General features: G+C 66.4%; 184 protein-coding genes and 3 pseudogenes (1 of these 187 cut by a window edge). 76 read left to right on the forward strand and 111 right to left on the reverse strand.

Going from position 1 to position 230686, the window contains the following annotated elements; translation table 11 throughout:
* The 14 genes from AC1DIQ_RS04800 to AC1DIQ_RS04865 all read right to left on the reverse strand — a co-directional run.
* Positions 1–191 (reverse strand): flagellin N-terminal helical domain-containing protein (locus AC1DIQ_RS04800; RefSeq protein ID WP_161771950.1); only part of this gene is annotated, 191 nt, incomplete at its 3' end.
* Positions 192–263: 72 nt separating this feature from the next.
* Entirely contained in the window at positions 264–1496 is a 1233-nt protein-coding gene (locus tag AC1DIQ_RS04805; RefSeq protein WP_282259465.1) for a flagellin, read from the reverse strand.
* A gap of 241 nt (positions 1497–1737) precedes the next feature.
* Complete coding sequence (flgL, locus tag AC1DIQ_RS04810; protein WP_152150774.1) at positions 1738–2940, reverse strand: flagellar hook-associated protein FlgL; 1203 nt, start codon at positions 2938–2940, stop codon at positions 1738–1740.
* Entirely contained in the window at positions 2937–4817 is a 1881-nt protein-coding gene (gene flgK / locus AC1DIQ_RS04815) for a flagellar hook-associated protein FlgK (protein ID WP_282259469.1), read from the reverse strand. Before flgK ends, flgL begins: the two co-directional genes overlap by 4 nt.
* Positions 4818–4825: 8 nt before the next feature.
* Complete coding sequence (gene flgJ, locus AC1DIQ_RS04820) at positions 4826–6040, reverse strand: flagellar assembly peptidoglycan hydrolase FlgJ (RefSeq protein ID WP_121036758.1); 1215 nt, start codon at positions 6038–6040, stop codon at positions 4826–4828.
* Position 6041: 1 nt separating this feature from the next.
* Positions 6042–7130: a flagellar basal body P-ring protein FlgI gene (locus tag AC1DIQ_RS04825; protein WP_152150831.1), complete on the reverse strand. Its 1089-nt coding sequence runs from the start codon at positions 7128–7130 to the stop codon at positions 6042–6044.
* Between the two features lie 157 nt (positions 7131–7287).
* Entirely contained in the window at positions 7288–7980 is a 693-nt protein-coding gene (flgH, locus tag AC1DIQ_RS04830; protein ID WP_070471594.1) for a flagellar basal body L-ring protein FlgH, read from the reverse strand.
* 22 nt (positions 7981–8002) lie between these two features.
* Positions 8003–8788, reverse strand: coding sequence for a flagellar basal-body rod protein FlgG (gene flgG / locus AC1DIQ_RS04835; protein ID WP_102788470.1), 786 nt, complete (start codon positions 8786–8788; stop codon positions 8003–8005).
* 105 nt (positions 8789–8893) lie between these two features.
* On the reverse strand, positions 8894–9649 hold the full coding sequence (locus tag AC1DIQ_RS04840; protein WP_121036760.1) for a flagellar basal body rod protein FlgF: 756 nt from the start codon (positions 9647–9649) through the stop codon (positions 8894–8896).
* A 32-nt stretch (positions 9650–9681) separates the two neighbouring features.
* The gene (gene flgE, locus AC1DIQ_RS04845) at positions 9682–10905 is read right to left on the reverse strand and encodes a flagellar hook protein FlgE (RefSeq protein ID WP_461769794.1); all 1224 of its coding nucleotides are present in this window, start codon (positions 10903–10905) and stop codon (positions 9682–9684) included.
* Positions 10906–10936: 31 nt separating this feature from the next.
* On the reverse strand, positions 10937–11623 hold the full coding sequence (locus AC1DIQ_RS04850) for a flagellar hook assembly protein FlgD (RefSeq protein ID WP_121036762.1): 687 nt from the start codon (positions 11621–11623) through the stop codon (positions 10937–10939).
* A 26-nt stretch (positions 11624–11649) separates the two neighbouring features.
* The gene (gene flgC, locus AC1DIQ_RS04855; RefSeq protein ID WP_088435081.1) at positions 11650–12057 is read right to left on the reverse strand and encodes a flagellar basal body rod protein FlgC; all 408 of its coding nucleotides are present in this window, start codon (positions 12055–12057) and stop codon (positions 11650–11652) included.
* 3 nt (positions 12058–12060) lie between these two features.
* On the reverse strand, positions 12061–12456 hold the full coding sequence (gene flgB, locus AC1DIQ_RS04860; RefSeq protein ID WP_152150781.1) for a flagellar basal body rod protein FlgB: 396 nt from the start codon (positions 12454–12456) through the stop codon (positions 12061–12063).
* 197 nt (positions 12457–12653) lie between these two features.
* The gene (locus AC1DIQ_RS04865; RefSeq protein WP_070471614.1) at positions 12654–13598 is read right to left on the reverse strand and encodes a chemotaxis protein; all 945 of its coding nucleotides are present in this window, start codon (positions 13596–13598) and stop codon (positions 12654–12656) included.
* Positions 13599–13703: 105 nt separating this feature from the next.
* Between AC1DIQ_RS04865 and flgA the strand changes: the two genes are divergently transcribed.
* The 4 genes from flgA (at position 13704) to AC1DIQ_RS04885 (ending at position 16406) form a co-directional block, all read left to right on the forward strand.
* Complete coding sequence (gene flgA / locus AC1DIQ_RS04870; RefSeq protein WP_179458976.1) at positions 13704–14351, forward strand: flagellar basal body P-ring formation chaperone FlgA; 648 nt, start codon at positions 13704–13706, stop codon at positions 14349–14351.
* A 109-nt stretch (positions 14352–14460) separates the two neighbouring features.
* Positions 14461–14763 carry a flagellar biosynthesis anti-sigma factor FlgM gene (gene flgM / locus AC1DIQ_RS04875; protein WP_088435084.1) on the forward strand — a complete coding sequence of 101 codons (303 nt, stop codon included), beginning with the start codon at positions 14461–14463 and terminating at the stop codon, positions 14761–14763.
* A 2-nt stretch (positions 14764–14765) separates the two neighbouring features.
* Complete coding sequence (locus AC1DIQ_RS04880; RefSeq protein ID WP_183073736.1) at positions 14766–15098, forward strand: flagellar protein FlgN; 333 nt, start codon at positions 14766–14768, stop codon at positions 15096–15098.
* 84 nt (positions 15099–15182) lie between these two features.
* Complete coding sequence (locus tag AC1DIQ_RS04885) at positions 15183–16406, forward strand: ATP-binding protein (protein ID WP_121041042.1); 1224 nt, start codon at positions 15183–15185, stop codon at positions 16404–16406.
* A 54-nt stretch (positions 16407–16460) separates the two neighbouring features.
* Here the strand turns inward: AC1DIQ_RS04885 and AC1DIQ_RS04890 are convergent, their stop codons facing one another.
* Both AC1DIQ_RS04890 and AC1DIQ_RS04895 read right to left on the reverse strand, forming a co-directional pair.
* On the reverse strand, positions 16461–18218 hold the full coding sequence (locus AC1DIQ_RS04890) for an EAL domain-containing protein (RefSeq protein ID WP_121036766.1): 1758 nt from the start codon (positions 18216–18218) through the stop codon (positions 16461–16463).
* Positions 18219–18222: 4 nt separating this feature from the next.
* Positions 18223–20328 carry a sensor histidine kinase gene (locus AC1DIQ_RS04895; RefSeq protein ID WP_478049517.1) on the reverse strand — a complete coding sequence of 702 codons (2106 nt, stop codon included), beginning with the start codon at positions 20326–20328 and terminating at the stop codon, positions 18223–18225.
* Positions 20329–20478: 150 nt separating this feature from the next.
* On the opposite strand from AC1DIQ_RS04895, the gene AC1DIQ_RS04900 reads away from it, so the two are divergent.
* On the forward strand, positions 20479–23265 hold the full coding sequence (locus AC1DIQ_RS04900; protein ID WP_478049518.1) for a bifunctional diguanylate cyclase/phosphodiesterase: 2787 nt from the start codon (positions 20479–20481) through the stop codon (positions 23263–23265).
* A 395-nt stretch (positions 23266–23660) separates the two neighbouring features.
* On the opposite strand, the gene AC1DIQ_RS04905 is transcribed toward AC1DIQ_RS04900, so the two are convergent.
* From AC1DIQ_RS04905 to AC1DIQ_RS04930, 6 genes are all read right to left on the reverse strand, one after another.
* On the reverse strand, positions 23661–23957 hold the full coding sequence (locus AC1DIQ_RS04905) for a hypothetical protein (protein ID WP_461769799.1): 297 nt from the start codon (positions 23955–23957) through the stop codon (positions 23661–23663).
* 99 nt (positions 23958–24056) lie between these two features.
* The gene (locus tag AC1DIQ_RS04910; protein ID WP_121036770.1) at positions 24057–25247 is read right to left on the reverse strand and encodes a methyl-accepting chemotaxis protein; all 1191 of its coding nucleotides are present in this window, start codon (positions 25245–25247) and stop codon (positions 24057–24059) included.
* A gap of 156 nt (positions 25248–25403) precedes the next feature.
* Positions 25404–26018: a high frequency lysogenization protein HflD gene (hflD, locus tag AC1DIQ_RS04915; protein ID WP_152150794.1), complete on the reverse strand. Its 615-nt coding sequence runs from the start codon at positions 26016–26018 to the stop codon at positions 25404–25406.
* Positions 26015–27154 carry a tRNA 2-thiouridine(34) synthase MnmA gene (gene mnmA / locus AC1DIQ_RS04920; RefSeq protein ID WP_478049519.1) on the reverse strand — a complete coding sequence of 380 codons (1140 nt, stop codon included), beginning with the start codon at positions 27152–27154 and terminating at the stop codon, positions 26015–26017. Before mnmA ends, hflD begins: the two co-directional genes overlap by 4 nt.
* On the reverse strand, positions 27151–27612 hold the full coding sequence (locus tag AC1DIQ_RS04925) for an NUDIX hydrolase (RefSeq protein ID WP_478049520.1): 462 nt from the start codon (positions 27610–27612) through the stop codon (positions 27151–27153). The genes mnmA and AC1DIQ_RS04925 overlap by 4 nt, the downstream gene beginning before the upstream one ends.
* A 1-nt stretch (position 27613) precedes the next feature.
* On the reverse strand, positions 27614–28078 hold the full coding sequence (locus AC1DIQ_RS04930; RefSeq protein WP_121036774.1) for a type III secretion system chaperone family protein: 465 nt from the start codon (positions 28076–28078) through the stop codon (positions 27614–27616).
* A gap of 94 nt (positions 28079–28172) precedes the next feature.
* Between AC1DIQ_RS04930 and clpS the strand changes: the two genes are divergently transcribed.
* Positions 28173–28505, forward strand: a complete 333-nt coding sequence (gene clpS, locus AC1DIQ_RS04935; RefSeq protein WP_121036775.1) for an ATP-dependent Clp protease adapter ClpS — start codon at positions 28173–28175, stop codon at positions 28503–28505.
* Positions 28506–28880: 375 nt separating this feature from the next.
* On the forward strand, positions 28881–31160 hold the full coding sequence (gene clpA, locus AC1DIQ_RS04940; RefSeq protein WP_478049521.1) for an ATP-dependent Clp protease ATP-binding subunit ClpA: 2280 nt from the start codon (positions 28881–28883) through the stop codon (positions 31158–31160).
* An 82-nt stretch (positions 31161–31242) separates the two neighbouring features.
* Here clpA and AC1DIQ_RS04945 read toward each other — a convergent pair whose 3' ends face one another.
* From AC1DIQ_RS04945 to trxB, 5 genes are all read right to left on the reverse strand, one after another.
* Complete coding sequence (locus AC1DIQ_RS04945) at positions 31243–31605, reverse strand: hypothetical protein (RefSeq protein ID WP_478049522.1); 363 nt, start codon at positions 31603–31605, stop codon at positions 31243–31245.
* 214 nt (positions 31606–31819) lie between these two features.
* Positions 31820–32038, reverse strand: coding sequence for a translation initiation factor IF-1 (infA, locus tag AC1DIQ_RS04950; protein WP_005409596.1), 219 nt, complete (start codon positions 32036–32038; stop codon positions 31820–31822).
* A gap of 86 nt (positions 32039–32124) precedes the next feature.
* Positions 32125–32874, reverse strand: coding sequence for a leucyl/phenylalanyl-tRNA--protein transferase (gene aat / locus AC1DIQ_RS04955; RefSeq protein ID WP_478049523.1), 750 nt, complete (start codon positions 32872–32874; stop codon positions 32125–32127).
* Positions 32871–33998 (reverse strand): GNAT family N-acetyltransferase, encoded by a 1128-nt coding sequence (locus AC1DIQ_RS04960; RefSeq protein WP_478049524.1) that lies wholly within the window; start codon positions 33996–33998, stop codon positions 32871–32873. Before AC1DIQ_RS04960 ends, aat begins: the two co-directional genes overlap by 4 nt.
* Positions 33999–34112: 114 nt before the next feature.
* Complete coding sequence (gene trxB, locus AC1DIQ_RS04965) at positions 34113–35075, reverse strand: thioredoxin-disulfide reductase (RefSeq protein ID WP_102788476.1); 963 nt, start codon at positions 35073–35075, stop codon at positions 34113–34115.
* Between the two features lie 255 nt (positions 35076–35330).
* Here trxB and AC1DIQ_RS04970 point away from each other — a divergent pair, with 255 nt between their 5' ends.
* From AC1DIQ_RS04970 to AC1DIQ_RS04995, 6 genes are all read left to right on the forward strand, one after another.
* Positions 35331–37688, forward strand: a complete 2358-nt coding sequence (locus tag AC1DIQ_RS04970; protein ID WP_121036781.1) for a DNA translocase FtsK — start codon at positions 35331–35333, stop codon at positions 37686–37688.
* A gap of 78 nt (positions 37689–37766) precedes the next feature.
* Positions 37767–39731, forward strand: a complete 1965-nt coding sequence (locus AC1DIQ_RS04975; RefSeq protein ID WP_478049702.1) for a DUF3857 domain-containing transglutaminase family protein — start codon at positions 37767–37769, stop codon at positions 39729–39731.
* A 107-nt stretch (positions 39732–39838) separates the two neighbouring features.
* Positions 39839–40477 carry an outer membrane lipoprotein periplasmic chaperone LolA gene (gene lolA / locus AC1DIQ_RS04980; protein ID WP_478049525.1) on the forward strand — a complete coding sequence of 213 codons (639 nt, stop codon included), beginning with the start codon at positions 39839–39841 and terminating at the stop codon, positions 40475–40477.
* A 95-nt stretch (positions 40478–40572) separates the two neighbouring features.
* Positions 40573–41874, forward strand: a complete 1302-nt coding sequence (locus AC1DIQ_RS04985) for a replication-associated recombination protein A (RefSeq protein ID WP_259260881.1) — start codon at positions 40573–40575, stop codon at positions 41872–41874.
* The gene (gene crcB / locus AC1DIQ_RS04990) at positions 41874–42272 is read left to right on the forward strand and encodes a fluoride efflux transporter CrcB (RefSeq protein ID WP_478049526.1); all 399 of its coding nucleotides are present in this window, start codon (positions 41874–41876) and stop codon (positions 42270–42272) included. The genes AC1DIQ_RS04985 and crcB overlap by 1 nt, the downstream gene beginning before the upstream one ends.
* A gap of 95 nt (positions 42273–42367) precedes the next feature.
* The gene (locus AC1DIQ_RS04995; RefSeq protein ID WP_259260879.1) at positions 42368–42640 is read left to right on the forward strand and encodes a hypothetical protein; all 273 of its coding nucleotides are present in this window, start codon (positions 42368–42370) and stop codon (positions 42638–42640) included.
* On the opposite strand, the gene AC1DIQ_RS05000 is transcribed toward AC1DIQ_RS04995, so the two are convergent.
* Positions 42633–43526, reverse strand: a complete 894-nt coding sequence (locus AC1DIQ_RS05000; protein ID WP_478049527.1) for a LysR substrate-binding domain-containing protein — start codon at positions 43524–43526, stop codon at positions 42633–42635. The genes AC1DIQ_RS04995 and AC1DIQ_RS05000 overlap by 8 nt on opposite strands.
* 53 nt (positions 43527–43579) lie before the next feature.
* Complete coding sequence (locus AC1DIQ_RS05005) at positions 43580–44599, reverse strand: helix-turn-helix transcriptional regulator (protein ID WP_478049528.1); 1020 nt, start codon at positions 44597–44599, stop codon at positions 43580–43582.
* Positions 44600–44695: 96 nt separating this feature from the next.
* On the opposite strand from AC1DIQ_RS05005, the gene AC1DIQ_RS05010 reads away from it, so the two are divergent.
* Both AC1DIQ_RS05010 and AC1DIQ_RS05015 read left to right on the forward strand, forming a co-directional pair.
* The gene (locus tag AC1DIQ_RS05010; RefSeq protein ID WP_478049529.1) at positions 44696–45301 is read left to right on the forward strand and encodes a glutathione S-transferase family protein; all 606 of its coding nucleotides are present in this window, start codon (positions 44696–44698) and stop codon (positions 45299–45301) included.
* A gap of 122 nt (positions 45302–45423) precedes the next feature.
* Complete coding sequence (locus tag AC1DIQ_RS05015; RefSeq protein ID WP_478049530.1) at positions 45424–46869, forward strand: amidohydrolase family protein; 1446 nt, start codon at positions 45424–45426, stop codon at positions 46867–46869.
* A 59-nt stretch (positions 46870–46928) separates the two neighbouring features.
* On the opposite strand, the gene AC1DIQ_RS05020 is transcribed toward AC1DIQ_RS05015, so the two are convergent.
* Positions 46929–49097, reverse strand: a complete 2169-nt coding sequence (locus AC1DIQ_RS05020; protein ID WP_478049531.1) for a glycoside hydrolase — start codon at positions 49095–49097, stop codon at positions 46929–46931.
* A 144-nt stretch (positions 49098–49241) separates the two neighbouring features.
* Between AC1DIQ_RS05020 and AC1DIQ_RS05025 the strand changes: the two genes are divergently transcribed.
* The gene (locus AC1DIQ_RS05025; RefSeq protein WP_478049532.1) at positions 49242–49772 is read left to right on the forward strand and encodes a hypothetical protein; all 531 of its coding nucleotides are present in this window, start codon (positions 49242–49244) and stop codon (positions 49770–49772) included.
* A 76-nt stretch (positions 49773–49848) separates the two neighbouring features.
* On the opposite strand, the gene AC1DIQ_RS05030 is transcribed toward AC1DIQ_RS05025, so the two are convergent.
* Positions 49849–50454: an NAD(P)H-dependent oxidoreductase gene (locus tag AC1DIQ_RS05030; protein ID WP_282262948.1), complete on the reverse strand. Its 606-nt coding sequence runs from the start codon at positions 50452–50454 to the stop codon at positions 49849–49851.
* 122 nt (positions 50455–50576) lie between these two features.
* Here AC1DIQ_RS05030 and AC1DIQ_RS05035 point away from each other — a divergent pair, with 122 nt between their 5' ends.
* The 7 genes from AC1DIQ_RS05035 (at position 50577) to AC1DIQ_RS05065 (ending at position 57496) form a co-directional block, all read left to right on the forward strand.
* Positions 50577–51137: a TetR/AcrR family transcriptional regulator gene (locus tag AC1DIQ_RS05035; protein WP_259462067.1), complete on the forward strand. Its 561-nt coding sequence runs from the start codon at positions 50577–50579 to the stop codon at positions 51135–51137.
* 26 nt (positions 51138–51163) lie between these two features.
* Positions 51164–51979 (forward strand): hypothetical protein, encoded by an 816-nt coding sequence (locus AC1DIQ_RS05040; RefSeq protein WP_478049533.1) that lies wholly within the window; start codon positions 51164–51166, stop codon positions 51977–51979.
* 82 nt (positions 51980–52061) lie between these two features.
* Entirely contained in the window at positions 52062–53069 is a 1008-nt protein-coding gene (locus tag AC1DIQ_RS05045) for an alpha/beta hydrolase (protein ID WP_478049534.1), read from the forward strand.
* 121 nt (positions 53070–53190) lie between these two features.
* Positions 53191–54573, forward strand: coding sequence for a YncE family protein (locus AC1DIQ_RS05050; protein WP_478049535.1), 1383 nt, complete (start codon positions 53191–53193; stop codon positions 54571–54573).
* 69 nt (positions 54574–54642) lie between these two features.
* A complete protein-coding gene (locus AC1DIQ_RS05055; RefSeq protein WP_478049536.1) occupies positions 54643–55677 on the forward strand; it encodes a heme/hemin ABC transporter substrate-binding protein in 1035 nt (344 codons plus the stop codon).
* Positions 55678–55697: 20 nt separating this feature from the next.
* The gene (locus tag AC1DIQ_RS05060) at positions 55698–56732 is read left to right on the forward strand and encodes a FecCD family ABC transporter permease (RefSeq protein WP_478049703.1); all 1035 of its coding nucleotides are present in this window, start codon (positions 55698–55700) and stop codon (positions 56730–56732) included.
* The gene (locus AC1DIQ_RS05065) at positions 56729–57496 is read left to right on the forward strand and encodes a heme ABC transporter ATP-binding protein (protein WP_259260864.1); all 768 of its coding nucleotides are present in this window, start codon (positions 56729–56731) and stop codon (positions 57494–57496) included. The genes AC1DIQ_RS05060 and AC1DIQ_RS05065 overlap by 4 nt, the downstream gene beginning before the upstream one ends.
* An 84-nt stretch (positions 57497–57580) precedes the next feature.
* Here the strand turns inward: AC1DIQ_RS05065 and AC1DIQ_RS05070 are convergent, their stop codons facing one another.
* Positions 57581–57796 carry a hypothetical protein gene (locus tag AC1DIQ_RS05070; RefSeq protein ID WP_478049537.1) on the reverse strand — a complete coding sequence of 72 codons (216 nt, stop codon included), beginning with the start codon at positions 57794–57796 and terminating at the stop codon, positions 57581–57583.
* A 354-nt stretch (positions 57797–58150) separates the two neighbouring features.
* Positions 58151–60349, reverse strand: a complete 2199-nt coding sequence (locus tag AC1DIQ_RS05075) for a TonB-dependent siderophore receptor (RefSeq protein WP_478049538.1) — start codon at positions 60347–60349, stop codon at positions 58151–58153.
* 574 nt (positions 60350–60923) lie between these two features.
* Here AC1DIQ_RS05075 and fusA point away from each other — a divergent pair.
* The 4 genes from fusA to AC1DIQ_RS05095 all read left to right on the forward strand — a co-directional run bounded on the left by fusA (position 60924) and on the right by AC1DIQ_RS05095 (position 67521).
* Positions 60924–62966: an elongation factor G gene (fusA, locus tag AC1DIQ_RS05080; RefSeq protein ID WP_478049539.1), complete on the forward strand. Its 2043-nt coding sequence runs from the start codon at positions 60924–60926 to the stop codon at positions 62964–62966.
* Between the two features lie 165 nt (positions 62967–63131).
* Positions 63132–64058 (forward strand): M14 family metallopeptidase, encoded by a 927-nt coding sequence (locus tag AC1DIQ_RS05085; protein WP_121036800.1) that lies wholly within the window; start codon positions 63132–63134, stop codon positions 64056–64058.
* 118 nt (positions 64059–64176) lie between these two features.
* Positions 64177–64734 (forward strand): ECF-type sigma factor, encoded by a 558-nt coding sequence (locus AC1DIQ_RS05090; RefSeq protein WP_183073619.1) that lies wholly within the window; start codon positions 64177–64179, stop codon positions 64732–64734.
* Between the two features lie 33 nt (positions 64735–64767).
* Positions 64768–67521 carry a tetratricopeptide repeat protein gene (locus AC1DIQ_RS05095; protein ID WP_478049540.1) on the forward strand — a complete coding sequence of 918 codons (2754 nt, stop codon included), beginning with the start codon at positions 64768–64770 and terminating at the stop codon, positions 67519–67521.
* Positions 67522–67534: 13 nt separating this feature from the next.
* Here AC1DIQ_RS05095 and AC1DIQ_RS05100 read toward each other — a convergent pair whose 3' ends face one another.
* Positions 67535–69088 (reverse strand): thioredoxin family protein, encoded by a 1554-nt coding sequence (locus AC1DIQ_RS05100; RefSeq protein ID WP_478049541.1) that lies wholly within the window; start codon positions 69086–69088, stop codon positions 67535–67537.
* A gap of 306 nt (positions 69089–69394) precedes the next feature.
* On the opposite strand from AC1DIQ_RS05100, the gene AC1DIQ_RS05105 reads away from it, so the two are divergent.
* The 3 genes from AC1DIQ_RS05105 (at position 69395) to AC1DIQ_RS05115 (ending at position 74045) form a co-directional block, all read left to right on the forward strand.
* Positions 69395–72388 (forward strand): TonB-dependent receptor, encoded by a 2994-nt coding sequence (locus tag AC1DIQ_RS05105; protein WP_478049542.1) that lies wholly within the window; start codon positions 69395–69397, stop codon positions 72386–72388.
* Positions 72389–72520: 132 nt separating this feature from the next.
* The gene (locus tag AC1DIQ_RS05110; protein WP_478049543.1) at positions 72521–73216 is read left to right on the forward strand and encodes a hypothetical protein; all 696 of its coding nucleotides are present in this window, start codon (positions 72521–72523) and stop codon (positions 73214–73216) included.
* A 100-nt stretch (positions 73217–73316) separates the two neighbouring features.
* Complete coding sequence (locus AC1DIQ_RS05115) at positions 73317–74045, forward strand: hypothetical protein (protein ID WP_478049544.1); 729 nt, start codon at positions 73317–73319, stop codon at positions 74043–74045.
* A 95-nt stretch (positions 74046–74140) separates the two neighbouring features.
* Here AC1DIQ_RS05115 and AC1DIQ_RS05120 read toward each other — a convergent pair whose 3' ends face one another.
* From AC1DIQ_RS05120 to AC1DIQ_RS05135, 4 genes are all read right to left on the reverse strand, one after another.
* Complete coding sequence (locus AC1DIQ_RS05120) at positions 74141–74401, reverse strand: hypothetical protein (protein WP_478049545.1); 261 nt, start codon at positions 74399–74401, stop codon at positions 74141–74143.
* Positions 74398–80094, reverse strand: coding sequence for a glycoside hydrolase family 94 protein (locus AC1DIQ_RS05125; RefSeq protein WP_478049546.1), 5697 nt, complete (start codon positions 80092–80094; stop codon positions 74398–74400). Before AC1DIQ_RS05125 ends, AC1DIQ_RS05120 begins: the two co-directional genes overlap by 4 nt.
* Positions 79982–83116, reverse strand: a complete 3135-nt coding sequence (locus AC1DIQ_RS05130) for a hypothetical protein (RefSeq protein WP_478049547.1) — start codon at positions 83114–83116, stop codon at positions 79982–79984. Before AC1DIQ_RS05130 ends, AC1DIQ_RS05125 begins: the two co-directional genes overlap by 113 nt.
* Before the next feature lie 208 nt (positions 83117–83324).
* Positions 83325–84098: a hypothetical protein gene (locus tag AC1DIQ_RS05135; protein WP_152153206.1), complete on the reverse strand. Its 774-nt coding sequence runs from the start codon at positions 84096–84098 to the stop codon at positions 83325–83327.
* A 40-nt stretch (positions 84099–84138) separates the two neighbouring features.
* Between AC1DIQ_RS05135 and AC1DIQ_RS05140 the strand changes: the two genes are divergently transcribed.
* The 5 genes and pseudogenes from AC1DIQ_RS05140 (at position 84139) to AC1DIQ_RS05160 (ending at position 88306) form a co-directional block, all read left to right on the forward strand.
* Positions 84139–84546 carry a hypothetical protein gene (locus AC1DIQ_RS05140; protein WP_478049548.1) on the forward strand — a complete coding sequence of 136 codons (408 nt, stop codon included), beginning with the start codon at positions 84139–84141 and terminating at the stop codon, positions 84544–84546.
* Between the two features lie 292 nt (positions 84547–84838).
* Positions 84839–85354: pseudogene (locus AC1DIQ_RS05145) on the forward strand (site-specific integrase); the annotation flags it as partial.
* A 504-nt stretch (positions 85355–85858) separates the two neighbouring features.
* Positions 85859–86470, forward strand: a complete 612-nt coding sequence (locus AC1DIQ_RS05150) for a hypothetical protein (RefSeq protein WP_478049549.1) — start codon at positions 85859–85861, stop codon at positions 86468–86470.
* Positions 86457–87209, forward strand: coding sequence for a hypothetical protein (locus AC1DIQ_RS05155; RefSeq protein WP_478049550.1), 753 nt, complete (start codon positions 86457–86459; stop codon positions 87207–87209). The genes AC1DIQ_RS05150 and AC1DIQ_RS05155 overlap by 14 nt, the downstream gene beginning before the upstream one ends.
* 50 nt (positions 87210–87259) lie before the next feature.
* Positions 87260–88306: a hypothetical protein gene (locus AC1DIQ_RS05160; protein WP_478049551.1), complete on the forward strand. Its 1047-nt coding sequence runs from the start codon at positions 87260–87262 to the stop codon at positions 88304–88306.
* A gap of 28 nt (positions 88307–88334) precedes the next feature.
* Here the strand turns inward: AC1DIQ_RS05160 and AC1DIQ_RS05165 are convergent, their stop codons facing one another.
* The 3 genes from AC1DIQ_RS05165 to AC1DIQ_RS05175 form a co-directional block, all read right to left on the reverse strand.
* Positions 88335–88949 carry a hypothetical protein gene (locus AC1DIQ_RS05165; RefSeq protein WP_478049552.1) on the reverse strand — a complete coding sequence of 205 codons (615 nt, stop codon included), beginning with the start codon at positions 88947–88949 and terminating at the stop codon, positions 88335–88337.
* 1088 nt (positions 88950–90037) lie between these two features.
* Positions 90038–92125: an nSTAND1 domain-containing NTPase gene (locus tag AC1DIQ_RS05170; RefSeq protein ID WP_478049553.1), complete on the reverse strand. Its 2088-nt coding sequence runs from the start codon at positions 92123–92125 to the stop codon at positions 90038–90040.
* Positions 92126–92604: 479 nt separating this feature from the next.
* A complete protein-coding gene (locus tag AC1DIQ_RS05175; protein ID WP_478049554.1) occupies positions 92605–93996 on the reverse strand; it encodes an aldehyde dehydrogenase family protein in 1392 nt (463 codons plus the stop codon).
* Between the two features lie 266 nt (positions 93997–94262).
* On the opposite strand from AC1DIQ_RS05175, the gene AC1DIQ_RS05180 reads away from it, so the two are divergent.
* Complete coding sequence (locus AC1DIQ_RS05180) at positions 94263–95702, forward strand: DUF1254 domain-containing protein (protein ID WP_478049555.1); 1440 nt, start codon at positions 94263–94265, stop codon at positions 95700–95702.
* A 54-nt stretch (positions 95703–95756) separates the two neighbouring features.
* Entirely contained in the window at positions 95757–97247 is a 1491-nt protein-coding gene (locus AC1DIQ_RS05185; protein WP_478049556.1) for a DUF1254 domain-containing protein, read from the forward strand.
* A 5-nt stretch (positions 97248–97252) separates the two neighbouring features.
* On the opposite strand, the gene AC1DIQ_RS05190 is transcribed toward AC1DIQ_RS05185, so the two are convergent.
* The 7 genes and pseudogenes from AC1DIQ_RS05190 to AC1DIQ_RS05220 form a co-directional block, all read right to left on the reverse strand.
* Positions 97253–98122 (reverse strand): aldose epimerase family protein, encoded by an 870-nt coding sequence (locus AC1DIQ_RS05190; protein WP_478049557.1) that lies wholly within the window; start codon positions 98120–98122, stop codon positions 97253–97255.
* Positions 98112–99128, reverse strand: a complete 1017-nt coding sequence (locus AC1DIQ_RS05195) for a glycoside hydrolase family 43 protein (RefSeq protein WP_478049704.1) — start codon at positions 99126–99128, stop codon at positions 98112–98114. Before AC1DIQ_RS05195 ends, AC1DIQ_RS05190 begins: the two co-directional genes overlap by 11 nt.
* Positions 99105–100631, reverse strand: a pseudogene (locus tag AC1DIQ_RS05200) (MFS transporter); the annotation flags it as partial. The pseudogene AC1DIQ_RS05200 and the gene AC1DIQ_RS05195, both read right to left, overlap by 24 nt.
* Complete coding sequence (locus tag AC1DIQ_RS05205) at positions 100585–103209, reverse strand: glycoside hydrolase family 3 protein (RefSeq protein WP_478049705.1); 2625 nt, start codon at positions 103207–103209, stop codon at positions 100585–100587. The pseudogene AC1DIQ_RS05200 and the gene AC1DIQ_RS05205, both read right to left, overlap by 47 nt.
* Before the next feature lie 71 nt (positions 103210–103280).
* Positions 103281–104969 (reverse strand): glycoside hydrolase family 43 protein, encoded by a 1689-nt coding sequence (locus AC1DIQ_RS05210; protein ID WP_478049558.1) that lies wholly within the window; start codon positions 104967–104969, stop codon positions 103281–103283.
* Positions 104969–106981, reverse strand: a complete 2013-nt coding sequence (locus AC1DIQ_RS05215; protein WP_478049559.1) for a sialate O-acetylesterase — start codon at positions 106979–106981, stop codon at positions 104969–104971. Before AC1DIQ_RS05215 ends, AC1DIQ_RS05210 begins: the two co-directional genes overlap by 1 nt.
* On the reverse strand, positions 106978–109092 hold the full coding sequence (locus tag AC1DIQ_RS05220) for an alpha-glucuronidase family glycosyl hydrolase (RefSeq protein ID WP_478049560.1): 2115 nt from the start codon (positions 109090–109092) through the stop codon (positions 106978–106980). Before AC1DIQ_RS05220 ends, AC1DIQ_RS05215 begins: the two co-directional genes overlap by 4 nt.
* Positions 109093–109203: 111 nt before the next feature.
* Here AC1DIQ_RS05220 and AC1DIQ_RS05225 point away from each other — a divergent pair, with 111 nt between their 5' ends.
* The gene (locus tag AC1DIQ_RS05225) at positions 109204–110262 is read left to right on the forward strand and encodes a LacI family DNA-binding transcriptional regulator (RefSeq protein WP_478049561.1); all 1059 of its coding nucleotides are present in this window, start codon (positions 109204–109206) and stop codon (positions 110260–110262) included.
* A gap of 14 nt (positions 110263–110276) precedes the next feature.
* On the opposite strand, the gene AC1DIQ_RS05230 is transcribed toward AC1DIQ_RS05225, so the two are convergent.
* From AC1DIQ_RS05230 to AC1DIQ_RS05260, 7 genes are all read right to left on the reverse strand, one after another.
* Complete coding sequence (locus AC1DIQ_RS05230; RefSeq protein WP_478049562.1) at positions 110277–112835, reverse strand: glycoside hydrolase family 3 protein; 2559 nt, start codon at positions 112833–112835, stop codon at positions 110277–110279.
* 22 nt (positions 112836–112857) lie between these two features.
* Positions 112858–114192 (reverse strand): xylose isomerase, encoded by a 1335-nt coding sequence (gene xylA, locus AC1DIQ_RS05235; protein WP_478049563.1) that lies wholly within the window; start codon positions 114190–114192, stop codon positions 112858–112860.
* A gap of 44 nt (positions 114193–114236) precedes the next feature.
* Positions 114237–115730 (reverse strand): xylulokinase, encoded by a 1494-nt coding sequence (gene xylB / locus AC1DIQ_RS05240; protein ID WP_478049564.1) that lies wholly within the window; start codon positions 115728–115730, stop codon positions 114237–114239.
* A gap of 64 nt (positions 115731–115794) precedes the next feature.
* Positions 115795–117324 (reverse strand): tryptophan halogenase family protein, encoded by a 1530-nt coding sequence (locus AC1DIQ_RS05245; protein ID WP_478049565.1) that lies wholly within the window; start codon positions 117322–117324, stop codon positions 115795–115797.
* Between the two features lie 13 nt (positions 117325–117337).
* Entirely contained in the window at positions 117338–118339 is a 1002-nt protein-coding gene (locus AC1DIQ_RS05250) for a cupin-like domain-containing protein (protein WP_478049706.1), read from the reverse strand.
* A gap of 21 nt (positions 118340–118360) precedes the next feature.
* Positions 118361–119119: a SapC family protein gene (locus AC1DIQ_RS05255; protein ID WP_478049566.1), complete on the reverse strand. Its 759-nt coding sequence runs from the start codon at positions 119117–119119 to the stop codon at positions 118361–118363.
* A 68-nt stretch (positions 119120–119187) separates the two neighbouring features.
* On the reverse strand, positions 119188–122319 hold the full coding sequence (locus tag AC1DIQ_RS05260) for a TonB-dependent receptor (RefSeq protein ID WP_478049567.1): 3132 nt from the start codon (positions 122317–122319) through the stop codon (positions 119188–119190).
* Between the two features lie 325 nt (positions 122320–122644).
* On the opposite strand from AC1DIQ_RS05260, the gene AC1DIQ_RS05265 reads away from it, so the two are divergent.
* The gene (locus tag AC1DIQ_RS05265; protein WP_478049707.1) at positions 122645–123706 is read left to right on the forward strand and encodes a LacI family DNA-binding transcriptional regulator; all 1062 of its coding nucleotides are present in this window, start codon (positions 122645–122647) and stop codon (positions 123704–123706) included.
* 12 nt (positions 123707–123718) lie between these two features.
* Here AC1DIQ_RS05265 and AC1DIQ_RS05270 read toward each other — a convergent pair whose 3' ends face one another.
* The 5 genes from AC1DIQ_RS05270 to AC1DIQ_RS05290 form a co-directional block, all read right to left on the reverse strand.
* Positions 123719–124243 carry an N-acetyltransferase family protein gene (locus AC1DIQ_RS05270; protein ID WP_478049568.1) on the reverse strand — a complete coding sequence of 175 codons (525 nt, stop codon included), beginning with the start codon at positions 124241–124243 and terminating at the stop codon, positions 123719–123721.
* Between the two features lie 129 nt (positions 124244–124372).
* The gene (locus tag AC1DIQ_RS05275; protein WP_478049708.1) at positions 124373–124894 is read right to left on the reverse strand and encodes a DUF6622 family protein; all 522 of its coding nucleotides are present in this window, start codon (positions 124892–124894) and stop codon (positions 124373–124375) included.
* A gap of 162 nt (positions 124895–125056) precedes the next feature.
* The gene (locus tag AC1DIQ_RS05280) at positions 125057–125524 is read right to left on the reverse strand and encodes a hypothetical protein (RefSeq protein ID WP_478049569.1); all 468 of its coding nucleotides are present in this window, start codon (positions 125522–125524) and stop codon (positions 125057–125059) included.
* A gap of 7 nt (positions 125525–125531) precedes the next feature.
* A complete protein-coding gene (locus AC1DIQ_RS05285) occupies positions 125532–126914 on the reverse strand; it encodes an aldehyde dehydrogenase family protein (protein WP_478049570.1) in 1383 nt (460 codons plus the stop codon).
* A gap of 33 nt (positions 126915–126947) precedes the next feature.
* Positions 126948–128603: an acetolactate synthase large subunit gene (locus AC1DIQ_RS05290; protein ID WP_152153169.1), complete on the reverse strand. Its 1656-nt coding sequence runs from the start codon at positions 128601–128603 to the stop codon at positions 126948–126950.
* Positions 128604–128897: 294 nt separating this feature from the next.
* Between AC1DIQ_RS05290 and AC1DIQ_RS05295 the strand changes: the two genes are divergently transcribed.
* Complete coding sequence (locus tag AC1DIQ_RS05295; protein WP_478049571.1) at positions 128898–133520, forward strand: autotransporter outer membrane beta-barrel domain-containing protein; 4623 nt, start codon at positions 128898–128900, stop codon at positions 133518–133520.
* Positions 133521–133599: 79 nt separating this feature from the next.
* On the opposite strand, the gene AC1DIQ_RS05300 is transcribed toward AC1DIQ_RS05295, so the two are convergent.
* From AC1DIQ_RS05300 to AC1DIQ_RS05340, 9 genes are all read right to left on the reverse strand, one after another.
* A complete protein-coding gene (locus AC1DIQ_RS05300; RefSeq protein WP_478049572.1) occupies positions 133600–134763 on the reverse strand; it encodes an MFS transporter in 1164 nt (387 codons plus the stop codon).
* Positions 134764–134864: 101 nt separating this feature from the next.
* A complete protein-coding gene (locus AC1DIQ_RS05305) occupies positions 134865–135770 on the reverse strand; it encodes a LysR substrate-binding domain-containing protein (RefSeq protein ID WP_282263060.1) in 906 nt (301 codons plus the stop codon).
* A 140-nt stretch (positions 135771–135910) separates the two neighbouring features.
* On the reverse strand, positions 135911–136888 hold the full coding sequence (locus AC1DIQ_RS05310; protein WP_478049573.1) for a hypothetical protein: 978 nt from the start codon (positions 136886–136888) through the stop codon (positions 135911–135913).
* A gap of 100 nt (positions 136889–136988) precedes the next feature.
* Positions 136989–139220 carry a TonB-dependent receptor gene (locus tag AC1DIQ_RS05315; RefSeq protein WP_478049574.1) on the reverse strand — a complete coding sequence of 744 codons (2232 nt, stop codon included), beginning with the start codon at positions 139218–139220 and terminating at the stop codon, positions 136989–136991.
* Positions 139221–139465: 245 nt separating this feature from the next.
* Positions 139466–140464, reverse strand: coding sequence for a dipeptide epimerase (locus tag AC1DIQ_RS05320; RefSeq protein WP_478049575.1), 999 nt, complete (start codon positions 140462–140464; stop codon positions 139466–139468).
* A gap of 185 nt (positions 140465–140649) precedes the next feature.
* On the reverse strand, positions 140650–142092 hold the full coding sequence (locus AC1DIQ_RS05325) for a serine hydrolase domain-containing protein (RefSeq protein ID WP_478049576.1): 1443 nt from the start codon (positions 142090–142092) through the stop codon (positions 140650–140652).
* 37 nt (positions 142093–142129) lie between these two features.
* Positions 142130–143749 carry an N-acyl-D-amino-acid deacylase family protein gene (locus AC1DIQ_RS05330; protein WP_121036857.1) on the reverse strand — a complete coding sequence of 540 codons (1620 nt, stop codon included), beginning with the start codon at positions 143747–143749 and terminating at the stop codon, positions 142130–142132.
* Complete coding sequence (locus AC1DIQ_RS05335) at positions 143749–144768, reverse strand: alpha/beta fold hydrolase (RefSeq protein WP_478049577.1); 1020 nt, start codon at positions 144766–144768, stop codon at positions 143749–143751. Before AC1DIQ_RS05335 ends, AC1DIQ_RS05330 begins: the two co-directional genes overlap by 1 nt.
* A 347-nt stretch (positions 144769–145115) precedes the next feature.
* A complete protein-coding gene (locus tag AC1DIQ_RS05340) occupies positions 145116–145313 on the reverse strand; it encodes a hypothetical protein (protein WP_147433827.1) in 198 nt (65 codons plus the stop codon).
* A gap of 169 nt (positions 145314–145482) precedes the next feature.
* Between AC1DIQ_RS05340 and AC1DIQ_RS05345 the strand changes: the two genes are divergently transcribed.
* From AC1DIQ_RS05345 to AC1DIQ_RS05360, 4 genes are read left to right on the forward strand one after another with little or no spacing between them, the layout of a single operon-like run.
* On the forward strand, positions 145483–146832 hold the full coding sequence (locus AC1DIQ_RS05345) for a TolC family protein (protein ID WP_226956661.1): 1350 nt from the start codon (positions 145483–145485) through the stop codon (positions 146830–146832).
* Positions 146825–147841 carry an HlyD family secretion protein gene (locus AC1DIQ_RS05350; protein ID WP_121036860.1) on the forward strand — a complete coding sequence of 339 codons (1017 nt, stop codon included), beginning with the start codon at positions 146825–146827 and terminating at the stop codon, positions 147839–147841. Before AC1DIQ_RS05345 ends, AC1DIQ_RS05350 begins: the two co-directional genes overlap by 8 nt.
* The gene (locus AC1DIQ_RS05355) at positions 147838–149025 is read left to right on the forward strand and encodes an ABC transporter permease (protein ID WP_478049578.1); all 1188 of its coding nucleotides are present in this window, start codon (positions 147838–147840) and stop codon (positions 149023–149025) included. The genes AC1DIQ_RS05350 and AC1DIQ_RS05355 overlap by 4 nt, the downstream gene beginning before the upstream one ends.
* Entirely contained in the window at positions 149022–150134 is a 1113-nt protein-coding gene (locus AC1DIQ_RS05360) for an ABC transporter permease (RefSeq protein WP_152153148.1), read from the forward strand. The genes AC1DIQ_RS05355 and AC1DIQ_RS05360 overlap by 4 nt, the downstream gene beginning before the upstream one ends.
* A 29-nt stretch (positions 150135–150163) precedes the next feature.
* Here the strand turns inward: AC1DIQ_RS05360 and AC1DIQ_RS05365 are convergent, their stop codons facing one another.
* Positions 150164–150520 (reverse strand): YkgJ family cysteine cluster protein, encoded by a 357-nt coding sequence (locus AC1DIQ_RS05365; RefSeq protein WP_282259992.1) that lies wholly within the window; start codon positions 150518–150520, stop codon positions 150164–150166.
* Between the two features lie 157 nt (positions 150521–150677).
* Between AC1DIQ_RS05365 and AC1DIQ_RS05370 the strand changes: the two genes are divergently transcribed.
* Positions 150678–151925, forward strand: a complete 1248-nt coding sequence (locus AC1DIQ_RS05370; protein ID WP_478049579.1) for an arsenic transporter — start codon at positions 150678–150680, stop codon at positions 151923–151925.
* Positions 151926–151985: 60 nt separating this feature from the next.
* Here AC1DIQ_RS05370 and AC1DIQ_RS05375 read toward each other — a convergent pair whose 3' ends face one another.
* From AC1DIQ_RS05375 to AC1DIQ_RS05395, 5 genes are all read right to left on the reverse strand, one after another.
* A complete protein-coding gene (locus tag AC1DIQ_RS05375) occupies positions 151986–152276 on the reverse strand; it encodes a hypothetical protein (RefSeq protein ID WP_461769858.1) in 291 nt (96 codons plus the stop codon).
* A gap of 82 nt (positions 152277–152358) precedes the next feature.
* Positions 152359–153630 carry a carbohydrate porin gene (locus tag AC1DIQ_RS05380; RefSeq protein WP_478049580.1) on the reverse strand — a complete coding sequence of 424 codons (1272 nt, stop codon included), beginning with the start codon at positions 153628–153630 and terminating at the stop codon, positions 152359–152361.
* Positions 153627–155024, reverse strand: a complete 1398-nt coding sequence (locus AC1DIQ_RS05385) for a c-type cytochrome (protein ID WP_478049581.1) — start codon at positions 155022–155024, stop codon at positions 153627–153629. The genes AC1DIQ_RS05380 and AC1DIQ_RS05385 overlap by 4 nt, the downstream gene beginning before the upstream one ends.
* Positions 155021–156661 carry a GMC family oxidoreductase gene (locus AC1DIQ_RS05390; protein ID WP_478049582.1) on the reverse strand — a complete coding sequence of 547 codons (1641 nt, stop codon included), beginning with the start codon at positions 156659–156661 and terminating at the stop codon, positions 155021–155023. The genes AC1DIQ_RS05385 and AC1DIQ_RS05390 overlap by 4 nt, the downstream gene beginning before the upstream one ends.
* 46 nt (positions 156662–156707) lie before the next feature.
* The gene (locus AC1DIQ_RS05395) at positions 156708–157253 is read right to left on the reverse strand and encodes a sugar dehydrogenase complex small subunit (RefSeq protein WP_152153136.1); all 546 of its coding nucleotides are present in this window, start codon (positions 157251–157253) and stop codon (positions 156708–156710) included.
* A 180-nt stretch (positions 157254–157433) separates the two neighbouring features.
* Here AC1DIQ_RS05395 and AC1DIQ_RS05400 point away from each other — a divergent pair, with 180 nt between their 5' ends.
* The 4 genes from AC1DIQ_RS05400 (at position 157434) to AC1DIQ_RS05415 (ending at position 161614) form a co-directional block, all read left to right on the forward strand.
* A complete protein-coding gene (locus AC1DIQ_RS05400; protein ID WP_121036869.1) occupies positions 157434–157676 on the forward strand; it encodes a hypothetical protein in 243 nt (80 codons plus the stop codon).
* 6 nt (positions 157677–157682) lie between these two features.
* Positions 157683–157874: a hypothetical protein gene (locus AC1DIQ_RS05405; protein WP_121036870.1), complete on the forward strand. Its 192-nt coding sequence runs from the start codon at positions 157683–157685 to the stop codon at positions 157872–157874.
* A 295-nt stretch (positions 157875–158169) separates the two neighbouring features.
* Entirely contained in the window at positions 158170–159789 is a 1620-nt protein-coding gene (locus AC1DIQ_RS05410) for an SDR family NAD(P)-dependent oxidoreductase (RefSeq protein WP_428999391.1), read from the forward strand.
* A gap of 37 nt (positions 159790–159826) precedes the next feature.
* Positions 159827–161614 (forward strand): EAL domain-containing protein, encoded by a 1788-nt coding sequence (locus AC1DIQ_RS05415; protein WP_478049583.1) that lies wholly within the window; start codon positions 159827–159829, stop codon positions 161612–161614.
* Here the strand turns inward: AC1DIQ_RS05415 and AC1DIQ_RS05420 are convergent.
* Both AC1DIQ_RS05420 and AC1DIQ_RS05425 read right to left on the reverse strand, forming a co-directional pair.
* Positions 161604–162278: a ChrR family anti-sigma-E factor gene (locus AC1DIQ_RS05420; RefSeq protein WP_121036872.1), complete on the reverse strand. Its 675-nt coding sequence runs from the start codon at positions 162276–162278 to the stop codon at positions 161604–161606. The two genes, AC1DIQ_RS05415 and AC1DIQ_RS05420, sit on opposite strands and share 11 nt — an antisense overlap.
* On the reverse strand, positions 162275–162901 hold the full coding sequence (locus AC1DIQ_RS05425; protein ID WP_259462075.1) for a sigma-70 family RNA polymerase sigma factor: 627 nt from the start codon (positions 162899–162901) through the stop codon (positions 162275–162277). Before AC1DIQ_RS05425 ends, AC1DIQ_RS05420 begins: the two co-directional genes overlap by 4 nt.
* Before the next feature lie 196 nt (positions 162902–163097).
* Between AC1DIQ_RS05425 and AC1DIQ_RS05430 the strand changes: the two genes are divergently transcribed.
* From AC1DIQ_RS05430 to AC1DIQ_RS05450, 5 genes are all read left to right on the forward strand, one after another.
* A complete protein-coding gene (locus tag AC1DIQ_RS05430) occupies positions 163098–164237 on the forward strand; it encodes an SPFH domain-containing protein (protein WP_121036873.1) in 1140 nt (379 codons plus the stop codon).
* A 21-nt stretch (positions 164238–164258) separates the two neighbouring features.
* Positions 164259–165605: a TFIIB-type zinc ribbon-containing protein gene (locus AC1DIQ_RS05435; protein ID WP_478049584.1), complete on the forward strand. Its 1347-nt coding sequence runs from the start codon at positions 164259–164261 to the stop codon at positions 165603–165605.
* Positions 165602–165868 (forward strand): hypothetical protein, encoded by a 267-nt coding sequence (locus tag AC1DIQ_RS05440; RefSeq protein ID WP_478049585.1) that lies wholly within the window; start codon positions 165602–165604, stop codon positions 165866–165868. The genes AC1DIQ_RS05435 and AC1DIQ_RS05440 overlap by 4 nt, the downstream gene beginning before the upstream one ends.
* Before the next feature lie 70 nt (positions 165869–165938).
* Positions 165939–166886 (forward strand): prolyl aminopeptidase, encoded by a 948-nt coding sequence (gene pip / locus AC1DIQ_RS05445; RefSeq protein ID WP_478049586.1) that lies wholly within the window; start codon positions 165939–165941, stop codon positions 166884–166886.
* Between the two features lie 9 nt (positions 166887–166895).
* Positions 166896–167648, forward strand: coding sequence for a sulfite exporter TauE/SafE family protein (locus AC1DIQ_RS05450; RefSeq protein ID WP_282260029.1), 753 nt, complete (start codon positions 166896–166898; stop codon positions 167646–167648).
* On the opposite strand, the gene AC1DIQ_RS05455 is transcribed toward AC1DIQ_RS05450, so the two are convergent.
* On the reverse strand, positions 167587–169053 hold the full coding sequence (locus AC1DIQ_RS05455; protein WP_121036878.1) for a serine hydrolase domain-containing protein: 1467 nt from the start codon (positions 169051–169053) through the stop codon (positions 167587–167589). The two genes, AC1DIQ_RS05450 and AC1DIQ_RS05455, sit on opposite strands and share 62 nt — an antisense overlap.
* A gap of 144 nt (positions 169054–169197) precedes the next feature.
* The gene (locus tag AC1DIQ_RS05460; RefSeq protein ID WP_478049587.1) at positions 169198–172671 is read right to left on the reverse strand and encodes an autotransporter outer membrane beta-barrel domain-containing protein; all 3474 of its coding nucleotides are present in this window, start codon (positions 172669–172671) and stop codon (positions 169198–169200) included.
* A 202-nt stretch (positions 172672–172873) separates the two neighbouring features.
* Between AC1DIQ_RS05460 and AC1DIQ_RS05465 the strand changes: the two genes are divergently transcribed.
* On the forward strand, positions 172874–174097 hold the full coding sequence (locus tag AC1DIQ_RS05465; RefSeq protein WP_121036880.1) for an MFS transporter: 1224 nt from the start codon (positions 172874–172876) through the stop codon (positions 174095–174097).
* A gap of 10 nt (positions 174098–174107) precedes the next feature.
* On the opposite strand, the gene AC1DIQ_RS05470 is transcribed toward AC1DIQ_RS05465, so the two are convergent.
* Entirely contained in the window at positions 174108–174905 is a 798-nt protein-coding gene (locus AC1DIQ_RS05470) for an AraC family transcriptional regulator (protein ID WP_152154324.1), read from the reverse strand.
* Positions 174906–174985: 80 nt separating this feature from the next.
* Positions 174986–175786: pseudogene (gene xth, locus AC1DIQ_RS05475) on the reverse strand (exodeoxyribonuclease III); the annotation flags it as partial.
* Positions 175787–175967: 181 nt separating this feature from the next.
* On the opposite strand from xth, the gene AC1DIQ_RS05480 reads away from it, so the two are divergent.
* The 4 genes from AC1DIQ_RS05480 to AC1DIQ_RS05495 all read left to right on the forward strand — a co-directional run bounded on the left by AC1DIQ_RS05480 (position 175968) and on the right by AC1DIQ_RS05495 (position 178862).
* Positions 175968–176588, forward strand: a complete 621-nt coding sequence (locus AC1DIQ_RS05480; RefSeq protein WP_478049588.1) for a DNA-3-methyladenine glycosylase — start codon at positions 175968–175970, stop codon at positions 176586–176588.
* Positions 176585–177163 (forward strand): M23 family metallopeptidase, encoded by a 579-nt coding sequence (locus AC1DIQ_RS05485; RefSeq protein ID WP_121036884.1) that lies wholly within the window; start codon positions 176585–176587, stop codon positions 177161–177163. Before AC1DIQ_RS05480 ends, AC1DIQ_RS05485 begins: the two co-directional genes overlap by 4 nt.
* Positions 177164–177252: 89 nt before the next feature.
* Complete coding sequence (locus tag AC1DIQ_RS05490; RefSeq protein WP_121036885.1) at positions 177253–177750, forward strand: YciE/YciF ferroxidase family protein; 498 nt, start codon at positions 177253–177255, stop codon at positions 177748–177750.
* Positions 177751–177773: 23 nt separating this feature from the next.
* On the forward strand, positions 177774–178862 hold the full coding sequence (locus AC1DIQ_RS05495; RefSeq protein ID WP_478049589.1) for a catalase family protein: 1089 nt from the start codon (positions 177774–177776) through the stop codon (positions 178860–178862).
* Between the two features lie 32 nt (positions 178863–178894).
* Here AC1DIQ_RS05495 and AC1DIQ_RS05500 read toward each other — a convergent pair whose 3' ends face one another.
* The 6 genes from AC1DIQ_RS05500 to AC1DIQ_RS05525 all read right to left on the reverse strand — a co-directional run bounded on the left by AC1DIQ_RS05500 (position 178895) and on the right by AC1DIQ_RS05525 (position 184924).
* Positions 178895–179518 (reverse strand): ATPase, encoded by a 624-nt coding sequence (locus AC1DIQ_RS05500; protein WP_121036887.1) that lies wholly within the window; start codon positions 179516–179518, stop codon positions 178895–178897.
* 3 nt (positions 179519–179521) lie between these two features.
* Positions 179522–179863 (reverse strand): type II toxin-antitoxin system prevent-host-death family antitoxin, encoded by a 342-nt coding sequence (locus tag AC1DIQ_RS05505; RefSeq protein WP_121036888.1) that lies wholly within the window; start codon positions 179861–179863, stop codon positions 179522–179524.
* Between the two features lie 91 nt (positions 179864–179954).
* Positions 179955–182297, reverse strand: a complete 2343-nt coding sequence (locus tag AC1DIQ_RS05510; RefSeq protein WP_478049590.1) for a GH92 family glycosyl hydrolase — start codon at positions 182295–182297, stop codon at positions 179955–179957.
* 106 nt (positions 182298–182403) lie between these two features.
* Positions 182404–183891, reverse strand: a complete 1488-nt coding sequence (proP, locus tag AC1DIQ_RS05515; RefSeq protein WP_121036890.1) for a glycine betaine/L-proline transporter ProP — start codon at positions 183889–183891, stop codon at positions 182404–182406.
* A 280-nt stretch (positions 183892–184171) separates the two neighbouring features.
* Entirely contained in the window at positions 184172–184501 is a 330-nt protein-coding gene (locus tag AC1DIQ_RS05520) for a thioredoxin family protein (RefSeq protein ID WP_121036891.1), read from the reverse strand.
* A 9-nt stretch (positions 184502–184510) separates the two neighbouring features.
* Entirely contained in the window at positions 184511–184924 is a 414-nt protein-coding gene (locus AC1DIQ_RS05525) for a host attachment family protein (RefSeq protein ID WP_121036892.1), read from the reverse strand.
* Between the two features lie 93 nt (positions 184925–185017).
* On the opposite strand from AC1DIQ_RS05525, the gene AC1DIQ_RS05530 reads away from it, so the two are divergent.
* The 6 genes from AC1DIQ_RS05530 to AC1DIQ_RS05555 all read left to right on the forward strand — a co-directional run bounded on the left by AC1DIQ_RS05530 (position 185018) and on the right by AC1DIQ_RS05555 (position 192101).
* On the forward strand, positions 185018–186430 hold the full coding sequence (locus tag AC1DIQ_RS05530) for an MFS transporter (RefSeq protein WP_478049591.1): 1413 nt from the start codon (positions 185018–185020) through the stop codon (positions 186428–186430).
* A gap of 111 nt (positions 186431–186541) precedes the next feature.
* Positions 186542–187690 carry a hypothetical protein gene (locus tag AC1DIQ_RS05535; protein ID WP_478049592.1) on the forward strand — a complete coding sequence of 383 codons (1149 nt, stop codon included), beginning with the start codon at positions 186542–186544 and terminating at the stop codon, positions 187688–187690.
* Between the two features lie 78 nt (positions 187691–187768).
* Positions 187769–188446: a DUF3348 domain-containing protein gene (locus AC1DIQ_RS05540; RefSeq protein ID WP_121036895.1), complete on the forward strand. Its 678-nt coding sequence runs from the start codon at positions 187769–187771 to the stop codon at positions 188444–188446.
* A 10-nt stretch (positions 188447–188456) separates the two neighbouring features.
* Positions 188457–190862 carry a DUF802 domain-containing protein gene (locus tag AC1DIQ_RS05545; RefSeq protein WP_478049593.1) on the forward strand — a complete coding sequence of 802 codons (2406 nt, stop codon included), beginning with the start codon at positions 188457–188459 and terminating at the stop codon, positions 190860–190862.
* Complete coding sequence (locus tag AC1DIQ_RS05550) at positions 190859–191506, forward strand: OmpA family protein (RefSeq protein ID WP_478049594.1); 648 nt, start codon at positions 190859–190861, stop codon at positions 191504–191506. Before AC1DIQ_RS05545 ends, AC1DIQ_RS05550 begins: the two co-directional genes overlap by 4 nt.
* On the forward strand, positions 191496–192101 hold the full coding sequence (locus AC1DIQ_RS05555; protein WP_461769875.1) for a DUF2894 domain-containing protein: 606 nt from the start codon (positions 191496–191498) through the stop codon (positions 192099–192101). The genes AC1DIQ_RS05550 and AC1DIQ_RS05555 overlap by 11 nt, the downstream gene beginning before the upstream one ends.
* Before the next feature lie 39 nt (positions 192102–192140).
* Here the strand turns inward: AC1DIQ_RS05555 and AC1DIQ_RS05560 are convergent, their stop codons facing one another.
* Positions 192141–192308: a helix-turn-helix domain-containing transcriptional regulator gene (locus AC1DIQ_RS05560; protein ID WP_226956713.1), complete on the reverse strand. Its 168-nt coding sequence runs from the start codon at positions 192306–192308 to the stop codon at positions 192141–192143.
* A gap of 240 nt (positions 192309–192548) precedes the next feature.
* On the opposite strand from AC1DIQ_RS05560, the gene mdcA reads away from it, so the two are divergent.
* From mdcA to AC1DIQ_RS05605, 9 genes are all read left to right on the forward strand, one after another.
* The gene (gene mdcA / locus AC1DIQ_RS05565; protein WP_478049595.1) at positions 192549–194192 is read left to right on the forward strand and encodes a malonate decarboxylase subunit alpha; all 1644 of its coding nucleotides are present in this window, start codon (positions 192549–192551) and stop codon (positions 194190–194192) included.
* A gap of 10 nt (positions 194193–194202) precedes the next feature.
* The gene (gene mdcC, locus AC1DIQ_RS05570; protein ID WP_121036901.1) at positions 194203–194523 is read left to right on the forward strand and encodes a malonate decarboxylase acyl carrier protein; all 321 of its coding nucleotides are present in this window, start codon (positions 194203–194205) and stop codon (positions 194521–194523) included.
* Positions 194520–195416: a biotin-independent malonate decarboxylase subunit beta gene (locus AC1DIQ_RS05575; RefSeq protein WP_152154302.1), complete on the forward strand. Its 897-nt coding sequence runs from the start codon at positions 194520–194522 to the stop codon at positions 195414–195416. Before mdcC ends, AC1DIQ_RS05575 begins: the two co-directional genes overlap by 4 nt.
* Positions 195407–196111 carry a biotin-independent malonate decarboxylase subunit gamma gene (gene mdcE, locus AC1DIQ_RS05580; RefSeq protein WP_121036903.1) on the forward strand — a complete coding sequence of 235 codons (705 nt, stop codon included), beginning with the start codon at positions 195407–195409 and terminating at the stop codon, positions 196109–196111. The genes AC1DIQ_RS05575 and mdcE overlap by 10 nt, the downstream gene beginning before the upstream one ends.
* A gap of 3 nt (positions 196112–196114) precedes the next feature.
* Positions 196115–196753, forward strand: coding sequence for a malonate decarboxylase holo-[acyl-carrier-protein] synthase (gene mdcG, locus AC1DIQ_RS05585; RefSeq protein WP_152154301.1), 639 nt, complete (start codon positions 196115–196117; stop codon positions 196751–196753).
* On the forward strand, positions 196750–197616 hold the full coding sequence (gene mdcB / locus AC1DIQ_RS05590; RefSeq protein WP_152154299.1) for a triphosphoribosyl-dephospho-CoA synthase MdcB: 867 nt from the start codon (positions 196750–196752) through the stop codon (positions 197614–197616). The genes mdcG and mdcB overlap by 4 nt, the downstream gene beginning before the upstream one ends.
* Complete coding sequence (gene mdcH, locus AC1DIQ_RS05595; RefSeq protein WP_478049596.1) at positions 197613–198530, forward strand: malonate decarboxylase subunit epsilon; 918 nt, start codon at positions 197613–197615, stop codon at positions 198528–198530. Before mdcB ends, mdcH begins: the two co-directional genes overlap by 4 nt.
* Positions 198531–198617: 87 nt before the next feature.
* Positions 198618–199961 (forward strand): SLC13 family permease, encoded by a 1344-nt coding sequence (locus tag AC1DIQ_RS05600; protein WP_019184589.1) that lies wholly within the window; start codon positions 198618–198620, stop codon positions 199959–199961.
* Positions 199962–200036: 75 nt separating this feature from the next.
* Positions 200037–200756: a GntR family transcriptional regulator gene (locus AC1DIQ_RS05605; protein ID WP_121036907.1), complete on the forward strand. Its 720-nt coding sequence runs from the start codon at positions 200037–200039 to the stop codon at positions 200754–200756.
* A gap of 8 nt (positions 200757–200764) precedes the next feature.
* Here AC1DIQ_RS05605 and AC1DIQ_RS05610 read toward each other — a convergent pair whose 3' ends face one another.
* The 14 genes from AC1DIQ_RS05610 to AC1DIQ_RS05675 form a co-directional block, all read right to left on the reverse strand.
* Complete coding sequence (locus AC1DIQ_RS05610; protein WP_121036908.1) at positions 200765–201010, reverse strand: hypothetical protein; 246 nt, start codon at positions 201008–201010, stop codon at positions 200765–200767.
* Positions 201011–201159: 149 nt separating this feature from the next.
* Positions 201160–202074 carry a fimbrial protein gene (locus tag AC1DIQ_RS05615; protein WP_147433829.1) on the reverse strand — a complete coding sequence of 305 codons (915 nt, stop codon included), beginning with the start codon at positions 202072–202074 and terminating at the stop codon, positions 201160–201162.
* A gap of 50 nt (positions 202075–202124) precedes the next feature.
* Positions 202125–202865: a fimbrial biogenesis chaperone gene (locus AC1DIQ_RS05620; protein WP_478049597.1), complete on the reverse strand. Its 741-nt coding sequence runs from the start codon at positions 202863–202865 to the stop codon at positions 202125–202127.
* Between the two features lie 79 nt (positions 202866–202944).
* The gene (locus AC1DIQ_RS05625; RefSeq protein ID WP_152154291.1) at positions 202945–203463 is read right to left on the reverse strand and encodes a fimbrial protein; all 519 of its coding nucleotides are present in this window, start codon (positions 203461–203463) and stop codon (positions 202945–202947) included.
* 76 nt (positions 203464–203539) lie between these two features.
* Entirely contained in the window at positions 203540–204082 is a 543-nt protein-coding gene (locus AC1DIQ_RS05630) for a fimbrial protein (RefSeq protein ID WP_478049598.1), read from the reverse strand.
* The gene (locus tag AC1DIQ_RS05635) at positions 204079–204573 is read right to left on the reverse strand and encodes a fimbrial protein (protein WP_478049599.1); all 495 of its coding nucleotides are present in this window, start codon (positions 204571–204573) and stop codon (positions 204079–204081) included. The genes AC1DIQ_RS05630 and AC1DIQ_RS05635 overlap by 4 nt, the downstream gene beginning before the upstream one ends.
* A gap of 38 nt (positions 204574–204611) precedes the next feature.
* Positions 204612–205151, reverse strand: a complete 540-nt coding sequence (locus tag AC1DIQ_RS05640; protein WP_478049600.1) for a fimbrial protein — start codon at positions 205149–205151, stop codon at positions 204612–204614.
* Complete coding sequence (locus tag AC1DIQ_RS05645; protein ID WP_461769883.1) at positions 205148–205678, reverse strand: hypothetical protein; 531 nt, start codon at positions 205676–205678, stop codon at positions 205148–205150. The genes AC1DIQ_RS05640 and AC1DIQ_RS05645 overlap by 4 nt, the downstream gene beginning before the upstream one ends.
* Before the next feature lie 7 nt (positions 205679–205685).
* The gene (locus AC1DIQ_RS05650; protein WP_183073632.1) at positions 205686–206216 is read right to left on the reverse strand and encodes a fimbrial protein; all 531 of its coding nucleotides are present in this window, start codon (positions 206214–206216) and stop codon (positions 205686–205688) included.
* A gap of 8 nt (positions 206217–206224) precedes the next feature.
* Positions 206225–206767, reverse strand: a complete 543-nt coding sequence (locus AC1DIQ_RS05655) for a fimbrial protein (protein WP_478049601.1) — start codon at positions 206765–206767, stop codon at positions 206225–206227.
* 5 nt (positions 206768–206772) lie between these two features.
* Positions 206773–207306, reverse strand: a complete 534-nt coding sequence (locus AC1DIQ_RS05660; protein WP_478049602.1) for a hypothetical protein — start codon at positions 207304–207306, stop codon at positions 206773–206775.
* 3 nt (positions 207307–207309) lie between these two features.
* Entirely contained in the window at positions 207310–207867 is a 558-nt protein-coding gene (locus AC1DIQ_RS05665; protein WP_478049603.1) for a fimbrial protein, read from the reverse strand.
* Entirely contained in the window at positions 207864–210491 is a 2628-nt protein-coding gene (locus AC1DIQ_RS05670; RefSeq protein WP_478049604.1) for a fimbria/pilus outer membrane usher protein, read from the reverse strand. Before AC1DIQ_RS05670 ends, AC1DIQ_RS05665 begins: the two co-directional genes overlap by 4 nt.
* Before the next feature lie 153 nt (positions 210492–210644).
* On the reverse strand, positions 210645–211280 hold the full coding sequence (locus tag AC1DIQ_RS05675; RefSeq protein WP_478049605.1) for a LuxR C-terminal-related transcriptional regulator: 636 nt from the start codon (positions 211278–211280) through the stop codon (positions 210645–210647).
* A gap of 247 nt (positions 211281–211527) precedes the next feature.
* On the opposite strand from AC1DIQ_RS05675, the gene AC1DIQ_RS05680 reads away from it, so the two are divergent.
* Together AC1DIQ_RS05680 and AC1DIQ_RS05685 are read left to right on the forward strand one after the other, a co-directional pair.
* Positions 211528–213918, forward strand: a complete 2391-nt coding sequence (locus AC1DIQ_RS05680; protein WP_478049606.1) for an ATP-binding protein — start codon at positions 211528–211530, stop codon at positions 213916–213918.
* 402 nt (positions 213919–214320) lie between these two features.
* Positions 214321–215097, forward strand: a complete 777-nt coding sequence (locus AC1DIQ_RS05685; RefSeq protein ID WP_461769888.1) for a hypothetical protein — start codon at positions 214321–214323, stop codon at positions 215095–215097.
* Between the two features lie 80 nt (positions 215098–215177).
* On the opposite strand, the gene AC1DIQ_RS05690 is transcribed toward AC1DIQ_RS05685, so the two are convergent.
* The 9 genes from AC1DIQ_RS05690 to AC1DIQ_RS05730 form a co-directional block, all read right to left on the reverse strand.
* Positions 215178–215798 (reverse strand): hypothetical protein, encoded by a 621-nt coding sequence (locus tag AC1DIQ_RS05690; RefSeq protein ID WP_282261126.1) that lies wholly within the window; start codon positions 215796–215798, stop codon positions 215178–215180.
* Between the two features lie 352 nt (positions 215799–216150).
* Positions 216151–221322: an ESPR-type extended signal peptide-containing protein gene (locus AC1DIQ_RS05695; protein ID WP_478049607.1), complete on the reverse strand. Its 5172-nt coding sequence runs from the start codon at positions 221320–221322 to the stop codon at positions 216151–216153.
* A 137-nt stretch (positions 221323–221459) separates the two neighbouring features.
* A complete protein-coding gene (locus AC1DIQ_RS05700; RefSeq protein ID WP_478049608.1) occupies positions 221460–222176 on the reverse strand; it encodes a pilus assembly protein in 717 nt (238 codons plus the stop codon).
* Between the two features lie 23 nt (positions 222177–222199).
* Complete coding sequence (locus tag AC1DIQ_RS05705) at positions 222200–223294, reverse strand: CfaE/CblD family pilus tip adhesin (RefSeq protein ID WP_478049609.1); 1095 nt, start codon at positions 223292–223294, stop codon at positions 222200–222202.
* Between the two features lie 47 nt (positions 223295–223341).
* A complete protein-coding gene (locus AC1DIQ_RS05710; protein WP_461769893.1) occupies positions 223342–226008 on the reverse strand; it encodes a TcfC E-set like domain-containing protein in 2667 nt (888 codons plus the stop codon).
* A 102-nt stretch (positions 226009–226110) separates the two neighbouring features.
* Complete coding sequence (locus tag AC1DIQ_RS05715; RefSeq protein ID WP_259259932.1) at positions 226111–226626, reverse strand: CS1 type fimbrial major subunit; 516 nt, start codon at positions 226624–226626, stop codon at positions 226111–226113.
* A gap of 176 nt (positions 226627–226802) precedes the next feature.
* A complete protein-coding gene (locus AC1DIQ_RS05720; RefSeq protein ID WP_478049610.1) occupies positions 226803–227519 on the reverse strand; it encodes a response regulator in 717 nt (238 codons plus the stop codon).
* Positions 227520–227736: 217 nt separating this feature from the next.
* On the reverse strand, positions 227737–228507 hold the full coding sequence (locus tag AC1DIQ_RS05725) for a 2,3-dihydro-2,3-dihydroxybenzoate dehydrogenase (protein WP_478049611.1): 771 nt from the start codon (positions 228505–228507) through the stop codon (positions 227737–227739).
* Positions 228504–230686, reverse strand: the 3' portion of a protein-coding gene (locus AC1DIQ_RS05730; protein WP_478049612.1) for an amino acid adenylation domain-containing protein. Its footprint extends 1729 nt past the window's final position; only the last 2183 of its 3912 coding nucleotides appear in the window; the start codon falls outside the window, past its right edge; the stop codon is at positions 228504–228506. The genes AC1DIQ_RS05725 and AC1DIQ_RS05730 overlap by 4 nt, the downstream gene beginning before the upstream one ends.

Raw genomic sequence — 230686 nt, forward strand, 5'->3', positions numbered from 1 at the left:
GCCACATCAGTGCCGCGGATCTGCGTGCCGAAACGCTCGGAGATCGCCAGACCAGCGGCGTCGTCCTTGGCGCTGTTGATGCGCGAACCCGACGACAGGCGCTGGATGGTGGTGGCCAGGGAGCTGCCGCTGGTGCTCAGGTTACGCTGAGCATTCAACGACATCGTGTTGGTGTTGATGACTTGTGCCATGAGGAAGGGTCCTTGAGCAGTTGCACGTGAGTTGGGTTAGCCGCCCCTGACGTGCTTCAGGGGCGTCGCATGTCAGCGCTGCAACAGGCTGAGCACGTTCTGGGGAACCTGGTTGGCCTGGGCCAGCATGGCGGTGCCGGCCTGCTGCAGGATCTGGGTACGGGTCAGTTCCGCGGTTTCCTTGGCGAAATCGGTGTCGCGGATCCGGCTCCGCGAGGCCGACAGGTTCTCCGAGGAGGTCTGCAGGTTGGCCACCACCGAGGTGAATCGGTTCTGGATCGCGCCGAGGTCGGCGCGGACGCTGTTGACGGATTCCAGCGCCTTGTCAACGATTTCCAGGGCCTGCTGGGCGCCTTCGGCCGTGTTCACATTCAAATCCTTGACGAAGCTGGCGGTTGCGCCGTTCAGGCCGCCGCCATCTCCACCGGTGGAGTCCGCCAGTCCGACATTTGCGAAGGTGGCTGCCACCGGGACCGCGCCGGGAACCGTCGATACCGGACCGGCTGCAGCGAGTTCGAAGGTCTGACCCGCTTTGACCGAGCTGAGGCTGATCACACCTGCATCGACCTTTGCCAACACACCTGTTTCGCCGATCTTGCTGTTAATGGCAGCTGCCGTCGCCGCGGAGATCGACTCGCCCGCTTTCACCGTGATGTCGCCGATGTTGACCTTGACGGCAGTGCCGCCCGGGGGGGTGACTTCGATCTGCAGCTGAGAATAGACAGAATCGACGGTGGCCTTGTCGTTCGCAGCGAGGCTGGTACCGGTGTAAACATTGGCGAAGGTTGCCGCACCGAGCGAGTCTGCCTTGGCATTGACCACGCTGTTGATCGCGATCGACTGCCCTGCGTTCGCACCCACCTGGAACAGCTGGCTGGTGAAACTGCCGTCGAGCAGCTTGGTGCCGTTGAAGTCGGACTGCTTGGCGACGCGGTCGATTTCGCTGACCAGCTGGGTCACTTCGGCCTGCAGCGCTTTACGGTCGCTGGAGGAGTTGGTGGCATTGGAGGCCTGCACGGCCAGCTCACGGATGCGCTGCAGGTTGTTGCCGACTTCGCTCAGCGAACCTTCGGCGACCTGGGCCAGCGAGATGCCGTCATTGGCGTTGCGGATCGCGACATCGGTGCCGCGGATCTGGGTGCCGAAGCGCTCGGAGATTGCCAGGCCAGCGGCGTCGTCTTTTGCGCTGTTGATGCGCAGGCCCGACGACAGGCGCTGGATGGTGGTAGCGAGCGAGCTGCCGCTGGTGCTCAGGTTGCGCTGAGCGTTGAGCGACATCGTATTGGTGTTGATTACCTGTGCCATGGGTCGTCTCCCTTATTGGAATCCCGGTGGTGAATGGAACGAAGCGCCGCCGTTTTTTTGTTTTTGGCTGTGTGCTTCGCTGTTGCCAAATCAATAACGGCGCTTTGTCAACAACCTTTAGGCGGAGATTCACGCGGATCTGCAGGGGAGGCGGAGGCGGCCCGATTTCACGCCCCAAAACGAAAAAGGCCGCGATGCTCAAAGCATCGCGGCCTTCAGGCCAACCCGGGTTGCAGGGGGGTCAGCGGATCATGTTGAACAGCGACATCGACTGCATCTGCGAGAACAGCGTCTGGGCCGCCTGCAGGGCGGTCTTCTCCAGCTGGTACTGGCTCAGTGCATCGGCGTAGTCCAGGTCGCGCATCTGCGAGAGGGTGGTCTTGAGCGTGACGACGTTCGATTCCCGCATGTCCGAGGCGTTGTCCAGCGCCTTGAGCTGGGCGCCGCCGGCGGCGCGGGAGTCGATCATCCGCTCCGAGGCGCGGGCCACGTCGCGCAGGCCGCTCTGCAGCAGGTTCTGCTGGGCTGCCTGCTGGGCGGGGGTACCGGTATCCATCTTCAGTGCGCCGATCAGCGAATCCAGGGTGCCGAAGATGTCGCGGCTGGACGCGGGGCTGACCTCGACGATATCGCCCGCGGCGGGCGCACCTTCGATGTGAAGGCGCACGCCGTTGACCACCAGGTCGTCGCCGGTCTTGAGCGTGCCGCTGGACACCACGGCGCCACCGGCATCCAGTAGGTCATAGCTGTCGGCGCCAGTGAAGCGCACGCTGAAGCCTTCTCCATTCCAGCTGCCGTCGCTGTCGCGGGTGATGTTGGTCAGCACGGCGCTGCCGGTATTGCCGGGGCTGGCCTTGCCATCCACATGCCCGTCGCCGGTGACGATGCGCATGAAGATCTCGCTGCCGGGCAGGGCGTCCTTCACGTAGGTGTCCGGGCCAACCTCCACCTCGCGCTGGTTCTGGTCGCCGTTGTAGACGATGCGGCCATCCACCTGGCTGAAGGGCGGGCTGCCGTCATCCGTACCACCGAAGAGATAGCGGCCGGTACCGTCGGTACTGTTGGCCACCGCGAGCAGATTGCCGCGGATCGCTTCGATTTCCGTGACCATCGATTGCTTGTCGGCGGCGGCCAGGCCCGGGTTGTTGGCGTAGATGGTCAACTCGGTGATGCGGCCCATCATGTCGCCCACCTGGGCCAGCGCGTTTTCCTGCAGCCCCAGCCGGTTCTGCACGTTGCCGGCGTTGAGCTGCATGCGGTCCAGCGAGGCCAGGGTGCGGTCCAGGCCGACCGCGCTGCCGGCCGAGACCGGATCGTCCTTGGCCGACACGATCTTGCTGCCGGTGGCGATCTGGCGCTCCAGATGGTTCATCTTCGCCTGCGAGGCGAGCATCAGGGACACCGACTGATTGAACATCATCCCGGTGGAAATGCGGTTGTTCATCGCGAGACGGCTCCGAGGATGGTCTGGAACATGTTGTCGGCAGTGGAGATCAGCTGCGAGGCGGCCTGGTAGGCCTGCTGCAGGCGGAGCATGTCCGAGGCCTCCTCATCCAGGTTCACGCCGGAGATCGAGTCGCGCGCGGCCTGGGCCTGGTCGGTGATCACCTGTTGCGCCATCAGCGAGTACTCCGCAGAGCGTGCGGCCGCGCCGACCTGGGTGGTCAGGCCGCCGAGCGCGCCGCTGAGCGTGACCGTGCCCGCATTGAAGGTCTTGGCCTGCTCGACCTTGGCCAGCAGCAGGGCATTGCTGTTGTCCGAGGAACCGGCCGGGGTCGGCCCGATGTTGAAGGTGTCGCCGGTCTTGGGCGCGCCGTCGAGGACAAAGCTCCAGCCGTTGGCGGTGATGGTCTGGCCGGCGGTGTAGGTGCTGGGGGGGCCGCCATCGATGGTGTATTCGGTGGCACTGATGAACACGATCGCCGCCGGATTACGCAGGGCGGCGTTGTCCGGGTCGGTCACCTTGACCCCGGTGAGCTTGCCGGTGCCGGTGTTCGCCATCGCGGCGGTGCCCTTGATCGGGGCGGCGGCGGCGATGCGCGAGGTATCGGTGATCGCCACGGCCATGCTGCCGGCCACGCCTGCGGTGGGCTGCAGCAGGAAGCGGTCGTCCTTGGCCGGCGTGCCGCTCATGACCAGCGCTACGCCGTTGAGTACCAGCGGGTCGGCTGCGGTGCCGGCGCCGGTCATCGGGATGGCGGCGCCGGTGTCGGCGCGGGTGGCCTGCCACTGGGTGCCATCGAACTTCATCACGATGTTCTGGCCGTCCAGCTTGGAGAGGTCGCCGAAGCTGGCGCTCATGCTGGCGGTGCCGACGTTGGCGCTGTTGGCGGTGATGCGTGGGTTGCCGATGGTGAAGAAGTCACCGCCCATGTTGCCGTACAGATCCGCGCCCTGGCGGTGGACGTCGTTGAAGCTGCTGGCCATGCCGATCGCCAGCTTGCCCAGTTCGGCCTGGGCCGGGGTCAGCACGGTGTCGCGGAACTCCAGCAGGCCACCGATCTGGCCACCGAGCGTCTTGCCCTCGATGGTGATCTTCTGGCCCTGGCTTTCCAGCGCCAGCTGCAGCCGCTCGGGCTGATAGGGATCGGTGACGGTGGTGACCTTGGAGGCCGTGGTGCCGACCACCAGCGCCTGGCCGCCGGCGGTGTAGACGTTCATCAGCCCGCCGTCCTGCATCACCGCGGTGCCGCCGGTGTAGCCGACCAGATTGGCGATCAGCTGGTCGCGGCGGTCGAGCAGATCCGGCGCGGCGGTCGCGGCATTGCCGCCGATCGACCCATTGAGCTGGGCAATCTCCTGGGCCAACCGGTTGATCTCGGTGGCGCCGGCGATCAGGCCGTTGTTGACCTCGCCATTGAGGTTGTTGAGCTGGGTGTTGAGCTGCTGGAAGCGGTTGGCCAGGGTCTTGCCGCTGTCCAGCATGTTCTGCCGGTCGGCACTGCCGGAGGCATTGGAGGACAGCCCGCTGACCGAATCGAAGAAGTTGGACCACACCCCGGCGACGTTGGTCGCCGTGTCGGAGAACATCGCATCCACGCGATCGGCCATGGTCGAGAGCTGCTTCAGGCGCGCCAGTTCACCGCTGCCATCGAGCAGCCGCGAGATCGCCAGCTGGTCCGCCACCCGGCGGACGTCGGTGATGCGGGTGCCATTGCCCACGTCGCCGTACCCGTAGTTCTGCGGGTCGGCCGTGGCGAAGTCCACCTTCTGCCGGCTGTAGCCCGGGGTCTTGATGTTGGCGACGTTGTGGCTGGTGGTCGCCAGGGCCCGCTGGAAAGCGAGCAGGGCGCTGGTGCCGGTGGAGAGTACGCTGGACATGGATTACCTCAACGACGGATGACACCCAGCCCGGTCGGGCTGGCGGTGCTGGCAAAGGTGCGGCCCAGGCGCTCGCCGGCATCGCTCACCGCCGCGACGGCGCGCTCGATGGTCGGGCCGCCGGCGATCGCGGCGATCTTGGCCGCGTAGGTCGGGTCGGTGGCGTAGCCGGCGCGCTGCAGCCCCTGCGCGAAGCTGCGCACGTTGCTGCCGGCCTGGAGGGCGTTCTGGTAGCGCGGGCTGGTCTTCAGCAGGCGCACGTAGTCGGCGAAGCTCTCGCCGACCGAGTTGTAGGCGCGGAAACTCGCCGTTTCGTTACGGCGCACGCCGTTGACGTATTCATGGGTGCCGCTGGTGGCACGTTCGCCCTGCCAGCCGTTGGCCTTGATCCCGAACAGATTGTGCGAGCTGTCGCCACCACTGCGCCGGACCAGCTTGCGGCCCCAGCCGGTTTCCAGCGCGGCCTGGGCGACCAGCGCCTTGGCATCCACGCCGAGTTCGCGTGCGGCCTGCTGGGCATGGCCCCAGATGCTGGCCACGAAGCCTTCCGGCGTGTGCGGGCCGAGCTCGGCGGCAGCCGTGTTGGCCGCCAGGGTATCGGCGGCGCTCGGGCCGGTGGCCGCAGTGCGGTTGACGCCGGTCCAGCGGTCATCGGCCATGGCCCAGTGGGCGCTGGCCGGATCGGTATCGGCGACTGCCGCGTAGGGATCGCTGCGGCCGATCGCCTCATGCATCTGGCTGCTTTCACGGCCGGCAATCAGGTCCAGGGCACGCTCCATCGGCTGCAGCACGGCCGACGGCTCACCACCGCCGAGCTGCTGCAGCAGGTCAACCTCGCGCGGCGCGGCCGGTGCGGTGCTGGCCGGCAGCGGCATGGCGGCGGCCGGTGCATTGAGTTGATAGGCACGCAGGGCGGCCGCCGGGTTGAGCGTGGTATCGACCGGCTTGGCCGTCTCGCCCTCGGCGCCACCCAGCTGGCGCGCGATCATGCTCGACAGCCCCAGGCCACGGCCGCGGGTCATCGCATCGGCGATCTTCTGGTCGTACATTTCGCGGAACATGGTGTTTTCGCCGGGGAACAGCGAATCGCCGAAGCTCGCTTCACGCATGCTCTTGATCAGCATCTGCGCGAACTGGCCTTCCAGCTGCCGGGCGACCTTGTCGACCTTGGCGGGGCTGTTGGGCTGGGCGGGATTGAGTTCCAGGGCCGGTTGAATACGCATGTCAGATCACCTCGAGTTCGGCGCTGAGCGCGCCGGCCTGCTTGAGGGCTTCCAGGATGGCGATGAGATCGCCCGGGGCGGCGCCCACGGCGTTCACCGCGTGCACGATTTCATCCAGCGTGGTGCCGCCGCTGAACTTGAACATGCGGCTGCCATCGTTGGTCGCGGTGATGGTCGACTGGGGCGTGACCGCCGTCTGGCCGCCGCTGAAGGCGCCCGGCTGGCTGACATTGAGGTTCTCGTTGATGGTCACGGTCAGCGAGCCATGCGAGATCGCCGCCGCACCTACGCGCACCTGTGAACCGATCACCACGGTGCCCGTGCGCGAGTTGACCACTACCTTGGCCGGCGCGCTGCCAGGGGTGAGTTCCAGGTTCTCGATGCGCGCCAGCAGGCCGATGCGTGCGCCGGGATCGGACGGCGACTGCACCGACACGGTGACGCCGTCGATCGCGCGGGCAGCGCCTTCGCCGAAGGCGTTGTTCAATGCCGCCACCATCCGCGAGACCGTGGTGAAGTCGTTCTTGTGCAGGTTCAGGGTGATGTCGCCACCACCGCTGAACACGTCCGGCAGGGCACGTTCGACGGTCGCGCCGTTCGGAATGCGGCCGACGCTGGGCACGTTGACCGAGACGCGCGAGCCATCCTTGCCCTGCACGCCGAAGCCACCCACGATCAGGTTGCCCTGGGCAATCGCATAGACCTGCCCATCGGCACCGCGCAGCGGCGCCATCAGCAGCGAGCCGCCGCGCAGCGAGACCGCGTTGCCCACCGAGGAAACGGTGATGTCGATCGGCTGGCCGGGCTTGGCGAACGGCGGCAGTTCGGCATGGATCGCCACGGCCGCCACGTTCTTCAGCTGCGGGTTGACGTTCGCGGGCACGTTCACGCCGAGTTCGCCGAGCAGATTCTTCAGGCTCTGCACGGTGAAGGGGGCCTGGCTGGTGCGGTCGCCGCTTCCATCCAGGCCAACCACCAGGCCGTAGCCGACCAGCGCATTGCCGCGCACGCCGCCGACCTGGGCCAGGTCCTTGATGCGCTCGGCGGAAGCAGGCGCAGCCAGCGCGAACACGGCCAGCAGCGCCACGATGGCGCGTGTCGTGTAGCGCGACGCCGCGCCCCATGACCAGAGGGCGCCGGTCGGCTCGAGGCGTCGCCACGCGCCCGGATCTGACCGCGCCGCCTCTGGGCACGCTTCGGCGCTTCGCTGACGGCAAATGAGGGAGAGGAAGAAAGTCATGTCAGGCTCAGTACGGCGCCAGCGCCGAGTTGAAGAAGCGGCTCAACCAGCCCATCGCATTGGATTGGGCGATCGCACCGCGGCCGCCGTAAACGATGCGGGCATCGGCAACACGGCTGGAAGGAATGGTGTTGTCCGGGAAGATGTCCGCCGCGCGTACGATGCCCTGCACCTGCACCAGCTCATCGCCGCGGTTCAAGCGCAGGTTCTTGGCACCCTGTACCACCAGGTTGCCGTTGGGCAGGCGCTGGATCACCGTGACGGTCACGCTGCCCTGCAGGCGGTTGCTCTGCGCGCTGGTGCCCTTGCCGGTGAAATCGCGCGAGCCGGCGGCACTGGCACTGAGGATGTCCTTGCCGCCCAGCGTGACCGGGGCGCCGAAGATCGTCGGCGTGCCGATGCTCAGCTCCGACTCTTTCGAGGTGGAGGTGTTGGCGGTGGTCTGCGCGGTGGTGCTCTCGGTCAGGGTGATCGTGAGCAGGTCACCGACATCGCGGGCGCGCCGGTCCGAGTACAGCTGAAGGCCCGGGCCGGCAGCGTAGATCGCCCCGGCGGTGGCCTGGGCCGAGGGCGGCATGATCGGTTCGACCGGCGCCATGGCCGGGTAGGGCCGGACATCGCCGGCGATCACGCAGCCACTCAGGGTGGCGACGATGACGGCGGCGGCGAGCAGGCGGAGGGTAGGAGCAAGACGCGACATGGCAGGTTCCCGGATCGACCGATCAGACGTTCTGGTTGAGGTAGCCGAGCATCGCGTCGGTGGTGGAGATCGCCTTGGCGTTCATTTCGTACGCGCGCTGGGTTTCGATCATCGAGACCAGTTCTTCCACCACGTTGACGTTGCTGCCTTCCAGCGCACCCTGCACCACGGTGCCCAGGCCGTTGAGGCCGGGGTTGCCGTTCTGCGCCGGGCCGGAGGCGGTGGTTTCCAGGAACAGGTTTTCACCGCGGGCCTGCAGGCCCGCCGGATTGACGAAGTCGGTCAGGGTCAGCGCGCCGATTTCCACCGAGGCGGCGTCGTCGGCCATCTTCACGCTGATGGTGCCGTCGGTGCCGATGGTGAGCGACTGCGCGCCTTCCGGAATCTGGATGCCCGGCTGCACCGGGTAGCCGCTGTTGGTGACCAGCTCGCCATCCTGGTTGCGCTGGAACGAGCCATCGCGGGTATAGGCCGAAGAACCATCCGGCATCTGCACTTCAAAGAAGCCGCGGCCGTTGACCATCACATCCAGCGCGCGGCCGGTCTGCTGCTGGCTGCCCTGCTCGAAGTTCTTGGAGGTGGCGACCACGCGCACACCGGTGCCCAGCTGCAGGCCCGAGGGCAACTGCGTCTGCGCCGAGGAAGCGCCGCCGGGCTGGCGGACCTGCTGGTACAGCAGATCTTCAAAGCTGGCACGGTCCTGCTTGAAACCGGTGGTGTTGGTGTTGGCGAGGTTGTTGGAAACCACCGACATGCGCGTCTGCTGCGCATCCAGTCCGGTCTTGGCGATCCACAATGCCTGGTTCATGGCGTCATTCCTGTGTTGTAGCGGATGGCCGCGTGGTGCGGCCCTTGCGAAGGGCAATGCATGGCGCGTGCCAGAACCGCGCCGGGATTACGTCACCGGCGATGGTCAGCCGCCCAGGCGCAGCAGGCTGTTGGCGCTGCGGGCGTTGTCGTCGCCGTGCTTGATCACCTTCACCTGCATTTCGTACTGGCGCTGCAGCTGGATCATCTGCACCAGCGCACCGGCGGCATCCACATTGCTGCCTTCCAGCTGGCCGCTTTCCAGCGACTTGCCCTGGGCCTGCACGAACGGCTGCTGCGGATCGGTGTTGCGCATCAGCCCGTCCAGGCCACGCTCCAGCCGTGCGTCGTCGGCCTGCACCACGCGGATGCGACCAACGTTGGCCATCGTCTGCGGGCCTTCGCCCAGCGGAATGATCGAGATCGTGCCGTCGTTGCCGATGTCCATCGCCTGGTGCGGAGGGATCGCGATCGGATTGCTGTTCTCATCCAGCACCGGATGGCCGCCGGCGGTCACCAGCTGGCCATTGGGCGTGATCGAGAGCGCCGCACCCCGGGTATACGCCTCACCGGCATTGGCGCCGGGTGCCTGCACGGCCAGCCAGTTGCCGGCCTGCAGCGACAGATCCAGCGGGTTGCCGGTGATCTGCTGGGCGCCCATGCGCCGGTTGAAGCCGGCGTCCACGTGCAGGGCATCCACGCGCGAGGCGTAGCCGGTCCCCTTGATCGGGAAGGCCTCGGTGTTGGCGAGCGCCTCCTTGAAGCCGGGGGTGTCGGTGTTGGCCAGGTTGTGCGAGAGCGTGCCCTGCGCCTGCAGGGAAGCGCGTGCACCGGTCATCGCGACGTAGAGTGCCTTGTCCATCGGTGTAATCCCGTGTTGCGGTCAGTGGCTCATCAACGCAGGTTGATGATGGTCTGGGTGATCTGGTCCTGCGTGGAGACCATCTGCGAGTTGGCCTGGAAGTTGCGCTGGGCAGTGATCATGTTGACCAGCTGCTCGGTCAGGTCGACCGTGGAGGCTTCCAGCGAACCGGCCTGGATCTTGCCCAGGTTGGAGCTGTCCGGCGAACCGGTACGCGGGGTGCCGGAGGCGAAACTCTCCACCCACAGGTTGTTGCCCTTGGCTTCCAGGCCCTGTGCGTTGTTGAAGGTGGTCAGTGCGACCTGGCCCAGCGGCTTGTCATCGCCGTTGGAGTAGCGCGCGTAGACGATGCCTTCCTCGGAGACGGTGATCTCGTTGAGCTTGCCGGCCGCGTAGCCGTCCTGCTGGGTGTTGCGCAGCGCGAACTTCTCGCCGTACTGGGTGGAGCCGCTGAGGTTCAGCGACATCGACAGCACGCCGGCGCCGGTGGTCGGGGTGAACGGATCCATGACGATCTGGCCGTTGGCCGGCTCGGTCAGCGCGCCGCTGTCGGAGAACTTCAGCAGCGTCGGCGTACCGGCGGCCTTGCCGTCCACGTAGTTGTAGACCTGCCACTCGTTCGGGTTTTCGGTCTTCACGAAGTACGAGGTCTGGGTGTGGCTCACGCCCAGCGAGTCGTACACGGTGATGCCGCCGGTGGAGTGGCTGTAGCTGTTGGAATCGGTCGGGTCGAAGGTACCAACCGTCGGTTCCTTGGCGTTGGCCGGCAGGGTGAAGCTGACATCGACCTTGCCGGTCTGTTTGGGCGGGCTGTCGGTGGTCAGCAGCTGCAGATCGGTCAGGCGGCCGGCATCGAAGTTGGTGCCGTCGGCATTGGGCGCGAACACCTGCAGGCGCGCGCCCTGCGGGTTGGTCACGTAGCCGGCCTGGTCGGTCTGGAAGTTGCCGGCGCGCGAGTACACGCGGGCACCGTTCATGGTCAGGGTGAAGAAGCCCTCGCCGGAAATGGCCATATCCAGGCTGCGCCCGGTCTGTTCGTTGTTGCCCTGCGAGAACTGCTGGGCGACGTTGGTCAGGCGCACGCCCGAGCCGACCGCGTTCTTGGACAGGCCATAGCTGGTGGCCGAGAACAGATCGGCGAACTCGGCGCGCGACTGCTTGAAGCCGGTGGTGTTGACGTTGGCGATGTTGTTCGCCGTGACGTTCAGATCGGCATTGGCTGCGTTGATGCCGGACAACGAGACGTTGAAGCCCATGGGATGCTCCTGTGGATGCGGGTAAGGCGGCTCAGCTGATGCGGAGCACGTAGTCGATCGGGGCCGTGCCCAGACCCTTGAGGTTGAGGTACAGGCCGTCCGTGCCGACCGTGACGCTCTCCACCGGGGCCTGCACGTAGGTGTTGAGCTTGGTCTTGGTGCCGGCGGTATCGGTATGCGAGGCGGCGATGGTGTAGGTGCCTTCGGCCATGCGGTTGCCGTTGGCGTCCTTGCCGTCCCAGTCGAAGGTGACTTCGCCGGAGGCCTTGGCTTCCACGCTGATCTGGTTGACCTTGACGCCGTTGGCATCGGTGATGTCCACCGTCACGAAGCCGGCGCCGGGGGCGGCGACCATGCCGGTGACATCGCCGTCCTTCTCCAGCGCGAGCTTCTCCGACGGCACCAGCACTTCGTGGCCGACCAGGGCCGCGCCGCGCAGGATCTGGTCGCTGGACATCGAATCCTGGAAGCCCTTGACCGTGTTGTTGAGGTCGGTGATGCCCTGGACCTGCGACAGCTGCGCCATCTGCGCGACCATCTGGGTGTTGTCCATCGGCTTGAGCGGATCCTGGTGACGCAGCTGCTCGGTCATCAGGCGCATGAAATCGGCCTGGTCCAGGGTGCTCTTTTTCTTGCTGGTGTCGCTGTTGGGCGCGTTCAGGCCCAGCGCGCTGTAGATGTCGCTGCTGTTCTGGCCAACGCCGTTGGTGCTGCTCATGGGAGGGGATTCCTGAGGTAAGAGGGTCAGCGACCCATGGTCAGCGTGGCCAGTGCCAGTTCCTTGGCGGTGGTCAGCATCTCCACGCCGGCCTGGTAATTGCGCGAGGTCGAGATCAGGTTGACCATCTGCGCGACCGGGTCCACGTCGGGCTGGTAGATGTAGCCATCGGCATCGGCCAGCGGGTGGCCCGGCTCGTAGCGCTGGATCGGCGCGGCGTTGCTCTGGCTGATTTCCTTGACCTGCACCGTGGTGATGTTCGGGTCGGTGCGGCTGGTCACCGACTGGAAGATCGGCTCCAGCGGCTTGTAGACCGCATCGGCCGAACCGGCGACGGTGTCGGCGTTGGAGAGGTTGGAGGCGATGGTGCTCATGCGCACGGACTGCGCCTGCAGCGCGGAACCGGCGATATCGAAAATGGGCAGATTGCTCATGGCTTATTGCCCCGTGATCGCGGTGAGCATGGAGCGCACCTTGGATTCAACGAAGCTCAGCGAGGCGCGGTACTCCAGCGCGGCGCGGCCGTAGGCGGCACGTTCGGCATCCGGGTCGACGGTGTTGCCGTCGATGCTCGGCTGCACGCCTTCCTTGGCGATCTGGAACGGGTTCAACCCGCCGCCGATCTCATAGTGCTTTTCACTGGTGGTCTTCAGCAGGCCGTTGCCATCCAGCCCCTGGGCATTGCGCAGGGCGGCATCGAAGTCCAGGTCCTGGGCCTTGTACCCGGGGGTGTCGGCATTGCTCAGGTTGCTGGCGATCAGCTTCATCCGCTGCTCGCGCAACGGCATGGCCTGGGCATGGACACCCAGATAGTTCGAAATCAGATTGGGCATGACGCACTCCCACGGGACGATGCCTGGGGCAGTGCAAGCGGCGTGCCAGAGGGGCGCCAGAGGGGAGGGGCCGGTGCCCGGCGGCATCATTCACGCCGGGAAAATCCACCGACCCGCAGGGCCGGGTAGATCCACGCCATGCGTGGATGCCGTCAACCCACCGGAGGAAGGGCCCCGACACCAGGGCCGGCCGCCCCTTACGCCGCCATTGCGACCTTGCGCAGGCGGTCCAGCAGGAAGTCCGCCAGCTCATGCGGGGAGTACTTGGCCACGAAGGCGTTCGCGCCGACCCGTTCGACCATCGCGTTGTTGAACACGCCCGACAAGGACGTGTGCAGCAGTACGTAAAGGCCGGCCAGCCCCGGGTGACGCCGGATTTCCGTCGTCAGGGTGTAACCATCCATCGCCGGCATCTCGATATCGGAGATCACCATGGCGTAGCGCTCGGCCGGGTTTTCGCCCGAGGCGTGGATCTGCAGCAGGTGGTCCAGCGCCTGCTTGCCGTCTGAAAGCAGGGTCGCCCCGACCCCCAGCTGGTCCAGCACGCTGCGGATCTGCTGGCGGGCCACGCGCGAATCGTCCACCACCAGCACCTGCATCGGCGGGGCATCGGGAGGCAAGGCCATGGAGGGGTCCAGCACCGCTTCGCCACGGATCTCGGCGATGTCGGCCAGCACGCTTTCCACGTCGATCACCTGGATAAGCTCACCCTGGAAGCGGGTCACCGCCGTCAGGTAGCTCGATTCGGCACCCAGTTCCGGGGGCGGATGGATGTCTTCCACCGCGATGTTGACGATGCGTTCCACGCCGCTGACCAGGAAGCCCTGGATGGAGCGGTTGAACTCGGTCACCACCAGGTAGCCCGGCGCCTTGTCGGCATCGGGCTCACGCTCGGGATGGCCGATCGCCAGGCCCAGGTCCAGCACCGGCACCGAGCGGCCACGCACATCGGCCACACCGGCGAACTGGCTGGGCAGCCCGGGCACCTGGAACAGATCCGGGCGCCGCAGGACTTCCTGCACCTTGAACACATTCACGCCAAAAAGCTGACGTCCCCCCAGCCGGAACAGCAGCAGGGCCAGACGATTGTGGCCGGCCAGGCGCGTACGCTGGTCGATGCGGTTGAGCAGGTCATGAGACATGGGCTTGGTATCGGCGGGAGCGGCGGTGACTTGAGCGCCGCGTAGAGGGCGGTTCGGCATGGGGCTTGCATCGTGCTGCGCATGTTCCTTGCCCATGGAGTGCCCATGCGATCTCTTGTCTTTGCCGCGCTGCTGCTGGCGGCGCCCGCCTGGGCGGCCGGTGGTTGGCAGCCGGTGGATAGCATCCGCCAGGCCGCGCTCGGCACCTTGCCGGCCGGCAGCGAGGGCGACACCACCCTGGATTCGGCGCTGCGCCTGCCTGCCTGCGGTCAGCCGCTGGCGGCCCAGCCGACCGGCACCAGTACCGTGGAAGTCAGCTGCCCGGATGCAGGCGGCTGGCGCCTGTTCGTGCCGGTAAAGGTGCGTCGCAACCAGACCGTGCTGATCCTCAATCGGGGCGTGGCCGCTGGAGAAACCCTGTCGGCGGCCGATATCACTACTGGCCAGCGTGATGCGGCCCGGATCGCCGGCGCCGCATTGGCCGATCCGGCCGCCGCCGTCGGCCGCGTGGCGCGCAGGACCCTCAGTGCTGGCAGTCTGCTCTCGGCCAATGACCTGGTCGCGCAGCGGCTGGTGCGCCGGGGCGACAGTGTCGCGCTGGTGTCGCGGCGGGGCGGGGTGGAGGTCCGGGTGGCCGGGCGCGCCATGGCCGATGCCGGCGAGAATGAGCGGGTCTCGGTCGAGAACCTGTCGTCCCGCAAGATCGTGCAAGGCACCGTCGCAGCCAGCGGTGACGTTTTAGTGACGCGCTGAACACGATTGTGAATACGGGCCACATTTCCCGTAAAACCTGCAATATTCCCCTAAAGATGGCGCCCGACCGGCCGTTATCCCTTGTGAACCGCATTCCCAGGACAACTCCATGAGCCAGAAAATCGACGGCAACCTGCAGGCCACCGCCCATCTGCGCAGCGTCGCTCCCGGCAACAAGCCGAGCGTCAGCACCGATGCCCCGGCCCGCCCGGTGGAAGCCGCTGACAGCCTGCGCCTGACCGGCGAAGCCACCAGCCTGCAGGCGATGCAGCGCGAACTGTCCACGGCTCCGGCGATCGACGCGGCCCGTGTCCAGGCCGTGCGCGACTCGCTGCAGAACGGCACCTACAAGATCAATCCCGACGCGATCGCCTCGCGCATGCTTGAGCTGGACCAGCAGCTGCAGGGATGAAGCTGGCGATGAGCGAGCCGCTGCAGCGCCTCAGCGATGCCTTGGACGTCGAACGCCAGGCATTGGTCGAGCATGACGTGCAGGCCCTGATCCGCGCGACCGGCGCCAAGCTGGAGGCGTTGCGGGCACTCGAAGCCGCGCTGCCGCTTGGCCAGGCCGAGCGTGTGCAGGAACTGGCAGAGCGCAACCGTGCCAATGGTGTACTGCTTTCACGGCGCCGCCGCGAGGTCAACTGGGCATTGCGCCAGCTCGGCCGCAGCGAAGATGCCGCGTCGTACGATGCCAAGGGCCAGTCGCACACGCTCAACACCCGGCGGCCGCTCGCGGTCGCCTGATCTCCCCATCTGGCGGCCCCAGGCTGCCGATGTGAACGTCACCGCGTATATTGAGCGCCTGTTTCCCGCCGCCTCGATGTGACCGTGACCGTAACTTCCGCCCTTGTCACCGCCCCGTTGCCCCCGCATCCGGTCCTGCTTGCCCTGTTTGAACGGATCAAGGAGGGCGTGCTGCTGTTCCGCGAGGATGGCAGCGTGGCCCTGGCCAATGCCGCCGTCAGCGAGATCCTCGGCCAGGCCGAGCGCGATGCCGAACTGACCCCAGCGCAATGGCTGCGCCAGTTGCTGCCACCGGATGCGCTGGAACAGGCGCGCCTCAACGGCCACTGGAACGGCAGCCTTCCGGTCGGCGAGCGCATGGTCATCGCCCATGTCTACCATCACGACGATGGCGGCCAGCGACACTATCTGGCCTTGTTCCGCCGCATCGAAGGCCAAGAGGATTACGAGCGCGAGCTGCAGCAGCGACATGCCGAACTGCGCCAGGCGTACCTGCGCCTCAACGGTACCCAGGAAAAGCTGCTGCAGTCGGAGAAGATGGCCTCGATCGGTCAGCTCGCCGCTGGTGTGGCGCACGAGATCAACAACCCGATCGGTTATGTGCACTCCAACCTCGGCAGCCTGCAGGAATACCTGCGCAGCCTGTTCACCGTGATCGAAGCCTACGAGCGCGCCCTGCGGGCACCAGATCCGAAGGCGTTGATCCCGGAAATCGATGACATCCGCCAACGCTTCGACATCGATTTCATCAGCCGTGATCTGCCGCAGCTGATGGCCGAATCACGCGAGGGCATCGAGCGGGTGACCCGGATCGTGCGCGATCTGAAGGACTTCTCGTATTCCGGCCGGGATGAGTCGTGGAAGCTGGTGGACCTGCACGCGGGCCTGGAATCCACGATCAACATCATCTGGAACGAGCTCAAATACAAGGTGACCCTGCACCGCGAGTTCGGCCAGCTGCCGCTGGTGGAGTGCCTGCCGTCGGAGTTGAACCAGGTGTACATGAACCTGCTGCTCAACGCCGGCCACGCCATTGCCGACCGCGGCACGATCCATGTGCGCACCGGCGTGGACGGCGACACGGTCTGGGTGGAGTTCGAAGACACCGGCGGCGGCATCTCGCCGGACCTGCGCCAGCGCATCTTCGATCCGTTCTTCACCACCAAGCCGGTCGGCAGCGGCACCGGGCTGGGGCTGTCGATCTCCTACAGCATCATCAACAAGCACCATGGCCGCATCGATCTGGAGAGCACGCCGGGCGTGGGCTCCAAGTTCCGGCTGGTGCTGCCGATCAAGCAGCCGCGCTGAGCCGGCAGCGGTCGCGCCGGCCGCTGGCCCGCAGTCGCGGGCTTTCAGGCAGCCTCAATCCGCGTCGACTGCCGGCAGCGCTGGCGCCGGTGCCGTGTTCGCCCGGCGCTGCTCCTCATGCGTGCGGAATGCCTGGTGGATGTGCTTGCGCAGCTCATCATCGTTCCACGGCTTGGTCAGGAACCGGTAGATCGCGCCACGGTTGATCGCGTCGGTCACGGTGTTGAGGTCGGTGTAGCCGGACAGCACCAGGCGGATCGTATCCGGGTAGAGCATCTTCACCCGGCCCAGGAACTCGGTGCCGCTCATGTCGCTCATGCGCTGATCGGACAGGATCACCTGCACGTCGTTGATGGCCAGTAGATCAAAGGCATCGCGCACGTTGCCGGCAGCCAGGATGCGGTAACCGTCGCGGCGGAACAGGCGCACCAGCGAACGCAGCACGTTTTCTTCGTCGTCCAGCAGCAGCAGCGTGCGGTCCGGACGGGTTTCTGCGAAGGCCTCCGGACGCAGGTAACGGCGGCGCAGGGTCATGCCGGCGGCATCGGCCGACATCGGCTCACCGAACAGATAGCCCTGGAACACATCGCAGTCGTTGCGGCGCAGGAAGCCGAGCTGGGCCTGCGATTCCACGCCGTTGGCGATCACGGTCATGCCCAGCTGGTGGCCCATGGCGATGATCGCGCGGGCGATCGCGGCCTCGCGGTTGCCGGCCGGCGCGCTCTTGATGAAGCTGCGGTCGATCTTGAGCTTGTCCACCGGATACCGGACCAGCGCGCTGAGGCTGGAATCACCGGTGCCGAAGTTGTCCAGGCTCAGGCTGATGCCTTCGTTGCGCAGGTTGACCAGCGTCTCGTGGACGAAGTTGACGTTGTTGGTCAGCGCGCTTTCGTTGATCTCCAGCGTGAGCATGTGCGCCGGCACGCCGGCGGCCTGCAGCAGCGACATCACCTCGGCGAAGAAGTTCGGGCGCAGCAGCTGCAGCGTGGACACGTTCACCGCGATGGTGAAATCGTCGAAGCCCTGGTCGCGCCACAGCTTGGCCTGTTTGAGCGCGCCTTCCAGCACCCAGGTGCCGATCTGCACGATGATGCCCAGGCGTTCGGCGGTGCGCATGAAGCGCTCCGGCACCAGCATGCCCAGCGTGGGCGATTGCCAGCGCAGCAGTGCTTCCATGCCGACCACGTGGCCGTCGCGGGCGCTGACCAGCGGCTGGTAACGCAGCTTGAGCTCGCCATTGGGGATCGCGTCGACAATCTGGCGCGCGATGATGCTCTCGCTGTGCGCGCTGGACGGCGTATCCACGGCGTGGATGCGCACCGCATTGCCGCCTTCGCGGGCGGCCTGGTACAGCGCGTCTTCGGCGTGGTCGAGCAGGCGCGAGACACCGGTGGCGTGCTCCGGGCACAGGCTCACGCCCAGCTTGCCGGTCATGAACAGCGTGTACGGCAGCACCGACAGCGGCAGCTCCAGTTGCTGGCGGATTTCCTCGGCCAGGTCCTCGGGCAGTGGCATGTCGGCCGTACGCGGCACGGCCAGCAGGAATTCATCGCTGCCGTGGCGCCACAGCTTGCCGCGCCCGCGCAGGTGGTGCTGCAGGCGCTGGGCGACCAGCACCAGCGCCTGGTCGCCGACCTCGGCGCTCATGTTCTCGTTGACCGAAGCGAAGTGGTCGATATCCACGTGCATCAGCATCAGCGGCGTGCCGCCGGAGGCGGCCTCGGTCACCATCGCCTGCAGTTCGGGGTTGCCGGCGCCCAGGCGGGGCGGGGCGTCCTCGATGCTGACCAGGGGCAGAGAAGGGTTCCACATGAGCTCAGTGTTCCAAGGTGTCGTGAGCCGTCGCGCCGGTGGCGCGGTACGGCAGGTAAAGGTCGATCAGGGTACCGGCGCCGTGCGCCGATTCGATGCGCAATGTGCCACCCACGCTCTGCGCGCGCTCGCGCATCACGATCAGTCCCAGCCCGCGCGGGCCGTCCGGGTCGAAGCCCTCGCCATCGTCGCGCACCTGCAGGTGCAGGCCGTGGTCGTCCACATCGCGCAGGTGCAGGTTGACCTGGCTGGCGCGGGCATGGCGCAGCACGTTGGTCAGGCTTTCCTGTGCGATGCGGAAGCACGCCTGTTCGATGTCGCCGGCCGGGCGCCGGGGCAGGGACTGGATGTCCGGCAGCAGTTCGATCGCCGCCGAGCGGAACAGCACGCCGGCCTGCCAGCGCAGCGCCGCTTCCAGACCCAGCGCATCCAGCTGCGGGGGGCGCAGCAGGGTGGAGATGTCGCGCAGCTTGCCGACGGTCGCATCGGCCAGCTGGATGATCTGGGCCAGGTCTTCATCGCGGCGGGCGGCGTCCTGCTCGTCCTGGGCGGCGTAGGCAGACAGTTTCATCGCGGTGATCGCCTGGCCGATATCGTCGTGCAGATCGCGCGAGATCGCCCGGCGCTCGTCCTCCTGCAGCGAAAACAGCCGCCCGGCCATCGCCTGCAGCTCACGGTTGCTGGTTTCCAGCGCCTCGCGGATGCGCTCGGGCTCGCTGAGGTCGCGCACGATCAACAGCTTGCAGTTGCGCCCGCCGTAGCGCACATCGCCAACGGCCAGGCCGGCCTGGAACGCCTGGCCGTTGAAGCGGCGCATGCCGATCACTTCGCCAGCCCCCGCGCTCTGCAGGGGCAACTGGGCGAACAACTGCGCCCGCACCCGGGGCAGGTCGTCGTCGGTGACGAGCGCGGCCAGCGGCTCGCCGAGCAGGGTGTTGTGGCCGTAGCCGAACTGGGTGGCCGCGCAGGCATTGGCGTACAGCACGTGCTCCTCGGACAGGATCACCACGCCATCAGGCAGTACCCGCACCAGCTCGCGGAACTGTTCTTCGCGCTCACGCAGCAGGCGGCGCGACTGCTCGCGTTCGGTGACGTCCTGCAGGGTGCCCAGCACGCGCGGGCGGCCGGCGTCGTCCTGGCCGCTCTCAGCGCGCAGGTGCACCATCAGGGCGCGCCCGTCCATCGCCAGCAGCGGCAGCAGCACATCGATCTGCACGGGCTCGCCGGAGCTCATTTCCTGCAACAGCTGTTCGCTGAGCGCCGCCGTGGCCGGATCGGCCGGCACCAGCAGCTCATCGAACCGGTGCCAGTGCCGGGCTTCGGGTGCGCGCCGCCCGAGCAGGCGATACACCTGATTGGCGTAGCGGCCCAGGCCGGTGGCCGGATCGATCTCCCATGCGCCGATGCGCGCCATCTCGTGCGCTTCTTCCACCCGGGCCAGCGCCTGGTCGCGGCGCAACAAAGCCTGGTCTTCGCGGGTGCGGTCGATCGCGATCAACAGACGCGCGCGGCGGCCGCCGTAATCGATGAAGTTGCTGCGCATTTCCATGCGCCGGGTGCTGCCGTCGCTCAGGCGCAGATCGGCGGTGATCACGCACAATTGCTCGGGATTGGCGCGGATGTGATCCAGCTTGGCCTCCAGCATGGCCTCGTGGCCGGGCGGCCACAGCGCGGTGATCGGCATCGCGGTGAAGGTCTCGCGGCTGAAGCCGAAGAAGCTGGCCGCGGCCGGGTTGACGTCCAGGATGGCCAGCGACTCCAGATCGTAGACCAGGATCGGACCGGGATTGCCTTCGAACATCTGCCGGTGGCGCGTTTCCGAATTCTCCAGCCGCGCGTGGGTGTGCAGCACGTGCTGGGCCAGCGGGCGCAGCAGCAGATAGATCAGTGCCGCGCTGGCGACCACGAAGAACGTGCCCTTGAGGGTCTGCCACTGCGCGGCCGTCTGCAGATCCGAGGCCACCACCTTGACCGCCGCGTCGCTGCTAAGGATCCACACCATGGCCAGTACCAGGTAGGCCACGACCACACGCCAGCGGTCCCGGCGCAGATCGCGTGCCAGCGGGGTCTCGGCAGCGGGTTCGGAAGGGCCTGGCAGGTGGGTCGACATGGGGCAGGGCGGGGCCAATCGGACAAGGCGAGTGTCATCTTACCTGCCCCGGGCGAGGATGCAGGACGCCAGGGAACTCAATAAACCGCAATCTCCGCCGTTAACGATTGCGTTCCCCGGTTGTCGGGTGCGTTATCGGAGTTACAGGGCGTGGACCAAGGGATTATCGCGAGTCTGCTGCAGCACCCATTGGCCTCGGCGCTGGTGATCCTCGACCGTGCCGGTCGCCCGATCGCTGCCAACCCGGCCGCGCGTGAGCATGGCCTGCCTGCAACGGTCGCCGCCTACGGGGAGGTGCTGGAAGACCTGCGCCTGCTCGCCGCAGATGGCGGGCTGGTGCCCTGCCAGCTTCCCGGCGGGCCCGGTGGGCGTTTCGATGGCTGGATGCGCGCCGTGCACGATCCGGATGGGCACCTGCTGGCCTTCACCCTGAGCGTGCCCGAGCCGGTCGCCGCCTACGCGGGCAGCCGCTGGGAGGTGGCCCTGGACCATGCCGGGCACGGGCTGTGGGACTGGGACCTGCCCACTGACAGCGTGCGCCGCTCTCGGCGCTGGGACGGCCAGCCCATCGAGGAGTCACACAGTCACGCCAAAGGTGTCAGCGCGCTGCTGGAGAACGTCCACCCGGACGATCAGCCAACGGTGCGTGTGGCGATGGATGCCCACCTGCGCGGCGATAGCGAGGCCTATACCACCCAGTTCCGTGCCCGCCACCCCAACGGGGAGTGGCGCTGGGTGCTGGACCGCGGCCGCGTGGTCACCCGCACGGCCGACGGCCAGCCGCTGCGCATGGTCGGTACCCACACCGACATCCAGGCCCAGAAGCAGATGGAAGCCCAGCTGCGCGAGCAGCAGGTGCACCTGCGCGAAGCCCAGCGCATCGCCAGCATGGGCAGTTGGTCGTGGGATCCGGAGGCGCGCCAGTTCTGGTGGTCGCCCGAGTTCCGGGCGCTGCTGGAGACCGGTGACGCACCGCTGCACGGCCGCCGCCACTGGCTGCGTCAGCTGGAGCCGCACTCCCGCGGCCGGCTGCGTGGCGCCTGGCGCCGGATGTGGCGCGATGGCGCGGCCACCACGCTGGAGCTGGAGCTGATCCGTGACAACGGCGGCGCGCTGCACCTGCGCGTGTGGATGCAGCCGTTGATCGGGCCGGACGGGCGGATCCAGCGCCTGCTCGGCCAGGTCCAGAACATCACCGAACAACACCAGACCGATGCGCTGATCCGCTGGCGCACCGAGCTGCTCAACCGCGTCTCCGCGCTGGGCCGCATCGGCGGCTGCGAGATCGAGGTGGGCACCCGCCACATGCAGTGGACCGAGGAGTGCTACCGCATCCACGGCCTGCGCAAAGAGCCGATCAGCCTGGACCAGGCGCTGAGCCTGTACACCCAGGACTCGCGCGACGCCTTCGAGGCCGCGCTGCTGCGGATCGCCGAAGGCGGGCTGCCCGAGCAGCTGGACCTGTGTTTCTACCGGCAGTCCGGGCTGCGCATCTGGGTGCAGGTGCTGATCGAACTGGACCGCCGCGACGGCCTGCCGACCCGCTTCGTGGTGCTGTTCCGTGACATCACCCGCGAGCGCGAAGCCAACGAGCGCATCGAGCTGCTGGCGCATTACGACCTGCTCACCGGCCTGCCGAACCGGATGCTGCTGCGCGAGCAGACCGCCGACGCCATCGAGGTGGCGCGCGATCGTGGTAGCCCGCTGGCGATGCTGTTCATCGATCTGGATGGCTTCAAGACCATCAACGACACCTTCGGCCACGCCACCGGCGATGCGCTGCTCAAGGCGGCCGCCTCGCGCCTGCACCAGAGCCTGCGCAACAACGACCTGTTCGGCCGTTTCAGCGGCGACGAGTTCATCGTGGTGCTGCGCGACCTGGCCGCCCCGGAAGATGCCGGGCATGTGGCACGCAAGCTGATCGCCTCGCTGGCCGAACCACTGCACCGCGGCGAGAGCACGCTGAAGGTCGGCGCCAGCGTCGGCATCGCGATGCTCGACGACAGCCGCCAGGATTTCGAATCGCTGCTGCGCGCTGCCGATGCGGCGATGTACGCGGCCAAGGAAGCCGGGCGCAACACGTACCAGTATTACAGTCAGGACGCGCTGGCCAAGATCCAGCGCAAGCTGGAGATCGAGCACGCGCTGCTTGGCGCGATCGAACGCGAAGAGTTCACCCTGGCCTACCAGCCCCTGATGCATGCCGAGAACGACCAGCCCCCGGCGATCGAAGCGCTGCTGCGCTGGCATCGCCCCGGCATCGGCTACTGCAGCCCGGCCGAGTTCATCCCGATTGCCGAAAAGTGCGGCGAGATCGTCCGGATTGGCGACTGGGTGCTGGCCGAAGCCTGCCGCCAAGCCGCCGCGTGGGATGCTGCCGGCCTGCAGTTCGATCGCGTGGCGGTGAACGTTTCAGCCGTGCAGCTGCGCGACCGCGGTTTTGCCGAGCGCGTGATCGACATCTGCCACGCCCACGGCTGGCCGCCGCAGCGCCTCGAACTGGAGCTGACCGAGTCCGCCCTGATCCGTGACACCGAGGTGCTGCGTCATTGCTTCGATGTGCTGGAACGCCACGGCGTGCCGTTGGCGGTCGACGATTTCGGCACCGGTTTCTCGAACCTGCATTATCTCAACCGCTTCCCGGTCGGCCGGCTCAAGATCGACCGTAGCTTCGTGCAGGGCATGCTGCACGATGCCGGCACCGCCGAAGTCACCCAGGCGATCGTGCACCTGGGCCACGCGCTGGGCATGAAGGTCGTGGCCGAAGGCGTGGAGACCGAGCAGGAAGAGGCGATGCTGCGGCGCCAGGGCTGCGATGAGATCCAGGGCTACCTGTACTCGCGGCCGCTGGCGCCGCGTGATCTGGCGCAGTGGTTGAAGCTGGGCACCCAGACGCCGCCACGCGAGAGTTATGCGGCGGTGACGCAAAGCGTTTGAGGGCGGCCGACGTCGGCCTGTGCGGGTGCCCGCCTGACCTGACACGGTGCGTCAGGCGGGGGTGCCAACGGCGTCGCCAGCCTCACATCCATTGAACGCGGCAAAGCGGTGGAGCGCCCACCTGCAATCGACCCTCCCCGCGGCGGGCCTTGCAGTCGATCCTCGCCACCAGCGTGTCTCACAACGGGATGGGCGGGCAGCAATAGCCGAGCGTACGTTTACGTTCGGCTGTGCAGCATTCGATCCGGTAGTAGTCGCGCATCGGCAGGCTCACGCCAGGCAAGGCGGGAGGATATCCATGTTGAATGCCTTTCGCGGATCCGCGACGGAGCAATTGTGCGCCGGTAACTGCGTCGATACAGGCGGATCGGGGAGGCGTGGCGGATGCCGCGCCTTCAGCGCACAGCAGCACCAAGATCATCACCGCTCAAGCCCAGATCCCACGCCAGGCCGGCGAGGGCAGGGTCGATGGCGGGTGGCAGTGCGGCAAGGGCGGGCGAGGGTCGCTTGGCCAGCTGCGCCAGCTCCTGCTGGGCAAGCTGCTCCAGCCGGGCGATCAGGGCGCGGCCCTGCAGTGGCGCTGCCGCAGCGGCAGGTGCGGCAGCGAGCGTGACGGCGTCACTGCCCGGCACCGCCGGCTCCAGCTCGGCGGGGACAACAGATGCAACGGACAGCATGGACGCGTTCAACATCAGGTAATCATCTGCAGCCAAGGCGGGTAGTGCAAGCACAACGGCCCCGGGGTAAACCGGGGCCGCAGGGTGTGCCCGGAGGGGCACGGTGCCGCTGGATCAGAACAGCTCGACCGCGCCGGCGGCCATGCTCTGCTGGGCAACGGCCTTGTGCGGCGGGCGCTCCCACTCGGTGCGCATGTCGCGCAGGCGGGTGCCGGTGCGCTGCAGGGCGGTCACGACTTCTTCGTCGAACACGCCGCCACTGCGGTGCAGCAGTTCCTGCAGGGCCACCGCTTCGCGGTTGATCGCGGTCAGGCGATCCAGGTGGGTGTGCACGCCGCCCAGGGCCTGGGTGGCGATGTCCTCGAACTGCAGGGCACGCACGGCTTCGGCGACGCTGCTGTCGATGGCGCGACCGCACTCGGAGATCTCGCGCATGCCGTCACCCAGCGATGCGTTGATCTGGGCCACGTTGTCCAGCATCTGCGCCGCCTCATGGCGCGCTTCGCGGGAGCGGTCCATATCGCGGGAGGCCATATGCGAGACGGTCTCGCGCACCTTGGCGATGGCGTCCTTGGAGCTGTGGGCCAGCTTGCGGATCTGCTCGTTGAAGGTGGTGGAGCGCTCGGACAGATTGCGGACTTCATCGGCGACCACCGCGAAACCGCGGCCGGCTTCACCGGCACGCGCGGCCTCGATGGCAGCGTTCAGGGCCAGCAGGTTGGTCTGGTCGGCGATCGACTTGACGTCTTCCAGCAGCGCGAAGATGCCATCCAGGTGCTGCGCCATCTGGTCGATGTGCTGCACGGTGGTGCTGCTCTGGCCGCTGACCTGCTCCAGCGCCTCGACCAGCTGCTCCATGCGGTGGCTGGCATGCTGGGCGAAACGGGCCACGTCGACGCCGGCGCCACCTTCGTCACCGGCGCGGTCGACGATGCGGGCCAGGGCCTGGCTCTGCTGGCGCGACTTGCGGTTCATGGCATCGAAGCTGCTGCCCAAGCCACCGACCGCATGACGGATCAGATCGCGGGCACGTTCGACTTCGCCACGCGAGCCCTCGATTTCGTTGCCGACAAACGAGCGCAGCTCGGTCAGCAACTGGTCCTGCTCGCGCAGGATGCGGGCCTGCTCAGGCGAACGCTGGGTCTGGGCGCGGGCGCTCCACCAGGCAAACCCGAGCCAGCTGAGCGTCATCGTGCTCAGGATCGCCCAACGCAGGGCGGCGGGCCACTCGAAGCCGATGGCAAAGGGAAGCAGAAGGGTCAGGACCAGGGGGGCGGCCAGACGAATGAAGAGGCGTGAGTACATGGACGTTCTCGGGGAGGTGCACGGATGCTGTATCGGCCGTACCCCGGTTTGCTTTAGCCGTCCTCATGATTTTTCCGCCCGTCGATACGCACTTGCCTCGATCCAAGGGGCACAACGCTGGGCCGCCGATCCCCTCGGCGGCCCCTCCACGGCGGCTCAGCGGAGCTGGCGCGCGACCGCTTCGAGCATTGTTTTGCGGGAGAACAGGAAGTCCCAGTACTGGCCGCCGGTCTGGCGCCACAGCACCGCCGAGCGGACCGCCGCCAACAGCAGGGCGCGGATCTCGGCGACCACGCCGGCCTGGCCGAGGTAGTGCGGATTGCCCTGGACCATCACGCGCGGCTTGAGGTTGCTGATGGTGTCTGCGTACAGGCCGCCCAGCGCGGCGAGCACATCCGGGTGGGCGCTGTCGCCGAGTTCGCTGGCCTGGGCCTGGGCGCGCTCGATGCCGGTGCTGACCTTGGCCACGATCTCGTTCTCACGCACGAACCGGCGCTCCAGCTGCAGCACGGACAAGGCCAGGCGAGGCAGGTGCTCGTCCTGCCCCTGGCTGCTCAGGTAGTTGTGCAGCAGGCGCAGGCCCGGGGCGACATTGCTGGCGCTGCCGTAGATCTCCTGCGGGCTGGCCGCGTCAATGCGGAACACGCTCTCCACCGCGGTGCGGACCACGGCGGCTTCGGAGTGGCCGGTTTCGGCGATGCGGCGGACCTGCTGCAGGGCCTGGGCGATGCCGGCCAGAGCAAGAACGCGGTCGTCGACGGAAAAACTCATGCAGCAGATACCTCGAAAGGAGAAGGGGTGGCGCGAAGGCGCTGTTCCAGGGGGGCATCGGTGGCGGCGATGACGGCGCCGCCGAGGCAGACCTCATCGTCATACAACACCAACGATTGACCGGGGGTGACGGCACGCTGCGGGCGGGCGAAGCGCACCTCCAGGGTGCCATCGTCGCGCACCGTGACGGTGCACGGCTCGTCGGGCTGACGGTAGCGGGTCTGGGCGGTGCACTCGAACCGGCGCGCGGGCGGGGCGCCGGCGATCCAGTGGGCGGCCTCGGAGTGCAGCCGGGTGGACTGCAGCCACGGGCTCTCGCGGTCCTGGTCCACGTAGAGCACGTTGCTGGCGACATCCTTGCCGACCACGTACCACGGCGCCGCCGGCCGGCCTCGCACGCCGCCGATGTTCAGGCCCTCGCGCTGGCCGAGCGTGAAATAGAACACGCCGGGATGTTCGGCGATCAGGGCGCCATCCGGATCGCGGATCTCGCCCGTTTTCGCCGGCAGATAGCGGCCGAGGAACTCGCGGAAGTCGCGTTCGCCGATGAAGCAGATCCCGGTGGAATCCTTCTTGGCGTGGGTCGGCAGGCGCGCGTCGCGGGCGATCCGGCGCAGGTCGTTCTTCTGCAGATCGCCGATCGGGAACAGCGTGGCGGCCAGCTGTTGCTGGCCCAACTGGTGCAGGAAGTAGCTCTGATCCTTGCTGCGGTCGGCGCCGCGCAGCAGCGCCCAGCGGCCGCCGACCTGCGCGATGCGGGCGTAATGCCCGGTCGCGATGCGCTCGGCGCCGAGCTCACGCGCGGCATCGAGGAAATGCTTGAACTTCACTTCGCGGTTGCACAGCACGTCCGGATTGGGCGTGCGGCCGGCGGCGTACTCGGCCAGGAAGTGCTCGAACACCCCTTGCCAGTACTCGCTTGAGAAATCGCGGAAGTGGAACGGGATGCCGAGCAGGCCGCAGACGGCCACGGCATCGCGGCGGTCATCTTCGGCGCGGCAATCGCCGCTGCCGTCATCGGCCCAGTTCTGCATGAACAGCCCGGCTACGGGCTCGCCCTGCTGGACCAGCCGCCAGGCCGCGACGGAGGAGTCCACGCCGCCGGAGACGCCCACCATGATGCGCGGGGTGCTCATGCAGCCTCCTTGACGATGCAGAGCGGGTGGCGCTGGCCTGCCAGGTAATCGGCGACCACCTGCCAGACCAGCGGGCTGCGCAGGCGGCCGGGATCGGCCTTCAGCTCGGCCGGGGTCAGCCAGAGCGCGCGCAGGATGCCGTCGTCCAGCGGCCGGCCGGGATCGTGCGACACCGGTTCGGCCGCGTAGGCAAAGCGCAGGAACGGCGTGCCATCCGGGGCGGTCCACTGGTAGGTACCGATGAAGGCGCTCAGGCGCACCGTCCAGCCGGTCTCTTCCAGCGTTTCGCGTACGGCGGCCGCCGCCAGCGATTCGTCCGGCTCCAGGTGCCCAGCGGGCTGGTTCAACACCTGGCGCCCGTCGGTCGCCTCCTCGACCAGCAACAGACGCCCATCACGCACCACCACGGTGGCCACGGTGACATGGGGCGTCCAGCGCGGTTCCTGCACGGCATTCACCTCAGTATTCGTCCTGCTCGGTCAGTTCGAGCTCCATCGCATCGGCGGTGCGGACGGCCGCATCGATGGCGTCGCTGAGCTGTTCCGGGGTGGCGGTGGCATCGACCTTGACCACGAACATCGCCAGCTGGTCCTGCTTCACCCAGGCACCCATCTTGGCATCCTGCGAGTCTTCGAGCAGGCGGTTGGCGACGGCGGCGGGGAACTGCTTGCCCGGCGAATTGTAGGCCGGCGACCAGATCTCACGGATCTTGTGCTTGCCGAATTCCTCGACGGTGGAGCGCACGAAGGCCAACTGGCTGCGGCCATCATCCATGTCGAAGACCATCTTGTAGTCGCCGTCTTCGTCCACCTCGTAGGTGTACTTCAGCGTGTCCAGGGCACGCCCGACCGCCTTGTCCGGCTCGGCCGCGTGGGCGCCGGTGGCAGTCACGGCCAGCAGCAGTGCGGCAGCAATCCTTTTCATGAAATCCCTGTGAAGGTCTGGTTGGAGAGTGCAGATTGTGAAGGGCGGCAGGGGGCAACGTCCAATCCGGGGGCTGGAGCCCTATAATGTGGGGATGCCCCGCGAGACTTCCCACGAAACTCATCACGACCATGGCGTGCTGCTTGAGCCTGCACGCCCTGAGGTCGCGCCGCCGCCGATGTACCAGGTGATGCTGTTGAACGACGACTACACCCCGATGGATTTCGTGGTGACGGTCCTGCAGCATTTCTTCTCGATGGATCTGGACCAGGCCACCCAGGTGATGCTCCACGTGCATACCCGCGGCCGCGGCGTGTGCGGGGTGTTCACCCGCGAGGTCGCCGAATCCAAGGTGGCCCAGGTCAACGAGTTCTCGCGCATGAACCAGCATCCGCTGCTGTGCACGATGGAAAAGGCCAGCGGCTGACGTTCTGGCGGGCCTGCACTGGGTGTGCCCGCGATCCGCACTGTTCCACCCACAATGACATCCGGCCCGCAGCGGCCGGCGTGCCCCTGCGCCGGGCCTGTTGCCAAGCCCGTCCTGGCGGTCCGGCCATGGCACGCGCGCCACGCCCTTCTCCGCGCCACCGGCTGTTGCTGCACCACCCTTGGCTGGCCGTGACATCGCCATCACGGTGAAGCTGCCATTTCGTGGCCGGAAGTTCGTGCATGATGGAGGCTCGTCGAATGGACGGGCGCGATCAGGCAAGTGCTAACGCCGTCTGAACGCACTGATCCGCTAGGGTGATGGAAATCGTGAAGGTTGGCCGCATATTGTTCCTAACTGCCGCCGGAGTTAATCATGTTCAGTAAAGACCTCGAACACACCATCGGACAGTGCTACAAGCGCGCCCGTGAGGCCCGGCATGAATTCATGACGGTGGAACACCTGCTGCTGGCACTGCTCGACAACCCGTCCGCCCAGGCCGTCCTCAAGGCCTGCGGCGCGGATGCCGACCGCCTGCGCCAGGAACTGGAACAGGCCATCGAGGCCTCGGTCTCGCGCTTGGCCGAAGATGATGGGCGCGATACCCAGCCGACGCTGGGCTTCCAGCGCGTGCTGCAGCGCGCGGTGTACCACGTGCAGTCCTCGGGCAAGAAGGAAGTCACCGGCGCCAACGTACTGGTGGCGATCTTCGGCGAGAAGGACTCGCATGCCGTGTACTACCTCAACCAGCAGGACGTCACCCGGCTGGATATCGTCAACTACCTCTCCCATGGCATCGCCAAGCTGGGCGAGGAGGGCGAAGTGCCCCCTGCCGCCGATGGCGAGGGCCGTACCGAGGGTGCCGAGGGCGAAGGCAAGGGCGATGCCCTGGCCGAGTTCGCCAGCAACCTCAACGAGCAGGCCCGCAACGGCAAGATCGACCCGCTGGTCGGCCGTGCCGATGAAATCGAGCGCACCATCCAGGTCCTGTGCCGGCGCCGCAAGAACAACCCGCTGTATGTGGGCGAGGCAGGCGTGGGCAAGACGGCGATCGCCGAAGGCCTGGCCAAGCGCATCGTGGAAGGCTCCGTGCCGGATGTGCTCGCCGATGCGGTGATCTATTCGCTGGACCTGGGCGCCCTGGTGGCCGGGACCAAGTACCGCGGTGATTTCGAGAAGCGCCTGAAGGGCGTGCTGACCGCGATGAAGAAGCTGCCCAACGCGGTGCTGTTCATCGATGAGATCCACACCATCATCGGCGCCGGGTCCGCCTCGGGCGGCACCATGGATGCCTCCAACCTGATCAAACCGGCCCTGGCCTCGGGCGAGCTGCGCTGCATCGGCTCGACCACCTTCCAGGAATACCGCGGGATCTTCGAGAAGGATCGGGCCCTGGCCCGCCGCTTCCAGAAGATCGACATCGTCGAGCCGACCGTGGGCGAAACCTACGAGATCCTGCAGGGCCTCAAGCCCAAGTACGAAGCGCACCACGGCGTGACCTACGCCGATGACGCGCTGCAGGCCGCGGTGGATCTGTCGGTCAAGCACATCAACGACCGCCTGCTGCCGGACAAGGCGATCGATGTGATCGACGAAGCCGGTGCCCGCCAGCGCCTGCTGCCGGACGGTGAGCGCAAGGAACTGATCGACATCGAGGAGATCGAGACCATCGTCGCCAAGATGGCCCGCATCCCGGCCAAGCAGGTCAGCGCGACCGACAAGGACGTGCTCCAGCATCTGGAGCGCAACCTGAAGATGGTGATCTTCGGCCAGGACCCGGCCATCGAGACGCTGTCCTCGGCGATCAAGCTGGCCCGCTCGGGCCTGGCCAATCCGGAAAAGCCGATTGGCAACTTCCTGTTCTCCGGCCCGACCGGCGTGGGCAAGACCGAAGTGACCAAGCAGCTTGCGCTGCAGCTGGGCATCGAGCTGGTCCGCTTCGACATGAGCGAATACATGGAGTCGCACTCGATCAGCCGCCTGATCGGTGCTCCCCCGGGCTACGTCGGGTTCGACCAGGGGGGTCTGCTGACCGAGAAGATCGTCAAGACCCCGCATTGCGTGCTGCTGCTGGACGAGGTGGAAAAAGCCCACCCGGACATCTTCAACATCCTGCTGCAGGTCATGGACCGAGGCGTGCTGACCGACACCAATGGCCGTGAGGCGAACTTCAAGAACGTGGTGCTGGTGATGACCACCAATGCCGGCGCGGCCCAGGCCTCGCGGCGTTCGATCGGCTTCACCCGCCAGGACCATGCCACCGACGCGATGGAAGTCATCCGCAAGAGCTTCACGCCGGAGTTCCGCAACCGCCTGGATGCGATCGTGCAGTTCCAGGCGCTGGGCTTCGAGCACATCCTGCGCGTGGTGGACAAGTTCCTGATCGAGCTGGAAATGCTGCTGCAGGAAAAGCACGTCAGCCTGTCGGCCACCCCGACCGCGCGCGACTGGCTGGCCCACCATGGCTTCGACCCGCTGATGGGTGCCCGCCCGATGGCGCGCGTGATCCAGGACAAGATCAAGCGTCCGGTGGCCGACGAGCTGCTGTTCGGCAAGCTGGTCAACGGTGGCAAGGTCAGCATCGACGTCCGCGACGACCAGCTGTTTGTCGAGACCGAGGCCGAACCGGAGCGTCTGTTGCCGGCCACGGTGTAATCGGGCGGCAGGTGCTGTCGAGATGAATACAAAAGCCCCCGAAAGGGGGCTTTTGTTTACGCGGGCGTGGGTGCTTGGCCGATCACTGGCGCGCGCGTGCCTTACGTGTGAATTCTTCGGCGGTGATCGGATCAACGGCACTGATCGCGCAGCTCTGTGCATTGGTACGCAGGTTGCTGGCCCCTGCGCCGCAGAGTTGGCCCTCCCGGCCAGGCGTGACGAAGGCGAGTTTCGGCGACATCGCGGCGCTGCTGCAGGAGCGTTCGAAGCGCACCAGGTAGTGCTGGGCGCCATTGCGCAGCAGCACATCGCGGTCAGCCCTGTTGCGTACCAGCTGTTGATCGGCAGAGAGCGTGATGCAGTCGCCGGGGGCGGTGGGTTCGGCGGCCTGGGCCGACGCGGCGGCCAGACAGGTGATCAGGAGCAGGGGAGACAGGTACTTCATGGCGGGGCCATCGGGTCGTGATCCGGATTGGATCGACCGCCAGCGTGGCTGCTTGCAGGCCGGAGCGAATCTGCATCAAGGCATCCTGACCGACGTCAGGGTGCACTGGGTCAGGGTGCCGCTTGGCAGGGTAAGGCCGCTGCCGGCTGAATGCCGCCCACGCGAAAAGGCCAGCACCTGGCTGGCCTTCTGGCGGGAAAAACCCCCGGACCGCTTATTTCATGCGGTAGGTGATGCGACCCTTGGTCAGGTCGTACGGGGTCATTTCGACCTTGACGCGGTCGCCCGTCAGGATGCGGATGTAGTTCTTGCGCATGCGGCCGGAGATGTGGGCGATGATTTCATGCCCATTTTCCAGTCGTACGCGGAAAGTGGTGTTCGGCAGCGTCTCGCTGACGGTGCCTTCGAACTCGATGGAGTCGTCTTTCGACATGTAGTCCTGTGCAGTTCTGTAACCGGCCGAGCTGGCCTGAAGAGCGGGCATTTTACGCGCGTCGGGCGTTTGATGCAAAGTTTTGGTTAAGGCCGGTCCGGATCAGCGATGTCGGCGGCGGCCAGCGTGCCGAACATATCCCCCCAATCGCCTGCGGCGGCTGGCTGTAGGGCCTGTTCACGGACCAGCGCGAGAAAGCGCTGCCGGGGCCAGTGCTCAGCGCCCATGCGCAGCAGATGGTCATTTTCGACCTGCGCATCGATCAGCGGCCACCCCCAGCTGGCCAGCCGATGGGCCAGCCCGGCCAGGGCGACCTTGGAGCCGCCCGATGCCGCACTGAACATGCTTTCCCCGAAAAACATCCGCCCGATCGCCACCCCGTAGATGCCGCCGACCAAGGCATCGCCATCGAATACCTCCACCGAGTGCGCGAAGCCGAGCCGGTGCAGGTCGACATACGCATCGCGCATGTCACGCGTGATCCAGGTGCCGTCCTGGCCGGGGCGCGGGCTGGCTGCGCAGGCATCGATCACCTGCTCGAAACACGTATCGGCGCGCAGCGTCCAGGTGCTCTGGCGCAGGGAGCGACGAAAGCGGCTGGACAGGTGCACGGCGTCGGTGCGGAACACCATGCGCGGGTCCGGCGACCACCACAGCAGCGGTTGGCCTTCGGAGAACCACGGGAAGATGCCGCCCGCATAGGCATTGAGCAGCCGCACCGGCGAGAGGTCGCCGCCGAGGGCGAGCAGGCCATCGGGATCGCGCAGGGCGGTCTCGGCGGGCGGGAAGGGGGCGTCCGGCGCGTCGTCCAGGCGCCAGGGCAGGTGGCGGGTCACGCCGGGTCGGCCTTGAACGGACTGTGCGAGGCCAGTACACGTGCGTAGTGGGCGATCTCGGCACGTTCCTGTGCGCACCACGCGATCAGTGCCTCGGCGAAGGCCGGCTCGGCGATCCAGTGCCGGCTGCGCACCCGGTGCGGCAGGAAGCCGCGCGCCAGCTTGTGCTCACCTTGGGCGCCGGGCTCGAAGCGGGCCAGTCCTTCGCGCAGGCAGTAGGCGATGCCCTGGTAGTAACAGGTCTCGAAATGCAGGCCGGGCAGGGTGGCGCCGCCCCAGTAGCGCCCATAGAGCGTGTCCGCGCCACGCAGGCACAGCGCACCGGCGACCGGCTCGCCATCGAGCACCGCCAGGAAGATCACCAGCGCGCGCGGCATCGTGCGGGCGAGATGCTGCAGGAACGGGAGCGTCAACGCGGGCGAGTTGCCGTACTCGGCGAAGGTCTGCAGGTAGAAGCCGTGCATGGCGCGCAGGTCAGCCTCGGTCGCCTCATCGCCATGCACGATGCGATACGTGACGCCGCTGCGCGCGAGCTTGGCCCGTTCCTGGCGGATGTTCTTGCGGTGCTTGTGGTCCATCGCGCCGAGGAAGTCGTCGAAGGTCTCCCAGCTTCCGGGGTTGTGCCACTGGAATTGGATGTCCTCGCGCAGCAGCCAGTCCGGGCTGAAGGCGGGGTCTTCGTCGGCGGGGTGGAAGTTGATGTGGGCAGAGGACCAGCCCAGGCGCGCCACTTCGCCCGCCAGCGTCGCCAGCAGCGCGCCACGATCTTCTGTCGTGCGGGCGAGCAATCGCGGGCCTGTCACCGGCGAATACGGCACCGCGCCCAGCCACTTGGGGAAGTAGTCCAGCCCGTGCTGGGCGTACGCGTGGGCCCAGGCGTGATCGAACACGAACTCGCCGTGGGAGTTGTCCTTGAGGTAGCCGGGGATCGCCGCGACCAGGGTGTCCCCGTCCCACAGGGTGAAGTGGCGCGGGCGCCAGCCCCACTCCGGGCGCAGGCAACCGTGTTCTTCCAGACCCGCCAGGAAGGCATGCGACAGGAAGGGGTGGCGGCCGTCGTGCAGGGCGTCCCAGGCAGCGGCGGGGACATCGGACAGGCGATGCAGGAAACGTGGATCGGGCATGGGCAGAGGATAGAGCAGGCGGGACGGGCGCAGGGCGTGCGGAACGTACCGGTCAGTAAAAAGGCCGGTGAATGATTCACCGGCCTTCGTGTGCTGCGCGATACGGGCGGCAGATCAGCTCGCCTGACCCTTCGCATCCAGATAACGCTCGGCATCCAGCGCGGCCATGCAGCCGAAGCCGGCCGAGGTGATCGCCTGGCGGTAGTGCTGGTCGGCCACGTCGCCGGCGGCGAACACGCCCTCCACCGACGTCTGGGTGGCGTTGCCGCCCAGGCCCGAGCGGATGTCCAGGTAGCCGTTGTTCATGGTCAGCTGGCCATCGAACAGGCTGGTGTTGGGGTGGTGGCCGATCGCCACGAAGAAGCCATGGGCCTCGATGTCACGGGTGCTGCCGTCCAGCGTGGACTTGACGCGCACACCGGTCACGCCGGCGTCGTTGCCCAGCACTTCGTCCACCTGGTGGTGCCACACGGTCTCGATCTTGCCGGCGGCGACCTTGGCGAACAGCTTGTCCTGCATGATCTTTTCCGCCTTGAGAGTGTCGCGGCGGTGGACCAGGTAGACCTTGCGGGCGATGTTGGACAGGTACAGGGCCTCTTCCACGGCGGTGTTGCCGCCGCCGACCACGACCACGTCCTGGTCACGGTAGAAGAAGCCATCGCAGGTGGCGCATGCGGACACGCCGCGCCCCTTGAAGGCCTCTTCGCTGGGAATGCCCAGGTACTTGGCGGTGGCGCCGGTGGCGATGATCAGGGCGTCGCAGGTGTATTCGGCGCTGTCACCGATCAGCTTGAACGGGCGCTGGGAGACATCGGCGGTGTGGATGTGATCGAAGATGACCTCGGTCTCGAAGCGTTCGGCGTGCGCCTGCATGCGGGTCATCAGGTCCGGGCCCATCAGGCCGTGCGCATCTCCAGGCCAGTTGTCCACCTCGGTGGTGGTCATCAGCTGGCCGCCCTGCTGCAGGCCGGTGATCACGACGGGCTTGAGGTTGGCGCGCGCGGCGTAGACGGCGGCGGTCCAGCCGGCCGGGCCGGAACCAAGGATCAACAGGCGGGAGTGCTTGGAGTTGCTCATGTAAGCTCGCAATAGAAGGTAGGGCGGGACGCTGGCAGGGTGATTGCGCGGCGTCCGAGCGAAGTCATAGAGTGGCGGCAGGGGCGGGGCGATTCAAGGCGCGCAGTGGAACGCGGCGACCCGCAAAGCACGACGCCCATCCCGGTGCCGGAGTGTTGACGCTGACCGTGCCGGCCAGCGGCCGGCACCTACCGGGGTGGGATCCAGTCGTTTATTATCAAGCACTAACAGTGCATTCCCAAGGTGTGGTCTAAGGTGGCGAAACAGGTCCCGGAACGAGCCAAGGCGTCCGACAGCAAGGCAGCGCCGCGCAAACCGGCTGGCGAGGACAATCCGCGCCGGCAGCGCCTGTGGCGCGACCTGGGGTTGATCGCGGTCGCCCCGGCATTGCTGTATCTGGTCGCCAGTCTGTTCACCTACTCGGCCACCGACCCCGGTTGGTCGCATACCGGCAGCGTGGTTGCCCCGGTCCACAACATGGGCGGTCGCGCCGGTGCCTGGATCGCCGACGTCCTGCTGCAGCTGTTCGGCTACATGGCCTTCGTGCTGCCGATCGTGCTGGGCGCACTGGCCTGGATCGCGATGTTCGGGCTCAAGCGCGAGGCCAAGGGCGAGCATGATCTGGATCCGGCGCTGCGCCTGGTCGGCCTGGTCGGGTTCCTGATCGCCGGCACCGGCTTCCTGCACCTGCGCCTGTTCGTGGCCGATGTGGCCCATGCCGGCGGCATCCTCGGCAAGCTGGTGGGCAGCTCGCTCAGCGTCGGTTTCGGCGCATTGGGCGCCAACCTGTTCGTACTGGTCCTGCTTCTGGCTTCGATCACCCTGGCCACGGGCATTTCCTGGTTCGTGGTGATGGAGAAGATCGGCAACTGGGTGCTGGCGCTGCCGCCGCTGTTCAACAAGAAGAAAGAGCAGGCCACCGAGTGGCAGCAGACCCGCGCGATGCGCGAGGAGCGCCAGGAAGTGCGCAAGGTCGACGCCGAGGTCCGCGCCAAGCGCGAGCCGGTCAAGATCGAACCGCGCCCGGAGCCGGTGCTGGAGAAGAGTGATCGCGCCAAGCGCGAGACCCAGATCCCCATGTTCCGCGGGGTCAATGGCGATGGCTCGGATGTGCCGCCGCTGGCGCTGCTGGATGATCCCAAGCCGCAGCCCAAGGGCTACGACGAAGGCACGCTGGAGACGCTCTCGCGCCAGATCGAGTTCAAGCTCAAGGACTTCCGCATCGATGCACAGGTGGTCGGTGCCTATCCCGGCCCGGTCATCACCCGCTTCGAAATCGAGCCGGCCCCGGGCATCAAGGTCAGCCAGATCAGTTCGCTGGACAAGGACATCGCGCGCGGTCTGTCGGTGAAGTCGGTGCGCGTGGTCGATGTGATCCCGGGCAAGTCGGTGGTGGGTCTGGAGATCCCCAACGTCACCCGCGAGATGATCTATCTCTCCGAACTGCTGCGCTCCAAGGAGTACGACAAGTCCGCCAGCGTGCTGACGCTCGCGCTGGGCAAGGACATCGCCGGCCGGCCGACCGTGGCCGACCTGGCGCGCATGCCGCATCTGCTGGTGGCCGGTACCACCGGCTCGGGCAAGTCCGTGGCGGTCAATGCGATGGTGCTGAGCCTGCTGTACAAGGCCTCGCCGAAAGACCTGCGGATGCTGATGATCGACCCGAAGATGCTCGAGCTGAGCGTCTACCAGGGCATCCCGCATCTGCTGGCGCCGGTGGTCACCGACATGAAGGAGGCCGCCAACGGCCTGCGCTGGTGCGTGGCCGAAATGGAGCGGCGCTACAAGCTGATGAGCGCAGTGGGCGTGCGCAACCTGGCCGGCTTCAACAAGAAGGTCAAGGATGCCCAGGACGCCGGACAGCCGATGATGGACCCGCTGTTCAAGCCCAACCCGGAACTCGGCGAGGCCCCGCGTCCGCTGGAGACGCTGCCCTTCATCGTCATCTTCATCGACGAATTCGCCGACATGATGATGATCGTCGGCAAGAAGGTGGAAGAACTGATCGCGCGCCTGGCGCAGAAGGCGCGTGCGGCCGGCATCCATCTGATCCTGGCCACCCAGCGCCCCTCGGTGGACGTGATCACCGGCTTGATCAAGGCCAACATCCCGACCCGTATCGGCTTCCAGGTCAGCTCGAAGATCGATTCGCGCACCATCCTCGATCAGTCCGGCGCGGAAACGCTGCTGGGCCACGGCGACATGCTGTATCTGCCGCCGGGCACCGCGTTGCCGGACCGCGTGCACGGTGCGTTCGTCTCCGATGAGGAGGTGCACCGCGTGGTCGAACATCTCAAGGCGAGCGGCCCGACCGATTACATCACCGGCGTGCTGGACGAAGTGCAGATGATGGGCGATGGCGTCGTGGTCGGCCCCGGTGGCCTGCCCGAGGCGGGCGGCGGTGGCGGCGATGAGTCCGATCCGCTGTACGACGAAGCCCTGCGCATCGTCACCGAAACCCGTCGTGCCTCCATCTCCGGCGTGCAGCGTCGCCTGAAGATCGGCTACAACCGTGCCGCGCGCCTGATCGAAGCGATGGAGGCGGCTGGCGTGGTCAGCCCGCCCGAGCACAACGGCGACCGCAGCGTGCTGGCGCCGCCCCCGCCCAAGTAACGCCGGGCCCGGCCTGGCTGCGTAGAACCCGGGCGCGACCCGGGTGTTGCCGAGCACAAGGAACCTGCAATGAAGCCGATGATCTGGACGATGCTGGGCGCCATGACGCTCGCGCCCGTAGTGGCGTGGGCCGATGCCCAGCCCGTGCCGGCACCCGTGACACCCGCAGCACCGACCAGCCCGGGCGGGCAGGGCGGCCCGGCCGCGGGCGCTGAAGCGCAGGCCAACAACAACTTCAGCTTCGTGCGCTATCGCGCCGACTACGTGGTGCGCCCGGATGCGGGCAATACGCAGACCGAAGCGTACGAGATCCTGCTCAAGACCACATCGGCGGTCGAGCAGTTCAGCCAGGTGCGGCTGAGCTACAGCGAAAAGATGGAAACGCTGGAGGTGCTGCAGGCCTACACCCTGACCGCCGATGGCCAGCGTCGGGACGTGCCGGCCGACCGCATCTACACGCAGGAAAGCTATTCCAGCGCGGCCGCGGCGATGTACGCCGACCGCAAGGTGCGCGTGGTGGTCTTCCCGAATCTGGCGCCCGGCACGCGCGTGGTCTACCAGACCCGGCGCACCCAGAACACGCCGTACTTCCCGGGCTACTTCGGCCTGTGGGAAACCTTCAGCGTGTTCACCCAGTACGACGATGCCCGCGTGACCCTGAGTGCGCCTGCCGATCTGCCCATGCAGGTGGAGCAGCGGGGCGTGCAGGGCAGCCAGGCGCCGCGTGTGCGCAATGGCATGGCACGCTGGGAATGGACGTACCGGCGCACGGATCCACTGAAGGCGCAGAACTGGTCCGCCGCCGCGTGGGAGTACAGCCCCACCATCATGGCCAGTACGTACCGTGACTGGTCGCAGGTGGCGCAGGCCTACCAGCTCAAAGGTGGCGAGGCCGCTGCTGTCACGCCGCAGATCCAGGCGCTGGCCGACAAACTCACCCGTGGCATCACCGACCGTCGCGAGCAGGCCGCCGTGCTGTATCGCTGGGTGGCGCAGAATATCCGCTACGTGGCGGTGTACCTCGGCAACGGTGGGCTGGAACCCAACCCGGCGCAGAGCATCCTCGACAACCATTACGGCGACTGCAAAGACCATGTCGTGATCCTGGAGGCGCTCCTCGCCGCGCGTGGCATCCAGAGCACGCCGGTGCTGATCGGTGCCGGCGGTGGGCCGACGTTGCCGGCGATTCCGCTGCTGGGCCGCTTCGACCACGCCATCACCTACATCCCCGAGTTCGACCTGTACCTGGACTCGACCGCGCCTTATGCGCGTGTTGGCCAGCTGCCCGAGGGCGATCTTGGCGCGCCGGTGCTGCATACCCGACAGGCCGTGGTGGCGCGCACCCCGGCCAACGATGCCTCGCGCAACGGCACCGGCATCGAGGCGGCGTTCCGGTTCGATCCGGCGGGCAATCTGTCTGGCCAGATCGTGCTGCACCCCAGCGGCGTGACCGAAATTGGCATGCGCGGTGCTTTCGCACGGCTCAACGCGCAGAACCGGGCGCGTGCCGAAGAATCGATGATGGCCGCCTCCGGCTTCGACGGCAGTGGTGCACTGACACTGCTGGGCGACCCGCAGGACCTGACCCAGCCGTTCAACTTCCGCTATGACTTCCTGGCCAGCGACTATGTCGATTTTGGCGTGGTCGGCGGGATGGTGCTGCCTGACGCCCCGGGCAGCCAATCGTTCCGTGACCTGTATGCCAGCACGTCGGCGCCGGAAAACGCCACGCCGTTCTATTGCAACGACAGTCTGCGCGATGAGCGCTACCAGCTGACGTTCCCGGCGAACGTGCCGATCGTGGCGATCCCGCGCAGCCAGCACTTCGGCAATGCGGCGGGTGAGTACCAGGTGGACTGGACGCGCGAGGGGCAGCTGATCACCGCGCACCATCGGCTGCACCAGCGGGCCGTGCGCGGGGCGGATGCGCTGTGCCAGCCGCAGGATTACGCCGCCTTCCGTGAGCTGTACCAGCAGGTCCGTCGCGGCTTCCGCGGGCAGGTGGTGTATGGGGATCTGAAGACGGTGCAGGCCGGGCCGTAAACCGCGTTCGGCAAGCGGCTTCCAGCGCATAATGTGCCCCTGATCGCCCATTCAGGATTGAATGGGCACACTGCCTTCCATCCTTCCCATTTGCCTGGATACCTCACATGCACACCACCTTCCGCCGCTCCCTGCTTGCCGCCACCCTGGTCGTGGCCAGTGTCGGCTCGGCTTCGGCCTGGGCAGGCGCCCGTGATGAACTCAACCGCTTCACCCAGGGCCTGAAGGGCCTGGACGGGCAGTTCAGCCAGCAGGTGTTCGACAGCAAGGGCAAGGTCAAGGAAAACACCAGCGGCCGCGTTGCACTGTCCGCGCCGCGCCTGTTCCGCTGGGAGTACATCAAGCCGCACGAGCAGCTGATCGTGGCCGACGGCAAGAAGGTCTGGGTCTACGAGCCGGACCTGGAGCAGGCCAGCGTGCGCCCCCAGGGGCAGGAGGAGCAGAACAGCCCGCTGACCGCGCTGATCAATCCGGCCCTGCTGGACAAGCAGTACGACGTCAGCGAAGAGGCTGCCGTACGCGACGGCCTGCAGTGGCTGTCGCTGAGCCCGAAGCGTGAGACCGACACTGCCTTCCAGTACGCCGCATTGGGCTTCAATGGCCAGGGCCTGGCTCGCATGGAAGTGGTAGATGCGGTGGGCCAGCGCACGGTGATCAACTTCACCGGGTGGAAGCGCAACCCGAGCTTCGCCTCGGGCACCTTCAGCTTCACCCCGGCCAAGGGTGTGGACGTCATCGGCGAGTAACGGCCGCGGGCGTTCGGCCGCGATAGAATAGAGACGTGGCCAGAAACCGAACGACATTCAATGGGCCCGATCTGCTGACCGTGGATCGGGACAACATGCGTCCGCTCGCCGAGCGGATGCGCCCGCAGACGCTGGATGAGATGGTGGGCCAGAAGCGCCTGCTTGCACCGGGCAGTGCGCTGCGCCGGGCGGTCGAATCCGGCCATGTGCACTCGATGATCCTGTGGGGCCCGCCAGGCTGCGGCAAGACCACACTCTCGCTGCTGCTGGCGCATTACGCCGATGCCGAGTTCCGTGCGATCTCCGCCGTGCTGTCCGGCCTGCCGGAGGTGCGCCAGGTGCTGGCCGAGGCCGCGCAGCGCTTCGCCGAGGGGCGCCGCACGGTGCTGTTCGTCGACGAGGTGCACCGCTTCAACAAGGCCCAGCAGGATGCGTTCCTGCCGCATATCGAACGCGGCACCATCGTGTTCGTGGGCGCCACCACCGAAAACCCCTCGTTCGAACTGAACTCGGCGCTGCTGTCGCGCTGCCGCGTGCACGTGCTGGAGTCGGTTTCTCCAGCGGACATCGTGGAGGCGCTGGAGCGTGCGCTGCAGGACACCGAGCGTGGCCTGGGCGCGGAGCAGTTGCAGGTGGCGCCGGAGGCGTTGCTGGAGATCGCGACCGCCGCCGATGGCGATGTGCGCCGGGCCTTGACCCTGCTGGAGATCGCGGCCGAGCTGGCCACTGGCGACGGCGGGCGGATCAGCCCGGAGATGCTGGTGCAGGTGCTGGCCGATCGCACCCGTCGCTTCGACAAGGGCGGCGAGCAGTTCTACGACCAGATCTCGGCGCTGCACAAATCCGTGCGCAGCTCCAACCCCGATGCCGCGCTGTACTGGCTGACCCGGATGCTCGATGGCGGCTGCGATCCGTCCTATCTGGCACGTCGCCTGACCCGGATGGCGATCGAGGACATCGGCCTGGCCGATCCGCGTGCGCAGTCGATGGCGCTGGAAGCCTGGGACATCTACGAGCGGTTGGGCAGCCCGGAAGGCGAACTCGCGTTCGCGCAGCTGGTGCTGTATCTGGCCAGCACCGCCAAATCGAATGCCGGCTATGCCGCGTTCAACAAGGCCAAGCAGGAAGTGCGCGAGACCGGTACCCAGGAGGTGCCGCTGCACCTGCGCAACGCGCCGACCAAGCTGATGAAGGAGCTGGGCTACGGCAAGACCTATCAGTACGATCACGATGCCGACGGTGGGATTGCGCTGGATCAGACCGGTTTCCCCGATGCGATGGGCGAGCGCGTCTATTACGAGCCGGTGCCGCGCGGGTTGGAGATCAAGCTGAAAGAAAAGCTGGACCGCCTGCGTGCAGCGCGTGCACAGGCGCGTGCGGAGAAGGGCGCGGACTGATGGACGGCATCGGCCTGTGGTGGCAGCAGCTCGGGCTGGTGATGGCCGGTGGCGCACTGGGCGCGGCACTGCGTTTCATGATCGGCGATGCGATGCTGCGCCAGTTCGGCACTGGCTTCCCGTGGGGCACGCTGACGGTGAACCTGGTGGGTGCCTTTGTGGCGGGTTACGTGATGATCTGGCTGCAGAGTCGGGGCACGGCCGCGGTGTACTGGCGCGCATTTCTGATCGTGGGGATCGTAGGCGGGTTGACCACGTTTTCGTCGATGATGCTGGAGTCGCTGGTGTTCACCCGTACCGATCGAAGCCTGATGGTGCCGCTGTATCTGGGCATCAGTCTGCTCGGCGGCATGCTGCTGGTGTGGGCTGGCGCGCGCGTGGCAGAGGCGTGGCGCTGACGCGTGCGTCGCAAATGCAGAAATCCACGGAAAACGCTGGATTAAAGTGATGTCTCACGATATCGTGCGCGCCCCCGTTTGCATCCTCGTCCGTCATGCGCGATGAACAAGACCCCGGAACACTGGAACTGACGCTGCCGCGCAAGCGCGGCCGTCCGCCCACGTTCGGCTACGCGATGACCGATGCACAGCGTGCGGCCCGCTACCGTGCGCGCCGTGCCGGTCAGGCCGGCCACGCCGATGTGCGCAACTGCAGCGACATGGTGCTGCTGGACAAGATCCGCGCCTCGATCACCGCCAAGGATCCGGAACTGACCGGCTTCCTGGTGCACGTGCTCTGGCAGCGCTACCCGCTGCAGCTCAAGTAAGCGCGCCCGCGCGCTCCTGATTGAGCAGCCCCGCCAGGCGCAGTGCCAGCGTCTTGACCAGCGGGTCGGCGGTGGCGCGATGGAGCAGGGCGATTTCGAACGTATCGATCGGCGGCAGGCCCTGTTCGGGGCCCAGCACGGTGTGCTCACGGCTCAGGGCGCGCGCCGGCAACAGGCTGATGCCCATGCCATCGGCGACCGCGCCCTGGATCCCGCTCAGGCTGGAACTGGTGAAGCTGATTCGCCAGCGGCGGCCGAGCGCTTCGATCGCGTCGATGATGTCGTCGCGATACAGCCCGCGCGGCGGAAAGGTGACCAGTGGCACCGGGTCCAGGCCGATGCAGCCATTGCGGGCACTGTCGATCCAGACCATGGTCTCCGGCCAGCAGGCCACGGCGGCGCGGCTGTTGCGGCGCTGCTTGACCAGGATCAGATCGAGTTCGCCGTGATCGTAGCCATTGGCCAGGTCGCGGCTGAGGCCGCTGGTGACTTCGAGCTTGACCTGCGGGTGTTCCCGATTGAAGGCGCCAAGCAGCTGCGTGGTCGCGGCGCTGACGAAGTCTTCCGGAACCCCCAGCCGGACGGTGACGGCCACCGTGGTGCCGGCCAGCGCTTCGAGCAGTTGGTCGTTGAGTGCCAGCAGTTGGCGAGCATGGCCGAGCACGAGCTGGCCTGCATCGGTGGGATGCACATCACGGTTGCCCCGCACCAGAAGTGGATGGCCAGCCATGTCCTCCAGCCGACGAATCTTCTGGCTGATGGTGGATTGCGTAGAGTGCAGGCGCGCGGCGGCGGTGGTGAAGCTGGCGCAATCGGCCACCATCACCATGGCGCGCAGCAGGTCCAGATCGAACAGGGTGCGATTCGGTTTTTCACTTGCGGTCATGCCGTCATTGTGAATCGCAATGGCTGGCGGCGCCAACACCGACGCGCATGCGGTCAGGTGCTGTTGGTGCCTGCCGAGGCCTCCGACGGTTCGCTACGGGCCAGGCTGCGGCTGATCCGCTCACCTGCCTCGCGCATGGCTTGGTGCAGTGCAGGGGGCCCCAGTACCTCGAAATCCAGACCCAGCGCCAGCAACCAATACACCACCGTGCCCAAGGGGTTGGCGGCGCAGCGCAGCAGGCAGCGCCGGTCATCGACCGCCTCAAGTTCTCCGGCTGATGCCGGGATCTGCTGGCGCATGACCGACAGCGGTGCGTGCAGGATGATCCGCGCCAGGTCGTGGTGCTGGCCCAGCGAGAGCGCGCGGGCGACCCACTGGCGCAGATCGCCCTCTCCGGGCCCTGCGCGCGGCGCGAAGTGCGCACCCACCACCGGTGCGCTGGCGATCCGGTCGATGCGGAAGGTGCGCCAGTCGTTGCGCCCGGTATCCCAGGCGACCAGATACCAGCGGCGATCGGCATGCACCACGCCCTGTGGCTCGACCTGGCGTGCACTGGAGATGCCCTCACGGTCGGTGTAGTCGAAGCGGAGTTGGACCTGGTCGCGGCAGGCGCAGGCCAGGGTGGTCAGCCGCCCGGCATCCACCTGCGGGCCGATTGGATTGGCGGGCAGGAGCGTCGAACGCAGCGCGGCCAGCCTGGGGCGCAGTCGCGGTGGCATGGCCTGTTCGATCTTCACCAGCGCCGTGATGGCGGTCTGCTCGATGCCGCTGATGGTGCCGGTCACGGCGGTGCGCAGCGCAACCGCCGCCGCCAGCGCTTCCTCGTCATCCAACAACAGCGGCGGCAATGCACGCCCCGGGCGGAACGCATAGCCGCCGGCGATGCCGGTGCTGGCGTGGATGGGGTAGCCAAGCTGCCGCAGGCGATCAATGTCCCGCCGCAGCGTGCGCGGGTGGATGGCCACGCGTTCGGCCAGCTCGCCGCCGGCCCAGTGCGGGCGGGATTGCAGCAACGAAAGCAGGCTCAGCAGGCGGGCGGAGGCGGTCAGCATGCGCGGCAGCGTAGCAGTCATTGCGGGCCGATTCTGTCCGCAATGCTGCCTAGTCTTGAGCGCACGGTGCAGCACCGGTTCCGCCGCACCTTTCCACCCCTCTCAAGGAGTTCTTCGATGTCCCTCGTTTTCTATTGGCACCCCATGTCCAGCGCGACCCCGGTCGCGTGCGCCCTGGCCGAGCTGTCCGTCCCGCACGATCGGGTCAGGATCGACATCCGCAACGGCGAACAGCGCACGCCGGCGTATCTGGCGATCAATCCGAACGGCAAGGTCCCGTGCCTGGTGGTGGACGGCACGCCCCTGTTTGAAGGTCTGGCGATCCACCTGTGGTTGGGCGAGCAGTACGGGGTGGGCCAGGGCCTGTGGCCGGCGGTGGGGACCCCGGCTCGACTGGAGGCGATGTCCTGGTGCACGTGGGCGTACGTCACCTACGCAGCAGTGCTCGGGCGGGTATGGCTGGCGACCGTGGACGATGCGCTGCGCAGCGTGGAGCATGCTGCGGCGGGCATCCGTGCCGCCAACGAACTGCTGGATCTGCTGGAGGCGCGCCTGTCGCAGCAGTCGTGGATGCTTGGCGAGGCGTACTCGTTGGTGGATCTGGTGGTAGGCCAGGTGGTGGGCTACGGCATCCATCTGGGGGCGGTGGTGGATGCGCATCCGGCGGTGGCAGCCTGGCTGCAGCGGGTGCAGGCCCGCCCGGCGATGCAGGGCGAGAATTGACGCAGCCGTATCCGGCAGCGCGCAGCATCGCAATCATGCATGTGCATCATGCTGAAATTTAACTGGTGAATGTGCCGGGCCTGACCGTAAGGTGGCCCGGTTCTCTCTCCGGTGTGCTCTCCATGTCTTTGCGTCTTGCCATCCCGGTGCTGCTTGCACTGACCCCATCCGCGTTCGCGGCCGAGCAGGCGGATCTGATGATCCGGCATGCCACCGTGGTCGACGTCGAGCACGCCACGACGGTGGCCGACCAGACGGTCGTGGTCCGTGGTCAGGACATCGTCGCCGTCGGCAATGACCGGGCGATGCGCAAGGCATGGCGGGCCAGGCAGGACGTCGATGGCAAGGGGCGCTACCTCATCCCCGGGCTGTGGGACATGCATGTGCACTTCGGCGGCGGGCCGGCGCTCATCGAAGAGAACAAGGCGCTGCTGCCGCTGTACATTGCCCATGGCATCACCACCATCCGTGATGCGTCCGGCGATCTGCCCGAGCAGGTGCTGCAGTGGCGCGGTGAGATCGCCAGCGGCCAGTTGGCCGGCCCGCAGCTGTTCACCTCGGGCGCCAAGATCGAAGGCATCAGGCCGGTCTGGAAGGGCACCATTGAAGTGGGCTCGCAGGCGGATCTGGATGCGGCGTTCGTGCGCCTCAAGCGCGACCGCGTCGATTTCGTCAAGATCACCGACAGCACGCTGACGCCTGAGTTGTTCCTGGCTGCCGTGCGCGGGGCGCGCGCCAATGGGCTGCGTGCCTCCGGCCACATCCCGATGGCGTTGACCGTGCAGCAGGCCGTCGATGCCGGTATCAGCTCGATCGAACACCTGGACTACGCCTACAAAGCCGGTGTCAAGGATGAGGCGGCCATCGCGGCGGACTTCGCGGCCAAGCGGATTGATCGCGCGCAGGCCAACGCACGGCTGGATGCTGGATTTGATCGCGACACCGCCATGCTGGCCTACCGTGCCTTCGCAGCGAAGGGGGTGTTCGTGACGCCCACGCTCAATGGCGGCCGCATCCTGGACTTCCTGGATCAGGATGATCACCACGACGATCCTTACCTGGCCTACATCGGCCCGAAACTCCAGGCCACCTACGCCTGGCGTGTGGAGCGCGCCGCCAAGGCAACCCCGGCGCAGATCCAGGCCCGCCATCAGCAATACCACCAGGTCGCCGCCGTACTACCGATGCTGCAGCAGGCCGGCGTCACGATCATGGCCGGCACCGATGCGGGCTTCCTCAACTCGTTCAACTATCCGGGCATCGGCCTGCATGACGAACTGTCACTGTTCGTCAAGGAAGGGCTGACCCCGGCGCAGGCACTCTCGGCGGCCACCCGAGCAGGCCCGGCCTGGTTCGGCACGCTGGATCGCTACGGCGCGGTCGCGCCAGGCAAGGCCGCCGATCTGGTGTTGCTGGAGCGCAATCCGCTGGAGGACATCGAGGCCACGCGTGGCATCCAGTACGTGGTGCTGCGCGGCCAGGGGTATGACCGCAAGGCGCTGGATGCGTTGCTGGCCCAGACCCGGGCGAAGGTCGCGGCGTGGAAGGCGGAAGAAACGAAGGAGTAATGGAGGGGAGCGCGCTCATCGGTGCGGTGGGCGCGCACCGGTCTGGACAATGCGCCGGGTTACGGCAATGTCGGCGAGGTGAAGTTGAAGGTGCGGCCGTCGGCAAGGCGCGCGGTCGCGCTGTGCGGGCGCAGGGTGTGCGCATCGACCTGCTGCGGTTGATCGGAGAAGTTGGCCACGATCACGCTGCCATCGGCGAACGTAGTCTGCTGCACCTGGCCGGCGGTATCGCGCCAGCGGAAGTCGACCAGCGCCTGATCGAACAGGGCCTGATGCAGCGGCCGGAAGAAGGCGTCCAGATGGCGCAGGTAGGCGATCCGTGACGCGGCGGTCGCGACGCTGAGGTTGAGCAGCGGTGGTACGTTGTACAGCTGCTGCAGCAGCTCGGTGGTGCTGCGGCTCTCGCGGAACTTGAGGCTGTCCAGGGTCCAGTGATGGGTGCTGACCACGCTGTCGTGGAAGGCCGCCTGCAGCAGCGGCAGGCGTCGCGACGGGTTGAAGTAGAGCTGCTGGTAGCGCGGTTTGAGCTGGCTCTGTCTGAAGAAGAAGGCCGGCTGATGCTCGGGCGCCCACGCGCCGAGGTAGTAAGGCGAAGCGCGTTCACGGCGCATCTGCGGGTCGCCCCAGCCGAAGCCGGCGGTCTGCGCACCGTGGGCAAAGGCGACGTGGCGATTGACCGTCGCTGCGCCGACTTCCGAGCCGACCACCAGCTTTTCGCTATCGGCCAGCCAGGCCAGCGCGGCACTGCGGTTCGCCGCGTCCTGCGCCTGCGAAGTGGGCTTGGCCGGGTCGCTGTCGTCAAACAGCATGCCGGTGGCAGCGACATCGAGGAACCAGCTGTTGTAGGGGGTATCAGCGCGCAGGGCGCGTACGCGGCGTTCCATCAGCGGGCGGACGCAGGCGGCATTGGTGTACACCCCGCTGCCCTGGAAGCCTTTGATGCGTTGGCCGTCGGGCTTCATGATCCCGCAGCGTTCGAATGCGTCCTGCCCCAGTTGTGCTGAGAGCCAGGCGGGATTGTCGTTACCGTCGGGCAGGGCGGTGTCATAGGAATCGTAGGGTGCGACCAGATAGCCTGCCTGTATGGCCGTGTCCACCGCGCCCGGGCTAGCCCAGGCGGCGGTCCAGTCCGGCAGCCCGAGCCAGAGTCGTGGCAGACCCGCGGCCCGCAGCGCGTGGATCATCCGCGGCGATGCCGTGTCGCCGCGTGCTGCTTCCGGCTGCAGGGCCTTGCCCAGCGTCGCGTCCAGCGCGTGTCGACGCTGCTGGAGGGCATCGGCGGTCTCGCCGGGGAACTGCTCGGCCAGTGCGGCGTTGATGGCGCTGACCAGCACCTGCTGCACATAGGGGCCGCTGTGCGGGGCGGTCACTGCCTCGCGTGCCTCCTTGTCCTTGCCGACCCACGCGTGCGGCAAGAGGGCTTTCAGCTGGCGCCAGTCGCGCACGTCCTGTTCGGCCAGTACCCGGTCGCCCCAGAGGTACAGGTGGCTGGCGCCGATCAGTTTGTCGCCGTCCGGCACACGCGCCAGTTTGTCCTTGAGCGCGATGAAGCCGCCTTGCGCCTGCAGCCATTGCCGGTAACGTTTGGCTGGCGCCAGCCAATCCGGGGCATCCAGGTTGACGATCACAACATAGGGGTCGGTCTGGTTGAGGGGATGGAAGTCGTGCTCTGCGGTGAGCGCGAGGGACGCCCCATCGGCGCTGAAGCGCACGGTGTTGTTGAAGGGCGTGGCGAACAGGATCGACAGCACCCGGTCCGGCCAGGCGAGGCCGATCACGGGCAGGGTCAGGTCTTCGGTGGTATTGACCTCCCCATATGCGCTGAGCAGTTCATCGCGCCAGGCGGTGTCGCCGGCGGGAATGTAATAGCCCTCGTGCAGCGGAAGCAGCAGCGCGCCGGCACCGGTCGGCAGCGTGGGCCATGTCACCACACCGGCGGAGCTGCGCTCAAAGCGCAGCTGCAGGGCGTCCTGCTCCAGTGTGGCGTGGATGGTGGTGGCGCCGCCGCGCTGCCACTGCGCACTCACCGGTGTCTGCACCAGGTCCAGGATGGTGTCGCGCGCTGTGGCGGAGGAGATCACGGTGTCCACGCCGTCGCGGGTGGTGGCGGTGACTGCAAGCGTCGCCGGGTCGATGTCCACCTGCCAGCGTGCATTGGCCAGCGTGAGTGCGTGGGCGGCGGGTGAGGCAGCCAGCAGGAACAGGGCAAGCAGCCTGGCAAAGGGCATGGGTCATCTCACTTCGGGCCGAATCGGTGTCGAGCCTAGCGCTGATTCGGCGGCTGTCGAGCGCGGCCCATCACAGTTGCACGCACCGAAGGCCGCAGATGTGCTGGAATTGTGATCCGGTCAGGTAAAGCAGGGTGTAGAGCGATGCGCAAGCTTGCTGCTGCGGCTCCCCGTTTGAGGCGTATTCCTGTTGTTTCCGTGCTGGCGGGGATCGCGATGGCGATCACAATGCCTGCGTTCGCTGCGACGGGTGATCCTGCGCGCGCGGTGGTGGACGCGCTGTATGGGTTTCGTGCGACACACGGCCCGGCGTATCCAGATGCATTTCCGGCGTTGCGGTCGATGCTGAGCCCCGGATTGCTGGCGCGATGCGTTCGTTACCAGCGGGCGCTGGACGCGCCGGGCGCACCGACGGATCTGGTCCCGACCATCAACTACGACCCGTTGACCGGTTCACAGGAGGCGCTGTCGTCATCGTATCCCGCGGCCGAAGTGGCGCGGCGGAAGGACTGGGTCCGCTACCGTATCCGTGCGACCTACCCCGATGGCGCGGCCTGGAATGACATCGATGTGCAGGTGGTGAAGTTGAGTTCAGGGCAGTGGCGCATCAGCAACATCAATCGGCTGCGGCAGGATTGTGCGCTGGGGCCGTATCCGGATGTCCCTGGCCGATAGGAAGCAGGCCCCGCGTTTGCAGGGCCTTGTTTATTGCGCGCGCGATGCCTGGGCTTTGCAGTGGCAACGGGTCGTCTCAGTGGGCTCCCGCGCCAGGCAGGGTGGCAATGCGCTGCCCCAGCGCATGCGCCGTCTGCAGATGGGCGTGTGCATCGCCGTGGTCCGTGTCCAGCAACAGCGTGGAGGACAGCACCGGCGCGCCGCAGTAGTCGAAGATGCCGGTGTCGATCTGGGTCTTCATCGCCTCGGTATAGCCACGCTTCTGCCACGTGCGTTCGTCGGCGCCACCCAGGCCGACCAGGTGGACGGGCAGGTGCCCGAGTTTCTTGAGGACGCCCTGGCCGCTGCTGTCGTCGTAGGCCCAGCCACCGGTAAAGACCCGGTCGATCCACCCCTTCATCAGCGCCGGCATGCTCCACCAGTAGACCGGAAACACGAGGACCAGCGCGTCAGCGCGGTCCAGGCGGGCCTGTTCGGCCAGAACATCGGCGGGAAAGGGTGCCTGGCGATGATGGCCCTTCAGGTCGTTCTGGGTGAAGCGGGGGTCAAAGCGCTCTGCAGCGAGGTCGGCCAGTTCGACGGTGGCGCCGGTGGTTCCGGTGATGCCGTCGGCAATCCGGCGGGCGACGGCATGGGTCAGTGCGGCGGGATCGGGATGGGAGGTGACGATGAGGGTATGCATGAAATTCCTGGAGGCGGGGGAGGCTGTATACTTTTGGTAAGTTACGGTCCGTAAGCTACGATTGGTATATAGCGATGTCAAGTCCACACGCTCCAGCAGCGTCTGCCGCCCCTCGCCGCCGGATGAGCCGCGACGACCGCCTGCGCCAGTTGCTGGAAGTGGCCTGGCGGCTGATTCGCGAGGAGGGCACGGACGCGCTGACGTTGGGGCGCCTTGCCGAGCAGGCCGGGGTGACCAAGCCGGTGGTGTATGACCATTTCGGTACCCGGGCCGGCCTGTTGGCGGCGCTGTACCAGGATTTCGATGCGCGCCAGGGCGTAGTGATGGACGCGCGGTTTGCCGACAGCGGTTCGACGCTTGCGGAGAAAGCGCAGGTCATCGCCGATGCCTACGTGGCCTGTGTGATGAAGCAGGGGCGTGAGATTCCCGGCGTGATCGCCGCGCTGGCCGGTTCCCCCGAGCTGGCGCGCATCAAGCGCGAGTACGACGTGGTGTTCCTCGAACAGTGCCGCGCGCTGCTCTCACCGTTCGCGCCGGCGGGCGCGCTGCCCTTGGCAGGCCTATGGGGCATGTTGGGCGCGGCCGAAGGGCTCTCGTCTGCGGCGACGACGGGCGACATCAGCCCTGAGCAGGCCGTGCGCGAACTGGCGGCGACGATCGTTGCGATGGTTGCGCGCGGCTGAGCGCTTTACGTCTGTTTGGCAGTGTCATGCTCGGCGCCGCGGAGGATCAGGCGCGTATGATGTCCCGCCCTGTTGGACTGGATGCCATGCGCGTTTGCCTGCCTGTTCTTGCACTTGCCGCCGCGATCGGTGCGGCGTTGCCAGCGACCGCTGCGACGGTTTCGTTGAATGCGCGCCTTGAGGCGGCCTCGAGTGTGCAGGTCAACCAAGTGCCGGCGAGCGGTGCATCACTGGTCGGGCGTGTGCAGCAGTTCCGCAACGGCGACAGCCTGATCAGCCTCGGCGACGGTGAGGGTCAGCCGGTCGTGCTGACCCTGTGCAAGGGAAAGGCGCACCTGAATCTCGAGGCGAACTGGCCGGGTGCGCCTGCGGCGAAGACCCCGGAAGAGAAGCAGATGCGTGCGTACGGCATGTACATGGCGGTGATGGGGGGCATGGCGATGGTGCAGGGGATCACAGGTGATGCCCTGGCGCTGCCTGCCGAAGGACAGACATCGACAGCGCAGCGCGAGACGTCCTGGGCCTATGGCAAGGAGCTGTACGCGGTAGCGATCACCCATGCGGCCGGCGGCGAGATCCGGATCAAACTGACCAAGACGGAGAACACCACCAGGACGCCGCCGTCCGGCTCGGATGACACCGTCAGCACCGACGGTGACAAGGCGGCACGCCTGGCCGAACTGGATCCGGTAGGTACATCGCGCGAACTGGCGATCGCTGCGGCGCCCATGGCGGAGAGCGTGCCGGACACGATGTCGTTGAAGGGCTGGATGTCCGCCAGTGGCAAGGGCGGCGCGACGGTAGGTGCGGCGCGCGAGGCTTCGGGCGATTGCGCGCGCTGAACCCGGTGGCGCAACGTCAGTGATACCCATTCTCATTTGAGTTACACTGGCGCGATAGCACCGTCCCTCGCTCCGGGTAGTCATGATTGTTTCGTCGTCGCTGATCTCTTCCGTATCGCCGTGGTTGCGCACGCTGGGCGTAGCGACCGCCATCGGCATGACGGCGCTGTCGCCGGCCTCGGCGCAGCAGCGCAATCCCGAGCAGAAGGTCGGTGAGACGGTGCTGGACCAGCCGGCGCAGAGCTATCGTTTCGAACACTTCGTGCTGGACAGCCCCGATCACGCCCGCCGCTGGCGGGTGAATGTCGGCATGCCGGCGAAGGCGGCAGCCACGCCGGCGCCGGTGCTGTACATGCTCGATGGCAATGCCGCGGCGATGGTGCTCGACCAGGCGATGCTTGCCGACTTGGCCGCGCACGCCGCGCCGGTGCTGGTGTTCATCGGCTACGACAACGACCTGCGCATCGATTCGCCGGCGCGCACCCGCGATTACACCGCGTGGATCGATACCGCCGATGACGAAAACGGCACGTCGCAGTCCAGTGGCGGGGGTGCGTATGCGTTTCTCGATCTGATCGAGCGCCGGATCAAGCCGGAAGTGCAGCGCCGTGCCAGCATCGATCTGCAGCAGCAGTCGCTGTGGGGCCATTCGCTGGGCGGTTTGTTCGTGGTCAGCACGCTGTATACCCGCCCGGCCGCGTTCCAGCATTACGTGTCGGCCAGCCCGTCACTGTGGTGGAGCCAGGGCGCCCCGCTGGGCGACATGGAGCGCCAGTTCATCGCCAACGCCCAGGGCCAGCCGGCACAGGTCACGGTGATGCTCGGTGGTGATGAGCGCACCGGCAACCGCGGCGTGCGTGACATGACCAATCCGCGCGTGGTCGCGCATCTGCGCCGCATTGGTGGCGCCACCCCCGATGCAGCGCAGCAGCTGGCCACCCGCCTGGCCAAGGTGCCGGGCCTGACCGTGCGGTACCGCGAATTCCCCGGCCTCGGCCATGGGCCGATGCTGCCGGCATCGCTCAAGGCGACGCTGAGCCAGTTGTATGGCATCGCCGATCGCAGCGGCACGCCCGCGCCGGCCCCCTGATTTTTCGTTACCCAGGCAGTTCCGTGGCCCTGTGCCACCGCCGCAACGGACCGCGGCCACGCCAAGGCAAGCACTGTGACAACGCGCCAACCGGCGCGCCCCCAACAGAAGGAGTCTGCTGATGTACACCCTGAAAACCCTCCCGCGCGTCGCCACCCTGGCCCTTGCGCTGTCGCTGGCCAGCCCGACCGTGTTCGCCCAGCCGGTGTTCGATGCCCCAGCCAACGGTTTCCGTGGTGAAGTAGTCAGCCGCGGCCAGAACGTGGTGCCGGGCAGCGATGCCGAGGTGATCGGCCGCCAGTTCGTGCCGGGCCAGCAGGTCACCCTGCTGCGCGGTGAGACGGTGCTCAATGCCACCCCGTACGTGGTCGATGCCGAGGGCAACTTCAAGGGCAACGTCGCGATTCCGGCCGATGCCGTGCCCGGTCAGCAGCCGGTGATCGTGCGTGCCAGCCAGCCGTCCGCGGCGACGGTGCTGTCGCTGCGCGTCTCGCCGAACCTGCCGCTGAGCGGCCAGCAGAACTTCAACCAGACCTCGGCCAAACTGGTCCAGGGCCTGTACCAGTCCGCGTACAGCGCGGCCAGCAATGCGGTGTTCGTCACCGCTGCCGTCGGTCGCCCGCCGGTCACCCAGTCGCAGCTGCTCAAGCTGGACCCGAAGACCCTCAAGGTCACGGCCAAGATCACCCCGGCGGAAGTGCCCGGCGGCAAGGGCGGCGCGGTGTTCGCGGTCTATGGCGTGGGCGTGGATGATGCCAACGGCAACGTGTGGGTGACCAATACCCGCCAGGACACCGTGGCTGTGTATCGCCAGAAGGATCTCTCGCTGGTGCGCCAGTTCGATGTCGGTGCCGTACCGCATGCCCGCGACATCGTGGTCGATGGTCGTCATGGCAAGGTGTTCGCTTCGGCCGCCGGGGAGGATCATCTCTCGGTGTTCGATGCCCGCACCCTGCAGCCGCTGGAGCCCATCACCCTGGCCTCGGGCGTGGACGACAAGAAGTTCGTCCCGATGAGCCTGGTGCTGGATGAAGCGGCCGGCAAGCTGTTCACCGTCAGCATCGGCACGCCCGAAGCGGCCGTGATCGACACCACCACCGGCAAGGTCGAGAAGGTCATCGATCTGGGCAACGCGATCAGTGCCTCCGGCGTGGCCTATGACGCCTCGGCAGGTCGCCTGTACGTGGCCTCGCAGGGCACTGACAACCTGCTGATCGTCGATGTCGCCAGCGGCAAGGTGCTGCACGACGTGCCGGTCGGCGCGGGTGCGCTGAACGTCGCCTTCGAGCCGGTGTCCAAGCTGGCCTATGTGACCAATCGCGGTGCCGGCACGGTGACCGTGGTCGATGGCAACGGCAAGGTGGTGGGCAACCTGGATGGCGGTACCTTCCCCAACCACGTGCGTGAAGATGGCAAGGGCAACGTGTTTGCCGTCAACAAGTCGCGTGATGCCCAGGATCCCAAGGGCGACCGCATCACCCGCATCAGCACCCGCGCGAACTGAGGTTCGCGCAGTGCGTTGCACTGGCGGCGGGGCGAACAGCCCCGCCGTTCTGATGGAAGAGGAACTGCCATGAAGTTGATTGTTGTGCGCCGCAGCCTGCTGGCGCTGTCCCTGGTCGCGGTGATCGCCGGGTGCTCGAAAGAGCCTGCCGCGCCGGCTGCCGATACCGCCGCGGCACCCGCCGTGCAGGGCGCCGAAGCACTGCCGGAGGGCTGGCAGCGCGTAGCGGGCGTGGACGTGCCGGATATCGACGGCGCCACCCAGCAGTTGCCGGCACAGGTCACCTCCGATGACGGTGTGGCCACGACGGTGACTGATACCTCCAAGATCATTGCCGGTGGCGATGACATCATCGCGGTGCTCGAAGCGCTCGGCCTGGACGATCAGGTGTACGCCGCGCCGCTGCGCTCGGCTACGGCGTCCGGCCGCAACGCCCCCAAACAATTTCTGTTCAACCGCACCACCGGTGTGGAAGGCGTGTTGAGCCTGCAGGGCACCCTGTTCCTGGGCAACAGCCTGCGCCGCCATTCCGATCTGGCCGCCAAGCTGCGCGGTGCAGGCGAAGCGGCGGTGATCGTCGACGATCTGCAGCCGGCCGCGGACAAGGTGCGCAAGGTCGCCGCCGCGGTCGGCATGGCCGAGCAGGGTGACGCGCTGGCCACGAAAGTGCAGTCGCAGTTGGATGCGGCCAAGGCCAGTGGTGCCGCATTGGCATGGCACCCGCGCGTGATACACGTGTCCGCGACCGGTGCCGGCGGCGCGCCGACGGTGGCCGGCTCGGACAGCGCCTCGGGCAAGCTGATCACGCTGGCCGGTGGCATCAACATCGGCGACGAAGCCGGGGTCGCCAATTATTCCGCGCTGAGCAACGAGGGCGTGGTGGCTGCGGCGCCCGATGTCATCCTGGTGACCGAGAACGATTTGGCCCTGTTTGGTGGGCAGGCCGGGCTGTGGCGCGCCTATCCGACGCTCCGGCAGACGCCGGCCGGTGCGGCCAACCGCGTGTGGGTGATGCCGGATGTGGAGTTGAAGTCCGCCAGCGTCGCCTCGGGCAGTGGTGCGGTGGCGCTGGCCGCGGCATTTGCAACCGTTCCGCGCCCGTGAGTGCCTGAGGCATGGCGATATTGAGTCCTGCGCGCCGGCGCGGCGCGACCGTATTGATCTGGGCGGCGGTGGGGTTGCTGATCGCCGTCATTGCCTCGTTCGCCGTGGGCCCGTTGCGGCTGCCGCCGATGGAGGTGCTGCAGGCGATCGGCGTGAAGCTGGGGCTGGTCGATCCAGCCAGCGTCAGTACCCGCGATCTGGCGGTGGTCTGGCAGCTGCGCATTCCGCGTGCCTTGCTGGGTGCGATGGTGGGCGCCGCACTGGCGATGGCCGGTGCGAGCCTGCAGGGGTTGTTCGGTAATCCGCTGGCCGACCCCGGCATTGTCGGCGTGACCCAGGGCGCTGCCTTGGGCGCGGTCTCGGCGATCGTGCTGGGTGCCGGCGCCTTCGGTGTGTGGACGCTGCCGCTGGCGGCGTTCGCCGGTGCCGGTGGTGCGATCACCTTGACGTATCTGCTGGCGCGGCCGGGGCAGGGCACCGGCACGGCGACATTGCTGCTGGTCGGCATTGCGATCGCGGCATTCTGCTCGGCGATGATCGGGTTCCTGACCTACATCGCCAGCGAGAGCGAGCTGCAATCGCTGGTGTTCTGGCAGATGGGCTCGTTGGCCCAGGCCGACTGGATGGATGTGGTCGCGGTGGCACCGGTGTTCGTGCTCGGCACGATCGCGCTGCTGCGGCTGGCCACCCCCTTGGACATGCTCGCGCTCGGTGAGCGCCAGGCCCAGCACCTGGGGCTGGATGTGAAGCGCACGCGGCTCAAGTTGATTGCCTTCAGCGCGCTGCTGGTCGGTGCCGCCGTCGCCTTTGCAGGCTCGATCGGCTTCGTGGGTCTGGTGGTGCCGCACGTTGTGCGTCTGCTGGTCGGCCCCGGCCATCGCTGGCTGCTGCCGGTCTCGGCCGTCGCCGGTGCGTTGCTGATCGTGGTCGCCGACACCGCCGCACGCACGCTGGATCCGCCGTCGGAGATTCCGCTGGGCCTGTTCTCGGCCGCGCTGGGTGCGCCGTTCTTCCTGTGGCTGGTGATGCGTCAGCGCCACCGGAGCGGCGCATGAGCGCGCTGCTGCAGTTGCAGTCGGTGCAGTTGAGCCGCGGCGCGCGGCGCATTCTGGATGACATCACGCTGGATTTCGTCCCGGGCACGGTCACGGCGCTGGTCGGGCCGAACGGCGCGGGCAAGTCGACGTTGCTGGCGGTGGCCGCAGGCGATCTGGAAGCGGAGCAGGGCAAGGTGCTGCTGCGTGGGCAGGCGCTGGCGGACTGGAAAGCCAAGCCGCTGGCACGCGAGCGCGCGGTCATGCCGCAGGAGCACGCGGTGCGGTTCGCCTTCCGTGTGCATGAAGTGGTGGCGATGGGGCGGCTGCCGCATCCGCCGGATCCGGTCAAAGATGCGGCCTGCATCGCCGATGCGCTGGCGCGGGCGGACCTGCATGCGTTGATCGAGCGGGAAGTGGAACACCTCTCCGGTGGCGAGGCGGCGCGTACGACCTTCGCTCGGGTGCTGACCCAGGACACCCCGTTGCTGCTGCTGGATGAGCCGACGGCTGCCCTGGATCTGCGTCATCAGGAGCGCACGCTGCGCGCGGTCCGCGACCTGGCCGATGCCGGCGCCTGCGTGATCGTGGTGCTGCATGATCTGAATCTGGCCGCCGCGTATGCGGACCGGATCGTGTTGCTGGAACAGGGTCGCGTGGCGGCCGATGGCACGCCGACCGAGGTGCTGACGCGCGAGCACATCGAGCGTGTCTACCAGCAGCCGGTGCTGGTGCTGCGGCATCCGCAGCGCGATGTTCCGTTGGTGGTGGTGACCGACGCGTAGCGCCGGGAGTTACCCCGGCGCCATCGCGATGTCGCCGGTGCCCGCGAGCGGCCGACACGACCAACGACGCTGATGCTCAGCGCGTCATTGCCGGAAGTCATCGCGGCTGCGAATGACGCGTGCCTCTTCTCCCACGCGGGGGCGTTCGGACACACGGGGGCGTTCGGACACATTGGCGCGTTCGGGCGCACGGGCGCGTTCGGACGCCTGGCTGCCGTGGTGCCTGCCATCATCAAAATGCGAGCAGCCGGCAAGGCTCACCAGCGCCGCTGACACGGCAAGCGTGACAATCGATTTCATCGCAGGTTCCTCCGGTGGGTGGGGTGTAGCCCCCTGTTGCTCGAAGGTCTGTGTTTGGCAATGAACTCCCCATTAATACCCGCTGCTGCGTGGCACGCCGATCTGTAGCGTCATGGCATTGAGAAATACCGATGTAGGCGCAGAATCGAAACAGGTATTACGGACGCCCAGAAAAATGAAAGTGCCGATACCGATCTTGCTGATATATGAGCAAGAGATGTCGTAAGCAGCCCGAAACCGCGAGGCGAACTGGCACTTTACTGGCCTCATGCCAGCCTGGTTCCGTTGGGGGTGGTGACCGGCGCGCTGACGGTGTGACGGGGCCGGCCAGTGGCCGGCCCCATCGATGAAGGATTACCAGCCGAAGCGCGCGGTCGCCATCACGGTGCGGCCGCTGCCGTAGTAGCACGACGACACGCCGGTGCAGGTCGATACGAAACGCTTGTCAGCCAGGTTGCTGGCGTTGAGTGCCAGCTGCACTTGGGTGCTGCCGATCTGGCCCACGTCATAGCGGATCGCCGCATCGAACAGCGTGTAGGACGGGATCCGGTACAGGTTGGCGCTGTCGCCGTAGCTGACGCCGTTGTAGCGCGCGCCCGCGGCCAGGCTCAGGCCCTGCAGCGCGCCGGCCTGGAAGGTGTAGTCCGCCCAGAACGAGGCGCTGTAGTCGGGCACCATTGCCAGTTCCTTGCCCTGGTAGGGCGCCGAACGCGTCATCTCCGAGTCCATTCGGGACGCGGCGCCGATCAGGCTGAAGCCCTCGATCGGCGTGATCCGGCCTTCCAGTTCAATGCCGCGCACGCGGCCCTCGTCGCCCTGGATCGAGCAGGTGGCGGTGCCGGTCGCGCCGCAGTTGCGATGCGACGCCACTGGATCATCCACGATCATGTTCTGCTGGCGCAGGTCGTACACCGACAACGTCACCAACCCATCCACCGAAGTCGGCTGATACTTCAGGCCGGCTTCCCACTGCGAGCCGGTCACCGGCTCGAATGCGGTCTGGGTGAAGCTGTCCAACGGCGATTTGGTCGACGGCTGGAACGATTCGGCGTAGCTCACATACGGGGTCAGACCGTTCTCGAATACATACAGCACGCCCGCGCGACCGGTGAAGGCCTCGCTCTTGATCACATTGCGCCCGCCCGGCGTGGAGATGCCGGTGGCGATGTTGCGGTTGGCGCTGCTGCTGTCGTCCTTGGTCCAGTCGTAGCGACCGCCGAACGTCATCCGCCAGTTGCCGAGCGCCACCTGGTCCTGCAGGTAGACGCCGCTCTGCCGGTTGATGCCGGCGGTCGGGGTTTCCGTGCTCACCGTCGGGCGGTAGGTCGAATACACCGGGTTGAAGATGTCGATCGGGCGCGGGCTGCTCATGGCACTGCGCACGCCCTCCCAGTCCGCACGCTGCCAGTCCCAGCCGAGCAGCACGGTGTGATCCACCGCGCCGGTGCTGAAACGCGCCTGCAGGCGGGTATCGAAGGTATCGCCATCGGAGTCGCCGGTACCCATCACGCCGCGACGGTTCTGGGTACGGCCATCGGCATTCAGCGCGCCGAAGGTGACCACGCTGCGGAACAGCGAATCGACATGCGTGCGGCGCGCGCTCTGGGTCAGCGTGAGGTGGTCGTTGAACTGGTGCTCGAACATCCAGCCGGCCGTCCACAGCGTGCGGTTGAAGGTGTTCCAGTCCGGCTCGCCGATGAAGGTGCTGTTCTTCATGTAGCCCGACGCCGTCGGATGGAGCGTGCCGGCGGCCGGCAGGAACTGGTAGGTCGAGCCGCCATCGTCCTTCTGGTACAGGCCCAGCAGGGTCAGGCGGCTGCGCTCGGCGAGCTGCCAGGTGTAGCTGGGGGCAAGGAACCAATGCTCCTGCGCGGTGTGCTTGATCTGGGTCTGGCCATCGCGATAGAGGCCGACCAGGCGGAACAGGTGATCATCACCGGCCGTGCCGGCGCCTACGTCGAACGCGGCGCTGTACTGGCCATGCCCATCCACACCCAGGCGCAACTGCTGCACCTGGTCGGGGGTGGGGGTCTTGCTGACCTGGTTGACCATGCCGCCCGGGGCCACCTGGCCATACATCACGGCGGACGGCCCCTTGAGCACTTCCACCCGCTCCAGGTTCCAGCTGTCGAACATGCTGCGGTTCCACTGGCTGCCCTGCGGTGCGCGCATGCCATCCAGGGTGACGTTGTTGGACCAGCTGCCGGCATCGAACCCGCGGATGCGGAAATCGTCCACGCGGTTGTCGATGCCCGAGCTTTCCAGGCTGACGCCGGCGACATAGCGCATCGCATCGTTGAGCGACTGCACGCCACGAGCATCCAGTTCGGCGCGCTCGATCACCGAGACCGACTGCGAGGTTTCGGCCAGCGCGGTGCTGGTCTTGGTCGCGCCGCTGGTGCTGTTGGCCGCCCGGTAGGCATTGACGCGTACGGCGTCCAGATCGGTGGCGGTCTGGGCGTGGGCGGTGGGAACGATCGCAGCGGCCAGACAGGCCAGGGCCAGCAGGTTGGGGCGCAACCGGCGCGGATACAGGGTCAGGGAGCAGGGCATGGGCAACAACTCGACAACGCGGAGGAAGGGGGCGCGGGCGCTGGCTCGGCTTCCGGGGTCGGGTGGCGCCAGCCTCGCGGGCGTCGTCAAGGCGACGCATATGGCCCCATTTTAAGGATTGTCGCCCCATTCGCAATTGCGACACATTCGCACATGCGGGGTGGGCCGACCCAGAATCCCCCGCCATGAATGGTGTAAATGTGTGTAAATGACGATCAGTGTTGCAATGGTGGTGCTAATTGGGGCTTGTTGCCGGCCATCAGAGGTCTACAATGCCGGCTACACCCCAGGTGACCCTCATGACTTCGATGCCGCTTCTGACGTTTTTTACCCTGACCCGCGATGTCGCGGCACGGGCGCGTCTGCCAATCGGAGTGCGAGGCTGCTGACCGGAATACCGGTCACCCTGGACCCCACGCAGAGCGCCCACCGGGCGCTCTTTTCGTTTCCACGCAGCAGAACTGTTTGAAGGAGAACGTGCCATGCACCAGATCGCCGAGCCCCAAACCTGGCCGCACGCCCGTTAGCCAACGGCGGCGTGCGGCTCCCCGATGTTGGCAGCGAGACCTATCCCATGAACACCCATACCCAGACCCTTACCCTCCGGCGCAACCTCGGCATCATTGCCCACATCGACGCCGGCAAGACCACACTCACCGAGCGGCTGCTGTGGAAAACCGGCGAGATCCATCGCGTCGGTGAGGTGCATGACGGCGCGGCGACCACCGATTTCTCGGCGATCGAGCGCGAGCGTGGCATCACCATCGGCGCGGCGGCCGTGCAGGCCCATTGGGCACCGCGCGACCAGCCCATCCATCACCTGACCCTGATCGACACCCCCGGCCACATCGATTTCGCGATCGAAGTGGAGCGCTCCCTGCGCGTGCTGGATGGCGCGGTCGCGGTGTTCTCCGCAGTGGATGGCGTGCAGCCCCAGTCCGAATCGGTCTGGCGCCAGGCGCGTCGCCACGGGGTGCCGCTGATCGCCTTCGCCAACAAGATGGACCGCACCGGTGCGTCCTTCGAACGCGTGCTGACCCAACTGCGCGAGAAACTGCGTGCGACGCCGTGGGCGCTGGGCGTGCCGATCGGGACCGAAAGCCAGTTCAATGGCTGGGTGGACCTGGTCGACCGCAGCACCGTGCAGTGGGATGACAAGGGCACCGCCCTGCGTCATGCCTGGACGACCGATGAGGCGGCGCAGTGGCTGCCGCAGCGCGAAGCGCTGATCGAGGCCGTGGCCGATGCCGACGACGTGCTGGCACAGGCGTGGCTGGAGGGCGCGGTGATCGACAACGCACAGCTGCGCGCGGCGATCCGTCGCGGCACCCTGGCCGGTGCTGGCGTCCCGGTGCTGGCCGGCTCCGCGTTCAAGAGCAAGGGCGTGGAGACGCTGCTGGATGCGGTGGTCGACTATCTGCCCTCGCCACTGGATCGGCCGGCGGTGGTCGCCGCCGAGAACGGCAGCGAGGTGCTGCTGCCACCGGACCCGGAGGGCCCGCTTGCGGCGTTGCTGTTCAAGATCACGCACCAGAACCACGGTGCGCTGAGCTTCGTGCGGGTGTATTCGGGCACGCTGAAGGTGGGCGACGCGCTGGCCAGTTCGCAGCATCCGCAGGGGCGACGGGTCAGTCGCCTGGTGCGGGTGCAGGCCGACCAGACCCACGACATCAAGCAGGCCGTGGCCGGTGACATCGTCGCGGTGCTGGGCTGGAAGGATGCGGTCAGCGGTGAAACGCTGAGTGCACCCTCGCGCCCGCTGCTGCTCGATACGATCCAGGCGCAGCATGCGGTGCTGGCATGGCGGTTGACGGCGGAGAAGGCCTCGGACCTGATCCGCATCAGCCAAGGATTGGCCAGCCTGGCGCAGGAGGATCCGTCGTTCCGGGTCGAGACCGATGCGGACAGCGGTGAAACCCTGATCTGGGGCATGGGCGAGCTGCATCTGGAGGTGATGGTCGAGCGCCTGCGCACGGAGTGGGGCGTCACCATCCGCACCGGCGAGCCGCGTGTGGCCTATCAGGAAACGCCGAAGCGTGCGGTGCAGCGGGTGGAAGGCAAGATCGCCAAGCAGACCGGCGGCCAGGGCCAGTTCGCCCAGGTGCTGATCGATGTGACGCCGCGCGAGGATGGCGAGGTGACCTTCGTCGACCGCACCGTCGGGGGTGCGATCCCGCGCGGGTTCGTCAACGCGGTGGAGAAGGGCGTTCGCGCGGCATTGGGCGAAGGCCCGCTGGGCCATCCGGTGGTCGGTATCGAGGTGACGCTGGTCGATGGCCAGACCCATGTCAAGGACTCCTCGGACATGGCCTTCCACCGCGCTGGCAGTGAGGCGGTGAAAGCCGCGCTGGCCGAGGCGGGCACGCAGCTGCTGGAGCCGGTGATGGAGATCGCCATCCACGCGCCGTCGGCGAACGTCGGCGATGTGGTGGGCGACCTCAACCGCCGCAGCGGGCGGGTGGCCTCGATCGAGGACCAGGATGGGCAGGCGGAAGTGCTCGGCTATGCACCGCTGGCGCGACTGGGTGGCTACACCACCTCGCTGCGTTCGCTGACCCAAGGGCGCGCGTCCAGCGACATGCGCTTGAATGGGTATGAGGCGGCGCAGACGGCCTGACCGTCGATGTGGAACGAGAAGAGGGCCGGGCAACCGGTCCTCTTTCTCCGTGTCAGCGTTGGTAGTCCGCACAGCGCCGGATGCCCGCCCGCAGCTAGAATGTCTGCCGCAATGTCGCACGCAGCCAACGGCCGCAGCGACCGGATTTCTCCTTGGAGTACGGCCATGAGCAACACGCATTTTTATCCGATCGGCACCCCCGGCCAGCCGTGGGGCGATGCCGAACGGGCCCAGTGGCGCGCCAATCAGCAGCGCCAGCGCAGCTACCACGACGATGTGGTGGCCGCGCTCGAGCGCCTGGGCGAGCGTTTCGATGTGGTGCAGTACGGCCAGCTGGACTACGCGCCGGATCATTACCCGCTGTTTGCGGTGGTCAGCCATGCGTGGGATCCGGCACTGCCGACCGCGCTGGTGACCGGCGGCGTGCATGGCTATGAAACCAGCGGCGTGCATGGCGCGCTGCAGTTCCTGGATCAGCATGCCGAGGCGTATGCGGGCCGTATCAATCTGATCGTCGCGCCCTGCGTCAGCCCGTGGGGCTATGAGCGCATCCAGCGCTGGAATCCCGATGCGATCGATCCCAACCGCAGCTTCCGCGGTGAGGGCCAGATCGAAGAAGCGGCCTCGTTGATGCGCTGGATGGCCGCGCGTGGCGATGATCTGCTGGTGCACCTGGACCTGCATGAAACGACCGACAGCGATCTGCATGAGTTCGATCCGGCGCGCTGCGCCCGCGATGGCATCGCCCTGGTGCCGGACATCATTCCCGATGGCTTCTACGTGATCGGCAACAGCGAAGATCCGCAGCCGGCGTTCCAGCAGGCGTTGATCGCCGCGGTGGAGAAGATCACGCACATCGCCCCCGCCGACGCCAATGGCGAGCTGATCGGCATGCCGCTGCAGTCACCGGGCGTGGTCTGGGGCGAATCGCGTTCGATCGGCGCCTGCGCCGGGTTCACCGACGCGCTGTACGCCACCACCACCGAGGTGTACCCGGACAGCCCGCGGACCTCGCCGCAGGAATGCAACGATGCACAGGTCGCGGCGGTATGCGCCGGCCTGGACTTCGCCCTGGCCCATCCGCGCGCCTGATCGCCCCCCGTTCCCGCCCCCCGCCGGCGCGCTGGTGCCAAGGCGCCCGTGCGCTATCATCGGCCATCAGGGACGGGGGCGTCTGGCCGGAGAGGCTGGCGTCTTGGGAGCGGGGATGATGAGTGGCGATGTCACGCAGTGGCTGCACCGGTGGCGGCGCGGGGATCCGCAGGCGCAGGCGCATCTGTTTGATCTGATCTATCCCGCGCTGCGCGAGATGGCAGCAGCCCGTATCGGCCAGCGCCATGCCGACGTGACCCTGCGGCCGACCGCGTTGATGCATGAAGCGCTGTTGCGGGTGATGGGCTCGGACGTGGAGTTCGTGGATCGCGCGCACTTCCTCGCGCTGGCGGCCTTGAAGATGCGCGCGGTGCTGGTGGATTTTGCGCGCAGTGGCGCGGCAGCCAAGCGCGGGGCCGGGGCGTGGAACCTGACCTTGTCGCATGCTGATCAGGACGTGCCCTATGCGCCGACCTGCGACTACGAGGTCCTGGCGCTGCACCAGGCGTTGATCCAGCTCGCCGGGCACGATGAGCGCGCCGCACGTGCGGTGGAATACATGTATTTCGGCGGGATGGACCGCCAGGAAATCGCGGTCGTGCTGGAGGTGTCGGTGCCGACGGTCGACCGCGATCTGCGCTTTGCGAAGGCTTGGCTCAATCAGCGCCTGGCCTAATCGGGGGCGTTATCGTGACAGGGGGATGGGGCAATGACGGATGACCGCTGGCAGCAGCTGCGCACGATGTTCGATGCGGCGTGCGAACTGCCGCCGACCGCGTGGCGCACCGAGCTGGGGCGGATGACCAACGATCCGGCCCTGCTGGATGAGGTGATCGAGCTGCTGGAAGCGCAGACCATGGCGCTGGACAGCGCGCAGCGCCCCCTGCGCGAGTTGATTGTCCAGCTTGCCGAGCCGGATGTGCAGGTGGGTGAACGGATCGGTCCTTGGCGGCTCACCCGGCGCGTGGCCAGTGGCGGCATGGGAGCGGTGTTCCTCGCCGAGCGCGCTGACGAGACCTACCAGCAACGGGTGGCGATCAAGTTGCTTCGCGGCTTGGCGACGACCGAGATCAGCCAGCGCCTGGCCGCCGAGCGGCAGATGCTGGCCGGGCTGGAGCACCCCAACATCGCCCGGTTGTACGACGGTGGCAGCACCCCTTCCGGCCGACCCTATCTGGTGATGGAGTACGTGGACGGCGAGCCACTGGACCGCGCCTGCTGTGACCGTCCGCTCGATCTTTCCCAGCGCCTGCAGCTGTTCGTTCGGATCTGCCGTACGGTGCAGGCCGCGCACGCACGCCTGGTCGTGCACTGCGATCTCAAGCCCAGCAATATCCTGGTGCGCGCGGACAACGAGCCGGTGCTGCTGGATTTCGGCATCGCACGCTGGCTGGACAGCGCAGCCGAGTCCCGCGCCGACCGTTTCTACACGCCGGTCTACGCCAGCCCTGAACTGATTGCGGGCGAGCCGGTGGGTGTCACCACCGACGTGTACAGCCTCGGTGTGATCCTGGTCGAGATGCTGGCCGATCGCCGGCTTGGCCATGATGGGCAGCCGGCGGGTGCCGCGGTTCCGTTGCCCAGCCGCTGGGCGCGGCCATCGTGCGCGTGGCGAAAGCACCTGGAGGGAGACCTCGATGCGATCGCGGCCAAGGCCAGCGCACGTGACAACGCCCAGCGCTATGGCTCGGTGGAGGCGCTGGCGGATGACATCGAGCGCTGGCGGACGCATCACCCGGTGCGGGCGCGAGGCGGGCGAGCGGGCTACCGCACGCACCGGTGGCTGCGTCGGCACTGGCAGGCGGCCGGCGTGGCCGTCGCGGTGACGGCCATGGCGGGCGGCTTCGTCTGGCGATTGAGCGAATCCAGTGCGCGCGCTCAGGAAGAAGCGGCGATCGCCGAGCAGGTCAGCGAGTTCCTGGTCGCCGCCTTCGATGCCGCCGATCCGCGCGAGCGCGGTGCACGCGGCACCGAAGATGTCAGTGCACGCGCAGTGCTCGATGCCAGCGCGGCGCAGGTCGATGCGGAGCTGGCCGATTCGCCGGCGTTGCGGGCGCGCCTGCAGAGCGTGCTGGGGCGCGCGTACCAGAACATCGGCCTGCCCAAGCAGGCCGAGACGCTGCTGCGCAGCGCGGCTGAAGGCCTGGCATCGCCGTCGGTCGATCGCGCGCGCCTGGCGGCGCAGACCTACAGCGATCTGTCGGTGGAGATGAGCAACGGCAAGCGGGGCGAAGAAGGCCTGAAGTACGCCGAACGTGCGCTGCAGCTGCTTGATCGCGAAGACGATGCACGCACGCGCGCACATGTGCTGAACTCGCTGGGCCTGGCCTACAGCCAGCTGGAACGCTATCCCGAGAGCGAGGCGGCGTTCCAGCAGTCGCTGGCAATGCGCAGCACCGTCCGCGAGCCGGGCACGGAAGGCGGCACCGCCACGGTGATGCAGAACATGGGGCTGATGTACCGCAACCGCGGTGAGCTGGACAAGTCCGAGCAGCTGCTGCGCGACTCGCTGGAGATCAAACGGCGCCGCAGTGAGACCAGTGCCGATTACCAGCACGGACTGCACGCACTGGCCATGACCCTGCAGGAAGGCGGCAAGCCGAACGAGGCTGCACCGCTGCTGCTGCAGTCGCGCGATCTCAGCCTGCAGCTGTATGGACAGGACAGTTCCCGCACGGCCCTGGCGTACTGCGAGTTGGCCTTGCTGCACATGGATCTCGGTCGTTACACGGAGAGTGCGGAGGGCTTTGATACCTGTCTGCGCATCAGTGCGCTCACCAGTGGCGAAGACAGCATCGACCACGCGATCAACCTCAACAACTACGCCAACCTGGAAGAAGCCCGCGGCGATATGGGCAAGGCGGAGCAGCTGTACCGGCGCTCGCTGGCGATCCGCCGCCAGGTCCTGGGGCCGGACAAGCCTTCCAGCCTTCGGGCAGAGATGAACCTGGCGCGGCTGCTGATGCGCAGCGGTCGTGCCGACCAGGCCGGCCCGCTGATCCAGCGCGTGTTGCCGATCTGGCAGCGGATCAGCCCGGCCGACGCGCCGGATCTGCGCATTTCGCACCTGGGCGAGATCGAGTGGATGATCCACCGCGGGCAATCGGCGCAGGCAGAGCAGGCGCTGCTTGCGATGGCGCCGATCGTACCGTCGATGTCGCCGCCGTTGCAGCTGCGCTACCAGCAGATGCAGGCCGAAGCGGCGCTGCGTGCCGGGCAGGCCGCCTTGGCGGCGACCCGCTGGCGCGCGGTGCTGGAGGGCAATGTTGCGTTGTTCGGGGCAGAAGCGCCGTCCGTGGCACGCTACCGCGTACCGCTGGCCGAGGCGCTGCAGGCCAACGGCGAGCGGGAGGCTGCGCGCCGGCAGATCGCGCAGGCCAAGCCACTGCTGGAGGCAGAGCTGGTGCCCGGCGCACCCTATCTGCAGCGACTGCATGCGCTGGAGGAGCGCCTCAAGGGTTAGGCGACGCCCCGCATCAGCTTTTCAGCCACCCCTGGCAGCCCGCACTGCCGTCGTCCGAGGTGGCCGCCTTTGCGCACGTTGCGGTCATCCGCGCCTGCAGCCGGCTGAGGCTCTCCGCGCCGTGATGCTCGCGGCTCCACGCCTGCAATGCGGTACCGAGCCGTTCGAAGCGCTGGCGGGTGCGCTGGTGGTAGCCGGCCGGCTGCACGGCGAGATCGGCGATCACCTCGCCCGTGGCGGTCTCGATCGCCGCCGCATCATCCGGGCTCAGGCGCAGCAGGCCCTCCACGTACAGCACGCCCCACTGCACGCGGGTGGCCGGCCCCTGTGCGCCCTGGTAGGCCTTGTGCAGCCAGGCGATGGCCGAAGCCTTGTCGCCGCGTTCTTCGGCAAGGTCGGCCAATTCAGGCATGTAGTAGTACGGCGTCTCACTCCGATCAAGCTCGGCGAGCAGCAGTTTCTCTGCCGCAGCGTCGTCGTTGATCTGGCGCAGCACGTACACCGCGGTGCTGATCGTCGCTTGGCGCTCGTGCGGCGTGGTCGCGGCCGCATCGGCGGCCGCGACGCGTTGCGTCGCCCTTGTCTTCAGCGCGGCCGGAATGGCCTGGTCGGGGTGCTGCTGGCGCTGCAGGGCGAGTTCGGTGATCACCGTGCCCAGCCGCGCATCGGCCTTGTCGCCGAGTGCGTGGTCGGCGGCATCCAGCGCCTTGAGCAGCTGCACTCCCAGCTGCTGCGCCTGTTCCGGCGTGGCACTGGCCAGCGCCACCAGGGCAGGGCCTTGGTAGCCGAGCAGGTCACGATTGGCCCGGACCTCCGCGGGTGCTGCAAGAACGGCATCGAGCAGGGTGCGGGTGCGGGTGCGTTGCGCCGGTGTGGGTGTCTTGTCCGGCTTGCCGGCGCCGAGCGCCAGTAACGCGAACCGCCGCTGCAGCGCAGGCTCGGGCGCCGCCTTGGCCAGTTGCTGCAGCAATGACGCTGCATCACGATCACCGGCGAGGCGATTGGCATCCACTTCCCAGCCGTAATCGCCGAGCACGCGCCAGTCGTCGGCGCTGACGTCCCCGGGTGTGCTCAGGGCGTGCTGCAGCACCTCGCTGACGGCCGTGCGGCGGCCGGCGGCCAGGGTGAGTGCGCGGGTCAGCGCTTCACTGTCGTTGCCACCGGCCAGGCGGGTGAGCTCGTTGCGCTCGGGGTCGAGCACGATCAGCGTCGGGTAGCCGCGCACGCCGAAGCGCTCGCCCCAGGCCTGCGCGCCTTCTTCGTCGCCATCCAGATAGACGGGCACGTACTGCCGGGTCAGCGCGATGAAGGCCGGATCCTTGAACAGCGTGGCCTTGAGCTGGTTGCAGGGCGGGCACCACACCGCGCCCCAGTACAGCAGCACCGGTTTGCCGCTGTCGCGCGCCTCGGCGAAGGCGTCGTCCACGTCGCCGTGGCGCCAGGCAATTTCCGCAGGCGCCTGCCCGGTCGCAGCAGGCGTGGCGGTGGCAGCGGGGGCGGGGGCAGGGGTGCAGGCAGGTAGCAGGGTGACCACACCCAGCAGACCAAGGGACAGAGCAAGGCGCATTGAGGAATCCAGAAGGGGAGGCAGGGCAGGAGGCGTGCCTGATTGTAGGAAGCGTGGGCAGCTCCGGCCGCATCCCCTTGATTCGGATTGCTCATGACGGCAGGCCTTGCCGTGATAAGGCGCGTGCAGCCAGCCTGCGCGCTTCGCCTGCGTAGCGTTGCCATGCCGCTCGCGCGGTGACGAATGTCATGGTTGGGTCGCACGCGATATCGCCATCGGCGAACACGACATAACGCCTGCGCATTTCTGCATTGGGGCAGGAGCGGGATTAATGAAATCGCTTCCCCCACTACCGATTGCCCCACGATGACAATAGCTCGTTCTTCCCTGCGCCCGCACCTGCTGGCAGTGGCGGTGTTGCTCGCCACCGCATCTCCCTTGGTACATGCACAGTCCACCACCGGCGCGATCGCCGGTCAGGCGCCTGCATCGGCGCAGCGCATGTTCGTTCGCAGCGACACCGGCCTTACCCGTGAAGTGACGGTGGACGCGCGCGGTCGTTACACCATCCCCCAGCTGCCGCTTGGTCGTTACTCGGTGGAGGCGCGTGATGCCGACGGCAACGTGCTGCAGACCCGGCAGAACGTCGCGCTCACCGTCGGCACCAGCACCGAGGTCTCCTTCGCCGAGGTCACCCGGCTGGATGGCGTCCAGGTCAGCGCCGACCGCGCCGCGGCGGCCATCGATGTCAGCAGCGTGGATTCGCGCACCGTGATCACGGCCGAGCAGCTGCAACGGCTGCCGCTGGGCCGCTCGGCCGAGGCCATTGCCCAGCTCGCGCCCGGCGTGATCGGCAACAGCGGCAACGGCACGTATGCCGGCCCGACCGGCGCCCAGCTGGTGAGCTTCGGCGGTTCGTCTGCCGCAGAGAACGCGTACTACATCAACGGCTTCAACAGCACCGACCCACTGCGCGGCCTGGGCGGCCTGACATTGCCCTACGGCAGCATCGACCAGCAGGAAATCTATACCGGCGGCTACAGCGCCAAGTACGGCCGCTCCGATGGCGGCGTGATCAATGCGGTCGGCAAGCGCGGCACCAACGCGTGGCACTTCGGTGGCCAGGCGACCTGGGAACCGGCGTCAGCGCGTTCGGACAAAGATGACGTGCGGTATCCGGGTGACGGTGCGCTGTATGCGCCGGAGAGCAAGGACCGCGAGTGGGTCAGCACGCAGAGCATCTACGCTGGAGGCCCGCTGATCGAAGACCGGCTGTTCTTCTTTGGCTCCTACGAGCTGGAGCGCCGCGAGGGCACCGACGTCAAGAATGTCGAGGCCACCAATGCGTATTCCAATTACGAGTACGAGCGCCCGCGCTGGTACGCCAAGGTGGATTGGAACATCACCGACAACCACCTGCTCGAAGTGACCGGCGCCTCCAGTCGCAACGTCTTCCGGGGCGACATCTTCGCCTACGACTACGACACGCTCACCCGTGGCGCCCAGCGCGGCAAGGAAGACACCACCAAAACAGGTGGCGACCTGTGGACGGCCAAGTACACCGGGTACCTCACCGATCGGCTCACTGTCAGCGCGCAGTACGGCGAAATGCGCACGGATGACTACATCGGCAACCCGGCCTACGACGGCAGCCTGACGTACATCAACAGCCCCACGCTGCAGAACCCGGCCCTGACCGGTGGTGTGCCGATCACCAATGCGCAGACCACCTCGCTGCTGGTCAACCCGGACCGGGGCAACCGCAGCAACAACCTGCGGCTGGATGCCAACTACGTGTGGGGCGACCACAGCATCACCGTCGGCATCGACAACCAGAACGCCCGTGCCTTGAACCGTGGCTCGGTCGCCTCGGCCGATGGCTACTACTGGATCTACGGGCAGTCCAACCCGAACGTGCCGATCAACACCGGCCTGGGCGTGCCGGCCACCGGCGGCATCCGCAATGGCGAAGACGGCTACTACGTGCGGCAGTACATCTACAGTGCGCTGGCCTCGGTGCGTGCGTCGCAGCGGGCGCAGTACATCGAAGACAACTGGCAGGTGACCGATCGCCTGCTGCTCAACCTCGGCCTGCGCCTGGATCAGTTCACCAACTTCAACCGCGATGGCGATGCCTACATCAAGCAGACCAGCGGTCAGTGGGCGCCACGTCTTGGGTTCAGCTGGGACGTCGATGGCGATGGGCGGTTCAAGGTGTTCGGCAACGTGGGGCGCTACTACCTCGCACTGCCGCTGAACCCGGCCTTCAATGCGGCGGGTGCGACGCTTGCCACCTCGACGTACGACACCTACGGCGGCATCGACAGCAACGGCTACCCGACCGACCTCACCCAGTTCTCCGGCGCGGTGTCGGCCAACAACAACTACGGCCTGCTGCCGGATGCGAAGACGGTGGCGACCTCCGGCATCGAGCCGTCCTACCAGGACGAGTTCATCCTCGGCTTCAGCAAGGCACTGGGCCAGAACTGGGTGTACGGGGCCAAGGCGACCTACCGCGTGCTGCGCAGCGGCGTGGACGACTACTGCGATATCGATGCGGTGCTCGGCAAGGCCAGCAGCCTGGGCTACAACGTGACCAAGGACAGCAACCCGGTCAGCTGCTGGCTGATCAACCCCGGGCGCGCCAACACCTTCAATCTGGTCGACACCGGCGGCAATTACGTGACCGTCCCGCTGAGCAACGCGGAAATGGGCTTCCCGCAGTTCAAGCGTAACTACTACGCGGTGAACCTCTCGCTGGAGCATCCGTTTGATGGCCGCTGGTATGCCCGCGGCGACTACACCTGGTCGCGCAGCTACGGCACCACCGAAGGGCAGCTGCTCTCCGGCATCGGCCAGACCGCCGTGTCGACGACCCAGGCGTGGGATTACGCCCAGCTGATGGAGCACACCAACGGACCGCAGAGCAACGATCACACCCATCAGTTCAAGCTGCACGGCTATTACCAGCTGACGCCGGAGTGGCTGGTCTCGGCCAATCTCAAGGTGCTCTCCGGCTCTCCGTTCAGTGCGCTGGGCTCGTATGGGCCGGACTTCGAAGACCCTTCCGGCTATGGCATCGCGTATCACTTCTACAACGGGCAGCCGGCGCCTCCGGGCAGCCAGGGGCGCCTGCCGTGGCTGAAGCAGCTGGACCTGGGCGTGTCCTACCGCCCCGCGGTGGCCGAGGGGCGGCTGGGCTTCAATCTGGACGTCTTCAACGTGTTCAACAGTCAGGTGGCGCTGTGGGAGTCGCCGTACTCCGAGCTGGATCCGGGCCAGCCCGATCCGCTGTATGGCGCAGCGACCATCAGGCAGGCGCCGCGATCGCTGCGGGTCAGCGTGAGCTATGACTACTGAGGGAGGAGGGCGGGGCGGGCTGGGGAGGGAACCCCTGCCTGCTTGCGTTGGCGTGGGCGCGTTTCACGGAGAACGTGGCGCGCCGTTAACGGTGGGCGATGCAGTCTGGGGCCATTGCCAGTGGAGCCTCTCATGCAGAACCAGATCCGAATCAAGGCAGGGTTGGCCGCGGTCGGTTTGACGATGCTGCTCTGCGCCTGTTCGCCGCAGGGTCAGGGCGATGCCGCCCCGATCGTGTCGCCCAACGGCGCGGACCCGGGGGCAGCGAAGGCGGCTGATCCCGGGCCGGCGTCAACCACGGCCGTACACCCGTCCCCCATGTATCAGGAAGGGGCGTCAGGCATCGCGGTTGGCCCGGTTGCAGGGGTGCGGGTGGAGCACGACTTCCAGCGCGCGTACCTGGCGTCGCCCACATGGAAGCTGTTTGCTTCGCCGGACAGCGTGGGCACACCGCTGGTGGCGCTGGTGCTGGAGGGTTCGGATCGTGTTACTGCCGGGGAGTTGCGGATCGGGCGCAGCGACAACGTCGCATCGGTCCGCACCTGCCTGGATACGCCAGCAGAAGCGAGCGGTCCTGCCGCCTCGGCACCGGTGGATATCGGCGGCGTCCCGTTCACGCACTTCACCGTGGGTGATGCGGCGATGAGCCACTACGTCAACGCGGAGAGCTATCGGGCGGTACGCGATGGCAGTTGCTATGCCATCGACCTCGTCGTGGCCGGGACCCGACCCGAGGTATACGATCCGCCGAAGGTGCCGCCGTTTACGCAGGCGGACGCGGCGTCACGCTTGGCCGAGGCGTTGAAGGCGGTGTACTGGGTACGTTGACAGCTCAATTGGCGGCTATCGGGATGGAGACGTACCGCAATAGGGTGGAGCATCCCGCGCTATGATCTGGCCTTGGCATGGATGGCTCGGTAGATCAGCAATGGACGCGATGATGGAACCGGCGGCAGACCCTGCAGCAGAAGATACGGATGCCGAGCGGGAGCTCAGCTTTTCATGGCTGCACCAGAAGGTTGCTGCCTACGTGGCGCATAGCCTGTACCCGAAGCCTTCTCGGGTGGAACGTGCGTCGTTATGGATCGCAGTGGGTGCTGCCGGCATTGGCTTGCTCGTCGGCGCACTGCACCCACGACTGCTTGCTGTACAGACTGCATCAACCGCCTTGACCGCTTGCGTGGTCGTGGAACTGGCTGGATTTGCGGTCCATCTCTTTCTGCTGGCAAAGCGAGAACTACCTCAGCTTCTCAAGCCGCGATTGACGCATGCCGCGGAAATGGATTTCGATTTTGCTTACTGGCGGCAGCTGGTTGCTGAAATCCGAGGATTTCCGCGTAGCCAAAGTGAGGAGATGCTGAGATTCGCGGGTGCGCTGAGAGATCGCATGAATGAGCGAATGGGACTTGTGTACGGAGGATTCCAACGACTGGGAGTATTTCCGGTGCTGGTTGCACTGTATCTGCAGTTCCGTAACTGGGTGTGGGGTGATTGGGCATCAGCGTTCGATGTGAACCTGGTTGCCGGGCTTCTCATCTGGATGATGGTGCTTATGTATGCGGCGGGTTGGCTTCTGATCGGGCTGCGCGTCCGAGTCGAGACGTATGTCAATCTGCTCGAATCGGCCCTTCAGGGCGAACACGCCCTCGGACAGTAGCAAGACACCCTTCGACCACCATCTTCTTTCCAGGGAAAGCTGGCCCCGGTGCATGCAATGTCGTTGCTGCTGGGCGCCTAAGCCAGTACTGGCCATCACTCTTCTTGCTTCCCCGGCTGCACGCTGTCATCACGCGCGTGCCCCGGCGGCAGCTCAAGCCCATGCTCCTTGAGCATGGCCTGGATGCACGCGTGCGCATGGTCCCTTTCCGTGTGCACGCATTGGTCCAGAATCTCTGCCGCCAGTACGTCGAACTGCGGCCAGAACTGCGCCGGATGGCGCACGCGCGCCACCCAGTGGGCCAGCATGTCGGCCAGCGCATCGAGCTGCAGCTGTATGTCGGGACGCACGTTCATCCCGGCGGTGCATCCAGATCAAGCGCGACACGGTAGTAATGGCCGTCGTCGCGGAGCAGGACGCTGAGGTCCGGCTGCAGGACGTCATCCACATGCAGTGTCGGCTGACCCTGCGCCGTGCGGGTCACGACGAACTCATACAGGCTGCGCCCGAAGCGGTAGCTCAATTCGAATGACGGCCAGTGATCGGGCAGGCACGGTTCAAGTGACAGACGATCGCCGTCGCGACGGATGCCGAGCAGGGATTCCACCAGCAGGCGATACATCCAGCCGGCCGAGCCGGTGTACCACGTCCAGCCGCCGCGCCCGACGTGCGGCGACACCGCGTAGACATCGGCCGCCAACACATAGGGTTCGACGCGGTAGGTCTGGACCGCCTCCGGGTCCAGCGCGTGGTTGAGGGGGTTGATCATGCCGGCCAGCTCCCAGGCACGCACCGCATCTCCCTGTTGTGCGAATGCCATCGCCGCCCACACCGCCGCGTGGGTGTACTGGCCGCCGTTCTCACGCACGCCTGGGACGTAACCCCGAATGTAACCGGGGTCCTCCGTGGTCTGGTCGAACGGCGGGTCGAGGAGCTGGATCAGCTTGGCGTCCTTTCGCACCAGATGCGTGTACAGCGAATCCAGTGCCTGGGTGGCGCGCTCCGGTGCGGCCACGCCTGACAGCACCGACCAGCTCTGGGAGATCGAATCGATGCGGCACTCCTGATTCTGTGACGAGCCCAACATGGCGCCGTTGTCGAACCAGGCACGGCGATACCACGCGCCGTCCCAAGCATGCTGTTCGAGGTTCTGACGCAGGCGTTGGGCCTGTTCTTCGCACCATTGCGCACGGGCGGCATCGCCGCGCGCATTGGCCAGCCCGACGAACCGGCGAAGCGTGTCATGCAGGAAGAACCCGAGCCACACACTTTCACCGCGCTGCTGGTCGCCGACGCGGTTCATGCCATCGTTCCAATCGCCGCTCCCCATCAACGGAAGCCCACGCTCGCCGAGCAACCGGCACCCGCGTTCCAGCGCGACGACGCAGTGCGTATACAGTGTCCCGCGCTGTGCCGAAAGGGTGGGCATGTCGTAGTAGCCTTCCTCTTCCGGGGTCACCGCGCGCCCCTCGATGAAGCCAACCACTTCGTCCAGCACGCTGGCGTCGCCGGTGACCTCCAGGTAGCGGCATGCGCCCTGTGGCAACCACAGATAATCGTCCGAGCAGCGGGTGCGCACGCCGCGACCTTGCGGCGGGTGCCACCAGTGCATCACATCGCCTTCGGTGAACTGGTGTGCCGCGCAGAGCAGCAGGTGTTCGCGGGTCAGGTCCGGGCGCGCGTGTACAAGAGCAAGTGCGTCCTGCAGCTGGTCGCGGAAGCCGAACGCGCCGCCTGACTGGTAGTAGCCACTGCGCGCCAGGTAACGGCAGCCCAGGGTCTGGTAGACCAGCCACCCATTGGCCAGTGCGTCGAACGCCGGGTCCGGCGTGCGTACCTGCACCGTGGCCAGCACATTGCGCCAGTGGATGCGCACGGCGTCCAGCGCATCAATGGCTTCCTGATTGCCTTGGCGGCTTCGGGCCAACGCCAGCGTTTCCTCGCGGTCGCGCCCCGCGCCCAGGCGGAACGTGGTTTCACTGCGGTCGCCCGGCGCCAGCTCCAGCGGCACCTGGATCGCCGCGCAGGGATCCAGGCCTGCACCCGCCCGCGAATCCAGACGTTCGCGACGCAACGCGGCCGGTGCGTGCAGGCCGCCGTTGCGGCCGATGAACTCCAGGCGATCGCAGGTCCAGCCGCAGCCCTCGGCATCGGTGTCGAAGAAGGCAATCCGGCCGCCGAACTCGGTGCTGTAACTGTTGCGCGCCATCAGCGCCCCGGTCTGCGGGTCGCGTTCGGTGACCACGTGCATGCGCGATTTCGGGCGCAGGTCACCCATGACCCACTCAACGTAGCCGATGGCCGACAGCCGCCGCGGCCTGCCCGAGAGGTTGTGCAAGCGCAGGACCGAGAACTTCAGCGGGGCGGTGACGTCGACGAAGACCCACAACTCGCTGACGATACCGTCCTCGATATGCTCATAGACGGTGTAGCCGAATCCATGGCGCGTCCGGTACGCGCCGGTGCCCCGGCACGGCAGCGGCATCGGCGACCAGACACGGCCGGTGTCCTCGTCGCGCACGTAGAAGGCTTCGCCACCCGTATCAGACACCGGATCGTTGAGCCAGGGCGTCAAGCGGAATTCGTGTGCATTCTCGAACCACGTATAGCCCGGTGCACTTTCGCTGACGACCGTGCCCAGGCGGGCGTTCGCGATCACGTTCGCCCAAGGCGCCGGGGTCGGGGCACCTTCGCGCACCACGACTACGTACTCGCGGCCGTCCTCGCTGAAACTGCCGGTGCCGTTGTCGAAACGGCCCGCGCCGCGGTACGGAAGGAACGGCCACGGGTCGTCCACCTCTTCGTCGTGCTCGGCACCCGGCGGCAGCCCGGGTTCGGCGCCCGGGTCGGCGACGACGGGAAGCCCTGGCGTCTGTTCCATCGACAGTGCCAGGTCCTGTTGCTCCGCCTGCGGCACCAGGGCCGGAATGCGTCGCACGGGCAGCGGCTGGCGCCCCACCTGGGCGGCCAGCGTGCCGTCCTCGTCGCTGAGCACTACCCGTGCCACCGCCTGCAAGAGAATGCGGTCCTCGTGGCTCATGTTCTGCACCGGCCGCACGAAGATGCCGCCGGGGCGATCCAGCAGGCCGGTCTCCGAACTGGCGGCCACCATCCCCAGAATCTGGTCCTGCAGTTCCTGCCGATAGCCTGCCTTGCTGTCGTTCCAGATGACCAGGTCGGTGTTGAGTCCTTTCTGGCGCCAATACGCATGCGCCTGCACCAGCTGCCTGACCAGTTCTATGTTCTCTGCGTCGGTGACTTTGAGCAGGACGATGGGCAGGTCGCCCGAGATGGCATGGCCCCACAGCCCGGATTGTCCGCGCTGGTTCTGCTGCAGGACGGCGTCGCCCGCGCGCAGCAGCGGATTGGCATACAGCACGTGGCTGGCCAGGCGCTCGTACAACGAGGCCTCGGCCTGGCTGGCGTTGATCTGCCGGCGCACTACCTGGCTGTGTGTCCAGGACAGGTCGAAGACACGGTCCGCCAGGCGGCGATCACGGTACTTGTCGACCATCGCCTCGCACCCGGGGCGGTCGGCACCGATGCCATACACCATGTCCAGCTGCACGGTCTGCTCGGGCTCCAGCACCACCCGCACGCGGATGGCCACGATCGGGTCGAGCACCGAGCCGTCCGTGCCGGAGAGGTCGATATCGGTGGTCAACGCCTGCGGCGTCCGCGGCGTGTTGCCACGGCCCAGGAAGCGCGCACGGTCGGTTTCGTAGGAGATCGACACGACCTCGGCGTCATGCACCGCGACCAGATGGAACATCCACGGTGGCACTTCGTCGTGCGAACGTGGCCGGCGCGTGCAGAGCACGGCCTGCTTGGCTGCCAGGATCTCGCTCTGCACGAAGAGGTTGCTGAAGGCCGGGTGCGCATCGTCGGAGGCTGCGGGCGCCAGCACCACTTCGGCATAGGTGGTGATCTCCACCGTGCGCTGGCGACGGCCGCGGTTGGTCAGGCGCAGGCGCCTGAGCTCGATGTCGTCCTCGGCGGAAATGGCGACCTGCAGATGACTCTCGCAGCCGCGGCGGGCACCACGGAACTCTGCCTTGGCGTCGGAGAAGATCGCCTCGTAATGGTCCAGCGGCACGCAGGTGGGCTGGTAGGCGGCAGACCAGAACTCGCCGCTGTCCACGTCGCGCAGGTAGCAGAACGTGCCCCAGGCATCGGTGGTGCCGTCTTCGCGCCAGCGGGTGAGTGACAGGTCGCCGTGGCGGCTGTACCCGCCGCCGGCATGGGTCAGCATCCCGTGGTAGCGCCCATTGGAGAGCAACTGCACTTCCGGGCGCGGGCCAGCCGGGTCGCGCAGGACGCGCAGGGAGGTCTCGTGCTCGGCCATGGCCGAGTGCTCGCCCAGGGCTTCGACCTCATGCGGATGGAACACGCCGATGCGCGGGATGCGTTCCTGCAGCAGCAGCAAGGTGGCCTGGAACTCGGTATCGGCAACGAAACGGCGCTGCATCGGCTGGTCGCGCAACAGGTAATCCAGCGACAGCAGGCCCATACCCTGGTGGTGGGCCATGAACGAGCGCAGCAGCACGTGATCCTGCCCCGGCGGTAGCCGGGCGGGGGTGTAGTCGATCGCTTCGTACATGCCAAAGCGCCCGGAGAACCCCAACCCTTCGAGTGCCTGGAGGTTCTGGCACGCCGCCTCTGGCGCCACCATCAGCGCCATCATGCTGGCATAGGGCGCGATGACCCGATCCTGACCGAGGCCGCGCTTGAGCCCCAACCCGGGCACGCCGAACGCGCGGTACTGGTAGTTCAGGCGGGCATCGACCGCGTTATAGCCGGACTCGGACACGCCCCACGGCAGGTTCAAGGTACGGCCGTAGACGATCTGTGCCTCGACCGCATGCCGCGCAGTCTGGTCGAGCAGCGTATCCGGATAGCTGGGCATCACCAGCTGCGGCATGAGGTACTCGAACATCGAGCCACTCCACGACAACAGCGTCGGGGTGCCGTTGACCTCGGTGAGCATCCGCCCGAGCGCGAACCAGCTCTCCTGTGACAACTGGCCCTGGGCGATGGCGACGAAGGCGCACAGCCGCGCTTCGGACGCCAGCAAGTCGTAGAAGCTGTTGTCGAGGCGATGGTCGTCGACGTTGTAGCCGATCGAGAGCAGGTTGCGGGTGCGGTAGAACAGGAACCCGTACTCCATCAGCGAGAACTGCCCGGCGCGGTGCGCCAGCGCCTGCAGCTGCTCGATGCGCGCGCGCGCGTCCGCACCGGCGGAACCGGGCAGGGCGGCCAGCTGGCGCAGGCTGGGCACCGGCGCCTCATCGTCCGCGCCGGCATCGGCCGGGAGGTTGGCAAGTGTTGCGTGGGCGGCATGGCATTCGGCAGCGAACAGGGCCGGCCAGTGCAGCGCACCTTCCTCGGGCGACTCCGGTGCCGGCCATTGCGCCAGTACGGCGTCGGCCAGACCGGCCAGCTCCTGCAACCGGGCGAGCAGCTGCGCCGTGCCACGGGGTGGATCGGTACGCGTTGAGGCCAGGCGCTGGCGAAGGTGGTTGAGTGCCTCGTCCAGTGGCGCGTCAGCAGGGCGATAGCGCTGCCGTTCTTCTTCCAGCACGCCGAGCGTATCGGCCAGGCCGTCGAAGGTATGTGGCGCCAGCACTGGCGCATCCACCAGCGCGAGGAGGCCTTGGCGCAGCGTCAGCAGGTGGCCGGCCAGGTTGCCGCTGTCCACGGTGGAGACATAGCGCGGCTGCAGCGGCGCCAGGGTTTCGGTGTCGTACCAGTTCAGGAAGTGGCCGCGGTGTCGCGGCAGCTGGTCCAGCGTATCGAACGTGAGCGCGGTACGTTCCGCGACTGCGCCCTGCTGCAGCCAGCCGAAATCCCACGCAGACAGATTGGCCAGCAGCGACAGGCCGATGTTGGTCGGCGAGGTGCGCCGCGCCACCACCAGGGTTGGATGCTCCTGGATGTTATCTGGCGGCAGCCAATGATCCTGCTCGCGCACCCACGCCTGGAAGAACGACCAGGTGCGCCGCGCCAGCCGGCCCAGGAATGCCCGCTGTGTCACGGAAAGTTCGGCCACGCTTGCGGCCGGCGGCCGGCGGCCGGCCCAGCCACGCCATCAAGGCGGGGGCGAAGACCCACGCCAACAGCAGGGGCAGGGCGACAGGCAGCGCCTGCGGAGCCACGCTGGCCACAACGGCCGCCAGCGCAATTGCCAGCAACGATGCCGGCGCCATCACCCGCCATTCCGCGCCGCGGTCGCTGCCGAGGCGGCGCTCGACTTCGCTGGAGGGGTTCCATTGCAGCAGGTGGCGGCGGGTGACGGTCATGCGCCAGAGCGTGCGCAGCACCGCCCCACCGGCCAGCAACGCTTCGTAGGGCAGACACGCGACCTGGGTGGCCGCGCGCAGCAACGACTGCAGCGTGCCGCGCCCGACCATGATGTAGTGCGCTTCCAGCGGGGTGTCGTCCGGAACGCTCAGCGCATCGCGCAGCATGCCGATCAACGGCGGCGCGAACCACAGTGCCAGCACCCATGCCGTCCACGCAGCCGGGCTTTCGGCATACAGCCAACCCGCCACCAGCAAGGCCAAGGCAGCGATCGGCACCAGGCTCCGGCGCAGGTTGTCCAGCAACTTGCCGCGCGACAGCAGGCTGAGCCGGTTGCGTTCCCAGCCCGATCCCGGGCGCGGTGTCCACGGCATCAACCAGGGCAGCAGCTGCCAGTCGCCGCGGATCCAACGCGCACGGCGCTTGGCATCGGCGGCGTAGCGTTCGGGATAGTCCTCGTACAGGCGCACATCGCTGACCAGGCCGGCACGTGCATAGCAGCCTTCCAGCAGATCATGGCTGAGGATACGGTTCTCGGGCAGACGGCCCTCAAGCGCATGCTCGAACGCTTCGACGTCATAGATGCCTTTACCCACGAACGAGCCTTCGTCGAACAGGTCCTGGTAGACATCCGAGACCATGCGCGAGTACGGATCGATGCCGGGCTCGCTGCCGAACATCCGGGCAAACCGCGAGGTCCGGCGCGTGCCGAGACTGGTGCCGACACTGGGCTGCAGGATGCCGTAGCCCTCCACCACGCGTTGCAGCGCCGGATCGAAGCGCGGGCGGTTGAGCGGGTGCGCCAGGGTGGCGACGAAGGCGCGTGCGGCATCCCGCGGAAGCTGCGTGTCCGAATCCAGGGTGATGACGTAGCGGACGCCGACCAAGGCGGCCGTGTCACCGACGGTGCGCATGAACGCGGCCGCATTGCCCTGGCGGAGCAGGGCATTGAGGGCTGCCAGCTTGCCGCGCTTGCGCTCGTGCCCCATCCACACCCCTTCACCCGGGTTCCATTGCCTGGGGCGGTGCAGCAGGTAGAAGCGATCGCCGCGCTCAGCCGCATAGCGACTGTTCAATTCCTCGATCCGCTCCACGGCGTGCGCGAGCAGGGTGTCGTCCGTCGGCGTCTCGGCTGCCGCGGCGTCGAGAAAGTCCGTCAGCAGCACGAAGCGCAGCTGGGGATCGCGGTTGGCCAGGAAGCGGACCTCCAGCGCTTCGGTCAGGACATCGATGCCGTCGATACTGGACAGCATCGAGGGGACTGCGACCACGGTGGAGCAGGCGGCCGGGATGCCTTCGCTGAAATCGAGCTTGGGCAGCGGCCTGGGCGTGACCAGTACCGTCGCCGTCCAGTTCACCAGGACGATGCCCAGCTCGCTGAACACCAGCAGCCCGAACAGCGCGGCCAGCCAGACGGGTACCGAGCCACTACCCGAGGCCAGCAGGCCAGCGGTGGCCACCACCGCCAGCAGGGCGATCGGCAGCAGGTACAGGGCGAGGGGCACGCGATGCGCCAGTCGCCTGGCCTTGCGGTGGCGCGGTGCCGCCTCGGCCACCGCGGCCACGGTGGCGTCCACGCCTTCGCCCACGAGCCAATAGCCCACGTGCGTACGTGGCCCATCAAGCGGCGCAGCCGCCCGCGCCAGATCCATCGCGATGGTCGCAACGCGTTCTTCCGCAACGCGGCTGCCGCGCGCGATCTTCTCCACGACATGGCGATAGGCGTCGCGGGTGCCGAAATCCATCTGCGGATAGACGGCCATCGGGTCTTCCCGCAGCCGCTGTTCGACCACACTCATGTCTTCGACAAAGGTGCGCCAATCCATGGTGGAGAGGAATCGCAGGCTGCCGATGCTGTTGCCGATGGAGACCTGATCGGCCGCCTGCTGCTGCCCCTCTGCGGCGACCAGTTCGTCGATGCGCTGCCCGGCCGCGGCGGCCCACTGTTCCAGCCAGGCGATGGGCATGGCCCACGCACCGCCGCGCCCCTGCAGCGACCGGGTCAGCTCGGCGATGAAAGCGCCGGTCAAGGGCGGCTCGGAGCGCGCCATGTCGGCCACCACGAGGACGACATCGGTCGGGGTGTCGGACGCCGCGCGGTTGAGGCTGTCCGCCCATTGGGCAGCCAGGTCACGGTCCGTCCCGTCGCGCATCACCCGCGCCGCCATGCGCCGCAGATTCTCCAGCAGGGCCAGGCGCAGCATGATCGGAACGGCCCACAGTTCGCCTAGGCTCAGCGGCGCCAGCGACTGGTACGAGGCGATGAAGCGGCCCAGCGTATCGCCGTCAATGCGGCCATCGCCATGCGCGATGGCCTGCATCGACAGCTCATACACGCGCGGCAACCCGGCCGAGGGGCCGGCCACCAGCGAAGGCAACTGCCGGCTGTAGCCGCGCGGCAGGTGGCGTCGCGCGGTCTGGATCTGTTCTTCGATCAGGTAGTAGTTGTCGAGCAGCCATTCCCCGGCCGGGGTCACCGGCCGCTGTTCGCGCACTACGTTGCTCAGCAGCGTGTTGGCATCTTCCAGGACACGTTCGTTGGCCTGCAGGCGATCGAGCAGGCGCTCTGCGCCAGGTCGCATCCTCACCCGGTGCTGGCGCGCGAGTGCGCGGCCGTACACCTCCATCTGTTCAACGCTGTACAGCGCGGCACGCAGGGGAACCTCGGTGGCTTCGATGGCCGGAACCGAGGCCTGGCGCTCCCGCCAACGCCAACGGACAAGACGACGCAGGCGGAGCCAACGACCAAAAAGACGACGAAAGTGGAGCATGGTTTACCGAGGGGGGCAGGTCGCGGCCTTCATAGTTGCATTCGGGGTGGCGTGGTAGTTGTGAAGGTCGGGGAGAGATCGAGCAGCCCGGGTGGCCGTGGCGCAACCTCAGGCCGTCGGTACAGTGCGGCCGTCAATCGTCAGCGGCCTCTAGGTTCGAGGGCAGGGCAGTGCCGACTACCCACCACAACGAGGGGCGTGAATGGGATTACGCTGTATCCAAGGACTTCAACTGGTCAGTCAACAGGCGAGTCAGACTACGGCGCGCAAAGTACCCCTGCAGCTGGCGTGCTTTGATGGTTCTTGCTCTCAGTCGAGCGTTGCCACCGGCGCGTTGCTCGATGCGGTAGCAGCGCGAAGCGCCACACAGCTCTGCCTGGCTCGCCGTGACCGTCACCACGGTGACTTCCAGACTGGTGAAGGCGTTCTCGGCGGCGATGTCGGGGTTCTCCATGCTGGCGCGCTCGATCAAGGTCCGGAATCGGCCCAGGTCTCGTTCGCCGCCGCTGCTGAGCGCACCCACGTTGGTCGCACGGCGGACATCGTCGTCGTCGCCGGGAATCGCTTGGCTCCAACGCTCTGTGCGTTCGGGAATGATCGCGCGGACCACCTTCCCAGTAGGCTCAATCAGGTCGATGACCACATCGAGCAGGTAGACCGGTTCAAGTCCCAGATTGGTCACGAAGCAGTGCGCATCCAGGTCCTTGCCCGCGCCCGACGTGATCAGGATGGAAGGACGCTGCTGGCGGCGGTAGCTGCGCAGGAAGAAATTCAGGTAGACGACCCAGATCAACGCCGTCACGCAGGTCATGGCTGCGGTTATCAGTGGGGCGAAATGAAGCAGGTTCTGAAGCACGTTGAGGCTGATCCGGTCGAGTCGACGCATGTAATCACGCTGATACTCATCATCGCCCTTGAACCGCTTGCGTCCTGTGAAGCGCCTGGCAGCAGCCTTGCAGCTCGGTTCGATGTGACCGGTCACGGCCGCGGGAGCTATGATGCCCTCAGCTATAGGGGGCTACATGGACGTGAGAGCTATTCTGTTGCTGGCGGCTATGGCTGCCGGCTCGGCATCTGCACAGCAGGTGCATAAGTGCGTTGAAGGTGGGAAGACCAGTTACCAATCTGCACCGTGCGCCAACAGCGCGCCCCAAAAGACGTGGGATGCCACGCCGCAATACGACACATACGAAAACCAGCTGCGCCTGGAGCGTATACGGCAGGACATGCGTCAGCGTGATCAACGGCAGTCTTACCAGGCATCGTCTGGTGGTGGTGTCAGGGGTGTCGTGGTCAGCCAGTACAAAGAGCCTGATCGCTGCCAAGCAGCCAAAGATCATCGGGACGCGGTCTACCGTGCAGCTGGCATCAAGCGTTCGTTTGAGCTTAGTCGGCAGATGGACGACAAGGTCTACGCCGCCTGCAAGTAACGGCGTGTAGGGGTGACGCCTATGGCGATCAAGGTGGGGCCGGTCAGGTCGTGGCCCGTGCATCAAAGCTCGTTTTTCCGTGGAGCCGCGATGAGACAAGAGCGATGCCAGTAGGAGCTTGAGCAGGCCCACGAGGTACCTCACTGCGGCCGCCGGTGGCTTTACATAATATACATTATGCGAAATGGCGTATCGAACCATCCGACGCTTTGTCGGCTCCGGCTGGCGCTGGTGAAGACGAAGCAGGTAAATCTGCAACTTGGCGCCACGTAAAGCTGCAATTACTTCTTTTGTTCGAGGGATCTGCGATCGTGCCCTACTCTGCTTCGGGTTTGCCAGTGGCGGGCGCCGGCGCAGCGAGATCGCTGCCGCCGATCTTCGCGACCTGCGTCGGGTTGGCGAGGCGGGCTATATCTACCGGCTGGTGCACAGCAAGACGCAGCAAGCCGGCGTCACGGCCACGTCGACACCGGATAAGCCGGTGCTCGATCGGGCCGGCCTCGCCCTGAAGGACTGGCTGGACGCAGCCGGGATCACCGAAGGGGCGATCTTCCGGCGACTGTGGAAACAGCGGGCGCCCGGCCGCGGTCGGCGAGATCGTGCAGCGGCGGGCCCGTCTGGCCGGGTTGGAGGGCGATTTTGGCGGGCACAGCCTGCGGTCGGGGTTCGTGACCGAAGCCAGTCACCAGGGGTGTCACTGCCGGCAATCATGCAACTGACTGAGCACCGGTCGGTGTCTAGTGTGATTGGATACTTCCAGACCGGAGGCGCGTCCGCGAATCCAGCTGCCAGCTTGCTAGAAGACTAACTGCCGGCGATGCCGTGAACCAGGGCATGCTTACCCCAAAGACCTTCCTTGTTCGCTCTCTGCCCGTGCTTCCGCTAGGTAGCAGCGGGCATGACCATGCGCACTCCCCGTACAGCGGGCTAAAAATCCCCCGACAACCTGACGACGGGTTCGAGCCCTCCCCTGCCCCGGAACAAAGAAAAACAACGGGTTAGCCTTTTCATTCCGGCCCTTCCCGTTTGGGCAGGCGAGCTGCGGCCCGATGTGCCAGCTACCCGCCGAGCCTGGGCGGAGGGATTTCAGGGATGCGCTTAGATAGCTCAAAGACATGTGCCACCCACTTCCACGGCAAGCCTCGCCGACGTGGCGACGGGATGACCCCTCACCTGCGAGCGCTGCACCGTTCCGAATCGGACATTTGCCAAGCAATCCATGAACTGCTCTAGACTAGGCCTCGCAAAGAGGCAAAGCGCTTTATGGGGACGGAGAGACTGGTACGTAGGCCGGATTCGCAAGGAGCATTAGATGGCAAAGCAAACGAAAGCCCCCGAAAAGGTGGGCAGGGTGAAAATTCGCCTCGTTGAGTTCGAGGTCGAGGGCAGTGACCAAAGCATCCAGGAAAGTTTGAAGAGCATCGCGGCAGCATTGAATCGCGGCGTTTCGCCGTCTGCGGCTAGGCCCATGTACATCGGGTCTGGCAATCAGAGCGATGAAGAGTTCGATGAAGAGTCGGAAGAAGGCGAAGAAGAAGGTGTCATCGAGAGCACGAGCACCCGTGTTCCAAGGACACCAAGGAAGGCGCCGACTCCGAATATCTTGGAGATCAATTTCACCGACGTCTCACCCACGTTAAAAGAATTCGTCGCGCAGGCAACTCCGAAGCAAGTTCTCCAGAAATACCTGGTAGTTGCTTACTGGTACAAGCACACACGCGGCATCACTGACCTCGCCCAAGATCACTTCTTTACGGCATTCCGGCATCTGCAGTGGACTGTACCGAAAGATCCCTCGGGGCCGATCAGGGACCTGCGCCACAAGCGCCGTACGCAGATGGGGGCCGGGTCTACGCCTGGCACAAGCACCATCAATCACATTGGCGAAAACATTGTTCTCGAGATGCTGAATGGCACCGAGTGATATCAGTCACTGGACGGCCTCGATAAGCGATTTCGCCAAGAAGGGCATTCCCACGCAAACGGAAGTGTTTGCGTGGTACCTGCACGAAGCCGAGGGTAAGGAACGCTTCTCAACGGGCGACATTGGGAGCTGCTTCGACAAGACGCATCTCCCAAGACCGGCGAATATTGCCTCTACTCTCACGAAGCTGGTAGCTAAGAAGCCCGCAAGAATCATTAAGGACAAGTTGGGTTACAGGCTTTCTGCATCGGCTCGACAAAGCCTGCAAATGAGCTACCCAATTCGCCGATCAAGTGCGATGACTACGAAGCTGCTGAACGACCTCCTTCCGCGCATTACTGACAAGAACAATCGCGCGTACTTGGAGGAAGCACTGATCTGTTTCGGATACAAGGCGTACCGCGGCGCCCTGATCATGGCGTGGAACCTGGCCTACAGTGACGTCGTGGACCGCATCTACGCGAAAGGTCTAGCCCAGTTCAATACCCAAGTGGGAACTCACAACTTTAAGCGTCCTATCGTCAATCGAACTGACTTCGCCGATCTGAAGGAATCCGATGTTATTAAAATTGCTCGGGCAGCGAAATTGATTAGCGGTGAGACCCTAAAACTTCTTGAAGAGAAGCTGGGCAAGCGAAATTCAGCAGCCCATCCCTCTGGAAAGGTCTTCGTCGTTGTTTCCGCCGAGGAGTTCATCTCGGATCTTGTTGAGAACATCCTCCTTAACACAAACATCTAGAACGACGTCTCAACCGTTAGAGTGGACGTGAACCTCAATGGATATGACTGATGACGCTTGAACGTTTGCTTCTGGATCACAGTTCCTACGCCACTGCCGGCTTCGAGCAAGCACTCCGCATCTCCATGCACGCAGCCCTCGTCAAGTCCAGGCCGAAGAAGCCGCAGGAACCGGATATCGTGGCCATGCTGGTGCAAGAGGGCACACCCTACATCGCCAACACCTTGCGCGGCATCCTCAACCCGTACGGGCTCACATGCACGGTGACCTCGGTTTTCTGCCATCAACGCCCGTTGGTTCGGACGGGGAAAGGCGTCAAGGGCTGCGAACTCGGCGACATTCTGCTGGTCCATCGGCACTACAACGCGGCTCAGCAGGCCGCGCGCAGCAATGCACTGCTGTTGCAGGCCAAGTGGTGCGGTGCAGCAGGACATGCCGTGGGCGCGAACGAGCAGGTACAACTGCGGCTGTATCAATCGTGGCCGCCATTCGAATACTTCCAGACGGGCGCCCCGCTCGATGGGCAGCAGCGCGACGTGACCCCGAAATTGGCTCACGGCGGTGCGCAGTACTTGCTACTCGATGATGGCACCGGCGGACTTTCGGCATCAGGGCTGCTGGGATGGCCGGGCACGTATTGCATGACCACGTGCCCTCCAAGCCAGAAGCTCTTCCCGTGCTTCCCATTCTCCACCGAACTGCTCCGCTTCGTCGTCGGCGTTAGCGGCCGCCCGTTCGAGGACGATCTCGACCTGGATCCGAGCAACTGGAGCCAGGTCGTCTGGGACTTGCTGGCACATGGACTGCGCAACGTTTTCAACCGGCGTCGGGTCGGCTTGCAAGGTCCCTCACGTGCCGCGGGTGATCCCCTCATGTCCACCCTAAGTTTCATGACCAGTTGCCTGTCCGGCGATGGCATCCAGGTGGTGCCGGGATCGGAGCGTAACCAGATGCAATCGCTGCTGCTGCGAACCCTTGGCCAGGTACGCAACGGAGGCGACCGTGTGCCGCCCGGCGAGTTCGCGCCGGAGATCGGGCAGGATGAAGAAATCCCTGGAGTCTCCATCGTGTTGATCGAAACCACAGAAAGAGGCTGATACGCGGGGCAAGCGCCGGTAGCCTGCATCAGTCCCCGGCCACCGACGCCAGAATCGGACCGACCGGGAACACGCTCTCCCAAAGCAACTGATCACCGGCGACCCGGCCAAGCAGCGCCACGATTCCGGATCGGGAGCAGAAATGCAGATGGCTGATTGTGTAGCCGGGGTGGCTCACGATCCCCCAGTACTCACGCCCGACGAACAGGGTCGCCTCGTCGATCTGCCGCGGATCGCCGCGTACCGCGCCATCATCCTCGTAGTCGACGACCCAGAGCGTGCCATCGGGCACGACCAGTACCGGGCAAATGAAGGTGTTGCAGAAGCCGTTCTCGCTATCCGCGTGATGCTCGGTAGCATCGAACACCAAGTCGGCGGCCGAAGCCAGCGCCTGGCTCCACTTGTCGAACACTTGCCCATCACCCGATACAAACTGGCCCTTGTCATTCCGGCCGATCTGGGTCGTGGCCTTGCCAACGAACTCGCCTGCCGGGTATAGCGAATCCTCATTGCGGAGGCTGGCGGTCCGCGCGTTGGCGTCCAGCCCAGGGACCCGGAACGGGCCGCTGGAGTCATCGTCGTCATGTGACCATATGACCTGATGGTAGCTCTCCTCCGGAATGCGGCGGATCCGTGAGATCAACAGCGGAAACGACGGACTCAGACTCTTGCACTCGATTGCCAAGTCGATGCGGTTATCGCCGTGAGCGCGGAAAACGCGCAGATCGTATCGTCCTGGGTTGCCAAGAACTCACCTATGTCGGCGACCCCAATGGGGGTGTCACTCTTCCTCGCCATGATCTGCTCCAGATTCCACCAAGCGCTCAATCATTGTCGCAGACGCGATTCCTCCGTGCTCGATGAAAGCGGTTGCCTCGCAGCCAGTCCATCCTGTCTGAGTGGATTGCGTTTTAGGACACGCTGCCAAGTCTCCTGTACAAAAGCATCCTGCGCCATTCAAAACTGTTCGGCGCGAACCAGTGCGGCCAACCATTGCTCAGCTCGTGGTTATGGAAGGCCCGCCGTTTGGTCGTCCATCAGGGCGTAAATCTTGATTCGGACGTCCGCTTCGGAGCGAAAATCCGCTCTCCTTACCCCCGATAAATCTTCCTAATCCTAGCCTACCCACTGGGCAAAGGTCCGCTCTCGGCCAGAAGCGGACATCTTCATGGGAGGCCGCGCCGGAAGCACTGGCTGATGTCCGCTTCAGGTCGGAAGCAATCCATTAGATAACCATCAGGCTACTGGGCCCCTTGGGCTCTGTCGAACCGTCGGGCTAGCGCAAAAGTGCGATGACGAAGACTCTGCGGAAAATGTTCGTTGGCAGCCACCGGATCTACCAGGTTGACCAGTTCGCTGTCCAAGCTTGCCCCGTCTTCAATCCACCGAACGGTCAACTCTGGCCAATAGGGAGTTGGCCAGCGGAGCCCAGCTTTGATGGCCCCACGCATCAACTCTGGCGACGTGACGTCCTTATGCGACGACTCAAGGTGCACAACAAGCTCACGGCTGTCCACTGGTTTTCCCTATATCGTGCGTTGCGCGGAGTCTCCGCTCCAGTTCGGATGCTGCCATGTCGAGCCCACGACTGCTTTCGGCCAGAGGTGGTCCCTCATGTGAGGGCAACCTTCGAGCAGGTTCCTATTTCGTAAAAAATTGCTGGTATTGAACCACGGCTTCACGGTATTAAGAAAATCCGATTCGCGCGGGAGGGGGTAATCAATAATTAGTTTATGCGGAAAGCATCTCTCTGACCTTCCTGAAACGCTCATAGACGTTGTGATAACCCTCTTTCTCGATCATGCCTCTAAGCATGTGATCGTTATTGTGCCGAACAAGATGAGCATCCGAGAACGACGTCTTCACAGTAAGCAGCCGTTCCTCTTTTGTGAGATTCTCTCCAGTCCAATCTATTTCTTCGTAGAACTTTTCCAGCAGAATCTCATAATCTCCCCAGTTCAAAGAATCGAGGACTGCACCAACCCCTGTCAAGTCGCCTAGATCTAGGAGATCTTGGCGGGAGAGTGATCTATTCTTTGCATTTGAGGGAATTGCATTAACCGCGCAATTTACGGCTTCAAGTGGCAGCCTGTTTTTCTCCAAGTCAACCTTTAGGCGAATGCGCACTGCTATCTCAATTGCCTCGATGGCATCTTTCAATTGTCGCTTCTGTTCTACGTATTCACTTGCAGCTGGCTTCTGTAAGGCCTCACGAATCAAAGAAAGAGACACTTCCGGGAGTTCATTGTGAAACTCTATGAGGCCATATCGCTCTAGGTGAAAAGCAAAGGTTTCTCTGAACTCGTCGTCACCCCAGATTTCCGCATAGGCCTGCGCCCCTCCCATTGCAATATCCCGAAGCAATCGCTCTTCATCAGGAGCCACCTTGCCCAAGTGCTCTAGAAACCACGCTACCTGATTGAAAAGATCTCTCTTGCGGCGCTCAAATGCCTTGCTGATATCTTTCTTGTCGATTTGTTTTCTTGCAGAGCGCCCGGGAAATAAGTCATGAACTGCGGTTCCGAGTCTGCGTAGTAGTAGCGGGTGCCCGCCCACCAATTCGTAAATTTTATCTAGCGACTCTGATTCAAAAGTTAGACCCATACGGCCGCCCAGGCCGGTCAGTAAGGAGTTAGCTTCGGGTTGAGTCATCGGGCCCAAGTACATCCGTTGCATTTCATACAAAGGATTCGGTTGATCCTCCAACGCACCCTGCTCCACACCAGAAGGGTTCACGCCGCCAAGCAGGTAGACCAGTTCCGCAGGCGAATCGAGGCCTCGCTTTATTGATTGGAGAGTGTTCCAGAATGAAAAAAAATCATTCCGCCAGAAACCATCTTTCGCCAAATGAGGGTAAAGATAATCACACTCATCAAGGATAAATACTAGCCTAACCGAATCCCTTCCAGTTGCGGTCTTAAGAGCCCTCGCAGATTTCAAAAGCGATGCAATATCTTTTTCAAATGCATCCGCCAGCAGGCGTTCATCGCTTGTTCGCTTGGAAATGAGGCTGGTTAGCTTCTCGGCTTTGGCGTGAACTTTTGATTCTAAATCTTTTGCCAATTGTTGAAGCTTGGATTGCCATGCTTGGACTAGCGTTTGTGCGAGATGCCACCACCGCCCCGCTGTTATTGATGTAGTGTTGCCTCTGAGAAATGCCGTGGCAGTAATGGCCGAATCGTCATCGGTGAGAAGATCTTCCAATCTGCCTAGCAACGAGCTTTTACCTATTTTTCTGAGGCCAAAAACAGCGACAGGCGCCCCATTTATTACTTTGGCAAGCAGCTCATTGACAACCAGCTGACGACCAAAAAATTCGCTTGGATCACGCACTGGCTCCGCTTCTGCGAAAAAGTCGCGACGCCACAAAGAAGAGCTCAGGAGTGAATACAGTCGCTCCTTGGCCGAAGGTGCCGTTTCTAGCCCTTGCAAGCGCATTAAAACAACAGTCGATCTATTTCTTTGCGCCCATGCTGCGCAGAATGCATCGGCAATCGGAGCGTCGGATGTAACAATTCGGACAGTCCCATCGAGTCGATCAATAAGGTTTGCCGGTGGAGAAAGATTCAGCGTTCTCTGATGGAAGTCGGATGAATGGCCATTACCGATGACGAAACACTCTTGTCGGAGGCCGAAGTGATCGGCTACCTCGGCAGATGGCTTGACGATTGCCAGCCAGACGTTCAAAGAGTTTTCGCGAAACCACGTTACTTGAAATCCCTCTGAAAGCAACTCCAGGGCGGGCGTTGCACCGTCCTTAGTTATCCCTTGGGCAGAATCAAACGCCGGCCTTGCATCCCTATGAAAATTGATCGCCACAGATCCTCCATCTTCGAGCGTGGTTTGACAGCAAACCAGTATCATGGCACTGCGCTATGGCAGCGTCTACGTTCTTAGCGAACGGCAAGTCTTCGCTGATACTTACAGAAGACGGAAAGCTAGCTTACGGGCGTTTGCTTTCGCTACCGAGGTCAGCTGTGGGTCCAGAGCGGACGCTAGCACTATTGGTCGTGTTGCCAGGTGCGGGCGCCTCCGCTTTCGGCCAGTAGCAGACCTCTGCCCTACCCCTGATAACGATCCCTTATCACTAGGGTCACGGACCTAGGGAATTCCCGTGGGCCATAGCCCCTGATTTGCCTCGTATGGGGCAAGTAAGGGTCCAACTGTGCACGCTGGCCATCGTCGGCCACCCACGTACCGATGGAGCCCAGAAATGTCCGCTTCCACCAACCGTCTCCCACCCGGCGTGGAATCGCGGCGCAGGCGCAACGCCGAGGTGCGCCTCGCCTGTGCTGGAATCAAGCCGACGCTTTCGCCGCAATCTTGATCGACTTGACGTTCACAAACTCCTTCAGACCTTCCGGGCCGTGCTCGCGACCATACCCCGACGCCTTCACCCCACCGAACGGAAGCGATGGCGATGCCACGTCGAAGGTGTTGATGAAGATCATGCCGGTGTCGAAGTACTTGCTGGCCAGCTCCCGCGCACGCTGCACGTCGCGGCTGAAGATGCCGCCGCCCAGGCCGTAGCGGCTGTCGTTGGCGATGCGCATCGCATCCTCATCGTCCTCGGCGCGGATGATGGCCGCTGCAGGACCGAACAGCTCATCTTCGTAAGCAACCTGCCCCGGGGCAACATCTGCCAGCACGGTAGCCGGGTAGAACCAGCCGGTGCGGTCCGGCACTTCACCGCCCACCAGAAGACGGGCCCCTTGCGAGACGCTCTTGGTCACCTGTTCGTGCAGCTTGTCGCGCTGCGCCTTGGAGACCATGGGGCCGAGCTGGGTGTCGTCGGCATTCGGGTCGCCCATCCGGATCGCTTCGAACGCCTTTGCATAGTCGCTGACGAAGGCGTCGTAGTTCTTCTTTGTCACGATGAAGCGCTTGGCATTGACGCAGGTCTGGCCATTGTTGAACAGGCGGCCCTTGACGCAGGTCGCCACCGCCAGATCCAGGTCGGCATCGTCCAGCACCAGATAGGCATCGTTGGAGCCCAGCTCAAGCACGGTCTTCTTGAGGGCCGCGCCGGCCTTGGCTGCCACGGTGCGCCCTGCCGTCTCGCTCCCGGTCAGTGTCACCGCTCGCACCAGATCGTTTTCTACGATGTCATTGGATTGATCGTGGCTGATCAACAGCACCCCGAACAGCCCCTTGGGCAGCCCGGCACTTTCGTAGATGTCACGCAAAAGCAGCCCACTGCCGGTGCAGCTCTCGGCATGCTTGAGCAGTACGCCATTGCCTGCCATCAGGCTGGCGATGGAATAGCGGATCGCCTGGTAGGCCGGGAAGTTCCACGGCTGAATGCCGTAAACCACGCCGATGGGCGCGTGGGTCACGATGCCTGTGGCACCGTCCACATCGCGCTCCTCATCGGCCAGTACGACGGGCCCCTGCTTGGCGGTGTAGTCACAGATACCGGCACACAGCTCGATCTCGGTGCGGCTGTCTTCAATGAGCTTGCCGACCTCGTCGGTCATCAGCTGTGCAACTTCTTCCTTGCGCTCGCGAAGTGCTTTTGCGATGCCAGCGATGACGGTTGCGCGCTCATCCAGGCTGCGCAGACGCCATTGCAGAAACGCTTCATGGCTTGCCTTCACGACGGCGGCGGCTTCGGCATCGGACATGTAGGAATAGGTGGCTAGCACTTCCTCGGTCAGCGGATTGATCGTGGTGAGTTGCTTGTTGGGCATGGAAAGAGACTCTTCGGTTCAAAAGCAGGTCCGTAGAGGGTCGCCGCCGTGCAGTTCCTCTGCCGTGAATTCTTCAGCGACGCGCCTCACTGGAAGTTCACTGGCTCTCGTTGCTTCAGTGCGCGTTTGGGACGGGAGCATCACATGTGTTCCGCATCGCTGCTTGGAATCTCAGTAAAAATACTGACCGCAGGACAGTGGATACGCGCTTGTCGCTATGCGGCATGCAGACGACAGTGGTCATGGAACCTTATGAGCCCATTGCCATGCGCCTGATGCCTTGCGTGTCCTCGCTTTCGCTGATGTCGATCCTCCTGCTTCCCGCGTGTCAGCGCCAGGAGAACCCGCCTGCCCGGTCGGAAGCAGCACCAGCGCCGTCACCGGAGACCCGACCCGCGACAGCCGACGACCAGGATCAGGCAGAGGCGCGCGCAATCGCGAAGGAGGCCTACATCTATGCGTTTGCGATGCTCGAGAATTACAACACGCTCTACAAGCAGGTGGCCACGCCCGAGGCCCCGGAGTACGTCGGCGGCTTCGGCAGGTTCCGGCACTATTCCGAGCTGTACACGCCGGACAACCACGATGTGGTGACGCCCAACAACGACACGCCCTACTCCTGGGCCTGGCTGGATCTGCGTGCGGAGCCCTGGGTCGTGACCGTGCCCAAGGTGCCCGAGGGGCGTTACTACGTGCAGCAGTGGGTGGACCTGTTCACCTACAACTTTGCCTACATCGGTTCGCGCGCGACCGGCAACGGGGCGGGCAGCTATCTGATTGCCGGGCCGGGCTGGAAAGGCGCCAAGCCGGCAGGCATCAAGGAGGTGTTCCCATCCGAAACCTCGCTGGTCCTAACGCTCACGCGCACCGCGTTGAACAGCCCTGGGGACATCGCCAACGTCAAGAAGATCCAGGAAGGGATGAAGCTGCAGCCTTTGAGCAGTTACCTGAAGACCCCGGCGCCTCCGGCGGCGCCGCAGATCGAGTTCCCCCCGTATGACGCTGAAAAGGCGCATTCGCACGACTTCATCCGCTATCTGAATTTCCTGCTGCAGTTCACCCAGCCGACGAATCCGGACGAAGCCGGGCTGATGGCGCGTTTCGCCAGGATCGGTATCGGTCCCGGGCAGCCCTTCGATGCCACTGCGCTGAGCCCGGCCCGTCTGGCCGCCATCGATGCCGGCGTCGCCGATGCCAAGGCGGCGATGGCAGAAAAGGCCAAGGCGACCCTCTCGTCGAATGGCCTGTTCGGCTCGCGCGCGTTCCTGAAAAACGACTACCTCACCCGTGCCATCGGGGCCGAGAAAGGGTTGTATGGAAACTCGATCGAGGAGGCGTGGTACGGCGGGTATGTCGGCGACGGTAACGCGCTGTCGATGATCCACTTCAGCAAGGACGCCCTGCCCCCGGCGAAGTTCTTCTGGTCGGTCACGCTGTACGCACTGCCTGACCGTTTCCTGTACGCCAACGACCTGAAACGCTACTCCATCGGTGATCGTACCCCCGGACTCAAGTACGACGCCGACGGCGGGCTGACGCTGTATATCGGCCACGCCTCCCCCGGGAAGGAGGAGGAGAGCAACTGGTTGCCGGCGCCGGCCGGCCCCTACAGCGCTGTCGGGCGTGTTTACGGCCCGAGCCGCGCCGCCATCGAAGGCAACTGGAACCTGCCTCCCCTGCAGCCGGTGCCGAACCCGACCCCCTGATTCAAGGAGAGATACATGTACCACCATCGAATTCGATCGGCTACGGGAATCGGGATGCTGCTTGCCCTGGCCAGCGGCATGATGCTCAGCGCCTGCGGCGAGCGATCGTCCGACAATGAGAAGGACCGCGACGCCGCGGCAGGGCACGCCCCCGCCGCATCCCCTGCTGCTCCCGCCGTATCGGCAGACACGGCTGCGCTGGAAGAAGCCAGGACGATCGCGCGCGACGCCTACGTCTACGGTGTTCCCATGGTGGACACGTACAAGACGGTCTATGCGTTCAACGTCGACACCTCCAACCCGCAGTACAAGGGGCCGTTCAACGCCATCCTGAACATCGCCCGCGTGTTCACCCCGGACGACACTGCATTCGTGACGCCGAATTCGGACACGCCCTACTCCTTTGCCATGCTGGATCTGCGGGCAGAGCCGGTGGTGATCACCGTGCCCAGGATGGCGAAAGATCGCTACTTCGTCTTCCAGTTGATGGATCTCTACACCTTCAATTTCGACTACATCGGCAGCCGCACGACCGGCAATGACGGCGGCAGCTTCCTGATTGCCGGGCCGGGCTGGAAGGGTGAAGCGCCCAAGGGCATCACCAAGGTGATCCGCTCGGAGACCGACCTGGTCAGCGTGGTTGGCCGCACCCAGCTCTTCAATGCGGCAGACCTTGAGAACGTGAAGAAGATCCAGGCCGGCTACAACGTGCAGCCGTTGTCAGCGTTCGCCGGGACGCCAGCACCGCCGCCGGCGCCCGCCATCGCATGGATCACGCCCACGCCGCCAGCGCAGGATCGGACATCGCTGGAGTTCTTCAACCAGCTAGCGTTCCTGCTGCAGTTCGCCCAGCCGCCGCACCCGAGCGAGGCTGCCCTGCGCCAACGCTTTACCACGCTGGGTATCGAACCGGGCAAGCCCTTCGATGCCAACCGCCTGCCGCCGCCCATGCAGGCCGCGCTCAAGGAGGGTATGGCCGAAGGGCAGAAGCAGATCGATGACAAGCGTGCGTCGCTGGGCGGCAAGACGGATGCCCTGTTCGGCAGCCGGGACTTCCTGAAGAACGACTACGTCGCCCGTGCAACGGGGACCCAGGTGGGCATCGGTGCTAACTCCCGCGAAGAGGCGATGTATCCCATCCTGGACAAGGATTCCGAAGGCCAGCCCCTGGACGGCAACAAAGGCGCCTACACCCTGCGCTTTGCCAAGGACCAGCTGCCGCCCGTGGACGCCTTCTGGTCGGTCACCATGTACGGACTGCCGCAGCAGCTGCTGGTCAAGAATCCGATCAACCGCTACCTGATCAATTCGCCGATGCTGGCTGGATTGAAGAAGGATCCCGACGGTGGGCTGACGATCTACATCCAGGCCGATTCGCCCGGCAAGGAGAGGCAGGCCAACTGGCTGCCCGCTCCCAAGGGACCGTTCGTGATGTTCATGCGCTACTACCGTCCCCAGCCGGCGCTGCTGGAGGGCCGCTGGACCACCCCCGCCGTGGTCAGAACGACCGACGGCGGAGCAGCGGCGAAACAAGCCGATCAGTGACCCGGCTAGCGATCCCCGGGCGCCGGAACGTCGCCAGTGTCGAGCTCCCACCTCAGCTCAAACGTCAGCTCAAGCCGCTGACCTGGCTGCAGGTGGTTCGGCGCCAGCGTGAACCCATCGGGCGGGCCGGTCTGTGGCTCCACGCAGGTGGCGTGCGCGGCGCCGTCGTAGATCACCCAGTGATCGGTGTCCGCTCGCATGCGCAGCCGCTGGCCGGCTGAGACGAGCATGACGTCGGCGGGGCTTACAAAGCAGTCATCCCAGGGGCCGGGCGCCGGACTCACACAGGGCAAGGTAGCGATGCCCTCCCCGTCCCGGGGGTACATCCCCTTGGGAGCGAACAGCAGTTGGTCCGGTTTGCGGAACCAGGGATGCCAGCCGAGTACGGCTGGCATCGGCTGGTCGCCAGTCTGCACGGCAAGTTGCAGATCGAGGCCGTCGGAATGCACGTGGATGGCCTGTGTCGCTGTGCCACCGAAAGGCCAATACCCATCCTCAGGAAGCGCCAGCGACAGCGCCGCGCCGTCCGCCCCGAGACTGTCGATACGCCATGGCCGTGAGAAGCCAACGCCGTGGATCGCGTGCCCGCGGAAGTTTGTCGGCAGCTCATACGGCTTGCCATCAAAGGCAAAGCGCCCCTGCCGGATCCGCCCGGCCCACGGCACCATTGGATAGCACCCCCATCCAATGGCGGCCGCCCCACCCTCGTGCTCACCCACCAACCAGTCCACACCGTCATAGCGAATCTGCGCAATGCGTCCACCGGCCTCCGGTGCAAGCGCGACCTCCAGCTTTCCTGCCCGCAACCAGTAGAGGCGACCACCCGGCAGCGGCGCCTGCGCATCGTCTTTCGGTGACGCCGCTTCAAACGCCATACGGATCGATCGTCCGGATGCTGCCGTCCGCCTCCATGTGCAGCGGCGTGCACTTGACCGAGCGCAGATGGGTCACGCCGCCGGACAACAAGGCGTCGTGATAGAAGAGATACCACTGGCCCTCGAACGCGCAGATGGAGTGGTGCGTGGTCCAGCCCACCACGGGCTTCAGGATCACGCCGCCATAGGTGAACGGTCCGTACGGACTGTCGCCGATGGCGTAACACAGCAGGTGCGTATCGCCCGTGGAGTACGACAGGTAGTACCGCCCATCGTACTTGTGCAGCCACGGCCCTTCGAAGAACCGGCGCGCGTGATCATCAGCCCGCAGCGGCTGTCCGTGCTCGTCCAGGATGACGATCTCGCGCGTGGGCTCCGCCAGTCGGGTCATGCCCGCGTCCAGCCGCGCTACACGCGGGCCCAGTGCAGGCGCATCGCCGGTGGGCTCTTCGTGCGCCGCATCAAATCGGTTGTCGCGGTACTTCTGCAGCTGGCCGCCCCAGATGCCGCCGAAGTAGAGGTAATGCGCGCCGTCGTCGTCCTCGTACACGGCCGGGTCGATCGAGTACGTGCCTTCGATCGGCTCGGGCTCGGCGGTGAACGGGCCCTCGGGGCGATCCGCGACCGCCACGCCGATCCGGAACATGCCCTGCCCGTCCTTGGCCGGGAAATAGAGGTAGTAACGGCCGTCGCGGTGGGCCGCATCCGGCGCCCACATCTGCTGCGCGGCCCAGGGCACGTCGCGCAGATGCAGCGCTAGGCCGCAGTCGGTGGCCTCACCTTTGGGGGAGTCCATCCGCAGCACGTGGTAATCCTCCATGCGGAAGTGGCCACCCTCGTCGTCGAAGGACGCGCCGCCGTCGATATCGTGCGACGGATAGAGGTACAGGCGCCCTTCGAACACATGGGCCGAGGGGTCGGCCGTGTAGATGTGGGTCACCAGCGGCGGGGAGATGGCATGCGCCGCGAGCCGATCAAGGGTACTTCCCTGCCGACGCAGGTGCAGGTCCTGCTCGATGCGCGTCTCCATCCCTTTGTCGATCTTGTAGAGGAAGAGCAGTGCAACGGCGACCAGGAAGGGAATGGAGCAGTAGAGGCTCACCGTCAGGCGGATGCCGTCCACCACCGCCTGGGGCTGTTGCTCCGCACCGGCCTGATAGCCGTGGTGCGCAAGAATGCCGGCGACCAGCGCACCGCCGATGCTGAGCCCGATCTTCAACCCGCACAGCATCGCGGAGAAGATGATCGCGGTGGCGCGGCGATGGTTCTTCCATTCGGAGTAATCGGCCACATCGGCGATCATCGCCCACAGCAGCGGGATGGTGATGCCGTAGCAGAACCCGTGCAGCATGAAGGCGCCGAAGGCCACACCGACCGCCGTGGGCGGAAACAGGTAGAACACCAGCAGGAACACGGTGGACACCAGCAGTGCGCCACCGAACACGTCACGTTTGCCGAAGCGGTCGGCCAGGCGCCGGGAGACCCCGATGCCCAGGATCATGCACAGGATGCCGCAGGCGTTGAACAGGCTGAACGCCGAGGTCGCCGGGTCCTCCGGCCAGGTGAAGCCGGACAGGCCCCACTCGTTGAGTGTCGCGTTCAATCCGCCGATGAAGCGGTTGAAGCCGGTGGTGTCGAGGAAGCCCGCCAGCGCAGCCTCGCTCATGTAGTACTGGAAGTAGTAGATGTAGGTGCCGCCCTTCAGGGCCAGGTTGATGAAGACCAGCACCGTCAGGGCCAGCATCACCTTCCACGGCCGGTTGTGCAGCAGGTCGGACAGGTCCTGCATCACCCCGCCGGTCTGTTCCTTGGCCGGCACGATGCGCTCGCGCGTGGTGGCGAAGGTGACCAGGAAGAACAGCGTGCCCACCACCGCGAACACCGTCATCACCCGCTCGAAGCCCTGCACCCGATCCCCGTCGCCCAGGATCAGCACCAGCGGCAACAGCAGGACCTGGATGATGAACTGCGCGATCATCACTGCCACGAAGCGGTAGGCCGAGAGGCTGTTGCGCTGGGCCATGCTGCCGGTGAGCACGCCGCTGAGCGCGGAGTACGGAAGGTTGTTGGCCGCGTACACGAACATCAGCAGGCCATAGGTCACCAGCGCATAGAGAACCTTGCCCTGCGCGCCCAGGTCCGGCGTGCTGAAGGCGAGCAGCGACAGCACACCGAACGGGATCGCCGTCCACAGGATCCAGGGCCGGAACTTTCCCCACCGGCTGACGGTGCGGTCGGCGGCAATGCCGATCAGCGGCGTGAACACGAAGGCACCCAGCAGGCCGATCACGAAGATGATCGTGGCCGCCGTGGCGGGCGGCAACCGGTACACATCGGTATAGAAGAACGCCAGGTAGGTGATCAGCGTCTGGAAGATCAGGTTGGCCGCGAGGTCGCCCAGGCTGTAGCCCAGCTTCTCCCGGACCGACAGCGTGTGCTCGGGGGTATCGCTGTGGCGGGCATCAATCACGACTCGCCTCCACCGTGAAGCGGCTCCGCACGCGGGCATCGGCGCTTGAGCCGCCTATCCGTACTTCGTATGCCCCGGGCCGCACGACATAGGCGCCGCGCGCGTCGTCGTACTCGCGCAGTGCCTGTTGCGCGTCCAGATCGAAGGTCACGGTGCGCCGCTCGCCCGCAGCCAAGTGAACACGTTGGAAGCCGCGCAGCGTCTGCTGCGCATCGCCTGCCCCAGCCGCCAGCCGCCGCACGTACAGCTGCACCACTTCATCGCCCGCGCGTTTGCCGGCGTTCGCCACCTCCACCTGCACCTTGAGCGTGCCGTGGTCGGCGATGCGGGGCGCGTCGAGGCTTGGCTTGCCGTAGTCGAACCGGGTATAGGAGAGCCCGTAGCCGAAGGGATACAGCGGGGTGCCGTGGAAATAGCGGTAGGTGCGGCCTTCCATCGCGTAATCATCGAACGCGGGCATTGCCTGGTCTGCGCGGTAGAACGTTACCGGCAGCCGGCCGGCCGGATTGACGTCGCCAAACAGCGCCTCGCCCACGGCGGTGCCGCCGCGTTGCCCGGGATACCAGCTCATCAGGATCGCGGAGAGGTTCGTCTGGGCCCACTCCACCGCCAGCGCCGACCCTCCGGTCAGCACCATCACCACCGGCTTGCCCGTGGCGTGCAGCGCTTCCAGCAGGGCGCGCTGGGTAGCGGGCAGACGCAGGTCGGTGCGGTCGCCGCCGGCGAAGCCCGGATAGTTGACCGTCATCTCTTCGCCCTCGACATCGCCAGTCAGGCCGCCGACGAACACCACCACGTCCGCACTCCGGGCGGCATCGACGGCTTCTTCGAACGGCGGCTTCGCCCCGGGCATGCGCCAGCCCAGCCGCACGCCGGCGTCGCGCTCGGCATCGTAGTACTCCAGCGTCAGCTCATAGGCACGTCCCGCCTGCAGGTCCAGATCGACACCGTCGCTGCGCAGGCGATCACTGTTGGCCCAGTGGTCCAGCACCCGCTTGCCATCCACGTAGAGGCGGAAGCCGTCGTCGGCCGCCGCCTCGATCCGGTAGCGGCCGGATACCGGCGGCAGCAGCTGGCCACGCCAGCGGATGCTGAAGCCATCGTTGGGAATGCCCTGCCCCGGCGCCGCTTCGCCGCGGGCCAGCAGGTTGTCGGTCGGCGAGCCGCGGTCCCAGCGGAACCCGATCTGGGCATCGGTGCGCACCAGCGCCGGCGTCCCTGACAGATCGGGCGTACGGAAGTACTCACCGCGCAGTCCACGTTCCGGGGAGTCGGCCGAGGGCCGCAGATACGCCGCCTCGATCAGCGGCGTCGCGCTGGGATCGTCGCGCCCTTCGACCAGGTCCACACCACGCGCATAGCGCACCTCGATGCCCTTCGCCGCATCGCGGATGCCCTGCAGGATCGTCACCGGTGCCGCCGGTGTGCCGAAGTAGTTGCCGAGCAGTGCCATCGTGTCATCGGCCGTGGGGCCGACCACCGCAATGCGCTTGAGGTTGCGTGACAGCGGCAGGACGCCATCGTTCTTCAGCAGCACCAATGATGCCTGCGCGGCCTTCAGGGCCAGCGCATCGTGCGCCGGGGCCTGGTTCACCGAGGCCGGAATCCGTGCCCAGCGCACGCGCTCGGGCGGATCGAACATGCCCAGCCGCATCCGCGCGGTGAACAGGCGCGTCACCGCATCGTCGATCTCGGCTTCGCTGATCAGGCCTTGGCGTACGGCGGCCGGCAGCGTGGCGTACTCCTGGCCGCACTCCAGCTCGGTGCCGTTCTTGACCGCCAGTGCCGCCGCAGCTTCGCGGGTGGGGACGATGTTGTGATGCTTCCAGATATCCACGATGGCCCAGCAGTCCGACACCACGTAGCCCTTGAACCCCCACTCGCGGCGCAGCACGTCGCGCAGCAGGAACTGGCTGGCGCTGGCGGATTCGCCGTATACCCGGTTGTAGGCCCCCATCACCGCATCCACCTGGCCCTCCTTCACCAGCGCCTCGAACGCCGGCAGGTAGGTGTCGTACAGATCGCGCTTGCTGGGGCGGGCATCGAAGTGGTGGCGATCGGCCTCGGGACCGCTGTGCACGGCAAGGTGCTTGGCCGTGGCGTCGAGCTTGCGGTACACCGGGTCGTCGCCCTGCAGGCCGTGCACGAAGGCGACGCCCATCCGCGCGGTGAGGTACGGGTCCTCACCGTAGGTTTCCTGGCCGCGTCCCCAGCGCGGGTCGCGGAAGATGTTGATGTTCGGCGACCAGTAGGTCAGGCCCTGATAGCGGCCATGCGCCCCCTCGCGCACGAACTGGTGATGCTTGGCTCGCGCCTCGTCGCTGATGGTGGTGGCCACCCGCCCCATCAACGGCACGTCGAACGTGGCGGCCAGCCCGATGGCCTGCGGGAACACCGTCGCCTGCCCTGCCCGCGCGACGCCGTGCAGGCCTTCGTTCCACCAGTCGTAGGCCGGAACGCCCAGGCGCTCGATGGCGGGCGCGGCGTTCTGCATCTGGGCGGCCTTTTCTTCCAGGGTCATCTGCCCCACCAGCGCGGCGGCGCGGGTTTCAAAGCTGGCCGATGTATCCAGCCACGGCTGGGCGTCGGCGGCGTGACTGGTACTCGCCACTGTCATGGCAGCGCACAGCGCCAGCGTGCGGAAGATGGGGCCGCGACGGCCGCGGTGGAGGGAAGACGTACGCGTCATCAGTTGCTCCTCAAAGCGCGCTCATCGCGCGCGAATGGTCCCAGCAGGGCGCCGACGAAGCCGCCTGCGCGATCCGTACTCAATACCGTTCCGTCCACGTCGCCCGCGAGGGTCTGCCAGCCACGCCCGTCGTCCGTATCGAACGCGAAGGCATAGCGCCCCTCGTCACCGGCGATCTTCAAGCGCAGCGACGTGGCTGCGGTCACCTCACGCGTGGCCAACGTGCGGGTCACGCCGCTGCCGTCGCGCGCTTCAAGGAAGATCGCCACGCGATCGCCGCCGAGGCTGCGCACGCCCAGGAAGTACCAGTACGCCTCGTTCTGGAACGCAGCAAGGCCTGCCGCCACACCCGCCCCCGGCCGCGTCATGTCGGTGCTGGCCTCGAAGCGCAGGTGCTGCTGGCGACGCCCGAGGAAGGCGGGATTGCGCAGCGTGTCCAGGTTCTCCGTCAGCGGATGCACGGCCAGGGCGCCCGGACGCAGGCTGAGGTCTGCCCACGCCTGTTTGGGGACGCGTACCTGCACCCATCCGGTGCCAAGCGTGGGTGCATCGAAGTCGTCGCGATCGATGAAGTTGCCGGTCGACGGTGCCTGCGCGGCATCGCCCTGCATCCATGACGGTACCTTGACCGCATACGGAATGGTCTGCTCGGCCGGTAGGATCACTGGCCAGCCGTCACGCCATTGCACGGGCAGCAGATACGTCTCCCGCCCCGTGTTGTAGTGTCGCGTCTGGTAGTTGCGGCTGGCCAGAAACACGGCCCACCAGGTGCCGTCCGGACCTTCCACCAGGTCGGCGTGCCCGGCATTGGTGATCGGCAGCGGCCGGTCGTCGGGCAGGTCGCGCTGGGTGAGAATCGGATTGCCCGCATACGGGAGGTACGGCCCCCACACCTGGCGGCTGCGCAGAACCACCTGGGAATGCTGCGGGCCGGTGCCACCCTCGGCGTCGGAGAGGTAGTACCAGCCGTCGTGCTTGTAGATGTGCGGCCCCTCGATCCAGATCGGGTTCTTCGCCGGCTCCACGCCGCCGTCGATCAGCACCCTGCGCGGCCCGACCGGTGTGAACGCGGCCAGATCGATCTGCTGCATCCAGATCGCGCGGTGACCCTCGTAGCGTGGCGGACCAGGCGGAACATCATTGTTCACCAGGTAGACGGCACCGTCGTCGTCGAAGAACAGCGACGGGTCGATGCCATCGATGCTGGGCAGCCAGTGCGGATCAGACCAGGGGCCGGCCGGATCGCGCGCGGTCGCGATGAAGTTGCCGCCGCTGTCGACCGCCGTGGTGACCACATAGAACACGCCGTCGTGGTACTCGATGGCCGGCGCGAAGATGCCACGGGAGACGTTCAGGCCATCGAAGTCCAGCTGCGTGGGGCGATCGATCACGTTGCCGATCTGCTTCCAGTGCACCAGATCGACGCTTTCGAATACTGGGATGCCTGGGAAGTAGGTAAAGCTGGAATTGACCAGATAGAACCGGTCATTGGCGCGGACGATGCTCGGGTCCGCATGGAAGCCGGCCAGGATCGGGTTGCGGTAGTGACCGGCGGGCAGCGGAGTATCGAAGGCCGCGTCGTGACCGGCATATTCGAACCAATCGAAGTAGACCGGCGGCGCCGGCGTGGCACCGAGCGATGGCGCAGCAGGCAGCAGCAGGAGCAGCGTCGCAGTCAGCAGGCGCATCAGGGGACCTCCGCGGCGGTGAGGGAAATCTCGAAGGGGCCGGCCGGCGCACCGCTGCTGTCGCGCAGTGTGCAGATCGGGCCGTCCGCCCAGCAATAGCGCACACGCAACGCGCCGCTCCGGTAGTGCCGGCCGCTGGCCGGCTCCACGCAATCCATGCAATCCAACACAACCTCACGCCCCTCCAGCACGGCCTCGGCATAGTCGCAATGCCGCGCATCGGCATCACAGAGCTCGAATCCTATGGGGCCGTTCGCACCGGTCGTGGCCAGGGTGCCGGTGACGTTGTCGAACGCGAGCCTTGTTTCGCCCTGCGCGCGCGACGCCGTGCGAACCGTCGGGCCGGAAGGTGCCAGCGCCCGTTCGCCGTAGACCACGTGACGCGCCACCCGGGCGAGGCGCCGGCCCAGCTCCTGTTTGCTGGGCGGGTGGATGTCGTACGCGTCGCCGATGTCGATCGCCACCGCGAGCCCGGTATGCGGGTCTTCCGCCGCGACGCGGCGCTGCGCCTCGCGCACCTGTGCCCAGCCACTCTCGCCCGGGGCTTGAGGCGGCTGCCCATAGCCGGCCAACTGCACCACCAGCAGCGGCATCCGCGCACCGAACCGGCTGCGCCAGTCATCGCGCAGGCTGCGCAGCCGGTTGGCATAAGCGGCGCCGTCACCCGTGTTGGACTCGCCTTGGTACCAGAGCATTCCACGCAGGCCATAGCCGCCGAGCGGCGCGATCATGCCGTTGTACAGCGTCGACAGACCCGTGGCGGCATGCCAGGGCGCCAGCGGCGGTGCCTGTGCACCGGCCGCCACCCGGTAGTGCCACGGCGCGTCCAGGACGATGCGCGTGCCGTCGTCCAGCTCCACCGCATGGGCGTCGGCCGGTCCCGACAGCCCACCCTCGCCGTAGGTATCCAGCACGTTGATCACCACCGTGTTCTCGCCGGCGTTCAAGAGACCGGCGGGAAGGGTATAACGCCGCGCCTCCGCTGCACCGTACTGGCTGCCCACCGCCACGCCGTTGACCCAGGTCATGTCCGTCTCATCGACGGCGCCCAGCGCAAGCCGTGCGCCCTGCGCCGCCTGCGCGGCGGTCAGCGTGACCTGGGTGCGGTACCAGACCATGCCGTTGTACGCTGCAAGCGCCGGCACGCCCCAACGCTCCCATGCCCCCAGCGCGGCGGGGGCCGTGTGCCATGCCGTGTTGTCTTCGCCCGGCTGCCAGGGAGTGTCGCCTTGCAAGGCTCCGTCGCGCATCGACCACCACTGCTGCCATACCTCGCCCCAGCCCGCGGTTGCCGCCGCAGGGTTGCTTGCGTAGACCGTGAGCAGGTCAAGCGCGGGGTCCATGCCGCCCTGCATACGCAGCGCGTCGGCGCTGGTCCACGCCTCGATCCGCGAGCCGCCCCACGCCGCCTGGATCAGCCCCATCGGGACGTCGACGGTCTTCTGCAGTTCACGCGCGAAGTAGAAGCAGGCGGCGGAAAAGTCGCGCACCGCGGCTGGCGACGCCGGCTTCCACGCGGTCGGCGCCGGGAACGTGCTCTGCGGCGTAACGGCTGCCGCCTTGGGCACGGTGAACAGGCGGATCGTCGGGTGCGTGGCGGAGGCGATCTCACTGTCTGCGTCGAGCGCGCGCCACACCGGCAGTTCCATGTTCGACTGCCCGGAACACAACCAGACATCGCCCATCTGTACGTCATGCACGTTCTGGGTGGCCGTCCCTGCGCGGACGGTCATGTCGTGAGGGCCGCCGGCGGGAATGGGTTTCAGCGTTGCATGCCACTGGCCGCCGGCGTCCGCGCGCGTGGTGACGGTTTGTCGCGCGAAGACCACGGAGACCGGGGTGCCGGGCGCAGCATGGCCCCAGACCGGAATCGGCTGGTCGCGCTGCAGCACGGCGTGATCCTGGAACAGCGGATGCAGCAGCGGTGTTGCCGGTTCCTGTGCCACGGCCGTCATGGCAGCGCATGCCACGGCGGTCGCCAGCATCCAGACGATCACCCGTGTCCGACTCATCGCCCATCTCCCGGCGCGGAAGGAAACTGCAGGCGCTGGTACCACGCCAGCGCGTGTGGCGGCGCGGTTTCGCCCGCAGGCAAGGGCCTGCCGCTGACCGACTGGAAGTACGCGACACTGGCATCGCGCCACCACTGCGCTTCGCGCCGCTGGATGCCGAGGAAGGCGGCGACCTGCGCATGCCGCTGCGCATCCACCCTGCCCTGCAGGCCTGCCCAGGTGGCCTGCATGCCCTCTACCTGGCGTACACCCAGGGAGTAACGCCCCACCAGTTCGTCCCACAGCGGTCGTCCTGAGGCCATGCGGTGATCCCACGGGACATGGTGGAACCACAACAGCAGCGGCTCCGGCACCCGTGCCAGGTCGCCGTACACGGCGGCCACCTCGGGGGAGTACTGGGCCACCGCGTTGCTGCCGCGCGCGGTGCGATCGAAGCCGATGCCATCGCGGTCGGCGCGGTGGTAGTACACGGCGGTCCAGTCCGCGCGCGGACCGCCGTCCACCCAGGGGCCCGGCCCGTAATGGTGCCCGCGCGCCATCAGGTGGTGCAGGCCCAGCGGCGTCATGTAGTTCACCGCGGTCTCGCGCGAGGCCATCATCATGTCGACGATGGGCGCCACCACCTCGGGATCCGGCGCAAACGTCATCGCTGCCCAGTCCACCGCGATGTCGCGGGCGGACTGGTCCGGATTCCAGGCAAGACGGCCGAAGGCGTACCAGTTGGCCTGGTCGAAGTGCGACCCACTCCAGGTGCGATCGCTGCCGATGTTGGCAACGCCGGCGATCCCGGTCAGGAGCTGCGCGACCGTGGCGCCCGCGCTGCCTGCATGGGTATCGGACTGCAGCACCTCCTCGTACAGCGGCCCCAGGTACACCAGATGTGTGGCGAAGCCGAGATACTCCTTGGTGATCTGGACCTCCATCATCAGCGGCGTGCGTGGCATGGCCCCGAACAGGGGATGAAACGGCTCCCGCGGCTGGAAGTCGATGGGCCCGTTCTTTACTTGCACGATCACGTTCGGGCGGAAGTCACCGTCCAGGCCGGCAAATTCGGTGTAGGCCTGCGTGGCGCGGTCCTCGGGCACCTCATGCGCGTAGACGAAGGCGCGCCACATCACCACGCCGCCATGCGGTGCCAGCGCGTCAGCCAGCAGATTGGCGCCGTCCGCATGCGAGCGGCCATAGTCCTGCGGTCCGGGCTGTCCTTCCGAATTGGCCTTGACCAGGAAGCCGCCGAAATCCGGAATGCGCGCGTAGATCTCGTCAGCCTTGTCGCGCCACCAACGTTGCACGTCCGGGTCGAGCGGATCGGCGGTTTTCAGCCCGCCCAGCTCGATGGGGGCGCTGAAGCGCGCGCTCAGGTACACGCGGATGCCGTACGGCCGGAACATGTCCGCCAGCGCGGTCGCTTTGATGAGATATGCCGGCGCAAGGCTCTGCGCGCTCGCGTTTACATTGTTCAGTACGGTGCCGTTGATGCCGAGCGAGGCGTTGGCACGCGCATAGTCCGTATAGCGTGGGTCCCGCCACTCCGGCAGGGTCTGCCAGTCCCACAGCGAGCGGCCCGCATAGCCGCGCTCCACGTAGCCGTCCAGGTTGTCCCATTGGTCGAGCACGCGCAGCCCGAGCCGTGGCGATTCGCGAACCTCGAGGTCATCGAGTGACGCACCGGTCTGCAGCAGTCGCAGCAGATGGAACACGCCATACAGCACCCCGATATCCTGGCGTGCGGCCACCAGCAGCACCTCGCGCCCGCCGATGTGCGCACGCCTGAGCAGGTAGCCGTCGTCGCCGAGTGATTCCATCTCCTTGCGGAGCGGCGCGATCACGGCCGACGAATCGGGGGTGCCCAGCACCACGCTGGCCTCCGCGCTGGGCGCGATCTGCATCCGCGGCGCGCGACCCAGCAGGCCGGTGAGGCCACGCACAAGCTCCTCGCGCGCGGCACGCTGCGTCGGGGTCTGATCGGGGGCCACGACCCCGCCCAGCCGTGTCCGGTAGTCGGTCGCGAGGGCAGGTTCCAGCGGTGCGTAGCGCAGCCAGAGGGCGTAGCCGTCCTCTGCGCGCACGCTGCCCGCGCAGGCGAAAAGTGCCAGGGCGACACCCAACATCCAGTGACACCGCTCGACATTCCGGCGGAGCAGCAGCGTTGCCAGCAAACCTTGTAAGCTGCGGACGTGCCCGCCTTGCGGCAGCGTCACAAAGAAGAAAGGCAACGCGTATTGGACAAGCCGAAGAAATCGGTCCGCCGCAAAACCAGCGGTGTGACGATCGACGAGGTGGCGGCGCTGGCCGGGGTATCGCCGATGACCGTGTCGCGCGCGATCAACCAGGGCAAGGTGCGCGATGTCACCCGCGAGCGCGTGATGCGCGCGGTGCGCGAGCTGGGTTATACGCCCAACCTGGCGGCGAGTTCGCTGGCCGCCGCGCAGCACACGCGCATTGCGCTGATCTACACCAATCCCAGCGGTGCCTACCTGCGGGAGCTGTTGGTCGGCCTGCTGCGGGTTGCCTCCAACGCCGCCATCCAGCTGGTCATCCACTACTGGGACAACTTCGATCCCGACGCCGAGCGCAAGGCCGCACGTGCCTTGGGCGGGCGCGTGGATGGCGTCATCCTGCCGCCGCCGTTGTGCGAATCGCAGGCTGCCGTGACCGAGCTGGTCAAGGCGGGCATCCCGGTGGTCGCGATCGCATCGGGTCACCTCAGCAACGATATTTCCTGCGTGCGCATCGACGATTTCCACGCGGGCAAGCAGATGGCCGAGCACCTCATCCAGCACGGTCACAGCCGTATCGGTTTCATCTGTGGCCGCACCGATCTCAGCGCGAGCGCGCGGCGCTACGATGGGTTTGTCAGCGCCCTGCATGACGCAGGCCTGCAGGTGGAACCCGGCCTCATCCAGCAGGGGGACTACACCTACCGTTCGGGGCTTGCCGCGACCGAGAAGCTGCTGTCCCACTGCCGGCCGCCGACCGCGATCTTCGCCAGCAACGACGACATGGGCGCGGCGGTGATCTCCGTCGCACACCGGCGCGGCCTGGAGGTGCCGCGCGACCTGTCGGTGGTGGGCTTCGATGACACCTCGGCCGCAACCACCGTCTGGCCGGAACTCACCACCATTCATCAGCCGATCGCCTCGATGGCCGATGCTGCCATCGATATCCTGCTGCGCACCATCCGCCGCAGGACGGACGATAGCCGCGTGTTGACCGACCACGTCGTGCCACATCGGCTGGTGATGCGCGATTCGGTCGCGAGCCCACCCGAGCGCCGATGACGCAGGGCGCATTGTCACGCGCCCGGGCATGCGATGGTGGTCTCGGCTTCATTCAAGGCACCCAGCGCGACGCGTGACACCGAGACGGTCATGGTTCCCGACGTTGCCAGCGACCAGGGGCGATCCAGCTTGCCGACCTCCGCGCCGGCCGCCGCCAGGCATTTCAACGGCACCCCCACGCGCGTCCATTTGCCTGCGGGCAGGCTCGCCAGGGCCGGTCCGATCGCAATGCGCGCCGAGCAGCCCGTGCCGCAACCGACCGCCAACCAGGCCTCGCCATGCGGGGCGGCGTCAACGCGCAGCGTGGTCAACAGCATCAGATCGCCGTTGCTCTCGCGCTGCAGGTCCAGCGGCGTGTGCGATTGCAGCGCGACGATCGCCTCTCCCTTGCCCGACCACGCAAGCCGACGGCCATCTTCCTGCGCCAGGTGATCCACGCCGGTGACTTTCAGCAGATCGCCCTCGAGCGATTCGGGCACCTGGGTGACGGTCACCCCCTGCCCTGTGCTGTCCTCCAGCCGCAGGGCCATGCCGGAGCCGGCATCCCCGCGCGCAAAGAACACACCGGCCGCCCCTTCGTTGCCGGTGACGCCCGACGCTTCCGGCAGCGCGGCCAGATCGCCATTGTCGGCATAGGTCAGGCCGAAGCCGAAGGCGAACTGCGGGTTGTAGTCCTTCTGCCCGACATTGTTGGCGTACTGCGTTGCCGTGCGCGGCCAGCTGAAGCTCAGCGTTCCCTTGAAGTCGTGCTGCACGCTGCCGTCCGGTCTGCGCAGCAGCACATCGGCAATACCGGCGCCTTCCGAGCCGGGCAGCCATGCCGCCACGAAGGCATCGGCAGCGTTGATCTCACGGTTCACCCACAGTGGCCGCCCGCTGAGGAACACCGCCACCACCGGAATGCCGTCGGCCTTGAGCCGCTTGAGCAGCGCAAGATCCGTGTCATCTCCCGGCTTGTACGCCAGCGTGGGCAGATCGCCCTGGAACTCGGCATAGGGGTTCTCGCCGAACACCACCACGGCCACATCCGGCTTCGTCGTGTATCTGCCATCCACCGCAAACAGCGCGTGGCCGCCGGCGGCCTTCGCCTGCTGTGCAATGCCTTCGTAAATCGTATCGGCATTCGGGAAGTCGTTGCGGGTGGTGCCGGTGCCCTGCCAGTTCAGCGTCCAGCCGCCGGACTGCTTGCCGACATCGTTGGCGCCATCGCCGGCCACCAGGATGCGTTGCTTCGGCGACAGCGGCAGTACGCCGCCCTGGTTTTTCAGCAGTACCAGCGATTCGCGCACCGCCTGGCGTGCGACCTCGCGATGGGCCGGCGCACCGATCAGCGCGAACTGGCCGCCGACCGCGCGCGACGACGGTTTGCCCGCTTCGAACAAGCCGAGTCTCATCTTGACCCGCAGGATCCGGCGCACGGCGTCATCCAGGCGCTCCTGGGTGATGGTGCCGGCCTTGACCGCCGCCAGTGTGGTTTCGTAGAAGCCCTTCCAGCTGTCCGACGCCATGGCCATGTCCAGGCCGGCGTTGATGGTGGCCGGGCAATCGGTGGTGGTGCAGCCTTTGACCTGCCCGTGGCCATTCCAGTCGCCCACCACGAAACCACCGAAATTCATGCGGCCCTTCAGCGCGTCCGTCAGGTACCCGGTGTGCCCGTGCATCTTTTCGCCGTTGACGCTGTTGAACGAGGCCATGACCGTCTGTGCGCCAGCCGCGATCGCTGGCGGGTAGCCGGCGGCATGGATGCGGACCAGCTCGGCCTCGCTGATCCGGGTATCGCCCTGGTCCTTGCCATCGGTGGTGCCGCCGTCACCGAGGAAGTGTTTGACCGAGGCGATGACATGACGGCCGTCAAGGAAGGCTGGCGAGCCCACCTTGCCCTGCAGGCCCTCGACCATCGCACCGGCATAGCTGGCCACCACCTCGGGCGATTCGGAATACCCTTCGTAGGTACGTCCCCAGCGATCGTCCTGCGGTACCGCCACGGTGGGCGCGAACGCCCACTCCATCCCGGTCGCGCGGGTTTCCAGGGCGGTGATCTCACCGATGCGGCGCAGCAGTTCCGGGTTGCGGGTCGCGCCCAGGCCGATGTTGTGCGGGAACAGGGTCGCGCCGATGATGTTGCTCTGGCCATGCACCGCGTCGATACCGAACAGCACTGGAATCGCCTTGCCGCCGTGCGAGGTATCCATCGAAGCGGCATGGAACGCATCGGCCAGCGCCAGCCATTCGGCAGGCGAGGCATCGTAGCGGCCGCCGGGGTCGGAGTTGCCCCCGGCCAGGACCGAGCCCAGCCGGTACCGGCGCAGGTCCTCCGGCGTGATGCTGGCAATATCCCCCTGCACCAGCTGGCCCACCTTATCCTCCACCGTCATGGTGTCCATGAGGTCGGTGATCCGCTTTTCCGGTGCGGCATCGGGCGGCAGCGGCCAGGTCACCGCCGGCCATGGGTTGGCCGGGGCCTGGGCCTGGGGAGGTGCCGCGGCCTTGTCCTCGCCCTTGCAGGCGGCAAGCGCAAGCAGCAGCACCGACACCAGAAAACCGGTGCGGCACGTGGGGTGGTGGTGGGTCATGGTGCTCTCCTTGCCGCCGCGCTCAGCGCAGCAGGTACTGGTTGATCAGGTTTTCGTAGCGTTCCTGCTTGCCGCTGATCTGCCGGGGCTCGCCACCCTTGGCACCCAGCGCGGCCAGATCGATGAGGCTGAGCCCGCCGCGCTCAAACTCCTTGCCGGCACCGCTGTCGAAGCTGGCATAACGCTCCTTGCGCCACTGCTCCCACGGCGATTCGTGCAGCAGGGCGTGGGCGACTTCCAGCCCGCGGGCGAACGCATCCATGCCGCCGATATGGGCAATGAACAGGTCGTCCAGGTCGGTCGATTCACGGCGGACCTTGGCGTCAAAGTTCAATCCGCCTTCCAGCCCACCCTGCCGCAGCACCACCAGCATGGCGCCCACGGTGTCGTACAGGTCGCTCGGGAACTGGTCGGTATCCCAGCCGTTCTCGGCATTGCCGCGGTTGGCGTCGATGCTGCCCAGCAGGCCGCTGTCCGAGGCGACCTGCAGATCGTGTTCGAAGGTGTGGCCGGAGAGCGTGGCGTGGTTCGCCTCGATGTTGAGCTTGAAGTCCTTGTCCAGGCCATGCGCCTTGAGGAAGCCCGCCACGGTCGCGCTGTCGAAATCGTACTGGTGCTTCATCGGCTCCATCGGCTTGGGCTCGATCAGGAAGTTCCCCTTCAGGCCGATGCTGCGGCCGTAGTCCCGCGCCATGGTGAGGAACCGTGCGAGGTGGTCGACCTCGCGCTTCATCTGCGTGTTCACGAGCGAGGCGTAGCCCTCGCGGCCACCCCAGAACACGTAATGCTCGCCACCCAGTTCAACCGTTGCCTCCAGGGCCGCCTTCACCTGCACCGCCGCCCGCGCCACCACCGCGAAATCGGGATTGGTCGAGGCACCGTTCATGTAGCGCGGGTGCGAGAACAGATTGGCGGTGCCCCACAGCAGTTTCATTCCAGTGGCGTCCTGGCGCGCTTTGGCCAGGCCCACCATGTGCTTGAGGTTCTTTTCGTACACGCCGACATCGTCGGCATCCGGCGCCAGGTCGATGTCGTGGAAGCACCAGTACGGCACGCCCAGCTTGGTGAAGAACTCGAAGGCCGCATCCACCTTGGCCTCGGCGGTCGCCATCGGCGAGCTGGCTTCCCAAGGGAAATGGCGGGTGCCTGGACCAAACGGATCATGCCCGGCGTTGCAGAAGGTGTGCCAGTAGCAGACCGCAAAGCGCAGGTGCTCCTGCATGGTCTTGCCGCCGATGATCTTGTTGGCGTCATAGACCTTGAAGGCGAGCGGGTTGTCCGAGTCCCGGCCTTCGAAGGGGATGCGGCCGATGCCGGGGAAGTATTCCTTGGCGCCGATGAAGGGCTGCGTGCTCATGGTGGCTCGTCCTGTCGTTGTGCGAGGGGTCGCGGAAAGGGGGATCAGCCGCGATACAGCGGCGTGAGGGCGTCGAGATGACGCAGGAAACGTGCATACGCGGTGGCATAGGCCTGGGCGCGCGCCGGATCCGGGCGCGCGGACAGCTGCGGCGCGAGCGCGACATGCTGGTCAGCGATAGCGGCGATGGAGGTGGCATCACCGCGTGCCTTGCCGAAGGCCCACAGGGCCTGCAATGCGGCGCCGAACGCCGCGCCTTCGGCGTGGATCGGCACATCCACCGGCAGGCCGAATACATCGGCCACCAGTTGCCGCCACTCGGTGCTGTTGCTGCCACCGCCGGTCAGTACGATGCGCTCGAACGACATGCCGGCGCCCACGAAGGCATCGAAGCCGTACTTCAGGCTGTACGTCGCCCCTTCCATGGCCGCGCGATAGAAATGCGCCGGGGTCATGTTGGTGGTGTCCAGCCCCGCCAGCACGCCCTTGCCGAGCGGCAGATCCGGCGTGCGCTCGCCGTTGAGGAACGGCAGCATCACCAGGCCGTCGGCGCCGGGCGACGTGGCGCGCAGGTGGCCATCGCCGTAGCGGGTGCTGAAGCCGAAGGCGTCGGCGACCTGTTCGGTCACCACCGTGCAGTTCATCGTGCAGATCAGGGGCAGCCAGCCGCCGGTGGAGGAGCAGAACGCGGCCCACGCCCCGTCGGGATCGACCACGGGCGTGTCGGCGTAGGCAAACAGGGTGCCCGAGGTGCCCAGGCTCATCGCCAGGCGGCCCGGTGCAACGCAGCCGGTACCGATGGCCGCCATCATGTTGTCACCGCCCCCAACGGCAACCTTCACGGTGTTAGGCAGCCCCAGTCTGGCCGCCGCGGCCGGATCGATGTCGAACAGCTCGTCGGGCGCGGCGATGCGCGGCAGGCAGAGCGCAAGGTCACGCTCCGGATCGGTCGCAAGCAGCAACTCGGCCGACCACGTGCGGGTGCGCACGTCCAGCCAGCCCGTGCCCGACGCATCCCCGTATTCGCAGAAGCGCTGGCCGGTCAGCATGAGGTTGAGATAGTCGTGCGGCAGCAGGATCGTAGCGAGCCGGGCGTAGGCGTCGGGTCGGTGCGTCTTCGTCCAGGGCAGTTTGGACGCGGTGTAACCGGTAAGGACGGGGTTGCCGGCGAGCGCGATGGTGCGCGCTGTTCCGCCGACCGCCTCCATGATCTGCACGCACTCGGCCGAGGTGCTGGTGTCGCACCACAGTTTGGCCGGTGCCAGGACCTGCCCGGCGGCGTCGACGGGTACGAAGCCGTGCTGTTGGCCCGAGACCGCCAGCGCGCAGATGCGGGACCTGATCTTGGAATCGATCGCACGGAAGCAGGCCTGAAGGGCTGCGACCCATGCTGCCGGGTCCTGTTCACGGCTGCCATCGGCAGTGGAGGTCAGTTCCAGGGGCGCGCTGGCGCTGGCAATGAGATGCCGCCCGGCAGGGTCGTACACCACGACTTTCAAACTCTGCGTACCTGCATCGATTCCGGCAACCAGATCCATGTAGTCCATCCCGTGGGTGTTTGAAGGTAGCGCTACCATTTCCGGGCAACAGCGTGCCTCTGTGCTATGCCAAGGCGGAGGCCCGCGGCCATACGTCCTGCGCCGCTTTGCAGTAGCGTTCGATGAACGCTGCCTGCGACGGCATCGTCGCGAGCGCCTGCTCCACCGGCTGGCGGATCCGCATCAACAGCGTGCGCAGGTCCGCGTCCCCGATGGCGGCTGCAAGCGGATGCGCAGGTCCCGGCTGGATCCCCTGCCCCATCAGCACGCTCGTCCAGGAGTCGACCCGGAACAGCTCGCCGGGGTCCTGCCAGGCATGCGCACGTTCGCGCCAGGCACGCAGCCGGACCGCAAGCGATTCGGGCAGTTCCATCTCACGACAGGCCTTCCACATCGGCTCGTCGCGCTGGTTGGCGTGGTAGTGCAGGATGATGAAGTCGCGCACGTGCTCCATCTCCTGCCGGCTGACCTCGTTGTACAAGTCCACCAGCGCCGGGCTGATGCCGTCGGACGGGAACAGCTGGATCAGGCGTACCACCGCGCTGATGGTCAGGTGGATGCTGGTCGATTCCAGCGGCTCGATGAAACCACTGGCAAGCCCGAGTGCCACCACGTTCTTGTTCCAGGCCTTCAACCGCCTTCCGCTGCGGAACGGCACCAGCCAGGGGTCGCGCAGGGGCGGGCCGTCAACGTCGCGCAGCAGCTTGGCGTGCGCCTCGTCATCGGACATGTGGCGGCTGGAGAACACCAGCCCGCAGCCGACCCGGTGCTGAAGCGCGATGTGCCACCGCCACCCGGCTTCGTGTGCGATGGCGCGGGTGTACGGAACCGGCGATCCGACCGACGCGGTCTGCACCGCAACGGCACGATCACTGGGCAACCATTCGTGCCAGTCCTCATAGCCGGTATGCAGGGTCTGCTCGGTCAACAGGCCGCGGAAGCCCGTGCAGTCGATGAACAGGTCGCCCTCGATGACCTGTCCGTCTTCCAGCACCAGCGATTGAACGGCGCCGTCGTGGGCATGTTGGCGGACCTCGCGGATCTTGCCTTCCACACGTCGCAGCCCGTGGCCTTCGGCTTTGCGGCGCAGGAATTTCGCGTAGAGCCCGGCGTCGAAGTGATAGGCGTAGTTGACCTGGGGCTGGGTCTGCAGCGAGAACCGGTCTTGCCGCGAGGCCGCGCTTTCCAGGCAGAAATCGCCCAGGTCCGATGGCATCCCGCGGCGCAGGCTGTCCAGCCAGAAATGGTGGAACGGCGTGGCCCAGGTCCCCTGCCCGATCGTGCCGAACGGATGGATGAAACGCTCCCCGGGGCGACGCCAGTTCTCGAACGAGATCGAGAGCTTGAACGTGCCGGCGACGGCCTGCAGGAACTCCTGCTCATCGATCTGCAGAAAACGGTGGAACGTGCGGATGGGGGGCACGGTCGACTCGCCGACACCCACCGTACCGATCTGCTCGGACTCCACCAGGGTGATGTCCAGCTGGTCGCGGAACTGGTGCGCCAGCGCACAGCCGGCCAGCCAGCCAGCGGTGCCCCCACCGGCGATGACGATCTTGCGGATCCGTCCCTGCGTTGTGTTCGCCACGTTCAATGCGGTGCTCCCATCAGCGGTTGAGTCGAGCCAGCAGCTGCGCGCGCATGCGGCGCGCCTGCGTCTCGTCGAACGGTGCCAGCGCGCCCCGGGCGGCGTCGGGCAGGTGTTGCCCTGCACGCTCACCCGGGCCGAAGACGTAGTACTCGAAGATCGTTGCCCAGGCCTGCTTCTCGCGCGGGGGCAGATCGCGCACCGCCCACATCGCGTGATGGAGTGCCGGCAGCGGCGAGGACAGGAAGGCCGGCGAACTGCGCCACCAGTAGTTCACCAGCACATTGAACGGCGCGAGGCTGCGCACGTGGTGCCACCACAGGCTCGGAATGAAGATCGCATCACCCGGTTCCAGCACGGCGGTCTGTGCGCTTGCCAATGCATCACGGAACCGGGGGTGGCGCGCGAAGTCCGGGCGGTCGATATCCACCACGCTGACCACCTGCCCCCCCGGCGTGGGGTCCAGCGGGCCCGGGTACAGGTTGTCGATCTGCTCCGGCGGAAACAACGTGAACCGGCGCCGGCCCACCGCGCAGCACGCCAGGTTGTCGGGCGTGTCGAAATGGCAGGAGGCGGTCACGCGGTTGCCGATCCAGATGCTCGCTGAAGCGTCGATGCCCTGCCCGGCCAGGCCGGCATCGTTGTGCTGCGCGAAGCCGGGCAGTGCCCGCTCGATCAGCAGGGAGGCGACATAGTAGGTGGGCGGCCGCGGTGCCTCGAGGGTGGCTTCAATGTCGTCCAGCACCTGCGTCAACACTCCACGCCGGACCTCGACGTTCAACCGGGTGAAATCCTCGTTATAGAACGGGCGCCCCTCGATCTCCGGCCCGCCGAAGGAATACGGGACCGGCACACCTGCCTCGAAGCCGCGCAGATAGCCCAGTGCCGCCTGCGTGGAGCGCAATCCTGCCTGCACCATCGGCCAGTCGCGCGCGATGCCGCGCAGCACCACCGGCTCGCCGGCATCCACCAGCGCCTCCAGCGGAAGCGCGCCAGGCGCGAGGCCTTCCAGTGTCCGCATGGCAGTGCCGTCCAGCACCGGTCAGTTCCTGCCCGCCGCCGCGGCGGCATCCTGCAGACGCAGACGTTTCTGTTTCTCCGCGATCAGGCGACGCATGTTGTGCAGCGACGCCAGCATCAGGTACGCACCTTCCAGGTAGCCGGTGCGATTGAGTTCGGCCAGCGCCGGACCGTCCAGCTGGGCAAGCCGGTCACGGTCGATGGCGTGCAGGCCGTTGACACCGACCCGATGCTCCTGGGCAACCTGCACGTCGAGCGTGATCGGTTGAATGAGGCCTTTCGCATCCAGCTCGGCAAACATCGCCGCCCCGAAGGCGTGTCCCTCGTGGATACCACGCAGCACGCCTGCGATGTGGTCCAGATAAGGTGTGTTGCCCCCCTGCGGCAGGAATACCGGCTCGCCCTGCATCGCCGTCACGCGCGGGTGATCCAGATCCACGTGCAGCACCGCTTCCTGGGTGAGCGTGCCATCGATCTGGTTCTCCTGGAAGCCGATCAGGAACGGCCCCTTGGCCGCCGCCCCGGGCAGGTAGGACGCATTCCATCGGCCGTCCTGCAGGTAAAGATTCTCGTGCTGCTCGAACCCGAGCAGGACCACGGACTGCCACTGGCCCGTGGCGGCGTCCTTGCGAAGGAAAATGGGATATTCCCGCTGCAGTTCGGCGAACTCGCTCGGGTAGGCCGGCACCATGCCAACCGCATCGCCGAACGCGGGCCCGAAATCGGTGGCCACGCGCAGATCGCGGTGGGCGATGTTGTTGAGCATTTCGTAACGCGGCATGGTGTTCTTCCCACCCCATCAGGACCCTTGAACGGGTGCCGCTGCCAGGGCAACGGCACCCCCACACGTCAGAACCTGTAACGAACGCCGAGCATGTAACGCGGGCTCTGGTCAGCCAGCTTCACGATCATCTGCGAGGTGCGCGAGCGCCAACGGACGTCCTCACCGGTCAGGTTGATCGCTTCCAGGCCGAACGACCAGTGATCATCCAGCGTGTAGTTCACGCTGAGATCCCACTGTTCGTACGCCTCCACGTAGTACGGATTCCGGCTGGCCCCCTGGTTGGCCAGAATCAGATACTGGTCACGCCAGTTCCACGCCAAGCGGACCGACCAACCGTATTTTTCGTACATTAGCACGGCATTTGCGGTGTCACTGAGGCCGGTCAAGGCGAACTGGTCGATGGCCGGATCGCCCCCGTTGTTGTAGCCGACATCGCCGTTCACGAGGGTGTAGTTGGCGAGGACGCCAAAGCCGGTATCGCCGAAGAAGTACTGGCCACCCAGCTCCCAGCCATGCAGCTTCGCCTGGTTCTGGTTGATCGGCCGGTTGACGTTGAACGCATAGAGCGGGTCATCACCTTCCCCGTACAGATCGTAGGCCGCTTCGGTGGCCAGCACCTGCGCGTCGGTTCCGTTATAGGCGCCCAACCCGGCCGGGTTGTTGCGCAACAGGGCCAGCGCGGTGAACAGGGCCGTATCGTTGGCCGAGCAGGCCGCCGCATTGGCCGCACCGACCTGGGTGATGCAGGCGCCGCTGTTGAGGAAGGCCAACGCGGCCTGCGCATCCGGACCGGCGGTGGGATCCCTCAGCCCATACAGATTCTCCTGCACGATCGTGTTGCCGATGAAGTTGTTGACGGACTTGTTCCAGTAGGTCAACGACACGTAGCTCGCATCGGCGAAGTACCACTCCAGTGCCAGGTCGAGGTTGTCGGACTCCAGCGGCTTCAGCTGCGGGTTCTGTGCGGTGCCGCTGGCCCGCGAAGACGGATCGATCAGCACCGAGCCAAACGGCTGCTGTGCGGTCGGGCCTGCATAGAGGTTGCCGATCGGCGCGCGCGCGATGCTCTTGCCGAACGAGACACGCCCCTTCAGGTTGTCCATGAGGTCGATGCTGAAATCGAGGTTGGGCAGGATGTAGCTGTAGCTGTTCTTCTCGGTGAACGGCTGTTGCTCATCGGACAGCACCACGCGGAAGTCGTTGTTGGACTGCCACTCGATGGCCTCCGGGATGGCGATGACCGACGTGGACACCACATCGGTGGTTTCATAGCGCACGCCCAGGCGGGTATTGGTGCGCAGGCCGCCCAGCTCGCCGTCCAGCTCGACCTGGAAATAGGCCGATTTCGTCTTCTCCTCCACCAGGTTGTCGGCGGCCCGCTGCGGGCTCACGCCAAGACTGGCGCCATAGTTGTCCGCCGCCCATTGCGCGAGGCGGCCCGCATCGCCGCGCCAGGCGGTGAAGCTGTTGGCATTGAAGTCGTTGAACAACCCGACGATGTTGACCGGCTGCAGCAGGTCCATCAGCCCATTGGCCACATCCCCGTCGACGTTGGCCACGCCCCAGTCGCCCAGCGTGCTGTAGTTTTCCGCGGCCTGGATGCGGTGGGTGGTCTGCTTGCTCGAGTCCACGCCAAACTGGAAGCGCCCCTTGTCGAAGCTCCACTCACCGTCGATGCGCCCCTGCTTGATCTCGCTGACCTGGGTCTGCGAATTGATGCGCAGCACCTGCGAGCCGATCTCGCCCGGCACGAATCCCGGGTTGACCACGCCATTGGCCTTGGCGATGGCATCGGCTGTGCTCGGGTACCAGACCTGGGTGCCCACCGGCAAGCCGTTGTTGAAGTTCATTTCCTGCACCCACGACCCACCGCAATGCGGCCCGGTGGTGCAGTTGTTGGTGCCGGCGATGCTGCTGAAGATGGAGCCGCCTCCGGTGAGCGGATCGTTCGGCCGGCTTTCGTTCTTGGAATCGTGCGCGTCGAAGGTCAGCTTGAACCGGTCGGTGACGTTCCACAGGGCGTTGAAACCGAGCGATCCCAGCTTGTATTTCTGCATGCTGCGCTGCTGCTCAAGCCCGAAATCCTTGGTGCCCGCGATTTCACGGATATAGACCGGCGTCGCGACCGCACCGCTGGTGTCGAACGTGACATCGGTGTAGTTGCTGTTCTGCAACCACATGCCCTGTTCGCCACGATTCTCGGTGATCTCGTTGGTCGAATAGGTGTAGTCCAGGGTCAGGGTCACCGCGTCGGTCGGCGCGAACTGCAGCACCGCCTGACCATTGATGCGCTCACGCTCGAACTCGGAGAACGCATAGCGAAGGTCGTTCGGGCGACCGTACAGTGCGCCCACCGCCGGGGCATTGACCACGGTCGGGTTGCCGGGCATCGTGCCGGTCCACGGCTGGATGTTCCAGTAGTTGTTGGTGGCCTGCACCGAGCCACCCTTGCGCTTCTGGTAGCTCGCACTCACGCCGACGCCGAAGGTCTTTTCCGGGTTGCTGTAGCTGAAAATGCCGGACAGTTCGGGCGTCAGGTCGTTGTCGAACGGCTGGCTCTGGTCGGAGACGACCTTCGCACCGGCACTGGCGACGGTGCCGTCATGATCGAACGGGCGTCCGGTCAGGATGTTGATGGTGGCGCCGATCCCACCGCTGGGGACATTGGCCTGGCTGGTCTTGTAGACCTCGATGCCATTGATGGATTCGGCGGCCAGCTGGGCGAAGTTGAAGGCACGGGTACCTCCGTCCACGCCGCCGATGGCGACCTGCCCAGAGGCGCCGAACGCATCCGCGCCCGGCATCTGCCGCCCGTTGAGCGTGACCATGTTGAACTGCGGGCCAAAGCCACGCGCGGTGACCTGTGCACCTTCACCATCACGACGTTCGATGGAGATGCCGGTGATGCGTTGCAGCGATTCGGCCAGGTTGGTATCCGGGAACTTGCCGATATCCTCGGCACTGATGGCATCCACCACGCCGGCCGAGTCGCGTTTGATGTCCATCGCCTGGCTGAGGCTGTTGCGGATGCCGGTGACCTGCACGGTGTCCAGCTGGGTCGGGCTGGGCTGGGCCTGCGGCTGGGCGACGGCCGCCGGCGTTGGCGCGTCCTGTGCAAATGCAGGATTGATGACCAGGACGCCACCGACAAACGTGAACATGGCCCTGGAGGTGAACTTCGCCAGCGTGCGGCTCATGAACGAGCCCCCCGGCCTTGGGTACGACGGAACGTAGAAGCGCTCATGACTCTCCCCTCTGACATAACGATCGAATGGATGTACCGCCCCTCCTGGGGGCACGTACGGGCGATGCCCGTCTTCCACACCGAACATCGCAGCGCGCTGTGCGCTTGCTGCGACTCACACTCGCTTTCAGGCTTGCCAGAACAGCCGCGTGGTAAAGGGGGGGTACCCGTTGGCCCTTACCCCGGCCAAGTGGTAGCGCTACCATCACGTCACGGCCGCAGACTAATCATCCGGGGTCGCGCTTGTCATCATGCAGCGCAGCAAAGGAGCGTGTGTCCTGAAAAACAGCCAGAAAGTCGTGCGTCGGAAAGCCAGCGCCATCACCATCGACGACGTCGCAGCGCACGCCGGCGTGTCCGCCATGACGGTGTCGCGCGTCATCAATGGCCATGCGGGCGTGCGTGACGGTAACCGCGAGCGCGTCATGCGCAGCGTGCTCGCACTGGACTACCGCCCCAATCTTGCGGCGAGCACACTGGCCGCGGCGCAGCACACCTGCATCGCACTGATCTATACCAACCCCAGCTCCAGCTACCTGCGCGAACTGCTGGTGGGCGCACTGCGCGGCTCCACCCGGGCAGCGGCACAGCTGGTTATCGCCACCTGGGATGAACTGGGCACCCAGCAACGTCGCGAGGCAGCACGGCAATTGTCCAACAGCGTGGCGGGCGTGATTCTTCCGCCGCCGCTGTGCGAATCACAGGACATCGTCGACACCTTCGTGACCGCCGGCATTCCCGTCGTCGCCATCGCATCCAGCCAGTTCAGCGACAGGCTCTCGTGCGTGCGCATTGATGATCGCCAGGCAAGCCACGACATGGTGTCGCATCTGATCGCTTACGGGCATGCCCGCATTGGCTACATCACCGGCGATCCGAATCAGACCGCCAGCGCGCACCGCTGGCAGGGCTACCGGGACGCCTTGGCTGACGCCGGCATCGGCTACGACGACACCCTCGTCCAGCCGGGGTATTTCACCTACCGCTCCGGGCTGGAGGCGGCCGAACGGTTGTTGACGCTGCCCCAGCCGCCCAGCGCGATCTTCGCCAGCAACGATGACATGGCGTCGGCCGTGGTTTCCGTAGCGCATCGCCGCGGGTTGGAGGTGCCAGGGGATCTTTCGGTGGTGGGTTTCGACGACACCTCCGCGGCGACGATGGTGTGGCCCGAACTGACCACCCTCCATCAGCCGGTGGCCGAGATGGCGGACACCGCCGTCGATATCCTGCTGCGCGCGATCCGGCATCCCGCGTCCTCGGCGCGCGCGACCGTGAACCATGTGCTGCCCCACCAGCTGATCACGCGGGCGTCTGTCTCGAGGCCTTTGCTGGCCCTTTAGCCAGCGGCTGCCTCACAAGCGGCGGCCAAGCACCTGGCCCGGCCAACCTTCTATGTTGAAGGTCGACAGCCGCTCGTATCCGCACGATTCGTAAAAACGCACCAGGTCGCCACTGCCCCCGGCATAGCAATCCACGCGCACGTAAGCGACACCCGCGGCACGTGCCTGCCCGTCGGCGAACGCCATCAGCCGGCGGCCGATACCGCGCACGCGCGGATCGCGCGAAGCAATCAGCACGCGCACGTAGAGCTCTGGCTCGACCGCCGCGGGCACGTAAGGCATGGCGTCCCCCAACGCCAGGAACGCACGCACCTCGCCCTGTGAGGTTTCAGCCACCCACGCACCCGGCAGCGCGCAGGCGTCGGTCACCTGGGTGATACGGCGCGGAATCGATGACCACGCTTCGCTACCCCACTGCTGCGGGTTGCCGATGGCCAAGAACCAGGCAATCACCTCATCGAACAAGCGCAGTACAGCGGGCGCATCGGCCACACTGGCGCGACGCATCGCCAGCGCTTCTTTTGCAGCATCCGTCACGCATACCTCTCCTGCCTGGTGGCGATATGCCACGTCCAGAAGCAGTGTGCCGCCATCGGGGGCAGACACCAAGCCTCTCGCCAGATCGACGTCGGCATCGCAGAGCCGGGGCATGTACCCCAGGTGGCCTCAGCCCGCCGCTTCCAGCGCCGAGGGCGGCGTGGCAAGCCGCGAGGCACGCAGGTATCGCAGGTACTTCCCGATGAAGACGCCGGTGAACCCGCCCGACAGCAACAGATAGGCGGCGCGGAAGACGTCATCGAAGTTGAGCGAAGGGGAAACGGAGAGCGCGACCTCGAAGCCGTATTTCACCACAAACGTGAGCAGCAGCAGCGGCAGCAGGCTGTAGTCCGCACGGCGCCACAACCTCCCCGTGGACATGTTGACGGTGAGCGTTGCCCGTCGCAGCAGCATCCACCCAAGGCCCATGCCCGCACCGATGCCGACCAGCCATTCCGCCCACGCCTCCCAGGAACTACCGAAGCGGTGGCCCAGCGACCAGACTCCCCAAGCGGTGAAGAGGACCGGCACGATCGCCAGCTTCGTGAGCGAGGTTTCACCGGGTTTCATGGCGCTGACGCCACGGGTGACCAGAAAGACCAGAAGCGCCCAGACCCACACAGGGGTACTCGAGATGAGGCTCAGCAGCATGTTCACAGGACGTCCTTGATGTGGGTGGGTGCCGGCGATGCAACGCCGCGCGGGAATGGGTCCATTCTCGCTTTGCACCGACCCATCACAAGTGACAGGTGTCAGGCATCAGGAATTACCCCCCTCACTCTCCTGGCGACGAGCCAGGGTGCGTGTAAAGGGTCAGGTCCGCTGCAACGCATAGTTGGCCACCATCCTGTTCAGAAGGTCCAGTTCGTCGGGGGGAACCTGCGAGGCGGTATCACACACAATCGATGAGGCCAGATAGTACTCGGTGTCATTGCGGAGGCGGCCACGCCGCAGGATCGCCTTGTAGTGACGAGAGCGGCCCTGCCAGAGCTGACTCATCGTCGGTGCGCCGGCCCGGGCCAGAGAGGCATCGGCTGCAGCGATCTCCTGAGGCGAGAAATCCTCGAAGTCCTCCAGGATGTCATTGACCGCTTGCTTCAGGCCTGGCAGCACACGTGAAACACCCAGCTGGCGCTCGTAGGCCGCCAGGACATTGATGGGATTGTGCGGGTGCTCGAGCCCCAACACCCGATGCGGCGTGAGATGTGTCTCCCAGTGAACAAAGAAGCGCTTCAGTTGGTCGTACTCACGCTGCTTTTCTGCCGATACCGACCTGGCCATAACGGGTTCAACTCCTCCGCATCAGAATCATCTTTTCCTGCGACATGTCCCGCATCGTGTACGGAATCCCGCCCGTGCCATAACCCGATTCGCGGCGGCCGGCGAAAGGCATCCAGTCCGTGCGGAATGCAGTCGGATCATTGATCATCACGGCCGAGGCATCCAACCGGTTGGCAGCGCGCATGGCGATGTCGATATCCTGCGCGAACACGCTGGCCTGGAACGCCGTCGGTAGTGCGTTGGCACGTGCGATCGCCTCGTCGAGGTCGGCATAGCGGTACACCGCTACCACCGGCCCGAACACTTCCTGTGTGGTCACCCGAGCGTCGCTGGCTGGATCGAGCAATACGGTGGGCTGCAACATCGTCTCGGAGAGGCGCTTGCCGCCGGTGGCACGCTGCGCACCGCCGCTCACCGCTTCGTCAATCCACTCGGCCACGCGGTCGGCCTCGCGCGGCTGGATCAGCGGGCCCACCTCGGTGTCCTTCAGGGTCGGGTCGCCGGTACGCAGCTGCTCGACCCGGGCGACGAGGGCCTGTATGAAGTCGTCGGCAATGGTGTTGTGGACGAAGATGCGCTGGGTGGACACGCAGACCTGGCCGGCATGGTAGTAGCCGCCCTTGACGATCGGCTCGATGATCCTGGCCAGGTCAGCGCTGCGATCGACGAGGGCGGGCGCAGCCCCGCCATGTTCCAGCGCCGAACGTGCGCCATGTGCCAGCTTGGCGTGCAGCGACCACCCTACCCTCGCCGAACCGATGAAGCTCAGGAAGGCAATGCGTTTGTCGGTCGCCAGCGCCTCGGCCAGGTCGTTGCCGTCCGGGAGGAAACTCTGGCACCACGGTTCGGGCAGCCCGGCCTCATGCACCATTGCCACGAATTCCAGGCAGGACAGCGGCGTTGCCGAGGCGGGCTTGATGATGACCGGACAACCCACCGCGATGGCCGGCGCGACCTGATGGACGATCAGGTTGAGCGGGTGATTGAACGCCGAGATGGCCGCCACGATGCCGATGGGCTCCCGGGTCGTGAACGCCCAGCGGCCCTCGGACGCTGCCGAAAGACCCATCGGGATTTCGCGGCCGGCAAAGTTGCGCAGCTCGTCGGCCGCGTTGTGGACGCCATCAATCGCACGTGCGGTCTCGATGATCGCATCCGGGAGCGGTTTGCCGCCCTCGCGTGCAATCTGCAGGGCGAGGTGATCGCGCTTGGCGTCCATCAGGGCGGCAAGCCTGCGCAGGATGGCGATGCGCTGGTGCGGGGCGAGCCAGCCGTCGCGGTCCTTGAAGACGCTCTCGGCAGCACTGAGCTTGCGCTCCAGCGCGGCGGAGGTATCCAGCCCGATCTCTGCGATGGGGGCGCGGTCAAAGGCCTGTACGACGGTCAGCATCTTGAGCTCCTTGCGGAAGGGGCAGCCGGGGGGTCACGCGCAGCCCACGTCCGGCGTGCGGTTGCGCAGCTCATCCACCAGCACGCGGGTATTTTCGGCATAGTCGATCGGCACATCCAGCACGTGGACACCGCCACCAGCGAAAGCAGCCTCGATCATCGGCACCAGGTCGTCGACCGCGGTCACCCGGCTCCCCTTCGCGCCATACGCCTCGGCATACTTCACGAAATCCGGATTGCCAAAGCGCATGCCGAAATCCTCGAAACCATCCACCGCCTGCTTCCAGCGGATCATGCCGTAGGCACTATCGTTGAGGATCACCACGACGAGGTTGAGGCCCAGCCGCACGGCGGTTTCCATTTCCTGCGAATTCATCATGAAGCCACCGTCACCGCACACGGCCATGACGCGCCGCTGGGGGTACAGCATGGCCGCCATCATCGCCGATGGCAGGCCCGCGCCCATCGTGGCCAGTGCGTTGTCGAGCAGCAGCGTGTTGGCGACGTGCGTTCGGTAATTGCGGGCGAACCAGATCTTGTACATGCCGTTGTCGAGGCAGACGATCCCGTCGTCCGGCATGGACTGGCGCACGTCATGCACGACCCGTTGCGGCGTGACCGGGAAGCGGTCCTCCTCGGCACGGTCATTGAGGCGGGCCAGGATCTTCTGGCGCAGCTCGATCATGCCTTCGTCGGACGCCAAGCGGCCTTCCAGCCGCCCGGCCAGGGCATCCACCGAGGCACCGATGTCGCCCAGAACCTCGATATCGGGGTGGTACACCTGCTCCACCGTGGCGGACTGGAAGCTGATATGGATGACCTTGGGCCCGCCGCCGCTCTTCATCAGGAAGGGCGGCTTTTCGACCGTGTCATGGCCGATGGCGATGATCAGATCGGCGCGGGCAACCGCTTCGTGGACATAGTCGCCCTCGGAGAGCGCGGCCGTTCCCATGTACAGGTTGGAGCCGCCGGTGACGGCGCCCTTGCCCATCTGCGTGTTGAAGAACGGCAGGCGGGTCCGTGCGACGAACGCGGAAAGCGCCTCGGCGAGCCACGGGCGGCTTCCCGCCGCACCGATCATCACCAGCGGCCGTTTGGCCGCCAGGATGGCCGCCTCTGCGCGGTCGAGCGCGGCAGACGGTGCGATCGGACGCTCCAGCGGATGGGCCGGGATGACGGGAATATCTTCGACCTCCTCGCCGGCGACATCTTCCGGGAGCTCCAGATGCACTGGCCCGGGGCGCTCTTCCATGGCCACGCGGAAGGCATCGCGCACCGTGGCCGGAATCGCGGCCGGGCTGACGATCTGACGCGTCATTTTCGTGAGCGGCTTCATCGAGGCCACGATATCCACGATCTGGAACCGTGCCTGCTTGGCGCTCATCACCGGCTTCTGCCCCGTGATGAGAATCATCGGCCACGCGCCGAGGTGGGCATAGGCGGCGCCGGTCGAGAAATTCAGCGCGCCCGGGCCGAGCGTGGCCAGACAGACCCCGGGCCTGCCAGTGAGCCGGCCGTGGGTGGCGGCCATGAACGCGGCCGCCTGCTCGTGGCGGGTAAGCACCAGCTCGATGTGCGAGGTCCGGAGCGACTCGAGGAAGTCCAGATTCTCCTCGCCCGGGACACCAAAGATGCGGTCGACGCCTTCGTTCTCCAGCGCCTTGACCAGTAGATCCGAGCCCTTCTGCATTGCTTCGATCCTTGCGGTGAAGTCAGGATCACTATACCCGGGCCGATGTCAGCGCTGCGTCGCCTGTCTGCGGGATGCTGTGCCCCGCGGGTGCCGGTAGTTTTACTGCCCTCATCCCGCATGTATTGCGGTTGAGCGCGTAAAGCGCCGTGGCCAGACTCGAGTGACACCCGGTGCCCGCCGTGCGTGGCGACTTCGTGCATGTAGATCAACACAGCACAACATGGATAAAACGTGGACACTTCCCGATCTGGTCGCCGAGCAGCATCCGGCGTGACGTGTGCGGGTACGTTCGTGCCACCGCAATCGATCCGCGGCAGCCTGCTCGTGGTCGGGCTGGCTGCCGCGGCGCCCTGGTCCGCACTGGCGCAGAGCGTGGACGCCGCCAGCTGCATTACGGTGCCGGCCACCGTACCCGCCCAGCAGGTCCGCGCGAACGGTACGGTCCAGACCGTCGCAAGCGGCACGTACGCGCCGACCACCGCCGGTGCACCGGCCTTCTATGCCGCCAATGCCGGCGTGATCAACGCTACCGGCGCGGTGGCGTTGATCACCAGTGCCGCCAACACGGCCACGGTCTGCTCGACCAACGCGGGCGCGGTCAACTTCCTGGCGGCTGGCTCCACCGTCAGCCGACTGGGCGCCGGAGGGCCTGCTGCCCGCCTGGAGGCAGGCACCACGCTGACCTCGAACGGCACGCGCTTCTACACGTCCCTGGCCAACAGCGAAGGCCTCCAGGTAGCGGGCGGCAGTTTCACCGGCAGCGGCGATGTCATTGCCACCGGAATACTGCTCGGGACGCAACCCGGCAACCCCGCCACCTACGGCCTGCCGGTGGATGCCAGCGGCAATCTCGTCACCGATCCCAGCGCTTACGTGGGCAAGGCCGCAACGGCGGCCCACGGCATCAGTGCCATTGACGGCACCGTTCGGTTGAATGTGGACAGCGCCGGCATTCCCACGGGTGGCACCACATCGATCCATATCCTGGGCACCGGCGCCGGTGCAACCAATGGCAGCCACGGGCTGCTCGGCGCCAGCGGCGCGCAGTTCGAGGTGCACGCGGTGAACATCCTCACCCGAGGCAACAACAACAGTGGTGGACGCTTTGCCACCGGTTCGCGCCTCAGGGCATCCCAGCTTTCCATCGATACCACCGGCACCGGCGCGACCGGCCTGGTGTTCGCTGATGCGCAAGGCATCTTGTCCGGGCTGACCATCAACGCCACCGGCACCACCGCACACGGGCTGTCGGCCGCTGGCACCTCCCAGGTGCAGGTTGATGGGCTGGACATCCGCGTGGCCGGGCAGAATGCGCACGGCGTGCTGGCCGGGGGCGGCAGCACGGTCACACTGGCAGATGCGCCGGGTATCGTCATCGCTGCGGGACAGACCGGCAATGCGCTGCGCGCCGAAGGCAGTGGCAGCGCGCTCACGGCAAACGGGCTGCGCCTCTCAACGCTGCTCAACGGCGCCATCGGTGCCCATGCGCTGACCTCAGGCACGCTCACGCTGAGCGGCAGTGCGATCTACACCTCCGGCATTGCCGGCGGCAATGCGGCGGTTGGTCTGCAGGCGGCCAGCGGCGGCACGGTGCTCAGCCAAGGCAATGTCCTGCTCACGGGCGTACAGCTCGGTACGGATCCTTCCGCCGCCAGCTATGGCCTGCCGGTGGATGCCGGTGGCACTGTCACGACCGATCCGGCCGCCTATGTGGCCACCGGCACCACCGGCGCAAATGGTGCGCAGGTGTCGTCCAGCGGCGGCACGCTGCGCCTGGACGTGGCCGCCGACGGCTCACCGCTGGCCACCGCCACGCGCATCGAAACGTTTGGCAACAACAGCACCGGCGTACTCGTGGCCCAGGCCGCCTCGGCGACATCGCGGCTGCAGGCGGCCAACACGGTGATCACCACGCACGGCATCAATGCCAATGCCGTACTGGTCCAGGGCACGGCCGGCACCACCGGACCGCAGGCCACGTTGCTGCGCCTGGATACACGCACCACGGATCTCAATGCCAACGGCGTGTATGGCCAGGCTGGCGCGCAGGTCAGCGTGACCGACAGTACCCTGACCACCTCGGGAAGCGGCGGCGGCATCCGTGCCGATGGCGCGGCAACCCGTATCACCGCGCGCAATCTCTATATCGGCGGCGGTGGCGCGGGTGGCATCGGCCTGAACGCGACGGGCGGCACCATCGACAGCGCCGGCTCCACCATCATCAATGCCGGCCGCCCCGGGATGACACTCAACGCCAGCGGTGGCACGGCTGGCACGCTGATCTCCAGCGGCGACACCCTCCACACGGGCGTGCTGCTGGGAACCGATCTGGCGCTGCCGACGTTTGGGCGGCCGGTGGATGCCGGCGGCAATGCGGTGACCGATCCCGCCGCATTCGTTCCCTCGGGCATCTCCGGGCATGGGGTATACGTGGGCACGGCCGGCGGCCGGGTCTGGATGAACGTCACTCCGGTGACGGGTCAGGCCGACGGCGCGCGCAGCAGCATCACCACCCTGGGCAACGCCAGCGAAGGCTTCAACATCCAGGGCGTGGATACGATCGCGACCCTGGCCAATGTGAGTGTCTCCACGCGCGGCACCGATTCCATCGGCGCACGCGCGGCGGGGGCCGGGCAGATCCGTACGAGCGGCATGACCGTCACCACCAGCGGGTTGCATGGCTACGGGCTGGCTGCGTATGTCGACAGTCTGCTGACCGCGACGGCAAGCACCATCGTCACCACCGGCGTGCAGGCGCACGGACTGATTGCCTGGGCCGACAATGGGCACCTGCTGCTGGGCGGCGGCAGCCGCGTGACGACCCGTGGTGCGCTGGCCCACGCTGCGGTGGCATGGAACGGCGGGCGGTTGGACGTGGCAGATACCACGCTGGCCACGACCGGTCCCGGCGCGGCGGCGTTGCTGGTCCGTGGCGATCCCGCCCCCGCGTCGGCCTTCGTTACGCAGTCCACGCTCTCCGCGGCGGACGGCCCCGGCGTGGGCGCCATTGGCGCGGCGCAGATCGGCCTGACCGGCGCGACGGTAGGCGGACGCGATCTATGGCTGAAGGTCGGTGCCATCGCCGATTTCGATGGGCTCGATGCGGCGGTCCCGGTGCTCCCGCCAGACCTGCCGCCGGATGATCCGGCAGCGCCCTTGCCGATGGCGGTGCCGATGCAGATGCCGCTGTTGCCGGCCGCCGATACCCCGACCATTGCCAGCATCGCCGCGACCGCCAGCGTGCTCACCGGCGCCGCGATCACCCTGCCCGGCAGCCTCTCCAATGTGGCGCTGCACGACACGCTGTGGAATCTGACCGGCAACTCCACGCTCACCACGCTGCTCAATGATCGCAGCCGGATCGCGTTCGCAGTGCCTGGCGGAGATCCCGCCCAAGGGGCCAGCTACAAAACCCTGGCCGTGTCGCGCTACAGCGGCAATGGCACGCTCGCGCTGAACACCTGGCTGGGTGACGATGCCTCCCCTTCGGATCAGCTGGTCGTGGTGGACGGCAGCAGCAGCGGCCCCGGCGCATTGGAGATCCGCAACAGTGGCGGCCGGGGCGACCTTACGCTGGCCGATGGCATCGGCGTGGTGCAGACAATCAACGCCATCAGCACGGCGGACAATTTTGCGTTGTCCGCGCCGGTCGTGGCCGGCCCCTACGAGTATTTCCTGTACCGCGGCGGTGCAGCCACGCTCTCCGGCCCGGACGTGGAGAACAGCTGGTACCTGCGCTCGGTGATCGATTGCGCCAGCCCGGGCGCACCGGCACCCCCCTGCCCCAGCCCGCCGCCCGAGCCGCCCGAGCCGCCCCAGCCACCACCGGAGCCACCGCCTACACCGCCTACACCGCCCACCCCGGCGCCGCCCCCGGCCTATCGCCAGGAGGTGTCGCTGATCGCAGCCGCACCCGCGATGGCCCAGGTGTACGGCCGCACCCTGATCGATACCCTGCACGAACGGGTCGGCGACGAGCAGCTGCTGCACCAGCGCGGCGACCTGGAGACCGGACGCAGTGGATTCAATGGCGCGTGGATGCGCTATCTCGGCCACGACGGCGAACATGATGGTGGCCGACGCGGCATCTATGGCGATCGCGGCCCCGACTTCGACTACCGCTTCGATGCGTTGCAGATCGGCACCGACCTCTACCGGCGCGTGGATGCCGATGACCTGCGCCGCCGCCATGCCGGTTTCTACCTCGCCTATGGCAAAGGCAAGGGCGAGGTGCGGCACAACCTCCTGGATTACCGCTTCCATGCCGGTACGAACCGGTTCAAGGCCGGCTCGGTCGGCGGCTACTGGACAGCGTTCTCCGCCAAAGGCGCCTATATCGACGCCGTGGCCCAGTACACGTGGTACGACATGCGTCTGCAGTCCCCGCGCACGTCCGACAGTTTTGTCGACGCCGATGGGCTGGCGCTGTCGGTGGAAGGCGGCTGGCCGTTCGTTCTCAACGAGGGCGACGGGTCCTCCGGAGAGGACGGGCGTTGGCGTCTGGAGCCGCAGGCGCAGGTGATCTGGCAGCAGATCGACGTCGACGACCTCGATGATCACACCGCGCAGGTGCACTTCAGCGACGGCGACTCGCTGGTGGGGCGCATCGGCGCGCGATTGAATCGCACCGGGCAGCACGAGACCGCGCAGGGTGAGGCCCGCAGCAGCAATGCCTGGCTGCGCGCCAACGTCTGGCATGAGTTCCGGGGCACGCCCCGCGCCGCATTCGCCACCAACAGCGGCTACGTGCCGTTCGCCGTCGATATGGGCGGCTCATGGGGCGAAGTGGGCATCGGCGGAACCTGGCAGGTCACCCAGACCGGCTACCTGTATGCCGATATCGACTACAGCTGGAGTTTCAACGGCGACGAGACCGCGTGGAACGGCAAGCTGGGCATGCGCTGGAACTGGTAGAAGCGGTGATTCCCACCGGGCAGCTGCAATCCTCCCGTCGCCATTTCTGGGACATCAATGATGGGCGCGCCAGTACACCTTATGAGTGTCTGCGGCGAGCGAGGCGATACAACACGGTGCCCGCCAGTACCGCGGCCACGGCCCCTGTCAGCGGTACCGAGGCCAACGTTGCATAGCTGATCGTAAGGCTGCCCATGGCGCCCCCAAGCGCGGTGCCCAGGTTGAAGGAAGCGATGTTCAACCCCGCCGCCACCGGGCTGTAGGCGGGAACCAAGCGCTGCGCCTGCTTGAGCAGACGCAGTGTCAGCAGGGTCACGATGCAGAAGAAACAGATGCCGAGCGTACCGATCAGCAGCATCATCATGGCCGGCATGCTGGCGAACACGTAGAGCCCGAGCAGATTCAACGCCAACGCGACCAGCGCCACCTGAAGGCTGCGCTCCCCGTCCATCGCATCGCCCAGCGCGCCCCCGAGCAGATTGCCTGCGATCGCACAGACGCCGAACAACAGCATGCCCAGGCTCAGCCACTGCACGCCCACACCGGTGATCTGCTGCAGGTACGGCGAGACGAAGGTGAAGAACGAGAACGTCGCGACGCTCACCAGCGCGCCGATCCCGGCCGTCGCCAGCAGCTGGGGATGGATGATGGCCTGGATGCCCTTCAATGCGCCGCCGCGGGACGAGGCCGAGCGGGCAGCCCCCCTCGGCATGCACAACGCCAGGCCCAGCATGCCGACCACGCTGAGGACGCCGATGGACAGGAAGACCACGCGCCACGACCAGAAACTGCCCAGGTACGTGCCGATCGGAACGCCGAACGCCAGCGCGAGGGTCAACCCGATCCACACAACCGACAGCGCCCGGCCGGATCGCTGCGGGTCCACGAGCCGGGTCGCCGCGTCGGAGGCGACCGCCATGAAGACCCCGTGGCCGAGGCCGACCACGAAGCGGATGGCCAGCAGTGTGATCAGATTGGGCGAGGCGCTCATCAGCAGGCTGCCCAGCCCGAGCAATGCCGTGGCCAGCAGCAGGATCTGCCGGTCCCGCCAGTGCGCGACCAGGGCGGTGATGAACGGTGCGCCGATGGCCGCGCCCAGTGCATAGGCGGCAATGGCCGTGCCGACGAGGGATATCCGCGCCCCCAGGTCATCGGCAATCGTGGTCAGCAATCCGGCGACCACGAACTCGGAGAGCCCGAACGCGAACGCGCACAGGGAAAACACATAGATAGCAGCAGGCATCGCAGGTCCTATACAGCAGAGCTGCGCAAGCCTAGTGCCTCGCCCTGTGCGGGTGAAGGACGGTTTACATACCGCAGCAAGACGCCGCGCGTCCTGTCACCTCAAGGCAGAGTAAGGGTCTGCAGGACTGCCTGTATCAACCGGTCGCGGATCGCTGAGGTCCGGGTCTCGTTCCACGCCATGAACAGGTCCAGCCGTGACACGTCCTCGGCCGCATCCACCTGGAGCGGCCGGAACACAACGTCCTCGCGCGTTTCCGTCGCCAGCGAAGCGGGCAGCAGCGCGATACCGAACCCCGCAGCCACCAATGCAATCAAGGTCTGCATCTGCCGGCCGTGCTGCACGATGTCGGGCACGAACCCGGCTGTCTGGCACAGGCCGATCAGCTGGTCATGAAATCCTTTGCCGAGTGTCCGGGGCGAGGCGACGAACGCTTCGTTGCTGAGCAATGCCAGGTCGATGCGCGCCTTCGCCGCCAGCGGATGACCGGCCGGCAGCGCGACGCAGATCCGTTCGCTCAGCAGCCTTTGCATGCGCAGGTGCGGCGTCGTGGTGCCCGGTGTCCGCATGAAGCCTATATCCACCTCTCCCTGCTCCAGGGCGTTGACCTGCTCCTGGGTGGTGGCCTCCCGCATCGTGAAGGCGATGCCCGGGTTGCGCTCTCGAAAGCGGCGCAGCGCCTGCAGCAACGAGGCATATGGGGCGATGTTGATGAAGGTCAGGGTCAGATGGCCCTCCATGCCCTGGGCCACGCGGCGCGTCTGCGCTACGCCGTCCTCCAGCGACTGCACGGTACGGCGCGCGGTTTCAAGAAAGGCAGCGCCCGCCGGTGTCAACGCGACGCTGCGAGGGGTGCGCTCGAACAACGGCGCTCCGACGGCGGCCTCCAGCTTGCGGATGGCCTGGCTCAGCGGCGGCTGCGCCATGTGCAGCCGCTCGGCGGCGCGATTGAAGTGCAGCTCCTCGGCCACGGCAATGAACTGTTGGAGCAGGCGGGTCTCTATCACTGAAACACCAGACCTCTTGAATACCGGGATTGAGGGTGTTCAACATACCAAATCGCTACATTGGCCAGAACGCGCCTGCGGGAGGGGCTGGTCATGATGCTGCTGCTCGTCAGCCATCATCGACGAGGGGCCGGACAGCGTTACTTCGTGGCGTCGCGCTCCGTCGCGTCAGCTTCGATCAGCTCCCGGCGCTGGGCCTCGATCCAGGCATCCCCGGCGGCACGTGCCTGGGCATCCCGTTCCTTGTTCTGCCGCTCGATTTCCTGATACTCCGCCCATACCTCGGGCGTGATCGTGTCGAGTCGATGGTCCGAACGCAGCGCGATCGAGGGAGAGGCGCCCGTGGAGACCGTGAAGTTGTCGAACAGCCATTGCCGTCGCTGCTCGGGCGGGGCATGCAGCAGGTCGGGTTCCGCATAGGTCTGCATCGGCAGGGTCTGCTCGGCGAGCGGGGTATCCGAAGAAATCCGTGCCAGCCTGACGACGAGGCGCTCATGGTCCCGGTCCTTCCGGTACAGGGCAACGGTGTCGCCGTCGATCCACAGCGCGTACCAGTACCCCGCGATGGGATGGACCTGGAAGGGCCGCTCACGGACCAGGATCAGATCGCCGGGATCTCTGTAAAGCGCCCGCCAGCCCGGCGCTGCCGGGCGGAGGCTGCAGTCGGCGGTCCCTTTCATGATCGTGTCCAGCGTCGGCGTGCCATTGCGTGCGACGAGCCGCGTCGTCCAGCAGCGTGACCCGTCACGGTTATGCGAGGCGATCAGCACCGCGTCTTCGTCCAGCACCACGGCATCGGTATGCACGAACTGATCGCCCGCCGCTTCAGGATCCTGCAGGAGCGCCGAGAATCCTTGGTCGGACAGCCTGTTGCCGTCCACGTACAGCACGTACGTCGTGTAGTGCTGATACTTGCTGACGTTGATGTCCAGTCGGCTTTCGGTCACGGCCACGACCTTCAGCGTGTCCGAGGAAAGCACGGTTTCCCTGTTGGTCCGGGCACATGCCGTCAACAGCGGCGCCGCACACACCAGCAGTGCGGCGGAACGCAGGAGGGAATCCAGTCTGAAACGCATCGCGCTGCGGCCTGCGGGTTTGGGGCGGACCCGTGCAAGCATATCCGCTTCGGCGACGCGTATCGGCCCGCGTTGCAGGCCTTCGTGGCGTTGTCGGCCAGCGCGGCACCGGGAAGGTGCCGCGCCGCCCTGCCCCGCTCGATCAGAAGCTGTAATCGAGCGACACACCCACGGTCCGCGGCTGCATCATCACCGCATTCCAGCGGCGGTACTGCTGCGCGCCGGCGGCAGGAATCGTCCTGCCGGCCGCCACGTAGATGTCCTTGTTGGTGAGGTTGGTGACGAAGAAGCGCACCGTCGTGTTCTGGCTGCTCACTTCGGCAGTCAGGTCAACGGTGGTGTAGCTGGGCAGGTCGAAGGACTGCGTCGCCGCCACCGATGCCGCACGCTCGCCGTAATAGCGCAGCGCGCCACCGACGCTCCAGCCCCATTCGCCGCTCGTCGGGAACTGGTAGTCGGCCTGCAGGCTGCCGGCCCACTCGGGCACCTGCGGCAGCTGGGCACCGGATTCGGCCTGGTTCGGGCCGCCCGGGCGCGCCGGGGGAATCGGCGCGGTCAGCTTCGCGTCGGTGTAGGTCAGGCTGCCGCTCAGGCGCAGGCCGTCGACGGGCATCAGCGCGCCGGTGAATTCAACGCCCTGGCTGCGTGCTTCGCCGCCATTGACGCCATAGGAGATGCCCTGCGCCGTGAGCAGGTTCAAGCGGATGTCATCCCAGTCGATCCGGAATGCCGCCACTTCCACCAGCGCACGACGATCCCAGAAGTGGCTCTTCAGGCCGGCTTCGTAGTTGATCAACGTGTCCGACTTGACCTGCGACGGCACCTCCGGGGCGGCCGGCAGGATGGGATTCGGGCTGCCGGCGCGGTAGCCGGTGGCCACGCGCACGTAGGCCATGGTGTCTTCGCCCAGGAACAGGCGCGGGCTGGCGCTCCAGGTGGTCACGCTTTCCGAAGAGTCGGTGATCCGCTGCACCCCGTCACCGCCCAGCGGACCGCCGAGGGTCTGGCGGAATTGCTGGTCATTGCGCGCATGGCGCACGCCCAGGGCCAGATCGAAGCGGTCGGTGAACTTCCAGGTGGCATTGCCGAACAGCGCCTTCTCTTTATACGTGGTCAGCACCGAGGCGGTGAACAGATCAAGCACCGGATTGAACGCCGGGCTCAATGCACTGCCGCGCTCGATGTAGGCGGCATCTTCATCGGTATAGAACGCGCCAAGCTGCCATTGCAGGCGACTGTCGCCCTTGGAGGTCAGGCGGAATTCCTGGGTCCACTTCTTCAGTTCGATATCCGTGTCCAGGCCGGCGTATGCCATCACCGGGCCCACGCCGGGCTTCTGGCCCAGCAACGGGATGTACTCCACCGACTGGTCCTGCAGGCGCCAGGAGTTGGATTTCATCCAGCTGCTGGCGGAAGTGAAGTCGGCCCAGCCCAGATCCCAGTCCACCGTCAGGCCGTACACGTCGTACTTGATCGTGCTCGGCTGCAGGAACAGATACTCGTTCGAGTAACCGGGCAGCTTCGGCTTGAAGGTGGCCGGGTCGAGCGCGACCGTCGCGAAATTGTCGCCCTTGTTTTCCTGGCGCATCGCGGTGAGCAGCACGTCCACCGTATCGGAGGCCTTCCACAGCAGCGAAAGGCGGCCGGCGTTCTGGTACACATCGTTGGTGTCGCGGCGATGCAGGACGCTGTTGTCGATCCAGCCCGGACTGGTCTGCTCGGCGTAGCTGGCGCGCAGGGCCAGCTGACCCTTCACCAGCGGCACATTGACGGCGGCGCGCTCGGAATGGCCCACCCGGCCGCCATCGTCGACAACGCGCATCGTGGCGCCGGCGCGGCCCGAGAAGTACTCCAGGTCCGGCCGTTTGGTCACGTATTTGACCACGCCGCCCAGTGCACTGGCACCGTACAGCGTGCCCTGCGGGCCGCGCAGCACTTCCACGTTCTGCACGTCGTACGGCAGCAGGTCGAACATGCCGGAGGTGGCGCCGGACAGTGAGCCATTGGCGGTCAGCGGCACGTCGTCGACGTAGATCGAGGTCGCGGCGGTGTTGCCCATCGGGGTGATGCCGCGGATCGAGATCGTCGAGCGGCCCGGCGCACCGAGGCTGGTGATCTGCAGGCCGGGAACCAGCCCGGCCAGGTCATTCATGTTGTTGACCTGGAGGCGGTCGAGCTGCTCTTCGCTGATGACGCTGATCGACATCGGGATATCGGTGACCACCTCCACGCGTTTCTGCGCGGTCGCGGTCACGGTGCCCAACGTATGTACGTCGTCGCGGTTGGGGTTCTCGGCGGCGACCTGTGCCAGTGCCGTGGCGCTGCAGCCCAGGGCCAGGATGCCTCCAGTGCAGGCCAGCGACAACGCGTTCATTCGGAGCGAACAGTGACTCATGTGATGAGACCTCGGTAGCGAAGCTGGACGCCGACGGCAATGGGCACGGAATGCGGCAGTCAGGGCACCCCGTCGTGCTGGGGTGGGGGCCGGCCTGGCAGTGACGCTCCTGGGATGAATGGCTATGTGTAAGCCCATGTAGGACACAATAGTCCTGTTCAGAGAACTGTCAATCCTGCGTCGCAGCATTGACATGAATTCATGCGCCAGGCGCGCCCCGAACCTCAGCGTCCAGCGCCCCAGACCGCTTCTTCACACCAGATCGTGCCGTCGCGATAGAGCACCCCGGGGGTGCGGTCCTGCTTGAGGAACGTGGGCCCGTCCAAGTCGACGAGATCGCACAACTGCCCGACCACGAAGCCCGGCGCAGCGCCCAGGCTGCTGCAGACCATGCAGCCGACCATGACGCCCAGCTCGGCCTCGCGTGCCGCGGCGGCGATCAGCAGCGCCTCGGTCAGGCCGCCGCATTTGTCGAGCTTGATGTTGAATACGTTGAAGCGACCCTTCAGGCCGTCGACATCGGCCAGGGTGAGCGCGCTTTCATCGGCGGCCAGAGGAATCGGCGACACGAATCCATCCAGATCGGCCTCGCGCCCGCGGGCCAGTGGCTGTTCGATCAGCGCCACATCGGCGTCCACCATCGCAGCCACCAGCCGCTCGAGATCGCCAACCTGGTAACCCTGATTGGCATCGACCCCCAGCCATACCTCGGGGCGCACGGCACGGATCGCTGCGACGCGTGCGATGTCCAGGTCGAGATCACCGGTCAATTTGACCTTGATCGAACGCGCCTGGCGATACGCGACGGCGGCGGCCGCCATGGCCGCGGGCTCATCGGCGCCGACCGTGAAGGTCGTGGGGAGCGGCCGCGGCGGGGGCAGCCCGGCAAGCGCCCAGACGGGCTTGCCCGCCTGCTTGGACTCCAGCTCCCAGAGGGCGGCATCCACCGCGTTGCGTGCGCCACCGGCTGGCAGGATCGTGCGCAGTTCCTCGCGCGTGGGGTGTGCCTCGATGGCATCACGCACCGCTTCGAGCTGGATGCGCATGGTCTCGATGTCTTCGCCCAGGTAATAGACGCCGGTCGCCTCACCGCGGCCGATGTGCGTGCCGTCATCCAGGGTGACAAGGCAGGCCAGCCGACTGTCGAAGACGTGGCTGGCGATGCGGAACGGCGCGGCCAGGCGCAGCGCGTCAACCGCGATGCCGAGGGTGAGGCGGGCCATCAGGCGTTCACTCCGGATGCGACCACGTCACGCGCCACAGCGGGCGTTGCCAACAGCTTGATCGAGTACATCTGGTTTCCCTGCCTCAAGGTGAGTAATTCTCACATTGAGACATTAGTTCTCCGGAAAGAGAACTGTCAATGGGCGCCGTGTCCGGCGCCCCCTCCCTCGTGACGCGTTACGGATTACTTCGCAGGTGCCGGGGCCGGTGCAAGTGCGGCCGCGATCTGCGACAGATACTTGTTCCAGTCGAACTTCTGCCCTTCCGGCGTCCAGCCCAGACGCACGATCACCGCATCCTGCGAAGGAATCACCGCCATGATCTGATGGTTGTGGCCCATCGCCATGAAGGCATCGGGTGGCACGTCCTGCAGCACCTTTCGACCTTCTTCTGCAGCCGCGGGCCGGTTCAACCACAGCTGCGCGCCGTAGGAGGGGCGCGTTGATGCCGGCGTGGGCGTCATCGCGAACTGGAGCCATTCCGGCGACAGCAGCCGCTTGCCACCGGCCTCGCCGTGGTTCAGATGCAGCAGCCCATAGCGTGCCCAATCCCGCGCCGTTGCATATCCATAGGAGCTGCCGACCAGCACACCGGACTCATCCGGCTCGATCAGCGCGCTGCGCATGCCGGCCGGCTCGAACAACCGTGTCTGTGCAAATCGGGTCATGCCCTCCAGAGTGCCGCCGGTGGCCTCGAAGACGATCCGCGAGAGGATGTTGGTCGTGCCCGAGGAATAGCTCCAGTGCGTGCCTGGCGCATGTTCAAGCGGCATCGCGGCGGCCAGCGCGCCCATGTCACCGGCTTCGAACAGCATCTTGATCGATTCGTTGCCGGGCTTGTAGCTCTCGACGAAGGCCAACCCGCTCGACATCGTCAGCAGCTGGCGCAGCGTGATCGCGCCACGTGGATCGCCTTCGCCCTTCCATTCCGGCACCGGGGCGGGGTCATCCAGCTTGAGCACGCCGTCATCCACCAGCAGGCCAACCAGCGTGCCCATGATGCTTTTGGTGGCCGACCAGCCCAGCATGCGGGTGTTCTGGTTGAAGCCGGGCGCGTAACGCTCGGCAACGATCGCCCCACCCTGCACCACCACGATCGCACGGGTGTCCGGGTAACCGCCCACGTTCTGCTCATCGAAGGCCGCACTCACGGCCGCGTCCAGTGCGGCACGGTCGAGCTTCGCTTCTGCGGCGGCCTGCAGCGCCGGCACCGGGCGGTCGCCCTGCGGCCACGGCCGCGCCGCCAGTGGCGATAGTGGCGTGAGCTGGGCCGCCTGGGCCTTGAGCGCGGTGAGCGGCACGTCGCCCGTGGTCAGCGTGCAGCCGACCGCCGGGCGATGCAACGCCGTCCGGGTGGCCGTACCAGGCGCGGAGGCGGTGACCGTGCCTGCCTTGCGATCGACCGCCAGCGCCACCGTCCTGGTGAACGGCGCCAGTGCGTGGATGTCATCGCGCAGCACGTCGGCCTTAGCGCGGTTGGCCACGAAAATGCCGGCGCAGGCGATCTGTGCCGAGACCGCGGTGCCCAGATCCTCCGCGCTGGTGATCGGTGGTGCGGCGGCCAGTGCCGGCGCGGAGGCGGCGAGCGCCAGAGAGAGAAGACTCCAGCCGGAGGCGTGTCGGATCATGAGGTGTGTCCTGTGTCTGTTGAGGCGCGCACGTGGATCACCGCGCGCGGCATGGGTGGCGCAGCGCAGAGCCCGCCCGGGCGCCGGTGTGCTTGCCGCCCTCGAAGCTCACCACACCGTTGACGATCACGGTTTCGATGCCGGTCGGCGCGCCGGCGGGCGCATCCCAGCTCGCCACATCGTCCAGCGTGTCCAGATCGAACAGCACGATATCGGCGCGCATGCCCTCGCGGATCAACCCGCGATCGCTCAACCCCATCCGCTGTGCGGGCCAGCTGGTCATCTTGCGGACCGCGTCTTCCAGCGTCAGCACATGGCGCCGCTTGACGTACTCGGCGAGGATGCGTGGGAAAGTGCCGTACGCGCGCGGGTGCGGCAGGCCGATGGCACCGTCGCTGCCGTAGTTCACCGCCGCGGCGGCATCACTGCCGATGCTGACCCAGGGTTGGCGCAGCGCGAGCTGCACATCCTCTTCGCTGATCATGAAATACAGCGCGACCGCCCGGTTGGGCAGCCCTTCAAGCGCGATGTCCCAGGCCGCATCGGCCGGATCCAGATTCAGCTCGGCACCGATCTCGGCCAGCGTCTTGCCATGGAAGCGACGGTACTTGTCACTGAAGCTGTTGGCCAGGCGCACGTTCTGGAAGCCACCCGATGCATGCACCAGGTTCGACCAGCCCGGCATCGAACCGGCGGCGACCTCCTTCTTCATGCGCTCGCGCACCTTGGGATCGCGCACGCGCTCGATACCTTTCTCAAGCCCGTCGGCCCAGACCCAGCTCGGCGCGATGATTTCCAGCCCGGTGCCGCCGGCGGTGTAGGGATACAGATCGGCGGCTACATCGACGCCACGGTCCCGCGCGGCATTGATCGTCGCCAGTGCCTGCGGCATCAGCTTGCCCCACTCCGGCGCATAGGCAGCCTTCAAGTGGAAGATCTCCACCTTGACCCCGCCCTTCTCACCAATCTCGATCGCTTCCTCGATCGCCTTGACCACGCCCTCGCTCTCATCACGCATATGCGTGGCGTAGAAGCCGTCGCATTGCGCGGCCACCTTGGCCAGCGAGATCAGATCCGAGGTGCTCTGAAAGCTGCTGGGTGCATAGATCAAGGCGCTGGAGATACCGAACGCGCCGGCCTCCATCGCGATCTTCACCTGCTCGCCCATGGCATCCAGCTGCTTGCTGGTCGGCGCACCGGCGGCATCGCCCATGACATGCACGCGGGCCTGGGTGGAGGAGTAGTACGTGCCGAAGTTGACCGCGATACCCTGCGTTTCAAGCTGCTTGAAGTAGCCCGGCATGCCCGCCGCAGGCACCGGCGGTCCGCCCTCGCCGCCGATCAGCGTGGTCACGCCCATCCGCAGCTTGTTCTCCGCCGCGCCATCCTTGAGCAGCGCCGCGCCGGACTGATCCATCATGTCGATGAAGCCGGGCGACACATAGCGCCCCGTCGCGTCGATCTCGCGGGTGCCCTGCCCGGGGACCTGACCCACCCGGACCACGCGCCCCTCCTTGACCGCCACATCGGCACGGACCCACGGATTGCCGGCGCCGTCGAGGACGCGTCCACCGCGGATCACCAGGTCATAGTCGGCGGCGGCCGCATTGGCGGCGAACAGCATCGATACGCCCGCCCAGAGCAGGGTGCGCTTCATCATTTCATCTCCTTGTCGGTGCGCGCCTGCGCACGCACGTCATCCACGACCTCGCGAACCGCATCCACGACGCGGTCAGGCTGATCGATCTGGATGTAGTGACCGGAATCGCTCACGATCTGTTGCTGCCCACGGCTGGACAGGGCTGCCTGCTCGGCATGCAGGGTGCGCCATTCCTGCTTGAACCGCGCGCCCTCCTCCGCCGTCAGGCCCATCTTCTTCAGCTCGTCGGGCTTGAACGGTTTCAACGCGGTCAGCACGATCACCGGGCGGTCGCCAAACGACGTGACCGCGCGGGCATCGTCCATGGTGCTGTCGAAGCCGTCGAGTTCAGCGGTCGCGCCCGTGACCGAGGCACTGGAGAAGGCAGTGATCTCCGCGGCCTCATCCTTCGGGCGTGGGCCATGATCGGCGCGCGAGAACAGGAAGCGCACCAGGCCGGTCCGCGATAGTGTGGTGGCCGTATGCATCAACAGCGACACCTTCTTCGGGTGGACATCGATGCTCACCACGCTGCCGAGCCGGGCGATCTGATCCGGGTGCGAGGGGTCGACCATCACCAGCCCGGCAACCTGCTCGCCGTAGCGCCCCACATAGGTGCGGATGTACGGCCCGCCGATGGAGTGGCCGACCAGCACCAGCGGATCGGTGATGCCCGCGCCTTTCAACAGGGCATGCAGGTCATCGGCCACGGCCGACGCACGCTGCGGGGTGTCCTTCGCATCGCTGCGCATGATGCCGGCGCGGTCGTAGGCACAGGCGCGGGTGAAGCCGGCGATCCGGTCGTGCACCCGGGTCCAGTCCATCGTGCCGCCCGTGCCGAGGCCGGACTCGAAGATCACGGTCGGGGTGCCACTGCCGCGACACTCGATATGCATCTGGCGTCCGCCGATATCGACCATCTGGCCGCGCAGCGGGTGGTCCACCTCTGCATTGCGGCGCGCCAGCGCCTCGTATACCACCCCGACCAGGGGGAGAAGGATCACGAGCGCGAGCAGACCCAGCAGGATCCACTTCACCCATCGCCAAAACCGCCGCCAACCCTTTACTGCTGTCATGTCGTGCTCTCTTGAATGGCGTACTGAAGCGCGTGCCGCCCCGCGGATCCGGCCCGGGGAGCGTTCAAGGGAGGACTGACCCATGCGGCAGGCAATCATCCCGAATGGGATATAAACGTCCTGATGGGAGAATTGTCAATGTGCGGTGCGCCACCCCGCTGTCGTTTGGGGCGAGGTTGAGCGCGCAGATCACACGGGGGCAAAGACGATGGCGGTATCGATGCCGGGCTGATCGCCTTATTCGGCGGGCGGAATCGCCGGGATGTGCATGGTGTCGACGGGCCTCTGCCGCCCGCCGATCTCGAACTTCAGCGGCATCCGGATACGATCGGCCACCGGCATCCGCACGCGTTGGCGTTCTCCGCTTTGCAATGCAGTTCAGCCAGGCTGACCCGGGCATTGGCCACGGTGCAGCTCTCGTCCAACATGGGCTGTGCCGATGCAGTTGTGGCGGCGAGGTAGATAATGACGGCCAACGTGCCTGCAGTGATGTAGCGCTTGTCCACGGTCAGTCCATTGATGGGCAAAGACAACAAGGGTACCGACATGTGTGAAGACCCGCACTTCACGCGGCGCACACTACCCTCTTGCCGTCACACCCCATGGAGCTGCCCCCTCGTGAGCCGGCATTGGCCGCCAACGCGCGCGTTAAAAGGACTTACCAGTCTCCCCCTGATGCTCTGCAGTGCGTTTGCAGCCGCCCAGGTCGCGCCCGACGGCGCTGCAATCCCGGCATTGGACTGGCAACAGTCGCACCAGCGGCTGGAGCAGGTCTCCGATGCCTTGGCCGCCGCGGACGCGTCGGTGCGCAACAAGCAGGACCTGCAGGACGCCACCCGGCTGCTGCGCCTGCCGGAGATCACCGGTGAAGTGCGCCGCCTGCAGTTCCAGAAGACGCTGACCCTGCCCCTCGGTTCGCTGGCCCCGGTGGCCGAGGCGTTCGGTATCGACTCGCCGCTGCAGTTCACCGAGCGCGATTGGCGCACCCGCCCGGTGGTCACGGCGGTGTTGCCGCTGTACACCGGTGGGTTGATCCCTGCCGCCCAGCAGGCCGCGGCAGGCGCGACCGACCAGGCCAGCGCCGAGCGCGAATCGCAGCGCCAGTCGCTGAGCGTGCAGCTGGTCCAGGCCTATTTCGGCCAGCGTCTTGCCGAGCAGGCCGTAGACGTGCGCCGCGAGGTGCGCGATGGGCTGCAGCGTCACCTTGATGATGCGATGAAGCTGGAACGCGAGGGCTTCGCCACCCGCGCCCAGCGGCTGCAGGCCAACGTGGCCCGCGACAAGGCCGAGCGCGAGTATCAGAAATCGCTGAATGATCTGCAGACCCTGAAAGCGGCACTGGCCACGCTGTTGCGCAGCGGCGGTGAAGTCCGGCCGCTGTCGCCTCTGTTCGTGCATCGCGCGCCGATCGGTGCGCTGCCCACCTTCGAACGCGATGCACAGGCCCGGCAGCCGCAGATTGCCCGGCTGCGGGCCGTGGTGGCGCAGGCCGAACAAGGCGTGCGTGTGCAGCAGGCCAAGCTCAAGCCAACCATCTTCCTGTTCGGCCAGTACGATTTCCGCCGCCGCGACGAGATGCTCACCGACCCGGACTGGGCATTCGGCATCGGCCTGAAGTACACCTTCCTCTCCCCCACCTCGCGCCCCGCCCAGATCAGCGCCGCCCGCGCGCAGCAGGATCAGGCCGAAGCCGGCCTGCGCGAGGCCGAGAACCAGGTGACGCTGGGCGTGCGCAAGGCCTGGTACGAACTGGATACCGCCCGCCAGCAGTACCTGCTGCTGGACAGCAGCATCGAACAGAACCGCGAAAACCTGCGCCTGCAGGAGCTGGCCTTCCGCGAGGGCCAGGCCACCTCGCTGGATGTGATCGATGCACGCCTGGGGCTGGGCGGCGCGCAGGTGGAACGCGCACAGGCTGCCTATCAATATGACGTGGCGCTGGCCCAGCTGTTGGAGATCAGTGGACAGATGGACCGATATGAAGAATTCCGCCGCCGGGGCGACGAGGTGATCACGCATGAATGACACATTGCAGGCACCGGCCGACGCGCCGCCGCCGAAAAAACGCAAGGTCGGCCTCCTCATCGGGCTGGTGCTGGCGATCGTGGTGGTGGTCGGGCTGTGGCTGGCCTGGCGCACCCCGGCCGAACAGTTGCAGGGCATGGCCGACGCCGACACCATCAACGTGGCCGCGAAGATCACCGCCCGGCTGGCCGAGCTGAAGGTACGCGAGGGTGACCGGGTCGCCGCCGGTCAGGTGCTGTTCGTGCTGGACAGCCCGGAAGTCGCTGCCAAGGAGGAACAGGCGCACGGTGCACTCGAAGCGGCGCGTGCGGTGGCCGACAAAGCCGATGAAGGCGCGCGCAGCGAGGACATCCGCGCCGCGCAGGCCAACTGGAAACGTGCCGAGGCCGGTGCCACCCTGGCCGATGCGACCTATCAGCGCGTGCAGAACCTCTTCAACGAAGGGGTGATGACCCGCCAGAAACGTGATGAAGCACTGGCCCAGGCGCGCAGCTCGCGCGAGCTGGCCAATGCCGCACGCGCCCAGTACGACCAGGCACTGGCGGGCGCACGCGACCAGGACAAGCGCGCCGCACAGGGTCAGGTGCGCCAGGCGCAGGGCGCGGTTGCCGAAGTGAACGCCGCCCGCGAGGAGGTCAATGGCCGCGCGCCCGTGGCCGGCGAGATCAACAAGCGCATGTCGGATATCGGCGAGCTGGTGCCGGCCGGCTACCCGGTCTTCACGCTGGTCGACATCGACCGCATGTGGGTCTCGGTGAACCTGCGCGAATCGCAGATGCGGGGCCTGAAGGTCGGCGCCCGTCTGCGCGGCACGGTGCCCGCGCTGGATCGTGATGCGGAATTCGAGGTGTATTTCATCAATCCCGCCGGTGACTACGCCACGTGGCGTGCCACCCGGCAGTCCTCCGGGTATGACGTGCGCAGCTTCGAAATCCGGCTGCGCCCGGTCGCCCCGGTGGAAGGCTTCCGCCCCGGGATGAGCGTGTTGTTCGGGTGGCCGCAGGGATGAGCCGGCCGGTGTGGGCGAGCGCTGCGGCGTCGTTCCAGCGCGAGCTTCAGCACCTGCGCCGCGATCGTGCCGATCTGCTGCTGATCACCCTGCTGCCGGCGCTGATGCTGGGCGTGATGGCCTGGCTGTTTGCCGCCTCGGTGATGCGCGATATCCCCATCGCCATCGTCGACCTGGACCGCAGCGCGGAAAGCAGACAGCTGGCCCGCATGCTCGATGCCAGTCCCGGCGTCAGCGTGGCCAGCCAGCCGTCCAGCCTGGCCGAGGCGCAATCGCAGCTGCGCCGGTTGGACGTCTTTGCAGTCGTACTGGTGCCGCGCGATGCCACGCGGCAGGCACTGCGCGGCGAACAGGGCACGGTGTTCGCGTACTACAACGCCACCTACCTCACCACCGGCCAATCGGCCGTGCGCGATATCGTCGAAGCGGTCAGCGCCTGGAATGCGCGGCTGCTGGGCGAGCGCATCGGCAAGCAGGTGGGCCCGGGCAAGCTGCGCGCGCCGCCGATCGCGGTGCAGTCGGACATCCTGCACAACCCGGCGCGCAGCTATGAGTTGTTCCTGCTGCCCTTGCTGTTCCCGGCCGTGCTGTCGCTGGGGCTGGCATTGACGGTCGCGGCCAGTCTGGGGCGCGAAGTGCGTGACGGGCACCTGCGCGAATGGCTCGGCGATGCCCCATGGTCGGCGATCGCCGGCAAGGTCGTGCCGTACGTGCTGCTGTTCTCGGTCTACGGTGCGCTTGGGGTGCTTTACCTTGCCCTGCTCCGTGGCGACGGCATCGCCGGCAGTGCCCTGCTGCTGATGTTGGGGCAGCCGCTGTTCTACCTGGCCTGCGCGGCGGTGGCCCTGCTGTTCGTCGGGCTCACCCGGGACATGGGCACGTCACTGTCGGCGATCGGCTTGAGCATCGGTACCGCGCTGGCGTTTTCCGGGGCCACGTTCCCGGTGGTCGATGCGCCGCTGTTCACCCGTATCTGGAATCTCCTGCTGCCGCTGACCGCCTACGTAAAGCTGCAGACCCAGCAGCAGTTCGTCGGCGCGCCGTGGAGTGTCTCGCTGTGGCCGCTGGGCACGCTGCTGCTGATGGTGCTGGTGGCCGGTGGCATCGGTGGCTGGCGATTGATGGCGGCCGCGCGCAACGCCGATCCGGTGCTGCCGGGTGCACCGCGCGAGACCCGTGCATGAAGCGCTTCGTCGACAGCCTGCGCCTGACCCTGCGCACGGTGCTTACCGATCGCTATGCCGTCGTGCTGATGGTCGGCGCGGTAGTGCTGTACTCGTTCTTCTACCCGGCCGCCTACCGCCACCAGGTGGCCAGCAACCTGCCCATCGTGGTGGTCGACCATGATCAGAGCGCCACCAGTCGGGAATTGCTGCGCCGGGTGGACGCGCTGCACACGGTACGCATCGTGGATCAGCCGGCCAGCATCGACCAGGCCCGCGACGAGATGGAGGCCGGCAGGGCCGAGGGCATTCTGCTGATTCCGGCCAACCTTGAACGGGACGTCCTGCGCGGCGGCCACGGCTATCTGGTGTTGATGGGCAACGGTGCCTACCTTGGCCGCGCCAGTTGGGTGCTCGGCGGCGTGGCCGAGGCCCTGACCGCGTTCGCGCGCGAGGCGGCCGTGTCCCAGGCGGCGTTCATGGGGGCACCCCAGGCACCGCCGATCACGTTGGTGCAGCGGCCGCTGTTCAACACGCAGGAAGGGTACGGCAGCGCCATCGTGCCCGGCGTGGCCGAGCTGATCGTGCATCAGACGCTGCTGATGGGCATCGGCGTGCTGCTTGGCGCCCGGCGGTTGGCGCTGGGTCGGCGCCTGCGTTTCGATCTGCCCACATTGGCCGGCATGGCGGTGGGCTTCGGTGCCATCGGCCTGCTCGGGCTGCTCTATTACGCCGGTTTCACCGCGTGGGTGCAGGATTACCCGCGCGGTGGCAATCCACTCGGGCAGCTGCTGGGCGGCACCTTGTTCATCGCCGCCACGGTGGCATTCGGTTTGTTCGTCGGCAGTTTCTTCGCTACCCGCGAGCGTGCGTTCCAGGTCGTGATCGCCTGCTCGATACCGTTGTTCTTCCTGGCCAACCTGTCCTGGCCGGCGGTCACTTCGCCGCCGGCGCTGGTCGCGCTGGCGCACCTGCTGCCCACCACCCCCGGCATCAACCTGATGGTGCGGTTGAATCAGATGGATGCCCGCCTGGGTGAAGTCAGCCACGAGCTCTGGACATTGCTCGCGCTGCTGGTGCTGTACGGGGGTCTGGCGATATGGCGGCTGGGTGCCCGCAGGTCGAACTGATCCTGGGCCTCGCTGGAGGCCTCGCGCTGCTAGATGAGCACCTGCCGGGTGCTGCGCAGGAAGTGATGGATTTCTTTCTCCACCGATTCATCCAGCATGTAGACCGGCCGCTGGCCGTTGGGGCAGCGCAGGCTCGGAGTCGTCCCGAACATGCGGCAGATCAAGGGACGTTCTTCGTAGACCTCACAGCCCTGCTTGCCCAGATAGGGACAGCTCAGGTCCGCCAGCGCGGCAGCGTGCTCGGCATCGCTCTTGACCGGCAGCCGCGCCACTTCCTCGCTGGAGGCGGTGACCGGGCCACAACAGTCCGTACACCCCACGATGCAGCGGAAGGTGGGGATCTGGTCGCGCAGACGCTGGATCGCGTCGCGGGTGGCGTAAGGCATTGCGATGGGCCTTGGAACGGCGTCGGCGGTGGGCCATTTTAACGCGTTGGCAAACGCGACGTATCCAGGGTGCTTCATCTGGGCGCGCAGGCGTGATCCCCTCGTCCGCTGGGTATGATGTCGCGTTCGCCAAGCTGTGTGCCTAAGCAACCCCTCCATGCACGTCCCCACACCCTCCCTGATCATCTGGATAGTGACCGCTGTTGCCACCAGCGGTGTCATCTTCCGTCCCTGGCGGATCCCCGAACATGTCTGGGCGCTGGGCGCAGCTGTACTGCTGGTGGCAACCGGCCTGGTACCCGTGCCCACGGCCCTCGCGGCAGTGGCGGAAGGCGGCGACGTCTACCTGTTCCTGATCGGCATGATGGTGCTGGCCGAGCTGGCACGTCACGAAGGCCTGTTCGACTGGCTGGCCATGTATGCCGTCCAGCATGCCAAGGGGTCTGGACGGCGCCTGTTTGACCTGGTCTTCCTGGTCGGCACGCTGGTGACCATTTTCCTGTCCAACGACGCCACTGCCGTGGTGCTCACGCCGGCAGTGTACGCCGCCTGCAAAGCGGCCCGCGCCAATCCTCTGCCCTACCTGTTCGTCTGCGCGTTCATTGCCAACGCAGCCAGCTTCGTGCTGCCGATCTCCAACCCCGCCAACCTGGTGGTGTTCGGCAGCCACATGCCCTCGCTGCCGGAGTGGCTGCGGCAGTTCAGCCTGCCGTCGCTGGCCGCGATCGCGATGACGTACCTGGTGCTGCGCCTGGCTCAGCGCCGTGAGATCGCGCACCCGCTGGCGGAGCGGATCGAGCAGCGCGCCCTGTCCGAGGGCGGTCGCCTGTGCGCCATCGGTGTCGGGCTCACCGGCATCGTGCTGCTGGCGACCTCGGCGATGAACGGCCCGCTCGGCTTGACCACCTTCTGCGCCGGTGCGCTCACGTTGGCGGCGGTTCGCCTGCGCCAGCGGCGCAGTGCCATGTCGATACTTCGGCACGTCGCCTGGGGGGTGCTCCCGCTGGTGGCAGGCTTGTTCGTGCTGGTCGAAGCCGTCGCGCAGACCGGCGTGATCCGCACGGCCGCGCATGCATTGGAAGCACTCGCACGAACCTCGCCGAGCGAGGCCGGCTGGGCTGCGGGTATTGCCGCCGCCATGGCGAGCAATCTGGCCAACAACCTGCCCATCGGGCTGGTCGCCGGATCACTGGGGCAGATGGCTGATTTGCCGGCGCAGACGCGCGCGGCGCTGCTGATCGGCGTGGATCTCGGGCCGAACCTGTCGGTCACCGGCTCGCTCGCCACGATGCTGTGGCTGGTCGCGCTGCGGCGGGAGGGCGAGAACGTCAGCGCCCTGCAGTTCTTCAAACTGGGGATACTGGTGATGCCGCCGGCGCTGATCGTGGCGTTGCTGCTGCTGTAGCGATGCTGATGCGCTAACGGTGCAACCGTGTCGTCGGGCTGCCGTGACGCTACATCCGTCTCAGGCGGCTTTCGGCGTCCACTGGCGCAGGGTGGCGGCTTTCAGCGACTGCTCGCCGCAGCCGGTGGGGCAACGCAGTACCCGCGCGGCCGCGTTGCTGACAAAGCCAGCGCCTTCCTGCGCCTTGAAGATCACCTCACACGACAGGCAGCGCGCCACCATCGAATACAGGTGAACGATGCGGCCGCTGCAGGGATCCTGCAGCGCGCTCACATCCAGCAGGTCGAAGTGGCAGCTGTCGGGCATCGCGCGGCGGGGAAACGGTGGGGAAACGGTCGTCTGCGGATTCACGCGTGCCAGCCTCGATGGTGTGGGCATCACTTTAGGCACCCGGATGTGGAGCGTGCGTGCATTGGACGACCGTCCCGCGTGATCACAACGTCGCCTGCGCCTGCAGCGTGAACACCCAGCTGTCCGGCCGGCTCTCATACGCCCCCGGCCGGGCCACATACTGCACCGCAGGCCGCAGGATCAGCCACGGGGTCACCTGCACACCGTAATTGAGCTCCACGAACTGCTCGTTGCTCTGCACGTCCTTGCCGGTGATGCGCTGGTACTGGGCAAGGCGGTCGGAGATGTCCAGCCGGGTCCACGCCAGGCTGAGCACATCATCCTCGCGTGGGGCCACCACACCGCGCCAACTCAGGCCGGCTTCCCACGAATACCGCATGAGTCCGGTCTTGGCATCGGCACGCGTGGCCACGCCGAATACCGACAGGCCGCGCACGGTGTCGCCTTCGGGCTTCAGCACGCGCTGCGCCAGCTGGATGTACGAACCGCTGCGATGCGAAGCGCGCGGCGCGGCCGGATTGCCGATGTCGTCGGCGTTAGAGGTATCCAGGTAGTAGCCGGCCTTGTAGGTACCGCCGTAATGCTCGCCGGTGTTGCGGTGGCTGTAGCCCACTTCCACGGGCAGGAACAGGCCGGTCTTGCCGCGGTCGGACACGCGGAAGCCACTGCCCTCCTGCTTGCGCATCGGCACGACATCGTAAATGCCGGTCTGTGCGTACCAGCCTGAGGGATCGGCCCACTTCACCCGCATGCCCCACTGACCAGTCGGGTTGTCGAGCCAGCCGGAACTGTAGATCGGCCCCAGCGGATGCCCGCACTGGCCGTTGTTGTTGAAATTGCAGGTGTACGGCAAGCCGCCGAAGTCGTTGCCCATCGAGTAGAAGCCGCCCTTCAGGCTCAGCCGCTTGTCCAGCAGCCAGCGCTCGTAGGAGAGTTCGTTGAAGCGCAGGTTCTGCCCTTGGCCATAGAACGCCTGGTTCTGCACGTAGGAACCGGTCGAGCGGTCATTGACCGCATTGCCGAAGCGGTCGGAGAACACCACCCGCATCGTGCCGTCGAAGCCGAAGGCCTTGCCGGTATCGATCATGGCACCGAAATCAACGTGCTCGGCGGTGGACCAGCCGGTGCCCTTGTAGCCGTCGCTGTTGACGCCCGTGGCAATCACGATGCGGGCGCTCGGCGTCACGCCCCGGTCCTGCAGCCAGATCCGGGCCGCCCAGTCCGCGCTGAGCGGGGTCTGGGCAATGGTGTCCACCGGTTTGGGCGTGGGCGCATCGCTGGCGGCGGCCCAGGCCGGTAGGCTGGCGGCGATCGCCATCAGCCCGAGGCTGATCAGATAAGGGGTGTGTTTCATGTCGAGGCCCTCCGCAGCCTGCGTTTCTTCCAGGCGCGTCGCACCATCAGGATCACCACCACGAACGCCGCAAGCCCGAGGATGAGCAGCGGCAGCCACAGGCGCGCGATCTTGGCCAGCAGCGGTTTCTCACCGCCATCGCGGATCAGCGCGACCTGGGCTTCCGTGACCTGGTCACCGGGCCCAAAGCTGGTCCGCACATAGCTCGCGACCGCCGCGACATCGGCATCGCTCAGCGCCTGCACGTACGAGCCTTCCGAAAAGTGCGGCATCACTACGTGCTGGCCGTCCACCTCGCGGTCGATGCCGCCGATGATGGTGGCCACCAGATTCTGCGGCCGGGTCATGCCGACGGTGCTGTTGTGCACCAGCGAGGGGTAATAGCCGTCCTTGCTGCCCTCCCCTTTGGGGCCATGGCAGCTTGCACACAGCCCGGAATACAGCACTGCACCGGAGGCCAGGGGGGCATTGGTGCCACGCACCGGTTGTTCGCCCGGCGCCGCGGTGGGGTCACCCCAGGCAAAGGCCGCACGCGTGGCGTCCTTGTCGGCCACGGCAGGCACGGTGCGCAGGTAAGTCACGATGGCACGGATGTCTTCATCGCGCAGTTTGGAGAGGCTGTTCGTCACCGCTTCGGCCATACCGCCACCGGCCTGCCCCTTGCCCTCAACCCGGCCGGTCTTCAGGTACTGGGCCAGTTCGTCATCGGTCCACCCGCCGATCCCGCTGATCGGGTGCGAAGTGATGTTGGGCGCATACCAATCGCCCAGCGAACCACCGGCGAAGGCTTTGCCGCCCACCTCCTGCATCATCAACCCGCGTGGACTGTGGCAGCTGGAGCAGTGCGCCAACCCTTCCACCAGGTAGGCACCCCGATTCCACTGCGCACTCTGTGCCGGATCCGGTTTGAACGGGGTCTTGTCCAGGAACAGCAGATTCCACACCGCCATGGACGAGCGCACGCTGAAGGGGAATGGCAGTTCGGTGGTACGTGCCTCCTCATCGACCGGTGCGACCGCCTGCATGAAATAGACGTACAGCGCGTGGATGTCCTCGTCGGTCAGCTTGGCGTAGGAGGTGTACGGCATCGCCGGATAGAGGTGGGCGCCGTCCTTGCGTACACCTTCGCGCACGGCCTGGGCGAAATCGGCCTCCGTGTAGTTGCCGATGCCGTGGGACTTGGACGGAGTGATGTTGCTCGCCCAGATCTCACCCAGCGGCGAGGCGATCGCGTAGCCGCCGGCGTAGGGCTTGCCCTGCCTCGGGCTGGTGTGGCACGCCACGCAGTCCGCAGCCACGGACAGGTAGCGCCCACGTTCGATGGTGTCGTCAGCGCGCGCGGTTTGGCTGACGCCGGCCAGCAGGCCCAATGCGATGAGCAGGGCCGTCTTCATGCCGCACGCTCGATGGCATCGGCCGCGCGCAGGGCAAGCGCGGCCATGGTCAGGGTGCTGTTGACGACGCTGGCCGACACCATCGCGCTGCCACCTGGGAGCCACAGGTTTGGGTGATCATGCGCGCGGCAATCGCCATCGACCACGGAATCGCGCGGATCCGCGCCCATGATGGTCGAGCCCATGATGTGGTTGTTGGCATTGAGCGCCGTGGTGATCACGAACTCTTCGGCGTTGAACAGCGTGCCGATGTGCCGTAGCTGATCGCAGGATTTGTCGTAGCCTTTGCGCGCGTAGTCGCCCAGCGAGTAATGGATGTCCGGGCAGGCCAGGCCATGGCCATCGACGCGGGTCGTGGACAGCGTCAGCCGGTTGCTCGGGTCGGGCAGCGGCTCCAGGCTGATCGACAGATCCACCCCGTAGATCGCGCGGCGTCGGATTTCCGCGTCCAGCGCCTCACCGGCGAGCCCCATTTTCAGTGCCTGGTCGGTGGCGATCGCCACCCGGCTGATGTTGTTGAGGATGATCTTGGTCGCAGAGTATTCCGACCGGAACGCGCCGTCACGCGGCCCGACCATGCAGCTGGACTGCGCCGGGCCACGCCCCAGCCAGATCGGGCGGTCGGCAATGAAGGAGCAGTGGAAGCCGGAGTGGTCCAGCATGTTGCGGCCGACCTGATCGGACGAATTGGCGATGCCGTTCGGGTTCTGCTCATTGGCGGCGAGCAGCAGCAGACGCGGCGTCTCCAGCGCATTGCAGGCGATCACGAAACTGCGGCCGGTGGCCTTGTGGCTGACCTTGTCGCTGTCATACCAGTGGATGGCGGTGACACGGTTCTGCGCATCGGTGTCGATCTTGTACGCCACCGCTTCGGCCAGCACCTTGGCGCCCAGCGCTTCGGCGGCCTGCACGGTATGGACGCCGTTGTACATCGCCCCGATCGGGCAGATCGGCTGGCAGTTGTTGTTGCCACAGCACGCGGGGCGATCGTTCCAGGGCTTGATCATGCGCCCCTGCGGAATCGGCACCAGGTTGTAGCCGTGCGGATTGACCACCTCGGCGAATACCTTGTCGCCGTTGCCCCACGGAATCATGTCGGCCAGGTACGGCTTGGAGCGCTCCGAAGGGCTCTGCTGCGCGGGATCGTTCGGCCCGGAGACGCCCATGGCTTCCTCCGCGCGGCAGTAATACGGCTCGATGTCCTCGTAGCTGATCGGCCAATCGCGCCCGACCCCGTAGGCGGACTGCATCTTGAAATCGACCGGAAGATGGCGCCAGCAGGAGGCAGCCCAGTGCCAGGTCGTGCCACCAACCGCCTTGATGAAGCCCTGATGGAAGCTGCTGGCATCGGGGCCGGTCAGGCCGACGTAGTCGTTGGCGGGGAAATACAGTGGCGCCGTCGCGAATTTCGATTGCGGGAACGGGCCTTGGAAATCGCTGCCGATGCGTCGTTCGAAGCTGACGTTGCGCCAGTTCTCAACGACGTCGGAACGGTTCAGACGGGGGCCGGCCTCAAGGACCAGGACCGATTTGCCGGCGCGCACCAATTGGTGGGCGATCAATGCACCGACGACGCCCGAACCGACGATCACGACGTCGGCATCGGCGTCGCCATCACGGAAAACCGGAGCTTTCATGAGAGGGGTTCCAGATCGATAACAGGGAAAAAAGGACTGCGCAGGCTCAGGCGTGGGCGCGAATCGGGGCCGGCGGCTCAGCCGTCCACCAGCCGGGGCCGCCTTGGACGTAGGTCGGTGGTGAAAGACCGTCATCCACGCAGCGCTGCATCAGCGCATCGCGGTAGGACACGGTCACGGCGTGCACGCCTTTGCCCACGGTGCCGGTGTACCACGCGGTGATGACGGCCAAAGCGGCGGGTTTCGCGTCGCCCGCCGCCGCGATCAGCGCCTGTGCGCCAGTCACCTGCCCTGCAAGAGTGACCAGGGTGGGGAACTGCGCATGCAGCTCGGGCTGAAGATGGGCGAACGCCTGCTCGATCCGGTCGGCCGTGGCCGGGTCCAGATCGGTCCTACCGGTCAGCGCGTAAGAGAGCTCGAGGAAGGCGGTGTCGGTCTTGGCCGCGGGCGCTGTTGCGGCCGGCCCTGCAACGGCAGGCGCTTTGTCACGGCAGGCTGCGAGCAGTGAAACCGAACCGACCGCAAGAAGGAAGCCTCGTCGTGTGAGGCCTTGCCCCCGACGATGCTCGTCCAATCCCTCGGGAATACTCATGATGTGAACTCTGCTCCGTAACACGCCGGCTCCCCGCCCGTAGACCACGGAACGGCTAAGCTTCGACGGCGACAAGGCTACTCCCCCTGTCTGTCATCACGGAGTGATAAGTGATGACTCACGCACCGCGCACGGAATCAGCGCTACAACGCGGGCTAGTCTCAGTTCCGGAGAGTTGCCATGCGAACCCTGTTGTTCAGTGCCCTCGCGGCGATGGCGTTGTCGGCCTGCAATCAGGCCGAGCCTACCGATCAGGGAAAGCACGCCGATACCATCGAGCAGCCTGCCCCGGCGGCAGGCAGTGAGCCCGCCCGTAACGTGCCCGGGGGCGGCAGTGGTACAGCCGCCTCCGAACAGCAGGACTCCGGGCATGGCACCGGGACCGGTGCGGAGCCGAAGCGCGAATCGCCGCCGAAGCCGTAGCACGTCATGACGCCACTCGATAAACCACTCCGCCGGGAAGTCCAGATCGACGACGAGGTCTATACGTTGACCCTTGATCCGGAGGGCCTGAAGCTGGTGCCCAAGGGCAAGCGGAACGGTGTGACCCTGAAATGGGCGGAACTGGTCAACGGTGACGCGGCGCTGGCGACGGCGCTTCAGGCGTCACTCGGGCACTGAGTGGCGGGGCATCGAGCGTCCAACGCGATGCGATGCGCGGCAGGTGGACTGAGGTCAATGAGCAGCAGTGCCCGATGCCGTCGTCACCGTACGGCAGCGCGAGGCCGCCGATCCAGAACGACACCGCTGCCGCCAGAGGCCCTGACGCCACGTGTTTCGGCCCGCACACGCTTTCTCCATTCAGGTTGATGGCGACGGGAAAGCAAGCAGACTCAGGATCAGGGACAATAGCCACCCACCGTATGCCCCGGGCTGCTGGCGGATGCCCCCATCAGGGGCCGTCGCGCGGCGGCCCATGCCTGTCTTCCTGCTGCTTTCCGGATCCGAATTGAATACCACCGCCCTGCCCCTTGCCGACGACGACCTGCCCCTGACCGACCGCCTGCGCACCGCGCTGGACCTGCTGGAGGCCATCGAAGCCGACCGCAGCGTGCTCGATACGCTGCCCGAAGCAGACCGCGTGCGCCTGCACCAGGTGGTGGCCAAGGTGTATCACCCCGAGCCCAAGGCCCGCCGGGCCAAGCTGAAGCAGCAGGCCAAGGCGCGGCACCAGGAAAAGGTGGCCAAGTCCGAGGCGCTGCTGGCGCAGACCGGTATCCGCGCCCTGCGCCGCAAGCCGGTGTTCAGCACCCCGAACTATTTCCCGCCGCACGCGGCCGGCCTGCATGACGCCTCCAACGGCGAGAATGCGGCGGCCACGCCGGAACCGGTGCATTCCCCGGAATTGCGCCATTGCTATGTCTGCAAGCAGAAGTTCACCCAGCTGCACCACTTCTATGACCAGATGTGCCCGGCCTGCGCCGAGCTGAACTTCGTCAAGCGCACCGAGACGGCGGACCTCACCGGCCGCGTCGCGCTGCTGACCGGCGGCCGGGTCAAGATCGGCTACCAGGCCGGCCTGAAGCTGCTGCGGGCCGGTGCCGAGCTGATCGTGACCACGCGCTTCCCGCGGGATTCGGCCGCGCGCTACGCCGAAGAGCCGGACTTCGGCGTGTGGGGCCACCGCCTGCAGGTGTACGGCCTGGACCTGCGCCATACCCCGAGCGTGGAGGCCTTCTGCAACGAGCTGCTGGCCACCCGTTCGCGTCTGGATTTCATCATCAACAACGCCTGCCAGACGGTCCGCCGCCCGCCGCAGTTCTATGCGCACATGATGGCCGGCGAAACCGCCGCGCTGCATGAGGTGCCCGAGACGCTGCGCAAGCTGATCGGCGATTACGAGGGCCTGCGCAGTGCCGAACTGCTCGGCACCACCGCCTCGGCCGCGCTGCCGGTGGTCCAGGGGCGTGATTTCAATGCCGCCAATGGTCTGACCCGTGCCGCCGAGCTGTCGCAGGTCCCGCTGCTGGAGGATGAGCTGGTCGCCCAGCAGCATCTGTTCCCGGATGGCCGGCTGGATCAGGACCTGCAGCAGGTGGATCTGCGCGGTCGCAACTCCTGGCGCATGCTGATGGCCGAAGTGCCGTCGGTGGAACTGCTGGAAACCCAGCTGGTCAATGCCATCGCGCCGTTCATCATCAATGCGCGCCTGAAGCCGCTGATGCTGCGCACGCCTGAGCGTGACAAGCACATCGTCAACGTCTCGGCGATGGAGGGGCAGTTCTACCGCAACTTCAAGACCACCCGCCATCCGCACACCAACATGGCCAAGGCCGCGTTGAACATGATGACGCGCACCTCGGCCGCCGATTACCAGAACGACGGCATCCACATGAACAGTGTGGACACCGGCTGGGTGACCGACGAGGATCCGGCGGACATCGCGGCCAAGAAGGTGAAGGAAGAGCGCTTCCATCCGCCGCTGGATATCGTCGACGGCGCTGCGCGCATCGTTGATCCGATCATCCACGGGTTCAACACCGGCGAACATGTCTGGGGCCAGTTCCTGAAGGACTACGCGCCGACCGACTGGTAAGCGCATCCAGGGGCGTGTTTCGTCCGTATAGCGTGGAATGACTCCCCCCACCTCACAACGCGACGAACGCAGCGCGGTCCTCAGTGCCATGCAGCTCGATGGCCTGGCATCCGTGCCGGCGCTGGACCGGCTTACGGCACTTGCCGGGTACACCTTCGATGCCCCGGTGGCGTTCGTCTCCATCCTCGGGGATGTGGAGCAGCGCTTCCTTTCCCGGATCGGCCTGCCCATGGCGCAGACCGACATCCGCGCCTCGATCTGCGCCCACGCCGTCACCTCCGAGGGCGTGCTGGTGGTGCCCGATCTCCAGCAGGACCCCCGCTTCCGGGACAACCCGCTGGTCACCCACAGCCCGCATCTGCGCTTCTACGCCGGCGCCCCCCTGGTGGCCAAGAACGGCGTGCCCATCGGGGCCTTTTGCATCATGGACACGCGCCCGCGCACGTTCGATCAGGGGGATCAGGAGCAACTGAGCACCCTGGCCGAACTGGTGGTCGCGCAGCTGGAGCTGCGGGCGATGTCCGGTCGGCTGGACCCGGTCAGCGGCCTGCCAAGCCGGCACCAGTTCCATGCGGATCTGCCCGGTATCCTTGCGCGCTGCGCCGATGGAACCGCGTATGCCGTTGCCGTGGACATCCTCGACATTCCGCGGGCCAACCAGGTCGGTCAGGTGCTCGGGCTGCGCCCGCTGGAGGCGTTGATCCGGCGCGGAGGCGTCCGCTTGCGAGCCGCGCTGGAGGGCGTGGCAACGGTCTACCACGTGGGGGTGACGCGCTTCGCCTTCGTGGTCGACATGCCGGCCCCGGCGCAGGTCGAGGCCCTGGTGCTGGAGTTGAGAACGCGCATGCTGCGTCCGCTGATGGCCGCGGCGGTCCCGATGTCACCCCGCTTCCATGCCGGCATCTGTGCCGTCGATCCGGACGAAGAGGACAGCCACGACCTGCTGCGACGGCTGCTGGTCAGCACGCAGGGTGCGTTCGATGCCCGACAGCCGTTCTGCTGGTACTCCGAACAGCGCGACGACACGATGCACCGTGCCTACCGCCTGGCCTCGGATGCCGAACGCGGGCTGCAGGCCGGTGACTTCCACCTGGACTACCAGCCGCGCTTCACCCTGGACGGTCGGCGCCCGGTCTCCGCCGAAGCGTTGATCCGGTGGACCCACCCTACCCTGGGGCCGATCAGCCCGGGCGAGTTCATTCCGGTCTTCGAGCGGACGGCGCTGATGGACGAGGTCACCCACTGGGTCCTGGACACCGCGCTGGATCAGGTCCAGGCGTGGCGCGCCCAAGGACAGGACATTCCGGTCTCGATCAACCTGTCCAGCAGCTATCTGTCCAATGCCTCGGCCTGGCAGGACATCCGCAGCAAGCTGGAGCACAGGGCGCTGCCGTTCTCGATGATCGAACTGGAGATCACCGAAGGCGAATGGCTGCGCCCGGGATCGCCGGCCATCGGCCACATCGCGGCGATGGCACAGGCCGGCATCACGGTGGCGATCGATGACTTCGGCAGTGGCTACAGCAATTTCAGCTACCTGTCCGACCTTCCCATCCACACGGTCAAGCTGGACAAGTCACTGATCGACGGCATCGCCAGCAGTTCGCGCGCGCGCGCCAAAGTTTCGGCCATCCATCATCTGGCCCACGAGTTGGGCTACCTCACCGTGGCCGAGGGGGTCGAGCATCAGGCGCAGGTGGATGTACTGGCCGCGATGGGGGTCGATGAAGTGCAGGGCTACCTGCTTGCCCGGCCCATGGCGCCGGCCGCGGTGATGCAGGTGTTCGAACAGGCCGCGATCACACCGCGCCCCGTCAGAGTTTGAACACCTGCTGCAGCTTGCGCGCGAACCACCCGCTGAAGACCAGCGGCGCATCCAGCGCTGACACACAGATGCACGCCACACCGGGGGTGGTCACGGGCTGATGCTCGACGTCGCTGTCCAGATCGGCCACATCGCCGGGGGCGAAATGCCCCAGGGAATCGTCATAAGCGCCGCGGAGAATCTGGGTCAGCTCGCTGTTGCCATGGCTGTGCATGGGCAGGCATTTGCCGGGGGCGATCTTGAGCATGATCAACGACGGGTGCGCCGGTGCACGGATGCAGTGGACACCCGGCGCCATCCAGCGCCATTTCAGCGAGCGGTAGGACGTCCCGAAATGCGGTGCCAGTGCGGCCGGCAGTTGATCCGGATCGTGCACCCGCGCGTGGCCCGGTTCCGCACCCTCCCGCGCCACCGGAGGACGTGCCGGCGCATCAAGCCGGCCCAGCATCGCCTCGCGCAGTGCTGCCTGGCGATTCTCCTCGGGCGGCGGCGACAACTGCTGCTCCAGCAACACGCCCCCCAAACGCTCGGCCGAACGCAGCTGCTCCCGGCAGTGGGCGCACCCTTCCAGGTGGGCAGCGGTGACCACGGACATCTCCGGGGCCAACGTACTGGTCGCAAACCCCAGCACGGTGGCCGGATCCAGATGGTGGCGAGGATTCATCGCTGCTCTCCCATCAACGCCTGCAGTTGCAGGAAGGCCCGCCGGATATGTGATTTCACCGTGCCCAGCGGCATGTTCAACTCGTTGGCGATCTCGGCATGGGTCTTTGCTTCGAAATAGGACATCCGGATCAACCGTGCCTGGGTGGCGGACAGTTCATCCAGCCGTTGCTTGAGCCGGACATGCTCGGTGTGCAGCTCGGCCAGAGAGCCGCGCCCGTCGTCCTGCTCTGCCGCCTGCTCGACCACGTCATGGGCATGCACCCAGATGTGCTCGCGCCGCACGCGATCGATATGGAGGTTGCGGGCCACCCGGTACAGCCAGGTGCCCAGGCTGCTCCGCATCGGATCGTAGAGATCGGCGCGGTTCCACAACTTGAGCAGGACCTCCTGGGCCAGGTCCTCGGCCACGCCGTGGGGCGCGCCCAGCCCGTTCAGATATCGGCACAGGCGCGGCATGAAGTGATCGTAGATCCGCATGAAACACTCACGATCCCGCGTACTGGCAACCGCCGCCACGTCCGCAGCCCAGGCTTTCAGCTCCACTGGGTGTTGAGCAGGCGCGGCAGTCATCCGGGCAACCTCGAAGGGCGTCATCCTTGCAGCAGGCAGGTCAGCGTCCATCGTAGGCCACTTCCGGGCGATCGGCGAGTTGGGGTTCATGGGCGGTCTACGGGCGGCAGAGCCGTTTGGATGCAGCCGCTACCTGACCCGGCACCGCGGCGGGATCCGCGGCGCCACTGCCGGCGCGCTGGCTGCTGATATAGTCAGACGAGCATGGCGGGCACGGTGCCCGGCCACGAATCGCAGGGAGTGGGTCATGGGTCTTCGTCAGGCAGTGGCAGGGGCAGTCGGTGGCGTTCTGGCCGACCAGTGGAAGGATTTCTACACCGTGCCGACGGGCCTGCCCTCCACGGCAGCGCTGTTCGCGGCGGTGCCGCGTGGCACCAATGCCGGGCGCGGCTCCAACACCAGCGCCTCCTCCAACATCATCACCAACGGCTCGAAGATCGTCGTGCCCGAAGGGTACGGCCTGCTGCTGTTCCAGGACGGCGCGATCACCGGCTTCGTTGCCGAACCGGGTGGCTATGAATGGCGCTCGGACGATACCAATTCGCAGTCGATCTTCGCCGGCGACGGGTTCGTCAGCCCGCTGATCAAGCAGAGCTGGGAGCGCTTCAAGTTCGGCGGCCAGCCAGGGTCGCAGCAGGCGGCGTTCTTCGTCTCACTGAAGGAACTGCCGGACAACCGTTTCGGCACGCAGTCCGAAATCTACTGGGATGACGGTTTCCTCGGCACGCAGGTCGGCGCGGTCACGCGCGGCTCGTACACGCTGAAGATCGTCGATCCGATCCTGTTCGTGAAGAATTTCGTGCCGGCCAGCTACCTCCAGCCCGGCCAGGTGTTCGATTTCACCGATCTGGATAACGCCGCCGCCAGCCAGCTGTTCAATGAAGTGGTGGGCTCGCTCGCGCCAGCCTTCAGCCTGTATACGAACGATCCCGGCAAGGGCAACCGCATCACCAAGCTGCAGCAGGATTCGCTCGGCTTTGCGCAGAGCCTGTCCGCTGCCGTCGAGCAGGGTTACCAATGGAAGTCCGACCGTGGCCTGGCCATCGTCAAGACCGCCATTGTCTCGATCGAGTACGACGCCAACACCCGCGAGCTGCTCAAGACCGTGCAGCGCGCCGATGCCCTGGCCGGCTCGCGTGGCAATTCCAACCTGCAGGCCAGTGTGGCCCAGGGCATCCAGTCGGCGGGCGAGAACGGCGGCGCGGCCGGCCTGGTCGGCGTGGGCATGGCCTCGGGCATGCTCGGGGTCGGCGGCATGCAGCAGCCGGTTGCTCCGGCCGCGGATGATCCGGTCGCCAAGCTGAAGAAGGCCAAAGAGATGCTGGACCTCGGCCTGATCACCCAGGACGACTACGACAAGCTCAAGGCCAAGGCGCTGGGGCTGTAAGACACCGAGCGCACCGACACCATGTCCGACCCCAAGATTCCACCGCCGATCCCGGCGGTTCCGCCGCCGTTGCCGCCTTCCCCGGTGGCCCCGGTCACTGGCCCGGGCTCGCCCCGGGAGGTGCCGCCGTTGCCGGGCAGTTTCCCGGTGGATCCAGCCACCCTGCCCCAGCCCATCCGCGATGAGGTGCAGGCCCCGGATCCGGTCGCGCTGGACACCGCCGCGGCCGAGCTGAAGGACGGTCTCAACCGCTGCCCGAAGTGCGGCTCCAGCGATATACGGCTCAAGCTGGGCACCGATGTGCTGGTCTGCCAGTTCTGCCGGCACGAATGGCACGGTGAGCGCGTTGAGGAGGCCTTTGGCTTTGGTGAAGGCATCAGTGAGCTGCGCGGCACGGTCATCGCCTCGGGCGCACGCGACATCGAAGCCGATACCGCCAGCCTGATGAGTTTCAAGTGCACTGGCTGCGGTGCCGAAGTCACGATCAACACCGAAAGCACCATGACCGCACGCTGCCACTGGTGCCGCCATGTGTTCGGGGTCAACGAGCAGATCTCCAATGGCGCGGTGCCCGATGCGGTGCTGCCGTTCCATATCAGCAAGGACGATGCGGTCGCGCGGATCCGCCAGTTCGTGGACAAGCGCCGCCTGTTCGCACTGAAGGCGTTCAAGGATCAGTTCACGCCCGAGAATGTCTCCGGCGTCTACCTGCCCTACATGGTGGTGGACAGCAATGTCAGCGCCAGCGTATCGGGCAAGGGCGAGATCCAGACCCGGCAGTACACGCGCGGCACCGAGAAGAACAAGAAAACGTATTACGACGCCGACGTTTACCAGGTGGATCGCCAGGTGGATTTCACCGTGGACGATCTCACCATGGAATCCTCGGCCGAGCGTGGCAACCTCGATACGCAGACCAACACCAACAACATCATCAACGCGATCCTGCCGTTCGATACCAAGAACGCCCTGAAGTGGAACGCCTCCTATCTGGCCGGCTTCACCTCGGAAAAGCGCAACCTCGACGTGGAAAAGCTGCGCCCACGGCTGGAAGACCAGCTGCTGTCGATCGCCCGCGCCCAGGTGGAAGGCTCGGTGCGCCGCTACGATCGTGGCGTGCGCTGGGAACGCGAGCGCGTGGATGTGCACGGCACGCGCTGGGTATCGATGTACCTGCCGGTGTGGCTGTACTCGTACCACCAGCCGGGCCGCAATGGCGGCATGCTGCACTACATCGCGGTGAATGGCCGCACCGGTGAAACCATGGGCAGCGTGCCGGTGCAGCAGTGGAAGCTGCTGCTGGCCGCGCTGACCACCGGCACCATCATTGAAGCCCTCGTTCTCTTCTTCCTGGTAGCTGCCTCATGAGCGATGACAGTGGACTCTGGCTGCTTGCCGCCGGCCCCGCCGGTGCCACGGCGTTGTACTGGGCGTTGTACCGGTACTACCGCAACACCGACAAATCGCATGCGTTCGAGCGTGATACCGCGATCGATGCCAAGCCGGTGACCGGCGCGGACCGCAAGGTCGATACGGTGATCGGCACGCAGGAGCGACGCATCCGCGGTGACAACGTGGCGGCGTATCGGACGCGGGTGCAGCGCGACAGGGACAGCGCGCCGACATTGTGACGCGTCACGGACGCGGCTCGACGAACCCGGGCGGTATCATGGGGCGTCAGTTTTCCGTAGGACGCCCACCATGCGCACGCTTTATCCCGCGATCACACCCTTCCGCACCCATCAGGTGGCGGTCGATGACCTGCACACCTTGTTCGTCGAGGAGTGCGGCGCTGCGGACGGCATCCCGGTGGTGTTCCTGCATGGCGGGCCGGGTGCCGGCGTATCGCCCACCCACCGGCGCTTTTTTGACCCGTCACGGTATCGCATCGTCCTGATCGACCAGCGCGGCAGCGGCCGCTCCACCCCGTTCGGTGAGCTGCGGGACAACACCACCCAGCACCTGGTCGCCGACGTGGAGACGATCCGCAGCCTGCTCGGCATCGAGCGCTGGCTGGTGTTCGGCGGCTCCTGGGGCTCCACGCTGGCACTCGCCTACGCCCAGGCCCATCCGGAACGCGCCACCGGCCTCATTCTTCGAGGGGTCTATCTGGGCCGTGCCGAAGAGAATCGCTGGTTTGCCGAAGCCGATGGCGGTGCGCGCTGGGTGTTCCCGGAGCGCTGGGCGGCCTACGAGGCGCATATCCCTGAAGACGAACGCGGCGACATGATCGCCGCATACTGGCGTCGCCTGGACAGTCCGGACCAAGCGACCCGCATCGCCGCCGCGCAGGCCTGGCTGGGGTGGGAAGATCACGCTGCCACGCTGGAACACGACGTCGACGCGGTGTCCGGTGACGATCCGCTGCACACCCTGGCCAAGGCGCGCATCGAAGCGCATTACTTCCGCAACCATGCCTTCCTCGATCATGCGCAGCTGCTTCGCGATATCGACCGCATCCGGCATCTGCCCGGCGTGATCGTGCAGGGCCGCTACGACATCATCTGCCCGGCCCGCAGTGCGTGGGACCTGGCCTGTGTCTGGCCCGAGGCCTCGCTGCAGATGGTGGTGTCCGGTCACAGCGCAACGGAACCGGCGACCGCCGATGCCCTGGTGCGCGCGACGGATGCGTTCGCGGACGCGCAGTAAGGAGTCGTCGTGGATTCGATCTACCTGGTGGTGGCGTTGGGCGCCATCGTGGCGGGCTTTGTGCAGGGGCTGTCGGGCTTCGCGTTCGGGCTGGTGGCGCTCTCCTTCTGGGCGTGGGTGCTGGATCCCAGGCTGGCGGCCACCCTCTCGGTGTTCGGTGCCCTGACCGGCCAACTGCTGGCGGCGTTCACCGTGCGCCGCGGCTTCAATCTGAAGACCCTGCTGCCTTTCGTGCTGGGCGGGCTGGCCGGGATTCCGCTGGGCGTCTACCTGCTGCCCCTGCTCGACATGCACTGGCTCAAGGCGATCCTGGGCACCTTGCTGGTGCTGTGGTGCCCGGCGATGCTGCTGTCACGTCAGCTGCCGCGTATCTCGGCGGGCGGGCGCGCGGCCGATGGTGTGGTGGGATTTGCCGGCGGCATCATGGGCGGTCTTGGAGGATTCACCGGCACCCTGCCGACGCTGTGGTGCACGCTGCGCGGTTATGAGCGTGACGTGCAGCGCTCCGTGGTCCAGAACTTCAACCTGTCCATGCTGCTGGTGACCATGGGCACCTATGTCGGCACCGGCATCGTCACCCGCGAAATGCTGCCGATGTTTGCCATCGTGGCGCCAGCCATGTTGATCCCGACCCTGCTCGGCACCCGCCTGTACATCGGCATCAGCGACCTGCGGTTCCGGCAGATCGTGCTCAGCCTGCTCACCGTGTCCGGGATCGCGTTGCTGGCCTCGTCGTTGCCGGCGCTGCTGGGCTGGCGCTGAGGCCGCGCTGCGGCAGCGGCAGACGGTTGCCGACGAAGTTGACCACGTTCTCCATCGCATCGGGATCGACATTGCTCAGCCCGATCACCACGTAGCCGTTGCTGGGCAGCACGATGAGCGCGGCATTCGCACCGGGCGCCCCACCCTCGTGGCCATACTGGCGCTGCTCTCCCTCACCGCTCACCATGAAGCCGTAGCCGTACCAGCCCTTGGTATTCTGCGGTGAGGTGGCCGCGTCCAATGCCGCGGCCGGGATCAGCCGGCCACTGCGCAACGCCTCGGCGAACCGGAGCAGATCCTGGGCGGTGCTGTAACCGCCGCCCGCCGATGTACCGCGCAACGGCAGGCTCTTGGTCTCGCGCACCCAATGGCCCTCGCTCAGCGTGTAGGGCACCGCGCGGCCTGGCACCAGGGTCGCCTCGGGCGCCGCTCCCGTGGAAGTCATGCCCGCCGGCGCAAAGATGTGCTGTTCGACGTAGGCATCGTAAGACTGTCCCGATGCCGCCTCGATGATCGAGCCAAGCAGGATGTAGCCGTAGTTGGAATACTGGTCCTGGGTGCCGGGTTTGAAGGCCGGGGCCGCAGCGCCATAGACGGGCCAATAGTCGGCCAGCGTTTTGAGCGATGTCTTCCGCGCCTCGAATGCCTCGTCGAAGATCTCTCCAAGGCCGCTGGTGTGGTTGAGCAGCTGCCGGATCGTGACACCGGTGGCGACGGCCGGATTGGGGTAATGCTTCAGATGCTGGGCAATCCTATCGTCCAGTGTCAGCTTGCCCGCCTCGGCCAACTGCAGGATCGCCACCGCGGTGAACATCTTGTTCAACGAGGCGAGCCTGAATGTCGTGGTGCTATCCACCGGAATACCCTGCTCCCGGTCGGCCAGCCCGCCCTGCCACGCCATCAGCACCTTGCCGTCCTGCGCCAGCAGAAAGGTGCCGGAGAGCTTGTCCTGTGCTGCCAGCGCATCCAGACGGGCAGGGCTCTGCGCGATGAGCGCGGGCATCTCAAGCCGCGCGGGCCGGAAGGCGACGGGTATCTCCACGCCTTCCAGCTGCAAGGTCTTGAGCCGCGGTCTGTTGGCAGGATCGATGGCCACGGTGATCAGCACCCCGCGATCGCTGGTTGTGCCGCGCACGATGGCCGCGACGGTATCGGGTGTCTCCACGGTTCTGGTCAGCACCTCGAACGGGCCGAAGGTCTCGCGGATATCCAGATACCGCTGCGCGGTGTGGTCGATGCCGTAGGTCGACAGCACGGTCCGCAGTGTGTCCGGATCGCCGACGTTGTAGGCCGCGAGCCAGCGATTGAAGATCTGTTGGGCCGAAACAGGGGCCGCCGGTGTGGCGGCCCAGACGCTGGCGCTGACGAACAGCAGCGCAAAGGTGAGCAATCTGATCAACACCATCCTGTCCTCGCGTGCACGGGGCTTCGGCCCGGCCGTGAGATGGATTATGCATGCGCTCCTCAACCGCGCTGCATGCGCATCCACAGGGCAGCCCTGCCGATCCAGACGCTGCTCACCTGCTGGTGCTTTGCGTACTGCCGCTGCTTACCAGCGTGCGTTGAGGCCCAGCTGCGCACTCACACTGCGATACCCAGCATCGCCACGCTGCAGGCCGAGGTCGCCCCACGCCGACCAGCGCGTCCCCAACTGCAGCATCGCACCGCCGCGCACTTCGTAACGGTTCTTCGGCACCGCACCCTCGATCAGCGCATCGTCCATCCAGATCCGGTTTCCGCCACCCTCGTGAAGCCAGTGCGCAGCAACGAACGGCTGCACGCGGCGCTCCTCGGTGCGCACGTCACCACTCAGGCGCACGCCCAATCGAGAGGAAAGCCCCCCCGCGGCACCGACGGCGACCTGGGTGCCGTTGTGTTCGGTAATCCGGTCGGCACGATAGTCGGTGTAGGTGAGCTGCAGCTGCGGCTGCACCATCAGTTGGGTCCCGCTGCGCATCCGCATGGCCCACGCGTAGCCGGTCTCAACCGAGGCGGCCTGCGTCTGCGCGTCCTGACGCTCCTTCGCCAGACCGATGCCCTGCACGGTGTTGCGGTAGCGGCCATGCTGGACCCAGCCATCGGCATACGCGCCCGTTCCTTCGCCCGGACGCTGCAGCCACGTCGCATAGATGCCCAGCGCACCGCCCTTTACCGTGCCCGTCGCCGCATAACCGCTCAGCCGCGAACGCACGTCGGTCGAGGCCTGCCCGGCCGCCAGCAGCACACCGGCGCTGCCCTGGCTGGCCCCGCCCCAATGCAACACATCCAGGCCGCCCATCAGCACCGTTGCACGGCCTGTCAGTGCCAGCTGCCCGGCGACGTCCTGCCGGGTCTGGCTGCTGCTGACACGCAGCCAACCGGCACCGCGCACCTCGCCCATGCCGTCAGCACCATTACGGTCCTGCAGCCGATGCTGGAACAGGGACACGGCGGCCGCCTGGTTGGCCAGATAGGCCCCCGCTTCGGGCCGCACGATCTGCGGCGGCGGCGGGCGATCGCAGGCGGTGTCGCCTTCCGCGGCTTCGCAGGGATCCGGCGGTACGATGCCGCAGCCGGGGCCAGTGGGGTCGGCCTCACACGGTTCCGGCGGCGGTACGATGCCGCAGCCAGGGCCGGCGGGGTCGGCCTCACACGGTTCCGGCGGCGGTACGATGACGCAGCCGGGGCCGGTCGGGTCGGCCTCACACGGTTCCGGCGTCGGTACGATGACGCAGCCTGGGCCAGTGGGGTCGAGATCGCACGGTTCCGGCGGCGGCACGATGACACAGCCTGGGCCAGTGGGGTCGAGATCGCACGGGTCCGGCGGCGGTACGGTGACGCAGCCGGGGCCAGTCGGGTCGAGATCGCACGGGTCCGGCGGGGTCGGGGTCAGCGCAGAGCGCAGGTACCAACCCCCATCGCCGGGCGTGGTGACGCCGCCCTTGTGCAGGAAATAGTCATAGCTGCCTGCCACGGCCCGCCCGTTCAAGGTGTAAGCCGCATCGGACCGGCCATCGACCTGGATCAGCTGGATGCCGTTGCTCGTCTGCGCGCCCAGGCCGTGCACATTGTTGACCTGGATGCCCGCGCTGCCGCGAGTGTCGCCGCGCACGTGCAGGAAGTCGATCAGCGAGGTGTCATCGCCCAGCGCGCCGTTGAAGATCAGCAGCGCATTGTTCGCCTCGACGTCGCCGGACACGGTGAGCCGGTTGAAGCTCGTGCTGCCCGTTGCCGACAGGGCCAGGGTGCTGTCCTGCAGGTTCAGCTGGCCGACGCTGGCGTCCCCGGTGAGGGTCCAGCGGCTGTTGTCGGACAGCGCCACCTGGTTGACCGCGGTAGTGGCGCCCACCCAGTGCGAACGGCCGTTGAGGCGTACGCGGATGTCGGCCAGTACCGGTACGCCGGCGGCAATGTCCTCCGGGGTGATTGCGATGTCGCCCTGCGCGTAGACATCCTGGTCCAGGTGGAGCTCGAACGGGCTCGAGAAAGCAGCATCCACATCCATCAACGTCCCATTGCCGCCGATCAGCTGGGCGCCGTTGCGTGCTGCCACCTCGCGCGCGGTACGCACCCACAATGCAGCATGGCGCTCACTGATCAGCGAGCCGCCATCGATATCCAGCCGGCCGTTGGCATTGACCACGCCTGCATAGGCCTCCAGGCCCTGGGTGCGCACGTGCGTGTCGCGCAGCGTCAGCTCCCCCGGGCCACCGCTGAGCACGCCGTATCCCTTGGCGCCAGTGGTCAGCAGGGTGCTGTCGCGCAGATGCACGATGCCGCCAAGACGTGCGACCGCACCAATGCTGCCTGCGCCGGTGGTGGTGACGTCGACGCCATCGGCTTCGAAGAGCGGCTGCCGCCCACCCGTGTCGTAGGACGCATACAGACCATGCGCCGAGGCGCCACCGGTGTGCATCGTCACCCCATCCAGCGTTGCAACGCCTTGGCGATTGTCGATGCCCACCCCACCATCGCCGCTGGTGGTGATGCTGCCGCGAAGCATGGTCAAAGCAGACGCTCTGGGCATCCAGATGCCGCTGCGCCGGTTTGCGGTGATCTCCACATCGCTCAGCCGCACATCGCTGCCGTCGCCGTTGATGTTGATCCCGTAGCCCCCGGCCGTGATCGTCGTCCCGATGATGTCGGCCCGGCTGTTCGCCCTGAGGTAAACACCATCGCCACGCTCGTGGTCCGAGCGCAGTGCACTGTTCTCGATGCGCAAGGTGCCACCGCTGAGTTCAACGCCCATGGCGTATTCGCCGGCGACGTGGAGATCGGAATTGATCAGCGACAGCGTAGCGCCCCCCGCCACCCGCGCCCCGGCGCTGCCATCGGCTGCGGTGCTGACCTGCACGTTGTCGCCCTCGATGCGTCCACCATTGAGCGCATACAGGCCGTCAGAGTAGCTGGCACCGGTCTGGATCCGTGCATCGCGCAGCGTCACCACCGCGTTGTCTGCCATCACGGCGTGGGACCGGTCACCGCTGGTCTGGATCCGGCCTCCCACCATCTCCACCTGCGCAGTGCCGGTGGCCACCAGCCCGTGCGACCCGCTACCGGTGGTTTCCAGCGTCGCATTGCCCATCACCAGCGTGCCCGAATCGACCTGCGCCGCCGTGCTGCCCCGGCCACTCGTGGCGACCCTGGTGCCCTGTCCGCCAGCATCGGCCTGCAGCTCGATGCGGCCGCCCGTGGCGACAGAAAGCCCAACCGCACTGGCCCCCGAGGTGGTGATGTCGCCCGCAGCGAAGATGAGCGTGCCAGCACTTTCGGCGCGGGCGGCGGCCGTATTGGCACCGCTGGCGGTAAGCGATACGGGCCCGCCGGAGCCGATACTGCCGCCATTGAGCGCGTGGAAGACATACCCGGCGGCTCCGTCATCGGCGGACGCATAGCTGCCCGAGATGACGTCGAGCGGGTGACCATCGGCGACGACCGGCCCCAGGCTCTGGGCCAGGACGGGCCCGCTGCACGCGCAGGTCGCGGCAATGGCGAGCGAAAGCGGGCGCAGACGGTTCAGGCGACTGAGGGTGCGAGTGGTCATGTCGGGATAGCCGGTCGTTATGAAGCCGACGACTTTAGGAGCGCTGCCCTCTTGAAGATATGCAATTAGTTGTAATGTCACAGACGCCGGCATGTCCTTAACGCGACGATATCCGCCCAGATCGCGAGAGACGCGGTGCCATACACGGCTTACGCTTGCCCCGTCGATGCCCATGGCTCCATCCGCTCCTGATCCTGCCCCCATGACCACTGAAACCGCTGCCCCGCCCGTCCTCCCCACCGAACCCCTCACCCCCGCCCCCAACCAGGGCTTTGCGATCCGCATCGTCGGTGCCGCAGCGTTCGCGCACCTGCTCAATGACATGATCCAGGCGGTGCTGCCGGCGGTGTACCCGATGTTCAAGAGCGAGTTCTCGCTCACCTTTGGCCAGATCGGCATCATCGGCCTGGTGTACCAGGTCACGGCCTCGCTGCTGCAGCCGTGGGTGGGCATGTACACCGACAAGCGGCCGCTGCCGTATCTGCTGCCCTCGGGGATGATCGCCACGTTCGTCGGCATCGCGCTGATGGCGATGGCCACGAGTTACGAAATGCTGCTCATCGCCGCGGCCATCGTTGGCATCGGGTCGGCCACCTTCCATCCGGAAGCCTCGCGCGTAGCGCGGATGGCCTCGGGCGGTCGCTTCGGTACCGCGCAATCCACGTTCCAGGTCGGTGGCAATACCGGCTCGGCGATCGGGCCGCTGCTCGCCGCCGTCATCGTGATTCCGCATGGGCAGCGTGCGATCGCCTGGTTCATGCTGGCGGCCGCATTGGCCATCACCGTGCTGTTCCGCCTCACCGGTTGGACCGTGCAGCATGGTCAGGCCAAGATGAAGAGCCTGGCCAAGAGCCATGGCGTCGGGCTGAGCCGTGGCAAGGTGATCCAGGCCATCGCGGTGATCGCGGTGCTGATGTTCGCCAAGTTCGTGTACATCGCCTCGTTTACCAACTACTTCACCTTCTACCTGATCGAACGCTTCGGCCTGAGCGTGCAGCAGAGCCAGATGTACCTCTTCATCTTCCTGGCTTCGGTCGCGCTGGGCACCTTCATTGGCGGCCCGGTCGGTGACCGGATCGGTCGCAAGGCGGTGATCTGGATTTCCTTCCTGGGCGTGGCGCCGTTCGCGCTCGCCCTGCCCTACGCCAACCTCATGGGCACCGCCGTGCTGGCAGTGGCCGTCGGGCTGATCATGTCCTCGGCATTCGCCGCACTGGTGGTGTATGCGCAGGAAGCGGTGCCGGGCCGCGTGGGCATGGTGTCGGGCCTGATGTTCGGCCTGATGTTCGGCATCGGCGGTATCGGTGCAGCCGGGCTGGGCAACCTGGCCGACGTGCATGGCATCGTATGGGTCTACCACTTCACCTCGTACCTGCCACTGCTCGGGCTGGCGACGGCGTTCCTGCCGAAGACGACGATGCACTGAGGCGTTTGCCTCAGTGGAAGAACTGACTCGGCAGCTGGCCGAAGCGCTTTTTGAACATCGCGGTGAAGGCGCTCGGACTGGCATAGCCCAGCGCGAGCGCCACGTCGATCACCTTTTCGCCGTGCGCCAACTGTTCCAGTGCACGCAGCAGGCGCGCCTGTTGCCGCCATTGCCCGAAGGTCATGCCCAGCTCGCGTGCGCACAGGCGCTGGATGGTTTTGACATCCACGCCGAGGCGGCCGGCCCAGTCCTGCAGGGTGGACGGATCGTCGGGCATGGATTCCAGCTGCCGGCCGATCGCCTGCAAACGTGGATCGGCGGGCTGCGGCAGGTGCAACGGCAGTACCGGCAGCATCTGCAGCTCATCCAGAATCAACTGCATCAGCCGCCCGTCGCGCGAATCCGGCCGGTACGCTGGCGGCACCTCCATCGCGGCATGGATCAACGCCGCCAGCAACGGCGTCACCGATACGGTTGACGCGCTGGCCGGCGGGTGGGCGATCGCCTGCGGCAGGATGTACAGGCTGCGCATGCCGACCGCGCCGATGCAGCTGACCTTGTGGCCCATGCCGGCCGGGATCCAGATCGCGCGCGTGCTGGGCACTACCCAGCGCCCTGCCCCGGCCTGAACCACCAGCACGCCGGTTTCGGCGTAGACCAGTTGATGGCGGTCCGGATGGTGATGCAGCGCGATGATCGTGCCGGCAGGATACTCGCGCGCCCGGCAGAACACGGGCGTTTCCGGGCCGGCCGGCAGGCGTTTACCTTCGCCGACGCTTGGGGCGATGTCCCTTTTCCGATATGGCATGGCAATACCCTCGCAAACGACCTGCCGGAGGACTGTAGCGTGTCCAGCGTGTTTTCGATATCGGGCCGGTGCGGCTATCGGGGCTTGGGTGGCGCCACGATTTCGATCCAGGTCGGTGCATGGTCGCTGGGCTTTTCCAGCGCCCGCACCCAGCGGTCCACGCCCGCGTCCTTGAGGCGAGGCGCAAGCACCGGATTGAGCAGCAGATGATCGATGCGCAGCCCGCGGTCGCGGGCGAAGTGTTGGCGGAAGTAATCCCAGAACGTGAAGATCTGCGTGTCACCGTGCACCGCACGCAGGCTGTCGGTCCAGCCCTGCCCGAGCAGCGCCTGATACGCATCGCGCACCTCGGGCTGCAGCAGCGCGTCTTTGCGCCACGATTTGGGGTCGTAGATATCCGCATCCGTGGGCACGACGTTGAAGTCGCCAATCAACGCGACCGGGTGCGGCAGCGCGACCAGGCTGTTCGCGTGCCGATGCAGGCGTTGCATCCACGTCAGCTTGTAGTCGAACTTGGGCCCCGGCTGCGGATTGCCGTTGGGCAGGTACAGGCCGCCCACGATCACACCATGCGCAGCCGCTTCCAAATAGCGGCTCTGGTCGTCTTTCGGATCGCCAGGCAGGCCACGCCGGCTCTCGATCGGGTCCTGGCCGCGCGCCAGCAGCGCGACGCCATTCCATGAGCGCTGTCCCTGCCAGATGCACCCGTAGCCTGCATCGCGGATGGCGGCCTCCGGGAAGGCCTCCTGGGTCGCCTTGAGTTCCTGCAGGGCAACGATATCCGGTTGTTCGCGCGCCAGCCACGCGAGCAGATGCGGCAGCCGGGTCAGCACGCCGTTGACGTTGAAGGTCGCGATTTTCAGGCGCTTTCTGGCAGGCATGGTACGTGCTGCATGGCGGCGGAGACAGGCCTCGAGGATTGCCCTGCGCCAATCAACCTGCCGCGAATGCCAGGCGAGCATGGCGTGACGATGCCGGCGCCTTGATCGTGCATTGACCCTCGCCGCGTCACAGTAAGCGCTGGTTCCAGGCTGACAAGGTGCAACCATTGCGCGGAAGGTCATGAAGACGTGGAAGGTTCTACCGCGGCGCTTCTACCAGCGCCACCCGGCCGAGGTGGCGCCCGAGCTGCTGAACAAGCTGCTGGTGCGCGATGACGGTCGCGCGGGGCGCATCGTGGAAGTGGAAGCGTACGCAGGGGACCAGGACCCGGCGGCGCATTCGTATCGCGGCATGACCGCGCGCACCGCCACGATGTTCGGTGAAGCGGGTCATCTGTACGTATATTTCAGCTATGGCATGCACTGGGGCTCGAACGCGGTGTGTGGCGAGATCGGCCAAGGCTGGGGCGTGCTGCTGCGGGCGCTGGAGCCGGTGGCGGGACTGGCGTTGATCCAGGAGGCGCGGCCGGCGATCAAGCGCGCGCGCGATCTGGCCAGTGGCCCGGGCCGGCTGTCGCAGGCGATGGGCATCAGCAACGCCCTGGACGGCGCGGATCTGGTGCGCAATGACCGTGGCATCCGGATCGTGTCCGATGGGATGGCGCCACCGCAGGCCCCGGTGGTCGGGCCGCGGATCGGCATCAGCAAGGCGATCGAGTTTCCGTGGCGCTGGCATGTACCGGCGCATCTGCATGTGTCGGGACGCACGGCGGCGAAGAAGAGGGGCGGGACCACATCGTGAGTGCCTCACCGTCCGCCACCTCCCCCGCCCGCCGCGTACGACGCTGGCTCGTACGGGTGTTCGTGCTTGTCGTCTGCATCGTGGTGGCCGGGGTGGTGTGGAACAGCCCCATCGCCGAATCGCCCCGGGCGCTGTGGCGCCTCTCGCAGATGCCCGCCCCCACTGCCCTGCCTGTGCCGGTAGCCGGCGTTGCCGCACGCCAGGTGGCCGATACGTTCGGTGCACCTCGCGGGCGCGACCGTACGCATGCCGGCGTGGATATCTTCGCCAAGCGGGGCACCGAGGTGCGCAGCGCCACCCCGGGGATCGTTGCCGATATCCGCGAGAGCGGCCTGGGCGGGCGTCAGGTCTGGGTAATGGGGCCGGCGCGCGAGCGCTATTACTACGCCCATCTGGATGACTGGCGCGAAGACCTGGCGCGTGGCGACATCATCGCGCAGGGCGACGTGCTGGGCTACGTCGGTGACACCGGCAATGCCAAGGGCACGCCGCCGCATCTGCACTGGGGCATCTATGGAGCCGACGGCGCCTACGATCCGCTGCCTTTGCTGAAAGCGTGGCCAGACGCGCCCTGAGCGCGTGCAGAGCCCCTTCACAACAAAGTGCACCGGACTAACACCCACGCGCCTAGCGTCGGACGCTCAAACCCACCGGCAGCACCTCCATGGCGATCAAGACCGCAGAAGACCTGTTCATCCACGAACTTTCGGATATCTACAGTGCAGAAAAGCAGCTGACCAAGGCGCTGCCCAGGATGGCGCGCGCCGCCTCCAACCCGGACCTGGCCGCCGCCTTCACCCTGCACCTGGACGAAACGCAGGGGCAGATCGAGCGCATCGATCAGGTCGTCGAACTGCTGGGCATCCGGCTCAAGCGGATCAAGTGCGCTGCGATGGAAGGCCTTGTCGAGGAAGGCAAGGAGGCCATCGACAGCATCGAAGAAGGCCCGGTGCGTGATGCCGCACTGATCGGCGGTGCGCAGAAGGTCGAGCATTACGAAATCGCCTCGTACGGCACCATCGCCGCATTGGCCAAGCAATTGGGCTACAAGGCGGCGGTGCCACTGCTGCTGGAAACGCTCAAGGAAGAGAAAGACACCGACGAGAAGCTGACCCTGCTGGCCTTGGCCGGCGGCGGCAATGCCAAGGCCGCTGCGGCCTGATCGCCACCACAAAGGAGCCTTGCATGTCGCTGCGCCCACCCGTTCTCTACCACGCCTCGCTCGAACACGCCGACGCGGACGAAGCCGCGCACATCCGCGAGCTGACCGAGGTATTCGCGCGCATGGCGTTGACCGTGGCCGAGCAGGAAGGCCATGCGCATCGTGCGGTCCATGCCAAGGGCCAGGGGTTGTTGAAGGGGCGGCTGCGCGTGCTGGATGGATTGCCGGCGGAGCTGCGCCACGGCCTGTTCGCGCGGCCGGGAAGCTACGACGCACGGGTGCGCCTTTCCTCCCCGCCGGCCGAGCAGCTCCCCGATGCCGTGTCCACTCCACGCGCGATGGCGCTGAAGGTGATCGGCGTGGAAGGCCCACGTGCCGAAGGTGCCGAAGGTGCCGAAGAACAGCACACGCAGGATTTCCTGATGGTCAACGGCCCGGCCTTCAACACACCCGGCGTGGCCGGCTTCCTGCGCGCGGCCAAACTGCTGGCCGCCACCACCGAGCGGATGCCCCGCACCAAACGCATGATCTCGGCGACGTTGCGCAGTGCGGAGGCGGCGCTTGAAGCGCTCGGCGGGCAAAGCGCCACGTTGAAGGGCATGGGCGGCGAGCCGCAGCATCACCCGCTGGGGGAGACTTTCTTCACCCAGGTGCCCTTCCTCTACGGCCCGTACATGGCCAAATTCTCATTGGCCCCTGTCTCACCTGCCCTGCTCGCACTGACCGGTGACAAGATCGGCTCGGACGAGGATGCACAGCGCGAGGCGGTGGTGGCCTTCTTTACCGACCTCCCCAATCCGGTGGAGTGGGAGCTGCGGGTGCAGCTGTGCCGGGACGTGGAGCGCATGCCGATCGAGGATGCATCGGTCGCCTGGCCCGAGGCCGACAGCCCGTTTCTCCCGGTGGCGCGCCTGAGCGTGGCGCAGCAGCAGGCGTGGCAACCCGACACCTCGCCCGGCATCGAGGATGCACTGGCGTTCGCGCCGTGGCACGCGCTGGCCGAGCATCGTCCACTCGGCGGTTTGAATCGCGCGCGCCGCGTGGTGATGGCCGCCTCGCGTCAGTTCCGCTCGCGGTTCAATGGGTGTCCGATCCACGAGCCGGTGGGCTGAGGCCAGCTTCGGGCGCAGGCGCGAGGTGCGCCTCAGCGGATGTCGTGCAGTTCCATGGCGCGCATCACGATCGGCTTGGCCCAGTCCGGGGTCTGCAGCAGCTCGATCGCCGAGGCCGGATAGTGCAGCCCGTTGCGGTCCAACTGCAGCACGGGCAGCGGTTCGGCGCCATCGGCATCGGCCGGGGCACTGTTGTCGTAGACGTGCAGCTCAGCCAGGTGCGGCAGCAGGGCCAGCAGGTTCTCGCGCGATGAATCGTAGCGGGCGCGGATCTTGTCGGCGGGAATATCATGCCCGCCGCGGCTGACCCGTGCGGCCACGCGTTCGATGTGCAGCGCCACGCTCTGCAGGCCGCAGAACCAGATCGCCACATCGTGGCGGTCGCAGGCCTCGCGTAGCAGGCGCGGGATGGTATTGCCGCCCAGCGTGGTTTCGAACGCGAAGTCGGTGCCTTCGTCGATCGCCTGCCGCAGCCGGCGCGCGCCTTCGTTCCACGCCGCGGCATTGGCCTCGCCCAGCGACCAGCCCGTCTCCACCAGGCGGCGGGTGAACGTATCCGGGTTGAACCAGGTCAGGCCTTCTTCTTCCAGCCACATGCCCAGCAGCGAACTCTTGCCGGCGCCATTGACGCCGGCCAGCACCAGAATGCGTCCCATCGGTCAGAGCGGACTGCCGAGGGCAACCTTGCGGCCGCGGCGGATCGGCTGCCCCAGTACCTTGCCCAACCCGCCATCGCGGCCAAGGCTGGCCAGCGTGGTATCGAAGGCGTCGCGCAGACGTTCCAGCTCGCCCAGGCGCTCGTCGGCATCGCCGCCGGCGGCCTTGGCCAGCAGTTCCTGGTAGGTCTTGATGTCCACGATCACCGCTTCGGGGTGATTGTGGTTGGTGATCACCAGTGCCTGCTTCTCGCGGACGGTGCGCATCAGGCTGGGCCAGCCGCGGGTTTTCACCGACGAGGCCGTGGCCTTCTCAAGGCCGGGCAGATCCAGTGGCAGGGTCATGGCACGCTCCAGGACGGGATGTGCCCACTATACCCCTTCTGGCCAAATTGGACATAAATCCCATTTTGGCCAGAGGGGGGCCGGCAGCCGGTCAGCGGGACATCGAGTACGGCTGCTCGGCGCCCTGTCCCGGCCAGGCCTTGTTGGGCTCGGCCTGCAGGGTGAAGCGCAGCTCCCCGCCGGCCAGGATCTCGTCGTGGCGCAGGAAGGTGCGCTGCAGCGGCTGGCCATTGAGGGTCACCGAACCGACATAGTCGTGGCCCTTGCCCAGCCCGTCGGTGACGATGGTGAAGGTCCTGCCGTTGGGCAGATGCAGCGCCGCCCTGGGCAGGAACGGACGGCCGATGATGTACTCGCCGCTGCCCGGCGCCACCGGGTAGAAGCCCAGCGCGGTGAACACGTACCACGCCGACATCTGGCCCAGGTCGTCATTGCCGGCCAGGCCATCGGGACGGTCGGCGTACTGGGTATCCATGATCTGCTTCAGCCGGGCCTGGGTGCGCCACGGCTGGCCGGCATGGGCATACAGGTAGGCCACGTGATGGCTGGGCTCGTTGCCGTGCGCGTACCAGCCGATCAGGCCGGTGATGTCTTCCATGTGCTCGAAGATGGACGGGTCGACCTTGGCCTCGAACACCTGGTCCAGACGGGCCAGCAGCGCATCGCTGCCCCCGTGCGCGGCGGCCAGGCCGGCCACGTCGTGCGGCACGTACCAGGAGTACTGCCAGGCGTTGCCTTCGGTGTAATCCGTGCCGTAGCCGCTGGCGCTCGGATCGAACGGCGTGCGGAAGCTGCCATCGCGCTTGCGCGCCCGCATGAAACCGGTGTCCTTGTCATAGGCATTGCGCCAGTTCGTGGCGCGCTTCTCGAACTCGCTGGCGACCTGGGTGTTGCCCATCGCCTTGGCCATGCGCGCGATGGTCCAGTCGTCGAACGCATATTCCAGTGTCTTGCTGGCGGCCTCGCCTTCTTCATCGATCGGCACCCAGCCCAGCTCGCGGTACTGCGCGATGCCGTCGTACGGGCCGTAATTCGCGGTGGCCACCATCGCCGCCAACGCCTTGTTCTCATCGAACCCGCGGATGCCCTTGAGGTAGGCATCGGCGATCACCGGCACGGCGTGGTAGCCGATCATGCACCAGGTTTCCTGACCGTGGAACGCCCAGACCGGCAGCATCCCGTAGGCGCTGTTGTGCTGGTGCGCGAGCAGTGAATTGATGAAATCGCTGTTGCGCTTCTCCGACTGCACCAGGGTCAGCAGCGGATGCAGGGCGCGGTAGGTGTCCCACAGCGAGAACGTCGAGTAGTTGGTATAGCCCTCGGCGCGGTGCACGGCATTGTCCGAGCCGCGGTACTGGCCATCGCTGTCCATGAACACGGTCGGCCCGAGCAGGCTGTGGTACAGCGCGGTGTAGGCGCTGCGACGGTCGTGCTCGGGGCCGTCGATATCCAGCACCGACAGTGCCTGCGTCCATTGCGTTTTCGCCTCGGCACGGACACGGTCGAAATCGAAGCCCGGTACTTCACTCTCCAGGTTGGCGATCGCACCGGCCTCGCTGACCGACGAGATCGCCACCGTCACCACCAGCGGCGTGTCCAGCGTGCCGAAATCGAAGGTGCCGACCAGCTGGCGGCCTTCGATCTGCGCACGCTGGGCCGGGCTCTGATGCCCCGGCGGCGGGAAGCCTTTGTAGGCGATGTCGGTTTCGGTGTTGTGGAAGGCGTGACCGGTCAGCGGCCGCGAGAAGCGCATCGCGAAATACAGCTGGCGCCCCGGTGCCCAGCCGCGGGTCTCGCGGAAGCCGGTGATGGTGCCGTCCTCACGGGCGCGCAGGCGCGACCACATGATCTTGCCGGGGTAGTCGTAGAGGCTGGTGCGCAGGTCCAGCAGCACGCGTGCGGGCTGGTTGGCCGGATAGGTATAGCGATGCACGCCGACGCGGGTGCTGGTGGTCAGCTCGGCGCGCACCTTCGGATCATCCAGGGTGACGGCGTAGTAGCCTGGTTCGGCGCGCTCGTCGTCGTGGCGGAAGCGCGAGGTATAGCCGCTGCCGGGTTTGTCCGGATCGCCCCGCTCCAGGCTGGCATCGGTGCGCACCGGCATCAGCAGCACATCGCCCAGATCGGAATGGCCGCTGCCGGAGAAGTGCGTGTGCGAGAAGCCGACGATGCTGGTGTCGTCATGCCGGTAGCCCGCCGCCCAGCCATACGCCTTCTCGCGCGGCTGGATGCGGGTGTCCGGGCTGAGCTGCACCATCCCGAACGGAACGGTCGCGCCGGGATAGGTGTGCCCCTCCCCGGCCGTGCCGATGAACGGATCGACCGCCGCATAGGCGCGTTCGCCGAGCTTCGCCGGTGCCGCCGTGGCCGTGCCGGCCACCAACATCGCGCCTACCGCGAGCCCCAACCACCGCACCGTCCCCGTTTTTGTCATGGCGTTGAATTTAGATCGATTCAGGTGAGGTTGATCCTAGCACTGGCCGATCGAGCTGACATGTTGCGGTGCGGGTGTTGCCGGCGCCGGGCCGAGCGGACGGCGCCTACGCGGGACGCGCATCCTCCGGCACCGCAGCCACCGGCAGCGTCGGCTGGGTCGCATCCACCGTGACCGGCTCGTCGCTGTGCATCAGCGCACGGGCTTCGGCCTCGCTGGCTACCGCCGGCGGCGAACCACGCAGCGGCATCCCGGCCGTCTCACGCACGAACAGCATGGTGATCACGCCGATCACCGCCGCGCCCATCAGGTAGTACGCCGGCACCAGCGGATCGCCGGTGCGCTCCACCAGCCAGGCGGTCACCAACGGCGTGGTGCCACCGAACAGCGAAACCGAGACATTGAAGGCGATCGACAGCGCGCTGTAGCGCACCGGCGTGTAGAACAGCGCCGGCAGCGTGGACGGCATCGAGCTGGTGAAGCACACCAGCGCCACGCCGAGCAGCATCAACCCGAGGAAGATCAGCCAGTCATTGCCACTGCCGACCAGCTTCAGGCACGGGATCGCCAGCAGGAACAGCGCGATGCAGGCACCAATGATCATCGGGCGGCGGCCCAGGCGATCGCTGAACAACCCGCCCAGCACATTGAGCGGCATCATCACCAGCATCACGATGATGATCAGCAGCAGGCCCTTGCTCTCGGCGTAGCCCATCGTGACGCTCAGATAGCTGGGCATGTAGGTGAGCAGCATGTAATCGGTCACGTTGAACACCAGCACCAGGCCGACACAGATCAGCAACTGTGCCCAATGCACGCGGAACAACGCGCCCAGGCCGGGGCGTTCGTGGTCGCGCTTCTCGGCCTCTTCGGCATACGCGCGGAAGGCCGGGGTTTCTTCCAGCTTCATGCGCATGTACAGGCCGAGCAGACCCAGCGGGCCGGCGACGAGGAACGGAATGCGCCAGCCCCAGTCCAGCATCTGGGTGCTGCTCAGGGCCATGTGCAGCGCGGTGACCGTGCCGGCACCGGCGATGTAGCCGCCCAGCGTGCCGAACTCCAGCCAGCTGCCCATCAGGCCGCGGTTGCGGTCGGTCGAATACTCGGCGATGAAGGTTGCCGCGCCGCCGTACTCACCGCCGGTGGAGAACCCCTGCACGATGCGGGCAAGCAGCAGCAGTGCCGGCGCCCAGATGCCGATACGGTCGTACGAGGGAATCAGGCCGATGCTGAAGGTGCCGGCGGCCATCAGGATCATGGTGGCCGCGAGCACCTTCTGCCGTCCGTACTTGTCGCCCAGCGGCCCGAAAACCAACCCGCCCAGCGGGCGCACCAGGAAGGCGACGGTGAAGGTGGCAAACGTGGCGATCAGCTGTGCGGTCGGGCTGCTGTCGGGGAAGAACACGTGGCCGAGGGTGACGGCGAGGTAGCCGTAGACACCGAAATCGAACCACTCCATCGCATTGCCGAGCGCGGCGGCGCCAACGGCCTTCTTCAACATGGGGCGATCAACGACGGTGACTTCGTCGACATGCATCTGGCGGCGGCGTTTGAACCAGCCGAAATGAGCGTGTGCGGCAGGCAGGTCCTGCATCTGCTTTCTCCTGGAAGCAGGCCATCGCGGCGCCCGAGGTCCCGCGCACGGCACAGGAAATACCGCCTCTGATGACACAGCGCGATGCGCGAGGAGGGGTTGCAACAGACGATCCCGGACGGCCGCGTGGACTCAGCGACGCTGCGGGAAGGATGACCAGGAAGCGGGCAATGGCCCGGGGGTGATCAAGCGGACCATATTACTACACTTGGCGCACTCGATCCCCTCCATGCGTGTCTGCGGCGCATGGAACAGCGTGTTTCAAGCTGTTTCCCTGGCGCTACTGGCCGCGTTCCAGCGCGTCGATCAGCGGCGCCAGATCCTCGCGCTCATGCGGCCGCACCGCCCGCGCGATTTCCTGGCCATCGCGAAACAGGATCACGGTCGGCCACAGCTTCACGGCAAAGGAGCGGCCCAATGGCCGCCCCTTCCCATCCTCGACCTTCAGGTGCGTCGCATCGTAGCCGCCAAGGAACTTCTGCAACAGGGGCTGGGCGGCACTGCAATGGCCGCACCAGCCGGTGCCGAATTCCAGCAGCACCCATCCGCTGCCCGCATCGATGTCGGCACGGGTGATGTCCGATGGGCTGTACTCACGCACGAAGGCCATGGGCGGTCCTCAGGACAGTGCGCGCTGGATGTCCTCCAGCGGCGCGTTGGTGAAGTCCTTGGCGAGATCCTTGATCAGGCGCTCCTGCGTTTCCTTGTGCAGCAGTGGGCGGATACGGCCCAGTGTCTGCGGATCGGCGATCAGGATCAGATGTGCGTAGCGGTTCTTCAACGCGTCTTCGTTCAACTGCGCCGCAACCTGCTTGGCAAACGTCGCCTCGTTGAGCTGGGAAATCGTCATTTCCTGCGGCACCGAGCCGGACGGGCCCTGCCCGGACGCGCCGGTTTCGCTGACGGCCTGCAGCTGCAGTTCCCCCTCCTGCTTGAGTTGCAGCTTATGCGACGTGCCGACGTTGGTGAACACGCGGGCCGAGCCGCCATCGGCGACAACAACGAGGGTACCTTCGGGGATCTGCTGACTCATCATCTACTCCTTATGGGGAAAGCCGAGCGCGGTTGCACTCTGACTCTGGGTCCACCGTAGGCAACCGAGTGTGTGCGCAGTGCATAGGGATGTATGCATCCTGTATGCAGCCCCGCAGGCACGCATCGTTCGCCGCCGCAAGAACGCCGATGCAGGTCGATCCGCCAGCCGTGGCGGTGGTTTGGATTCCGTTTATTGACGCATTTGCCTCTACTGTTCGGATGCCCGGCCTTTCTAGACTGCGCACACGCCTTTTGCCCCCCGCGAAGCGCGTCGCGACAGACAGCACAACGCGCAAGCGAGCGCATCGACGGCGGACGCTGCATCGACAACCCTGCTTCAGGCACATGCGCCATGCACCCCAGATCGACGCCGTTCATCATGCTGGGCACGCTGCTCACCGCCGCGGGCTATGGCGCCACCTTCCTCATCTCGCTATGGTTCCGCGCGCACGGCGGAACCGATATCGAGGCTGGCAGCACCCTTGGCATGGCCTTGATCGGCACCCTGATCGGTGTTCCTGCGGTTGGCTGGAGCGCTGGCCGGATCGATGCGGCGCGTCTGGCGGCCCTGGGCGCGTTCACCCTCGCCTGCGGCTATGCCCTGCTGGCCAGTCTCCGCGGATTGGAACCGGCTCACCTGCCTGGACTGGCTGCGCTGCTGATTGGCCTGGGCTGGGGAATGTTCTATCTAGGTGCGCCCCTCGCCTTGTCCGAGCGGCTGACCGATAGCGCCCGGGGCACTGCCTTCACCCGCTTCAGCGCGTTCCAGATGACGGGTATCTGCGGAAGCCCGATCCTGCTCGCGCTGGCAGTGACACACGGCGGGTTTCCGTTGAGTACTGCATTCATCGGCGTAGCCGTGGGCGGACTGGTGGCCTCACTGCTGCTGGCCGTATTCGCTCTGCGTGAACCGCGTTGCCCACGCGAGGGCGCGCTGCGACCGTGGGTGCGCAGCATCGCCACGCTCGGCAGAAGCGCCGCCATTCGTCCGATTGTGATGGCCGGATTCGGTGGCGCCGTCTTCTCCGGCATGATGGCCTTCCAGGGATCGCTGAGCGAAGGTACACGGGCGAGTGCCACCACCTTTTTTGCGGTTCACGCCGGCACCGCCGTGATAGCACGCTTGTTGCTGGCACGTCTTCTGCCCACATGGTCGCGGGCCCCGTTGATCAGCTGTCTGTTGGGCTGCCTGATTGCAGGGCTGGCGTGCCTGCTCTGGGTGCCGGTGCATCCGGCGTTCCAGATTGCCGCCGCTGTCCTCACCGGCGCCGGTTACGGCCTGCTCTATCCGGTGATTCAGACCTGGGCGGTCCACGGAGCGCGCCAGGAAGACCGCCACGCAGCACTGACCTGGTTTGTCGTCGCCTATTTCATCGGCATCTTCGGATTCCCGCCCTTCGGCGGTTGGCTGCTGGTCACCGCCGGCAAGGCCGTGTTCATCTGGGCATTGGTTGCCTTGGCCGCCCTTGAGCTGGCCGTAGCCGTGTTGAAGAGACGCACCTGACTACAACTTCCGGCACCTGCATTCGGCTCTGCACCCTGCCACCCTGTGAAACACAACGTGTGCACAGGAGCCGTAATGAACAGGATGTTGGTCGTGGGTGTGGTGTTGGCGATGCTGTCGCTGCCGGCAAGGGGCGCTCCGCCTGAAGCGGCAACCCAGGTGATCGTGCTGGGCGTGGATCATGCCGCACAACTGGCGGCGCGCGAGGATCGGCCGGCGGTGCTGGCGGCGTTCCTGGATCGCGCAGCACCCGATGCGATCTGCATAGAGCGATCGCCGGAGGCATTTGCGCGTAACGATTTCTATGAGTTCACCTACGAAGTGCAGGACGTGGTGGTGCCGTTCGCCCGGGAGCGCAACATCGACGTGTGCCCCTTCGACTGGCATCCCTCGACGGAAGACGCGCAACTGGGCTTCGGCATGGACCTGGAGGCGATCCCTGAGATCCGGCCGATCCGGGGCTTCCAACAGTTCCTCACCTTTCCCGAACCGGCGCAATTGCACCGGACCCTTTTCCACGCCGACGATCCGCAGAACGTGGCGCGCTCCACGCAATGGAGCCTCACCCCAGCGACACGTACCGCGCAGGACCTGCCGCGTCGCCTGTTCCTGTATCGCACCTTTTTGCAGGCCAAGCGCATCGCGGCGGCCGCGCGGGCGCATCCAGGCGGCACCGTGGTCGTGGTGGTCGGTGAGTTCCACAAGCGCGACATCGATGCTGTGCTGGCCGATGAGCCCGGCATCGTGGTGGTGCAGCCGTCGAGCCTGGGTGCCCCGAGCGATGCGGATATCCAGCGGCAGGAACTGCCGGCGTACCGCTTCGCGGTCGCCAGCTTCAACCTGCTCGGCAGACAGGCACAGACCGGCAACCGCGACGATGCCTTCCTGCGCGAAACGGTGGACGCCCTCTCCGGCAGCAGCGCTGCCGCTGAGCTGCAGTTGCTGGCGACGCGGCTGGACCTGCTGCAGGGCCGCATCAGTCGCGCCGAGGCGATCGGGCGTTACAAACAGATTGCGGCGGCCGCCGGCGAGGCACGATTCACCTGGACCGGGGTGAAGGATGTGCGCCGTCTGGATTCCTGGTTCGACCCCTTCGGTAATCTCAGCGTGCGCCAACGCGCCCGCCTGGAACTGGCGCGCGAATCGATCCTGGCCGGCCGGCCCGCTGAAGCGGACCGGCTCAGGACCGCACTGGGCCGTGAGCTCACCGCCCGCCAGCGCCGGCAACTGGACGGCTATTGGCCCCTGCTGGCGAAGTGAGGGCCCGCCGAGGCTGAACCCCGGGGCCGGGCGGCCACCGGTCATTACGGTGTAAAATTCATCGTTTTAACCGGAACAATGGCCAAAACCGCGCAACGGACGCCTGTCCCGGGCCCGGCCTTCATCCGGCTGCTGGCCCGCCTCGCTGAGAGCAACCTGTCTTCGACGGGCCCTGCCCTGTCAGACCGGCTCAGCGAGTGGGTGGACTGGACGCGGGCGGTGACGTTGTCCAAGGCGCTCGATGGCCGGCTGCCGGCCGCGGTCGAGGGGCCGGACTTCGATGCAGACGAGGACGCGGAATGCCAGCGGATCCGCGCGGCGCTGGAGGCGAGTATTGTTCAGGAACCTGAGCCCACCAAACCGCCTCGCCGGGTGGTTGACGCCGACGGTGCCGACGCCCCCATCGAATACACCGTGTACGGCGAGCGCTATCTCAGCCTGCAGCGCGCCATGCTCAGCGCCACCAGCCGTCTGCGGGGGCGCCTGCGCGACATGCTGACCCGCAGCTCGCCCGAGATGGCGCGCCTGGCCGAGGTGGATGCGCTGATGGAGCAGACCCTGAGTGCGCGGGAGTACAGCCTGCTGGCCAAGGTGCCGGTGCTGCTGAGGGTGCATTTCGAACGCCTGCGCGATAACGGCACCGATGATGCCTGGCTCGAGGTGTTCCGCCGCGACATGCAGAGCCTGCTGCTGGCCGAGCTGGATATCCGTTTTCAACCGATCGAAGGCCTGCTTGCAGCGCTTCGCACCCACTAACCGGGACGTCATGTTCAGAACCAGTCTTCACTACGTTGTTTTCCTGCTTGGCCTTGTTGCGGTGTGCTGGATCGGCGCGGGCTATGCCAGCACCAATCCGGTCGGTTTCGCGGTCGCCCTGCTGATCGCTATCTGCTACCTCGCCGGTGGCCTCGAGCTGTATCGCTACCGGCAGGCGACCGCCTCGCTCACGGCAGCCAGCACCAGTGCGGGCACCGCCAGGGCCGGGCTCGCCACCTGGCTGGGCCAGCTGCATCCCAGCCTGCGCAACGCGGTGCGCCTGCGCGTGGAAGGCGAGCGCGTTGCCCTGCCCGGCCCGGTCCTGACCCCGTACCTGGTCGGGCTGCTGGTGCTGCTGGGCATGCTCGGCACCCTGCTCGGCATGATGGCGACGCTGCGCGGCACCGGACTGGCGCTGGAAAGCGCGACCGACCTGCAGGCCATCCGCGGCTCGCTGGGTGCGCCGGTGGAGGGCCTTGCGGTCGCCTTCGGCACCTCGATCGCCGGTGTCGCCACCTCCGCGATGCTGGGCCTGCTCTCGGCCCTGTGCCGGCGTGAACGGCTGGAAGCGGTGCAGCGGCTGGACGTGGAGATCGCCACCACCCTGCACACGCATTCGCAATCCTGGCAGCGCAATGAAGCCTTCCGTTTGCTGCAGCAACAGGCCGAACTGATGCCGGCGCTGGTGGATCGGCTGCAGGCCATGACCACCGCGATCGAGCAGCAAAGCAGCGCCTCGGGTGACCGCCTGCTGGCTAACCAGCAGCGTTTCCATGCCAAGGCGGACGAGGAATATGCCCGCCTGACTGCGGCCATCGAACAATCGCTCAAGGCCAGCGTCGCCGAGAGCGCACGTGCGGTCGGTGCGGCCTTGCAGCCGGTGATGGACACCACGCTCGCCGGCATCGCGCGTGCCAACGCCACCATGCACGAAACGGTGACCGATGCGGTGCAGCGCCAGTTGGCCGGTTTGACTCAGGGTTTCGATGCCAGCCGTGCCGCCACCGCCGCGTCCTGGCAAGCCGCGCTGGACAGCCAGCAGCAAACCAATACCGCCCTGACCACCGACCTGCGCGCCGCGCTGGACGGGTTCACCGCGCAGCATGATCAACGCGCACTTGGCCTGCTCGATGCGGTCTCCGCGAAGCTGGTCAGCACCGCTGACGGTTGGCAGGCGGCACAGTCCGAACAGCAGCAGACCAATGAAGCCATGGCGACCGAGCTGCGCAGTGCACTGGCCCAGTTCGCCGAGCAGCATGGCGAGCGCTCCAGCGCGTTGCTTGAAGCCGTCTCGACCGAGCTCAACGCGACCGCGCAGCGCTGGCAGGAGGCTCAGGCTGCGCAGCAGCAGACCCATGCCGCGCTGACTGCCGATCTGCGCAGCGCACTGTCCAGCTTCACCGACACACATGACGCCCGGGCCACCGGCCTGATCGACGCGGTCGGCAGCCGCATGGAGGCCACCACCGCGCAGATCGCCGAGGCATGGCAGCACGCCCTCGCGCGCCAGGATGCCGCTGCGACCGCACTGAGCGAGCGCCATCAGCACGCGCTGGATGCCGCCGCCGCGACGCTGCACGCGCAGGCGGTCTCGCTCGGCAAGGCGATGCAGCACTCGCATACCCAGCTCCAGGACGCACTGGAAGCACGCGATCAGCAGCGCCTGAGCGTGTGGACCGATGCCTTCACCGGCATGAGCGCCAGCCTCGGCGAGCGCTGGGAACAGACCGGCGCCAGCGTGGCCAGCCGTCAGCAGGATATCTGCGACACCCTCGCCCGCACCGCCAACGACATCACCCAGCAGGCCCAGGCGCACGCCAGCGAGACGATCAGCGAAATCTCGCGGCTGGTGCAGGCCGCCTCGGAAGCGCCCAAGGCCGCGGCCGATGTCGTTGCCGAACTGCGCAGCAAACTCTCCGACAGCCTGGTCCGCGACACCGCCACGCTGGAAGAACGCAGCCGCCTGCTGGCCACCGTGGAGACCCTGCTGGATGCGGTCAACCACGCCGCCAACGAACAGCGCGTCGCCGTCGATGCACTGGTCTCGACCTCCGCCGAGCTGCTGGACCGCGTCGGCACCCGCTTTACCGACCACATCGAAGCCGAGACCGGCAAACTGGGCAGCGTGGCCGCGCAGGTCACCGGCAGTGCGGTGGAAGTCGCGAGCCTGGCCGATGCGCTCGGCAGCGCCGTGCAGTGCTTCGGGACGGCCAGCGACGGTCTCAACGAGCGTCTGGCCCAGATCGCCGCCTCGCTGGACGGCTCGCTGGCCCGCAGTGACGAGCAGCTGGCCTATTACGTGGCCCAGGCGCGCGAAGTCATCGACCTCAGCGTGCTCTCGCAGAAGCAGATCATCGATGAGCTGCAGCAGCTGGCCGGCCGCCGCAGCAGCAAGGCCGGAGCCGCCTCGGCATGAGCGACGAGATCGAAGTCGAGGCCGACGGAGGCGCCCCGATCTGGGCCGCCTTCGGCGACCTGATGTCGGTGCTGCTCGGTGCGTTCGTGCTGATCCTGGTCGGGGTGGTCGCACTGCAGCTGGAGCTGACCCACCGGCTGGATGAAGAGGTCAAGCAGCGCCAGGCCGAAGTGCAGCGTCGGCAGACGCTGGAGCAGGCCCTCGCCGGCCCGCTCGCGGCCGGACGCGTGACCCTGGTGGATGGCCGCATCGGGATCCGCGGCAATGTGCTGTTCGCGTTGAACTCCGATCAGCTGCAACCGGAAGGTGCCGACGTCCTCAAGAGTCTTGCCGGGCCGTTGAAAGGCTACCTGGCCTCGCGCGAGGAGATCCTGATGGTCAGTGGCTTCACCGACGACCAGCAGGTGCGCGACGGCAACTGGCGTTTCGCCGACAACTGGGAACTCTCTGCCGAGCGCGCATTGACCGTGACCCGTACCCTCATCGCCGAGGGCGTGCCCTCAGATGCGGTCTTCGCGGCAGCATTCGGTTCCGAGCAGCCGGTGAGCTCCAACGCCGACGAGGAAGGCCGCGCGAAGAACCGCCGCGTGGAGATCGCCCCGATCCCGAAACCCAAGGCGAGCAAGGCCGCGGATGCCCCGTAACCCAGTCGCAACCGCTGAGATTCTCCAACGTTGGCGGGCGGACAAGCTCGACGGGCTGGACCGCACGCGCTTTGCGGTGATCGAGGCACTGCATGCCCGCGCACAGATGCATGACGGTGAGGTGCGGGCGCTGTTGCAACGGAAGCTGGACGCGTTGGTCGCAGGTTACGCTGAGCGGGTTGCCAATGCGTCGGCATCGGTAGTGACCGCGCCGGGCCCGTCAGCCGGGCGCATCGGCCTGCAGGCGCTGGTCACGGAACTGACCGGGCAGCACAGTGCTGCGTATCCGGAATTGCCGGTGCTGGGCGAGGTCCGTGCGACGTGGGCCAGGCTTCGCAATGCCAGCCAGCTCAAGGAATCACTGGCCCAGATGCCCACCAATGGTGGGCCGTTGAACTCCGGTGTACTGGTCCATCGCGCCCTGACGCTGATGAAAGACACTTCGCCGGGGTATCTGACGCACTTCATGGCGTACCTGGATGCGCTGTCCGGCATGGAGCATCTGCATCAGTGGGGCGTGCTCGTGGCAACCCCGAAGGTGGTGCCGCGGGGGGCGAAGCCGCGGCGGCCGCGTGCGGGCAAGGCGCCTAGCTGATCGTCAGGGTCACGCGACAGACCCGCATCACGCGCCACTTTACTCATGCCTTGCGCGCGCGATCTCCCCAAGCGCCTTGGCGATGAACGCCGCATCGCCGTCACTTTCGATGATGCAAGCATCGAGATACGCCGCCATCTCGTCGGGTGTTCGCAGGTGCTCGGCCACATCAAATGTCTCCAAGCGCGTTTTCTTGTTCATTGCCATGGCATCTGTACTCCGAACCATTCGGGGCTACTGTCTTTTGTAGCCCACCGGCTCCAACTCGTCCAAGCGCCCTGGGCAGGGTCCGCGCGGGCGCTCGGTCAACACGCATTTTGAACGAGGCAGGCATTCAACGCTGCAAACATGAATACGCCGTTCCAGCAATCTCATTCCAGCCCCCTTGCCCCCGCCAATCTTGGGTGGTAGTTTCGTAATTACAGCGTAATTATGTAGAGGCAGCAGATGGCTCGAGACTGGAACACGCTTGCGGATCGCCGCCAGGCACGGCTGCAGCGGGCCACCGATGCCGGCCTTGGGCGCCTGGTGCCGTATGCGGAGCTCCCACAGCTCCTGCACACCGTGCTGGAACCCGGCGACCGGGTCTGCCTGGAGGGCAACAACCAGAAGCAGGCCGATTTCCTGGCCGAGTGCCTGGCCCAGCTCGATCCGGCGCAGGTCCACGGCCTGCACATGGTCCAGTCCGTGCTGTCCCTGCCCTCGCACCTGGATGTCTTCGAGCGCGGCATCGCCCAGCGCCTGGACTTCTCGTTCTCCGGCCCGCAGAGCGGCCGGCTCGCCAATCTGGTTGCCGAAGGCCGGATCGAGATCGGGGCGATCCACACCTATCTCGAACTGTTCGGCCGCTACTTCATCGATCTGACCCCGCAGGTCGCGCTGATCGCCGCCCAGGCCGCCGACCGCCACGGCAATCTCTACACCGGCCCCAACACCGAAGACACCCCCGTGATTGTCGAGGCCACCGCGTTCCGTGGCGGCATCGTGATCGCGCAGGTCAACGAAATCGTCGACACCCTCCCCCGCGTCGATATCCCGGCCGATTGGGTCAACTTCGTCACCGAGGCGCCTCGCCCGAACTACATCGAGCCGCTGTTCACCCGCGACCCGGCACAGATCTCCGAGATCCAGGTGCTGATGGCCATGATGGCCATCAAGGGCATCTACGCCGAGTACGGTGTGCAGCGCCTCAACCACGGCATCGGCTTCGATACCGCCGCGATCGAGCTGCTGCTGCCGACCTATGCCGAATCGCTGGGCCTGAAGGGCAAGATCGGCACGCACTGGGCGCTCAATCCGCACCCCGCGCTGATCCCGGCGATCGAATCCGGCTTCGTGCAGTCGGTGCACTCGTTCGGCTCGGAGCTGGGCATGGAGCGCTACATCGAAGCGCGCTCGGATGTGTTCTTCACCGGCAGCGACGGCAGCATGCGCTCCAACCGCGCGTTCTCGCAGACCGCCGGTCTGTACGCCTGCGACATGTTCATCGGTTCCACCCTGCAGATCGATCTGCAGGGCAACAGTTCCACCGCTACCCGCGACCGCATCGCCGGCTTCGGCGGCGCGCCCAACATGGGCTCGGATGCCCGCGGTCGCCGCCATGCCAGCCCGGCTTGGCTGAAGGCGGGCCAGGAAGCGGCACTGCCCGGTCAGATGCCGCGCGGTCGCAAGCTGGTGGTGCAGATGGTGGAGACGTTCCGCGAGCACATGGCGCCGGCCTTCGTGGAGCGTCTGGATGCCTGGGAGCTGGCCGAGCGCGCCAAGATGCCGCTGCCGCCGGTGATGATCTACGGCGATGACGTCACCCACGTGCTGACCGAAGAAGGCATCGCCAATCTGCTGCTGTGTCGCAGCCCTGAGGAACGCGAACAGGCGATCCGCGGCGTGGCCGGCTACACCGCGGTCGGCCTGGGCCGTGACCGCGCGATGGTCGAGAACCTGCGCGACCGCGGCATCATCCGCCGCCCCGAAGACCTCGGCATCCGCACCCGCGATGCCAGCCGCGACCTGCTCGCCGCGCGCTCGGTCAAGGATCTCGTGCGTTGGTCCGGTGGGTTGTACAACCCGCCCAAACGCTTCCGCAACTGGTAAGGGGCACGCCATGGAAACCCTGCGTTATCGCTTCCCCGGGCAGCACGATCTCACCGAGCGAGATCACCACGCGCTGGTCGGCGTGGTCGCCTCGGGCAATCTGGAAGTGCTGATCGAACCCACCCCGCTGGACGGCGCAATGGAGATCGAGGTGATCACCTCGGCCACCGGCTTCGACACCATCTGGCAGGCCGTGCTGGCCGATTTTGCCGCCCGCCACCCGCTGCGCAATGTGCGGTTGTCGATCAACGATGCCGGTGCGACCCCGGCGGTGGTCAGCCTGCGGTTGCAGCAGGCGCTGGAAACTCTGCAGGAAGGAGACGCCGCGTGAGCAGTCACAGCTTTTACGAGGCCGATGCCCGCGAGCGTATCCACGGCCTGCTCGATGCCGGCAGCTTCAGCGAGTTCGTCGGCCCGGCCCGCCGCATCATCAGCCCGCACCTGGCCCAGCTGGATCAACCGGGCGCGTTCGATGACGGCATCGTGGTCGGCACGGGCAGTTTGAACGGACGCAGCGTGCTGATCGCCGCGCAGCAGGGCCAATTCATGGGCGGCGGCGTGGGCGAAGTGCACGGCGCCAAGCTCACCGGCCTGCTGGAGCGTGCCGTTGCGGTGCGTCCAGAGGCGGTACTGCTGCTGCTCGACAGTGGCGGCGTGCGCCTGCATGAGGCCAACGCCGGCCTGATCGCCATTTCCGAAATCATGCGTGCGGTGCTGGCCACGCGCGCCGCCGGGATTCCGGTGTTCGCGCTGATCGGCAGCGGCAACGGTGCGTTCGGTGGCATGGGTATCGTCGCCCGCTGCTGCACGGCGGTAGTGATGTCCGAAGAGGGTCGTCTCTCGCTGTCCGGCCCGGAAGTGATCGAGACCGTGCGCGGCGTGGAGGAGTTCGACTCGCGCGACCGCGCCCTGGTCTGGCGCGTGACCGGGGGTAAACACCGCTACCTGATCGGCGACGCCGTGCAGCTGGTGCCCGACAGCATCGAGGCATTCGGTGATGCCGCAACGGCGCTGATAGCCGCACACGTCGAGCCGCAGGATCCGCTGGACGCGATTGATCAGGCGCACGCCCGGCTTGCTGCGCGAATCACCACCTATGGCGGCTGCCGCGATGGCCTGGAGGTCTGGCGTCTGCAGGGCATTGCCGATGCCGAGCAGCTGCCGCTGCTGGAGACCGCTGACTTCCTTGACGCCGTCAAGGACCGGAGCCTGCCATGGAACTGACTTCCCTGCTCGATGCCCTGTTCCCGCTCGGCCACGCGGTCACCCGCAAGGACGATGTGCTGGGCGGCACCGCCACCACCGCCGCCGGCGAGGTCACCGTGATCGGCACCGCCAACAAGCTGGAGGTGGGCGTCGATCACGCACTGGCGCTGGCCGCCACCGTGCTGGCCAGCACCCGCGCATATCCGCAGCGGCCGATCGTGATGCTGGTGGACACCGCCGGTCAGCGCCTGGCGCGCCGCGATGAAATGCTCGGCATCAACAGTTACTTCGCGCACCTGGCGCGCACGTTGGATCTGGCCCGCCGCCGCGGCGCGCCACTGGTCAGCCTGGTGTATGGCGAGTCCGTGAGCGGCGGCTTCCTGTCGTTCGGGCTGATGGCTGATCGCATCTTCGCCCTGCCCGAAGCGCAGGTGCGGGTGATGGATCTGCGCGCGATGGCCCGCGTCACCAAACAACCGCTGGAAAAACTGCAGGCACTGAGCCAAAGCTCGCCGGTGTTCGCGCCGGGGGTGGAGAACTACGTCAGCATGGGCGCCGTGGAGGCCATCTGGGAGGGCGACCTCGCGCAGGCGCTGGTGGATGCGCTGCAGGCGCAGGTCATCGGCGATCAACGCCGCGAACGGGGCGCCGAGCGCGGTGGCCGCCGGTTGGCACGCGATGTCGCCGCTGCCGTGGCCGCAGGGGAGGCCTGAACCATGCGCCGCCACGACCTGGTCTGGCTTGCTCCGCAGGCACCGTGGCAGGTGCTGACCCCGGGCGCGGATGCGCGCCTGCGGGCGTGGGCCGAAGCACGCTTGCCCTTCGTCGTGGCGCGACGCGATCCGGTCACTGATGGCGATCAGCTGCGGCTGGGTGTGCCGTTGCCCTTGGCCGAGCAGCGCCAGCGGCTGTCGCTGCGGATCGAACGCACCCACGTGCAGCGCACCGCGCCGCCGCCGTTGCTGCCCGAGGTCGCCGAAGCACTGGCCGCCCCCTGGCGCGATGCGCTGCCTCCCTTGCTGGCCGACCTGCCCGAGCCCACCCCACCGCCCCGCGTGTTCGGCAGCTTCGCCTGGCAAAGCCTGACCGGCCTGCCGTATCTGCACGCCGGCTCCGATCTGGACCTGCTGTGGCAGATCACCGAGCACACGCACGCCGCGGCGCTCACCGAACGCATGCGCCGCTGGGAACGCGAGCACGGCCTGCGCATCGATGGCGAGCTGCGTTTCCCCGGCGGGCAATGCGTAAGCTGGCGCGAGTACGCCGGCGGTGCCGCCCGCCTCCTCGTCAAATCGGATGACGCCTGCTGGTTGTCCACACGCGATGCCCTGCTGACGCAGCCGGTGGCCGCATGAACGCCGTGCCGCGCCCCGCCCCGTTGCCACCGCCCTCCCCCACGGCGGCTGCGCATCGGCTGGCCCGGATGGCGATCACCAGCCTGCATGCCGAACTGGCCTGCGCCCCCAAACCCGGGTTGGTCACACCGTGGAGCCGCGGCAGCCACGATGACATGGACGCGGCCACCTTCCTGCGCAGCCTGTTCGCGCTGCGTGGCTATTTCGTGGCGGTCGCCGCCGCCGGTGCGCACAACGTGCCGTTCGATGATCTGCGCATGCTCGGCATCGAGGCGGAAGCCTCAATGCTGCGGGCGACGGGTGGCATCAACACCCATCGCGGCGCGATCTTCAGTCTCGGCCTGCTGGTCGCCGCGTCCGCGCGTCTGCGTCATGTCGAGCATGCTGCGCCCCAAGGCACTGCGGTCTGTCATGCGGTGCGCGGGCACTGGGCGTCCGCGCTGCTCGCCGCACCGTTGAACAGCACCAGCCTTGGCCAGCGCGCCCGCCAGCGGCATGGCGTGCCCGGCGTGCGCGAACAGGCGGCGCAGGGATTCCCGCTGCTGCGCGAGGTGGCCCTGCCCACCCTGCAGGCCACCCTGCGCGCCACCGGTGACCGGCAGACCGCGATGGTGCAGACACTGATGTCGCTCGTCGCGGTCACTACCGATCTCAACCTCCTGCATCGCGGCGGCGAACGCGGGCTGGCTTTTGCACAGCAGCAGGCACGTCGCTTCCTTGCCGAGGGCGGCGCGCTCGAGTCCGGCTGGCGGGCACGGCTCGGGGCGGTGTGCGACGCGTTCGAAGCGCGTCGACTCAGCCCGGGCGGCAGCGCCGATCTGCTGGCCTGCGCGTGGTTCCTGCACCTGCAGGAGCGCGCATGAGCCTGGTCCTGCTCTGCCCCGGTCAAGGCGGCCAGCATCCGGATATGTTCAAGCGGGTGCGCGCGAATGCGCAGGCGCAGCCGGTGCTCGATCTGGCCAGCACGCTGCTCGGCGCACCCGTCGCACAGATGGCGGCCGATGCGTCGCTCTTCCACAACGCAGTGGCCCAGCCGCTGGTCTGCGCCGCGGCGCTGGCACATTGGGCGGCGTTGCAGACGCAGCTGCCGGCCATCACCGCCGTCGCCGGCTACAGCGCCGGCGAGCTGGCCGCGCACGCGGTGGCGGGCAGCTTCGACACGGCCGCCTGTCTGGCGCTGTCGCGCGAGCGCGCCCGGTTGATGGACGCTGCGGCGCCGGTCGATGCCGGCTTGCTGGCGGTGATCGGGCTGGACGAGGCTCACATCGCACATCTGTGCGCGACGCACGGCGTGTTCCTGGCCATCGTCAACGGGCCCGACCACGTGGTCGTTGGCGGCCTGCGGCCTGGGCTGGAGGCCGTCGCCGCCGACGTGGCTGCCCACGGTGCCCGCACCGTCCCGCTGCCAGTGGATGTGCCCGCGCATACCCCGTTGCTGGCCGCAGCGGCGCAGGGCTTTGAGAAGCCGTTGCGCGCACTGCCACTGCACGCCCCCCATCTGCGCCTGCTGGCCGGCATCGACGGCCGCCTGGTCAGCGATGTTGGGCGTGTCGTGAGCACCTTGTCGGCGCAGATCGCCCAGTCCGTGCAGTGGCAGACCGTGCTGCAGCAGGCGGTCGAGCGCGGTGGGCGCGTATTTCTGGAACTGGGCCCGGGCGCGGCGTTGAGCCGTCGTGCACGCGAGCTGCATCCGCAGCTCGAGGCGCGTTCCGTGGAGGATTTCCAGACGCTGGAGGGCGTTCTGGAGTGGGTGGACGGTGCATGCGCACGCGCATGAAGGTCTGCCGGTAACCGCAGCACCACGTAACCCCGGATGGCGGGTCGCCATCATGCTGCACGCGTATCAAGTGTCTCGGGAGGGCGCATGAGTCCGCAAATCGCAACGATCATCGGCTTGGTGATCATGTTCATCGTGGCCACCGCGCTGCCCATCAACATGGGTGCGGTGGCCTTCGCGCTGGCCTTCATCATCGGCGGCCTGTTCGTCGGGATGGAGGGCAAGGAGGTGTTGGCCGGCTTCCCGGGCGACCTGTTCCTGACCCTGGTCGGCATCACCTACCTGTTCGCCATCGCACAGAAGAACGGCACCATCGATCTGCTTGTGCATTGGGCAGTCAAGGCCGTGCGCGGGCACATCGTGGCCATCCCGTGGGTGATGTTCGTGGTCACCGCGGTGCTGACCGCCTTCGGCGCGCTCGGCCCGGCCGCGGTGGCGATCATCGGTCCGGTCGCGCTGCGCTTTGCCAAGCAGTACAAGATCAACCCGCTGATGATGGGCCTGCTGGTGATCCATGGCGCGCAGGCCGGTGGCTTCTCGCCGATCAGCGTGTATGGCGGCATCACCAACCAGGTGGTGCAGAAGGCCGGCCTGGAAGTCACGGAAATGGCCGTGTTCCTGACCAGCCTGGGCTTCAACCTGCTGATGGGCATCATCTGCTTCTTCGCCTTTGGCGGGCTGGCGCTGATGCGTCGCGCACCGACGGCGACCGAACCGCTGGTCGCCGGCAGCCAGGCCTCCTCACGCCAGTTTGCGATCGAAGGTCACGGTGCCCTGGTCTCGGCCGGTGGTGGCACGCTCTCCAATGATCCGGACGCGCTGGATGACGTGCGCATCAACCGTGAGCGCGTGTTCACCCTGATCGGCCTGCTGGGCCTGGGCATCGCCGCACTGGTCTACAACCTCAACGTCGGCCTGGTCTCGATCACCGTCGCGGTGGTGCTGGCCCTGCTCTCGCCGAACTCACAGAAGGGCGCGGTGGATGGCATCAGCTGGTCGACCGTGCTGCTGATCAGCGGCGTGGTCACCTACGTGGCCGTGCTGCAGCAGGCCGGCGCGGTGGATTACATCGGGCATGGCGTGGGGGCGATCGGCATCCCCCTGCTGGGTGCGCTGCTGGTCTGCTATGTCGGCGGCATCGTGTCGGCGTTCGCGTCCTCGGCGGCGGTGCTGGGCGCCACGATTCCCCTGGCCGTGCCGTTCCTGATGCAGGGGCATCTGAGCGCTGCGGGGGTGATCTGCGCCTTGGCGATCTCCTCCACCGTAGTGGACGTGAGCCCGTTCTCCACCAACGGCGCGTTGGTGGTGGCCTCGGCCGCGAAGGAAGAGCGCGAAGCGCTGTTCCGCCGCTTCCTGGTCTACAGCGGGCTGGTCGTCGCCTTCGGCCCGCTGCTGGCGTGGCTGCTGTTCGTGGTACCGGGCTGGATGTGACCCCATGGCGGGCCTGCTCCGGCAGGCCCGCCCTGACCCGTTAGAATGCTGCACACCTGCACAAGAACTCCTGCCATGCCCCTGGCTCCTGGTCCCCGTCTGTCGAAGAAACGCGTGCCGCTCTATGAAGAGGTCGCCGAGCAGCTGCGCCAGAAGATCTACGACTACGAACTGCCGCCGGGTGAATGGATCGATGAGCCGATGCTCGCCGAGGAACTGGGCATCAGCCGTACCCCGTTGCGCGAGAGCCTGAAACTGCTGGCCGCCGAAGGGCTGGTCCAGCTCGATGCCGGCCGCGGCAGCCGCGTCACCCGGCTCACCCTGGAAGACCTCAACCAGCTGTTTCCGGTGATGGCGATGCTGGAAGGCCGTTGCGTGCATGAAGCGGTCAAGCGTATCGATGCGGACGGCGTGGCGCAGCTGCAGGCCCTGCATGACGCGATGGAGGTCGCCGCCGCCGCGGGCGATCTTGCCGAGTACTACCGCAACAATTACCTGATCCATGAAAGCCTGCAGAACCACGCGGGCAACCCGTGGTTGATCCGGGTGACGCACGATCTGCATCGCATCCTCAAGATGCACCGCGGCCGGCAACTGCTGACCCCGGGCCGCATGGCCCAGTCACTGGCCGAGCATCGCGCACTGATGGAATGCATCCGCAACCGCGATGCCGAAGCCGCCGAGCAGAGGATGAACCGGCATCTGCTCAGCCAGGGCGAAGCGCTGGCGGCCTATGTCGCCGCGGGCGGCCAGTTGAACGTGCCTGCGCCGTTGCCGCGCCACGGCGGAATCTGAGGCGCCGCCTAGGCGAGCTCCACGGTCAATCGGGTCAAGGATTGCCCCAGCAGATGCAGCCGGATCTGATCCAGGCTGGTGAAGTAGCAGACGGTCTCAGTCCCGGCCAGGCGATAGATGCCGCGCTTGCCGCCGAGCAACACGAACTTTTCCTGGTCCACCAGGTACTGGGCGACCGGCGGCACGCCCTGTGCCTTGAGTCCATCGATATCGATGGGTTCAAGTGCGTCGAGATCCTGCAGTGCTGTGGTCATGGGTGGGGGAAGCGTCTTGATGGGAGCTCCAGCTTAGGAGGCGGGTAAGCAGCAGCGCGTGGAATCATCGTGAGGATGATGCGAGTGCGTTGCGGCGGCGTCATGGCTCGGATAGGTCTACTCGCTGTCAGGTCACATCACGCCCCCCACTACGGATAGTCCATCGTCAGCGTCACCGCGCTGGCGATCGTGCCCGGGGTCAATGCGCCCGTGCGGATGTAACGCACGGCAAAATCCAACGGCGCGGTTACGTTGGCGGCCGTCTTGGCCTGCGTCCAGCTCGATCCCATGTTCTGCACCACGTAAGTGCCCGAGGCATTCTTGCGCAACAGCTGAAGCTGCAGCCCTTTGCTGGTGGTGCTGCCCGGGATCGCCGCCAGCAGGTTGCTCGTGCTTCCCGTGGTGTGGGCATCGCGCAGGGTAAACCGCACATTGGTGGTCATGGTGACCGCCCCCGTGCAGGTCAGCGGCATGATGAACCCCGCATTGGCAGTGACCGTACTGTTCACTGCCCCCAGGTCCGTCGCGCGCACGTCCGCCAAAGGCGGAGCATGATTGGCCAGGCGGCAGAACCCCGGCAGCATGCCGAAGGTAAAGTCGGTCCGGAACGTGCTGGCGTCAACGCTGGGGCAACCGGAATACGCATTGACTTCGCAGATCCACACCGAGATGTTGGGCGCTCGATTGTCGTGAGTAACCGTGGTGCCATTACGCCGGATGACCTCGAATGCCACCGAATAGGTCCCTGACGAGGGTGCGCTCATGATGTCTGTGGTGCCCAGAGGCCTGAGGACGCCGTTCACCCGAACCCGCACGCCGAACACATTGGCACTGTATGTATTGTAATGGGCCAGGGTGGCCGCATCCGTGGACCCGGCCGACATCGTGAGGTGAATACGGATCCCCTTGGAGCACCCTGAGAACGTAAAACTGGTGCCGTTGCTGGTCGATACCGTCTGGCCAATCGCCGGTAAAGGCACGTTGGTGGGCGCGGCGAGCGCTCTTACCCCGGGGTTGCTCGCATTGCAATCCGCCCACGCTGGCGCGCTCAGCACCAGCAGCACACTGGCGGCCAGCCAGCTGCGCCATCGCAGGCCTGCCGCGGCCCACCTGCTCACTGCGCCAGCGCCGCCGACGCGCTCAGGTGCCCACCAAAATAGTCGATCCAGTCGAACTGCACGGCCTGCCCTGCGCCCGGCGCCTTGTCCAGCGCCATGCGCAGCGAACTGCCCGGCGCAATCATGCCCGGCTCGGTCACGCTGGCACCGCCCACCGAGGCCGTCGCAAGCGAGACGTGATAGCGGCTGGGGTTGTGCGCCTCAAGGTACTCACCATCGGCATCGCGCCCTCTGCTCCACCGCAGGTTGGCGGCCGCCTCGCGCGGCTTGCCCTCCAGGCCCACGGGGCGATAGAACAGTTTGATGCGGCTGCGCACGGCCAGCTGCAGCAGATTCTCATCCGGCGCGGCCTCGCGGCGCGGGGGAATCTCCAGCACGTTGAAATAGAACACCGACTCACGGTCCGTCGGCAGCTCCGGCATCGCCTGCGGCGTATGCAGCAGCCGCAGCGACTGGCCCTGCCGCGGTTCTATGCGCGCCAGCGGCGGGGTCAGCACGAACGGTACCCGGATCTCGCTGGCCTTGGCGTCGGCGTCACCCGCATCGATCCAGGCCTGCACCATGGCGGGCGCATCGTCCTGGTTGTTGAGCTGGATGGTGCGGTCCTTATCGTTGGCATCAAAGATGATGCGGGTGCCGACAATCACCACGCCGGCATGGGCGTGGGGAACGATGGCCATGGATGCGCCGGCCATCAAGGCAGCGGCCAACAGCGGGCGGAAAGAAAAGCGATGCATGAGGAAACTCCAGTCAGGCCCGGCCTGGCCGGGCGCCCGCCTCGCCGGAGCCGCAGCTGCGGCCCCGGGCTGCGTGGGATCAGGGATAGGCAACCGTGAAGGTGGCATTGGATTTGGCGGTGCCCGCACCGGCCGCGCCGCCAACGGCAACGTAGACCGCGGTGTAGTCCAGCTTCACCGCACCGGTGGTGATCGGCACGAACGAATCGGCGGTCGGCAGGCCATTGATGATCTGGCGGGTGCCGGCGGCGTTGTCGATACCGATCTGCACATTCTTGGCGGTGCTGGCGGCAGTCAGGCGCAGGTTGCCGGTGGCGTTGTCCCCAAGCGTGGGGCTCTCAAAGCGCACCGCCACCGTGCCGGTGGGCGCTGCGCCCGGGCAGGTGAGCGTGATCGGCATCGAGGCGCGGCCGGTCTCATTGCCGGCGGCCGACAGCGCCGATACATCCAGCTTGCCGAACTTGACGTCCACCTTCGCCGCCGCCGTGACGGTGCAGGTACTGGCCACCAGCTCGCCGTCGAAATCGATGGTGTTGGCCGAGGCCAGCGCGGGCAGCAGCAGGGCGGCGAACAGCAGGGCGGTCATGGGTCGTTTCATGGGAAATTCCTTTGAAGTGGGCTTGAGGGATATGCAGTGGTCCGGCCTGCTCAAGCGACAGATCGGCGCGTAGGTTTCAGTCGTAGGTCACCACGACCGTGGCGGCGCTTTTGAAGCTGCCGTGCTGGAGGGGGCTGCCGTTGTGCCGATAGAAGTAGCTGCGGCCCTGATATGTCGCCGCGCCGCTGGCCACCGCCAGGCTGGCGTGGTGACCGGCGGCCGGCATCACGGCCTCCGAGCCCTGCTCCAACAGGTGCAGACTCACGCCGGTGGCAGTACCGTGGTTGGCGTATTGCGGCTGACCGGCGGCATGCGGGGGGCCGGCAAACACCAGCGCGACCCGGCGCACGCCGCGGCAATTGACCAGGCGAAACTCCCAGTCCAGTGCCGTGGCGGCCACCACCCCGGTAGCCGCCCCGATCACGTGCAACTGCACCCTGGGCAGGTCCACCCGTTTGGCCTGGTCCTCGGTGTGCACCTCACACGTGCCGGGACGCACGCTGCCGGCCAGATCGACCACACCGTCGGCCAACGCACTCCACGGCCACGGCAGGAGGATCATGCACAGCGCGATCGCCCTGCCGCGCTGCGGTGCTGCACTGGCGCGCGTGCGACTCATTGGTAATCGACAGTCACGGTGAAGGTACTGCTGATGTCACCCGCAGTGACCTCACCCGTGCCGACCTTGGTGTACTGCGCGCACAACGCTTCGGTATGGGTACCGGTGAAGGTGCGGGTGAGCGTGCTGCCCGGCGCCACGGTGGTACCGGTGGCCGAGCACGCGCCCTGCTGCAGCCAGATGCCGGTATTGGGGGCAGCGCTGGTGGTCAGTTTGTTGCGGAAGATCGTGGCATTCGGTGCAGGTGCTGCATCGGCGGCGGCGCCGAAGGTGAGCCGCGCACCTTTGACGCCGCTGCAGGCCGTCAGCGCCAGTGAGAACGGCGTGTAGCTGTCCGCCACCCCACCGCCGGCCGTGGCCGGAAACTTGTCGGCACTCACCGCGGGCATGGTGTGGGTGGGATTGTTGAGCGTGCAGGTACCCGGGCGAACGGTCCCGGTCAGGCTGACGTTCTGTGCGTGCACGGGAGCCAGCAGGAGCCCGGACGCCATGATCGCAATGCAGGCAGGAAATCGCATGATGGAAGGCCTCAGCGGTAAGTGATGGTGACGGTGAAATTGGTGGACAGCGGGCCCATCGTCACCAGGCCGCCGGCGATCTTCACGTACTGGGCGCACAGATAGAGCTGGTACGTGGCAGTCGTGAAGTTCTTGGTGATGGATGCGCCCGGGGCGACGGTGGCGCCCGCCGTACAACGGCCGGTGCCCTCCTTGATCCAGTAGCCGGTGAACGGCGCGCCATTGGTGGCCTTGTTCCGGAACACATTGGCCTGGGTGCTGGCATCGGCCACCGCCCCCATCTGGAACGTGGCTCCGGTAACGCCGGAGCAACCGGTCAAGGCGATCTCGAAATCCGTGTAGCTGGCCGGGGCCGAGCCGGTGTTGCCTGCCACCTGGGGGAAGACATTGGCACCCACCGCGGGGATGGTCTTGCTCACGGCAGCCACCGAGCAGGTGCCGGCATCGATGCTGCCGTTGAGATCGACGCGGGCACTGTTCTGGGCCGCTGCATCGGCGCCGCAGGCGAGCATCCCAACCAGCGCTAGCAGGGAAAGCAGATGCGTGCTCATCGGTACGTCACCGTGACGGTGAAGGTGGTGGTCAGCGGTCCCATCGAGACCAGGCCGCCGGCGAATTTGTAGTACTGGGCGCACATCGGAAGCGTGTACGTTGCCGTGGCAAAGGTCTTGCTCAGGGTCGCTCCCGGGCGCACGGTGGCGCCGGTGCTGCACGCCGCCGTCTCCCGCACCCAGATGGCGGTGAAGGGCGCACCATTGGTGGCCTTGTTGCGGAAGCTGTCGGTCTGCTGGGGCTCGGCATCGGCAGCCGCGCCGAACACGAAGTTCGCGCCGGTCACGCCGGAACACCCGGTCAATGCGACGTCGAATGGGGTGTAGCTGGCCGCCACCCCCGCTTTGCCGGCAGCGGTCTGCGGGAACGCACTGGCCTTGACGGCGGGCATTGTCTTGGTCACCGCAGCCGTTGTGCAGGTTCCCGCCTGGATGCTCCCATTGAGATCAACGCGCACGGTGCTCTGCGCCGCAGCCAACGGGCAGGCGCACAGGGCCAGTAGCGGAAGGCAGTTGAGAAGGTTCATCCCGGTCTCATTGATAGGTGATCGTGACGATGAAGCTGGTGCTGGCCGGGCCCTGCGTGACCAGGCCGCCAGCGGACTTGTAGTACTGAGCGCACAGCGGAAACGAATAGGTCGCTGTGGTGAAAGTCTTCGTGACGGCTTGCGCAGGCTGATAGGTCGGCCCCGCGCTGCAACTGCCGCGCAACCAGATGGCGATGTAGGGCGATCCACCAGCGCCTTTGTTGCGGAAGCTGTCGCGCTCGGTGGCGTGACGGTCCGCATCGGTGCCGAAGACGAACGTCGCGCCGGTGACGGACGAGCAGGCCGTCAGATTGATCGTGAAATCGGTATAGCTGGCCGCGGCCCCCCCCTTGCCGGCGGCGGTCTGCGGGAAAGCATTCACGCCCACGGCGGGCATGTTCTTCGACACGGCCGTCGCGGTGCACGTACCGGCCAGGAGCGTGCCGTTGAGATCGATGCGCGCCCTCGAAATCTCCTGTGCCGCCGCCGGCAGCGGCGCCGCGAGCAGCACGGTGACCAGCGCCTTGGCGAGGGTCATGCGCGCCCTCATTGGTAGGTGATCGTGACGGTGAAGCGGGTGGTGATCGCACCCCGCGTGACCACGCCGCCGGCAAGCTTGACGTACAACGCGCACAGCGGCACCTCGTGGGTCGACCCACTGATGGTTTCGTTGCGCGTACTGGCGGGCGCGATGGTTCCGCCAGTGGCACAATCGGTGGTGGGCCGCAGCCAGATAGCCGCGTACGGTGCGGCATCCGCCGTAGCCTTGTTCCGGAACATCGACGCGCGGGATGGCTCTGCATCTGCGGCTGTCCCGAACACCAGCGTTGCGCCGGTCACTCCTGCACAACCGGTCAATGTGAGATTGAACGGTAGCCAGCTGGCGGAATTGCTGTTCTCGCTTGCGGGATTGTTGTTGAACGTGTTCGCCATGACGGTTGGAAAGCGTTCATTGACCGCCGCCACCGTGCAGGTGCCCGGCTGGATCCGGCCCGTAAGCGCGACGTTGGATGTGCCGGTGCTCTGCGCACGCGCAGGCAGCACGCTCACCAGCATCAGCAACGGCAGGAGGCACACTATGCGCATCATGACCCTCATCGGTAGGTAATCGTCACGGTGAAATCGGTGCTGATGCCGCCCTGGGTCACCAGGCCGCCGCGGTACTTGGCATACTGCGCACACAGCAGCAGTTCGTACTCCGGCGCGGAGAAATCACGGGAGAACGGCGCGCCGGGCGTGATCGTGCTTGAGGACGCGCAGGTGCCCGCCTTCAGCCAGATGGCGGCAAACGGCGCTGCATCCGCCGCCTTGTTCCGGAACAGATTGCTATGCGTTGGCTCGCCATCGGCAGGGGTGCCCATCACGAATTCCGCGCCCAGCACACCCGCACAGCGGGTAAGAGAAAGTGCGAACGCCGTGTAGCTGGATGGGACACCAGCGGTTCCCTCTGCGCTCTGCGGAAAGACGTTGGCCGTCACCTCAGGCAACGTCCTGGCCACAGAGCCCACCGCGCACGTACCGGCCTCGATCTGCCCGCCCATGGCGAAGCTGGCGGTGCCCCCCGCCTGGGCCAGCGCGGCTCCGGGCAGCACCAGGCCGAGCAGCAGTAACGGATGCAGACTTGCCATGGCTCAGAGGAACGTCACGGTGAGAGTGAAGGCCGTACTGATCGCGCCCTTGGTGACCAGCCCGCCCGCGAGCTTGTAGTACTGCGCGCACAACGGCACGTTGTGGGTGGCGGTGGCGAAAGTGCGGTTCAAGGTCTTGCCCGGCGTGACGGTTGCGCCGGTGGCGCAGTTGGTCTCCTTCAACAGCAGGCCGGTATACGGCGCCGGGTTGGTCGCTGCCTTGTTCTTGAACGCGTCGGCCTGGCCATCAGCTGCATCGGCGGCCGCACCAAAGGTGATCGTGGCACCGGTCACGCCGCTGCAGCCGGTCAGCGCAAGATTGAACGTATCAAAGCTGGGTGTCGCACCGCCGGCGGTGGCCGCGACATTGGGAAAGTCGCTGGCCGAGGCGGTGGGCATGGTGCGGTTGACTGCGCCAATGGCGCAGGTGCCGGCCTCGATCTGGCCAGTCAATGCGAAGTTGGCGGTGGCGCGACTCTGTGCAGCCGCCGGAAAGGCGGTGAGCGCCAGGGCGATGAGCGCGGTACCCGCCCGGGCCGCGCATGCGAAGGTGGTGGTCATGGAGAACCTATCGAAGTAAGAGGAGAGGTGAGATCAGCCGCGGAGGCGGCCTGCTCGATGAGGGGTGTTACGGGTGGTGCTGGTGCAGCAGGGGGCTGGTGGTCGTCACCGGCCGTGGTCGCGCTGTCCTGGCAGACCGATTCGGCCCAGCGCTGGCCGCGCTCCCTGCGCACCTCCGCCTGGCTGAACTGCATCGCACAGTGCACCGTGGTGCCGGTGCCCACGGTCAGCCAACCGTTGATCGGCGCATGGAGGTGGACAATGCCGCCCTGCCCCACCACGCCGACCACGGCGCCTTCGCTGTCGTATACCTGGCTGCCGAAGTGGGTCAGCGCGCTGCCGTCGGGGTGGGTCACGTAGGCGAACGCGGCGTGCCGCTGCTGCGTTTCGAACGAGAGCGCCACCGCTGCTCCCGCCGTGGGGGCCACCCGGCGGCTGTTCTGCAGCAGCGTCAGGTCCAGTGACAGGCCGTCCGAGGCGATGGTCACCTCGTTCCAGCGGTACGGGCTCAGGCCGGGCAACAGGGCATAGCCGTTGCGGCCCACTCTGGCGCCGTTGATGCCGACGCGGGCCCCCTTGCCACCGTCCACGCGGACGATGCCGAACGTGTTGCCCAGCGATGGCCCCAGATTGAGGCCGCCCGGATGCCATACCACCGCACCGGATGCACCGGCGGTGATCCGCTGATCGTGCTCGCTGTACATGTAGCCGGCACTGACGCGCGCCAGCGGTGTCTGCAGCTGCGCGCTGAGATTGGCGCTCTTGCTGCCATCGGGCGAGCGCGACAGGCCCGCGCCGTAGTCAACCGGCAGCGAGCCGGGGGCCCGGCCACTGACATTGACATACTGGCTGGTGCCTCCCTGCTGCTGCGCCAGTGACAGGCTGACCGAGGCCGGGCGCTCGGCGCCCCCCAGCGGCACCTCGAACTGTGCCTGGAACTGGTCATCACGGCGGCCGGTGCTCGAGCGCACGCGCATCGCACTCAGGCTCCAGCTGACACGCCGCCAACGGCTCTGCAGGCCGATCTGGTAGTCGGTCTGTGCCTGGGCTGCGCCCCAGTAGCTGACATGGCTGGCACGCACGAAGGCAGACGAGCGCGTGCCCAGTTGCTGCGAGAAATCCAGCTGGATGCGGCGCTTGGCGCGCTGCAGGATGGCCTGGCCGGACGCGTCGCCCGGCTTGGCGCGCCACTGCATCGCCTCTTCCAGGGTGACGAAGTCGCCACTGCTGTAGCGATAGGTGGCCAAGCCGATGTTGGTGCCGGTACTGGCCATGTGCCGCTGGTAGTTGACGCGCACGCTGTTGCCCCGGCGCACGCCATGGCCGTTGAGCGTTACCTGCGAGTGCGTCAGGTCTGCGCCGAACGCGCCAATGGACGTGTTGATTGCCGCGCCAGCCAATGCGGCGTGGTAGCCCTGCGTGGCCTGCGTACCGGCGAGCAGGGTGAGCCAGTTGTTCATGCCCCTGCCCCAGGTGCCCTGGAAGAACACCGGGTCGGACAGCCCATCGTGCTCACCGGAGGTGCGTCGACGCCCCCCCGCCAGGCTGTAGCGCCAGGCACCTTGCCGCAGTGCCTGCGGCACCGCGGCGAAGTTCACCGAGAAGCGCTGCTCGCTGCCATCGGCCTCGGTGACCACCACGTCAAGATCGCCGCCGTAATTGGAGGGGTACAGGTCATCGATCAGGAACGGCCCGGCTGCCACCCGGATCTCATGGATCACATAACCACTCTGGCGCACGGTGACGGTAGCCGCCGAGCGCGCCATGCCGCGGATCAGGGGCGCATAACCGCGCAGGGCATCGGGCAGCATCTGCTCATCGCTGGACAGCTGCGCCCCGGTAAAGGCAATGCTGTCGAACAGTTCGCCGGTGGTCATGGATTGCCCCACCAGCAACTGGCTGCGCCAGCGCACCACATCCCGCTGCAGATACGTATGCCCGGCCTGGTAGCCGCTGTCGCCCTCGTGCCGCCGCCATGTGCCCCGATGGCGCAGCCGCCACGGCCCGTGGTTGAAGCCGAAGGAAAGGCCTGCGTACGCTGCCACACCGCTGTCATTGCGCTGCGCGTTGAAGTCGTAATCCAGCATGCCGACGGTGACACCAGGGTCCCACTGCCCCGGGTTGACCGTGCCACGCGCCTGGGTCTCCAACGCCTGCTGCGGTACGCTCAGGTTCAAGCGCAGCGCGTGGGTATCGAAATGCGCCTGGGCGTGTTCAACGCGGCCGACCAGCGGCACGCAACCGCGCACGTCCTCCTGCAGGTGCTCGGCTTTGACGCCGCCGTCTTCCAGCAGCGTGCGCGGCAGGCAGGCCTCGGCACGCAGAGGATCGGCGCCGGGATGGAACGTGATGCCGTGACGGCCCAGGAAGCTGTCATTGAGGTGGACGTCCAGATCGTATTCGCCCGCTTCAACCGGATTACCGTGGCGGAAGCGCTCCAGATCGGCATCGCTGGCGCCGTCCATGAGGAAATCGGCATTGAATGCCAGCTCCACCGGTGCCCCATTGCCACTGGCCATGGCCAGACCATGCCAGCAGCCGGCCAGCGCCGCCGCCAATGTGCTGACACGCGCGCCTCCCCGACGCTGCCGATGCGGCGCGCGATGGGAAAGCGATGGGCTCATGCGTATCGGCACGGGGTGTTGCCCGCTCAAAGCGGGACCAGGTCAGCGGAAGTGCGGCGAGAGTGGCAGCGGCCTGCGGGCAGGTACATGCAAGAACTTGCAAAACACAGCGGCGTCACTGCAATTGTTCAGCCTGGCGCCGTTTCCATTCAGTCAGCGATCTGTTGGATGCGCACGCAGTAAATCGAAAAGCTCTCTGTCATTGGCAGCGCCTAACTTACGCATCCCCGTGCGCTTCTGCCGACTCACCGTGCTGACGGTTTTGGCCTGACATCCGGCGATCTCGCTGACCGAGTTGCCCTTGGCGATCAGCGCCAATACCTGCCGCTCGCATCGCGACAACGCCGACAAAGGGGGTTGCCGCGGTGCGTCCTGGTCAAAGGTGCGTTCCGCCCAACCGTCATGCACATAGCGGCGCCCGGCAATGACGGATGTCATTGCGTCCAGATAAACCGCCAGCGGCGCGCGGCGCTGCACGATGGCCGATGCCCCGGCGTCCAGCAGGTTCGCCAACCCGTCGGCGTGGGCGCTGTCGGTCAACACCATGACCGCTGCGCTGGTCTGCCCACGCACGGCACCGATCATCTCCACTGCCTCCGCACCCTGACGGATGCAGGCAGGCAGATCGAGGATCACCAACTCGGGCGCATCCTCCCCGGCCCGCTCGCGGAATGCCGACCAGCTGCCGGCATCGTCAACCACCCGGCACCCCGGCACGCTGCCGAGCAGGCAACAAAGGGAAAACACTGTGAGCGGGTGGTCACTGATGACCACAATGCGTGTTGCCATGGAGTGTCCATTCCCTCTGGGCGCTGACGCCAGCCCCGTCCTTCGATCACCATGACGAATCGGGAACCGCATCGCCATGCAAGCACTATGAAAATCGGGTTCATATGAACGCCGGGAGGCGACGGGTATGGCTTTGTGACGCGGCCTGCGGAGACGCCATGCTGGGTGGAACTTTCGTACTTGTTGCATACCCCGCCGTGCGATGCCGGCGTATCTGTGGGGGATATTTTTGTCGGATGACTGGTGCATGGACCCGCGTGCTTCCTCCCCTTTCCGCACCACCGGCCGGCGACAGAGCCCGTGGCGCGTGGCATGGCTCACGGCCACCTTCGCTATCGCCGGCAGCCTGCTCTGGCTGGTCCTGTCCTCCCCGACGGCACAGCGCACGCCCTTCAGCCTGGCCATCGGCCCGCAGATGGCCAGCCAGCACGGCCTGGCCGGGGATGCCACGCAAGGCGGGCCCGGTGCCTATCTGGAGGCAGTCGAGGCGCTGTCCGGGCTCACGCTGAAGCTGGTCACCGCGCCCTCCATCGAGCGTGCAGTCCTGCTGCTGCACAACGGGCAGGTGGACGGAATGGCCTTCTCCCTGCCCTCCACCGCCAAGATGCTGCCCGACACCGCCGCGGTCTCGCCGTCCTTCTACAGCGGCACCACGGTCATGGTGACGCGCCCGACAGCGGCCTTTCGCGCGCTGTCGGCGATGAGCGGGATGCGCGTGGGCGTGATCGGCCATGGGGAGTATCGCGGCTATCTGGCTGAGCACTTCCCCGGTATCGACGTGTATCCGCTGCCCAGCGTCGATGCGATGCTCGAGGCGGTTGACAGCGGTGGCATCGACGCCGCGCTCGGTGTGGATGCCGTGCTGGCGCCGCTGGCGCGCAAGCGCTTCGGCGAGCGGCTCGAGGTGCATCTGGTTTCGGATGGCCCACCGGTGGAGATGCGGGTGGCCTCGCTGCCGCAGCGCGCCGGCGAGATTGCCATGGCGCACCAGACCTTCCTGTCGCTGCCGTTGGATACCCGCCAGGACATCCTGGAGCGCTGGTTGAACACGCTGTACCGCTCTCCACCCACACTGCGGGCGGTGCTGTCCCACTACCGCGTGCCTATCACACTACTCGGCCTGTTCCTGCTGGCGTTCCTGCTGGCCGTCGCCCAGTCGCAGCGCAATGCGCGCTCACTGGCCTCACGCCAGGCCAGTGCAGCGCGCATCCTGACCCTGGTCAATCATGAAGTCCGCAACGGCGCGGCCTCGGTCATTTCAGCCATCGATCTGCTGGAGGCCGAGGCGGACCCGGACGAACGCAACCGGCTGTTCCAATCGGCCCGGTCGGCTGCCGATGCGCTGAAGCACACCCTGACCAACGCGTTGGAGTTCATGTTCCGTGATGCGCCCGAGCATGCCGATGCCGCTTTCCTGCACAACGCCCACGGCATCGTGGCCGAATGCCTCTCGGCGATGCGGCCGCTGGCCCGCTGCAAGGGGCTTCACCTGGTGCTGCAGATGGACGGTGAGGCTACGCTGCAGGCGCGTTGCGATGCGCGCGCCCTGCACCATATCGCCAGCAACCTGATCTCCAACGCCATCAAGTTCAGTGACCACGGCGAGGTGACGATCGGGCTCTGCTTCTTGCCTGGCGTCGGTAACACCGGAACGGTCGTGCTTCGCGTGACCGATGTCGGCCCCGGGATTCCAGCCCACGACATGGCACGCATCTTCGAGCCTTTCAGCGCCACCCGCACCGGCCAGCTCAAACACGGCGCCGGCATCGGACTCTCCCTGTGCCGACGTATCGCGCGCGCGCACGGCGGGAACGTGACCGTCTCCAGCCGGCCAGGATCGGGTGCGACCTTCGTGGCCACGCTACGCGGGCAACTCGGCGATACCGCGCCGGAGATGACCTCGCCCCTTCTCCGGGCCTCTGCACCCCAGGTGGCCTGCGCACTGGTGATCGAGGATCAACCCGCGATCGCCAACATCATGGTCCACCGGCTGCGCGGGCTGGGGTTCGAGACGGTCATCGCCAGCTCCGGTGCCGCGGCGATCCGCCTCATGAATCAAGAGGGGCCGTTCGGCATCATCACCGTGGATGGCGACCTGATGGACGCCGATGGCAGCGATATCGCCCAGGAGATCCGCGCGATCGAACGCCGCCACGATTGGCCGCCCGCAAGGCTGCTGTCTGTCTCCGCCGCCACCGACGTGATGGACCGCGCGGCCTACCGCCGCGCCGGGGTCGATGTCTATCTGGGCAAGCCGATCGACTGGGTCGCCTTCGATGCCGCCAGCGGCGCACCCGTGCGTGATGCGAAGGCGCCCGTCGTGCCCGTACAGCAAGGCGTGAGCGTGATGGAAATCTACCATCACCAGATGCAGCTCGACCGGACCGGGCTGGAGGTTTCGATCCGTGTGCAGAACTGGCGCGGTGCGCTGGCCATGGCGCACCGCATGCAGGGCGCGGCCTCGATGGTGGGCGACGTGGACACCGTGCCCACCCTGTGCGAACTACAGCGCTGCCTGAAAGCGCATGCCATCAACGGCGACCCCGCCGATGCGCAGGTCTGGGCACTGGTGGCCAGTCTCAGCCCGGCCCCGGCCCCGGCCGACGGTGTGGACGGCGTGCCCCGGAGCAGCAACTGAAGCACGGTCACGAAACGGTGCTCGCGCTCAAAGGCCTCGGTCATCTCGGCATGGATATCCACGATCTCCCACAGCGCGGTGCTGTAGTGATTGACGTCGGCGAAGCCGCCGCCCTCACCTTCCAGCGCGAGCGGTGATTCCTCGGCGGTTGTAGGTATTCAGGCCGGCGGTGTTCATCGCACCGGCTCACTGCCGCGGCCTTCCAGGGTGTCGATCTGGCCCTGCAGGTTCTTCTGCACTTCCTACAGCTGGGCGACGGTTATCGCCTCCCACGCGCTTATCACCGGCGTGCCCTCTTCAACAGGATGCTGCCGTGCGCAGGACGCGCCTGGCGCTGGCTTGCGTTGCTCGGCACCGCTAACCTGTCTGTCACGTCCAGCCGTGGCAGCCCAAGGAAGAGGGATGAACACACCATTGCCGCTCGCGGCACCATCAGCAGGCACTCATCGCCCGCAAATGCGTGCGTTGTATGATCAACTAGCCACGCATCTCGGCTTCCCGGCTGAAAAACTGCCCACGCTCGTGTTCGACCGGCCAGGCCTGGCTTCTGCGAAAGCAACCTTCAACATGCAGGCCCGCAGGATCACCATCGGCCAAGCCTGTGAACGCGAGTTCGTCCAGTGGGGAGCATACCCGTTCCAGCTGACAGTGGCCCACGAGCTCACCCATGCCGTTCTCTACGAGGCCGGCTATGGCGCCACTGGACATGCGGACGCATTCCTCGCTGTTTATGGGCTCGTGCTGGGCAAGATGGACATCAACCTTGTTGAACTCGAGATGGAACGCTGTGCCACGCAGAATTGGCCGGCTGACGTACCACCTTCGTTGCGCCGTTTGCATCTCAGACGAGCACGCCACGTACTGAGCCATCTAGAAACGTACGGCCAGCAGCAGTCGCCCTGGCCGTTGCTGTCGGAAGCAAAGGACGCCTTGGCCTATGCCCGGCAGCATTTTTACGGGGGCAGCGTCTGGTGGACTGACCGCTGGACTGACTATCTAACCGACCACGGAAAGCGTGGCGCAGCAAATCTGATCCCCGCCGTAAAAAGGGGCGCCGGCGGTGTCGTCTTGGTACTGGCCGTCTGGTTGTTCCGGTATCCGCTGATGAACCGAAGAGGTCCAATGCGATCGCGATATGACACTTGCCTGATGAGTCTGACGCGGCCAAGCCGCCGATAGCTCACCCTTCGCGCCTCTCGAGGCGCATGCCCTGCCACGCATACACAAAAGGCAGACGGGCACCGGGACCCCTTTGGCTATCAGAACAGGCGGCGCTGCAGCAGTTGCAGCACGGCCACTGCCCGGTGCTGGTGATAGTAGCGGCTGGAAAGATCGGCATGGATGCCGACGATGTCCCACAGCGTATCGCGGTACGCATGCACGTCCTGGATGTGGCACACCTCATGGCCATGCGGACCGCCCCAGTCTGGCTGGGCCGCGCTGCGCCACACCGCATCGGTACTGTGCTCGCGCACCGCCCCCAGCATCGCAACATACGCATCCACCTCACGGCAGTGCAGCTCGCCGCATTCGTCCAGCGCCAGGATCAGGGCTGCGATGTCCTGCAGCAGTTTCTGCTGATAGCGCAACGCGGCCGGCTCCAGCAGCACACCACGGACCTGCTGTATTCGGTGAGCCCCGGGGCCCGCGCCCTCCGCGGTGTCTGGCCTCGCGACGCGCTGGTGAAAGCGGAGCACCTCCGGCCCTTCGTAACTTGCCTGCGCGCGCTTGCGGATGCGGTCGTCCAGCGCCAGCATCCAGACGTGCGCGGCCTCGGGAGTCACCTGCAGCCTGGGGGCGGACAGCAGTGTCCAACCGGCCCATGCACCGGCAAGGGCGATGGCGAACGACACCACACGCAGTGCTACACGGTGGGCCACTCTCCCGCCCCCGGAGCCGGGCCGCCCAGCCCCGGCCAAGGCGCGTCCAGACGCCTGCGAACCGATCATAGGCCGGCCTCCCCCACGGTTGCCACGGCCACTCCCCGGGTGCGATCACTCATTCACGCGCCTCCAGCGCAAGGGGCATCGCGCGGACTGCGCGCGCCTCACCATCACGCTAATGGCACCCCTCGCCCGACTTCCATACAACACCAATGAAAAATGGCCGCGCCACGCCGCATGAAAAAGGCGCGGCCCGCCAGAAGCGAACCGCGCCAGATCAAGCGTCGTTACCGGCTGCCCAGTCATACCGACCCGGGCAGCCTATACAAGCCGCAGGGCTACGTGCCGCTTACCAGCCGATACCCACGCCCACACCGACGGTCTTCTCACCGCTGTTGGTGAAGGCGCCATTGAGGCTGAAGGTGGCCGAGCCACGCTCGTTCATCACCCGCTGGTAGCCCACCGCCAGTGCGGATTCGCCATCGGAATGGCCCACACCCGCGCCGAGGCGGTTGTAGGTATTCAGGCCGGCGGTGTTCATCGCCATCGCACTCTGCGCACTGCTCATCGCCGCCATCCGGTTGAAACGCTTGTCCATGCCATCCAGGCGCTTGTTCAAGCCTTCCACAGCCAGATCGGTGTACTCGTTGGACTGCGTGAGCACGTCGTTGAGCTGACGGACATTGACCGCATCGGTATCGGCCGTGCCCTTGGCCACGTGGCGGACGCTGCGCTCCTTGCCTTCGCTGCCCACGGCGACAGCGTTGTCCCCATCGGCCTTGACCACCGGCTCGGGCGTGTCGACCTTGGCAACCGGGGTGTCCACCGGGGTTTCCACCGGCGTGCCCATCCGGCCCATCATCGCGACCGGCTCACTGCCGCGGCCTTCCAGCGTATCGATCTGGCCCTGCAGGTTCTTCTGCACCTCATACAGCTGGCCGCCGTTGACCGCATCGCGGCTGCCAGAGGCGATCAGACCGTTGGCCACATTACCCAGCACCATGCCGTGCGCGCCGCCCAGGTTCAGGCGGCCGGGGCCGTCGGACCGGGTGCTGGCCTCTTCCTGGAACAGGCGGTTGACCTGGCTGCCCAAGGCATCCATATCGGCCTGCGTGGTGACAACGGTGGCGTCCAATGCAAGCAATGCGTCGCCGACGTTGTTGTAGGTGTTGCTGCTTAGAACATACGCCGGCGCCGTGATCGCGCCGGTTGCATCAACGGTGGCGCCCCCGCCCAAGCCGTCCAAGGCGCCTTTCAGCTGAGCGACTGTGGTGGCATCGCTATCTACCGTACCTCGGGCCATGTTTACTACACGACGCTTTCTGGTGTCGCTGCCAACGGAAATCGTGTTTGCCTCGGTTGCTACGGATCCATAGCCGAGTGCTACCGCGTCACGTGCGCTTTGCTGCACCACCGAGGACGCGCCTAACGCCACGCCACCCGTCACTTCAACGTGGGAGCTGGCACCAAGCGCAAAGCCCTCTTCTGCGCCCGCGTGGACGTATGCCGCACGCCCCAACGCGACGGAGTTCTTCCCTCGCGCTACTGCAAAGCTGCCGAGTGCAACCGCGCCTTCCGTGTCAACGGAAGCCTCAGCAGAGTCGCCCAGCGCAATACCAAACAGACCGGCCCGTGCTTCAACGCTTTCATCGTCGTACCCGACCTTGACGAACATACGCTGTTCCTCAAGGTCTCCTACCCGCGCATTGGTCGCAAACAACTGCCCCCCATTCACCGCATCCCTGCTGTCGGCCCGGCTAATGTCTCCCGCCGCCAGCCCGCTGATCCGGGCGTTACCCAGATCCACCACGGTGCGCTCTTTGTTGAACATCACCGCGTAGTCCAGATCTGCCGTGGCTGCATCAAGGTCGGTGCGCAGCGTGGCGATGCTGCTGCGGTTATCGCCGATAAGCCGGGTGTTGCCGGCCACCACCTCCTGCTGGCTCTTGACCACTTCGTTGGTGGCGAACAGCTGGCCACCGGTCACCGCGTCCGTGCTGGTGGCGCTCAGTGCACCGTCGGTCACACCGGACACCGTGCGGGTCAGGTTGCCCTGGTTGCGCACATCCAGCGTACGGCCGGTGTTTTGCGCGCCCAAGCGCACATTGCCCGTGCCCGAGACCTGGCTGACCAGGCTGTTGGCCAGGTCCGCACCGGTCTGCGCCTTGTTGGCCGCCGTGGCAGCCGCGGTGGCGGTGGTCTGCGCTGCAACGGCCTTGTTGTCGGCGGCGGTCACCTTGCCGTCGGTGGCGTGCAGCTGCTTGCCGGTCACCGCTTCCGTGCTGGTGGCGCTCAGTGCACCATCGGTCACACCGGACACCGTGCGGGTCAGGTTGCCCTGGTTACGCACATCCAGCGTACGGCCGGTGTTCTGCGCACCCAAGCGGACATTGCCCGTGCCCGAGACCTGGCTGACCAGGCTGTTGGCCAGGTCCGCACCGGTCTGCGCCTTGTTGGCCGCCGTGGCCGCGGCGGTGGCGGTGGTCTGCGCCGCAACCGCCTTGTTGTCAGCGGCGGTCACCTTGCCTTCGGTGGCGTGTAGCTGCTTGCCGGTCACCGCTTCCGTGCTGGTGGCGCTCAGCGCACCGTCGCTCACGCCCGTCAGCGTGCGGCTCTGATTATCCTTGTTCCGTACATCCAGGCGTACGCCTTCGTTACCGATACCTACGCGCACCGTACCGGTAGACGATGCCTCGGTAATAAGGCTCTGGACCTTGGCCGCGTTGGTGGAGATGGTCTGATTGGTCGCGTTCAACTGCTTGCCGGTCACAGCGTCCGTGCTGGTGGCGCTAAGCGCACCATCGGTCACACCGGACACCGTGCGGGTCAGGTCGCCCTGGTTACGCACATCCAGCGTACGGCCGGTGTTCTGCGCGCCCAAGCGCACATTGCCCGTGCCCGAGACCTGGCTGACCAGGCTGTTGGCCAGGTCCGCACCGGTCTGCGCCTTGCTGGCCGCCGTGGCCGCAGCGGTGGCGGTGGTTTGCGCTGCAACGGCCTTGTTGTCCGCGGCGGTCACCTTGCCGTCGGTGGCGTGCAGCTGCTTGCCGGTCACCGCTTCCGTGCTGGTAGCGCTCAGCGCACCGTCAGTTACACCCGACACCGTGCGGGTCAGGCCGCCCTGGTTACGCACATCCAGCGTACGGCCGGTGTTCTGCGCACCCAAGCGCACATTGCCCGTGGCCGAGACCTGGCTGACCAGGCTGTTGGCCAGGTCCGCACCGGTCTGCGCCTTGTTGGCCGCCGTGGCAGCCGCGGTGGCGGTGGTCTGCGCCGCAACGGCCTTGTTGTCTGCGGCGGTTACGTTGGTGTTGGTGGCACTGAGCTGATTGCCGGTCACCGCCTCACTACTGCCGGCCGCCACCAGGCCGTCGCCCACGTTGACGATCTTGCGCTTCAGGGTCGCGTTGCCAACCGAGATCGCATTGGCCACGGTGGCTACCGATTCAGTACCCAGCGCAACGGCCTTGCTCGCGTTCTCGTCCACCTTCGCACCGCGACCCAAGGCCATGCCCGCTGCGGAGGTGGCAGCAACCGATGCACGGTCGCCGAACGCCAGCGAGTGTTGCGCCGCAGCGCTGGAGACAGAGCCGATGGCTACCGCGCTTGAGCCACTGGCCGCGGCCTGATAGCCGACCGCAGTGGCGTAGCTATTGGTCGAAGAGGCCTGTGCTCCCATGGCCATTGCATTGGCCTGTGAGGCACTGGCTGCCTGTCCCAGCGCCACGGTGCCGGCGGTCATGGCCTTGGTGCCCGCGCCGAGAGCAACCGCCGAGGAGCCAGCACCTTCAGCGCCGGTGCCCAGTGCAGTGGCATTGGCCCCGGAGGCCTTTGCGTGGATGCCTACGCCAGTGGCATTCGTACCCGTGGCGACAGCGTCCTTGCCCAAGGCAGTCTGCGCGCTGGTCAGCTTGGCAACGGCGTTGTTGGCCGTGGTGCTTGCCGTCGTGGCGGTGGTCTGCGCTGCGGTGGCCTTGTTGTCGGCGGCGGCAACCCTGCCGTCTGTGGCGTGCAGCTGCTTGCCGGTCACCGCCTCGGTGCTGGCTGCACTGAGCACGCCATCGGCCACATTGACGATCTTGCGTTGCTGGCTCGCGCTACCAACCGACACCGTGTTGGCTACCGTAGCAACGGAACCGTGACCCAATGCGATCGCGCTGGCACCGCTTGCCTTGGCATTATGGCCCAGCGCCACGGTGTAGTCAGCGCTGCCGGTGGCGGACCGGCCAATGGCTGTCACGCCAGCCCCGGAGGCCAGCGATTCATACCCGATCGCGGTGGATGTGTTGCCGGTGACCTTGGCGCGGTGCCCAATGGCAACGGCGTATTGGTGATCGGCGTGTGATTCAGTGCCGATTGCCACCGACGAGGCATCGCCGCTGGCCTTGGCATCCGTACCGAGTGCAATGGCGTTCAGACGCCCGCTGGCAGCGCTACGTGTGCCGATGGCCGTGCCGCGGGTGCCGGTCGCGGCGGCGCCCTCGCCCAGCTCGACTTTCGTGCTGGCCAGCTTTGCCAAGGCTGTATTGGCGGTGGTGGTGGCCAGGTCCGCACCGGTCTGCGCCTTGTTGGCGGCCGTGGCCGCCGCGGTGGCGGTGGTCTGCGCCGCGGTAGCCTTGTTGCTGGCGGCGGTCACGTTGGTATTGGTGGTATGCAGCTGCTTGCCGGTCACGGCATCCGTGCTGGTGGCACTGAGCGCGCCATCGGCGACATTGACGATCTTGCGCTTCAGCGTCGCGTTGCCGACCGACACTGTGTTGGCCGCCGTAGCGCTCGAGTTACTCCCCAAAGCCACCGAATTTGTCGCCGCGGCTGCGACCTCTGCGCGGTTGCCGAGGCTGACGGCACTGCTGGACGCCCCTTTGGCGAGGGTGCCGATGGCCACGCTGTTCGCGCCTGTGGCGGTCGCCGAGTAACCCATGGCGTTGCTGTATGTGCCGGATGCTACAGCTTCATTACCAATCGCCACGTCGGCAGCCCCCGTGGCGGAGGCCGACAAGCCAACCGCCACCGCATAGTGGGCCGCCCGCGCCTTCGCGCCCAGCGCGGTGGCCCCTGCGCCAGTGGCATTGGCCCCGAAACCAAAGGCACTGCCAATGCCCCCGGTCACAACGACCTGGTTACCGTATCCCGTCGCATTGCCGCCGCTCACCGCGGAGCGCGAGCCGAGCACGATGGAATGATCGCCGCTCAGCGTCGCGTTTTTGTAGGAAGAATCAGAGGTGAGCGCAGTCTGATTGTGGACACTGAGGATGCCCGCGACGGCTCGTGGTGCGACGCCCTGCGCTGCGAACGGCGACATCACGGCTTCCGGCACCACGGTGAACCGCAGCTGCTCTTCGGCATCGTCCGCAGCAACATCGTTCGCAGCCATGACCGGAAGCGAAAGCACCAGCGCAACGGCGGCGGTTGCCACGGCGCGTGCGCCACTGGCGCGCTTGCCGCGGCCCTTGGTGTGCTCGCTGGCGACCATCCAGCAGCCAAGGGCGGTGTTCCAGATGAGGCGGTAAATGTGGTTCACGCTGAAGTACTCCATGGGTCAAGAAACGAAAAAGGCAAAGCGTTGCCGTCCACGGCGGTGCCGCGGTGGCAGAAGGGAAGCGAGCAGATACCCGGTCGCGCCGTTTGCGGCGGCGACCGGAATACAGCGCGGCCGTCTTAGGGCGTAAGCACCTTGTGGTGGTCCCGATACCCCTGGTAGCTCAGGCGATAGGACACGGTGATCTGCGAGGTGCCGGCGGGATCGAACGGCAGCGGCATGCGCGCACCCGGATACACGCTGCGTTCCACGGCGTGTTCGGTGCATTGCGTCGCGGCCGTACACGCCCGGATGCTGGTCACGCCCAGGCGGACATTGCCGATGTTGTGCAGTTCAGCCCCATCAATACGCATGTCCGGCACGGGCTGGGCCGGAATGACGTGGACCAGTGCGCCCCAGACCAGGCTGACGCCGACGTTGGCGACCGGGTTGTCCGGCTCTTGCTCGGCAATTTCTTCGCGCGGCGGCGGGACACCCTCGAAATACACCCGGTACGGCGTTTCCTGCTGGACCGATGCCAACGGAATGACCCGGACCAGCCGGTTGCCGCCCCCGGCGAGCACGAACTTGCCGGGGGTGACCGCCACGCCATCGCGGTGGCCGGGTGCAAGTTCGACCTCGGTTTCTTCTTCGGTGCCCGGATGCTCGAGGCGCAGCACGCGGGTCTGCACGTACTGGGTGCGGCTGGTCTGCGAATGCGCGCGGATCTGCCCGCTATGGCCATCGTGCACCGGCAGGCGCATGGGATGCACGCTCAGGTTGGCGTTTGCGGGCGCGGCCAGTGTGGCCGCCGCCAGGAAAAGGAGGGCCTGCAGGCGAGCGATGGGGCTGTTCATTACGGTGTCTCGTTGGGGGGCCATCAGGGCGTGCCCGTGGGAACGTTCAGGACGATGGTCAAATTGCCTTGGTAGTAGCCTTCCGTTTTGGACGAAGCATCCACGCGCGGCACCTCCAGGGTCAGCGGTGTGGGCACGCAGTACACCGGCAGCGACATGCCCGGCAGCACCACCAGGCGCAGCTCCGCACTATCGATGCCATTCAACGGCTCCAGCCGTCCGTTCTGCATCCGGATCGGCACGCCGGCATGGCGCAGGGTGACGGTGTAATCCAGCCGGTCGCGTTCGTCGCTGCCGATGGCCGCCGCATTCCAGACCGAGAACCGCTCGGGCGGGCGCCCGGGCGCGGGCCGGCCCGTATCGGTGACGCTTATTTCCAGGTACGGGCTTTGCGAGCCGAGCCCGTCGTAAAGACACATCTCAAGGTCGCGGCGGCCGGACAGCGAGGGCGTGCCGACCGGGTTGTACTTCACGTTGAGCCCCACGTGCGGCGTGGCCTGGTCGTACTGGGGGAAGTAGATGCTGACCTTGTCGCGGTCGCTGATGGTGAGATCAAACGTGAAGGTATATGTCGCCAGATTCGTATCGTTCTCATCGGTACGCAGGTGAAGTTTCAACACCGCATCCCAGCGGCCCGCGACCAGTTTTTCCAATTCACTTGCGGGCAGTTGCAAGGCGCCGCCTGTTCCGCTCGGCATCCACGTGCTGCATCCCAATGCATAGGATGATGACAAGACACGATCTCCCGCCTGCCAGTAGTCGCCACCACATGCGCGGCTGGACAGCACTCGTTCCAGCCAACCTTCCATAGCCAGGTCGATACGAAGACCGGAACGTCGCTCTACGAACTGCACCGGAACATGGCTTCGGCCGGCACCTGCTTCATGCGTATCCGCGACAGGGCACTTACCAGTCCTGGAATCGCTCTCCGACTCGCACACCAGGTAGATGGACCCGTACCTGAGCCCTTCGTCATCGTCATACCCGAGAAGTGTCTTCGGCGCCCAGAGAATCTGGTCACCCGGCATCGCCGAACGATCGTAGTTGAGAACGATGTGCTGATCTCCGCCGGAGGGGCGGGTAGGCGTCGGGCGTTGGGCGAAAGCGGGCTCGGCCATTACTGCCGTCAAGAACAGCAAGAGTAGAAGACGAATCGTGCTGACGTTCACAGGGTACCCCCCGCCACCGAAGGCAGCTGCTCGCCCAGCGCCTGCTCGCGCAGCAACCGCTGCACCCGCGCCTGCTGCTGGATCTTCGACGGTAGCCGGTCAACGGCCAATGGCTGGCAGCGCACCGCGCCCACCATGAACACCACGCTGCGGCGCTCACGTACCTGCAGGGGGCACTCCATCAGGCGGTTTTCCTGCAGCAGATACAGGGTTTTTTCGCGCTGCGGGAAATCGGCGATGAAGCCGCCGTCATTTCCCAGCGAAGGCAGCGGCGCGTTGAGGATGCGCGCGCCGTGGAGGGCGACGCCCTCATCGTCGTGGGCGCTGCCGATGAAGGTGTAGGTCAGGTCAAGTTCGATGGGCATCATCCAGAGTTTTCCAGGTGGCAGGAACAGGGACTGGCCACTGCCCTGCCCCTCCACGCGCACGGCGGCGGCAACGTCGTGCGCGCTGACGTCCTGCACTTCGGCACGGGTGAGGGTGTAGCTGCTCAGCGGCAGCAGGCGGCGCTGGCCGAAGCGCAGCGTCTGGCGGCGTGCACCGGCCACGCGTACCTCGGCCGCGTGGCCGTTGAGTTCGATGTCTTCGGGGGTGTCCACCTGCACGGCGACACCCGCCCCGCTGCCGTACTCACTGCCCCAGAACAGCCCGCCCCGGCCCACTGCGAAGGAGGAGGTATGCGTGGCCGTATAGCTCGTTTCGCCCTGGTCGCGGCTGCGGTAGTGCGAGGCAGTGGCGGCGGTGGCGCCGTAATCATCCTGCTGGCGCACGCTGGCGCTGGCACTGTTCTGCCCGTTGCTGCGGCCATTGAACTCGCCGCCCAGCTCGCGGTAACCGGTGCCCCACTCCCAGCGGCGGGTACGGCCGATGCGATAGCCGGCGCGCGGTTGCTCTTCGCGGCCATGCTGCAGGTCCAGCCCAACCCGGTCCTGGCGGGTGGTCATCGGGGTGCGGACCACGCGGGATACGGCCAGGTTGACGTACACACCGTTGTCGCGGCGGGGGCCCTGGCTGGCGCCGGTGTGCTGTGTGAATGCGCCGGTGCGCGTGGCCAGGCTCATGCCCCGCCACTGGAAGCTGCGGCTGTAGTTGGCCTGCAGCGTGCGGGTGAGCTGGCCTTCGCGCTCGTCCGGGCGCCACGGCGCGCCGGGCGGCAGGCCGCCCTCGAACCACGGCAGCAGGTTCTGCTCGCGGCCCAGCGTGTAGGTGGTACGGCGGGTATAGCCGAAATAGAGGTTGCCGCCCGCCAACGGGGTGGACAGCGAGGCACTGAGCGCATCGCTGCAGCCCAGCGATTCGGGGTTGATGTAGTTGCCACGGCAGGCCCCACCGCGCATGCGCTGGTGATAGACCGTGCCCGACACACGATGGCGGTACGTTGCCTGCTGCTGCAGGCCGCGGCTGCCGTCATCGCCGCGCAGCATCGCACTGCTGCCGGTGAATTCATGGGTGCCCAACGCCTTGCGGCCCTCCAGGCGGAGCTCGCCGTAGGCGATGTTGTCAACGATGGCCGAGCCCACGGTCATGGCCAGGTTGGGGTGCAGCGGCAGGCGCAGGCCGGCCTGCAGCGCGCCGCGGTGATCGCGCTCATCGTGCGTGATCAGCCGCCCGCCCTGCACGAACCATTGCCTGCTGTCCTCATCCCAGGTGGCACCGGATTTACTGAACGGCGCGTCTTCGGTGCGCACCAGTACGCCATCTTCAAAGATGCGCAGGTTGACCAGATAGCTGCCGGTCGGAAACCGCGTGGTGTCCAGATCATTGATGCCGCTGTCCAGGTAGAAGCTCTGCAGCAGGCGCTGCCCATCGTAGGCATCCACGCGTGCGTTGCGGCTGAGCAGCACGGTCAGCGGGCTGCCCTGCCCGATCACCGCCCGGTCCAGATAGGCCTGGGTGGTGCCGAAGCGGACGCCCTCGAAGCGGTCCAGCGGCAGCATGCTGAAAGCGAAATTGCCGCCCTCGGCGCTGGAGAGGTTGCGGCGGTCCATGCGGCCCACCTGCACATAGTGCTTGCGCGCCAGATCATTGCGCAGGTACAGGTCATTGAAGGACAACGTATCGCGGCTGCCACGGCCGCGCTGCTGCTGCCGGTTGTAGGTCCAGTCCACGCCGATGTGTCCGTCGCGGAACACCCCCAGCATGCCGGTGCCCATCGCCGAGAGGCTCATGTAGCCGCTGCCACCACTGATGTTGAACATCTGCTGGTGCAGCAGGGCGTTCTGCGCGGCCTCGTTGGGGCGGTGGTAGCGGTCACGCACCGGGCTTGCCGACGGCAGCCACTGGCGTGCCGGGAAGAGATTCAGTACGCCTTCGTTTTCATCGTGGATCACCCCGATGCTGGTCGGGTCATCGGTGGGCGCCAGGTAGCCGCAGCCACTGTCCGGCGCCACGTTGTCGCAGGCGAGGTGACCATTGCGCGGCAGCGTGGCCGACAGTGCCGGCACGAGTGCGGCCTTGGCCTCCTCACTGAGCTCCAGCGCGGTCAGCACCGGCTCCGGATCCAGCAGGCGCACGCCGTCGGGCGTGACGAACACCGGCCAGACGCCTGCCGAGCGCCCCATCAAACGGACGTCGAGCTGTTCGGTCTGGCCGGCCACAAGGTCCTCGAATCCGGCGGGCACCGGGCGCGCGCCCGCAGCGGCGCAGGCGAGCACGGCAGCCATGGCCATGGCGAGGCGGGAACAGGATAGGTAAGGAGTGTGCATGGCAGGTAGCCCACAGCGCAGCCGCCCGGTCAGGCGGCGGCTGCACTGCACAGGCGTTTGTTACGACTTCTGCACCATGACGAGGCTGACGATGCCTTCATAGCGGCCGGCAACGGCGATCGGGCCTGCGGTGGTCTGCGAGATCGTCAGCGGCAGCACGATCGAGGCGCCCGGATAGTTGGAACCCGGGAACAGCGAGGCGGCAGTGAAATCCACGCCGGCGGCGGTCAGCGCGACCGAGTTCAGATGGACCGACAGCGGCACGGCCGTTGCGGTCGGGCCTGCCATCGTCGGGATGAGGCTGGGTGCCGAACCGAGGCGCACGGTGATGTCCTTGGTGATGTCGTTGGAGAACACGCGCACCTGGTCGGTCCACGGCACCAGGCCGGCAGTGGTGCCGCTACCCGCACGGTAACCCAGCTCGACCACATCGCTCAGCGGGGTGCCATCGGCCTTGAGCAGCGCAAGCGTCGGGTCGATATCGGCCCAGACGGTGATGTCGGCCTGTACCGCATGGGCGGACATCGACGCGGTTGCCAGGGCAGCGGCAGCGAACAGCTTGGTGATCAGGTTCATCGGGTTCTTTCCTTGGTGTTGTAGTTGGGGAGGCTGGCCGGGAAACGTGGGGAGCGCTGCGCGCCCTTCCCGACCAGCACCTCACAGTAGGCAGCCGCGTTGCGCGGCACCATGCAACAACTTGATAAAATTCCGTTACTTTCGAGAAGGGCGGACCTGTTCGCACTCTGCGCGGCTCAACTTCCGCTGGGCGACAGGCCGATGGACTTGGCATAGAGCATGAGCTCGTAGTCGGATTTCAGATTGAGCCGCTTCATCGCCGCGCCTTTCTGCCGGCTGATGGTGCTGACCGTCCGCCGATGGATGTCGGCGATCTGCTTGATGCTCAGGCCGTGTGCCATCAGCCGCACCACCTCGCTTTCCTTGGCGCTCAGCGCACGCGTGCCGGTGGCGGACGCCTTGAGCCGCTGGGCCAGATCGCCGGAGTAGAAGCGGCCGCCCGCCAGGACCGTGCTGACGGCCTCGGTGAGTACCGCCAATGCGCAGGTTTTCTCAAGGATGCCTTCAACCCCCAGCCGCGCCACCGCGCGCAGCACGACAAGATTGCTGAAGGAGGTCACCACGAGCAGGCGCACCCGTGGATGATTGCGGCGGATATCGGCCAGCATCCGAACGCCGTCCGGCCGTTGCCCGAAGGGCATGGAGAGATCGGTGATGACCAGTTCGCAGGGGTGCAGGAGCAGGAGATCCTCCAGCTGCGCGGCGTCGGCCGCCTCACCGACGATCGCCCACTCCGGTACGTGAGCAAGAACCGAGCGGAGACCGGTGCGGACGACGGGATGGTCGTCCGCCAGCAGGATGCGTTTCATGGCAAAGACCTCGTCGTTGGAATCGGTGCGCGCGCATTGATTGCTCACGCCGCGTCCTGCGGCGGTAACTGCGGTGTGGGTCAAGCGGGCGACCTTGTCGCGGGGCGCTCAACGACGCAGCAGGCAGCGCGTTCCCCGAGGACCGGGGACACCTTGAGGATAGGAGAAGTCGCTGCCCGGCCTCTATGACTCGAGTTGCATAATTCGCGTTCTGCAGTGGCTATCACTATTGCCAGCCACGATCAGCGCTACGGTCTGCGCCTGAACGCCCTGCCTCGGGAAGGAGGACGGCGGCTGCCGGTCACCCGCGCAGCGTCGCGCCGCCGTCCACGTAGAGATCGCTCATGGCGATATGCCCGGCCTGGTCGGAGAGCAGGAACATCACCGATTGGGCAATGTCGTCCGGGGTGGCCAGCTTGCGCAGTGGAATGCCGGCCTTGTAAGTCTCCAGCGAGCCGGCGATGACCCGCTCCGCGCCGTGGTCGTCGGCCCACATGCCGGTCTGCATGGGGGTGAGCGTGGAGCCCGGGGCGACGATGTTGCAGCGGATGCCCAGCGGTGCCAGTTCCAGCCCCAGGCAGCGGGTGAACATCGTGGCGGCGGCCTTGGAGGCGGCGTAGGCGGCCATGCCGTGGCGCGGGACGCCCGCGGCGTTGGAGCTGACGGTGACGATGGCACCGCCGCGGCGTGGGCTCATTACCCGGGCCAGTGCCCGGCAGACGTGGAAGACGCCATCGGTGTTGACCGCGAAGACCTGCCGCCACTGCGCGTCATCGATGCCGGTGACGGTGCCGACCTGCAGTACGCCAGCCACGTTGACGCCGAAGCCGATCGGGCCGATCTCGGCCTCGATCCACTCGACCAGCGCCTCCACCGCACTGGAATCGGTGACATCCAGTGCGCGGGCGTGGAGGGGCGGCTGCCCTGCCCGCTGCTCGAGCACGGGCGCGGTGATATCGGTGGCGACCACGATGCTGCCGCTGTCACGCAACAAGGTCGCCAGGGCCGCGCCGATGCCGCCGCTGGCGCCGGTGACCAGGGCGATGGTGCCGTCGAATCCGGTGAGTTTCATGCCGATGTCCTGAGTGCGTCGTGCCGCTGAAGGTGCGCATCGAGCCACGGCGCGATCTGCGCCACGGCATCGCGCCCGGTGAGTTCGGCGTGCAGATAAGGGAGTTCGATCGCCTCCACGTGCGCTGCGTGGGCCTGCCACAGGGCCGACTGCAACTGCGGGCGGTTGAGGTGGTCGCGGCCGGCCCGGACGTGCAGCAGCGGACCCTCGTAGTGCGTGTGGTGATGGGCGCGGATCAGGCGGTTGGTGCCGGTGACGGCCCGGACCACGCCATCGAGAACGATATCCGGCAGGTTGCCCAGCGCGCTGTCGCCGCGGCGCAGGAAGGCCAGGATGCGCGCGCGGGTGTCCAGCTCGGGGTGTGCATCCGGATCGTGGCCGGCGATGGCGAGCAAGGCGCGCAGCGCGGCTATCGGGTCCGGCTCGGGCTCGGCCCGCCAGCACTCGCTGGGGTACGCATCGAGCAGCGCCAGCACGCCCACCTCATGGCCGAGGCCGCGCAGGTGTACCGCCATCGCCTGGGCGAGGATGCCGCCGACCGACCAGCCCAGCAGATGCACCGGGCCGGGCCGACCCAACGCGAGAATGCGCGCTGCATAGTCCGCGGCCAGGGCCTCGATGCTGGTGGGCAGCGGCTGGTCGGGATCGAGCACGGGCGACTGCATGCCCTGCACCTCGCGCGTGGGCGACAGCGCCCGGGCCAGGTCACGATAGTTCCAGGCGATGCCGCCTGCGGGATGGATGACATACAGCGGCGCAAGTGCGGCATCGCTCCTGGCCAGCCGGATCATCGGCGCGAGGCCATGATCGGCAGCGGCCGGCGGCGCATCGATCCGTGCCGCGAGCCCGGCCACGGTCGGGGCGGCGAACACCGCGCCCAGGCCGAGGTCGCAGCGCCACTGCTGCTGGATGGCCAGCAACAGGTGCACGGCACTGAGCGAGTCACCGCCCAATGCGAAGAAATCGGCGTCGGCGCTGACCGGTGCACTGAGTGAGAGCGTCTGCGCGAACAGCGCGGCCAGCGCCTGCTCGGTGGTGGTCACCGGCGCCACGCCCGTGGAGACCGCCTGGGTGGGCGCCGGCAACGCGGCGCGATCCAGCTTGCCGTTGGCGGTGACCGGCCAGTGTTCCACTGCGACGAAGGCGCTGGGCACCATGTAGTCCGGCAGGCGCGCGCCCAGATGGGTACGCAGCGTTTCCTGCTCCGGGCCACCGGCATTGAGGTAGGCCACCAGCCGCGCCTCGCCCGGGCGGTCCTCACGCAGCAGCACTTCGGCGCGGGTGACGCCGGGTGCAGAGCGCAGTGCGGCATCGATCTCGCCGAGTTCGATGCGCAGGCCGCGCAGCTTGATCTGGTAGTCATTGCGGCCGAGGTACTCCACGGCCCCATCCTCGCGCCAGCGCGCTATATCGCCGGTGCGGTACAGGCGCCCCCCGGGCACGAACGGATCGGCCAGGAAGCGCTCGGCGGTGAGGTCGTCGCGGCCCAGATAGCCACGTGCCAGCTGCACGCCGCCGAGATACAGATCACCGGCCACGCCGGGAGGCAGCGGCTGCATCCGGGTATCGAGCACATACAGGCGGGTATTCCAGACCGGATGACCGATCGGCACCGGCGCGGCGGTGTCATTCCGGCTGGCCGGCCAGAAGCTGACATCCACGGCCGCCTCGGTGGGGCCATAGAGATTGTGCAGTTCGGCGTGGACGGTGGCATGGAAGCGGTCACGCAGTGCGGCATCGAGTGCTTCGCCACTGGTGAACACGCGTCGCAGTTGCAGCCCACGTGCGGCAGGGGCCGCCAGGAACGCGGCCAGCATGGCCGGCACGAAATGCAGGGTGGTGATGGCGTGCTCGCGAATCAATGCGGCCAGCGCCAGGGGATCGCGATGCGCCTCAGGCGGTGCCACCACCAGCGTCGCGCCGCTGATCAGCGGCAGGAAGAACTCCCAGACCGAGACATCGAAGGTGGCCGGGGTCTTCTGCAGGATGCGGTCGTCCGGTTGGAAGGCATAGTGCTCGCGCATCCACTCCAGGCGGTTGACGATGGCGCGGTGCTCGATCAACACGCCCTTGGGCTCGCCGGTGGAGCCGGAGGTATAGATGACGTAGGCCGCGTCTGCCGGCTGCGGCGCGGCGGCCAGGGCGGCGTCGCTGTGGGCGTCCCACTGCCCCGGCACCA

The organism is Stenotrophomonas sp. 05L413 (assembly GCF_056397945.1).

Coding starts and splice junctions, on each gene's coding strand:
- AC1DIQ_RS04805 (WP_282259465.1), bottom strand. CDS start 1,496: ATGGCACAGGTAATCAACACCAATACGATGTCGCTCAACGCTCAGCGC.
- flgL (WP_152150774.1), bottom strand. CDS start 2,940: ATGAACAACCGCATTTCCACCGGGATGATGTTCAATCAGTCGGTGTCC.
- flgK (WP_282259469.1), bottom strand. CDS start 4,817: ATGTCCAGCGTACTCTCCACCGGCACCAGCGCCCTGCTCGCTTTCCAG.
- flgJ (WP_121036758.1), bottom strand. CDS start 6,040: ATGCGTATTCAACCGGCCCTGGAACTCAATCCCGCCCAGCCCAACAGC.
- flgH (WP_070471594.1), bottom strand. CDS start 7,980: ATGTCGCGTCTTGCTCCTACCCTCCGCCTGCTCGCCGCCGCCGTCATC.
- flgG (WP_102788470.1), bottom strand. CDS start 8,788: ATGAACCAGGCATTGTGGATCGCCAAGACCGGACTGGATGCGCAGCAG.
- AC1DIQ_RS04840 (WP_121036760.1), bottom strand. CDS start 9,649: ATGGACAAGGCACTCTACGTCGCGATGACCGGTGCACGCGCTTCCCTG.
- flgE (WP_461769794.1), bottom strand. CDS start 10,905: ATGGGCTTCAACGTCTCGTTGTCCGGCATCAACGCAGCCAATGCCGAT.
- AC1DIQ_RS04850 (WP_121036762.1), bottom strand. CDS start 11,623: ATGAGCAGCACCAACGGCGTTGGCCAGAACAGCAGCGACATCTACAGC.
- flgC (WP_088435081.1), bottom strand. CDS start 12,057: ATGAGCAATCTGCCCATTTTCGATATCGCCGGTTCCGCGCTGCAGGCG.
- flgB (WP_152150781.1), bottom strand. CDS start 12,456: ATGCCCAATCTGATTTCGAACTATCTGGGTGTCCATGCCCAGGCCATG.
- AC1DIQ_RS04865 (WP_070471614.1), bottom strand. CDS start 13,598: ATGTCTCATGACCTGCTCAACCGCATCGACCAGCGTACGCGCCTGGCC.
- flgA (WP_179458976.1), top strand. CDS start 13,704: ATGCGATCTCTTGTCTTTGCCGCGCTGCTGCTGGCGGCGCCCGCCTGG.
- flgM (WP_088435084.1), top strand. CDS start 14,461: ATGAGCCAGAAAATCGACGGCAACCTGCAGGCCACCGCCCATCTGCGC.
- AC1DIQ_RS04890 (WP_121036766.1), bottom strand. CDS start 18,218: ATGTGGAACCCTTCTCTGCCCCTGGTCAGCATCGAGGACGCCCCGCCC.
- AC1DIQ_RS04895 (WP_478049517.1), bottom strand. CDS start 20,328: ATGTCGACCCACCTGCCAGGCCCTTCCGAACCCGCTGCCGAGACCCCG.
- AC1DIQ_RS04905 (WP_461769799.1), bottom strand. CDS start 23,957: ATGTTGAACGCGTCCATGCTGTCCGTTGCATCTGTTGTCCCCGCCGAG.
- AC1DIQ_RS04910 (WP_121036770.1), bottom strand. CDS start 25,247: ATGTACTCACGCCTCTTCATTCGTCTGGCCGCCCCCCTGGTCCTGACC.
- hflD (WP_152150794.1), bottom strand. CDS start 26,018: ATGAGTTTTTCCGTCGACGACCGCGTTCTTGCTCTGGCCGGCATCGCC.
- mnmA (WP_478049519.1), bottom strand. CDS start 27,154: ATGAGCACCCCGCGCATCATGGTGGGCGTCTCCGGCGGCGTGGACTCC.
- AC1DIQ_RS04930 (WP_121036774.1), bottom strand. CDS start 28,078: ATGAAAAGGATTGCTGCCGCACTGCTGCTGGCCGTGACTGCCACCGGC.
- clpS (WP_121036775.1), top strand. CDS start 28,173: ATGCCCCGCGAGACTTCCCACGAAACTCATCACGACCATGGCGTGCTG.
- clpA (WP_478049521.1), top strand. CDS start 28,881: ATGTTCAGTAAAGACCTCGAACACACCATCGGACAGTGCTACAAGCGC.
- AC1DIQ_RS04945 (WP_478049522.1), bottom strand. CDS start 31,605: ATGAAGTACCTGTCTCCCCTGCTCCTGATCACCTGTCTGGCCGCCGCG.
- infA (WP_005409596.1), bottom strand. CDS start 32,038: ATGTCGAAAGACGACTCCATCGAGTTCGAAGGCACCGTCAGCGAGACG.
- AC1DIQ_RS04960 (WP_478049524.1), bottom strand. CDS start 33,998: ATGCCCGATCCACGTTTCCTGCATCGCCTGTCCGATGTCCCCGCCGCT.
- trxB (WP_102788476.1), bottom strand. CDS start 35,075: ATGAGCAACTCCAAGCACTCCCGCCTGTTGATCCTTGGTTCCGGCCCG.
- AC1DIQ_RS04975 (WP_478049702.1), top strand. CDS start 37,767: ATGATCTGGACGATGCTGGGCGCCATGACGCTCGCGCCCGTAGTGGCG.
- lolA (WP_478049525.1), top strand. CDS start 39,839: ATGCACACCACCTTCCGCCGCTCCCTGCTTGCCGCCACCCTGGTCGTG.
- AC1DIQ_RS04985 (WP_259260881.1), top strand. CDS start 40,573: ATGCGTCCGCTCGCCGAGCGGATGCGCCCGCAGACGCTGGATGAGATG.
- crcB (WP_478049526.1), top strand. CDS start 41,874: ATGGACGGCATCGGCCTGTGGTGGCAGCAGCTCGGGCTGGTGATGGCC.
- AC1DIQ_RS04995 (WP_259260879.1), top strand. CDS start 42,368: ATGCGCGATGAACAAGACCCCGGAACACTGGAACTGACGCTGCCGCGC.
- AC1DIQ_RS05000 (WP_478049527.1), bottom strand. CDS start 43,526: ATGACCGCAAGTGAAAAACCGAATCGCACCCTGTTCGATCTGGACCTG.
- AC1DIQ_RS05005 (WP_478049528.1), bottom strand. CDS start 44,599: ATGACTGCTACGCTGCCGCGCATGCTGACCGCCTCCGCCCGCCTGCTG.
- AC1DIQ_RS05010 (WP_478049529.1), top strand. CDS start 44,696: ATGTCCCTCGTTTTCTATTGGCACCCCATGTCCAGCGCGACCCCGGTC.
- AC1DIQ_RS05015 (WP_478049530.1), top strand. CDS start 45,424: ATGTCTTTGCGTCTTGCCATCCCGGTGCTGCTTGCACTGACCCCATCC.
- AC1DIQ_RS05020 (WP_478049531.1), bottom strand. CDS start 49,097: ATGCCCTTTGCCAGGCTGCTTGCCCTGTTCCTGCTGGCTGCCTCACCC.
- AC1DIQ_RS05025 (WP_478049532.1), top strand. CDS start 49,242: ATGCGCAAGCTTGCTGCTGCGGCTCCCCGTTTGAGGCGTATTCCTGTT.
- AC1DIQ_RS05030 (WP_282262948.1), bottom strand. CDS start 50,454: ATGCATACCCTCATCGTCACCTCCCATCCCGATCCCGCCGCACTGACC.
- AC1DIQ_RS05035 (WP_259462067.1), top strand. CDS start 50,577: ATGAGCCGCGACGACCGCCTGCGCCAGTTGCTGGAAGTGGCCTGGCGG.
- AC1DIQ_RS05040 (WP_478049533.1), top strand. CDS start 51,164: ATGCTCGGCGCCGCGGAGGATCAGGCGCGTATGATGTCCCGCCCTGTT.
- AC1DIQ_RS05045 (WP_478049534.1), top strand. CDS start 52,062: ATGATTGTTTCGTCGTCGCTGATCTCTTCCGTATCGCCGTGGTTGCGC.
- AC1DIQ_RS05050 (WP_478049535.1), top strand. CDS start 53,191: ATGTACACCCTGAAAACCCTCCCGCGCGTCGCCACCCTGGCCCTTGCG.
- AC1DIQ_RS05055 (WP_478049536.1), top strand. CDS start 54,643: ATGAAGTTGATTGTTGTGCGCCGCAGCCTGCTGGCGCTGTCCCTGGTC.
- AC1DIQ_RS05065 (WP_259260864.1), top strand. CDS start 56,729: ATGAGCGCGCTGCTGCAGTTGCAGTCGGTGCAGTTGAGCCGCGGCGCG.
- AC1DIQ_RS05070 (WP_478049537.1), bottom strand. CDS start 57,796: ATGAAATCGATTGTCACGCTTGCCGTGTCAGCGGCGCTGGTGAGCCTT.
- AC1DIQ_RS05075 (WP_478049538.1), bottom strand. CDS start 60,349: ATGCCCTGCTCCCTGACCCTGTATCCGCGCCGGTTGCGCCCCAACCTG.
- fusA (WP_478049539.1), top strand. CDS start 60,924: ATGAACACCCATACCCAGACCCTTACCCTCCGGCGCAACCTCGGCATC.
- AC1DIQ_RS05085 (WP_121036800.1), top strand. CDS start 63,132: ATGAGCAACACGCATTTTTATCCGATCGGCACCCCCGGCCAGCCGTGG.
- AC1DIQ_RS05090 (WP_183073619.1), top strand. CDS start 64,177: ATGAGTGGCGATGTCACGCAGTGGCTGCACCGGTGGCGGCGCGGGGAT.
- AC1DIQ_RS05095 (WP_478049540.1), top strand. CDS start 64,768: ATGACGGATGACCGCTGGCAGCAGCTGCGCACGATGTTCGATGCGGCG.
- AC1DIQ_RS05100 (WP_478049541.1), bottom strand. CDS start 69,088: ATGCGCCTTGCTCTGTCCCTTGGTCTGCTGGGTGTGGTCACCCTGCTA.
- AC1DIQ_RS05105 (WP_478049542.1), top strand. CDS start 69,395: ATGACAATAGCTCGTTCTTCCCTGCGCCCGCACCTGCTGGCAGTGGCG.
- AC1DIQ_RS05110 (WP_478049543.1), top strand. CDS start 72,521: ATGCAGAACCAGATCCGAATCAAGGCAGGGTTGGCCGCGGTCGGTTTG.
- AC1DIQ_RS05115 (WP_478049544.1), top strand. CDS start 73,317: ATGGACGCGATGATGGAACCGGCGGCAGACCCTGCAGCAGAAGATACG.
- AC1DIQ_RS05120 (WP_478049545.1), bottom strand. CDS start 74,401: ATGAACGTGCGTCCCGACATACAGCTGCAGCTCGATGCGCTGGCCGAC.
- AC1DIQ_RS05130 (WP_478049547.1), bottom strand. CDS start 83,116: ATGCTCCACTTTCGTCGTCTTTTTGGTCGTTGGCTCCGCCTGCGTCGT.
- AC1DIQ_RS05140 (WP_478049548.1), top strand. CDS start 84,139: ATGGACGTGAGAGCTATTCTGTTGCTGGCGGCTATGGCTGCCGGCTCG.
- AC1DIQ_RS05150 (WP_478049549.1), top strand. CDS start 85,859: ATGGCAAAGCAAACGAAAGCCCCCGAAAAGGTGGGCAGGGTGAAAATT.
- AC1DIQ_RS05155 (WP_478049550.1), top strand. CDS start 86,457: ATGGCACCGAGTGATATCAGTCACTGGACGGCCTCGATAAGCGATTTC.
- AC1DIQ_RS05160 (WP_478049551.1), top strand. CDS start 87,260: ATGACGCTTGAACGTTTGCTTCTGGATCACAGTTCCTACGCCACTGCC.
- AC1DIQ_RS05175 (WP_478049554.1), bottom strand. CDS start 93,996: ATGCCCAACAAGCAACTCACCACGATCAATCCGCTGACCGAGGAAGTG.
- AC1DIQ_RS05180 (WP_478049555.1), top strand. CDS start 94,263: ATGCGCCTGATGCCTTGCGTGTCCTCGCTTTCGCTGATGTCGATCCTC.
- AC1DIQ_RS05185 (WP_478049556.1), top strand. CDS start 95,757: ATGCTGCTTGCCCTGGCCAGCGGCATGATGCTCAGCGCCTGCGGCGAG.
- AC1DIQ_RS05190 (WP_478049557.1), bottom strand. CDS start 98,122: ATGGCGTTTGAAGCGGCGTCACCGAAAGACGATGCGCAGGCGCCGCTG.
- AC1DIQ_RS05205 (WP_478049705.1), bottom strand. CDS start 103,209: ATGACAGTGGCGAGTACCAGTCACGCCGCCGACGCCCAGCCGTGGCTG.
- AC1DIQ_RS05210 (WP_478049558.1), bottom strand. CDS start 104,969: ATGCGCCTGCTGACTGCGACGCTGCTCCTGCTGCTGCCTGCTGCGCCA.
- AC1DIQ_RS05215 (WP_478049559.1), bottom strand. CDS start 106,981: ATGAGTCGGACACGGGTGATCGTCTGGATGCTGGCGACCGCCGTGGCA.
- AC1DIQ_RS05220 (WP_478049560.1), bottom strand. CDS start 109,092: ATGTTGGGTGTCGCCCTGGCACTTTTCGCCTGCGCGGGCAGCGTGCGC.
- AC1DIQ_RS05230 (WP_478049562.1), bottom strand. CDS start 112,835: ATGACCCACCACCACCCCACGTGCCGCACCGGTTTTCTGGTGTCGGTG.
- xylA (WP_478049563.1), bottom strand. CDS start 114,192: ATGAGCACGCAGCCCTTCATCGGCGCCAAGGAATACTTCCCCGGCATC.
- xylB (WP_478049564.1), bottom strand. CDS start 115,730: ATGGATCTGGTTGCCGGAATCGATGCAGGTACGCAGAGTTTGAAAGTC.
- AC1DIQ_RS05250 (WP_478049706.1), bottom strand. CDS start 118,339: ATGCGGACACTGGAAGGCCTCGCGCCTGGCGCGCTTCCGCTGGAGGCG.
- AC1DIQ_RS05255 (WP_478049566.1), bottom strand. CDS start 119,119: ATGCCGCGTTACGAAATGCTCAACAACATCGCCCACCGCGATCTGCGC.
- AC1DIQ_RS05260 (WP_478049567.1), bottom strand. CDS start 122,319: ATGAGCCGCACGCTGGCGAAGTTCACCTCCAGGGCCATGTTCACGTTT.
- AC1DIQ_RS05275 (WP_478049708.1), bottom strand. CDS start 124,894: ATGCTGCTGAGCCTCATCTCGAGTACCCCTGTGTGGGTCTGGGCGCTT.
- AC1DIQ_RS05280 (WP_478049569.1), bottom strand. CDS start 125,524: ATGGCCAGGTCGGTATCGGCAGAAAAGCAGCGTGAGTACGACCAACTG.
- AC1DIQ_RS05285 (WP_478049570.1), bottom strand. CDS start 126,914: ATGCTGACCGTCGTACAGGCCTTTGACCGCGCCCCCATCGCAGAGATC.
- AC1DIQ_RS05290 (WP_152153169.1), bottom strand. CDS start 128,603: ATGCAGAAGGGCTCGGATCTACTGGTCAAGGCGCTGGAGAACGAAGGC.
- AC1DIQ_RS05300 (WP_478049572.1), bottom strand. CDS start 134,763: ATGCCTGCTGCTATCTATGTGTTTTCCCTGTGCGCGTTCGCGTTCGGG.
- AC1DIQ_RS05310 (WP_478049573.1), bottom strand. CDS start 136,888: ATGCTTGCACGGGTCCGCCCCAAACCCGCAGGCCGCAGCGCGATGCGT.
- AC1DIQ_RS05315 (WP_478049574.1), bottom strand. CDS start 139,220: ATGAACGCGTTGTCGCTGGCCTGCACTGGAGGCATCCTGGCCCTGGGC.
- AC1DIQ_RS05320 (WP_478049575.1), bottom strand. CDS start 140,464: ATGGCCCGCCTCACCCTCGGCATCGCGGTTGACGCGCTGCGCCTGGCC.
- AC1DIQ_RS05325 (WP_478049576.1), bottom strand. CDS start 142,092: ATGATCCGACACGCCTCCGGCTGGAGTCTTCTCTCTCTGGCGCTCGCC.
- AC1DIQ_RS05330 (WP_121036857.1), bottom strand. CDS start 143,749: ATGAAGCGCACCCTGCTCTGGGCGGGCGTATCGATGCTGTTCGCCGCC.
- AC1DIQ_RS05345 (WP_226956661.1), top strand. CDS start 145,483: ATGCTCTGCAGTGCGTTTGCAGCCGCCCAGGTCGCGCCCGACGGCGCT.
- AC1DIQ_RS05350 (WP_121036860.1), top strand. CDS start 146,825: ATGAATGACACATTGCAGGCACCGGCCGACGCGCCGCCGCCGAAAAAA.
- AC1DIQ_RS05355 (WP_478049578.1), top strand. CDS start 147,838: ATGAGCCGGCCGGTGTGGGCGAGCGCTGCGGCGTCGTTCCAGCGCGAG.
- AC1DIQ_RS05360 (WP_152153148.1), top strand. CDS start 149,022: ATGAAGCGCTTCGTCGACAGCCTGCGCCTGACCCTGCGCACGGTGCTT.
- AC1DIQ_RS05365 (WP_282259992.1), bottom strand. CDS start 150,520: ATGCCTTACGCCACCCGCGACGCGATCCAGCGTCTGCGCGACCAGATC.
- AC1DIQ_RS05370 (WP_478049579.1), top strand. CDS start 150,678: ATGCACGTCCCCACACCCTCCCTGATCATCTGGATAGTGACCGCTGTT.
- AC1DIQ_RS05380 (WP_478049580.1), bottom strand. CDS start 153,630: ATGAAACACACCCCTTATCTGATCAGCCTCGGGCTGATGGCGATCGCC.
- AC1DIQ_RS05385 (WP_478049581.1), bottom strand. CDS start 155,024: ATGAAGACGGCCCTGCTCATCGCATTGGGCCTGCTGGCCGGCGTCAGC.
- AC1DIQ_RS05390 (WP_478049582.1), bottom strand. CDS start 156,661: ATGAAAGCTCCGGTTTTCCGTGATGGCGACGCCGATGCCGACGTCGTG.
- AC1DIQ_RS05395 (WP_152153136.1), bottom strand. CDS start 157,253: ATGAGTATTCCCGAGGGATTGGACGAGCATCGTCGGGGGCAAGGCCTC.
- AC1DIQ_RS05400 (WP_121036869.1), top strand. CDS start 157,434: ATGCGAACCCTGTTGTTCAGTGCCCTCGCGGCGATGGCGTTGTCGGCC.
- AC1DIQ_RS05405 (WP_121036870.1), top strand. CDS start 157,683: ATGACGCCACTCGATAAACCACTCCGCCGGGAAGTCCAGATCGACGAC.
- AC1DIQ_RS05410 (WP_428999391.1), top strand. CDS start 158,170: ATGCCTGTCTTCCTGCTGCTTTCCGGATCCGAATTGAATACCACCGCC.
- AC1DIQ_RS05415 (WP_478049583.1), top strand. CDS start 159,827: ATGACTCCCCCCACCTCACAACGCGACGAACGCAGCGCGGTCCTCAGT.
- AC1DIQ_RS05420 (WP_121036872.1), bottom strand. CDS start 162,278: ATGAATCCTCGCCACCATCTGGATCCGGCCACCGTGCTGGGGTTTGCG.
- AC1DIQ_RS05425 (WP_259462075.1), bottom strand. CDS start 162,901: ATGGACGCTGACCTGCCTGCTGCAAGGATGACGCCCTTCGAGGTTGCC.
- AC1DIQ_RS05430 (WP_121036873.1), top strand. CDS start 163,098: ATGGGTCTTCGTCAGGCAGTGGCAGGGGCAGTCGGTGGCGTTCTGGCC.
- AC1DIQ_RS05435 (WP_478049584.1), top strand. CDS start 164,259: ATGTCCGACCCCAAGATTCCACCGCCGATCCCGGCGGTTCCGCCGCCG.
- AC1DIQ_RS05440 (WP_478049585.1), top strand. CDS start 165,602: ATGAGCGATGACAGTGGACTCTGGCTGCTTGCCGCCGGCCCCGCCGGT.
- pip (WP_478049586.1), top strand. CDS start 165,939: ATGCGCACGCTTTATCCCGCGATCACACCCTTCCGCACCCATCAGGTG.
- AC1DIQ_RS05455 (WP_121036878.1), bottom strand. CDS start 169,053: ATGGTGTTGATCAGATTGCTCACCTTTGCGCTGCTGTTCGTCAGCGCC.
- AC1DIQ_RS05460 (WP_478049587.1), bottom strand. CDS start 172,671: ATGACCACTCGCACCCTCAGTCGCCTGAACCGTCTGCGCCCGCTTTCG.
- AC1DIQ_RS05465 (WP_121036880.1), top strand. CDS start 172,874: ATGACCACTGAAACCGCTGCCCCGCCCGTCCTCCCCACCGAACCCCTC.
- AC1DIQ_RS05470 (WP_152154324.1), bottom strand. CDS start 174,905: ATGCCATATCGGAAAAGGGACATCGCCCCAAGCGTCGGCGAAGGTAAA.
- AC1DIQ_RS05480 (WP_478049588.1), top strand. CDS start 175,968: ATGAAGACGTGGAAGGTTCTACCGCGGCGCTTCTACCAGCGCCACCCG.
- AC1DIQ_RS05490 (WP_121036885.1), top strand. CDS start 177,253: ATGGCGATCAAGACCGCAGAAGACCTGTTCATCCACGAACTTTCGGAT.
- AC1DIQ_RS05495 (WP_478049589.1), top strand. CDS start 177,774: ATGTCGCTGCGCCCACCCGTTCTCTACCACGCCTCGCTCGAACACGCC.
- AC1DIQ_RS05500 (WP_121036887.1), bottom strand. CDS start 179,518: ATGGGACGCATTCTGGTGCTGGCCGGCGTCAATGGCGCCGGCAAGAGT.
- AC1DIQ_RS05505 (WP_121036888.1), bottom strand. CDS start 179,863: ATGACCCTGCCACTGGATCTGCCCGGCCTTGAGAAGGCCACGGCCTCG.
- AC1DIQ_RS05510 (WP_478049590.1), bottom strand. CDS start 182,297: ATGACAAAAACGGGGACGGTGCGGTGGTTGGGGCTCGCGGTAGGCGCG.
- proP (WP_121036890.1), bottom strand. CDS start 183,891: ATGCAGGACCTGCCTGCCGCACACGCTCATTTCGGCTGGTTCAAACGC.
- AC1DIQ_RS05520 (WP_121036891.1), bottom strand. CDS start 184,501: ATGGCCTTCGTGCGTGAGTACAGCCCATCGGACATCACCCGTGCCGAC.
- AC1DIQ_RS05525 (WP_121036892.1), bottom strand. CDS start 184,924: ATGAGTCAGCAGATCCCCGAAGGTACCCTCGTTGTTGTCGCCGATGGC.
- AC1DIQ_RS05530 (WP_478049591.1), top strand. CDS start 185,018: ATGCATCCTGTATGCAGCCCCGCAGGCACGCATCGTTCGCCGCCGCAA.
- AC1DIQ_RS05535 (WP_478049592.1), top strand. CDS start 186,542: ATGCTGTCGCTGCCGGCAAGGGGCGCTCCGCCTGAAGCGGCAACCCAG.
- AC1DIQ_RS05540 (WP_121036895.1), top strand. CDS start 187,769: ATGGCCAAAACCGCGCAACGGACGCCTGTCCCGGGCCCGGCCTTCATC.
- AC1DIQ_RS05545 (WP_478049593.1), top strand. CDS start 188,457: ATGTTCAGAACCAGTCTTCACTACGTTGTTTTCCTGCTTGGCCTTGTT.
- AC1DIQ_RS05550 (WP_478049594.1), top strand. CDS start 190,859: ATGAGCGACGAGATCGAAGTCGAGGCCGACGGAGGCGCCCCGATCTGG.
- AC1DIQ_RS05555 (WP_461769875.1), top strand. CDS start 191,496: ATGCCCCGTAACCCAGTCGCAACCGCTGAGATTCTCCAACGTTGGCGG.
- AC1DIQ_RS05560 (WP_226956713.1), bottom strand. CDS start 192,308: ATGGCAATGAACAAGAAAACGCGCTTGGAGACATTTGATGTGGCCGAG.
- mdcA (WP_478049595.1), top strand. CDS start 192,549: ATGGCTCGAGACTGGAACACGCTTGCGGATCGCCGCCAGGCACGGCTG.
- mdcC (WP_121036901.1), top strand. CDS start 194,203: ATGGAAACCCTGCGTTATCGCTTCCCCGGGCAGCACGATCTCACCGAG.
- mdcE (WP_121036903.1), top strand. CDS start 195,407: ATGGAACTGACTTCCCTGCTCGATGCCCTGTTCCCGCTCGGCCACGCG.
- mdcG (WP_152154301.1), top strand. CDS start 196,115: ATGCGCCGCCACGACCTGGTCTGGCTTGCTCCGCAGGCACCGTGGCAG.
- mdcB (WP_152154299.1), top strand. CDS start 196,750: ATGAACGCCGTGCCGCGCCCCGCCCCGTTGCCACCGCCCTCCCCCACG.
- mdcH (WP_478049596.1), top strand. CDS start 197,613: ATGAGCCTGGTCCTGCTCTGCCCCGGTCAAGGCGGCCAGCATCCGGAT.
- AC1DIQ_RS05600 (WP_019184589.1), top strand. CDS start 198,618: ATGAGTCCGCAAATCGCAACGATCATCGGCTTGGTGATCATGTTCATC.
- AC1DIQ_RS05605 (WP_121036907.1), top strand. CDS start 200,037: ATGCCCCTGGCTCCTGGTCCCCGTCTGTCGAAGAAACGCGTGCCGCTC.
- AC1DIQ_RS05610 (WP_121036908.1), bottom strand. CDS start 201,010: ATGACCACAGCACTGCAGGATCTCGACGCACTTGAACCCATCGATATC.
- AC1DIQ_RS05620 (WP_478049597.1), bottom strand. CDS start 202,865: ATGCATCGCTTTTCTTTCCGCCCGCTGTTGGCCGCTGCCTTGATGGCC.
- AC1DIQ_RS05625 (WP_152154291.1), bottom strand. CDS start 203,463: ATGAAACGACCCATGACCGCCCTGCTGTTCGCCGCCCTGCTGCTGCCC.
- AC1DIQ_RS05630 (WP_478049598.1), bottom strand. CDS start 204,082: ATGAGTCGCACGCGCGCCAGTGCAGCACCGCAGCGCGGCAGGGCGATC.
- AC1DIQ_RS05635 (WP_478049599.1), bottom strand. CDS start 204,573: ATGGCGTCCGGGCTCCTGCTGGCTCCCGTGCACGCACAGAACGTCAGC.
- AC1DIQ_RS05640 (WP_478049600.1), bottom strand. CDS start 205,151: ATGAGCACGCATCTGCTTTCCCTGCTAGCGCTGGTTGGGATGCTCGCC.
- AC1DIQ_RS05645 (WP_461769883.1), bottom strand. CDS start 205,678: ATGAACCTTCTCAACTGCCTTCCGCTACTGGCCCTGTGCGCCTGCCCG.
- AC1DIQ_RS05650 (WP_183073632.1), bottom strand. CDS start 206,216: ATGACCCTCGCCAAGGCGCTGGTCACCGTGCTGCTCGCGGCGCCGCTG.
- AC1DIQ_RS05655 (WP_478049601.1), bottom strand. CDS start 206,767: ATGATGCGCATAGTGTGCCTCCTGCCGTTGCTGATGCTGGTGAGCGTG.
- AC1DIQ_RS05660 (WP_478049602.1), bottom strand. CDS start 207,306: ATGGCAAGTCTGCATCCGTTACTGCTGCTCGGCCTGGTGCTGCCCGGA.
- AC1DIQ_RS05665 (WP_478049603.1), bottom strand. CDS start 207,867: ATGACCACCACCTTCGCATGCGCGGCCCGGGCGGGTACCGCGCTCATC.
- AC1DIQ_RS05670 (WP_478049604.1), bottom strand. CDS start 210,491: ATGAGCCCATCGCTTTCCCATCGCGCGCCGCATCGGCAGCGTCGGGGA.
- AC1DIQ_RS05675 (WP_478049605.1), bottom strand. CDS start 211,280: ATGGCAACACGCATTGTGGTCATCAGTGACCACCCGCTCACAGTGTTT.
- AC1DIQ_RS05680 (WP_478049606.1), top strand. CDS start 211,528: ATGGACCCGCGTGCTTCCTCCCCTTTCCGCACCACCGGCCGGCGACAG.
- AC1DIQ_RS05685 (WP_461769888.1), top strand. CDS start 214,321: ATGAACACACCATTGCCGCTCGCGGCACCATCAGCAGGCACTCATCGC.
- AC1DIQ_RS05700 (WP_478049608.1), bottom strand. CDS start 222,176: ATGAACAGCCCCATCGCTCGCCTGCAGGCCCTCCTTTTCCTGGCGGCG.
- AC1DIQ_RS05705 (WP_478049609.1), bottom strand. CDS start 223,294: ATGGCCGAGCCCGCTTTCGCCCAACGCCCGACGCCTACCCGCCCCTCC.
- AC1DIQ_RS05710 (WP_461769893.1), bottom strand. CDS start 226,008: ATGGCTGCCGTGCTCGCCTGCGCCGCTGCGGGCGCGCGCCCGGTGCCC.
- AC1DIQ_RS05715 (WP_259259932.1), bottom strand. CDS start 226,626: ATGAACCTGATCACCAAGCTGTTCGCTGCCGCTGCCCTGGCAACCGCG.
- AC1DIQ_RS05725 (WP_478049611.1), bottom strand. CDS start 228,507: ATGAAACTCACCGGATTCGACGGCACCATCGCCCTGGTCACCGGCGCC.